Below are 172,591 nucleotides of genomic sequence, written 5' to 3' on the forward strand. Positions count from 1 at the left end.
ACGATCACGCGAAGGCGGAGGTTTTCAATTGAGGCAACGTATTACGCTTCCCGGAGGTATTGCAATGAGGCAACAGGCGGGTCCTTGTGACGCATAGCACGGTCAAATGGTGAGGCGGCCATAGATTGTTCACGACGCGAATTATTGGTAGGGTGTGCGTTCTATGGAAGAGTCCCGGAAGCCCATGTCACCCCTGCGCGTCCTGATCGCGCCGGATTCCTTTAAGGGAACCCTCACTGCCCACGAAGCGGCAGCGGCAATCGCCGAGGGTTGGGCAGGCGTCAGGCCCGGTGATCAGCTGGAGCTCGTCCCCCTCGCAGACGGAGGGGAAGGGACCCTGGATGCCATCGAGGCCGCCACGCCGGGAGCCGTCCGGGGAAGCCGCGACGGCGTTACCGGCCCCGACGGCCGGACTCGCCATGGCGAATGGCTCAAGCTCCCCGGCGGTGTAGCCGTCGTTGAACTGGCCCAGATCGCAGGATTGCCCTTCATGAGTGAACTGGCACCGCTATCGGCGACGACCCGCGGTGTCGGCGAAATCATCAAGGCCGCGGTTGAGGATGGTGCCCGTGAGGTGTGGCTGGCACTTGGCGGCAGCGCCTCAACCGATGGAGGCCTGGGCGCGCTGCGCGCCCTGGGGGCCGTTGCACTCGATTCAGCCGGTAATGAAGTATCCGAAGGCGGGGCCGGCTTGAAAGAGATCGCCTCCCTTGACTTCGCAGGCCTGCTCCCCATCCCGGGCGGGATCACCCTGCTCTCCGATGTCACGGCTCCGCTGACAGGCCCGACGGGCGCAGCAGCCGTCTTCGGGCCCCAGAAAGGCGCGACTCCGCGCCAGGTGGACGAGCTGGACCAGGCACTGCAGTCCTTCGCCCGGCTCGCGGGGCACAGCCCTGACACTCCCGGGGCCGGCGCCGCGGGCGGCGCCGGCTACGGATTCATGGCAGCCTACGGGGCAGGCATGGACTCCGGTGCCGATCGGATTGCTGAACTCGTCCAACTGAACCAACGGATCCGCACAGCGAACATCGTCATCACCGGCGAAGGATCATTCGATGACCAGAGCCGCACCGGAAAGCTCGTGGGCAACGTTCTGCAACGGGCAGCGGACGCCGGCGTGCAGTCGGCCGTCATCGCAGGCCGTGTCGCGGCAGATGCCGGCACCTGGGCCCTGGGCCTGGATGAACTGGCCGGCGACCCTCGTAAAGCCATGAACGAACCCGCACATTGGGCGGCCGCCGCCGGCAAATGCGCCGCAGAATCCCTGGGAGCGGGAATGGCACAGCCGCCGCTTCGGCCGCTGACCTGACCACCGGTTCCGCCGTGGAACGGCAACGCCCGTTCCTGCCACCGCCTGTGGCACGCCATTTTGAGCCAGAACACCCAACCAAGGAGAAATCCATGCCGGAAAAAACAGCCGTTGTCGCAAGCCGCTCCGGACTGCACGCACGCCCCGCAGCGATCTTTGCTGACGCCGCCGCCGAGATGGACGTCGACGTGACGATCGCCTTGGCGGGGACGGCGGAGGACGAAGCGCTGGACGCCTCAAGCATCCTGTCCCTGATGACTCTCGGTGCAGGCAACGGAGACACCGTCGTGCTGCGCGCCGAAGGCACCGGGGCCCAGGAAGCGTTGGAGAAGCTGGCTCTCCTCCTGGAAACCGACCTGGACGCGCAGTAAGCCCCCACCGTTTGTCCCCTGCGGTGCCGCCGGATCCTGGCGCTGCGGGGGACACTGCCATTTAACGGGGCCGGGAAAACCGGCAGGCACCCTATGCCGGCGTGCGGGAGTCAGGATCCAGCGAACACAGAAGAGCTGTTTCCACTGCGGGGGGCAACCCTGCAGGGGAAACAGCTCTTCTGGTTCACGGGAGGAAGGGAGGATTCAGCCCTTCACGGCACCGGAGGTGAGGCCGGAGACGATGTTGCGCTGGAAGATCATCACGACCAGTACCAGGGGGATGGTCACTGCCAGTGCGCCGGCTGCCTGGGCTCCGTAGTCGATGGAGTATTGCGTGGCGAACTGCGGGATCTGCACCGTGGCTGTCCAGGTCTTCGCGTCGAAGAGGAAGGTGTTGGCGAAGAGGTAGTCGTTCCAGGAGTTCACAAAGGTGAGGATGGCTGCAGTGAGCAGGCCTGGAACGGCCAGCGGAAGCATGACGCGGGTGAATGTTTGGAGCTGTGTTGCCCCGTCAATTTTCGCTGCTTCTTCCAGGCTGTGGGGAATTTCGCGGAAGAAGACCGTCAGGACGAAGATCGTGGTTGGCAGGGAAAAGACGATGTTCGGGATGATCGCGGCGGGGTAGTTGTTGATGATTCCCCAGCTGACGAATTGTTTGAACAGTGGGATGATGACCGCGACCTGGGGGAAGAAGCTCACCATGAGCATCAGGACCAGGGCCACGTTGGAGCCACGGAATCTGAAGCGGGCGAAGGCGTAGGCGGCGAGTGAGCCGATGACCATGCAGACCAGGGTGGTGCTCGTGGCGATGATGACGCTGTTGACCAAGGTCCCGAGGAATGTCTGGTCGCCCAGCACGCGCCCCCAGGCCTCGAAGGTCACGGGCGCGAAGAGCAGTTCCAGCGGGGCGCGTCCGATGTCTCCGGCGGTGGCGAGGCTCATCCGCATGACCCACAGAAGTGGGGCGATGCTGACCACGAACAGCCAGAGGAGCAGGATCCGGAACGCCCAGAGGCCCTTTTCCTGTGTCCGGCGTCGCGGCGCTGCTGCCGTGGTGGGCGGGGGAGCGGTTTGGGATGTGCGGTGTGTGGATGTGCTCATGGGGATCAGACCTTGTTGCGCCGGGCGCCGAGTGCGATGACGAAGAACAGCGCGATGATGAATGCTGTGACGAAGACGAATACCGAGGCGGCCGAGCCGGTCGGGAACTGCAGCTGGCTCACACGAACCCCCTCGTAGACGTAGGTGGAGAGGGAATCGACCTGGCGGTTGCCCATCACCCAGAACAGTTCGTAGACACGGTAGGCGTCGAGTGTACGGAACAGGGCGGCGATCAGGATCGAGGGCACCAGCAAGGGAAGGATGATGCGGAAAAAGCGTTGGAGCGCCCCGGCCCCGTCCATGGCGGCTGCTTCCAGGGTGTCCTCTGGGATGGTCTGCAGGCCGGCCAGGATGAGTAGTGCCACGAACGGCGTGGTCTTCCAGATGTCGACGATGACTGCGGCGATGACCATGAGGTCCTGGCTGCCCAGGATCGGCTGATCGATCAGTTGCAGGTTGTAGGCCACCCAGCTGAGCAGGCCGTTAGGGTCGGTGAACATGAGTCTGAATATGATGGCTGAGATGGCGGTTGGGAATGCCCAGGGCACCAGCGTGACGGCGCGCACGAGGCCGCGGCCGCGGAAGCCACGATTGATGATCAGGGCGACCGCGACGCCGAGGACGAGTTCGACGGCGACACTGCATACGGTGAACACCCCGGTGTTCGACAGGGCCCGGAGGAAGTCCGGGTCTGCGAACAAGGTCTGGTAGTTCTCCATTCCGACAAAGTCCCCGGTGTTGCGGATCGTCCCGGCGTACAGGCTCAGCCAGATGGTTTGAGCCACGGGCCAGATCACGACTGCTGCAACAATGGCTACTGCCGGGGCAATGAGCAGGTAGGGCAGTGCCCGGGACTCCTTGATCCGGCGCGTGCGCCGGTGCAGTGTCGCCGTCGAGGTCACTTCGCTGTCACCACCTTTTCAAGTGACTTTTGCAGTTCGCCGGCGCCCTGGGCAGCGGGCTGATCTCCGCTGATGACCTTGTAGAAGGAGTCCTGCATGGCCAGTGAAGCGTCCGAGTAGTACGGGGTGACCGGGCGGGAGCGGGCGTTGAAGGCGGCATCCTTGCCGATCACCGTGAGCGGGTTCGCCTTGTTCACGTCTGCGTCCTCGTACAGGGATGCGCGGGTGGGGAGGTATCCGCCATCAACTGCACGGATCTTCTGTGCCTCTTCGCTGGTGAGGGACTGGATGACGTCCCATGCGGCGTCCTTGTTTTTGCTGGAGGCGTTCATGAAGAGGTTCCAGCCACCCAGGGTGGAGGAGCTTGTCGTCCCTGCCTTGGTCACCGGCAGGGAAGCGATGCCCACCTGATCTTCGGTCAGTTTCGAGACCGACGGGTCCTTCACCATGCGGTAGAAGTCAGACCAGTTGCGCATGAACAGGGCATCGCCCTGGAAGAACTGCGTGTAGTTCTCCTGCTCCTTGAACGTCGTCGATGCGGCGGGGGCGATGCCGGAGTCGATCAGTTCCCGCATCTGAGCCAGGCCCGCGGTCGCGTCGGCGTTGTTGACGACCACCTTGCTCGGGTCACTCGGATCGAGGATCTCTCCGCCGGCATTCCACACGAATTCGGCGGCGTTGCAGACCAGGCCTTCATATTTGGCGGCCTGCATCAGGTAGCCGGCGGTGACATCGCCGCTGGCCAAGACTGCCTTGGCCTGGGTTTCCAGTTCGTCCCAAGTGGTCGGCGGGTTCGTGAAGCCATGCTTGGCCAGAAGGTCCTTGCGGTAGAAGAGGTAGGCGGTGGCGTTGAACCACGGGACACCATAGACCTTGCCCTGCCAGGTGTCGGCAGTCATCCCGCCTTTGAGGAATTTGTCCTGTTCCTCCTGGGGGAACCGGTCCGAAAGATCCTCCACCCAGCCCGAGTCGGCGAGCTGGGCGGCCCAGGTCACGTCGCCGATGACCACGTCGGCGTCGACGCTGTTCGCCAGGAACTGGGTGCGCAACTGGTCAAAGTAGGCGCTCATGTCCGTCTGGGACGTCTGCCATTCAATCTGCGTGCCGCCGGAATGGTCCTTGTTGTACTGATCGATCAGCTTCTGCATCGTGCCCGATGTGTCCGGCGGGGCAAGCACCTTAATGGTTTTGGACGTGCTTCCGCTGTCCGAGGCCGGGGAACAGCCGGTGAGAGCGGCCGTGGCAGCCATCGTCGCGATCCCGACAGCCGCAACAAAACGACGCGTCCGGCCTGTCCTGCGCCGTGACGGCCTCTCGGTAAGTGTTTCCATCGAATATCTCCTTTGATGTTCGTTCGGCGAACGAATTAATAGGGACATGCTTTGCTGCGGTGGAAGCAGCGGGGCCTCAGGCGGTGTAACCGGTTGAGGTTTTGGTACGTCGCGGGGCAGTAGTCTGCTCGGGACGTAAAACGGGGAGCGAGAAGAACTCGCTCATGGGCAGCGCGGCGGCTCCCATGGCAATGGCGTCGGCGCCGAAGGCCGAGACGGCGAAGTTGGTGCGGTCCCGATCCGCTTCCATGCCGGAGGCGACGACGGCCATCGCGTCATCAGTTTCCAGGATGGCTGAGGAACGTCCGCCGAATACCACCAGTTGTGGCGAGAGCATCCAGACGAGTGTGGAGGTGAACCAGGCAAGGTGTTGTTGCCACTCGCCTACGGCGCCCACGGCGGGCGGGCCGCCGGCACTCAAGTCCTTGAGGAACCCGTCAAAGTCGCTGGCGTTGCCGCCGCGGGCGGCATAGTTTTCCCGGAGGCCGGCGATTCCGATGACATCTTCCACGGTGGGCCATTCAGCGAGGGGGGAACCGTTCCGGGGGATGCGGATGTGGCCGGCTTCGCCGACCTGTCCGAGGCTGCCGCGGTAAATGCGGCGGTCCAGGACCAGCCCGGAGCCCACACCTGTATCGAGGAGGATGTAAAGAAGGTCGCTGCTGTCGCGGCCAACCCCGAACTGTGCCTCACTGATGGCCGCTGCGTTCGCGTCATTGTCGATCAGCACCGGAAGTCCGGTCTCGCGGGCCACGAGGTCACCGAAACTGACGTGTCGCCATCCGAGGATAGGGGCACGTTCGATCTTGCCTTCAACGACCGTTCCCGGGACGGTGATGCCAATACCCTGCAGGCGGGGACGCACCTCCGGGTGCTCGGACAGGACGCCTTCAAGCAGTTCGAGCAGCTTCCGCTCGGCGGAGGCCGGGTCTGTACGGTCGGTCGGGGCGGCCGCCCGACCCACTTCTGAACCACTGAGGTCAACCACGATGGCAGTGGATAGCTCATTGCCGAGGTCCAAGCCAGCGAAATAAGCCCCATCGGAGCGAAGCTGCAGGCGGACACGTGGGCGGCCCGCGCTTTTTTGGGTCGGCTCGTCGGCGTCTACCTCACGGACGAGACCATCCTCGATGAGTGCGCCGGTGATGACCGTGATCGTGGACCGCTGAAGGCCGAGGAGCTCCGAGAGTCCGACGCGTGAGCGGGGCCCGTGCTTCCAGAGAGCGTCAAGCACTCGAGCCTGGTTGATGTGGCGGAGCGTTGAGCTGGAGGCCAAGGCCATCTCCTTTCAGGGCTCCGTCTAGGCTAGTCGGATTAGTTTGTTCGCGAGCCGAATTAACTGCAAGACTAGCGGCGGACGTGCGCCCTGTCAACATATTTAGTGGCCGGCCTCACACAAAGCGCCCCGCCCCTGCCCCTTCTCACTCCACCCTGCCTACGCCAGGGGTGAGTGGTGAAGCTCCTCGTGCCGGGCGCCTCGAAGCTTGGGGCCGACAGGGTTCCCGCGGGTAAAAGTAGCGGAACCCCGGCCACAAGCGGCAGGCCTGGTGCTGTCGGGCCCGTCCAGCAGTCCAAGCCAAAGAGCCGATAACGGATATTCCGTCAACCTGCCTCGGCAGGGCGCACCCGTGCGTGCTGATGACGCGGCCGGAACTGGTGGCGACTCTGATCCGTCCATGGCTGGGGTCAATTCGGGTTATCCACGGCTGGAAATTGGGAGCCGTTGGGGGAGCTCCCTGGCAGCGGTAGCGGTGGATAACCTTTGAGAATTGTCCCCGGCTGTGGGCGGCGGCAACATACTTGTCAGGTGGGGGTGTACTACAGGCGTACGCGCTTTTGGACGTGGAGTTTGTCGGCGTGGAGGAACAGTCTGCGGGTGTCTGCGCCGTTCGGGGTGAACCAGAAGACGCTGCCGTCCAGGGCGACCATGTCGACGATTCCTGACGCCACGAGTTTCCCGTTCTTGTAGACATTTAATTGGTCGCCACGTTGTAGTCGTGTCCAGTGGGGGACCGGTTCTGTTTGGCGGGCTGGCATGGCCATCCTTTATTGTGCTGACCGGACGGAGCAGCGGACTGATACTCACGTCGTGTTGGGAGCTTTCGGGGAACAAACGAGAAGGCGGGCTGAGAGTTCAACCCGCCTTCTCTTGGCGGTGGGTTAGATCACGACGAACAGGAGCCAGGCCAGCAGGGGTGCTGCGACGATCATGGACATGCCCCAGATCATCATGCCGCGGAAGGTTTTTTCGCGTTTTTCTTCTTCGGTGTTGGCTACAACGAGCGCCCCGCCCGTGGAGAAGGGGCTGGAGTCTACGGCCGATGCGGCGATGCAGAGCGCGATCACGAAGCCCAGGACGCCGATGGAGCCGGTGGTGAGCAGGGGTGCTGCCAGTGGGACGAGTACGACGAACATGGCGTTGGTGGAGGCGAAGGCTGATACCACACCGGCAACAACCAGCATCATCAGTGCTGCCAGCAGGGGTGTGCCGATGCCGGCGACGGAGTTGGCGAGTTCTTGGATGACGCCGGCGGTTTCGAGCATGCTGATATAGGTGACGATGCCGCCGATGAGGAGGATCACGTTCCAGCCGATGTGTCCGAGGGCTTCCTTGGAGTGCTGCGGGTAGAGAGCTGACAGTGTCACGGCGGCGGCGAGGGCGAGGAATCCGACGTCGAGCTTGAAGCCCAGGGCCCCGACGAGAATGCTGGCCATTAGCACTACGGTGACGATTTTCTGGCCGGTCCAGGTTGCTGTCTTTGTGATGGTTCCGGTGCCGCCGCCGAGGTATGAGGTGGTGGAGTCCGCGGTTTCTTCTTCGCGTCCGCGGCGCATCAGTTCGGGTCCGCCCAACAGGATGAACGCCACTGCGTTGATGACAACGTTTGCGATGAAGGTCCAGAGAAAGAGCTGGCCGGCGTCCACCGAGACGCCGACTTTGTCCAGGACGCCGTCGACGATGTTGTAGTACACGGCGATGGGGGAGAACCCGCCAGCATTGGTGCCGTTGATGATGCACAGGCCCACAAGGAGCGGGTTGATCCTGTAGCGCTGGGCGAAAGCCAGCCCGACGGGGATGAGGATCGCGTTCGTCGCTGCCGAGAGCGCCCCCGAGCCGGTGATGATGGCGGCAAGGATGAAGAAGACCCAGGGGACCAGGGCAACCCGACCCCGAACTGCTCCCACGGCGCCTCCGACAATCTGGTCAATAGTGCCGTTGGCCCTGGCCATGCCGAAGAGGTAGGTCACGCCTAAGAGTGTGATCAGGAGGCTGCCCGGGAAGCCGGAGGCGATCCCGGATGCTGTCTGACCGAAGTACAGGACGCCCAGCAGGAAGGCGACAACCAGGGCGACGGCGCCCATGTTGATACTGCGCCACATTGAGAGGCCGAAGATAAGGACAAGGCCGGAAACGGCCACGAGTTCTTGCATGGCTTAGTTGATCTCCACTTGGTATCGGAATGATGATGCCAGCCCGTAGGACTCGCGGTACTCGGCGACGTCGCCGGTGTGGGTGCGTGCGATGCGGTTGATTTTGACGAGGGGATCCCCGGCTGCGCAGTCCAGGAGTGCGGCCTGAGGTTCGGTGGCCTGGGTGACCGAGAGTTCCTCGGTTGCTGAGCCGATAACGAGGCCAATCCGGTTTTCGTATTCCGGATACAGCAGGCTCCCGAGTTCAGCGGGGTCGATGTCGGCGATCGGCTGAAACTTCGGCAGCGGTAGCCAGATGTCTTCGACGAGGAAGGGTGTATCTTGCCACAGACGCAGCCGGTGCAGGTGCAGTACCGGAGACTGTTCCTCTAGATTTAGGGCCGCGGCCACCTCGGCCGGGGAGTCCTGCGTGTTTCGTTCCAGGATGCGGCTGCCGGGTGTCTGGCCCGTTCCTCCGTGCATCCGGAAGAAGCGGAACAGAGAGTTCTGGAAGGTAGCCCGACGGACATACGTGCCGCGTCCCTGATGGCGCTCCAGGAGTCCCTCAGCGGCGAGCTCCGCAAGGACGCGCCGCAACGTACCCACCGAAATGCCGTACTCCTCAGACAGAGCAGATTCGGCCGGCAGTGGTGTGCTGCTGCCCCACTCGTTCGCCCTGATACGCCGGATCATGTCGTCTTTGACCCGGGCGTGCAGAGGCAGACGCTGATCGGTGTGTGCCAGTGCTGGGGAGGCAGAAGCTTGTGTCATGCCTCACAGCCTAGAGCAGATTCCTTTATAGGTCTAGTCCTATAAAGGTTTAGCAGATTGAGCTACAGTGATTCCATGTTCCGAGCCTCTGCACCACTGGTCGACACCCATGCGCACATCTTCTACCGGGGACTTACACCTACCGCCAACGCAAGGTACGTCCCGCACTACGATGCGACACTGGACCAGTACTTGAGCGTCCTGACTGCCCATGGTGTGGCACGGGGGGTCCTCGTGCAGCCAAGTTTCCTGGGTTCGGACAACAGTTACCTTCTGACTGCGTTGGCGGCGGAGCCAGACAGGCTCCGGGGCGTGGTCGTGGTTGACGACGCAACCCTGCAATGCGAACTTTCAGAGGAAAGGGTGCGCGCTCTGGACGCGGCGGGCGTGCGGGGCGTCCGCTTGAACCTCGTGGGCCAGCCTGTTCCTGACCTCTTTTCCGCCTCTTGGATGGTTGCGGGAGAGGTGATGGCGGACAGCAGGTGGCACTTGGAAATTCAGGCATCGGGGCAACAATGGCTCGAGCTTGCTCCCGCCCTCTCGGCGTGGCCCACAAAACTGGTCATCGATCACCTCGGCCTGCCCAAACGAGAACACCCCGGGGCGATCGAAGCGGTATTAAACCTGGCCGGGCTCGACAAGTGCTGGGTAAAGGTATCCGCTCCTTACCGCTCTTCCTACGACCAGGCGGAGTCGATATTTTCCCTTTTCCTGAAGCGTGGTTCCACTGACAGGCTCCTCTACGGCAGCGACTGGCCATTCACACGTCACGAAGACAACGGCTACCCGGAACTCCTTGCATGGGCCCGGAAACTCGCGGGCGAGGAACTGCTCAACCGCATGATGACCACAAACGCCTACACACTTCTTGAGTGGCCGGCAGAATCCGACAACCTCGTTGCTGAGCCGATACTCCAGCGCCCTAACTAAAAACGCCGAAAACGGTATTCCGTCAACCCGCCTCGGCTGGCATACCCTGCTTGCTGACCACGCAGTCGGAACTCGTGGTGACCCTGATCCGTCCACGGCCGGGGCCAATTCAGGTTATCCACGGATGCAAAATTGGAAGCCGTTGGGGTAGCTCTCTGGCAGCAATAGCGGTGGATAACCTATGAAAATTGTCCCCGGCTGTGGGCGGACGGACCTGATTTCCCGTTCAAAACGTAGATCAATTCCCTTTGCTCGGAGGACCGAGCAAAGGGACCGTGTGTCAGCTTTGGCTGTGCTCTTCAATGACGAGACGGCCTCGGAGCTACACCATCCGGACGCCATGGGGTGGGAGCCGCTGGTCGTCGAAGCTTGAGTGCGCAGATCTAGTTTCCCCTCGACACGATCGCTGTCAGTTCCAGGTACGGCGGATGTACGTTCCTGGTTGTTGTTCTATGACGCGCCGGCTGTGGGCTCCGTCCTGCATCAGCCACAGTAGAGATCCGTCGGCCATGACAGCTTCGACGCGGCCGCGGTCGGTCATGCTGCCGTGAGTGTGGACTTCGACGTCTTGGCCGGTCAGCACAGTCCAGTCGTCAATAGGCTGCCACGGTGCGAAAGAGTGGATGTTTGTTTGGTCTTGATTCGGCGTCGTGCTTGTTTGCATGTCGTCCTCGAGCTTCATGCAGCAGAACGCTGAGCAACTTTGTGACGGGGAGCATAACGTTCGCGAATGATGTTTGTCTTTTGAGCGTCTACCCGAACAAGACGGCGGCTTCGTCGTAGCGCTGCTGCGGGACGGTCTTGAGCTGGCCCAGAGCTTCATGGAAGTTGACGTGTTTAATTTCCGTTCCTTTGAGGGCCACCATGGTGCCCCACTTGCTTTGCATGATCGAGTCGATGGCGGCCATGCCGAGCCGGGTGGCAAGGACCCGGTCGAAGGCTGAGGGGACGCCGCCGCGCTGGATGTGGCCGAGGATAGTGGCGCGGGTTTCGATGCCGGTGCGGGCTTCCAGTTCCGGGACGAGCTGGTCGGCGATCCCGCCCAGGCGGGGACGGCCGAAGGTGTCCAGGCCGCGCTCGGAATAGGCCCCGTCCATATGTTCGGGAATGAAGCCTTCGGCGACGACCACCAGGGGTGCGCGGCCGCGGTGGTGGGCTTCCTTTACCCACTGGGTAATCTGGTCGATGCTGACTTCTTGTTCGGGGATGAGGATGGCGTGGGCGCCTGCGGCCATGCCGGCGTGCAGCGCGATCCAGCCCACGTGGCGGCCCATCACTTCGGCGATCATGCAGCGGTGGTGGGATTCGCCGGTGGTGCGGAGCCTGTCGATGGCTTCGGTGGCGATCTGCACGGCGGTGTCGAAGCCGAAGGTGTAGTCGGTGGCGTCGAGGTCGTTGTCAACGGTCTTGGGTACGCCCACGATTTTCAGTCCGGCGTCGGTGAGGCGTTTGGCGGCGGCCAGCGTGCCCTCACCGCCGATTGCGATGATGGCGTCGATGCCGAGGCGGTCCATGTGGGCTTTGATGACCTCCGGGCCGCCGCCGTTGTCGAACGGGTTGGTGCGTGAGGTGCCAAGGATGGTGCCGCCCTGTTTGGCTATGCCGCGGACGATGGTGCGGGGGATGTCGATGATGTCGCCCTCCACCACGCCGCGCCAGCCGTCGCGGAATCCGACGAATTCGTGGCCGTGGATGGTGATGCCCTTGAGTACGGCGCCGCGGATGACCGCGTTCAGTCCGGGGCAGTCGCCACCGCTGGTGAGGATTCCAATTTTCATGCGTGATTCCTAGGTTCAGTTGCCATGTTGGAAAGGGGCCATCAGAAAAGCCCAAGACAGGCATGAGGCTGATTTCGCCTATCGCCTTCGTGTACTACCAGGTTGTTCGTTCGTAGCTCATGCCGCAGGGAACATTTGGGTCAAGGCTTACGATGACCGTTCCCGGAGCCGTCCGGGTTACCAGAATTCCCTGCTTCCGATGCCTCGCACGAGCAGAGAGTTGTTGGACGGCGGCCTCCACGGCGGCCTCCAAGTGGGATCGCGTGTGTGCGTGGATGGTGATGGAATCGTGTTGCGTGCGTTCATGCTCGTGGAAGTCGGTGCAGGTGGAATTCTCTGTCTGCATTTATCCACTGCTCCTACAGTTCATTCGCGGTGGGATATATAGCCCTGGGAGTTGTTCTTCTGCCAGCGCCAGTGGTCTTCGCACATTTGGTCCACGGTCTTGGTGGTGGACCAGCTGAGGTCGGCCACAGCGGAGGTGGCATCTGCCCAGAAGGCAGGGAGGTCTCCGGCGCGGCGGCCGGTGAGCTCATAGGGGATGGGCTTGCCCACGGCCTTCTCAAAGGAGCGCAGGACCTCCAGCACGGAGGAACCCTTACCGGAGCCGAGGTTCCAGCGGAACACGCCGGTGGTGTCCGCGATATGGTTCAGGGCCGCGACGTGCCCTTCCGCCAGGTCCACCACGTGGATGTAGTCGCGCAGGCAGGTGCCGTCGGGGGTGTCGTAGTCGCCCCCGAAGACCATGAGCTTCTCTCGGCGGCCCACAGCCACCTGGGCGATGAACGGCACCAGATTGTTGGGGATACCCTGCGGGTCCTCGCCAATCCGTCCGGATGGGTGTGCACCCACCGGGTTGAAATAGCGCAGCAGGGCTATGTGCCAGCGCGGGTCGGCAGCGCCGAGGTCGGAGAGGATGTCCTCGATCTGTTCCTTGGTGCGCCCGTAGGGGTTGTTGGCCCCGATCTCCATCTTTTCCACATAGGGGATGGGGTTGTGCTCCCCGTAGACGGTGGCCGACGAGCTGAACACGATGGACCGGACGTCATGCCTGTCCATCACACGGATCAGGTTCAGAGTGCCTACAAGGTTGTTGTAGTAGTACTTCAACGGCTCCCGCACGGATTCGCCCACCGCTTTGAGGCCAGCGAAGTGGATGACGGCCTCGATGGCTGCGCCGGCAAAGACCTTGTCGATGGCGGCCTCGTCCACCAGGTTTACCTGATGGAACTCTGCGGTCTTGCCGCTGAGTTCGGCTACGCGGCGCAGCGACTCCTCGCTGGAGTTGACCAGGTTGTCGATGACGACCACGTCGTGGCCGGCTTCCTGCAGGGACAAAACAGTGTGGGAACCAATGTAGCCCGTGCCCCCTGTGACCAAGATTTTCATGAACGGGTGCGGGTTGGGTCGGCTGGTATCGCTTCAATATTCCAGCTCGCGGTATGACTCTGCCCCGGGAGGAGGACTATGAGGTCTGTCCTGGTGTTGAAGGCATTAGGCGGACAGGTCATTGGTTCTACTGCCAGGCCAGCTCTGCTGGATTCCGCATCAGGGAGGTCGGCTGTGTGTATCTGCACCCAGGGGCAGTCCCGACCCCATGTCATCGAAGTTCCGGACCCGTCCCATGTAGTCAGGCATGCGGTTGAGTAACCTTCGTTGTCACGTACGAGATCAGTGAACGCATGGTCGAGTGTTGTGGAACCGATGAGGCGGGGGGCAACAAAGTCGTAGTGTCGATCCTCTGAAACGTCGCTAACTCCTGTAGGTATCAAAAGGTCCGGGCTGACTTGCTGCACTTTTCGTGCGGGCAGTTCGAGAATCCAGTCGTCGACCCGGCCCTCCCCGGCGACCAAGTATGGGTGCCCGGCGGCCCCGTAAGGTGCTGAGCCGGGGCCGGTGTTGGTGGCTGTAACAGTGGTGTGCAGCCCGGAAAAATCCAGCTGGTAGGACACCTGTACGTCCAGGCGGAAGGGGTAACCGCTCCTCGCTTGAACGACGGTGGACAGAATGACCGAGGACTCGTCCGACTTAACCGGGCACCAGTCTTCCCAGGCCAATAGGCCATGAAGTGCGTGGCCCCGGCTCGGTTCGTTGACACCGAGCTGGTATTCCACACCTTCGAATTCATACCGTCCCGCGATAACCCTGTTAGGCCAAGGCACCAATACTGCCCCTCGGTAGGCGGGGCGGACCTGATGTTCCGAAAAGGGGAGAATCAGGTCCCTGCCGTTGTAGCGCAAGGAGCGTAACGATGCACCGACGCTGGCTATTTCGGCGGTGTAGGGGCCGCAGCGCAGCGTGGTCTGCCTACCTGAGATCGGAACGGTATCGGCGCTCATCCTGGACATCACGAGGCTGGTCATTCGGAGGCCGCCAGGCGGAAGGTGAGCGTCCGCGCCTCCGGCGCCAAGGCGGACTCGGGCCAGACATCAGGGCCACACGAGCGGGTGCCGAGCCCGTGCTGAGCCGCGTCGAGGTATAACCATGAACGCGTGGCCGGAGGCAGCTCATGCGGGTGCCGGGCCGCGGCGAGCTCCTGGGCCGTGTACCGGCTCAGTGTGAATCCCGGCAGGCGGCCCCGCGCGTCCGCGAACGCGTCTACCCGTACCCACGGCTCCGAGCCCCGGAGCAGGTCGAGGGAGCGCATACCCCCGCGGTGACCGGTCTCCTGCGGGCGCGCATACGGCACGGCGAGCTGATCGATCCCGGCTGCGTACCGTCCCACAAGCGCAGCTTCGAGGCTGTCAGGGTAGGACTCGTGCGGTCCCAGCCCGAACCATGACGCCGCGTCCACGTCGGCGGGCAGCCCGAACCGCACACCGACACGGGGCCACACACCGTCCCAATCGGAGGACGGCAGAATGTCCACCCGCAGCCACAAACCTTCGGGGTCAAGAATCCATTGCTCCTCGACGGTGACGGTGCGCACCTGGTCCGCCGCGGCGTACCGGGTGCGTACACGGAGGGCACGGTCATCAAGCACTTCGACTGCCTCAACACGCCCGTGCAGCCGGTCCAGACCGGCCGCGTGCCAACGCGCTGCCGACGACGGCCCGGGAGCTCCTACGCCCGGGATGCCGTCTGCGTCTGGCACCCAAGGGTCGGTGTCGATGTAGCCGCCCCGGGATTCGCCGCGGTCATTGTCCGTGGGCGCCCGGAACAGCTCAAGCCGGGGCCCATCCACAGGGAGGCCAGCGAGCTTAACGAGCCGTCCTTCATCGAAGACTGCCGGCCCGAGCTCCAGTAGCCCGGCGCCTTCTCCCTGCGGCCAATTTCCGCCCGGGAGCCCGGCTGCGGACGGCAGCGGGCGCTTCGCGGGCGACGCGAGACGGCCCTGTGCTGAGGCGACTTCGTGCCCGGAAGGGGCCCACCCGGCATCCTGAGCGAGGACCGCCTCGACGGTCACCCATACCTCTCCAGTGCATCCCTCGGCGGACACTGGAAGGGGGACGGCGGCCGAGGCGCCAGGGGCGAGTGGACTACCGTCGAGCCCCTCGACGGCGAGCTCACCGGAGGCGACTGGTTCGCCGTTGTCCTCGATCCGCCAGCGAAAGAGCAGGTCTCCCAGATCCGCGCTGTGTCGGAGGTTTGTCACCCGTACACAGGGCTTGCCGCCCGGCTCGAGCCCGTCAAAGGCAAGTCCCACGGGCGCCACGACGGTCTTGAACTCATACAGTCCCGGCGAGGGCGTGGAGTCGGAGAGGATGAGGCCGTCGAGCACGAAGTTGCCGTCATGGATTTCCTCGCCGAAGTCGCCGCCGTAGGCGAAGTATTCGGTGCCGTCCGCGGTACGGGCGGCGATACCGTGGTCGCGCCACTCCCAGACGAACCCGCCGTGCAGCCGCGGGTATTTCGCGATGAGGTCCTCGTACAGCGATATGTTCCCGGGCCCGTTGCCCATTGCGTGGACGTACTCGCACAGAATAAACGGCTTGGTCCGCTGCCGCGCCCCCTCGGCAGGGGAGCAGCCCAGCAGCGGTGTGGTGTCGCCGTCGCGGCCGATTGTATCCACCTCGGGCAGTGTCGCGTACATGCGGGAGTACACGTCGGTGTACGCGCCGGCGTAGTCGTTCTCGTAGTGGACTGGTCTGCCCGCATCCCGTGCATGCACCCACGCGGACATAGCGGCGAGATTCTGTCCTGTGCCGGACTCGTTGCCGAGGGACCACATGACGATCGAGGGACGGTTCTTGTCCCGCTCCACGGTCCGTTCGATCCGGTCAAGGAGCGCCTCGCGCCACATCGGCTCGTCGCTCGGGTTCCGGGCCCAGCCGTGCCGCTCGAACCCGTGCGTTTCGAGGTCGCACTCGAGGATTACCCAGAAGCCCATCTCGTCCGCGAGCTCGAGCAGTCGCGGGTGGGGCGGGTAGTGGCTGGTACGGATTGCGTTGACGTTGGAGCGCTTCATGAGCGCGAGGTCCTCGCGGGCGAAGTCCTCGTCGAAGACGCGGCCGAGCGTGGGGTGGGTCTCGTGGCGATTGACACCGTGGAACACCACTTTGCGTCCGTTGACCAGAAATTGGTCTCCCACGATTTCTACGGTGCGGAAGCCGATCCGCAGTGACACCGTCTCGGCCTTGCTGGCCACGGTCGCATCGTAGAGCCGCGGGGTTTCGGCGGTCCAGGGCTCGACGGCAGAAACAGGTACCGGTGCAACATCACCGGGATTGGCCCACTCGACGTCGATGCCGAGCTCGGGTACGCGGAGGCGAACAGGGTACGACGATGCCGGCGCTTTCACTTCCGGTTCCAGGGTCCCCGCCCCGTCGTTGTAGCCGGTCCGGAGCCACACGTCCTCGATGCCATCGGCCGGGCGGGACAAGAGGGTCACCGATCGGAAAATTCCCGGCAGCCACCACTGGTCTTGGTCTTCGAGGTAGCTGGAAGCGGACCATTGATGGACGCGGACTGCGATGGTGTTGGTACCTGTGCTGACGGCGTCGGTGACGTCGAACTCCTGGGCGAGGCGACTTCCGGCGCCCCATCCGATCTCTGTGCCGTTGACCCATACCTTGTACCGGGATTCGACGCCGTCAAAGCGCAGGACGACGCGGCTCTCGCCGCCTGTGTCGTCGGCCTTCCAGCCGTCGGGCAGCTCGAACGTACGGCGATAGTCCCCGGTGGGGTTTTCGTCGGGGACGAACGGCGGGTCGATTGGGAACGGGAACTGCACGTTCGTGTAGATCGGGCGGCCGTACGATCCGTCGCCCTGGAGCACCCAGTGGGAGGGTACGGTCAGCGACGCCCACGAAGAGTCGTCGTACTCCGCAGCGGCCATCGCCTCCGCGGCCTCCCCCGGGGACAGCACCCCACGCCCGCCGGGTGTTCCGGGGACTCCCTTGAGGAGTCGGAATCGCCATTGCCCGTCGAGGGACAGGGACGGGGCGTCGGTGTGAAGCCAGGAACGGGCCGGTTCTCGCCGTCCTTCTCCCGGGCCCGGGTCGGTGACGTAGGCGGTGGAGGCTGTGGCCTCCGCTGGACGGGGGCTCATTTGACGGCTCCTTCTGTGAGGCCTCCACGCCAGAAGCGCTGAAGGACGATCATGGCGATGGCGAGCGGGATGACAGACAGCAGTACGCCGCCGGTGGTCAGCTGGTAGAACTCCGGGAGCCGGTCTGCCTGGCTAAGCCAGTTATTCAGACCTACCGTGATGGGGAACAGCTTCGAGTCGGAGAGCATCACCAGCGGCAGGAAGTAGTTGTTCCAGATGCCCACGAGCTGGAACAAGAACACCGTCACCAGGGCGGGAGTGAGAACCCGCAGCCCCACGGAGTGGAAGATGCGAAGTTCGCCCGCGCCGTCGATTCGCGCAGCCTCCAACAGCGCCGGATCCACTGTTGCCTGCGCATAAACCCGACACAGAAACAGGCCAAACGGCGAGACGAGTGAGGGCAACAGGACGCTCCAGTACGTGTTGGCGATGCCGAGCTGGCTGAAGAACAGAAACAGGGGCAGGGCTGTGGCGGTGCCGGGGACGAGGACGCCTCCGAGGACGAGCCCGAAGATGAGACTGTTGCCCCGGAAGTTGTACTTGGCCAAGGCGTAGCCGCCAGCAGCGGCGAAGTACGTCGCGGCCAATGCGCCAACCCCTGCATACAGAATTGAGTTGAGGAACCAGCGCACAAAGACGCCGTCCCCGTAGGAGAGGACGTTCGCCAGGTTGTCCCATAGGACGAAATTAGGCGCGAACAAGAAACCGTTGGTCGCGAACAGGTCTCCGCTGGTCTTGGTCGCAGCGACCACCACCCAATAGACCGGGACCAGGAAGTAGAGCGCGGCTACGACAAGCAGCCCCGTGACAAGAATCGTTGTGGAGCCCGGGCGTCGGCGCCGCGTCACAGGTGGCTCCCCGGCGACGCTCTGGGGCCGGCTAAGGGTGGGAGTGGCAGTCATGAGGACTTCCTGTTCGTGAACCGGAGGAAGGTGAAGGAGAGGATGAAGGCCGCGAGGGCAATGAGCACGGCCTGGGCTGCGGCGACGTTGTAGTCGTTGTATGCAAAGGCAGTGGTGTAGGCGGAGAGGTTCGGGGTGTATTGGCTGTCGACGGCCGGAGCCACAGTCTGAAGGACTTGCGCCTCGGCGAAAAGTTGAAGCGTGCCGATGATCGAGAACACCGTTGTGAGCACGAGAGCGGGCCGGATAAGCGGCAGCTGAATGGTCCACGCGACACGGAAGGGCCCGGCACCGTCCACGCGCGCAGCTTCATATATCTCGCCGGGGATCGACTTAAGCTGGGCTATGACGATGAGCATGTTGTAGCCCGTGTAGCTCCACGTAACGATGTTGGCGATGGACCACAGCACGGTGTCCGGGCCGAGGAAGTTCACGGTGAGGCCTACGGACGTGGCAGCGTCCACGAGCGGGCTCAGGCCCGGGACGTAGAGAAAAGACCAGAGAATGGTCGCGATGACACCCGGCACGCCGTACGGCATGAAGTAGGCCGCGCGGAAGAACCCGGGCCACTTAGCCGAGGCCGACTCCAGCAGGAGCGCAAGGACTGTACATAGGGCGATCATGACAGGAACCTGGACCACGCCGAAGAGCAGTACGCGGCCGATCGAGGCGAGGAAGCTACCGTCCCCGAGGGCGCGGGCATAGTTCTCGAACCCCGCAAACCCGGAGTGGACGCCCGTCTCGCCGAAGAGGCCACTGCGGGTCACTTTCGTAAAGCTCGAACCGACAGCAGCGATGATCGGGAAGATGAACGTGAGGGCAAAGAGCGCCAGGAAGGGCGCGAGCAGTATCCAGGGTGCACGGGTGACGACGCGGCGCTGCTGCCTTGCCCGTCCGTGCCCCTCCCGCTGGACTGCTGACGGATGTGTTTGTGCGGTATCTGCCGTGGCGCTCATGCCTGCTCCTTCCTAATCGTCAGACCTTTGTTCCTGAAGGCGGTCATGATCTGCTGCTCGGCGGCTGCTACGGTGTCGACTAGGCTCGTGCCCGATGCCTTACGGCGGAACCCGTCGCCCAGGATGTTGAAAGACTGCGTGGTGACGGGCCACCAAGACCAGTCCATGTTCTGCGACTTACTCGCCGGCACGATCACGTCCTGGTTGTAGTTCTGCCCCCCGAAAAAGTCGGAGGGCCTCTCGCGCTTTGCACCGATGATGCCCGGCACGGGCGACCATCCGATGCCACTGTTGGCGATCTCGGCGTCGATGCCGGCCTGCGTGGACGTCATCCAGACAGCGAACTCGAGGGCCTCGCGGGGGTGCTTGCTGTTAGCCAGGACCGCCGCGGTGGAGCCGCCGAGGTAGCTTGAGCCATACCCTCTGGGGTCCCAAATGGGCATGGGCGCCACGCGCCACTTGCCCGCTCCGCCGCTGACGCTCTGCACAAGGGCATCGGCCCAGCTGCCGCTCGTGAGCGACGCGAGCTCCCCCTTCGCAGCCGCCGCGTACCAGCCGGGGGTGAAGGGTCCATAGGCGGTGGTGACGATGCCGTCGTCGATTGCCCGGTCAAAGAAACGCGCGACGTTCAGCGTTGAGTCGTCGGTCATGTTGATGACCCATCCGTCCTCGGCTGGGCGCAGCCAGGAAGCGCCAGCCTGTGCGGCGAAAGAGACGAAGTAGGAGGTGTCCGCGAGAGAAAAGCAGTCGATGTAGGCGTTGGCACCGCGGAGTTCCTTCCCAACGGCTGCCCACTCCTCCCAAGTCACCGGTGCCGCCGCGCCTACCTTGGCCAGGACGTCGGGGCGGTAGAACGTGGCCATCGGCCCCGAGTCCTGGGGGATGCCGTAGACGCCCCCGGAGAAGCTCACCTGGCTCCAAAGTGCGGGGTCATAAAGGTGTGCGTATTCACGGGCACCGTAGCGCGAGAGATCCACGAGCCCGTTGACGAGCATGAACTCAGGAACGGTACGCATTTCAACCTGCGCTAGGTCAGGGCCGCCGCCCGCCGCTAGCGCGGCGTAAAGCTTGGAGTACCCACCACGGTTGCCGCTGGGGATCCAGACCGTCTCAACCTGGACATTGGGGTGGCTCGCGTTCCAGATATCGGCGACCTTCTGAACATTCTTGAGCCAAGACCAGTACGTGAGTGTCACCTTCTCACCGGTACTGGCCGCAGGAATGGCAGGTGCGGCATTGACGGAAACAGTGCCCGGAGTGGCGCATCCGGTGAGAAGGGCAAAGGCGGAGGCGCCGAGTCCACCGCAAAGGAGTTGTCGTCGTGTCAGAGATGGCATGAGTCCCACTTCGTTATGGTCAGCGCCGCGGACACGGCGCCGGGGCCGTGCGGCCCGACGTGACAAGGCTAACACAAAAGCTGAGTGGATGCTCAGTTTTTAATGAAACTAGACTGGATTCCATGACTAAGAAGGCGAACGCACGCTCAGGCCCGCGCGGCCCCTACGCCAAGACCGCTGAGCGCCAACGGCAAATTCTTGAAGCCGCCGTAGAGGTCTTCGGGTCACGGGGCTACAACGGCGGCAGCATCCAGGACGTCGCGGACCGGGCAGGGATCAACCAGACCACGCTCCTCCACCATTTCCCCACCAAGGCTCAGCTGCTCGTGGCGGTGCTCGAGTACCGCGACCGGATCTCCACGAGCACCCCGGGCACACGGGAGCGGTTTGCCGAAACCATCGTGCGGCAGGCGAAACACAATGAGCGGATTCCCCACCTCGTAGAGCTCTACTCCGTCCTCTCCGGAGAAGCCACGACTGAGGACCACCCGGCCCGTAACTACTTCGTCCAACGCTTCGCCCGGCTTCGGAAGGAATACAGTGGGGAGCTGCGGTACCTCGCGAGCATTGGCCGGCTTCGGCCGGGCGTCGACCCAGATGTCGCGGGCCCTACCATCGTGGCTCTATGGGAAGGAATTCAAACCGAGTGGCTCCTCAATCCTGACACCGTGGACGTGCCCGGCATCCTCAAGGGCTACCTCGACCTGATCCTTGTGCCGGAAGAAAATGCAGGGTGGTCATCTGGTACCGAGACCCCCGTGGAAGCGCTGAATACACTTTGAAGACGATGCTTCACTAATCGGTTCCCGATAGAGGCGGCCGCCGTTCCCCGCCACGGGGCCACGGCAACGCCGAGAATGGATATTCGGTCAAGTAGCTATCGGGTAATGCCACGAAGCAGGAGCCGTGTGAGGGTTCCCGCACGCCTTGCCCGTAAAAGTTTCTCTGAGGTCGCCTCGCCCTAGAGCAGCGTTGGACAGGGTGACGGGGAGCGCGGGCAAGTTGCGGCGCCGGTCTGGCGTCAGAATAGCGCGAAATTCCGCATTGTTGACGGTGGCTCATGATGTTCTCAGATCCCACCCTGACAGTTGGAGGGGCAGGAAACCGAGCTGCGGTAGCCCGAGAACTATCAAAATAGTCCGAAGAATCAGGTCTTGATGGAAGTCGCTTAGCGAAGGGGCGGGTGATGTCACCTCCTGCGGTTCGTCAGGTGTCTGAGAACCAGGCCGGAGCTCCACCTACGGGGCAAGTCTTCCCACGTCAGGCGCCCCGACGTCAGGTTGGGGTGTAGTACATCCGCACTATAGGACTTCCTTGAAGGAATCATGAGATCGGTTTTGGTCTACGTACAAGGTCAGACTGCTGCCGCCCTCAAGCAGGCCGGCCCAGCGATACCCCGAATTACGACGAGCAGTCGGCCGTTGCTAATTCCAACCAGTTGGGAGAGCGAAGTCACTATCCCGGCTACTTAATCCTGCTCTGCGTTTTCGCGGGATCGACTTCTTTCATCGCTGAATTCGATCCGTCCCCTTCTTTATGGAGCCAGCTTCTTGTGGTCTTATGATTTCTCTGCCCGCCCTAACCTCAGGGTCTCTGCTTTTTTTGGAGTGTCGGGGGCAGATTTCGTAATGTCCCGGACATCTTCATGGAGAAACATTTGGCGGCCATGATGAGTATGGAGCCACAGTAGGTCCGCGTTGAGTGACACCAGATCAACAGACCCAGTGGTGCTTCGGCCGTTGAGAAGCTGCACAATCACTTGCTCGTTCTTGCGCAGCTGGCGCAAGACGGCGGCAAATTCTTCAAAGGGAATCTGGTAGCCGGCCTGTGCGCCGACACGTCCCCTGTGGGCGCCTAATTTCTTACGAGGGCACATTAGTAGTCCTTAAATCGGGGTTGTGTCAGGGAACGAAGGCAACGCACCCAGCCCAGCCGTTCCTCTGGCCAGGGCTTGCGCCAGGCCGTGCGGCCAGGTTGGGTGTAGCTTCGCGCGTTCCTGTTAGCTGTTGCCCGGGGCAGTCGATGAGGAGACTGAGCGGCCGCCCGCCATCACGACCGACATCCCCTCGCAAGTTTCGGGCCTTAGGGCACCGTATTCGGGGCGAGCCGCATGTCTAATCGGTTTCCGGACCCTGACAGAAATGGCAAGGATCGTCATTACAGGTGAAACGATTCCAAGCGGGTGGCGTCTTCTACAAGGCTAGGCCGGGCTCTTCCCTTCGCGGTGCCCATGACACGGTGCCAGGGGAGTGTTTCTGAACTCGTTCTGCTGTCATGTCCTGTGTTGGCCTATCGGGGTGGGGAGGTATTTGAGGAACTGCCGCGCAACTGGTTTGGCCTCGTTGCTCAGGTCTGTGGCTAGGAGGATCTCGCCCAAGCGGACGACCGAATGGATTGAAGGAAGTTGAATGCCAATAGCCTTGGCAATCTCGTTCATAGGGCTGAAAGTGGAGCGAAGTTCATGGGAGAGGTAGCGGTGGTGAAGGCTTGAGGGAAGTTTGATGTGCTGATAGGCCGGGAATGAGTTGATCTTTTCTCTAAGGGTCTTTCCCGGCAGGCCCTCGGGTCCCCTGCTTTCTTCCAGGAGTACCGGGATAGGTGTGAGGCGGCAGCCAAGCGCATTACCCAGACGAAGGCGGTCTTCATCGAGGGCTTCGAGGAGTCTGCACACGCTGTCACCGAACCCTTCAACGTATAGCCGCAGGTTTTCACCCCGCTCAACGTTCATAGCGTTAAGCAGCATGGGCGGGAGGTGCACGAACGCATTAACACTCGAGAGGGCTACGGTAGGGCCGTCACCAATGGCTATTTGGGGGAACGTTGCCTCTGCCAAATCGATGAGAGTGGACGGGGTTTCATCGTCAAGAAAGCCAGCCAGGACGTTTCGCTTTTCGGCCTTAACGTCCGAGCCAGTGCCGTTGACGATGAAGCTTCCAACGTGCAGGATATGGGCGGCACTGATGTTGTAAGCCTTCGCGGTGTTCAGAGCTTCCGCAATCCCACTGATACCGCCACCGATGATTGCAAAAAAATCTGGGGTGCCGTAGTTGCGGATTATGTGCTCTATACCGTCACGTACACTCTCTCCTTCAGCGAACACGACTCCAGCCGTCGGGGTGGTTGGATTAAGCGCTTGGATCGTCGATAAACGTACTGTCTTCTGCTGACCGAGGTACTGAAATGAGTGCTCTCCGGGAGCTAGTCCCGCGCCCAGGAGCGCGACCTCGTGGCCCGCCAGGGCGAGGGCCAAGGAGGTGGCGGCCGCATTGTTCTCCTGCGACCTGATAACAACGTTCGTCATCCATTTCTCTTTTCACGTGCAGGGCAGGGCCGGCCTGTCACCGGAGTGACAGGCCGGCTGAATGGATTCGCCGCTATCTCCGATCTGCATCGAGTTTGCTAGCGAGTTGAAGGACTAGAGGTTGGCGGTTTCAAATCGTGCCAGGCCAAAGGCCTCAAGCGAATGGTGGCGGCGGCCATCCAGGACTTCATCCGCCACTGCCTCGGCCAGATGCGCCGAGAGCGTCACCCCGCTGTGCGTGGCGACCGCATATATGGACGGGTAGTCGGCGAGGCGGTCCGCGATGGTCAGGCCGTCCTCCGGCAGCACACGGATGCCAAGGCTCACGTTTTCTGTAGATACGTTCTTCAGGGTCGGATAGAGTTCACGGGCGCGTTCAAGAAGTAGCGCCGGGACGGTCCAGATCCGGAGGTCGTCTATGTCCCATTTCCCGCCTGTAGGGTGGTCTGCGAAGGTGATTCCTCCATTGCGGGCCGGGCGCATGGCGATACCTGTCGCCCTGACGATATGGCGCATCCCGGAGGCGATGGGGCCGGTGGTGCTGATGATCCCGATGCCGGCGTTCTTCGCATCCTTCCCGGCCCCGGTTCCTGATGGCTCCAATGTCGGAAAGTCGATCCCTGCCGTGGCAAGAATCTTGCGGGTTCCGTTTCCGGCGGCAAGGATGATCGTGTCGGCCTGGTGTTTGCGGGTAGTCCCGTCAGTCGTCCGTGTCGTTACCTGATTGGGTTGGATGCCTGTGACCGTTTCATAGGGGGCGAAGGTGGCCCCGCCCGTAATAGCACGGTTCAGGAGGCTGGTGCACATGGTGAGCGTGTCGATCCAGCCTTCTTCAGGGTAGAAAGCGCCGCCGGTAAGGCGTGGGGCTTCAAGTGAGGGTTCGAGTTCCCGTACTTGGGCAGGAGTTAGAAGGCGCACCTCGTAGCCGTTGGATGCGAGCTTTTCCACTTTGTGCTGGAGGGCTTCGAGTTCGTCGTTGCTTTGTGCGATCTGGACGTTTCCGGTTTGGTGGAACCATCGGCCGCCGCCTCGGGAGGCTGAGCGCTCGTGGGCTTGAAGGCCGAGGAGATTGAGGTTGCTGTACTCCTCGGGGGTTTTGTTGTTGGAATTCACCCAGGCGAAAGTGGCAGCGCTGGTGGCAGATCCGACTTCGGCTGCATCAATGACGGTGACTGACGCGCCCCGGCGTGTTAGTTCATCTGCGAGGCAGCAGCCTATGACTCCGGCCCCGATGACGATTACTTTATGTTGCACGACTGATATCAGCCTTTCTGGGTCTTAGAGTGCCCCGACGGATGCGAAGAACTTCTTTGCTCGGGGTGTTGTGGGGTTGTGAAGTATCTCTTGGGGCACTCCGCGCTCAATGATGCGGCCCGCGTCCATCATGACGACCTCGTCGGCGACATCTTCTGCGAACCGCATTTCGTGGGTGACGATCATCATGGTTGATCCCTGTTCCGCGAGGCCCTTCATTACTGCCAGGACTTCTGCGACAAGTTCGGGATCTAGGGCGCTGGTGGGTTCGTCAAAGAGCAGGACTTTAGGTTCCATAGCGAGAGCACGGGCGATGGCAACGCGCTGTTGCTGGCCGCCCGAGAGCTCGCTGGGGTAGTGATCCATTCGGCTGCCCAGACCAACTCGTTCCAGTACCCGCCGCCCGATAGCTTCGGCGTCCTTCTTCCGGAGGCCCTTTACGATCATCGGTGCAGCCGTTACGTTTTCCAGCGCCGTGTAGTGCGGGAAGAGATTGAAGTGTTGGAACACCATGCCAAAGTTCAGGGTCTGTTTACGCGCGACGCTCTTGGACACCGGCACGCGGTGACCATTGTGGACCTCGTGTCCTATCATCTTGCCCTCGAAGAAGATGGCGCCCTCATTGATCTCTTCCATCATGTTGACCGTGCGGAGCAGGGTGCTCTTACCGGAACCGGATGGGCCGACAAGGCAGGTTACTGAACCGCTGCGGATGTCGAGGCTGACGTCGTCCACGGCTTTGAGGGCGCCAAAGTGTTTACTCACTCCAACGAGTTGAAGCAACGGTGTTTCTGATTTCAGGTTGGTTGTCATCTCAGAGGTTTTCCTTGCCTGCGTTCTCAAGAGCTGCTGGCTTTGGGTCGCTAGGGTTCCGGCGCGCAAATCCGCGTCCGAACCGCTTTTCCAGCCGTGCTTGGCCGAACATCGCGATGCTTGTCAGCACCAAGTACCAGATGACCGCAACGACGAGAAGGGGAATGGTTTCAAAGTTCCGTGCGTAAATGGTTTGAACCGTGGTCAGAAGTTCGGTGTAGCCGATAACCGAGACCAGCGATGTGCTCTTGAAGATCGTGATGACGTCATTGGCCAGCGAGGGAATGATGACGCGGATCAGCTGAGGGCCGAGGATTTTCTGATAGGCCTTGAAAGGTGGAAGCCCGAGGGATTTGCAGGCCTCGAACTGTCCTGAGGGCAGGGCCAGTATGCCCCCACGGAAGATTTCTGCTGAGTAGGCGCCAAGGTAGATTGACAAGCCGATGATTGCGGCGCTGAAGCGGGATATAACCTCGTTAGCGGGAACCGAGGCGAAGGTCGGCCCGAAAGGAATCCCGATGCCCAACGTCGGAGCCAGTGCGCCGAAGAAAAACACGAACAGCAGCATGACCAGCGGGGGCATGGCTCTCATCAACCAGATGTAGAGGATGGCGATTGTTCGCAGTACAACCAGGGGGGACATGCGTGCCCAGGCCGTGAACACACCCAGAATCAGCCCGAAGAAGGTCGTGAGAAGTGTGAGGTAGATCGTGTTCAGCAGGCCGTTTATGATGATTTGGCTAAACAGATAGGAGAAGACGACATCCCATTTCCAGTTGTCGTTGAAGACGAAGAACTGGATGCTTGCCAGTCCCAGATATACGGCCAGGGCGATGCTTAGCCACTGGGCTACGCCGATTCTGGGCCTGATTTTGAGGCCAGCCAGGTCGGTCGGCGTCCTTGATGCTGTGGACGCTTGGGTTGTCCGTCGCTTCGCTAGGAGGCTGGACATGTTACTTGCCTCCAAGCTTGTTGGTGCTGTTCACATGCATGTCCGGGATTCCGAAGTCGTTGAGACCCCATTTGTCCAGGAGAGCGTCGTAGGTGCCATTTTCGACCAGTTTGAGCAGGGCGGCACGGAGCGCGTCCCGGAGCTTCGGGTTGTCCTTGTTGATGCCGATTCCAAGGACGCTTTTTTGTTCCTGGTAGACGATCTTGAAAGAATCGGGATCGGTCTTGACGTTGTAGGACATCTGCGGGAGGTCACCCCAGTAGGCGGTCGCGGCCCCGCTCTTCACTGACAGGATCCCGGCGCCAGAGTTCTGATACCCATTGACTTCCAGCTTGGGTGCTCCTTTTTCTGCACAGGCCTGGGCGTACTTCTCCAGGTTGCCCTGCTGCGATGTACCGCGGGCGAACCCGATGCTCATGCCGCAAAACTGCTCGGGCGTGATCTGGTCCTTCTCGAAGTTCTTGCCAGCGATGATCGCCGTACCGTTTTTCAGGTAGTCGATAAAGTCAATCCGGGTTTGCCTCTCGACGAAGTCAGCGACTGAAGCAATGGCGTCATAGCGTTTCGCTTCCAGCCCGGGAACCATGGCATCGAAGGTGCCCTCCTGGAACTCGGCTTCGGTGCCGAGAACTTTCGCTGCTGCCCTGAGGAGCTCGGGGTTCAGGCCCGTGATCTTGCCGTCTCCATCGACGAACTTCACGGGGGCCACGTCGGCATTGATAGAAATTGTGAAACCGCCCTTTTGGCGGATCTCTTCTGGCAGCATCGCGGCGATGGTGTCGTCCTTTTGGACAGCTGCCAGGATGTCGGTGCTGCCTGATTGCTGGGCGCCAACGTTATCGGTGGGATTGGCGCAAGCGCTCATCCCGAAAATGCCCACCACAGATGCGAGGGCCAGTATGGTAAGTCGTCGTTTCATTGGGGTGTGCTCCTGAAAATTTTGATCTTCGGCCCAGGAATGAGGTTCTTGGGCTTCCTAGTGGCTTGATTCGGAGTATTCGACGTAGAACTCAAGGGCGTCCGGGCGTAGGTAGTACGCAGCTGATTCCGCGATTTGCCCGTTGGGCTGCCACATAAGTCGGCGCCGCCGTAATACGGCGACCCCTGGTTCGATGCCGAGAAGATCTGCGTGGCGTTGTTCCAGCAGAATTGGGTCGAAGTACATTCGCGATCTTGCGATTGACACTTTGTTCTTAGCGAAATGAGCTCGGACTGACAGGCTTTCGAGTTGTTCTTCAAGCAGCCTGGGTGCCAAGGAGAAGGGAATGGCCACGACCTCGATGACGATTGGGGTCTCATCTTGGTCGTGCCTGACTCGGACCAACTGTGTGACAGGGTCATCGTCATCAACGCCAGGTACGTCAACCTCGGCTTTGCCGGCGGGCATGATTTCAGCCGAAATCACAGCCATATGGCCGGGAAGACCCGCACTCTCGATCCGCGGATCCAGAGAACGAAGCAGATTCACTTGGCGGGCACCTTCGGCGACATGGGTGCCCAACCGCTTTTGACGCACGACCAATCCGGCCTGGGCGAGATCATTAAGAACACGCTGAGCGACTGAACGGCTAACGCCATGCTTGGCCTGCAGTTCGGCCTCAGTTGGCATCCTCGCCCCGGGGGGCAGTTCACCGGACTGAATCCTCGCTTCGAGGCCCGTGCGGATCTTCACATGGAGTGGCGTGCTCATGTAATGACCGTACAATTAAGTAATTGACCGGTCAATAGATTTTTCTAAAAAATTGTTGCCGCCATCACAGCTTCCTGGGATGCTCGGCGGGAAATTTCCACCCAGAGTCGCCCTCTTCCTGCTGACAGTCCGAGAGGCAGGAAGCTGGGGCCGGCCCCTCGGAAAGGATCGGCGCCCTGGCCGAAAACCCGGGCTGGACAGAGATCACCCACGGGCAGGAACCAAGCCCCGTCCCCTCTCGCGGCCCTATGAGTGTTTGACAAGCAGGCCAGCGCTCCGCCGACGGGCGATCGCTTTAGCCAGGGAGGCCCTGCGTGGTCTCGGGCTGCACGGCGACGCCCCGCCGGACCACGTACAGCCAATTCCGGCTACGGGGTTTCCTATTCGTCACGGACCCAGGGACTCGTTCATGCCGATCGGCGGCAAGGCCTCACTACAACCGTCCGACCTGCGAATACAGCCAAAAACACCGAGAGACGAGTTCTCTCATCTACTTCTATTCGTCCCACTCAAACGCCGATAACGGACGTTATGTAAAGCTGAAGGCTGCGTATTGCATCAGATGCATTTTTTCGGGGTTAGCGGGCCGGGTCATCTAAATTGGGGCTAGTTCCCTTATTCCGGCGGCTCTTGACGTGGTCCATGAGCGGGCGAACACTCGTTCTCAATACCGTCGAACGGAGGCCGGCGTGAAAGGTCAGCGCATCGGGTACGTAAGGGTCAGCACCCTTGACCAGAATGAGCAGCGCCAGCTCGAAGGCCAGGTCCTGGACCGGGTTTTCACGGACAAGGCCTCCGGCCGGGACACCGCACGGCCGCAGCTGACCGAATTGCTCCGGTTCGTCCGGGACGGGGACGCCGTCGTTGTGCACAGCATGGACCGGCTCGCCCGCAACCTCGATGACCTGCGCTCCCTGGTCCAAGGGCTCACCCGCCGTGGGGTGCGGGTGGAGTTCCTCAAGGAGCAGCTCGTCTTCACCGGTGAGGACTCCCCCATGGCTAACCTCATGCTCTCCGTCATGGGTGCCTTCGCCGAATTCGAACGCGCACTGATCAGGGAACGCCAGCGCGAGGGCATCGCTCTGGCCCAGCAGCGCGGCGTCTACAAAGGACGGAAAAAGACGCTGACACCCGAGCGTGCAGCAGAACTGGTTGAACGCGCCGGCAGCGGTATCCCGAAAGTCGTCTTAGCCCGCGATTACGGAATCAGCAGGGAAACTGTCTACCAGTACCTCCGCCACGCAGGATTGAAGTAGGCCCCTCCCCCGCGTTCCCAGATAACCTCGCGGTTTATCCTGCCGGGTCGTCCATCGAACTTTGGCGCTTTTTTGGCAGGAGTTTCGCCAATTCCAGGCCGTCCGCCGGCATCGCCGCCTCACAAACGCCAGGGGTGGTGTCCATGTGCGAACGGGCGGGAGGGAGGCACCGTTACCCCGCTGCGAAGTAAGCGGCGGGGTTGGAGGCGCATGCTTTACCGTTCGGGCAACGTGTTGTCCCAGTGGTCGCGCCAGTTTCCGTATAGTCCATCGTTCAGGTCTGCAGAGGGGTGACGCCAACGCCGACCGCTGGTGGGCAGAGGCGGGAGTCGGTCGGGGTCCTGGCCTGGCGAGCAGGTGCCCGGGCGCTGGTAGGCCGAAGGGGTTGGTGTCTTCCTGTGCGCTGAAGTCGGCCTTGTAGATTGTTGCTGGTGTGGGAGCTGCACAGGAGTTGGCCGCTGTGGAAGCTCCTTCCTCTTCCGTTTAATGTCCTCAAGGAGCCTGCCGACATCTTTGAAACCCGCTGTGCCTTTGTGAATCTGGGAAAGGTCCAGCAGGTCGGTCTCACGCCAGTACCTCCTCAGCAATGTCTCTTCTCCGGGGTATCCCATGCCTTCTGCCATGATGAGCGCGTGGCCGCCTTCGTCCAGAAGTAGTAGTCTGGCCACTTCTTGGGCGGCCGGGGTAGCTGCCCTGCCGTAGACATCTGCCAGGGGGCCCCACGTATGGAGCAGCGCATCGAGCACGTATTCGTCTTTCAGCGTTTGGCGGACCTTTGAGTGGCTGAGCTCCAGAATGTCCATGACCAGCCCGTTGGGCATCGTCGGGGAGTGCCGCCCGTTAAGCCGCAAGAACGCGTCGACCCTTGCGGCTGTAATGCCATAGGCCCTTAGCCAAGTTAGTACCGCCTGAGACTGCCGAGTGCCCGGCCGCCGCTCCTTGATGTAAGTCGCCGCGGTCCAGTTGATGAAGCGCGCATAGGGATGTGACTTCAAGGTTTACCTCCTGTGTCTGAGGGCGTCAGCGGCGCCCGGAATGTTCGGATGAGGGCAAAAGAAAAGGACCGTCCAAGGGACGGTCCTTCGAGGGAGGGGTCACGATTTTGAGGTTGACTTAGGGTGTAAAGGTTGGCTCCTTTCTGTGCTGTGCTTAAAAGAAAAGAACCCCTGCTGTTGCAGAGGTTCGAAGGTTGTTGAACAGTATGCGCCGTATGTCGTTACCAATTCAACGGCGATGATCACATGGACTGAAGGTTTGCTATCTGACTGCCCATACGAATCATGATGGAGGGTGGAATCAATAGGATTTTGGTTACGCGTAACAGCGCACGTTGTATCTACTTTCTACGTTAGCAGTCGCTCCAAATTTAACTGTCCACGAAGATCATCAGCAGTGTTTTCTGGCCTTCGCAGTGAGAATACCCGTACGGCAGGCAGGGGTTTTTCTTGAGCTATGCCCGATGTTCCCGGGACTTCCGTGTCACCTGCAAGTCGAGGGTTCGGGGGGACTATCGCCAGGCAAATTCAGCGCCACGGGATCGGCTTGCAGCTCCAGTCTTCGATGCTGCAGAATCGGATCTTGCGCTGGGAGGAGGGGCAGCTCCTTTTAACTTTGACTGTACTGGATAGTGTCAAGTTTCTTGCGTACGCGCCTCGGGCCCTGGGCTGATGATCGCTCATTTCCCATGGGAGCATAGCCAGAAAAATGAAGGTGCGGACGGTCGTCTTGCATGCCTTTGGGATGGCTTGAATGTGGACCGATGCCGTGACATGGGCAAGGTCACACACAAGAAATGTCTCCTACTTCTAAACCTAGAAGGGGCTCACCAAATCCGTGTGCGTACGGACAATCCAGCCGGGGGTCCATAAGCCCCTTCTACTGGCCTCTTCGCAGTTCGTTAAGGGCCTGCACGATCTCCCGCATCTTATGCAATTCTTCCGTTGGTTCCTTGAGCTTCACGCCGGCAGCGGGCTGCGGCGTTAGGCCGAGAACAGAAGGATTGAGATGAAAAGTCTCCACGTACTGGTGAGGATTGGGACCACTGCCGAAATAGTTGACCGTGAGGTCCACAGGGATATCAAAGCCCGCTGCCCCGCTCGAGCCGGCCTGGTCTCGCGGCCCCAGAAACCAATATGTCCTGATACTGGTATCGGGCGGCAAGATTTGCGGGTGCATAAACATGGTCCGCAGGGCCTCGGTCAGCGTGTCCGACGCCGGCCACTCCGAAACTGTGATGGTCAGGTTACTTGCGGATGAGCGCCCGGAATTTCGGACAACGAGGTCCCAAGCGTTATATCCTCCGATACTGGGAACGATCCTTGCGTAAACGTAGGGCCGGGTCTGCTCTACGCTGTCCTTCTCCATCTGCTCGTGGGCCCGCTTGCTTTGGTCTAGGGTGTCTCTGGCTACACGCCAAGCAAGCACGGCGCCGACCAAAAGACCGAAGGACAAGATGGCGGTGGCGAGAGTTGCGTAGGCAGACAACCAAGCAGCATCTGCGGCTGATTGGGCTATATCAGCCGAACGCCGGGCGAGCTCTTCGGGATCCGTATCAATGATAATTTGCACGGCCCCAGCCTAGACCGGGCCGCGTCAGTCTCACGGGCAGCAGCAACGCGCCCCGGACTATCATGTACTTCGTAATCGGGCTCCAGGTCGGCAGGGCTTTCCCGTAGGCGAGCCATGGACGAGATCCTGGACACTTTCACGTCCCGCGACGACAGCCCATAAGCGCGACAGGTACTCTGAGCAGCAAACACTTCGAGATGGGGGACGAATGATGGCTGATTCTGAGCTTGCATGCACGGTGGACGGCTGTGACTATGCCGGCACATTCCGCTTGGGCGCGGGAGACAGCAGTACCTACCTTGGCTGGATGCGGGAAGAGCACCCGAATCATCCGCGCAACCACTCCGCAGGCCCGCGAAATGTGAAGCCGAAGGAACTGGATCTGGAGATGGAGCTCGGCCGGGACGGCGAGCTGAACTTCTAATCCGGCTGCTTGAATATCGACTGGGGATTCCTTGAGTAACTCATCTGACAGCTTTTCCAACAGCCTGGAAAATGTCGCCCGGGCCGCAAGAGCGGCCTCGCCTGCCGCATATAGCTTTGGCCGCCTACGCTCCGAAGCTAGCGGCGGGGTGCCCCTCAACGGTGCTAGTTACCAGGCGGCTCCCCCGCCGCCGGCGCCCACGCGTTATCAAGCTGCGGAACAGCTCCAACATTTGGAGGAGACCAAGGTTCTACTCGCTGCACTAAACCAGACCATCCAAAACGCTGAGGAAGACCGAAAGCGCGTCGACCAAGATCGCACGCAACAGTCACTCTTCAACAAACGGATGACAATTGTGGCTATTGCCTTGTCCCTTGCAGCGGTCGTGGCTCCGTTCCTGATCTACTTCCTGGAGCACGGCTGGTGGTGGGAGGGTTACCGCCCGTAGCAAAAGCAGACTTGAGGTCAGCTCGCCATTGAAAGCCGCTGAATCCTTCGGTAATTACTTCGACGGGATTACTGGGTGAGCCCAGTGGCCGTTCCCAATGCTGACATCTGACAGGCCTGATGCTATGACCACGAGTAGAGATTCGTGATGCATGAGCGGATCACCGTTCCAGAGTCGGGGATGAACAAGGCGGTCGACGAATTTATCAATGTCAGCTTTACAGAATCGCTGTTATCGGCTCTTGAACAACGGGAGTAGAAGTAGCTGCGACGACCCCCAATGAAGGGGGTTTGCATCTCATCCAGCACATGTCCGGAGGTACCTCAGGCCAGTGATCAGGGCGTTTAGATCGAGTCGAAATACGGAATCTGAGAGCGGTTCATGGGTGCGACCAGAGTCACGCTGGGTAAGGGTTGCTGGGAAGTTCGGGGCATGGTGGCCAAGGTTCCGGAGTTGAAGATGCGTTCGGGTGCGTTGACATCGAATGCTGAGCCGAAGATGAAGGCTTCGGGCGCGGTGATGGTAGGAATGATGCGGTCTTCGGGGAAGCGTATGTGGAGGAGCCCCGTACAGACTTCTTCGTACACGGCCAAGGTCTTGGGGCATCTGTCACCGGGAGGACTGCGATGCGCGGGATCAGGGGCTCGTGTTTGGCGAAGGCATCGCGGTAGCTGAGGGCCCCAGCAGTGGAGGGTGTCTTCCTAGTGGGAGCTTCTGCAGCAGGAGACGTTGACCTGGGAGATGAGGTGTTCTTCGAGCATCCGCAGGAGGTCCTGTTTGCATACGACGTGGTTGTAGAGCGGACTTAGAAGCAGTAAGACTGCTGGCCAGGCCTACCATCGTGGGTCCCTCATACCCGGATCCATTGATGAGCGTGAGGGCTGCGACCGTATTTTCTCGGCTGTGAGTACTCCGCCTGGCGGCCGTCCCAGCGGTAACCGATGTAAGCCGGCCTCCCCGGACATGACAGTCCGGGGAGGCCGGCCTTTGATGGCGAGCTTGTTAGGGCCCGTCACGGAGGGCTGCCGTGGCGCGAACAAACTGACCAGGCTGACTCGCCTTCTCCCAAACTGGGATCGGCGTTGTTTCGGGGTTTCAGTCGTGGATGGTTACTTCGGTCCGTGATGAGGAGGCCCGTCGTACGAAAGGGTATACGACTAACAGTGTTGCCAGAGCGCCGAGACTTAGCCACACTTGAGCCGCATTGTCCGGGCTTGCGGCCATCAGGATCACTATGAAGGTGATGCCTGCGAGCACGACGATGTTGAGCCAGGGGTGTAGCCACATCTTGAGCTTGAGTGCGCTCCGCTCGGCTTCGCTCATGCGGTTACGAAGCCGCCACTGCGTTACGGCCACGAAGGCATAAACAAAGAGCGCGACGCAGCCAGCAGAATTCATAATGAAGTCGAAGATCATCTTGGGTGCGATGTAGTTCGCGCCGATTGCGACGTAACCAACGACAGTAGAAAGCAGGATCGCTTTCCACGGCACGCCGGCTCGGTTGCGGTCCTCGACCCAGCGAGGCGCGTGGCCACGTTTGGAAAGAGCGAAGAGCATTCTCGATCCGGAGTAGAGGCCCGAGTTCAGGACAGACATCGCAGCGGTGAGGACGACAGCATTCATCACTTGATCAGCTGCAGGCAGCCCGAAGCGTCCGAAGGCGAACGCAAACGGACTTGTCTGAGAGGGCAGTTCGTCCCAGGGAACCATCATCAATAAGAGCGCCACGGAGCCGACGTAGAAGAAGAGGATACGCCAAACTATAGTGTTGGTCGCCTTCGCGACCGACTTGGCTGGCTGCTCTGACTCAGCCGCGGCCATCGTGACGATCTCCGTGCCGAAGTAACTGAAAATAACGACGGTGACGCCGCTGAAGACGGCCGCCCATCCATGCGGCATGAAGCCGTGCGCCGTCAGGTTGGCAACGGAGCCGGTCGAGTTGGGAAGCAGTCCTAGCACGTAAAGCGTCGCAAAGGTAAGGAATACGATAATGGTTGAAACCTTGATTGAGGCGAGCCAGAATTCGGTTTCACCGAAGGACCGCAACGACAGCAGGTTGCTTAAGGTGAGCAGCAACATTCCGGTCAACGCGAAGGTCCAGTCTGGCACCAGTGGGATCCATTCGTGCAGAATCCGCCCAACAATAACTGCCTCGAAGGCGACAACACCGACCCAGAAATACCAGTAAAGCCAGCCGATGGTAAAGCCGGCCCACTCGCCCAGTCCCTCCCGGGCATACTCCATAAAAGAGCCAACAACTGGCCTGTTCGTGGACATCTCGCCCAGCATCCGCATAACGAGAATTACGAGAACTCCCCCTATTGCGTAGGAGAGTAGCGCTGCAGGGCCTACGGCACGAATGACCGTTCCGGATCCAACGAAGAGGCTGGCACCGATTATCCCGCCGAGCGCGATCATAGTGAGGTGCCGGGGCCGAAGGCTGCCATGAGCCTGGGACGCCGCTGTCCCGTTCTCTGGCACTTGAGTGGCCTGGGCGGCAGTGAGTTCAGAATTTTGCATCGTCGCATCTTTCATTACTGGTGTTCGTAGATGGCGTGACGCCAAACACGTTTCGTGACAGTGTCCACGACGATGAAGATGGGCACTATGGATGGTCTGCACGCCTCTGCCTCGAAACGTTGTGCAAAGCGGACAGACTCAGCTCTTCCCCCGAGTCGCCTAACTGATTTTTCTACTGCATTCCAGCTGGAACTCCACCACCCAACGCTGTGCGGTGGAGTTCCAGGCTGGTGACAACTCTGTTGCCGCTGAGTGGTCTCCTAGTGAATAGCGGGGTCCAACTCTTCATCGGCTGGATTGATGCTTTCAGCTGAACTCATCAGTTGCGGCGGAGAGAGCTTATAGGCACCGTAATAAATTCCGGCGGCTAGAACCATGGTAATCAACGGCGTGAGCTGGGCCACGACCGGCCATATCGTTTGCTCCGTGAGGGCGATTCCGGCTGCCGACGCGATCACCCAAGCGGCTGCTCCAGGGCTGACTGCTGTGAGGTTGGTCGGCCGGATATCTGGGACAAGATCCTGTTTTTTCCAGTTGAAGCCAATAAAGACCAGTGCAATAGCAACCCACGCCGTCACGAACACCCCTTGCCAGGCCAGTGCCTTGAGAAGGTAACTCAGAACGTCGGTAAGCATCAGCGAGAAGGCAAGGGCGCCGCATACGACAACCCAGACAGAACGTGGCAGGTTGAGCTTGAATACGCGGCTGGCGAAGGCTGACAGGTTTTCTGATGCCAGAAAATAGTTTGCCGTGTTTATGCGGGTCTGTGAAATGAGGATAACGAGTAGCCCGACAAAGCCCAGTGATGAGATAAATGCCTGGACCACGCCTGTCTCTGAGGCTTCGAGTTTCCACGCGCTCATGATATAAATGCCGACCAGCCCGTTCAGACCGAACGTGAACGCGTAGAAGACCCAACCGAATGCCACCGTCCCCAAGAACTTTTCGTCACGCTGACGTCCTAACCTGGCGTAGTCGAAGGTGTACATCATCATGATGTAGACGCCCATGTAGATAAGGTACGAGGTCAGCCAGCCGGGGAGGGCTGAGGAAGCAGCAGCGGCACCGATCCAGTCGGTGGGGACGCCTTGGATCATGGTTGAGGCTACGACAACGGCGATAAGGCCTGCGAGGTAGAGCGGCAGCAGTAAACCGTTGAGCTTGTCAAGCCAGTTCTGCACACCGCCCAACGCCAGGGGAACGGCGTAGATGACCACGATGGCGTACCAGATGACCATGCTGCCGCCGAAGTATTGCTGGAATGCGACGGCGATAATGGAGCCTTCAAATACTGCATAGTAGAGGGCCGTAGCCGCGAAGATCAGCGACGCCAGCGCGGAGCCCACCAGACCAAAGAGGGTGCGTGAGAAAAGACTGACGGTTAGTCCGGTGCGGGCGGCAAAGCGGGAGAGCACCAGATTGATAACACCGTACGTGATGATGGTCAGCACCATGCCGATGATGGTGTTGACCACCCCGACTGCGCCGGCGGAGGCGACCGCGACGTAGATCCAGAACATGGCAGAGAACACTGCCCACCAGGCCATCGTCAACGACCATTTGCCGGCCCGTTCAGTGGCAGGTAGAACGTAGTTTGAATAGGACAATTTAGTGCCTTTCAGATCTGTTCAGGGGGATGGGGATACAAGCGGGCCCGCCGACGCGATCAGCGCCGGCGGGCCCGGTGTTGGTCAGGTTGCGATTTAGTGCCAGTGCGACGAGGAACGTTTTTTCATGCTCTTGCGGAACTCTGAGGTGGTTTCCGGGAACAGTTCTCCGGTGCCCCAGTCGAGAATGACGCCGTGGCGGCGGATCACATCAAGGATGTCGATCTCTCCGCCCCGGTATTTCTCGGCGACGGCGGCTGGGTCGGCGATCAGCCACCCGTGGCGGTCTTCGCGGATTTGCTGGCGTAGCTGCGTGCTGGCAGCTTCGTCGACCTCGAACTGGTCAAGTTCGCGGTCGATCTCCCGGATGATCACCCCGTAGTCTTTTGCGGCCCGTCCGATGGATACGTACTCGTCGATGACGTCTTCGAGTACTTCGTTGAACGGGCGGTCGAGGGGGTCACCGTAGCCTCCGCCGCCAGCGGACGGGCGTGTGAATGAGTCCCCCGAGTGCAGAGGAACCGCCGAGAAGTTGGAACCAAGGAACTTCTCCTGGTCTGTGCCCTTGTTCATCCAGACGCCGTGTGGGATGGAAGGGAGACCGCCTTCGATGCCCCAGGTGATGGAGCGTGCGCGGTCACAGCAGTAGCTGACCACTGTGTTTGTGGCGTCAACTAAGGTGCCGCCCTTTTCGATGCCAAGGCCGCCGCGGAACCTGCCTGGCCCGCCGGAGTCGGTTCCGATCTGGTGCACCGTAGTCAGGACCGGCGACAGCCGCTCCTGCCCTTCGATGGGCTGGACCGCCAAGCCGGGGCCGAAGACAGGGGCGGTGGCACTGGACCCGTCCTTGGAGGCTCGGCCGCCCCAGCCGCCGGCCATCCAGTCGTACCACATGAAGTAGGGGTTATCGTCGGTGCGGCCGTCGCGGCCACCTACCAGGAGGTACTCGAGGTTGAACGCACAGGCCATGGCTCGCTCGGGCATGATCTGGGACCACAGCTCGAAGATTCCGTTCATGAGTTTTTCATAGGGGCCGGAGCAGAACCCTGTGACGGCGTAAGGCCAGCCGGCGTTCACCACGGTGCCTTCCGGCCCGATTTCTGCGTCGACGGCGGCGTAGAAGCCGGAGTTCAGCGGAACGTCGGGGAAGAACGTCTTGGTGCCGGCGTAGATGGCCGAGTGGGTGGTGCCGTAGCCGGAGTTAAGGAAGGTTTCGACGGCGGGCGCTGAGCCGGTCAGGTCATAGTGGATGCCCTTGCCGTCCAGCGTCAGTTTGATCTTGATGGGCACCAATCCCTCGCCCTTGCCCGGGTCGAAGTCGATGTAATCGGTGGTCTCCCACACTCCTTGGGGCAGGGATTCCAGGCGACGCAGGACGATCCTTTCGACATAGTCCTGGGTTTCCTGCATTGCGGCTACGACGGTCGTCTTGGAGTATTTCTCGACCAGGCGGAGGACTTCACGCTCGCACACGGCGGTCGCTTCGGATTGGGCGTGGAGGTCACCCATTGCCTGGCGTGGGGCGCGGGTGTTGGATACCAGGAGTTGGGCGACGTCGTGAAGGAAGACTCCCTTGCTCCAGATCCGGACGGGGGTGATCCTCAGGCCTTCGCCGAAGTGTTCCTTGGCGTTGACGTCAAATGAACCAGGGACGTTGCCGCCGATGTCGGCCCAGTGGCCCTTGTTTTGGGCGAAGGCAATGATTTCTCCTTCGGCGAAGATCGGCCTGATGAAGCTGACGTCGTTGAAGTGTGTGCCGCCTCGGTAGGGGTCGTTGATGGCGAACACGTCGCCGGGGTGGATGTCGTTTTTGAATTCATCGATGACCGCCTTGCACTGGAAGTGCAGGGTGCCGACGTGCACGGCGATGTCACCGCTGCCTTGCATTACGGTGTTTCCGTTCGCGTCGCAGAGGGCCGAGGAGAAGTCCCGGGAGTAGATGACGAAGGAGTAGCAGGTCCGGAGGATCTGCTCGCTCATCAGGTCTACGCTGGTGACGAAGGCGTTTTTGAGGACCTCGAACGTTACGGGGTCAAGACCCGATGCCTGTCGTGCACCGGTGTGCGCGACGTGGAGGTCTGGCATGGTGATCACGTCGGTCATGATTAGGCTTCCTGCTCGTCTTTGAACTCTGTGAGGTGGATCCGGATATTGAGCCATTCGTCGATTTCCGCAGTGGTCCGCGGTGGTACGACTGTCGTGGAGTCAAGCTGGTCGATGATGGCGGGACCCTTGAAAGTTGCGCCGGCGCCGAGCTTGGTGCGGTCGTAGACGGGCGTATCGACCCAGCCGTCCTCACCGAAGTACACGGGCCGGATTGAATCAGGATCGCCTGGCCCGGCGACCCGCTTCGTTGCAGGGGCGAAGGATGGCTTAGGCGTTTTGCCTATAGCGGAAAGCTGAAGTTGGTAGATTTCCACTGGCTGGTCATCTTGGCGGAACGCAAATTCGCGTTCGTGCTGCTGATGGAAGCTCTGGATAGCTTCTTCAAGAGCACCGTCGCCTGTTCCCATATTTACGGCCAGCGAACGCCATTGTCCCTGGTAGCGCATGGAAATAATCCGCTGCAGGATCGAATTCTCCGGGGCCACACCTTCATGGCGGAGCCGAGCGGTGGCCTCCGTTTCGAGCGCCTTGTACCTGCTCTCCAGATCCTCCGGATCGGCTTCGGCGGCGACGGCTGTGTACATCGCGGACAGGTCGTGCCTAATGTCGACCAGGAGGCAGCCCAAGGCTGATGTGACGCCGGGGTTGGGCGGGACGACGACGGTGGGAATGTTGAGCTCCTTGGCGACTTCCACGCCGTGCAGGGCGCCGGCGCCGCCGAAGGCGAGCAGCGCGAAGTCACGGGGATCATAGCCGCGTCGGATGGAAATCAGCCGTACGGCGTCGGCCATGTTGGCGTTCGCGACCTGGAGAATGGCATGGGCCGCTTCCGCTTCGCTCATGTCCAGGGGTTCGGCAATCGCGCGCTTGATCGCAGCCTGCGAGAGGCCCCGGTCCAGTGTCTTCGCGCCGCCGGCGAGGGTGGACCCGAGCCTGTTGAGGACCACGTTGGCGTCGCAGTTGGTCGGCTCTTCACCGCCCATGTTGTAGCAGGCCGGTCCCGGGTCAGCCCCCGCAGACTGCGGGCCGTTGCGAAGTGAACCGGCAATGTCGATGTGCGCAATCGAGCCACCGCCGGCGCCGATGGTAAGAACCTCGATGCTGGGGAAGACGATGGGATGGCCGTATTCGACCTGCCATTCCTTGGTGATGCGAAGCTCACCATCGGAGACCAAGGCAATATCTGTAGAGGTGCCACCCATGTCCAGGCTCACCGCGTTTTCGAAACCACACTGCTGGGCAATGTGCTTCGCCGCAATGGCACCGGCAGCGATGCCGGATGCGGCCAGGCGAACCGGGTAACGTTTGACCATCCGTGGGGTCATGGAGCCGCCGCCGGAGTGCAGGAGCAGCAGGTCGCCCTCGTAGCCGCCGTTTTTGAGTTCATCGGCGAGACGACTGACATAGCCGGACACCAGAGGTCCCAGCACGGCGTTGGAAACGGCTGTGTTAAAGCGATCGTGCTCAAAGATTTCGGGCAGGATTTCGGCCGAGGTGGAGACAGTGGCGTCCGGAAGTTCCTCTTCCAGAATCTTCCGCATTCGGATTTCGTGCTCGGCGTTGGCGTAGGAGTTGATGAAGCAGACAGCCACGGTCGTGACACCTCGTTTGCGGAGCACCGCGGCCAACCGGCGGGCTTCTTCTTCATCCAGGGGGGTGACGATGTTGCCGGAGTAGTCGACACGTTCAGTCACCTCGAAGCGGTCGCGGCGGCGGATGTAGGGGCCGCTTACGTCGTTGTAGGCGTCCCAAAGGTCATCCTTCGTACCGTCCCGAATCTCGAGGACGTCTCTGAATCCCTTGGTCGTGACCATGGCTGCGGGGGGAAAGTTGCGGGTGATTAGAGCGTTCGTGGCTACCGTGGTTCCGTGTGAAAACAGGGACACGTCCGCAAGGTTAACCTCTGCGCGTTCCACACCGCTCAATATTGCCAACATGGGGTCTGCAGGGGTGGACGGGACCTTGGTAACGCGCATGCGTTGGGTTTCTTCGTCGAAAATGCAGACGTCGGTAAATGTTCCCCCGACGTCGACGGCGACTCTAACATTGGACATCTATGTTCCTCCAGGGGTGCTGCTGATTGGTATAAACAACGATCCCTGTGACCTGAATCTCTGTCACTGGCGGAACTAAAATTAAAGGGCAGCCACCATTGTCAGAATTACAATCAGTCCCAGCGCACCGTTGTATGGGAGCTAGGAGGCAGCATGCCCGACAAATCTCCCGTCACACTTCATGACGTGGTATCCGAGCCACACCTGGGCCTGGCTCCTCTGGTCCCGGGAAACCCCGCCGCTGTCGTAACAGGCGCCCACACAAGCGACATCCACAATCCGGCAGAGTGGCTTGAACCAAAAACAGTGCTGTTGACCACTGGATTAAGGTTCGTCAACGCCGAACAAGACGAACAGCTGGCCTCGAGGCTTGTCGAAGACCTTTCCAAAGCCGGCGTGGTGGCACTATTTTTCGGCATTGGAGTGTACTTCGATCAAGTGCCCGTGAAGCTGCTTTCAGCCTGCAAACAAGCTGGCTTCCCGTTGTATACAGTGGCGCCTGATGTTCCCTTCTACCGTGTAGAAAGTTTCATTAACCAGTCACAAGCGTCCCCTGACGCTTATCTGCAGAAGAGGGCGCTCTGGCTAAGCAACGATCTGCTGCAAAGCATTTCTGCCGAAAACCCCGTCCACGCCCTCATTGTCAGACTGGCCATGGCTTGTAGGGGTACAGCGGTGCTGTACGAGGATTCCGGCCGCATTGTCGAATCCTCCGGAGATGGCCCGACTCACTTGATCTGGAAAGAGTTGCGTAACGGCAGCAACACCTCTGAACCCCTCGTGATAGGCCAGTGGGGCGTCATGGCTCGGCCGTTGGTGCTTCGAGGTGATGGCTTTACACTGGCGGTGGCCAGCCGGAATCACCGGGTGCTGAAGGATCTTGGAGACGTACTGCTGGAAACTACGCAGCGGCTCCTGGCGGCAGTAAACGGGATCGCTAGGTTTTCAGATTCCAGACAACGGCACGAGAACACGCAGTTGTTGACCGTACTGCAGGACGGCATCCCGGTGGCCCGCGAATTCAGGCATTGGGAGCGGATGCGGGCCTTCCGATTTACCCCGTACGAGCCCTTACGTGCCGTTGTTGCGGCAAATCTTGATCAGGAGCCGATCAGCCCTTCCTTTACCGAACAACTGCTGAGACAGGCTGAAGTGAGTGGTCTTGGGCTTCTGTTGGCAGAGAATGGGCGGACCCCGGAGAGTCCTCCCGGTTTTCACGCCGTGGTCTCGAACTCATCAGCTTTGGACGCGTGGTTGGAGTTGACGGATAGGTCCGTCTTTGTCGGTTTGTCTGAACCCTATTCCGATCTTGCGCTAACCCCTGAGGCCTTCCGAGAAGCAGAAGCAGCTGCAGGTATTGCACGCAGGCAAATCCTAGCGGCCACAGGCGCGGGCTTGGGGATCTATCGGGGGATCGTCCGTCTAGACGAAGTGGACCCCTCCACTTGGCTCCTTGCTCGCCGACAGTCCCCACAGGACAAGGACAAGCTAAACAGATTTGTTGCACCACTGAGCAGCGACAGCGAACTCAAACAGACGGTCATCTGCTATTTGGTAAACGATCTGGACGTTGCCAAGGTCGCCAGCATCTTGTTCGTCCACCCAAACACTGTCCGATACCGGTTAAAAAAGGTTGGAACCTTGGTGGGAGGGTCAATTTCAAGCTCACGAACGATCGCCAACCTATACCTGGCCTTTCACGACGACATAGTCGCCCTAAGCCAAGCCACTCACGTAGTGCACGATGACTTGTAGGGAAACGTAAGTGGCAACCCCAGACCGCGGGGCTCCATGAGGGAGGTCCCGTTTGGGCGTGACTTGGAACATCATGGCCACCGGCTGGTGGAGTCCAGCTGGAACGGGCCTAGGCGCGTTCGTTAAATGCCTCGGAGTGTCACTGGGGTGGTGCCCAGTCGCTGAGTCGGAAGGCTAGTGCGTGCGGAGCTTTTCTGGTATCTCATGACTGCTTTTTGCGGTTCGAAGCGTGAGGGTTGTAAGCCGATTTGATGAAGTGTTCTCGTTCGCTGGGTGTGGTTGCGGCGCCTGCGATGGTCCAGGCCAGGGCAGTGGCAGCCTCGAACATAACGCTGTACGCTTCAGGCGTGTCGGCGAACGCTGCGAATCCGTGTGAGTGAATTGGTACGTTCGCGCCGGGAATGCTCAGCCAGGGATGCAGAGTGGGAATTACCTGGGACACGTTGCCCATATCGGTTGAGCCACCACTCATGCCGGCGGAGCAGGTTGTGTCCTTACCGAATGTGCGCATAGCTTCAGTCCAGTGTGCAGCCAGGGCGTTGTTCTGCATCAACGGCTGGTAGACGGGTTCTGTCGCCTCAATGCTCAGCGTTGTTCCGGTGGATAATGCGGCTCCTTCAAAACAGGCGAGGACACGCTCGAGCAAGGCTTCGTAGTCGCCGAGGGTGAAAGCCCGGCACTCAAATTCGACTACCGCCCGCTCAGGGATGATGTTCGTTGCGATTCCGGCCTCAGCGACATATAAGGCTATTCGATGGTCGCCGGGAACTTGCTGGCGCAGTAAACCTACTGCGACTTGGCTCAGCACAGCCGCATCTGCTGCGTTTATCCCCAAGTGGGGGGCTGCTGCTGCATGGGAGGCTCTCCCAACAAACGTCGCTCTGTACCTGCCCATTGCTTGGGCGCTGGAACCGGCCGGGTTGTACGTCATCCCGTCCTGGACAGGATGGACCATCAGGGCGAGGCTGACACCGTCGAACGCTCCACGTTCTAAGAGAAGTGCCTTACCGCCGCCGCTTTCCTCAGCAGGTGTCCCGATCGCCTTCAGTTCAATGCCCAGTTCGTCAACGTAGGGTCGCAAGGCAAGGGCAGCGGCTACCGAAGCACCAGCAACCAGGTTGTGCCCGCACGCATGTCCAATGTTCGGGAGTGCGTCGTATTCCACGCACAGTGCGACCTTCAGCTCGCCCCTTCCGGCTGTGGCTGTGAAAGCTGTGGGGAGGCCACCAGTGCCAGGCGCAATTTCGAAGCCTCCTTCAGCCAGGAGCGCCGCAGCTGCCTTGGACGAGCGGACTTCCTCGAAGGCCAGCTCGGGGTTGGTATGAATTTCGTGGGCCAGTGTCTGGACCCGCGGCTTCCACTCCTCGATGCCCTCTGCGAGGGCGATGCGCAGACTTGCCATGACCGTTGCTGGCCCTCCTAATTCCATGAGTATCGCCTGCTTTAGCAGAACACAAACGAGTCGACCTTAGCCCTCTCAGAGAGTCGAAATCCGAGTCTCCGCAACTTTGGAGTGGCGCTAGGCGTCGTACCTGAGCCATGCCCAATATGTAAATAACCTTCAATGTGTTGGTGCTGCCGGTCGTTCGGTACAAGCAAAAGCGGATGTTTTGACGAACTATACGGTGACGAGGGTTTGTGGCCTCCTTACGATCGTGGCATGGCCTGAGTTAAGTGCAGGATCAGTTCAGGCATTCACAATTAGAGGCACGCTGAAGGAAGGGGCGCTCATGCAGCTCCAGAGGACCCGTCCAAACCGTTTGACTATCGCCGCAAAAACAGGACAGCACGCCCCTTCTAGCGGTTGGTGGGGACCCGAAGATGATCCCTTGCAGGTCCGATATCTGCAGCAGGGAGAAATGATGCCGGCGCTCCTTGGCGCACAGACGTTGTGGATCCTCCAACGCGAAGCCCCCTTCGTAAATCCGAGCTCCTGGAGCACACACTCCTGACATCCAACCCCACAGCTCCTTCCCTTCGGACCTCCATTTCGAGAAAAGGCAAAGTCATGAAAAGCAGGACTCTCGTTCAAAGCAAAAACACCTCTCGGCGCCTCGGCTCGCCTAGAGAAGTGCCGGGCACTCCCCCGTCGTCTGGTGATGTGCAGCTGGCCGGGTGGGTAAGTTCAGCTGGAAAGGAAGACCGCCTCGACGTGCGTCCTACCTCGGCACGGCGGGCATACGACCGCCAGAATCGGTAGTAGACCTGTAGAGGGTTTCAGCAGCTCATTTGTGCCTGCCGCTGTCCACCTGCCAAGCGCGCTCTTAGAGTCCACTAACTCAAATACGTCGTTGTCGTCCTCACCAATAGCGTTTACCGTCTGGTGTGCCCGCGCTCCTGGCTCGTCCACAGGACCAGGGTTCCCTGACACGGTTACACCAACGGATCTGGGCTTCAGTTGAACGACCCGCTGTTGGGCTGATCACTCCATCCCAGGTTTTCGCCGGGCTCTCTGAAACTGTATCCGGGAGGATATGCTCCCTACGATCGCTACCGATCCTGGTTTCCAGGCCGGGTTGACGGTGATGACTAGGGCCTTGCCGGCGCTGCGAGCTTGGTAACAAGGAGCCACGGACCGCTGCCACTCAGCCAATTGCTGCTGGTGCCCTCGAACTAAACCCAAAGCTCGTAGCCAAGATCTTTATCGAAGTACTGCCGGTGCTCAGTGGCATCGGCCGCCAACCATAGGCCTGAACCGTCTGGCATTTCTTCTTCCACAATCCCCCGGCGAATAACGCGGACATTAGAGCGGATCTCAACGACATCTCCCACACGGCTCTGCCAATCTGCGGTCGGGCGGAGGTGTGTGACGGTATTCCACTGCTCGAACATCAGCGTTCCAGGAGCAGGGCGTCGCCCTGGCCCCCGCCTCCACAGAGTGCAACCGCGGCTCGGCCGGTCTCCCGGCGAATGAGTTCGTGCACTGCCGTGACGACCAACCTGGCACCTGAAGCCCCGATTGGGTGCCCAATGGCAATCGCGCCACCATGTATGTTGATCCGGTCATCGGGCAGACCAAGTAGTTCAGCGGAATGGGACGCAACTGAAGCGAAGGCCTCGTTGATCTCAACCACGTCGAGTTCTTCGGCTGTCCAGCCCTCGCGCTCCAGTGCCCTTCGGATGGCATTAGCAGGCTTATCGGGAAGGGACGTGTCAGGACCGGCGATTTGGCCGTGGGCCCGCAGCGCTGCGATGACGTCCCACCCATGCCTCTGAGCAGTTTCCCGGGTGGTCAGCACGACTGCCGCGGCGCCATCGGTCAAGGGGGAAGCGTTGCCCGCTGTCACCGTCCCATCCGGGGAGAAGGCGGGGCGCAGCCGGGCCAGGGACTCCTGTGAAGCGTCAGGACGGATGCCTTCGTCCAGGCTCACTTCAAGGACGCCCTTTCGGGTGGGAACCTTCACCGGGATGATTTCCTGGGCCCACACTCCTGATTCCTGCGCCGCCGCTGCCCGTAGATGGGAGTTAACGGCTACGGCGTCTTGTGATGCCCGTGAGATACCCAGTGCCGAGTTCGCACGGTCAGTAGCCAGGCCCATGGCCTCGTGGTCGAATGCGTCGGTTAAGCCGTCATGGGCGGCTGCATCCACTAGGGTGAGCGCTCCGTAGGCATTCCCCGTCCGGGTTTCTGCGACGAGGCGGGGGGCTTGGCTCATGGACTCCTGGCCGCCGGCGACGACTACGGTTGCGTCGCCGAGGCGCAGCATTCGGGCGGCCTCGATAATGGCCGACAGTCCCGAGAGGCACACTTTGTTCACTGTGACCGCCGGTGCACTCAGGGGAATTCCCGCAGCGGCTGCGCTCTGCCGGGCGGGATTTTGACCGGCCCCTGACTGGAGAACTTGTCCCATGATGACGGCATCGACAATGTCTGCCGGGACGTCGGCCTGTACAAGGGCACCAGCGATGGCTGCTCCGCCCAGTTCAACTGCGGAAAGTGGTGCCAGTTGGCCCAGCAGGCGTCCCTGGGCGGTGCGGGCTGCGCCCACAATGACGACGTCCCTTGGGTCGGTCGATCGGAAGGCGGTCTCTGTTTTCAATTAATGCTCCGGGTTTCGATGGTGGAGACGGCCGGAAGTAACTTCGGGTGGCCGTTCTTCGGTCATGCAGGTCATGTTGTGAGGAGGCGGGTAAGACCGCCGGACGGGAAATTGGCACCGAGGATCATGCAGCGGTCGATGTCCCCCCAGGTGGCGACGACTCCCTGGTCCAGCATCAATTGGGCTTCTTGGGCCAAGGCGTCGCGGACTCGACGCCGCACCCGGTCCGGGTCCACTTCATGCGGCTCCGGGGGCAGTATCAGGGCTGCCGGCGGTACCTTGCCGTTTTCATCGAAGAAGCCCGGCAGCCCGGCCTCGACTACCGCAGTGAGAGAAGCGGACCGGCCGAAACGATCGGGGTAGGCGCGGTGCAAGGTGTCGCAAATGTGCCGTTGTACTGCGGGACCGATGTACCCGATTAGATGCAGGGGGGTCATCGGCAAACCCCATGTTTCGAGGGAACGGTCAACGGTGGTGGGGTCCCCGCCTTTGTCGATTTCGGCGAGGATTTCGCTGAACAAGCGGGTGAGGAGCCTGTTGACGACAAAACCAGGCGTGTCAGCGACCGGTACGGCTGTTTTGCCCAGCCGTTCGGCAAGATCCCCCGCGGTCAACAGGGCTGCATCGGATGAGAACGGAGTTCGGACCAGTTCGACCAGCGGGAGGACAGCGACAGGATTGAAGAAATGGAACCCGAGCACCCTTTCGGAGTGCCTGAGGCCACGTCCCATGCCGGTGACCGAAAGCGAGGATGTGTTGGTGAGCAGGAGCGCATCGGGCGCGATGGAGTCCTCCAGCTGCCGGAATACGGTGCGTTTCGTTTTTTGGTCCTCGAAGACCGCCTCGATGGCGGCGTCGCACCCTCTGAACCCCGAAGGATCCGTTGTGCCGCGGATCAGCCCTGCGATTTCTGCTGCCTCGCCCGGTTGGAGTCTGCCTCGATACTCCTGCCTTTCGAGGTGCCCGTGGATCCGCTGAAGGGCGCCGGATACTCGGTCCGCGGAAAGATCGCTGATGAGGACCGGGACGCGGAGTTTCTCCGCGACCAGCAGCACGAGCTGAGTTGCCATGAGACCTGCGCCAACGACGCCGAAGGTTTCAATCGTTTTCGGCCGCCGAAGGTTGTCGGCAGAGACGGGCACGGCGTCGGCCGTTCGTGAAAGTGTGTGAGACATCTGATCCTGCTTCCGTTCCTACCCTCGGAGGTAGACCGTTGTCGTGTGTGTGTAGAAGTCTTTTGCCGCGCCACCTTGTTCCTTTGGCCCGAGGCTGCTTTTCTTTGATCCGCCGAACGGCACATGGGGATCTGAACCGGCAGATTCTGAATTGAGATGCAGGATGCCCACATCGAGGGCTTCGACTGCTTCCAGGGCTGTCGCCAGATCACGGGTAAACACTGCCGCGGACAAGCCGAGCTCCGATTCTTCTGCCAGACCGAATGCCTCTTCCGTGGTCGCGGCCCGGCGGACCGCCAGGACGGGGCCGAAAAGCTCTTCTCGCCAGGCGAGGTTGGCAGATCCGGCTTGGCCCGCAGGGAGTTCGAGCACCGTGGGGGCGATGAAGGCGCCGGGAGTGCGGGCAAAAGGATTCTTTGGAGACGTGCCGGCGACGGCAACGGCACCGGCTTCTACGGCTGTGTCGATTGCGCTCGTGATCGACCTGCGCGCCGCTTCGTTGATCAGAGGCCCCATCTGTACTTCCGGGTCAACCGGGTCCCCGGTCTGCCAGGTGCGGAGGCGGAGCGTGAGGCGCTCCAGGAATTCGTCGGCGATGGAGTCTGCGAGAATGAGCCGTGAGGTTGCGGTACATTTCTGTCCGGTGGAGCGGAACGCCCCGAAAAGCACCTGCTCCGAGGCTAGATCCAGATCAGCATCGTCCAGGACCAGCGCCGCGTTCTTGCCTCCCATTTCTCCTTGCATGGGAATCCCCCGGACGGCAGCCTGGGCTGCCAGTGCGCGTCCGACCCCTGACGAGCCGGTAAAGGACATGGCGTCTACGCCTGGGCTCTGAACAAGGGCTGTCCCGAGGGGGCCGGGGCCAACGATCAGGTTGAGTACCCCGGCGGGCAGCCCGGCGTTGACGAGAGCGTCGGCAAAGCGCATGGCGAGAAGCGGGACGGTCGAAGCGGGTTTCCACACCACCGCGTTCCCGTGCACCAGGGCGGGAGCGATCTTCCATGCCGGGATGGCGATCGGAAAATTAAACGGGGTGACGATGCCCACGACGCCCAGCGGCTTACGCGTTACGAGGATACGTTCCCCGGGCCGGGGCGAAGCAAAGTGTTCCCCGGCGGCGCGGTCACCCTCGGCGGCGAAGTAGCGCAGGATCTGAACTGCACGGAGCACCTCTGCCCGTCCCTCGGTCAGGGTCTTGCCTTCTTCGCGGGAAAGTTCGAGGCCAAGTAGCTCGGCTTGCGACTCCAGGGCTGCGGCCGCGCGAGACAGGACCGCACCCCGTTCGTGGATCGGTGTGCGGCTCCAGGCCCGCTGTGAGCCGCGCGCCGCCAGGACGGCTTTGTCGAGATCCTCAAGGACGGCAACACCGCCTTCGGCAACTACCTCCTCCGGGCGGCTGGGATTGACAGAGGTAAGGTGTCCGCCGTTGCCTGGTACCCAGTTTCCGTCGATGAGGAGCCTGAGCTGCACCGTCCCCGCCGCACCGGGGGCGGTGTCTGGCGTGTCGGGCGCATCAACGGCGGCAATCACCGAAAGGCTCCTATACCTGTTAGCTTCTGGCCGAGGATGAGGGTGTGGACCTCGTCAGTGCCTTCGTACGTACGAACGGATTCAAGGTTGTTCGCGTGGCGAAGGGGCGAGTGTTCGAGGGTTATCCCGTTGCCGCCCAGGATTGTGCGTGCTTCACGGCAGATTTCGATAGCTTCCCGGCAGTTGTTGAGCTTGCCCACGCTGATCTGATGGTTCTGCAGCTTGCCGGCGTCTTTTAGCCTTCCCAGGTGCAGAGCGAGAAGGAAGCCCTTGTTGATCTCCAGCGCCATGTTCACGAGCTTCTGCTGGGTCAACTGGTAACCGGCCAGGGGCCGTTCGAACTGAAGCCGATTCTTGGAGTAGTCCAGCGCATCTTCAAAGGCGTCGCGCGCGGCACCCATGGTGCCCCAGGCAATGCCGTAACGTGCTTCATTCAGGCAGGTAAAAGGGCCGCGGAGGCCACTGACATTCGGCAGGACCGCGTCGGCAGGCAGGCGCACGTCGTCCAGAGCGATGTCACATTGCACAGAAGCGCGCATTGATAGCTTCGGCTGAATTGGGGTGGCGGTAAAGCCACGAGTCTGGGTTGGTACAACAAATCCGCGCACGCCGGTGTCTGTCTGCGCCCAGATAACCGCCACCTGGGCTATGTTGGCGAGTCCGATCCACCGCTTGGAGCCGGTCAATATCCAGTCCTCGCCGTCGCGGCGGGCAAAAGTGGCCATGGCAGAGGGGTCTGAACCGGCAGTGGGTTCCGTCAGGCCAAAGCAGCCGATGACGGTGCCGGCGGCCATCTGGGGAAGCCATTCCTCTTTCTGTTCCTCAGAACCGTGCTTGGAGATTGCTGACATGGCCAGAGAGCCCTGGACGGAAACGAAAGTGCGGATGCCTGAATCACCGGCCTCGAGTTCGGCAGCGGCCAACCCGTAGTCCACTGCGCTTCCGCCGGCGCAGCCGTAACCTTTCAGATGCATTCCGAGCAGGCCGAGTTTGGCCAGATCAGGGACGATTTCCAGCGGGAACCGGGCCTCTTCATACCAGCTGGCGATGTTCGGTTTGATTTCCTCCCGAACATAATTCCGGACCCGGTCGCGCAGGGCGATTTCCTCGTCCGTGAGGAGGGTATCGAAGGAGATCAGATCCGAGGGGTCGAGTGCGGTAGCGGCCTCGACGTCGGCGGAACTAGGGGCGAGAGTCATGATGTGGTCCCTCCTGGGCATAAACGACTTCTGAATGGGCGGCACTTTGAGGGGTGTAGGTAAACGTTTTGCTTTGGGGGTGGTTCCGTAGCCAGTCCAGCACGTCTGCGGTGTGCTCACCGAGGGCGGGTGGAGCTTGGGTCCGGGCGGGCAGTGCCGGCGTCCAGGTGATCGGATTGCGGATCTGGCGGCCTGTAACCTTCCCGTCGGCGTCATGGACGTGAATGGTCGGCTCCAGGCCCAATGATTCGGCGTACGCGATGCCTTCACCTATGCCGGCCACGCGGCCGGCCGGTACTCCCACAGAAACCAGCCGGTCCTGCCATTCCTTCGCTCCAGCGTCCGCGAGCCCGGCTTCCAACAGTGTGACGAGCTCCCGCCTATGCCTGACCCGCGCAGAGTTGGTGACAAACCGGGGATCAGCGGCAAGCCCCGGATTGCCGATGGCGCTGCAGAGCTTGGCGAACTGCGAGTCGTTACCAACGGCAACGGCCAGTGGGTCATCACCTGTGGCAAGAAGTTGATAAGGGACGATGGAAGGGTGGTCATTGCCCAGCCGGGTCGGAGTAACACCGGCGCCGAGGTATGCCTGACCCTGGTTGGCAAGGGCGCCTTGGAGGCTCGATAGAAGATTGACTTCGATCCGCCTGCCCCGACCCGTGGAATTACGCTCGGAAAGGGCGGCGAGGATGCCGATCGTGGCGTCTTTCGCTGTCAGAACATCGACCAGAGCGACGCCGACTTTACAGGCGTCGCCCTGCGGGTCACCGGTAATACTCATCAGTCCGCCGACAGCCTGCACAATGAAGTCGTATCCGGGCAGATCACGACCGCCTTCCGAGCCGAAACCCGAAATTGATGCGTACACCAGCCCGGGGTTCTCCTCGGCCAGTGGCTCATATCCGAGGCCCAGCTTGGCGAGTCCTCCCGGTTTGAAGTTCTCCACCAGGACGTCGGCGCGGCGGGCCAGTTCCCGGGCAAGCTCCAGGTCCTCCGGGTCGGTCAGGTCAAGGGTGACGGATTCCTTATTCCGGTTGACGCTTTCGAAGTACGTCGCACCTGTCTTTGAGGAAGGTGGCGCCCACTGCCGGGTGTCATCTCCGGTTCCGGGGCGCTCAACCTTGATGACCCGGGCACCGAGATCCGCCAGGGTCATGGTCGCGAGCGGACCGGCGAGCACGCGGGAGAAATCGGCGACGACGATCCCCTCCAGTGGCGCGCCGGATCCCGCGCCCGACCTCATAGCTGACCCCGCCGGGTCCACCTTCCCCGGAAAATCATGACAATACCGACCGAATGGATGCCTCCAGCACCGCAAGGCCCTCATCAAGGACGTCCGCTTCGATCCCAAGCGGAGGCAGCAGCCGGATGATGTTTCCGTTGGTCCCGCAGGTAAGAGTCAGGACACCATGAGCGTTGGCTGCCTTCGCGGCCGTGGTGGCAAGGTCTTTACGAGGCCCGGAAGCATCTCGGAATTCGATCGCCATCATCGCACCCCTGCCGCGAACGTCTCCGACGCCGTCAAGCTCAACGAGCGGCTCCAGGCGGCGCCTGACTGCGGCTTCAATGGCAGTGGCGTTCTCCAGAAGCTTGCCGTCTTCGAGGAGTTCGAAGACAGCCAGAGCGGCCTCACAGGCTACAGGGTTGCCAGCGTAGGTCCCGCCGAGACCACCGGTGTGGACGGCGTTCATCAGCTCGGCGCGGCCGGTAGCGGCCGAAAGCGGCAATCCACCGCCAAGAGCTTTCGCAGACAGTGTGATGTCGCCGGCAATACCTTCGTGCTCGGAAGCGAACAGCGTGCCGGTGCGGCCCATTCCGGCCTGGATCTCATCGATAACCAGCACGATGCCGTGGCGGGTCGCGATTTCACGGATGCCTTCGAGGAACCCGGGGGCCTGGACAATGAAGCCGCCCTCGCCCTGAATCGGTTCGATAACCATAGCGGCGAAAGTCTCCGCCCCGTGTTCTGCCAGAAGCGCCTCGATCTGTTCCAGGGCCTTCCCCGGCCCGTCAGGAGAGGTGTGTGCGGGCGCCGTCGGTCCGCGGAAAACTGAGCCCGGCAGAGGTCCGAAGTTGAGCCGGTACGGATTCTCCTTTGCCGTCATCGCCATCGTGAGCTGGGTGCGGCCGTGATATGCCTCGTCGAAGACGAGAACGTTGGGCCGGCGCGTAGCCGACCGGGCGACCTTAATAGCGTTTTCTACAGCCTCCGCGCCGGTGGTGAACAGCGCGGTCCGCTTCTCGAAGTCACCGGGGGTGTGCTCGTTGAGCCACCGGCAGACTTCAACGAAGGACTCATATTCGGTCACCATGAAGCAGGTGTGGGTGAAGCGCTCAAGCTGGGCGGCGGCGCGCTTGGCCACCTTCGGGTTTGCAGCACCAACGCTGGTCACGGCGATGCCTGAGGCGAAATCAATGAGATGGTTTCCGTCAACGTCGACGAGCAGCGCGTCCTGCGCGTGGTCAATGAACACGGGCAGAGTGATACCAAAAGCGTCGGTGACGTGCTGGCGGCGTTCGGCCTCCAGCTCGCGGGAACGCGGGCCCGGAAGCTCGGTGAGCAGGCGGCGTGCTGTGGCCTTAACGGCGGCCGGATCTTTGGCCTGGTTTGCGGCGAGTTCTGATGTGACAGTCATAGGTCCTCCTCGTGTGGTGAAATCCACCATAGGGACAGTCCCATGACGTGTCGTTGGATGATTCGTCCAAAGATAATCAGGGATCAGTCCCAACGTACAAAAGACGGTCACCTATGATTTACCTATGATCACCCTCGCGAGGCTTGTTGAGGCTGCAAAGCGCGACCTGGCGCCCTACTGGCCCATTCCGCTCCCCCGCGTCGAGCTAACGGGCGTGCACGTCTCCGAGCTGGAGGATCCCACAATGTTCCTCTACGGCGGCGAGCTTCTCCTCACTGTCGGACTGCAGCTCACCGGTCTTGACGGAGATGCGCGCCAAGAGGCGGCTAAGAACTATGTGCAACGTCTGGTGGAAGGCGGCGTAGCTGCTCTGGGTCTGGGCTTGGGCTCAGGACATGCCATGGTGCCGGACGAACTACGGGCGGCATGCGTGGAAGCTGGCCTTCCTCTTCTGACTATTCCCCGCGAGTCCCCGTTCCTGGCCGTGTCGCGCGCATACTGGGAACTTGTCAGGCAGGGCGGCGAAGCCGAACTCACCGCTCTGTTAGGGCTTCAGGTGGCACTGACGCGGGCCGCCGCACAGGATGACGCGGAACCGGAGATTGTCCGGGAATTGTCCCGCGCCCTGGGGACTTGGGTTGCATACCTGCCTGAAGGCGACGGGGCCCCATCCTCGGCTGCCAACGGTGCTGAACTCCCGCCGGGACTGCTGGCCGAACTCACACGGGAATCTGCTATTTTGCGTAACGCGCGCCGGGGTGCCACCGGCAATATACAACTGGCCTCCGGTGTTGCTTCTCTCTACCCGGTATCTGACGGTCCGGCCGCCTCGGGCTACCTGGCGTTAGGCAGAAGCGGGCAACTGGCTGCTGCAGAGCGGCACTTGTTCCTCACCGCATCCACGCTCCTGGCGGCCAGAGCAGCCGGACAGCGCAACGCAGCGGCCGAGCGTCGACGTGCTGAGGGTATGCTCGCAGCGCTGGTCCTGGAAGGACACGACGATGCAGCCCGGCTCCTTGCAAAGCAGATGGACTCTGACCCGCTACCGGAAACAGCCTTCGTCGCCGTCCTGCCCGATAGCGAACCGCTGGCGGCACAGCACGCCCTGTCGGGGCTGGTACTTGAGCGTTCCGGTGTCGTATTTGTGCTTCAGGCAGCCTCGAGCCCTTATCCGACGCTGCCGAAAGGTGTCCGCGGTGCATGGGGTGGACCTATGCCTCTGCGGCGCCTTCACGAAATCGGATCGCAGGTGGCCGAGGTCGCCGCTTCAGCGCCCGCCGGGCAGCTGATACGTGTTGGTCACGGTCTCGACCTGCCGGCAGATGAATGGGTGGACGAGTTGGCCTCCCATCCCGGGCAGCTACTGGAAACGGTCCGCTCCTACCTGGCGCACCGCGGGCAATGGGAGGCGGCCGGCCGCGAACTGGGAGTGCACCGGAACTCGGTACGCTACCGAATTGCCCAGGCAAAGGAACTGCTGGGGGTTGATCTGGATGACCCCGACGTTGCAGCCCAGCTCTGGCTCGCCCTTAGAGGCCGCTCCCAGGCGACCCGGAACGACTAAGTCGCACCGCCACCCCCGCTGGCCGAACCACCGGCCACTGGATGAAGCGACCCCGATAAGCTACTTATCCTGCGCCTAGATGGGGCCTCTCCCAATCGCGGTTACACAATGCGCGACGCACAGCTTTGACGCTTCGTACAAAGGAAAGCGCATATATCGACTTTCTGCACCGTGACGCGACCCTCTCGGCTGCCTAATCTCAATGGACAGTGCACAGCCTTACTGCACCACTGAGAGGACAATCGTGACGATCGAAGATACGAAGTCAACCGCGACGCCGGCCAGCGGCACCAGGACCATACGCGGGGCCGTACTTGAGGCCATAGGGGCAGAGCGGCCCTACGCGGACACCCGTCCCATCCACGTGCAGAACCTCGAACTCGAAGGTCCCGGCAAGGGCGAGATCCTGGTCCGTATCGAGGCAGCCGGCATATGCCACTCCGACCTTTCCGTCGTCAATGGAAACCGGCCACGACCGGTTCCGATGCTGCTCGGCCACGAGGCGGCCGGCATCGTTGAGGAACTGGGCGAGGGCGTCAATGACATCTCCTTGGGCCAGCGAGTCGTTATGACCTTCCTCCCCCGCTGCGGTGAATGCTCCGGATGCAACTCCAACGGCAAAACGCCGTGCCAGGAGGGCAGCGCTTCCAATACTGAAGGAACGCTGCTGGGCGGAAACCGCAGACTCTCCCGCGAGGGCGAGCCCGTCCAACACCACCTTGGAGTCTCAGCATTCGCCACCCATGCCGTGGTCTCCCGCCGTTCAGTTGTGCCAGTCGGGCCCGACGTCCCGGCGAGCGTCGCCGCTTTGCTCGGATGTGCCCTGCTTACTGGCGGAGGAGCCATCCTCAACGTCGCCAAGCCGGCGCCTTCCGCGCGGGTAGCCATCGTCGGTCTCGGCGGAGTAGGCATGGCGGCACTCATTACGGCCATCGCTACCGGAGTTGAACACGTCGTAGGCGTCGATACCTTGCCGGCCAAGCTGGAAGCCGCCCGGAACCTCGGTGCCTCAGATGCCATGACATCGGCCGAGGCCCTGGAACGTGGCGAAAAGTTTGACGCCGTCATCGAAGCCGCCGGACATCCCCGCGCTTTGGAAGCTGCTATCGCGCTGACAAAGCCGGGTGGCATCACCGTCACCGTTGGATTGCCCGCTCCGGGTCAGTCGGTCTCCATCGACCCACTGACCCTGACGGCTGAGGCCCGATCAATCGTGGGCAGCTACCTTGGCTCGGCTGTCCCGGAACACGACATCCCGATCTACGAACAGCTCTGGCGGTCCGGCCAGCTGGCCGTTGAAGGCCTGGTTTCAGGCATTGTCCCGCTCGAAGAAATCAACCGCGCGATGGACACGCTCGACGGCGGCCACGCACTGCGCCAGATCATCACCTTTTCCTGACACCCACACTCCAGCTCCGAAGAGAGAAACATCATGACCTCCACAAATGACCACATCTACAGCGCAATCATCATCGGCGCAGGCTTCGGTGGCCTGGGCCAGGGAGCCCAGTTCGTCCAGGAAGGAATCGACGACTTCCTGATCATAGAACGCGGCAACGACGTGGGAGGGGTATGGCGAGAGAACACCTACCCCGGCGCCGCATGCGACACGCAGGCACTCGTTTACTGCTACAGCTACTTCCTCAACCTTAAGGTTTCCCGGATGTTCGCCGGCCAGGAGGAACTCCAGGGCTACCTCCGCTCCATGGTCGAAGAGTTCGGGCTCGGTAAGCACATCCACTTCGGCCAGAACATCACCGCCACCGAATGGGACCAGGAACGCCGCGTCTGGATTCTGCACACCGCCGACGGTTCCGAGTACCTGACCCGCTCCGTTGTGGCAGCCTGGGGCCAGCTGAACGAACCCAACATCCCCAACTTCCCCGGCACCGAAACCTTCGAAGGCGTTGCCTTCCACTCCTCCAAGTGGCGGCACGACCTTGACCTGACCGGCAAACGCGTCGCTTCCATCGGCTCCGCTGCAACTGCCGTTCAGTACGTTCCCGAGGTCGCAAAAATCGCATCGAACCTGACCGTTTTCCAGCGTTCAGCCAACTACATCCTCCCTCGCGACCAGTACATCTTCACCGAGGAAGAGAGCGCCCGCTTCCAGGAGAACCCGGACACCTACCGCCAGCTGCGGCAGGAGATCCACGAATTCCGTGAGGCAGGATTCGAGCGCACCCGCCGCCACACGGCAGCGTCCGAAGAAGGAGTCGAGCAGGCCCGCCAGCACCTCGAGGCCCAGGTGTCCGACCCGGAATTGCGGGCCAAGCTTACCCCCGACTACGACTTCGGCTGCAAGCGCATCCTGCGCAGCGACGATTTCTACCCGGCTCTGACCCGCGAGAATGTGGAACTGGTGACAGAGGCGATTACGGAATTCACTCCGCGGGGCCTCCGCACCGCTGACGGCGTCGAGCACGAATTCGATGTCATCATCTACGCCACCGGATTCAAGAGCCACGCCTTCATGGGATCCATGCGCGTCTCAGGACGGGACGGAATGGGTCTCAACGAGCGGTGGGGCAACGCCCCGGAAGCCTACCTGGGCATCACCGTCGACCAGTTCCCCAACCTCTTCCTGGTCTACGGCCCCAACACCAACCTCAACCACAACTCGGTCGTTTCAATGTTGGAGGCCCAGCACCGCTACATCGCGCAGGCTGTCCAGTACATTGCAGCTGACGAATCACGGGTCCTTGAAGTAGATCGGGCAGTGGTCGAGAAGTTCAACGCACACGTTCAGGAAGAACTCGAGAAGTCCGCGTTCTCCTCCGAGTGCTCCTCCTGGTACAAGAACGAGGACGGCCGCGTGATCAACAACTGGTCCGGAACCGTCGAAGAATACCGGGCCCACACCCACGACCTCCAGCTTGACGACTACCTGCAGCTGGCCGAATCCGGGCCCGCAAAGTGACAAAAACCGACCGGTTCAGCGGCAGGCCCGTGGCACCGGACGCTGCAGAGGTTCTGCAGAAATTCCGGGCCTCCGGCGGGCGCCCGTTTCACTCCTACCCGGTGAAGCAGGTGCGCGAGCTCTACGAGAGCGGCTGCGCGGCCAACGGTCTGAGCGGTGATCCGCTGTCATCGGTCACCGACTTCGAGGTGGAACAGTTCAGGGTTCGGGTCTATGACCCCCGCACCGCCGATGGCCCCACCCCCGCCGTTCTGTTTTTCCACGGCGGGGGGTGGGTCATGGGGAGCCTGTCAACGCATGACGGGTTGTGTCGCCGACTGGCATCTCTTACCGACCTCCCGGTCGTTGCGGTGGATTATCGGCTTGCCCCGGAGCACCCCTACCCGGCCGCGATTGATGACAGCCGCACCGCAATGCGTTGGCTGTTTGCTGCCGGCAACGAGCACGGCCTGGACGTCACCGAGGCCGTTCTTGTCGGTGACAGCGCGGGAGGACAGTTGGCCGCAGTCCTGGCCAATGAGAACGCCACCGCGACGGATCCCCTGCCCGTCGTCGGCCAGGTCCTCCTGTACCCCATGGTGGACCTGACCATGTCCTCGCCGTCCTATAACCGCGTCACCGATGGGTTCCCCCTGGTTGCCGACACCATCGCCTGGTTCGCGGGCCACTATCTGCCAGAGGGTGTAGACCGCTGTGCATCAGATATCAGCCCCGCCATGGCCCCGCTCCCTGCAGGACTGCCGCCAACGTACGTGATTACCGTGGACAACGACCCGCTGGTTGATGAAGGCGCGAACTATGCCGCCGCACTAGCCCGGGCAGGCACGGAAGTCCTGTACCAGCACCTTCCCGGGTACGCCCATGGGCTGTTCACCTCTGCGGGACGAATTTCCCGGGGAGAACAAATAGTGGACCAGGTCGCTGCCTTTATCAGGAACCGCACTATCTGACTGAGATGGAGGACGTCCCTTCATCCGATCAATCAAAGGACGGCGATAGCGCGCCACCCAAGGGTGGAGGGTTATCGCCGTCACTCACGTTCTTTAGGAATCTCATGACTACTGCCCTCGTTGATCCGACTGCTGTCCCACGCCAGCGTGAGGCCGATCTCCTCGCTTCTGTCCCCACCGGTTTATTGATCGGAGGTCAGTGGCGGGGCGCGTCCGACGGCGGCACGTTCGATGTTCACGACCCCGCCACCGGAGAGGTGCTCGCCACCTTGGCCTCGGCCACGAGCGAAGACGCCATCGCCGCGCTCGACGCGGCGGACGCCGTCCAAGCATCCTGGGCGCACAGCGTGCCGCGGGAACGCGCGGAGATCCTGCGCCGTGCCTTTGACCTCGTGACCGAGCGGGCCGAGGACTTCGCGCTGCTGATGACCCTGGAAATGGGCAAGCCGCTGGCGGAATCCCGGGGCGAAGTGACCTACGGGGCGGAGTTCCTGCGCTGGTTCTCCGAAGAAGCGGTCCGCGATTACGGCCGCTACCTCACCACCCCGGAAGGCCAGAACAAGATCCTGGTCCAGCACAAACCCGTCGGACCCTGCCTGCTCATCACACCCTGGAATTTCCCGCTCGCCATGGCCACCCGCAAGGTCGCCCCGGCCATCGCCGCAGGATGCACCATGGTCCTGAAGCCGGCCAAGCTGACCCCGCTGACCTCCCAGCTTTTTGCGCAAACCATGATCGAGGCCGGCCTTCCCGCCGGTGTCCTGAACGTGGTGTCCTCCTCCAGCGCCTCGGGCATCTCCGGACCGCTTTTGAAAGACTCGCGGCTGCGCAAGGTCTCATTCACGGGTTCCACCCCAGTGGGCAAACGGCTGATGGCCGACGCGGCGCAAAATGTGTTGCGGACCTCGATGGAGCTCGGCGGCAACGCACCCTTCATCGTGTTTGAAGACGCAGACCTGGACCAGGCGGTGGAAGGAGCCATGGCGGCGAAAATGCGGAACATGGGCGAAGCCTGCACCGCCGCCAACCGATTCCTCGTCCACGAGTCAGTGGCGCAGGAATTCACCGCCAAGTTCGCCGCGGCCATGGACGCCCTGGTCACAGGCCGCGGCACCGACCCCGCCACCCAGGTAGGCCCGCTGATTGATGCCGGCGCCCGCGACGACGTCCACGCCCTCGTAACTGCCGCCCTCGATGCAGGAGCGACCGCCGTTGCCGGAGGTTCCCCAGTGGCCGGTGCCGGTTACTTCTACCGGCCAACAGTGCTGGGCAACGTTCCCAACGATGCCGAGATCCTCCGCCAGGAAATCTTCGGGCCCGTCGCCCCCGTCACCACATTCGCCACGGAAGAAGAGGCCATTCGCTTGGCCAACTCCAGCGAATACGGTCTGGCCTCCTACGTCTACAGCCGTGACTTCAATAGACTCCTGCGCGTCGCCGAGCAGATCGAATTCGGCATGGTCGGCTTTAACGCCGGCATCATCTCCAACGCCGCCGCACCCTTCGGCGGCGTCAAGCAATCAGGACTCGGCCGTGAAGGCGGCTCCGAGGGCATCGCCGAGTACAGCACCACCCAGTACATCGGAATTGCTGATCCCTACGCCGACAGGTAGCTGACAAGGTCCCTCATCGTCGGGAAGCCAAATTATAAGGCTATTCAATATCCGGTCCGGCAGCACAACCCCTCATCCATGAGCGATCTTCCTGATCGTAAGACTCAAAAGGAATCATGATGAAAAGCATTCTTCATCAGCAAGGTCAAGGGAGGGAACGTGATAAGGCGGCCCAATCGGCAGGTGCACACGCCCCCGCGGGTGACTCCAATGTGCGGGGGCGAGGAGCTGTCCGCCCACTCCTCGTCCCGGCAAGCAATAGGCCCTGGAACCTGGCTGCCAACCCTCGCTTGGGGATAACGGCAGTCACATTCACGCCCCCTGCCCCTCATGCAATCGTCGCGTTGCATTCTGGCGACCGCGCCCTAGCTTCGCCAGAAGCGCCCCTCCCGGTTTTTGGCAGCATCGATCCGCAGGACGGCTGCGAAGAAGGTTGCCATTACTGCGACGGCCCCGAAACAGACTGAACGAGCAGGCAGGCCGGCACCTTTCACCGGCATTGCCGAACCAACCGCCTCGTTACAGCGGAACCGGAATGCAGTGCCATCAAAAGTCAGCGTGGCGTTCAGGCTGCAGATTGCACTCCTCCCCGGGAACACCTAAACCACCATGGCCTCCCAATCTCGCAACTGGGAGGCCATGGTACATCTGCCCAGGAGCATGGATGGGTGTCCCAGAACCAGGGTGTCCTTCAGGGCGACCTCATGCATAGGAACATCAAGGACCATGACTGCGATGAACAAGATAGGGCAACAGCACGAAGACGCGTGCCTCACGGTGACTTCCGGTGACCCTGCACCCATAAGCGGCTGGTGGCGGCCGGAGGAAGACCCCGCACCATTTCGCTATCTAGAGCAAGGGGAATCCATGCCCCGGTTGGGCAGAAGCCAAACCCTTTGGACACTTGTGTTTGATATTGCACCCTCAGACAGAGCTCGTGTTGCCAGACTGAGGCCCTGACTTGCTGCGAAAAAGACTTCCCCAGGCATACCCATCTATAGTTCAGGTAAATTACACCTTTCGCCCGCTGCCTGAAGCCGTGCGTATGAACTGAACTACACCCCAGCCTGACGTAAAGGCGGTCTCGTAAGGGAGGATTCACCTGCCGGTTGGGCTTCGCTCTTGTTCTCAGACACCTGTCGAGCCGCACCAGGGGAATTCGTCCGCTCCTGCTCCTGCCGCACGCGAGTCTCATCAGGTCCCGATTTTTTGGCCTGTTTTGATGATTCTCGGGCTACTGCACCTCGGTTTCCTGCCCCTCGACTGTCAGGGTGGGGTTTGAGAACATCATGAGCGCTGTCCATAAACGGAAATTTCGCCCTATTCTGACGCTACGGCTGATCGTTGCTCCCTTTGGCCTTCCTTTGGCCTGACCGGACTCGCGACTTTAGCGGGCACACGAAAGGCCCCGGACCATGGTCCGGGGCTTTTGGGGCCGGGCTATCGCTCGATCTTGACGCTGAGGTCCAGATGGATGTCAACAGTGGCGAGACGGTCCTGGAGGAAGCGTGCGAGACTCGCATCAGTCGCGGTGTGTGCGCCCTTGGGGACGGCACCGCGGAAAACAGCTTGGGTATTCGTGGACCTGAGCACGTCAAGGGGCGCCCAGTGCCGGTGTCCGGCGCTCAGTCGTTCAATGTCAGTGCGGAAGGTGCCGCGGTGGTCATTACGGGCTGAGGCGCGCATGGTGAAGGGAATGAAAGCTGTGGGCAAGAGGGTCCTTTCGAATGAGGCAGCCAGCGGTCAGCGGCCCCATCAGCAACAAGGCACGGGAAGGCTTCCCTGTTCCTTTTTCGCTCTAAGAGAGTTGAGCCTCACGTGGCACGGCTGAAGATCAGAACCCTAAACCGGCTGAAGACCTGGAATCATGCACCCGCGGCCAAGAGAGTCGCCATTAAGGCGTCAGCGTCGTTTTTCGACCGGGCGGTATCTGTCTGCGAAAGCAGCGAGGGAGCTTTGGAGCAGCGTCATGCTGTCCAGCATGTCCACGGGTCTGGAGCACGCCCCGGCTGACAGCGGGCTGACCATCCACGCGGCGAACACGTTGTGCGGGACCTTCAGCGCCATGGCGTGGTCGAAGAGCCGCAGTACGGGTTCGTGGAGAGCCCCGTCTTTGAGCTGGAAGCCCGGACAGCAGGTTTCCTCGCCGATAAATACCCGGACGGTGCGGCGCATCCCGTCGGGCTCGCCAAGAGAGAGCAAGTGCGTCTCCATGCTGCCGCGGTTGGCAGGGTGAATTCTTCGCGGATGCTGTCCCAGACCCGCTCCGGGACAGCCGGCCAGTAGCGGGGCTCAGCCCTCACATTCGACACAATAGGCATGGCCGTCCTTCTCGCGCGCCTTCTGCGAACGGTGGCGGACCAGGAAGCACGAGTAACAGGTGAACTCATCATCAGCCTGCGGAATGACCTGGACAACGAGCTCTTCGGCAATGAACTCGCCGCCCGGGGTGAGGCCGTCGAGGGTGTCAGCCTCGTCGAGTTCCTGAACCACGGACTTCGCATCCGGTGCTTTGGCGGACTTCAGGGCCTCCAGCGAATTTTCTTGGGACTCCTTAACGTCGGTGCGCAGTTCGTCGTAATCGGTTGCCACGGCGGTGCATCTCTTCTCTGTTGGGGTGGGTTACCGGTCCTGCAACGTACAGGACACGGGAAGAATTCCCCAAAAAGCGGTGCTGTTCCTCCCCCTCCCCTATCAATCGGGGAGAGGAAAGGCCTCTGCCAACTCCCGCGCGACGTCGTCGCCGGCCGACGTGGCCGAGAGAGACAAGTTTACGGAAGATCCATTATCGGCCCTTTAAAACAGGCGGGGGAGGGACGGCAAAAGGAGCTGTTTCCTGCCCGTTAGTTGCCGTGTTCTTCCCCAGACTGCGTACGCCGGAACTTCTCAGCCAGCACCCGGTTCACGGCGGGAATGTCGAGGAAGGCGGGGTCAAAAGGCGCATCGGAACCGGTGATGTCGGTGACCCAGGCTGCGTGTTCGGCGTGGTCAGGATGCGTCGGGTCGGCCAGGGCGTCCATGATCTGCTCGTAGCCGGGGAGTCCGCCGGAGTCTTCCAGCGGCCCGCGGCGGGCGCCATCGATCAACCGGGCATGCGGACTGTCATCGTCCGCGGGCCGGCGGGAAACCAGCTCGAGCCGGTGAAGCCAGCTGTCACCAAAGTCGTATTCGTAAAACGCTTCGCCTGAGCCCAGCGTGAGCAGCTGATCCAGGGAGCAATCGTCCTCAGGCCTGTCGCCCGGTTCTTCACATTCCTGCCCCGGGATCCACTGCAGGACTTCCGGGAATTGGCCGTTGACCGGCCGCAGCGGCGCGAACGGATCACTTGACGTGAACCTATGCAGGTGCGCGTCCTCCCAGCCAAAGGCTGCCTGCAGGACCTGGTGCGCCTCATGCAGGGCGAGGGAGCTCCGCAGCTCGAACAGACGCCAAATGGCAGGCTCGCTGTCGACCAGCTCCACGCGCAGCTCCACGCGCAGCTCCAGAATCGAGTCTTGGTCAGCGCCTGCCCCGGTGTTAAAGATGTCCATGAAATCCATTCATACAGGGGCCGCTGCCCTACCCGTCAGGCGGAGTGACCTCTACCCCGGGCCGTGTCTCCCCGCTCGACGAAAGATCGGTTAGTGGCATTTTCACCTTCCGATGAGGGTTCTGTCGGCAGGTGGCGGGACTGCGCCCGGGTCTTGGTCGATGCTGTAGATGGTGTCGAAGGTGTCGGTAATCCTGGTGATGTCCTCGAGCGTGATGTTGATGAACGCGGACCGTTTCTTCAGGTGCCGGACCAGTTCGGTCTGCGGCCACATCAACTGGTCAAAGTACGTCCCGAACGAACGTCCACTGGCCCTGGTGTAGCCCGCCAGCGCCGTCTGGCCTGTGATCCTTCTGCCGTACGTGAGCTCGATGTCGACGTCCCCGAGTGGATCGATGCCCGGGCTGAGGTAGCTTCCGAAAACCCGGAGCGTGCCGATGAACAGGGGTTTGCCCGGATCGCCGTTGTAGGCCTGCGCCCGTTCCACCAACCCTGCGACCAGACGGTCTGCGGTTTTTCTGCTGATCGGCTTCCCGAAGCTTGCCATCGCGAGGGCATTGCCCTGGATGGTCGAGTCCCACCAGACATCACCGTCGGTGTCGACCCGGACTTTCTCCATGTAACCGGCGGCTTCCAGCTCCGCAAGAACCGTTTCATGTTCGTATCCGGTCCCTTCGAGCAGGTCCGCCACGGCCTCCGAGACCATCTCGCGGCCTCTGAACTTGCGGACAATCGAGCGGGCCAGCCCGGCCGGCAGGCCGGCGATGGTGTCGGTCTTTGCAACCCTCATGCGAAAATCCTAAGCATCAAAAGCGGAAGCACCGACGGGTATGACGGTGAGTGATGCCCTCGAGAGCCGTTCACCCTTCCCAGCCAACTTCAAGGTTCAGCCTGCAGGATGTGGGATGGAACTTCGGCCAACCGCTATTTGGCCGAAGTTTCGCCATTTCCGCCCACCTACCGCAAGACGCGGAGTGGTTCGGCGCGAGGCCGTTCTACGAACGCTCTCCCTCCCGGGGCAGAAGAGAACCGCCCGCGCTCCCCTTGACCGGCCGGAGAAGTCAAGCCAGCTTGACTTCATGAACGATGACGCGGGGTCGGTCGAGCAAGCCCTCAGCAACGGAGATGTCCACGAGCTGCTCAAAGTGTGGGAAGACTTCAATCGCGGCGAGACCTGGCGGGAAGTTTCTGCCACCGGCAGTGACCAGGCCCGGGTGGCCGCAGCGCAGTTCCTGACGGAGGTAAGGGAAGTCGCAGCGTTGGAGGCGCTGCGTGCAAATGCGAAGGCTGTCGAGCTGCTCACGGCCAGGCCCTGGTACGTCATCAAATCCGCACGCGAGGCCGGCGCGACGTGGGCCCAGATCGGCGAAGCGCTCGGGATCACGAAACAAGCAGCCCACGACTTCTACCGGCGAAGGATCGAAGAGCAGGAAAAGTACCTGCCGGACCTTCACGACGCCGCAGCAGCCCGTGCAGTCCTGGAAGAAGCGAAGGAAGACTAAAGGGTTTGAGGGAGGACCCGAAAGAGGCCCTCCGTTTCACGTTCCGGTGAGCCGCTCTCACCACTCCCCTACTCGGCCAGCTTTACAAAATCTCCGTTATCGGCTCTTCGAAAATGTGGCCCATCTCGGTCGTGTGGATGTTCGATGTCATCGGCAGCGCCGAATCGTTGGTTGTGCGCGATGACGCATGAACTTCCTCGCCGGTCCCGGCAACCGCTTCGTTGCAGAAGCCAAACGCCTGCTGTACGGCCGGGTTGGAATCGACGTCGTGGCCGGCCCCACCGAATCCCTGATCATCGCGGACGAAACCGCCGATCCGTGGCTTGTGGCAGTGGACCTGATCAGCCAGGCAGAACACGGGGCCGAATCCCAGACAATCCTTGTTACCTCCTCCCGCCGTCTGGGCCAGGCTGTCCTGGACCTCATCCCTCGGGCCATCGCGCAGCTGCCGCCAGATTCCATCGCCTCCACAGCGTGGGAGAACCTAGGCGAGATAGCCGTTACTGATTCACGCGAAGAATCCGCGGCCCTTGCTGATGAATACGCCAACGAACACGTCCAGGTCCAGGCGGCCGACCTCGACTGGTGGCTCAAGACGCTGCAGAACTACGGCTCGCTCTTTCTCGGCGAGGAGACCACCGTCACCTACGGTGATAAAACATCGGGACCCAACCACATCCTTCCCACCCGCGGCGGCGCCAGCTACACCGGGGGCCTCTGGGTCGGGAAGTTCATCAAAACGGTCACCTATCAGCGCATGACGCGCTCGGCCAACGACCGCATCGGCCGCGTCGCGGCCCGCATATCCCGTGTCGAAGGAATGGAAGGCCACGCTCTCGCCGGAGACGCCCGGCTCGAAAAGTACTTCCCCGGCCAGCCCCTGAACACCAGCGTGCTTGCCCTCTAGCAGAGAGCCCCACTCCCCCACGCGCGGCCGGCATCACGCCCGGACCGTTAACTGATCAAGAAAGAAGACACACAATGAATCTTGCCAAGATCCCCCGCCGCCGCTACACCGCCGGGAACACCCCGCTTGAGTTCCTTCCCAACCTCACCAAGCATCTGGGCGGACCACGCATCCACATCAAACGCGATGATCTTCTTGGCCTTAGCTCAGGCGGCAACAAGACCCGGAAACTCGAGTTCCTGATGGCCGATGCCCTGGCCAAGGGCGCCGGCACCATCATCACCACGGGCGCCGTGCAGTCCAACCACTGCCGGTTAACCCTCTCGGCTGCGGTTAAAGAAGGACTGAAATGCCGGCTGCTAATCGAGGAACGGGTGGAGGGGTCCTACAGCGAAACCGCGAGTGGTAACAATCTGCTGTTCCATCTCCTGGGCGCTGAATCCATCACCCCGGTACCGGGCGGAACCGACCTCATGGCTGTCATGCAGCAGATGGCAGAGGAGGTCGTCGCCGAAGGAGGAACGCCCTACATCATCCCCGGCGGCGGCTCCAACGCACTGGGCGCCCTAGGCTACGTGGCCTGTGCCCAAGAGATTCTCAGCCAGAGCTTCGACATCGGACTCGATATCGATCACGTGGTGTGCGCAAGTGGATCCGGCGGAACCCATGCCGGTCTGGTGGCCGGCTTTCATGGCAACCAAAGCGGGATTCCGATTACCGGAATCAGCGTACGGGCGGAAAAGGCTCCTCAGGAGGCTAAAATTCTGGATCTCGCCCGCCAGACCTCGCTCCTGGCGGGCGCCCAACTGCAGATTCCATCAGACCGCGTGGTCGTCCGCGACGAGTTTGTCGGGCCCGGCTACTCATTGCCGACCCGAGAAATGACAGATGCCATCCAGATGTTCGCGCGCACCGAGGGAATACTTCTTGACCCCGTGTACACAGGAAAGACCGCCGCAGGGCTGGTGGGCCTGATCAAGGAGGGCGCCTTCACCGAGGACAGCGACGTATTGTTCGTTCACACCGGCGGTTCACCGGCCCTCTACGCCTACCCGAACGAAACACTGGGATAATCCGTGCAAGCCGTCACTGAACCATCCCGGCTGGTAGGAATTCTGGGGGGAATGGGGCCCTCAGCCACAGCAGACTTCTACACCAAACTCATAGCGCATACCCCGGCCTCGGTGGACCAGGAACACCTCCGTGTGGTGATCTGGGCCGACCCGACGGTCCCCAACCGTCAGGAAGCAATCCTCGCAGGCGGCAAGGACCCGTCGCCCTGGCTCGAGACCGGAATAGAGAAGTTGATAAGGTCCGGAGCCGAAATCATTGTGGTCCCCTGCAATACAGTCCACAAGTTCCTGCCTCCGCTCATGAACGGCAAACCCATCGAGTTCATCAGCATCATCGAGACAACCATCGATGCAGTCCAACGGCACACGCTCATCGGTCCGATCGGCCTGCTGGCAACCGATGGCGCACTCGCAGCAGGAATCTACCAGGAGGCTCTGGGCGAAGCCGGGTTCGACGTCGCCCTGCCCTCGCCCGAAGAACAGGCCCTGCTCATGGAAGTCGTCCACCAGGTCAAGGCCGGACTGTCCGGGTCAATCCTGCTACAGGACATGTACACCGTTCTCGCCTCGCTAAAAAGGCAAGGAGCCCGGGCCGCCGTCGTCGGCTGCACGGAACTGTCAACCCTCCTGTCGGTCGACAGCGAAGGCTATCCGGTGAAGTTGATTGACCCGGCAGCCGAGCTCGCCATTGCAACCATTAACAGGGCCATCAAGCACCCATCAACTGGCCCCAGCACTGCGGATTCACCCCAACCCGCCATCAACTGATGCGACAACATTTCGCGTACCCCACTAGGAGACTCTATGCACCCGGCGGAACTGCTCCCCGGCCGAAACGAATCCGGCACCAGGCACGGTTCCCGCGGGAGCGGACGTCAAGCGCGAGTCACACCCCATACTCGCGCTAGCGATACAGGGGAGAGAGGGAATGCTGATGGGTAAAACACTTACCGGCGTGCCTCCTCGGGAGACCTCGGCCAGGATGTGGGTGCGGCTCCTGCCGGGGCTTGGCGCATGTGCCATCGCAGTCCTGATTTCGCTGGGAATTCACAATCTGGTTCCAGCGCTCCCTGCCATGACCGTCGCGGTTGCCCTCGGAATTCTCTCGGCGAACCTTCCGAAGGTCCGCGAATATGTCCACGGCCCACTCCAGTCCGGACTGAACTTTGCGGCCAAGAAACTCATGCGAGCCGGGATTGTGGTCTTGGGTCTGAAGCTGAGCGTCGTCGACATCCTACGCTTGGGATGGGCAACATTCGGCATCATCGCGGCAGTTGTCATCTTGGCCTTTGCCGGCACCTACCTACTCGGGAAACTCTTCCGGCTCCCCGGCGAGATCCCGCTTTTGCTCGCCGCCGGATTTTCCATCTGTGGCGCCTCCGCCGTCGGCGCGATGGCAGCTGCCCGACGTGCCCGACATACCGACACCCTGATGCCGGTGGCACTGGTAACCCTCTGCGGAACGCTTGCTATTGCCGTCTTGCCGTTACTAATGGGGCCATTGGCCCTGGACCCGATTCAGTTCGGCCGCTGGGTAGGAGCTTCCGTCCACGACGTCGGACAGGTCGTCGCCACGGCCCAAATCGCAGGATCGGCCGCACTCGCTGCAGCGCTTGTCATGAAACTGACACGCGTCCTGCTGCTCGCCCCCATCGTTTTTCTCGCGGGCATGGGAACCCGCCGAAACGCCCGAAAGCAGGGGCAAACCCCGGATAACGAAATGGAGCTGGGGCCGCTACCACCACTGGTTCCGCTTTTCATCATCGGCTTCGTAGCCATGACCGGCGCCCGGTCGCTTGGCATAATCACCCCAGACATGCTGCACGTCGGGACAATCCTCCAGGACGTGCTACTGGGATCGGCTCTGTTCGGCCTGGGATCGGCCGTAAGCATCCGGGAATTGTTGTCCACAGGGCTGCGTGGAAGCCTCGTAGCCCTGCTCTCCTGGATACTCATCGCCGCTCTGGGCTACGGGGCCGTGCTGCTAATCGCACCCTAGGAACAACGAAAGCGCCCTGCAGCAGCATACGGACTCCGGTACACACCCTGGCACCCCAGCATAAAAAAGGATTACAGTGTCCCACCTTGATACAAACAATGCATTCAACCTGTCCGTCACTGGCAGCAGCCGCGTGAAGCGCGGGATGGCCGAGATGCTCAAGGGCGGCGTCATCATGGACGTCGTCAACGTTGAACAGGCCCGCATCGCCGAAGATGCCGGTGCCGTGGCAGTCATGGCGCTGGAACGTGTTCCGGCCGATATCCGTGCCCAGGGCGGCGTGTCCCGGATGTCCGATCCCGACATGATCGACCAGATCATCGATGCCGTCTCCATCCCGGTCATGGCCAAGGCCCGCATCGGCCACTTCGTCGAGGCCCAGATCCTGCAGTCCCTCGGCGTTGACTACATCGACGAGTCCGAGGTCCTGACCCCGGCCGACTACATCAACCACATCGACAAGTGGAACTTCAAGGTTCCCTTCGTTTGCGGCGCCACCAACCTCGGAGAGGCCCTGCGCCGCATCAACGAGGGCGCGGCCATGATCCGGTCCAAGGGCGAGGCAGGCACCGGCGACGTCTCCAACGCCACCGGACACATGCGCAAGATCCGCTCCGAGATCGCCCGGCTCTCCTCCCTGCCCGAGGACGAGCTCTACGTCGCGGCCAAGGAACTTCAGGCCCCCTGCGAACTGGTCAAGGAAGTCGCCGCTGCCGGCAAGCTTCCCGTGGTGCTGTTCACCGCCGGCGGCATTGCCACCCCCGCTGACGCGGCCATGATGATGCAGCTCGGCGCCGACGGCGTCTTCGTCGGCTCCGGCATCTTCAAGTCCGGCAACCCCGCCCAGCGCGCCGCCGCCGTCGTCAACGCCACCACCTTTTTCGATGACCCGACGTCATCGCCAAGGCCTCCCGCGGCCTGGGCGAAGCAATGGTGGGCATCAACGTCGAGCAGATCCCCCAGCCGCACCGCCTCGCCCAGCGTGGCTGGTAAGCCCGTGAACCAGGAACCACGGTAGGTAAATTCCTCCCCTACTCACATCTGGGCATGCACCCCCTCGTCACGCCCCAGCACGCACCCACACCTTAAAAACTTCAGTACCTGCCCCAACGGGTCCGAGTAGCCATATGGAGCGCGATCGCTGATTCAGCAGGGCTCAGGTCTTTGAAGAAGCGGTACGGCCTCAGTTCGCGGTCAGGGCAAGGATGACAACCGTTGCGGTCAGGGCTGCCAGGATGGCCACTATGAGATAACCGAGCCATTTCGGGCGTTGTCGATGAGGGTTTATATCGATGTACGGCAATCGTCTATTGCTTTCGATTTGTGAGTGCGACATCTTTTCGCTTCACGCGTCGTATCACTATGAGGTGGGCGATGAATGCGAGGACAAATGATGATCCCAGGAAGACCAACAGCCCGGTTAGATAGCGAACGAAATCCAAGAAAGGTGCCTTTGATAAGCCAGTTTTTTGCTGATCGTAGCGCGAGATGGGACTCTATACACAGTCAAGCTCAAGGTATCCAATGAAAATCCTCAAGACTTGATCAAGCTTTTCTACCTAATCCTTGTAGCTTAGGGAGTAGGTCTCAATGCCGGCCGGCGCTGGGCGGGCCGGGGATTTATCCGGAACAAGGGGGCCGTGTGGGCGATCTAGGTGTGGTTGTCGTCATTGAAGATGACCTGGATCTGCGCAATCTAGTGGAGGGGGTGTTCCTTCAATCCGGCTTTGTCGTGCACACCGCCAGCGATGGCCGTCAGGGTGTGGAGGTGGTCCGGGAAAAGCGCCCGGATGTGGTGAGCCTGGATGTGGGGCTGCCTGATATTGACGGTTTCGAGGTCCTGCGCAGGATCCGCCAGTTCAGCAACGCTTACGTAGTGATGCTTACCGGGAGGACGGACGAGCCGGACCTGCTGGCTGCTCTTCAGGGTGGGGCGGATGATTACATCACCAAGCCGTTCCGGCCCCGGGAAATGCGGGCACGTGTCGCGGCGATGCTGCGCAGGCCAAGGAACGGAAGTGCTGAGCATGCCGAGAGCCCGCAGCCGCTTCCGCCGGCGGCCCTGGCTGTTACGGGGGGTACGGTCCTCGCTCATAACGGGTTGACGTTGAACCCCAGGACCCGTATCACCATGCTGGACGGGGCTCCACTGCAATTGACGCGGAGCGAATTCGATCTCTTGCATGAGATGCTCCGCGCTTCCGGTGGGGTCCTCTCACGCACTGACCTCGTTCGCGCCGTCCGGGGGGACAACTACCCCAAGGACGCTTACATCAGCGACTCTGATGAACGCGCTGTCGAGGTGCATATCGGTAATCTGCGCCGGAAACTCCAGGACGATCCCGAATCGCCCCGGTGGCTGCAAACGGTCCGCGGCGCCGGTTACCGGCTGGCCGCCCGACGGCTTCCGAACCCGCCAGCGTGAGGCCGTCCAGCTCTACAAGCTTTATCCGCGGTGCTGGAGATACCGTTCCCGGAGTTCTTCGACCGTCGCCCGCCCCTGAACTGAAATCAGCTCCCCGAAGAATCCTCCACTAAGGTCGCCCCTGCGAACCGCGGATTCCAAAGCCTGTGCCAGGCCCGCCAGACGCAGCGCCCCCACCATGGTGGACGAGACTCTCAGGCTGATGACGGCATCCAAGGCTGCGGCACGATCCTGATTTGCAAGTGATGTGGTGAGCCGGCGCTCCCGCGTCTCCCACAACTGCACATAGTCCTTCGCGAAATTCGTGACCAGCTCCGGCTGCCCGAGCTCGTCTTCGAGATCCTGCAGCACCATGGGATCCACAAGCGGCACCGTGTGGGTGCCGTTGTCGTGCACAGGCTGGGCGGGTGTCCACGCTTGAGTTGAAGCCGCTGTTGATTTTTCACCGCCTGGCGGTCCCTGTGGTGATGCTGAAATGGCCATGCCTAAAGGCTACGTCCCCTCATGATCCCAACGCCTTATCCTCGGCCGATCCTATGCAAACCTTGGCGCCACCTTGAGTGGCAGCCGGCCGAGAGTGCACGGATTTCGTTGAGCCGATCCAGTTGCGGGGACACCGGTGGCCACGGGGGTTTTCCTCAGCTTTTGTGCATTGCGGCCGTGTTTCCTTGTTTTTTCCCAGCTTTCCAAAGGTTCCCCGAAGTTAATCCAAGGAACGGATTTATAGGGTTTTGCCGCTGTTAGGTTCGAGATGTCGATGTGATGCAGACGATGTTTCGGTCCGTGTCCGTTGGCAGCGGCATCCAGTTGTACCTGGGGGTTGCAACCGCCGCGGAGCCCGCTCAGGGGCTGCCGGGCTTCCTACCTGAAAGAGAAATCATGCGCACTTCTGCAAAGATCGTCACCGCCCTGTCCGTTACCGGCCTGGCCCTCGCTGCCGGCTCAGCCTTCACCGGTGCCGGCCTCGTCAACGCCGCCGGTCCGAGCCAGTTCGTCGGCGGCACGGTCAACCAGACCGTCACGGGCGCCACCCTGACCGGCCTGGAATACGGTTTCACCGATGCCAGCAAGACGTCCGTGAACCAGGTCACGCTGACCTTCGCACCGGGCGTTGACGGCAAGACCCCCGCCCTCTCCCTCACCGGCGGTACACCGGCAGCCTTCACCTGCACCGCCATCGACGCTGTGACCAACATCTCGGTCTGCACCACCTCTGGATCCCAGAGCGGCGTCGACAGCGCGGCCGTCACCGTCAGCTAGTTCTGACCGGGTGGGTGGCCGGCCCGCTGGGTGCCGGCCACTCACCCCTTTTCTCTAAGAACCATTCCCGCCCGTTCCCGAGAGGGGTTTCGCCTTGGCACAGCGGCTGACGCACCGCCTCCGCACCGCCGTCCTCGCAGTGGTCGCGGTTCTTGCGGTGTGTGTGGGGGCTGTTCTGGCCACCGGCCAGGCCGGGATCGTCATCACCCATGGCGTCAGCATGAACCCGCTCTACCACCAGGGCGACCTGGTCATCATCGCCCGGACCTCTTCCTATGCGGTCGGCGACATCGCCGCGTATAACCTTCCAGGCCGGGACGAGGTGGCGCTGCACCGCATTATCGGCGGCAACGACGCGGCCTTCGTTTTCAAGGGCGACAACAACCAGTCCGTTGACCCCATCACCCCGCCCGCCGCTGACCTGGTCGGCCGGGCCCTGGTTCATATCCCGCAGGGCGGGTTGTGGCTGGAAACCCTGACCAGTCCCCCGGTCCTGGGGTTGCTGGCCTTCGCGCTGCTGGCCGGCGGAGGCGCGGCAACGACACGGCACCGCCGCAAACGAAGGAGAGCATCCATGTCCCGCCACATCGGCACCCGCCCCCCGGCCCGGCACGGCTTGGGCGGCCTGCCGCCCTCACTGCGCATCCCTACCGCCCTTGCGGCGGTCTTCGGCGTCGCCGGCGTTACCCTCGGCGCCCTGGCCTGGTCCGGTCCCCTGGAGGAAACAGCCAGCTCACAGGTCAAGAGCGGCACACGGATGAACTTCTCCTACACCGCGGACGTCGGCCAAAGCGCGGCCTACGACGGGACCACGGCCAAGTCACCGGGCCCGGTCTTCCGGAAACTCGCCAAGACTGTCGATGTCGGATACAGCTATCACGGCGAGCCAGGAACGGTGAGCGTGACAGCGGAGCTCTCCACCCCGGGAGGCTGGCATTCCACGCTCCCCCTGAGCGGTCCGGTCACGGTTGACGGCAGCGGCTATGAGGGCAGTGTCCGGTTGGACCTGGCAAGCCTCGATGCTAAAGCCCAGGCCGCGTCAGCGGTCACTGGTCTTCCGGCCGGGCCGGTCTCCGTCGCCCTGACCCCGGCCGTTAAGACGGCGGAGGGCGCAGAATTCCGGCCGGAACTCAAACTCGAACTCACACCCCTCCAACTCACCCTCCCGGGCGGTCCGGGCAGCTTGGCCGTCACTGATTCGGCCACCCAGGAACACACCGCCCTGGTGCCCCGCATGGTCGGTGTCAGCGGGCTCGCGGTCACCGCGGCCGCCGCCCGCGTCATCTCGGCCGTGTTCCTGCTCGCTGCCCTGGCCACGGGAATCATCATCCTGATTTTCGCCCGCCGGACCACCCCCGCGGACGAGGCGGCGGCGATCCGCCGCCGCTACGCAGCGTTACTGGTGCGGGTCCACCCGATGCCGGCACCTCAGGGCAGGCCCGTCATCGATGTCACGACGTTCCCGACCCTGGCGAAACTGGCCGAACGCTACGGCCTGCTCGTCCTTCACTGGTCCCGCAGCGGGGTGGAAACCTTCCTGGTCCAGGACGAGAACATCACCTACCGTTACCGGGCCGGGTCAGAGCCTGTCCCTGCAGAATCCCAGCCCCAGCCGGCGGACTCGCAGGCATGACCACCGTCTCCGGAAAGGCCCCAAGCCGCGGCCTCCTGACCACCGCTTCAGCACCGGCCCCCGAAGGGCGCAGCAGGTCCCGGGCTTCGGAGCGGGAGTGGGACAGCGGACGGGCAGGCGGCTGGTCAGGCCTTCGGGTATTCATCGGCAGCCGCCTTCTGCTGTGTGTGCTCGCCGCGCAGGCAGCCTTCGTTCTGGCCCTCACGGCGTGGCTGCATGTCCTGGTTCCTCGTGTCCAGGAGCCTGCGGTCCTGACCGGCGTGCTCGCCTCCCTGGCCGCGGGCATGATCCTGGTCGCCGGCTGGGCCGCCGCGCGCAGCACCCGTGTGCACCGTGAGGAACGGGACCGGAACAACCTCACCTCAAGCCTGATGGACACCGTGCTGGACACGAGCCAGGAATGGCTGTGGGCCGTGGACGCGGGCGGCATCTTCACGTTCTGCAGCAGGGCCAGCGCCGCCCTGCTCGGCTACGAACCATCCGAACTTCTCGGAAGGCCTTTCAGCCTGATCATCACCGACGACCACTTGTCCACGGCACGTGAAGCAGTCGCCAGCGCCCTTAACGACAGTCCGGTCTGGTCCGCCGTCACCGTTTGCTGCAGGCACCGCAACGGCACCCCGGTCCTCATGGAGATGTCCGGCAAGTCCTGCCCGTCCCGGGAAGGAACCGGTCAGCGCTTCGAAGGGACCAGCCGCCTGCTGCCCGCCCCGGACGCGGAAGCGCACGTGGCGCAGCGGCTGCGGGAACGCATCGGCACTGTCGCCGACGGGTTGATCCTCACCGCGTTCCAGCCCATCCATGACCTGACCAGCGGGGCCATGACCGGGGTTGAAGCGCTGGCCCGGTTCCCCAGCGACGACGGCAGAAGCCCGGAGCATTGGTTCAGTGAAGCGGCCAGCGTCGGACTCGGCGCGGATCTTGAACTCGCCGCACTGGCCGCAGCCCTATGCAAGAGCGCCACGCTTCCCGGCCACCTCTACGTTTCATTCAACGTCGCCCCCGAGACGTGCATGGATCCGCGGCTGCCGGCGTTGCTGCGCCGCTCGGGCGTGGCCCTTGAACGTGTAGTGCTCGAACTGACCGAGCGGCACGCCGTCACCGACTACGCGCAACTCCTGGCGTCGCTGGCGCCCCTGCGCAGGGACGGGGTGCGGATAGCGGTAGATGACGCAGGATCAGGCTTCGCTTCAATGCGCCATATCCTGCAGCTGAGCCCTGACATCATCAAGCTCGACCGGACACTGATCGCCGGGATCGACAGGGACCAGGGACAACGTGCCCTGGGCGCGGCCATGGTCAGTTTCGCCCAACAAACCGGCGCCCAGGTCCTGGCCGAAGGAATTGAAACCATCGCCGAACTCCTTACGGTCACCCAGGCCGGCATCACCTCAGCCCAGGGATACCTCCTCGGGCGCCCAACACTGCACCCCTCTGACTGGGCAGGCTGGCGGGAAGGACCAACCGGCGATGCCGACAACCATCCCTGACCGATCGGCAATTCGATGGGTCAGTCCCGGATTGCTCGCGGGAAAGAGTGCCGTCGTTTCGCTATTTGCCGCCGGTCTGTCTAAAGTTCTCGAGGAACCCGCCCGTCCCCCCCGTGGGCGGGTTTTTCACACCCACCCTTTGCCCGCTTCCAGAACCGGCATTGCCCGCCCGTCCGTCACGCGCCTGGCGGTCCCTAAGGGGAGATAGATGAGACAAGGCCTGCACGATGACCACCTCGGTGCCGTGGACCTGTATGGGAGGGTCCTGCGGGTCCGCTGGAGCCCGGGACTCCTGATCAGTGAGGCTGCTGCCAGGGCAACGCTCACCCGGGCGCGTGAACTCACCAACGGGCAGGAACTGCCGATCCTCGTCGAAATGACCGGGATCAAAGGCCTCACTCCCCAGGCCGGTTCTGTCTTCGCCACCGAATGGCCCCACGGCAGAACAGCAATCGTCGGGGACTCCCCGGTCGATGAAGTCATCGTCGTCTTCTACACAGCCCGGCACAAACCTGCAACCCCCACCAGGTTCTTCAGCTCCATCAATGAAGCCCTCACCTGGTTGACCGAACCGGCCGGTCAGCACGCCAGCGCCGCCATGCAGCCCGGACAGGACCAGAAGAAGGCCCCACACCCAAGGAAACCCCGGCCAGGGCGGTAAGGACTGCGGATGAGGGCCGGAACTGACCACGGCTGCGGCTCCGGCCTGCGCTGCCAACCTCAGCCACCGTTTCGTGCCGGCATCGCTGGTAGGGTCTTGCCGGTGGCAACCAGAATCATCAGCACCCTTGTAGACGATCTCGATGGCAGTGACGCAGCCGAGACCGTGCAGTTCAGCCTCGATGGCCGCTCCTACGAAATCGACCTCAGCAGTACCCACGCGGATCAATTGCGTGCCGGCCTCCTCCCATACCTCCAGGTCGCCCGGAAGGAAACCTCCACAATCCGCCGGCAGGTCCGGACCGCAGCGCGGGGTATGCGCAGCTAAAAGCAAACCAACAATGCCCGGCTGCCCCCGCCGCCGCCGCAGCCGCAGCCTCCCGAGGCCCGGGACGCGGTCATGGTCAGTACTGTTGGGCAAGTTGGCGGGCGCGGAGCATCGCTTGGCGCGAGGCCTCTGCCAGCCGTGTCCGCCCGGCGATCCGGTAGAGGTCATGCGCCCACTCGAACTCCGCTGCGGCGTCCCGGTATCTCGCCTCGTCGAAGAGCCGCCGCCCGATCTGATGACGCACCAGGGCTTCACGCGGGGCAGTGCCGGCCATCCGCAGCGCTTCTTCGTGCAGCTTCGCGGCCTTATGCCACCTGTATTGGCGCTGGTAGGCATGCGCGAGAACCAGCAGCGGCCTGAACCGGTCCCGGGAATGTGCCAACAAAAGCCTGCCTTCAGCCACGGCTTCCTGATCACGTCCCAGCACTGACAAAATCCACACCCGTTCAAGTGCCGGGCAGCCGTCATCAAGCCGGCTCTCGATCATGGCCCGGTCCAGGACAACTTCACGAAGGGTGGCAGGATCCAGCCGCCAAGCCTCCACGTCATTAACCAATGCCACACCCTTTATTCCCAACAGTCACGGGACGGCACGCGGGCACGCCCCTGCCGGCGGCTGCCGTCCGGCCGCTACCATATTCTCACGGGCCTCCCCCGCCGGTCCGGACCCCCGGTCTCGGACCCACGGTCTGCTGCCACATCCGGAAGGAGCCGATCATGGAAGCAGAGCTTCCCCGCGCTGCCCCCGATGATGATGCCGCCAATGCGATGCTGAACAGTCTTCTGCTCCGCCTCGAACGGGTCATCGAAGACGTCCGGCGCGCGACGGAGGGGATGCCGCGGTTTGTTGTTGAAGCCCGGCTAAGGGCGGCACTCCAGGCACAGCTGCCGGTCATCACCTTCACAGACGCTGACATCACCGCCTGGGCGTCAGGATTCTCCAGCTAAAAAGAGCCCTCAAATTCCCGCCGGCGCATTTCCAGGATGATGAAATTCCAACCCTCGTGCCTTCCTGCGCGCATCTTGATAAAAACTTGAGCTACACACGTAAGGATTGGAATTAAGGCGCCGTTGAGCAGACGCGGCACTTCAATCGCACTGTGGAACATTCGTTCCTTTTGCCGCCGTTTCTCCTTTTTGATTGTCTATTCGACAGCCAAATGAAGCGGTCCTACTGTGCTATTGGGAAGCCCGTCGATCCCCCATCGGCGGGCTTCTCCAGCGGAATTCTCCGGTACGGAAAACTCCGTTGCCGATGCTCGGTGATTGCCGGCCACGGCGGATGGTCAGGGCAACGGGTTTTTACAGTGCTGATCCTCGTCACGTTGCTGTTCACTGCGCCAATAGGTTGTGAAGCGCGGTGTTCGTCGTCTTCGCTCTGAGGCCGTGAAATCAGTGTCGGCAGCGTGAAGAAATTCGGGAAACGCCCAGCCGTTGATTTTTTCCGGCGTTTGATCCTTCAACCAGGAACGAAGACGCTCCAGAACCGGTTGCGTTGCCAGGTCGACCATGTCTTCGACCGCGGCGATGAGGTCCCCGAACTGCTCAGCCAGGGCCAATGGCATCGGATGAATGAGGGACCAACCCGCGACATCAACGCCTTTTCCCTGGCTGTCCAGAAATGCCACGGGCAGTGGCAGGCTCAAACTCGATTGGGAATGCGCGATGGTCGTGTTTCGATACTCCCGGATGACGCGGTGAATGGGTTGGAGAGCGGCCGGCATCGACGCAATGCCCGGCATTTCATCAAGACGCTTCCGGACATTGGAGAGGATGAAGGGCCGGACGTAGGCGGTCACGGCATGGGAGGTAAGGGGCATCCATAACTCCGACCCCTCACCGGCGTCCAGGGCGCAGTCAAGGGCGTGGGAGGCTTCCGACAGATCGCCGGCGTAGCTGGTCAGGTCGGCCAGCAATCTCGTGTCGGGTGTATCGGGCAGGACCGCCAGGGGCGGCCGGGGGATCCTCAAGGCGGTTCTGCTCCTCTTCATGGAATGGGCACCTGGTGTTATCCCGGCTGTTGCGCCGGTTTACGCAACCTGCCGTGTAACCAGGCGGGGACGCGTTCTGACGGGATCGGTTTGCTCCAGAGGTACCCCTGGGCCCGGGTGACGCCCAGCCGCCGCAGTTCGTTGAGCTGGTCGGGGGTTTCAACGCCTTCGGCGATAACGTCGAGTTTGAGGCTCTTCGCCATGCCCAGGACGAGCTCGATGACGGTGCCGCCGTGCGGGTCCACTCCCAGTTCACGAATGAAAATGCGGTCGATTTTTAACGTCTTCGCTGTGAGCCATTTCAGGTAGCTCAGGGAGGAATAGCCCGTGCCGAAGTCATCGATGGAAAGACCAACACCCAGACGGGAAAGACGTTGCAGGGTTTCCCTGGGCAAGTCCGGTTCATCCATGAGAACTGTTTCCGTGATCTCCAAATGAACGGCTTCCGGATCAATGCCGGATGCCTGGATTGCTGCCTCGACGACGTCCGGGAAATCCTTGGCTACCAGCTGGCGTCCGGAAATGTTCACCGCTGCCGTGAGATCTTCTGCCCCCTCCACCTGCTGATGCCATTGCTGGACCTGGCGCAGCGATTCCTGAAGGACCCAGGCTCCAATCGGAATGATCAGGCCGGTCTCCTCGGCGATAGGGATGAACGTTTCCGGGGGTATGACGCCGTGGTCGGGATGCTTCCACCGCAGGAGCGCCTCGAACCCAAGCGGCGCCCCCACGTCCAGGTCCACGATCGGCTGGTAATGCAGGCACATCTCTCCCCTGTCCAGGGCCAGCCGCAGATCCGATTCCAGGTCCAACCGCCCGCTCGCCCGTCGGGTCATCCTCTCGTGGTACACCACCGACGCGTCCCCACCGGCCGATTTCGCCCGGTACATTGCGGTGTCCGCGCCGCCGAGCATGGACTGTGCCGTGTCCTCAGGTCCGGCCAGAGCGATGCCGACACTGACGTTCAGGAAGATCTGCCGCTCCTCGACCTCGAACGGCGCCCTGATGCATTCACGGATCCGTCCGGCGAGGACCTTGGCGGCCCGAATGCCCATGTTCTCGCAGACGATGATGAATTCATCGCCGCCGAAGCGGCCCACGGTGTCCCCCGCCCTGACAGCCCCGAGCAGGCGTTCACTCAGGAGCATCAGGATCCTGTCCCCACCACCATGACCGATGCCGTCATTGACCAGCTTGAACCGGTCGATATCAACGAACATCACCACCGGCCGGGAACCACGGTCCAGGAAACCCTGCAGCACCTCGGTGATCAGGTACCTGTTAGGCAGGCCCGTCAGGGCGTCGTGGCGGGCCTGCCACTCCAGGACCTGCTCGGCGTTCTTACGCTCGGTAACGTCCAGCACCGTGTCAAGGAAGTGCAAGGGTTTCCCGTCCGGACCATCCACGCTTCGAATTCTCGAATGCAGCCACCGCTGCCCGCCATCGGGCAGGAGGAGCCGGTATTCGATCTCCTCGAAACCCGAACCCGCGTACAGGCTCCGCCACACCTGCCGGACCCCATCCCGGTCCTCCGGGTGGGTCCGCTCCAGCATCCACTCCCACGATGGGGATCCACCCGGCCCCAGACCCACGATGCGGGCGAACTCCTCCGAATGCCACGTCGCTCCTGTCGAGGGCGAGTACTCGAAACTTCCCACATGGGCCATCTCCTGGGCTGCCAGCAGCCGCCGGCGTTCCGCGGCAGCTTCTGACTGCAACCGTTTGATTTCGGTGACATCGCGGGCGATTCCGGACGCTCCGGCCAGCTGCCCGTCCTGCCCATAGACAGGGGACACCGTCAGCTCGACGTCGATGACCGACCCGTCCTTACGCCGCCACCGCGCTTCCAGGCCGGGGACGAAAGCGCCGCTGCGGATCCGTTCAGCCACTCGCTCGTTGGTATCCTCCGGCGCCCGGGTTGTGAAAAGGTCTGGGGCCCTGCCAATGGCTTCTGCCGCACTCCAGCCCAGCATCCTGACAGCGCCCGCGTTCCAGCTGGTGATCTTTCCATCCATATCCGCACTGATAATGGCGTCCCCGGAGGACTCCACCATCGCCGAGAGGCGGCGCAGGACAGCCTCCGTGTGTTTCCGGTCGGTGATGTCCTTGGAAATGGCCACGATGTCCACCGGCACAGTGTGCCGGGCCCTGATCGGGCTGATCGTCCCATGGACCGGGAACTCCCTGCCGGCCCGGTCCCGTACCCAGAATTCCCCCGACCAGTCCTTGCCACTGGCGATTTGCCCGGCGATCTCCTCACCCGTCGGCCCCGGCTCCAGTGTCTGGAAATGACCGATGATGCCCAGATCAATGGGCGTCTTTCCCAGCACCTCGGAGACGGCAAAACCATACAAACGCTCCGAGGCGCGGTTCCAGTAAGTGACCCGCCACCTGCTGTCCATCCCAATCACAGACTGTCCGATCTCATCGAGCAGCAGCGACTGCGTCAGCAGGTCATCCCGTCCTTGCCCCTCCATTGATCCCCCCGAGTCTGTCCTCGATCCGGCCCACCCGTTCTGTGCTTCAGTTGTTGACGTATCTGACGAGCCGGGTTTCCCCGGCCGCGGCCAGTTCCAGCCAATCACTGATCGAGCGCCGCTCTGTGCTGCTGCTATGGCTCAACGTTGACCCCCACAGTCGGTTGAATAATCCATGACGACCAATCCAGCGGATGCACGGACGGCCGTCCCATCAGATAACCCTGCCCTGCAGTCAAGCCAGCATCAATGACCGCTGCAAGCTCCGTTTCTGTTTCGATGCCTTCGGCCGCCAGGACCGCTCCAACCTCCCGGGCCAGACCTATCACGACCGGCTCATCAGGCTCTGGCCCTTCGAGGATTCCATCAATAAATGTCCGGTCGAGTTTGATGATGTCCGGTCGAAGGGCAAGAATCCGGTCGACCGGCGTGAAGCTTGGGCCGGACCCATCGACCGCTACCCGCAACCCGCTTCTGCGGAGCGGTTCCAGCGACCGGATGACCCTTTCCCATTGCCTGTCATCTGTCTGGCCCCGGAGTTCGACAACAATCCTGTCCATCGCCAGCCCGGAATTCTGCAGCAGGCCCTGGGTGCGGCTCTCCGTCACCGCCGTGGGAGTCAGGTTGAATGCGACGAAGAGATGCGAAGGGATCTTCCCCGCCGCGGACACAGCGCACTGCAATGCCGCGATCTCCAGCTCGACGCCAAGACCCACGCTCTCCGCTTCCCGGAACCAGGTGTCTGCGTCGGCGCCATCGCTGCTGACAAAACGCGTAAGGGCTTCGACCCCGGCGACTCCTCCTTCCGGCAATCTATGGACTGGCTGGAACGCCGTCAGCAACAACCTGCTGCCCAGTACGGACTTGATCCTCTTCGTCGCTCCGCTGTCCTGAGCGCCCTGCGCAACAGGGCGACCTGCTGGAGTACTCCCCTCGCCGTTCACGGGGAGGCGCTGCCCGGCCTGCTTCCGTGTCCCAATCAGATGCTCTAGAAACGCCCGCTCGGGATTATCCGGATATGAGGCCAGAAGTGTCCGCAGCTGACTTCTGGCCCATTCAGTCTCGGGAGCAGGGTCAGAGAGGACATCGTTGATCAGCTCCATCACCTGGGACCGCAGAGAAGTACCCCCCACCGCCTGGGGCGGAAAAGCAGGTCCCCCAGACCCGGTGTGACCTCTGCGCCGGTGACCGCTGGGAGAGAAAAATCATCCCTAGACATCGGCTATTCCTTTTTTGGCTGAAAGTGCCGGCTGAGCCCGGCACCCAGGCCTTAACCGCGATTCTCCCCAACAACGCGGAAAGTGCAGCGTCAGCCTGAACAAAGAATACAACCAGAAAGAATCGAATTTCTGTTTGGGGTGAACAAGTAAAGGCAAGCGGACTGATATCAAGCAGCGAGTACCGGGCCAACGGTCCGGGACGACCAGCCTTGGAACAGCAATCCACCATCCGTTTGGTAAGGACCGAGATAGCGTCGTCAAGTGCCCACCGAGCCAGCTTCCCTTGCGCCCATGCCATCCGGTATCTGCTCGAATAATCGACACTCGATAGTACGAAATAAGTCGTCGGGCAGCCTGGTTAAATCCTGCCCAAACCCTGCACTGGACCTATGGAAAAGCACCGGAACCCTTGATGCTGACCCTGCACTATGGACACAACAGCCAGGCCACGGCAGCCAGCCCAGGTCATGGCCGCACCGACAACGGAAAAAGCAGTGGAAGCAGGAACGGCTATGTCTCAAGCACCAGCCCTGGATGAAGTATCTGTCATCGACGGCATCATCACCGACCACCGCCCCCTGGACCTCCATGCCCTGGGCGTCGCCGGCTGCATTGACCGACTAACGGACCCCCTCCGCCAACAGGGAACCGCGATCCGATGGGACACACCGCATCACGGCATCGAAATAACGGCGACCTCCGCAGCCCTGCTCTACCACGCCGCCCAGGAAGCACTCAGCAACGCCCTTAAGTACGCCCAGGCCTCCGAAATCACCATCCGGCTCGCCGCCGTCTACCACGGCATCCGCCTGACCATCAACGACAACGGCAACGGCTTCGACAGCACTGCAACCAACGATCGGAACCGCGGATTCGGACTCTCGCTGATGTCCATAGCCGTACACGAAGCTGGGGGCACCATCACCATCGATTCCAGCCCCGGCAACGGCTTCCGCATCGCGGTCACACTCCCACTGGACTAGCAATGGGCCAGCGGTTCTTACACTCCCCCAACCTTCTGTCTTAGATTCAAATCTGACAGCCAGCCCCACTGAGGAGCTCGCGCCGGGGAAGGGCCGCAATTGTGCAACAGCCTGTTGCGCAATTGTCCAGAAACCGTCTGGACAATTGGTTCCGCTGCCCACACGTGGGGACAATCCTGATGGGTTATCCACCGCTACTGCTGCGAAGGAGCTATCCTCAGGGCTCCCAATTCCAGCTGTGGATAACCCGGATTGACCACAACTATGGCAACTTCTAGTCCCACCTTCGTGCCTTGGACTCCTGGCGTCAGGGCAATTCGTCGAGTTTGGTTCGGAGGTTCCTAAACACCGCGTCGCGCTGCTCTTGGGAGAGCTGCATCAGCGGCACATCACGCAGCTCGTCGAGGTTGAGATTGTCATCCTCTTGGTCCTCGTCCTCGAGCATGGGGAGCATGTCCTCGTAGGTCAGGACCATTATGTTGCCGTCCAGTGGCCGGAATCCGAGTTCGCCCCAGTACTTGGCAAGGGCGCGGCATTCCCTTCGGTGTTTCAGGGATCCTTCATCTGTGTCGTCCTTCAGCCCGGGTGCCGCGTGCAGGACGGTGACGACGGTCCCGCGGCCGATTGCACCGAGGATGGCCTTGAGTACTTGGTGCCCTGCCCTGTGTCCACGGAATCGCGGCTGGACGCTCACCCAGGACACGATCATCAGATCGCCTTCTACGACCGGCTCACCCTCGACGCTGAGCTGACTGGGCTCGGATCCGGCGACGATGAACGCTTCGGCGAATCGGGACAGGTCAGCGCTGTGGGCGTCCAGGGTGTCGAAGAGGTTGACGTTGCCAACGTCCGGGACGAGGTGAATACTGGCTTCGGCGACGGTGACCCGGCCTTGGGCGTCGGCGTCGAAGGTGTCGTAGTCGGGTTCGAGGATGTCAGCGTCGATGTAGGCGCGAATGCTCCATGACTGTGGGTAGTCTTCGGGCCGTTCCCAGGAGTTGGGGCGGGCGGCGTAGTCGAGGGCATACGTCAGCCGCATCCATTGAAGGGCGTTGTTGATCTCGTCGTGCTCCTCTGGCCGCGTGCCACCATCCACTTCTTTGCCGCGGGTGTGCCCGTTACCGGCCATGAGATTCCTTGCCCGCTCCCCTGACCAAGGGGTGCTTTGAATGTTGTCCAGTGTGCCGGGTTTACCGTACCCGACACTGGTCCTGGCGTGACAGTAAAGCCCTTCCGCAATTCCGGGTGACCGTTTCAGCCGGGTAGGTCCGCACGTCGAAGGGACCAGCCGGCCGAGCGTGGGTCCTCAGCCTGCGTGGAGGCCGTTGTCGGCGAGGAATTCGCGGGCACGGCCGATCTGCCGGTCGCTGGAGAAGGCGTACCAGTGTTCGCTGAGGTTCTCGCCGTGGATGATTTCCCTGAACCGGAAGAAGGCACCTTTGCCCTCGATCGCCCTCTCCAGCCGCTGTCGTAGGGCCTCATCGTGTTGCCGCCCGGCGAAGGCTGCCATGTCCCGCCAGCCATTCCCGGAACCTGTGCGGTTCAGCCGAAGCCATCGGTCCGGCTCATCCTCCACGTCGATTGCGGCGTCCTGCCCGATGATCATCGGGTCAGTGGCGGCCTCGTCGTATACCTGTCCGGTGCGCAGGTCGAGGTAGCCACCTGTGGACAGATCGGGATCCCCTTCGAGGATGATGCTGATCATTTCGAGGTCTACTGGAACGACCCTGCCTGGCAGCGGCTCGCGGCGCAGGGATGCCAGCAGGTCCTCGGCCAGCGCTTGGTCACCGGCGAAGCCGCGCCGGGTCAGCCGGTTGATGACTGACAGTGCCACGGGCTCGGCTTCCTGGCGTCTGTGCTCCAGGGCCATCGGTATGCCGGCCCCCACCTGCTGCAGGGTGTCATCGATGTCGCGTCCTGTCAGGGCTGCGAGGAAACGGGGCGCGTCTGCTGCCGCGATGGCTTCACGCATTTCGGGCAGGTCGAGCCTCGGTACCGAGACCTGTGCGGGCCATGCGTGCAGCAGCATCGGATGCGGTTCGCTCGGTTGCGCCGGGACCCGGCTCTCCCCATCATCTGTGGCCCACCGGCGCCCGTATTGGTCCGGGATGCTACCCCAGCCCCAGTAGGCCAGAGGGGAATCAGGGCGGATTCCCAATACCTCCAGCGGGTCGACCTTTGCCTCCCCGACCACGCACCGGTGCGTCCACGCGTCACCAAGGTCAAACATGAACTGGAACTCAGACCCCGGCCCCAGCGTCCGGCCGACTTTGGTAACTGCGATGTCGAGAGCTGTGGTGACCGGCCCAGCGTCGGATCCGGCCATCTCGGCTCCCGTCTCTTCGTCGGTGATGACCCGGCCGTCGGCCAAGGTGAACATTGACAGGTGCGAGCGGTCCCAACGGGCGAAGGCATCGTTGATGGCGTCGGCGAGATCCATGAAGGTGTGCGAGGGTCCGACCGCGAAGATGCGCCCCGGCCAGGGCCACAGCTCCTCACCGCGGCCACCGAGCAGTTCCACCGTCACCGATAACCAGGTTCGCGCCATACCTCCAAGGATGGCACGAACCGCTGCGGCGCCCCTTCGTCGCGTTACTGCACGGCGCCGGACGCCAGCATCCCGAAGGAGGGCGGTGCCGCGAGGAGGGAGGGCACGGGAAGTGATGTTAGGCGAGCAGGTCCAGGTACTGGGTTCGCGCTTTCATTGCATGGATCAGCAACTCATTGCCGCTGTCGAACCGAAGGACGACGAGTTCGAGCAGGCGGCCTGCGGGATCGAATCCGAGCCTCAGCTGCCGGGCCTGGCTGTCCTCGTCGAGGTCCGCAACGTACACCGCGTGATTTGCCGCGTAGATCCCGTCCTCTGCGCTGATGCCGTGTTTAAGAGCCGATGTATGCGCCTGCACTACGCCGCGCTGATCCACGCCCGGACAGCTGCGCGGATTGCCTCCGAACGGCTCAGGTGGTCATGCTCGGCTCGAGCAGTGAGCTCTTGGAGCAGTGAGGCATCCATGCGCACCGGCACCACTTCGCCGGGGCCCTCACCAACGGGGCGGCGGCCTCGCTTGCGTAGTTGCTCGACTGGATAGCCACGCTCAGCCTCGTCGGCCCACGCTTGGATCACCTCATCAGTGACCGGCATACCGTTGATCTTCTCATCACTCACATTCAAATCGTAATACGAAATTGATACTGATTGAAGGTCCTGACGAAAACTCGCTGCCCACAGGCGGGGACAATCCTTTATGGGTTATCCACCGCTACGGCTGCTGAGGGAGCTTTCCCGATGGCTCCCGGTTCCCAGCCGTGGATAACCCGGATTGACCCCAACTATGGACAGCCCGCGTGGTCACCTTGAGTATCGGTACTGGTTCAGAACAGCCCGGGGGGCGGTTTCTCGCAGGGCAGAGGGGCGAGTTTGGCGCGGTGGCCGTCGTCTGGGGTGCAGCCTTTGAATGGGCCGTCGGTTGAGAGCAGAACGGACATGTGGTGGTCTGCGTGGTCGCGCCACCAGACGCTCATGCCCGTGGTGCCGTCCAGGCGCAGGAACTCCCAAGCCCGCCAGAGCGCTTCGAGGCGGCTGATCGTTTCGGCGTGCTTCCACCACTGCGGGCACCAGGTCACACCGCCTTGCACGTTGAGTTGCCGGCGGTAGCTGGTGGCCAGCTTGTTGCTGACGAATTCGGCGACGTTCGGGTAGAACAGTTCGGGTGCGTCCCCTTCGTCCTCGGACGGCTCAGTGGGGGCTGCGGTGTCTCCGAGTTCGTCGTCCCACTCCCCCAAGCCATCACTCATTTGAGACACCCGCTGCGATCCACCGGCTCCCGGCCGCGGCCGTGGGCTTGTTGGCCGGGTCGTGTGCGGTGATGGAGGCCCGGACCGCATCAGCCTGCGGACCGCTCATCCAAGGCACCGTCTCCAACAGGGCGGCTGGGGCGCCGGAGGCGAACATGATGGCGCGCCCGCGGGGGAACGCGGCGAGGTCGGAGACGTCCAGGGTGCGTTCCTTGCGGTCATCGTCGTGGCTGTAGGAGGTGCCTTGTTTGGAGCGGCTTCTGGTCATGTTGGAGTACCGGTACTCGCCAACCAGCTGCGCGAGCTCGTTCAGGAACTCGGCTTCGGCGACGCCGCCGCCGTAGACCTTGATGTTGGAGGCGCTCCAGAGTTTGCGCATTCCGTCGCGGCCCCATACCTCGACGCCTTGTGACCAGGATTGGAGGATGGTCATCAGGACGATGCCGCGGGAGCCGTAGTGGCTGTAGAGGTTTGGCAGTTCGCGCCAGCGGCAGACGTTGGCTGCTTCGTCTAGAACACCGACCATGGGTGTGGCGAGCCGGCCGCCGGGCGAGTGGACGGCCAGTTCTTCGGCGGCCTCGACTGTGGCCACGGTCAGCGCGGTCACGAGTGGGCCTGCCGTGCCTTTGCCTTCTTTGGACAGGCTGTACAGGGTGCCCTTGGAGCGGACGAACGCTGCCGGGTCGAACTGCGGCCGCTCATCCTTCTCACCCTGGGGTGTCACCCAGCGGGCGACCTGGCGGTTCGTGAGGCAGGAGGCCATCTGCAGTGCCGTGCCGTACACGCCCCCGCGCTGCTTCTCGGGGGCGTTGATGACGCCGCCGACGGCGTTGGAGGTCTGGGTGAAGCCGTTGGCTTTGAGGATGTCCACCGCCTCGTCGTCCGCGGGCCGGGTCAGCCAGGTGTGCACCTGCGTGATCGGCCGGCCGTCGAGAGCTGCGGCAAGCAGGAGCCCGGCAAGAAGATCCTGGCCGGCGGGATCGAAGTAGGCGTCCGTTTTGGCATCCGGGCCACGGGAACCGGCTGCGAAGTGGTCGGCCAGCCGGGCCGCCTTCACTTCATCGGTGACGTAGGAGAGGGGGTTCCACCACCAAGAAGGTTCCTCGAGTGCGACGGACTGCGGGTCGAACACCCACACCGGCCCCTCGGCGTCGCGGACGTCGCGGGTTCCGTCAACGATGTCCCGCTTGTTCGAGGTCACCAACGCCGCTCCCGGGGCGGCGAGGATCGCCGGAATCGCCCGGGACGTCGTTTTACCCGTTCTGGGCCCCCAGATGTCGATGTGCATGTCTTCCCAGGATCCGTAGACCATCTGCCCGCCGAGGACGGTCTTACCGACCGGGACACCGGGTGATCCTTTCACTCCGAGACGTTCAGCCGTGGCCGTGGCACCGCGCAGGCTCAGGGCGCGCAGGTCCTTAGCCTTGGCCATGTGCTGGGCTGCTGCGTCCACACGCGAACGCTTGGACCGTCGGCTCAGCACCGCACGGACCACCAGGACGGCCACCAAGATGATGAGGATGCCGAAGGCGATCAGGACCCAGGTGGCGGCCGCGGGCCACGTGACCTTGTGCGAGAGCAGACCGAAGACCAGTTCAAACGGGTTCGCGGGCAGAGCCTGGCCGTCATTGGACAGCATCGATCCCACGTGCACGGCCCCGGCCACCGAGCCGACACCGAGCACCACGACGGTGATGAAAATCCAGAGCAGGATGGTTCCGGTATCCAGCCGGGAACGCTTTTCGCTGTTTGGTGCACCCATCAGTTGTCCCCTTCGCCGTTCCTACTTATCGTCCAGCGCTTGTTCGTATCGTGCAGTTTCTCTTCGACGCTGGTTAGCTTGAGGGCGACCGGGATCCCGGGGCGGCCGCCGACTTTGAAGAGGAACTTCCCCAAGCCCGGGCGGACCCGTTTGCGGGATCCGCCGACGTCGGTCCATGACCCCGGGTCAGCCCATGAGATGAGCCGAGCCTGCTCGGCCCGGGAGAGGGTGACGGCTTTGTTGAGCTTTTCCATTTCTGCTCCGGGAAGCGCCCCGCAGACGACCATGCCGGAGCGTTCGACGAAGCCGCGGGCTTTCATCCGTTCAGATTCGGTGGGCAGGGCTTCGAGATCGCTCATGGTGTGGGTGATCATGGCCTGCCCGACGCCCTCGGTCCGGTTCAGACGGGTAAGCGAGTCAACCCGGTCAACCATGCCTTCCCCGGACCGCAGGGCCCGCCACAGTTCGTCCATGACGACGAAGTAGTTACGGCGCGGTTCCAGACCGGCATCGGCCAGGGTGTGGGCGACCTGGACGGTCGCGAACCCGGTTGACCAGCAGGCCAGCAGGCAGGCCGCCTGGATGTCGCGCTGGGTGTCGGAGATCCCTGAGAGGTCGAAGACCACGGGTTTGGTGAGGTCCATCGGCTGGTCGGTGGGCTGGGAGAACATGTCCGAGAACCTGCCCGAGCCGTCGAGGGAGTACAGCGACTGGCGCAGCTGGTCGGTCGCGTCGAGGTAGCGGCCCATGTCGCCACGGTCCAGGGCGATGGCCCGGAGCTCGTCGGGGGCGGCTTTGATGACCTCGATCAGGTCCCCGATCAGGGGAACGCGGTCCAGGCGCTCGTCCAGGATGTGCAGTGCCCGGTCAATCAGGGATTCCTCGTGGGCGCTGGGCTTGGCGTTCCGCACGATGGTGATCAGCGCGGTGATCATGTTCAGGCGCCGGTTGTGCGAGTCGGCCATCAGCTGTTCGGCCAGCTTCTCCGCCTTCACCGCCGCCGCGAGCAGCGGCGCGGCCGCTGCCTGGTCACCATCTGGATCGTTCAGGGTCCGGTTAGCTGCGGCGCGGTGTTCCTCGGCTGAGGCGAGCAGCCTGACAGCTGCACCGGTGGCTTCACCGGGGTCCAGGACGTTCAAGTGCCCGCGCCCGGGGCCCAGACTGATGACCTGCCCGCCGAGGGCTTCGATCAGGTCAACGTAGTCCGGCTTCAGGTCACCGAGGATCAACGGGTTGATGCTCCGGCCTGCCAGGCCCAGGACGATGTGCCGGACCAGGGTGGACTTGCCGTAGTGCGGCAGGCCGAGGACGAACATGGAGGGGTTGTTGATCATGCCGTGCATGAACCAGCTGATCGGATCTGCCCCGAAGGGCGCTCCGGTGTCGGTGTGAACGCCGATCGGCACTCCCAGGATCGGGGTGCCGGAGCCGCCAACGAACGGCCAGAGACCGCAGACCTGGACCGAGGTTCCGCGCCATTCATCGGCTGCCGTGACGTACACAGCTTCGCCCTGTCCGCGGCCCCGCCAGCCCCGCAGGCCCGGGCGGCGGGCGACCGCGGCCGCAAGCTTCGTGGCAGGAGCTTTAGTGTGCTGGTGCTTGGTGCGGCTGCCGAACATCACATGGCCTCGCGGATCTCTTCGGGAACCTTCAAGTGCTTGGGCAGGACCAGCCCCAGTGGCAGGGACGCGGCAAAGGCGGAATCCTGTGAGCCATAGGCGCGGCGCAACAGCAGACGTGCCGACGGGCCGAGGTTGCCCTCCACGACGGCGACGGCGTCCTCAAGGTCGCGGGAGGACAGGACTGTGGCGGTGACGACCATGCCGAAGTTGACCAGCCCGGCGCCCTTGGCTTCCTCGGCTGCGGTGGCCTGCGCCGCACGGGCGTCGACCAGGGCGCGGGCGGTGGGCCGGTTGGTCGAGGAGGCCCGGGTCAGGGCGCTGGTCTGGTCCGACTCCACGATGGCGGCCGCGCGGCCGGCTTCGATCGGCCGGTACAGCAAGGTGACTCGCTTGCGGGCGATCTCCCCGTGCGGGGCCATCAGGCGGGCCAGTGCTGATGCGAGGATGTGTCCGCGGGGTGCGCCCGTCATCGTCCAGGACACAGAGTGCCCGGAATCGTGGCGGTAGCCGTCCCAGTCGGATTGGTGGGCGGACGGTCCGACATCGCTCCAGTCCAGGTCAACGGGTGTGCCCTGGTAGTGGGCTTCATCGATGAGCCGGGCTGCTGCAGGGTCGTATGCGACCCGAACGACCTCACATAGTTCCTGGGCGTTCAACGGCGCGCACGCGCCGGCGCCGGTGGATTCCAGCCGTTCGGTCAGGCTGGGAAGACGCGATGCGAGATCCTTTGCGATCTCCTCTGCGGTGCGCCTTTTGCCGCCGGCCCGGGCGGCGGCGCTGAACGTCAGTGCAACCCAGGCACGGATCGTGGCGGATCCCTGCGGGTAGGTCTCCAGCGCCTCTCGGAGCATGGCCTTGGCAATGTCCGGGGCGTCCTCGTGGATGTTCGATTCAACTTCCCGGCGCAGCCGTGCGCCGGAGTCGGGTGCGGTTTCGACCGTGACGGATGCTGCGACGACGGCGGGTTCATTCGATAGCGAGGCCAGCCAGCCGCCCCAGTTCGCCACCCAGGCATCAATCTGCTCGGGATCAACCAGGGAGGCCCCGTCGGGCTGGGTGCCGAAGACCACCGTGTAGTGGGAGGTGGCGGGAAGGTGGATCAGGGCGAACGGGCGGCCGTAGGAGTCGCTGAACTCGTACAGCCTGGATCCGGCAGAGATTCCAGGCAGCTGGAACTCGCCCCAGGGCGTCAGTCCCAACGGGCCGGAGCGGTAGATGTTGGCCTTCCTGCGCCGCGCCGAGCGGAACGCCAGCCGGGCGAACGCCCTTTCCCCCACGGACTTGTTGTGCTTGTCGGTCACCGAGACGACGGCCAGCGCCACCCCAAGGATGAGCAGCGAGACCAAGCCTGGGAACCAGCCACCGACGAAGAGACAGATCACCGTGATAATGAGGCCAACAAACAAACCGGCTGTTGCCAGCCCACCGAGGGTGCCGATGCCGGCCTTACGCGGCCGCCGCCAGTTACCGTAGGTCGGTTCCCTATAGGTGTTCTCAATAGCTGCCATCTCAGGCACCCCCCGTGGATTCTTCGCTCATATCTTTGATCGCCCCGGAAGCGGCCTGGCCGGCTTCGACGCCTTTCTGCGCGGCCAATACCGCGACACCGCCGGCACCCGCACCCGCCACTGCTGCACCGCCGGCCGCCGCTCCGCTGGACGCAGTTCCGCTGGCGGCACCGGAAGACGTTGCCGGCGCGGTTCCGGGTTGCGCACCCGTGGCTCCCGAACCCCGGGCGCCGTTCTTTCCTGCCATGCCAGAGCTTCCTGCTGTTCCCTGGTCTCCAGTCCCCGAGGGGCCCTGCGATCCAGGGCTCTGGCTTGACGTGCTGTGAGTCGTCATCGAGCTGGTGGATGAGCCGCCGCCTCGCCCGGCACTGCCCATGCTGATAGCACCTGAAGCCAGCGCACCGACCGTTCCCGCAGCCAACGCTCCACCGCCACCAGTGACAGCACCCACCATGGGGGTGACGAACCGCATGAGGGCCGGCATGGCAAACAGGGCAATGATCATCAGAGCCAGTCCGGTGACCGTTGCCAGGAGCGCGGAGCCGAAGTCTTTGCCGTCACCAACGTTTCCGAAGATCTTGCTGCCGCTGAGCTGGAAGGCCGTCGCGTAGATAATGGCGGCCGCGGGCTTGTAGAGAATGAAAGCGATCAGCCAAGCTGTGCACTTCTGGAACCAACCCCTGCCGGCCTCGGTGTTGCTGAAAGCTGCAGCCGTAGGGAAGATCCCTGTCAGGATGACGAGAAGGCCACCGCGGATAATCATGAGCACGATCTGCATTACGGATGCCAGAATCGCGATGAGCCCCAGGAGGATGATCATGATCGACCCGATCGGGCTGGTGGCCGAGAGCGCCAATAGGGCGGTGATGTTTTCGTTGAACGAGGTCCCGTTTGTGGAGTTGGTGATGATCCAGGCTGAGAACTGATCCGCCGCGACTGTCAGCAGTCCCACTGCTGCTACACCAGCGCCGGAGACGACGATTAGGGTCGCCAGCGAACGCACCAGATCCCGCAAGGGTGCACCCCTGCGCTCAATCGTCATCTTGGCTGCACCCACGAGGACAGACATCACAGCCAGGGAAGCCGTCCAGAAGTAGAGACTGTTCTGCAGGAACAACACCGGGTCACTCGCGGTGGACCCTCCCGGGGCTGCGGTTAGAGCGGGAGTTCCCACGTTCAGCCAAAATGTCCCCAGCGTCTTGACCACATTCCCAACTGCGTCTGCGATTGCCTGGGCCATGTTCTTGACCGCGTCATTGGCACGATCATTTGCCCAGTCTGAAACGACGCATCCAACTTCCCACGGTTTGCAGGGCTGCCCGTTCTCATTGGCGGAGAACAAAGTTAGACACCCGCCCAACTAATGAAGCCGTTCAAATCAGAGAGCTGTCGTGCTTCTGTCATGCCGGTGGCTGGCAGAACCCATTTCCAATCTCCCCCTTGCCACTGCATTGCAACGGGCACTGACCCCACGCTGCCGTTTGCTGCTTTGAGGCCGTATTCAACGACGGCTCGATTGCCGGCGTAGTCCACGATCTTGTAACCCGCGATCTGAAAAGGTGCCGTCGTCGGGGCATTGGTCGGTGGCTCCGCCAGCATCTTGTCTCGTTCCGGTCCCTCGACCACGAGATGCTGAGCCAATAGGTCCGGACGTCCCGAACTTCCGAGAACAATCATGTTTGCCCCGGCAAACAACGCTCCGGTGGGTGAGTGTGCGAAGCAGGAGCGGAGGCCATTGGCTTCGGTCTTGCCGGGGCCGAACTGCGTGGGAGATGTGGGTGCGGCGATTTTGCCGACCAGTTCCCATTTGGTGTCAGTGGGCGTGGTGGCTGGTTTGGCTTGGTCGCTGGAGGGCAGCCCGCAGACGCTGGCGGCCGCTGCGGCGCTGGGCTGGGTGCTGGCTGTGGTGGGTCCGGAATTGCTTGGTTCGGCTGTCGGGGTTCCTCCGCCTTTTGGGAGTAGGGCCAGGACGATCCCGAGCGCGACTATGATCGCCACGACAACGGCCGAGATGATGAACTTAGGTTTGGTCAGCGGGTTCTGGTCTTCGTTCACTGTCGGTTCAGTCATGGCTTCCGCTCCTTAGACCAGGAGGCCTACGACGGCACTCGCGGAGCTTGCCAGGGCGCAGCCGGCCAGGACCCACCCGAGGGCGGCGGCGTGCTCACCACCCTGACCGCGTTTGTTGTTGATCATCATCGCTCCGGCCGTGATCAGGATGCCGGCGACGGCCAGGCCGAAGACGACCCAGGCGATCCATTTGAGGATCGTCAGCAGGCCTGCAGAGCCGGGAGGGGCCTCGCCCGTGCCGGGGTTGGGTATTTCGGTGATGGCAAAGCTGGACCATTCGAGGGCTTTGGAGAGCAACATTTATGGGTTCTTCTTTCTACTTGGCAGGGTGTCCGGCAGCGGCAGTTACGGCGAGGCGCACCTGCTCAAGGACGGTGCGGGCTTCTTTGGGAAGTTCTTCAGGGGCAACGTCGTGGCCATACCGCCATGGGTCCACCCAGGGGAAATGCCAGACGTGGGGCACTCCCCCGCCAACGACGCGGGAGAAGTCGCGGATCTCTTTGGGGAGCCGTCCGGGGGCGTCCGCCACGACGACGAGACCAGCGACCTGTATCCCGGGAAGCGACCGTGATGCCCATTCCGTTGCGGCCAGGCGTGCCGCGCGGAGGCCAGGGACATTGGAACGGGCAACCAGGACAACGACGGAGCCGGCTGGCGTCAAAGGCCAGTGATGCCCGGCTGCCTTGGTGCTCTTATCCAGCCGTGCGAGCGAGGTCTCGCCCGCGCCGCCGTGGACCCCAAGCCACCAAAACCCCGGCGCCCTCCCGGAGACGTCCCGTCGAGGAAGCCGGTCCGCGTGGTCCGGCTGCGGGACACTCAGCTGCGGCCTCGTCGCCCCCGCAGGGACGAAGGATGGCACTTCCGGGATGGCTAAATCAGGTTCGTCGATAGTGTCTGCGCCGAGCGTCACCCAGCGATTCTTTGAGACCGGCATTTCACATCCCCTAGTAATGTCCGCAAAGATCGTATCGGTACCATCCGACATGAAAGGCCAACGGTGACCCCGAACAACAGCTTTAGTACCTTTCAGTCACTCCCAGTACATCACAGTACCAATTTATGGTTTACGATGGCTTCATGCGGTGGGACGGACTGAGCGTGGACCCGAAGTACCTGGAAGCTCTCTTCGCCAAGTACCCGGAGCGTCTGACGCCCCAGGACCTCGAAGAGATCTTCGGGCTCTCCCGAAACACCGTCTACCGCTGGCTCCAAACCGGAGTGATTCCTGCTTACCAAGTCGAGAAGACATGGTTGATCGCCAGAGATCAAGTCAAAGACTGGGTCTGGGAAAACCGGAACACTCTGCGGAAGGGCCAGACACCGGAAGTGAACGAGGACCAGCAGCAGTAGCGCGAAGCGGCCGAGCGAATGTGAGGGGGACACATGCAATCACGAACGAGCGCGCCTGCGCTGGTCGCCGGTGCCGTCCTTGCCCCCATCGGGCTGGTGTTGTCCATCATCCTGTTCGGCGGCGGCTCCCAGGCCGCGGCCGATGTGTGTTCAGCGACCGGGCCCGGCGTCAGTGTTGACGCGAACAGGCTGCCCAAGGTAGCCGTGGCCGGTTATGAGGGCGAGCAGCTGAAGAACGCGGCACTGATCATTAACGCCGGCAAGTCCGTTGGGGTGTCTGTCCGGGGGCAAACGACCGGTGTCATGACGGCCATGGGAGAGTCAGGGCTTCGCGTCCTGGACCACGGCGACGGTCCCGGACCCGACTCCCGGGGCCTGTTCCAGCAGCGCGACAACGGCGTCTGGGGCACCTACCAGGACCGCATGAACCCCACGGCATCCGCCACCAACTTCTTCAAGGCCCTCCAGAACATCAACGGCTGGGAACAGCTCGAACCCACCACGGCCGCCCACAGGGTCCAGCGCAACGCCGACCCGTTCCACTACCAGACCTACTGGCCGGCCGCCGTGGAAGTCGTCGCCGCCCTGGGCGACGTCACCATCACCGACGCCGGGGGCACAAGCTCCTGCGGCATCCCTGGTGAGTCCGGTAAAGGCGATGACCTGCCGTGGCGCACCTCGCAGATCTACGCGGCATCCCCGTTGGGGATGTTCAACCGCGAATGCGTTGACTTCGCCCTCTGGCGGGTCAACCAGCAGCTCGGCAGCACCACCGCCCCCTACAGGGCCTTGAACGGCACCTTCCGACCCGACGGCGCCCTCCTCGGCTCCGCCCTGACCTGGAAGGACGGTTGGGACGCCAAAGGCTGGCCCACCGGCAAAGCGCCGCGCGTCGGCGCGGTCGTCTGGTACTCCCCCGGCACCGGAGGCGCCGACGGTACCTACGGACACGTCGCCATCGTCAAAGCCGTCAACGGTGACGGCAGCTTCCTGGAAGAGGGCTACAACGGCAACCCTGCCCCGAACGATCACACCTACTACACCCGAACCGTAGAGAACGGCACTCCCAGCGCGTTTCTCTACCTGCCCGGCAGCGACTCACCGGAGGAACCATGAAACGCACCCTGACAGCACTCACGGCACTGCTCCTGTGTACGGCATGCGCGCCGACAGCCGCTACCACGCCGACGGAACCGGCGCCCAGCACGTCCACCACCGCGCCGGCCACCCTCAGCGCAGGCGGCAAACCCCAGGCACCCGGCGCCACAGCACCGGCCACCCTCGGCATCGCCTGGGACGAGGCAAGCAAAACAACCGCGCTGGAAACCGCGACCAAGGCCATGACGCTCTACGCCCGCCCCACCGTCACCGACAAGCAATGGATCCAGGAAATCGGCCAGCTCCTGACCGCCCAAGCAACCGCCGACTACCAATACGTTGACCCGGCCAACATCCCGGTCACCAGGATCACCGGAACGGGCCAGCTCAGGATCGATGAGAACAACGGTTTCGGCTGCCAGGTCGTCTTTCCCACCGATGCCGGCGACTACAACGTACAGCTGCTCCGCAGCGCAGCCGACAAACCCTGGCAGGTCAACCGCTTCACACCCCCCAGCGGCACAAAGTAAGGACAGATGATGGAAACCCAAGCGCTCGACTTCCCCAAGATCAACGCCGTCCTACGCACCAACGGAACCGGCGAAGTCACCATCAACGGAACCTCCCACGCGATCGAAGCCGCCAACGAAGCCGCCGTCCTCAACGATGCGCTCCGCCTCATCACCGAAACCGCTGCCCAGCTCGGCCGACCCGTCCGCGTCAGCACCACCGACCCCGACGGGCAAGGCCTCATCATCGTCTCCCCCGACGGCGTCGTCAGCGAAGCAACTCCGATCAAGCCCACCCCGAAGCGGGAGCAGGACCGTCTGCCCGTCAAGGCCGCCCCCTCACCTGAGCCGGCAAAGGCCGCGACCGTGCCCGCTCCGGCCCCCGCCGCCCCCTCACTCGTGGAAACGCCCTCACAACCAGCCGACGCTCCGCCGGTGATCTTCGGTGCAGCAGTCACGGCCGCACCCGTCCAGGAGCCGACAGCGGCCTCCACGCCACTCGCCGAGGAGCCTGCCCCCCCGCGCAGCCTCAAAGACACCTCATTCCTCGTCAGCGCGCCCGTCCTCCAGCCGGCCACGCGCGGGTGGCGTGGCGCTCTCAGCCGCCTCGGCTTCCGCATGGCCCCCTCCCCAGAAGAACTGGCCGAACGCGAAGACATCCGCACAGTAAGCCAGCACTGGCCCGGCCCCCGCACCGTTGCCGTCGCCAACCGCAAGGGCGGAGCGAACAAGACACCCACCGTCGTCATGCTCAGCGCGATCCTGGCCCGCTACAGCGGCGCAGCGACCATCGCCTGGGACAACAACGAATCACAAGGCACGCTGGGCTGGCGCACTGAACAGGGCGGCCACAACAACAGCGTCCTGGATCTCATCGACTCATCAAAGGCGCTGCTCTCCCCCAGCGCCCAAGCAGCCGAGATCGCCCGGTTCGTCCACCACCAGACTGCAGACAAGTTCGACGTCCTGCGCTCAGACGAAAACGACGAAGGCGACCACGAAGTAACCGCCGAAGAAGTCGACATCGCCCACCAGGTACTCACTCGCTATTACCGGCTCATCGTCATGGACTCCGGAAACACCGCCCGCGCCGCCAACTGGCGCCGCATGATCCACCACACGAACCAGCTCGTCGTTCCCGTAACAGCGATCGAAGACCGAGCCGAAGCTGCCCGTCTGACCCTTCAAACCCTCCAATCCCGTGGTGGCCACGACGCCGAACTGGCCCGGAACGCCGTCGTCATCGTCTCCGAGTCCACCGATGCCAAACGAAGTATGAGCGGTGACGCGCTCAAGCGCGCCAAGGACGAAGCTCAGAGGATTGCCGAGGGCTTCGCCCCGCACGTACGGGCCGTGGTCCGCATCCCCTACGACCCCGCGCTGGTTAACGGCCCCATCCGCTACGACGCCCTCCAACCGGTCACCCAGCGCGCGTGGCTCGCCGCGGCTGCCGCTGTGGCCAAGGGTTTCTAAGCGACGCCGATGGTCCCCGCCCTAAGAAATGCCAGAGCAACACGTCACAATGGCGACACGGTCCCGTTTTCTGAAAACAAATCCCTAAGGGTTTAGTTGGCCGGTGATAGTTTCGGAGCAGTCACAGGGATGAGGTGTCCTGGTGGCAGGCAAGACAACGATGAAGCTGTAGCCGTTCAAACGGCTACAAAATCAAAGGACACAGCAAATGACGGCAGTAGCAGTTAATCGAGGCGGCGGGCGCCCCAGCAAAGGCCTGCGTAAGTTCATTGGTTTTCGCTCACCCGAACCCACCGCTGACGGTATCGCCAAAGTGGCAGCTCATAAGGGCCTGACCGTCACGGAGTACCTTCTGTCTGTTGTCGAGCCACAGCTGAAGGAAGATCTGGCCGCCCTCGATCATGATGACTACCAGCAGGAGCTGCCCATCCGTATGGCCTCATAACAAAAGAAGGCCCGCATTAGGCGGGCCTTCGAAGCTTGAGACTTACCCTCTGGATTGCTTGCCGGCGGATCAGATTGTAAGTCGTGGAGAGCCTGTGAAGGCCATCCTTTGTGTTGCTATGAAACCGATCTGGCAGGATCGGCCCTTTTTCGTACCTCAATCCCCGAAAGGATTACTGACATCGTACATCAGCACGTCTCCGTGCTGCCAGCATGCCCGGATACTGGCGTGTCAGAGCAGCGAGATGACCCAGCTTTCGTGTGGGCAGCGCTTTCGCCACTTCTGGCAGGCCAGCCGCGCGTACGGTTGTCGCGTGATGGGGGCAGGACCTACCCGCAAAAGCACGAACGGAACCTATGCGAAGCACTCCCTTCGCTGCCGGCGGCCGTACGAATCTTCGGGAAAGACGGTACTTGTGCCGCGATATTTCTCGACTTTGACTCCTCAATAGCGGGAGTAGAAGGGGTCCAGGCCGACGTCCGCGCCGTTCAGACATGGCTGCACTCGGTCGGGGCCCGCTGGATCGAGGACTACTCCCCCAATGGCGGCCGCCACGTCTACGTCCCGCTGGCACAGCGGGTCACTTTCTCCGAAGCGCGTGATCTTGTCGAGGCGCTGGGCACCCGGTACCGGACCCTGGACAAGACCCCGCACCAGAACCTGCTCCACGGCTGCATGCGCACCCCGGGCTCACCGCACAAGCGAGGCGGCCACCAGGAGCTGGCGATGAGCCTTTCCATGGCCTACGACGTCGCCCGCCGACCCAACAGCGCCTCCGTCTGGACCGCCATGACCGAGGATCTGACCGCAGAGATCAAGGCCGTCAGGGCGCTCCGGCAGCAAGAAATCTTCACCCCTGCCATCTCGAACGCACCAGTCTTCGACCAGCCCGCCGGCCGCATGTCCCGGGCCATGCTGGTCCTCGCACAGACCGGCCTGTATGACACCAGCCGGTACGCCACCGACTCCGACGCACGCCAGGCTGTCATCGTGGCCGCAGCAGCCGCCGGCCTCGAACTCGTCGATGTTGAACGCCGGATGCTTCAGGGGACCTGGCCCGGTCTGGCCTCCTTCTACGCCCGATATGCGGCACGCCACCGGCTGCCGTCCCTACGTCGTGACTGGATGAGCGCCGTCAGCTACCTCAGCAAAACCAAAAACGAGGCCAAAGGCGAAACAAATGACAATGTCCGTAGATCCCCCACTAGCCAGCCAAGTACACAGGCGGCAGGGATAAAGGGCTCTCCCTTAGTTTCAAATCCCGATGCAGAGCATCGGTTTATTCGGACGTGGCGTAACGCCCTGCGGATCAGGGAGGTGAACTACCAGGAATCCAGGACAGGTATGGCGAGGAGGATAGTGCTGAGGTCCCTGGGGGAGGCTGCGCATATGACGGCGTCTAGGTTCGTGGAGTTTGGTGTTCGTTCCATTGCTGTGGCTACCGGCCTGGACCACACCACAGTGGCGATGCATCTCCGCGAATTGCGGGCGGAGAAGGATCCCTTGGTCACCCTAGTGGAGGAAGGTCGGGGAACCAAGGGAGACCTCTACATGTTGACGATTCCGGAAGAGCTGAAGACAGCGGCCGAGGATTCCAGCTGGCAGAAGGGGAAGATTCACGCCCTTCGCCCGGTCTTTCGTGAGCTTGGGCTGCCAGCCGCGTTCGTCTACGAGGCCCTGGAGCACTCCCCCGCGATGCCGACGTCAGAAATCGTACGCGTCACCAGGCTCTCTCGGTCCGCCGTGAACGAAGCCTTGGAAGTCCTGGCTGCCTGGAACCTCATTGCCCGCGGCGCCAGCCGCGCCTGGTCCACCGTTGCCGCTACGTCATTGAGGCAGCTCGCGGAGCAATTCGGGGTTCTGGAAGCTGTCGCTGCGCAGATAATGCGCTATCGAAGCGATCGGATCGTCTGGCGGGAATGGCTTGCGAAGAATGTTCATACCGTCGCAGAGCTGCTCTCCCCCGACGACGACTATCCGTGGGAGATGTTCGAGGGGCCACCCGATGAATGGTCACTGTCTGACATGGCTTTCAGTAAAACCGGATAAAGGGTCAGCGCGAGTCCTAGCAATTGTGAGTACTCCCCTGGCCTGTACACATCGACGGGGATTGTTGTGGAGGTGGGCCGCTCAAATCCTAGCAGAACCTTGCACCCCCGCTTTCGTGCCATAAGCCTTGCCATAGGTCAAACCATAAGGGCTATGGGAATCCAGGCCGCACGGCGCTGGGCGATTCAAGGTTACTCGTGTGACGTTTGTATCGACTGGATATAAAGCTTGAACACGGCCGAGACCAGGGCACTGCGTGACGGTGCGTCGAATTCGGCGACCTTTTCATCCAGCCACGCCACCTGCAGCCCGTCGAGACGGAGCTGGATCTGAATGCCAGCCTCCCCTCGTTTCCGTGGGGCGCGGCGGGGCATACCGGACTTGGTTAGTTTGGTCTCGGTGGCAAACTCCTTGGCGATCTGCTTGTCCTCGACCGTTTCGAAGGCATCGATCAATAAGTCGGCGTAGGTGGTCCGCTCCTGGTAGACGGCATCCTTGACCTGAGCCAGGAGCGCCGGAGGCAGGTAGACGCCGACGTTGCGCAGCGCTCCGGAAACCAGTTTGGAGACTGTAGGTGCGTTAGCCACCTTTTTGGCATCAGGCAGCTGTTGAGTGCCCTTGGGGGTGTTGACGGATGTTTTGGACTCTTCCTGTTCCCCTGCAACCTCAAGGGGTGCCTCATTGAGGGGTTCCTGCTGAACGGGCTGGTTATCCGCCAAAGGCTCTTCGTGGGATACGCGCGTATCAGCAGCCGGCTCGGGTGCTACTGCTAGCGGCACTTGAATAGGTTCTCGGGCCGGTGCTTCCATGGACTCTTCGGGTTTGGGTGCCGATGCAGGGGCTCCCCTCCCCCGCTTTGGAGCCAGCAACCCTTGCAGTGCTGCACCGCGGGCAGGCGCTACAGGTGCGAATGCCCCGGCAAGGCTTTGCCGGCCGCTCATGCTTGGTTCTCGCTTTCGATTTCGTTTAGTCGGGCCAGGATCTCGCCTGTCAGCTGTTCGTATTCCTCGGCTAGTCCCCCGGCATTGCGCGAGAAGAAGCCGTCCTCCGGCTTCTCCCCTGCCCGGAGCGCTTTCAGGCGGTTCTTTTGAGCGTCGGTAACGGCGCCTTCAAGTTCGTGGAAGAGCAGGCCCTTGCGGCGGGCGTCGGCGCTTGCACTCTCGAGGTTCCTGATGCGGGTTTCAAAGACTGGGGCGACGGTGCCGAGCATCTCCTCCAAGGTATCCCGGACGCTTCGTTCCAAGCGCAAGGAGCGCGGTCCGACGCCGAACAGGACTATGCCGGCCAACTGCAGCGAGGGGTTCCGATCACGTACAGCCATGAATCGGCGTGCGATGCGTTCGACACCGTCGATGCTCGCATCATCGGAGCGGGTAGGAATGACGACGGCACTGGAGATTGCGAAGGCGCCTTCTACAAGGATCCGCTCCCCCGGAGGGGTGTCGATCAGAATCAAGTCGTAGTCGTCTGCCAGCGGCGCCAGGACTGCGTAAAGCATGTCGCCGAAGTCCCCTGCGTCGGAGCGGCTGGAGCGGGACAGCATGAGGCCCTGAATGTCTTCGAGGTCCTGGCCCCCAGGGATGACGTCAAGGTTTTCGCGTACATTGCGCAGGATCATCGGTGTCGTGCCTGCGATGAGGGCTTGGAAGAATTCCCTCCCTGTCTGCCGCTCGTAACCAAGGTCGCGGGCCAGATCGCCTTGCGGGTCAAGGTCGATCAGCAGCACGCGAGAGCCCGCCAATGCCACGTATCCGCCAACGTTGGCTGCGGTGGTTGTCTTACCGACTCCGCCTTTGCCGTTCGCTAGTGAGATAACACGATCAATGGCGCGCGTCGCTTGAGATCTTGGGTTTATGGGGGTCTGCAGTGATCGTGCCATCGGCCAGCGATTCTCCTACTTGGTGGGTTGCATGTTGTCCTGATCTCAACGGTATTAGTTCTCTACTGGCAATGCTGGCAGTGACACGCATGAGCGGAATAACAGAACTTAGAGCAGGACGACTTACGTTGTGGCAGGTTGTTGGTCACGTTGTCTTTTATGCTTGTCGGCCTATGTGTCGCCAGGTGTTCCCGGCCATGGTCACATCAATGGCATCACGAGTTGGACCTCCCGATGCCCTGCCCGTAAGCCCTCTTATGGCGTATCCCGTTGTGCCCGCTATAGATTTTCCCGTCTTTGGTATGGCTCGGGCCACCATGAAGGATCCGGTGTGGTGATCCATTGATCGTCTCATGACTCACTCGGTTGCCAATTGGGCGTAACAGCAAATACGTCTAGCCGCTGGATCTCTTGTTTATCGCTTAGTAACGCATCCGTTAGCACGTCCAACAGCACGTATGGCATGACTTATGGCATGAGTAATTGTTGAGCAAAATGTAGACTGCGTAGCCCTGTGGGGCCGACAAGGAGTAGTGATTGCGCCGCCTGGCCCAACCTGGAACCACGCTAGCCATGCCGCTTGCGGCCACTGACCGGCCCCTAGTCTCGTGGTAGCGATTAACACAAGTGTGTCACTTCGGTGATTAGTCGATGACCGGGGGTTTCGGCGGGCTGCCAGGGGGAGGAGGGCTAACCCGCCCAATGGCCCGGCCTGCCCTTCGGGTCTGGGTGCGCCCTTCTAGTGTGGCACCCCGGGATAACTTCGTTCAGTATGACGCCTACTGGCTCAACTAGATCCTGTTCGTGGACGAAAGTCGCACCCAGTTCCGGTCACGCCTTTCACTGCGGTGCTTTCCGTTCGAAGCGGGGACGAGGCGCACGTTTACCGGCGATTGGAAACAATCGAGGGAAATTCGCCCCGAGTCCCCCCGCTCCGGACGCCGAATGGGAGCTTTCCCCATGGCTCCCGGCCACCAGCCGTGGATAGCAAGAATTGACCCCAAGTCTTGAACAGGACCAGCCCACGCTATGCCGGGCATTGGGGGAGTGGTGGTCGTCAGTGGTGTGACAAGCGCAATAAAGGGGACAGCGAATTGGTTACTGCCCCTATGGTGGTCACACTGACAAGCAAACTCGGCAGCCACCGGGCTGTAACGCGTGCACTGAAACCCTCGATCTTCGCCTTGTCCTAAACCGGGTCCGCCAATGGCCTGTGCTGGGCTCCTACCCAGCGGGTCACAAACGACCGTTTCTGACCAACCTCCGGCAAGCCTCCGTGTCGTTTTCACAAGTCGACTGCACAAGCGCCCGCGGAATTCCGGGGTTGTGCAGACGAGTATGGACATCGAAATGTCACAAGTGCCCTGCCCGAAACTTTCATTCTGCTCAATAGCCCTCTGCACCAACGGTCATCTTTTCTGAAGCCCCCTGCACCAACCTGCAGGAACTAATTCTTTGGTGCCTCGGTCGCGCCTGTTGCCGGGACCCATCGGTAGAGGGTGGGCACGGAGACTCCTAGGGTGTCGGCGACCTCCCGGGGCGGTGTGCCCTGCTTGAGGAGTTTGCGGGCTGAGCGGATCTTGGCATCTGTCATGATGCGTTTGCGGCCGCCGACCCGGCCTTGTTGGCGTGCGGCCTGCAGTCCGGCCTGTGTGCGCTCGACCATGAGTTCCCGTTCCATCTGGGCCAGGGAAGCCATGACGTTGAAAAAGAAGCGTCCGGAGACCGTGGTGGTGTCGATCGCATCGGTGAGGCTGACGAATCCTACGCCGCGGTGGTTCAGTCCGCCGGCGAAGTCCAGGAGGTCTTTCACACTCCGGCCCAGGCGGTCCAGCTTCCACACCACCAGGGTGTCACCGTCGCGCAGGTTGTCCAGAGCCTGGTCGAGGCCGGGGCGTTGTGACTTGGTGCCGCTGATGGTGTCTTTGTAGATCTTGTCGCATCCGTCCTTCTCCAGTGCTTCGATCTGCAGGTCTAGGTTTTGGTCCCGAGTGGAGACCCGGGCGTAGCCGATGCGGTGCGTGGCCATGGGGGTGTTCTCTTCTCAAAACTCGGTTCGGGATCTTAGTTCGACTGTACCGTTTCGAGAACTATTTGTGAGAACCGGGCCCCGTGCGGCTCCTTTTTCGTCGTCGTCCCAATTTTCCGGGGCAGGACGTTGCGTCAGTTCGATGAGCGATCGAGCCCGGGATTCTCGATTCAACCTATTCTTGAAATCCTTCGTTTGTAAGAACGACAAATCAATTCGGTACGGACTTTTTGGGTGTGAGCAGCAGAGGTAGAGGTACGGCTGAGTGTTTTACGGGATGTCAGGGACAGGAGGTCCCGGAATCTGATCCCTTTTCCTCTGGCCTAGGCGAAGCACTTCTTCGACGCGGGCGCGCAGCACCGCCACTCGGAAGGGTTTGGTGAGAACTGTAGAGGCGCCGGCCGTCAGCAGCTGGTCCGTGAGGTCAGCTTGTCCAGTCAGCATGAGAATGGGGGCGGAGCTGAAGGTCCTGAGTTGACGGATGACTTCGAAGCCGCTGATGTCGGGGAGTCCGTAATCCAGGATCACGATCGCCGGGGACAAATCCCGCACAGCTGCGGCACCCTTAACCCCTGTCTCCACCAATCGGACCATGGATAACCCCGAGGTGGTCAGGACACCGCACACCAGGTTGCCGATATCGGGGTCGTCTTCGATCACCACTGCCGTGCGTGGGTACTGCATAGCCCCATCACCCCCATGGCAGCCCAGCGCTGCCATCACCTAGCAAGTTTACGCCTGAGAACCCCGACTGAAGGATCGGGATTGGGTTCGCGATCCAGAGGCGCGCCGGCCTCCTCAACCCTGGAACGAAGATCACCAGCGAGCCGGGAATGTGCGCGCCCGGGCGAAGCTCATACGGGAATACATCCTGTGATCTGTTCCCGTAACGCTAACCATCTAGCTTCCAGGACTTCGGCCCGGCGGCGCGGCCCACGCCTGCTCCTGGCGGGCGGTGGCGAATGGGGGTAGGACCTCGCTTTTGCCTGATCGCAGTGCTCAAGGTGCTGCATCAGGAAGGTTCCAGGAGGACAGATCTCCATGCAGCACATGCCGTATCGGTGAGTCCCTTGAAATCGCTGTCTGCTGCAGCCATGCTGTCTGGGTTCAGGCGGGTCCGGCGAGTTCATCACGCAGCTGCTCTGTGGTGAGTTGGCCGCAGATTTCCAGTTCAGTCAGCAGCGTTCTGACCCTTTCCATCCGCTGCTTCCGTACAGCGTCTTCCATCTCCAGTGCCAGCTGCTCAAGCCGGAGGGCTCCCAGCATCCCGGCGGACGTTTTCACACTCAGCACCGCATCCCTGAATGCCTCGTGATCTTCCGTGTTCAGTGCGGAGACCAATCGCCGGTGCCGGCCAGGCCACATAGCCACGTATTGGTCAACGTACCGCCTGTACAGCCCGGAATCTGCCAGCTCCTCACGCAAAACCTCAAGAATGTCATGGGCGACCAGCGGCAAGTCATCGTGCTCCTGACCGGCCACCGCAACCTCCCTACCGCCGCCCCGTTCAGCCAGCTCTGTCACGCCCTGACACCCTTCAGATCCATGATTCGGCAACTCTAGCCGCTCATATGACCAAAACTGTCGCGGTGGGACGAAGCTGATGAAACCTTGACCAAAACAAAGCAAGGAACAGGGAAAACAGTCAAAAACACCCGCAGCGGACGCCCCCACGGTAGCCCTTGCCGCGGTGGATTCGTGGAACGCATCGGAAAGAAAGCTCCCGCTCTGCCAGGACGATAGCGAGTTAGAGCGTCTCGCTCATCACCCATCCCAGTGCTTCAGCCCGGGATGTGAAGAACCGTGTGGGGCAGGGCGGGGTGTGGATGCCCAGGAAGAAATTGGCTAAGACACGGTCCACGGGACTGGCGCCCAGCAGGGCGATCCTTGACGCTGCGCAGGGAATGGAAAACACAGCACGCGCCTGCCTGCTCACCGAACGTGTGTGGGCCATGTCAACCAGCATCGGGTACTGCGCGCCCTTGGCGAGGGCGTTGACTGCCGCCATGGCTGCCTTGGCGTCCACTTCCTCGATACGAACATCGGGATTCCACACAAGATGGATTAGACCAGGGGGCTCCAGCCCCACAACACCCTTGCCACCCTTGACTCTAAGCGCTTTCATTCATTTGCTCCCCAGTTGAGCCAGGTTCCAGACCAAGTTCACAGTACAGCGGGGTCCGCGCGCGGCACTTCGATGAGTGATCAATCAGGCGATTCTCGATTCGCTGCCCTGTCGGAATTCTTCGTTATTGAGAAAGCGTGTTTATCGAAGGGGCCTACCAATTCATCGGCATCAGTGCACCCGGTGGGATTCGAACCCACGACCCGAGGATTAACCGATGCTCTGCCAGCTGAGCTACAGGTGCCGGCTGCCCGCCCAGGCCGGATCCATGGATCTGAGGGGGCGGGACGTGGCAGCGTGGGCTGAATGGGGTGGCGGTCGGAGGGCGTGTTGGCCACCGCACGCTATGGGTGCAGTGGAGGCGTCGGTCAGCCGCTAGTTCGGTGGTGGCTCGGAATTTGGAGTCCCCGGACCCGTTCAAGGGCAGTAGCAATGGGGTAAATGAACTTCCTGCCACGCCTCTTGGAGTTCCCAGCTTGTGATCGGGTTGGAAGAAGCTGGGTCAGGGTTAGCGTCAGAATCTCAACCTCCAGTCCATGTAGGAGGGGGATGTCGTGGATGTATGCATCCAGCTCCAAAGCGTCCGCTTTTCCTCCCCTGGCGCGATACTGATGCCAGAGATCTTCAACGGAAAGGTGACCCGATTCAATCAAGGTCAGTGCGACTGGGCGAGGATCTGAATAGATCATGTCGACCTCCTGATCCGGAGAACGCAGCCGTCGATGCGGCTAGATCCTTCGGTCTATGTAGTTCTGGGCGATGGTTGCGAGTATCCGGAGTGCCTGTTGTTCGGAAGGGGGGAACGGTCGGGGTTTTTGATCGATGATGCATAAGGTGCCGATGTTCCAGCCGCGTGGGCCGTGCAAGGGGTAGCCGGCGTAGAAGCGGATATGGGGCTCTCCGACGACGAGAGGGTTGGAGGCGAAGCGGTCATCGGTCAGGGCGTCGTTGATGATCAGCATTGAGTTCTGTTCAACGGTTGCCGCGCAGAGGGCGATTTGCCGGGGGGTCTCGTTGCGGAGGGGCCCGATGGCTGACTTGAAGTGTTGAGTGTTCCTGCCGATAAGTGACAGTGAGGCAGCGCCGACGTTAAAGAACTCCCGGGTAGCAGCCACGACCCGGTCAAAGGGTTCCTCCGCCCCGGTACGCAGAAGATTCGTTTCCCGCAGTGATTTCAGTCGTTCCGTCTCGGCCTGTTCAGGCGTCAGAAGGGACCTACCGGCGGCTCCCAGCGCGGCCAGCGCAAGTTCGCGGTTCCTTTTCCTGTCCGCCGCGCGCCGCGCACTGGTCTTTCCCGGCTTCGCGGGAGGTGAGGTTTTCTGCCGCTGCCCCAGGCCGGACTTTTCGCCCCTCCTGCCACCACCATGACGACGTTCCAGTGTCGACAAGACCGCGGGGTCCCGCAGATAGAGGCCCAAGACGAACTCCGATGACTCGTCAGCGGCCCGGAGTTTTACGGGATCTAAACCGAGCCTGGCAGCAAGTTTGATGTACCGCTGTGCGTTGTCATCCACCACTTTCGCCTCCAATCACTGCCATCCCTGTTGAACAAAGTTCTGGTGTTGTGCTTGCCCGTTCTAAACGACTTCCCCGCGGGCGTCGGGATAGTCGTCTTCGTCCTCGACTGGTGGTCCCAGATTCCCCTCAATCAGGTCTCCTTCGTCGGCCTCCACTTCCGATGCGGTGATCCCGTCATAGCCGGCACTGTCAGGCTGGACGGCTTGGTGCTGCGCAATGAAGTCCGCTTGCGGGACATCGTCGGGCAGTTGCCCGGTCACTGGCCACCCCTGGGAGTCTTCGGGCAGCGCCGGTGTCTGCTGCTCGAGGGCGTCAGAGTCCGGGACCTCCGGGCTCGTTTCCTCAGGCCCAATACTCATCATGTGCCTCCTGAACTAGTGGAAAATTGTTGGCGCCCCCGGGAGTCTTGGTTCCCCCGCCAGGTGGAGTTGCAGCCGGGTCCGGGGCGGGATCATGTCGTGAACCTTTGGAGGCGTCCCAGTGCTGCGGCTGACGCTGCCAGCAGTACAGCCACCTGCTCGTCGTCGGGGGAACGGCTGACCTTCACGGCGGTCATCCGCTCGATGACATCACATCCTGCGGGGACCGGTGAACGGTGAGCATGTGTATCAGTAACGCCTTTTCCGGCTGACCGGGGTGATTCGCGACGTGATGTCTCAGTGAGGTGCGGACATCAGCTTCGTCTGGAGCCTGGCTACTCAGGATCTCGTCAATAATCTCCATTGCCTGAACTTGTATAGGCAATGTAGAGGGGGCCTCATAGATGCTGGTGGAAATCTCCTGGTTTCCGTACATGGGTTCTCACCTTCGCTCACCATAGCGGCAGCTGCTCCCCAAAGGAGCTGCGTGTGCGCTCCAGCCCTACCGGAAACAATATGCTAAGTGTACTTAGTAACAGTGCTGGGATAAAGGGGCAGCCTTCGTGCCGCTAGCTCTTGTCGAAAGCCGGTAGTTAAAGGGAGTATCTGCAGTGGCGGTGTTCTACCTTGCTGGGGAGGTTCCTTCCAGCCTTCATCGAGGAGCTCCGCCACGGGTTGGCTCCTGGTCTCAGGAAAACCTCAGGAGCCAACCCGCACTCCGCATGTCCGATCCCAAAGGGTGTCAATGGGAGCTCAGGAGTGCGCGCGCAGCATCGCAGTAATTGTTGCTCGGCAAACAGCGCACTATCCGGGCGTAGGCCGACTCCCGCGCTGCTACAGAAGCCGGCTCACAGGCCAAACCCCGCGTCTGCTTCACGGGCCGATCCATGTTCACTTCTGCGCCTCAAGATTGCCTCAAGATTCTTCCATCATGCCCACAATGTTGGACTGTCGGCCCCAAGCGAACACCCGAGCCTATGGAGAAGGCCCGCAGGTTGGGGGGAACCGCGGGCCTTCGACGAAAATGATACAAAGCAACCACAAGAACAACGACTGGACAATCAGGACCGGAACTTCACGGCCGGCCTCATTTTGTCGGGGCATACTATTTTCGCAACCAACGAGAGCTGGTGCGCCACCAGCGGCAGAACCGCAAACAATAAGCCGAGGGGGCCATGAGTCAGGAACAGGCCGCTCAACCTCATCCCGCGCTGTCGGAACGGACGATACACAAGGCACCGAACGCTGAGTGGGTGGCGATGTACCGGAATGGCGTTCCGACATCGAAGATCGCTTCTACTGCGGGCGTGGCGGACAGTACCGTCCGCTACCATCTGGGCATCGCAGCCCGGGCTGATCCTGACCTCAAAGCCGAGCACAAGGCAGCCAGCGGTCCTGTCAGCCGGGCGACAGCGGGCGGGCTGCAGAACATGGCCGACACCATCAGCTTCTATGAAAGGGAGGGCCGGCTCCCATCCAGCAGTGGTTACACGCCCCGTGAACGGGCCTTGGCCTCGTGGCTCGTTTCGAGATCGAGGGCGGCTGCCCGCGGCACCCTCTCCCCGGCATACCGTGAGGGCCTGGCTGTTATTCCCGGCTGGGACAGGCAGCCGACGCGGGCCGAGGAGAACGCCGCGCGTTGGGACCGGCGTCTGGCCGAGCTGGTTCAATACCGGCAGGACGGTAAGGACTGGCCCCTGTACCAGCAAGCGTCCGGCGAAGAGGAACGGGCGCTGGGGGCGTGGTTGCACGGGCAACGAATAAGCTTCCGCAACGGAACCCTCAGCAAGGAACACGAACGCAAACTGGATGCCCAGCTCGACGGGTGGCGGCAAGGCAGGTCACACAGACGTGGCGGTGCCAACAGCAGTCGCCAGGCAGGTTAAGGCCTGCACGGAGCCCGGGCGCATCACAGTCACGTCATCGACTGATGCGTGCCCGATTATTTGGGTTCGCCGTGGGAGCACTGTTTTTTCCTGGACCCGGGACGTACTGTAAGCGGAATCCCTCGACTTTGGGATTCGGGTTCAACGGGAATGGTGAGGATGGGCTGAAGGAGATGACCCTCAAAGAGGAGTGGGACCGACTTGATTCAGAGACACGCCAATGGCTTCTCGACAATCCAGCATGCGCGCTCGTGCCGAACACGATCACTGTCCGGATCCAGGACACTTCCGATAGGCAGATCGAAGTCGATGAGCACGGTCAGATGGTCCTCTCCCGTGAAGATCTCGATTTCATCCGCGAGAAAGGTACTGGCGTGGGCGCGGCCCACATAAGTGACGACCTCCGGTTCTTCGATGCAACCCAGCCAAGGGAAAACGAATAGGGCTTCAACCCCTTCCCTGTGCAGACGGCGAAGGGCCGGATAATGGCTATATGAGGATAGAACTGCTCCACATCGAGGACTGCCCCAACACGGCAAAAGCGCTCGAGCGGGTGGAAGCCGCCTTGGCCGCACTGGGGCAGGAAGACGTTCCCGTCCATATGCGGGGCATTAGATCTCCAGAAGATGCGGTGGGGACGGGATTTGCCGGTTCGCCAACGATCACGGCAGATGGCGCCGACATCTTCCCCGACGGATCGCCAAGCAATGATCTCGCATGCCGGATCTACCCCACGCCGAGCGGTTATGCCGGCGCACCGACGGTCGATCAAGTGATGAAGGCCCTCACGAATTTTGGCCTCTGACACGTACTGCCAGTGTTCCTGTTGTGGGCGGACAATGCAGCGCAAAAAACTCCATGCCCTGGGTGTCGAACCTGCCTATATCTGCCGAAGGTGCGGCCTGTGGGTCGCACTGCGGCTTCGTTCGCCATCCTGAGCCACACCACCTCACGTCGTCCTACTGCTCAGTGCTGAGGACTTCGAACATTCCGAGCAGACGACTTCTGAAGCTGACACCAGCGCTACTCACCGCGCGCTCTTCTCTCTCCCTCGCGCCGGACAATCAAAACGACCGTTTCTGAGACGGACTTTTGGCGCGATGGGGGAGAGGCCGGAGGGACTGCAATTCTTCAGCTGCCTGGAGACGTGTCCGGAGCAGGTCAATAACGGCCGATTCTGATCGCGAGCTCGTATAGCAACGGGAATGGTATTTGACGCATGAGACTGTCTGTAAGGGGTACTGGCTAACGGACGGAGGCGAAGTGGGTAATCTTCACTAGGACGCCGCCCGGGGCAGATGGCTCAAAGACCGGTGATGGTTCCGTCAATTGAGAGTGGGACCGGGTCAGGTTCGTTCATATAAATTTGTGGAGGGGTCCAAGTGGCTCGGAGTCGGCGTGCGCCCTGGTGCGCGGGACCGAGCGCGAACGAGTCGATTCGCGATGCGGACCCGTCGGTAATCAGTTGTTCGGCGAACAGTAGACGCGCGATCGGACGCAGAACGCTGTCGTCGAGACCAGATCCGCGTAACGGGGCCAAGGGGTCAGTTGGACGTGCGAGCCAGCTAGCTTGCTCGCCGAGCGACGAGGTTCCGAAGATGCCATCAGACAGTGCGCGGCGGGCCAGTTCATCGGCAGAAATGCCATTGAGTGCCGCTCGCATGGGCGACGATCGCCGTTCCTGAGATACCAGCGTCAGACGCTCCTCGTGCGCAATGGTCGAGATTGTTCGAACTGATAGCTCGGTCACCTGAACCGACAGAGCTTCAGTGGGAGAGACAAAGGCGATGCCGCCGGCCCGGCTGTCGCGCAGACGGACCAGCTCGGCATGCACCGCATTACTTCGCACATCGGCAGTAATCGAGATCGTCCTGCCATCGCTTGTGATTTCACGCGCTCGGAAGAGTGCTCTACCAACTCGCACCCATGGCGCCAGCTCCTCGGCCGCGAGATCCTCTAGGCGCCGAATCACCCGCCGTTGTAAATCTGTTGGATCGCTCCATGAACTGGTCGTATACAAGTTACGGGCGCCTTGGATGAGATCGCGTTGTGCACCGTCCATCTCGCCCGATGTCTCGCCGTGTACAAACAGGCAGAGTCTCAGCCCGTTGCGTTCCGCCTCTCGATACTCTGCATGGGTAGCAGAGTATCCGTCGGGCATGCGTATGCCATAGCGTGGTCCCCACATGCCTACATAAACCTCGGAGCTCCGCACCCCCGCAAGGTAAGCCTGATCCGCGGACACATCCAAAGGGCCTAAATCCTCGAACATCACAGGCGTCGCACCGATGGTCTCGATTGCTGCGCGGACTGCAGAGCGTTCCTGGGGCATGTCAGTGATGAGGCTGGAAACGAAGACACGTCTCCCGCTCGCCCACGCCCTTACATCTTGTTCTGAGGCAGTCAAAGATGCCGAGCGTTGGTCAACCAGCAAAGGGGCGTCCGTCATGCCACAAGTCCACCATAGTGATGCCACGTTTTTACACTTCGACCAGCAGGCTTCCGGTCGCGTTGGATCGCGTTGCGGAGCAAGTCAGTTCTAGGCGCGGAAGAAGAGCGGTTTTTCGGGATTCAGAAGCTCGTCCTAGCCTGATTACCCTCGATTCCTCCCACTTCGCCGATAAGTTTGTTTGTGTTTACCTACTCACGAATTAGAACGTACCCGCGCCGTTTGCTGTCCTGGAAAGCATCACGCAGCTCGCGCTGCACCACGTCGCTCAAATTGGCTGGAACTGTGCAGCCACCTCCGCCTCCAGGGCCGTAGCCTTGGTTAGCGTCGGGCGTGCAACGAAGCTCAGGTGGTACCTGGCGTTCAATGCTTACGCAAAGCTCGTGCTGATGACCTCTCCTGCAGCTGAAGATCACGCGGACCCGCCGGTCAGGTGCGCTCATAATTTTCCCCCTGAAGATTCAAACCGGTCCGTTGGCCGGTTTGGAGAATATACCGCCCCTCGCTGACATTTGGACGGGCAGGAGGGTCAGAAGTGGTTGAGCGGTAGCATGCCCCGCGATGCTCCCTCCACCGGTCAACGCTCAGCCTAATAAGGTTCATCAGAGTCGCTGCCGGTACCGGCTAACTAGATGCGCGTAAGACCCCCAAAAAAACTCGGCTGAATGGGACCCTAGCCGCTACAGTCAAAAACGACCGTTTCTGACCCGCGTTCGGCACGCCTCCGAATGTCATTTTCCGTACTCGCATGCAACGGCGGGCAGCCTGTTTCCGCGGTTGTGCAGGCGGGTGCTGAGCACTGGTTTTTCCGTACTCCTCTGCACTAGGGTCGTTTTTGCTTACTACTCCTCTGCACGCCGAGGGAGGTGTCGGAGTGGATGCGGAATCAGCGCCCATTCGTGAGCCGGGCACGTTGACGATGCCGGATGATCTCTGGGATCGGACGAAGTCGGTTTCGTCCGTAATCGGGCCCTTGGCTGCGCGCACGGTTGTTGGTCGGGCAGCGGTTGATGCTGCCGCCGCGGCGTTGGGCATATCGCGACGCCAGGTGTACGTGCTGATCAGACGCAATCGCGACGGTTCTGGTTTGCTGACAGATTTGGCTCCTGGCCGTTCCTCCGGAGGGAAAGGAACCGCACGGCTGTCAGAGGAGGTCGAGGACCTTGTCCGGGTGATGGTGCGAAAGCAGTTTCTGACTCGGCAGAAACGGACTTTGGCGGCGGTGTATCGGGATATTGCTGCCGCCTGCCGCGCACGGCAGCTTCCTGTCCCGGCCCGAAACACGGTGGAGCGGCGCATCCGGGCGTTGAATCCAGTTGAGGTAGGCCGGCGCAGGGGAGGGCCCGATGCAGCGCGGCCGCTACAGTCCGCCGGGGACGAGGTGCCGGTCGTCGGCACCATTTTGGAGCGAGTGCAGATCGACCACACAGTCATCGACGTGATCGTCGTGGACGAGCGGGAGCGGCGCCCAATTGGTCGGCCATATTTGACTGTCGCGATCGATGTTTGCAGTCGGTGCATCATCGGCATGGTCGTGACCCTGGAGGCGCCCTCGGCGGTGTCGGTCGGGCTGTGCCTGGCGCATGCCGGGACTGACAAAAGACCATGGCTTGAAGGTCTGGGTATTGATGCGCGGTGGCCCATGAGCGGGAAGCCGAGACAGCTGTACCTGGATAATGCCAGCGAATTCAAGAGCGAAGCGCTCCGGCGAGGATGCGACCAGCACGGTATCGAACTGGCCTATCGTCCGCTGGGCCGGCCTCATTATGGCGGGATCGTGGAACGCCTGATCGGCACCGCCATGAAGCAAATCCACGAACTTCCCGGGACCACCTTTTCCAACCCCAGCGAACGGGGCCGTTATGACTCGGACCGGAAGGCGGCGCTGACCCTGCGCGAGCTGGAGAAATGGATGACCCTTGCTGTCACCAACTACCACGGCACCACCCACAGCACGCTGGGGCAGACGCCAGCTGGACGGTGGGCAGAAGGGGTCGCGGCGACAGGTTTGCCAGCGGTTGCCACGAACGCGACAGCGTTCCTGGTCGATTTCCTTCCCGTCGTGCGGCGTACCCTGACGAGGACGGGGTTCGTCATCGATCATGTCCACTATTTCTCCAATGCGCTGAAACCTTGGATTAGCCGGCGCGAAACGCTTGGGCCGTTCCTCATCCGCCGGGATCCCAGGGACATCAGCAGAATCTGGGTGTTGGAACCGGAGGGGGCTCACTATGTGGAGGTTCCTTACCGGACGATGGCTAACCCGTCTGTGAGCCTGTGGGAGCACCGGCACGCCTTGGCGCGGCTACACGAGCGCGGGGTAGCGCAAGTGGATGAGGCGGCGTTGTTCCGCACGATCGAGCAAATGCGGGAGATCGCAAACACTGCCTCGAAGACTACCAAGCGCATGCGTCGCGATGCCGAGCGCCGCAATGCAGTGGCGCCGCGGCGTTCGAAGACACCATCCCCATTGCTCCCGCCGGAAGCCCCCGCTCAGCAGGCACAGGACACGGTCGCGGACGTGCCTCGGGTGACGCTATTCGATCAGATCGAGCAGTGGTGATTATGCCTGAGTACGCAGCGCCGGAGTTGTCCCACCTGCACCCGGGTGTGCGGGACGCGGCACGGTTGCCTGGGAACGAGCGGGTTGAATTGATCCGGGCCGACCGGTGGATCGGCTACCCGCGCGCGGTGGAAGCGGTGGCACGCCTGGAGTCCCTGCTGTCTTGGCCGGACAAACAGCGCATGCCGAACCTGTTGCTGATCGGGCCGACGAACAACGGCAAGTCGATGATCGTGGAAAAGTTCCGCCGGGGACACCCGGCCGTGGCCGAGCCAGAGCGGGAAAACATTCCGGTGTTGTGCGTGCAGATGCCGTCGGAGCCTTCCGTGCTGCGCTTCTACATCGCGCTCCTGGCCGCGCTTGGTGCACCTCTTCAACCAAGGCGGCGCCTGGCTGACGTGGAGCAGATCTCGCTGAAACTGCTGCGCTTAACGGGCGTGCGCATGCTCGTCATCGACGAGCTGCACAATGTCCTCGCAGGGCAAGGCAACAGCCGCCGGGAGTTCCTCAATCTCCTGCGGTTCCTCGGCAACGAGCTGGGCATCCCGATCGTCGGCGTCGGCACCCGGGAGGCATATCTTGCGGTTCGTTCCGATGATCAGCTGGAGAACCGGTTCGAACCCGTCGTCCTTCCCTTGTGGAACACGGGTGCGGACACTCTGTCGTTGTTGGCCAGCTTCGTGGCCGCCCTGCCACTGCAGCGCCGCTCGGACATCGCTACTGCCGATATGGCGCAGTATTTGCTCGCCCGAAGCGAGGGAACCATTGGCGAACTCGCCCGGCTCCTGACGACCGCGGCGATCGCCGCGGTGGAAAGCGGTGAAGAGCGCATCAATCGGCGCACCTTGGTGATGGCCGACTATGCAGGACCCACTGAACGGCGCCGTTTGTTCGAACGCGAACTGATGTGAGACCGCCGGAGCGCTGGCCCCTTCATCCGTCACCTGCAGCAACGGAGTCCTTGTCCTCTTGGCTGCGGCGGACGGCGAGCAGCTACGGCATGTACTCCCACCAGCTGCTCGAACACGGACTCGGTCACCGGGAATTCAGCGACGCTGAGCTGGATCTGGACCCGCCACGTCACCTGCTCGACGAGCTCGCCAAACGCGCGGGCCTCGACCAGCACCGCGTACAGGCCATGACCATGGCCGGCTGGGTGCCGTGGCTCTTCGACTCCCTCACCCCTGCACCCGATACCTACGAAACTTACGTGCACCAGTTCTCGCTGCTCCTGCCGCCCGGGCGCCGCATTGTCTACGCTCCTCGAAACTGGGTTCCCTGGCTCTCAACAAGCGGGATCAGACTGGGATGCCGGGAATGCCTGGAGTCTGGCGCGACGATACTGCTCTTTTGGCAATTGCCGCTCACGGCCAGCTGCCCAGCACACCGGCGTCGGCTCGAGACCTATGAAGGACACCCTGCCGATTACATCAAGTGGGCAACGCCCGCAGATGACCAGCGGGAACTTCCGGAATCGCTAATCGTCCTGGACCGCCGCACCTGGCAGGCAATAACTACAGGATCCGTGAACCTTCCCCGGCGCTCGGTTCACGCCGGAGTCTGGTTCCGGCTGCTGCGTACCCTGCTGGATGAACTCAGCACGCCTCAGGGACGATACGGCCGGCAGCTGGAGGACGTGCGACGGGTCTGGGACCACTGCGGCCACCCGTTCCGGGCCGGGCTGCATTCATGGCAACCGTTCGAGTCCCTCCACTGGACCAGGCAGCAGCAACTGTTCGAAGCCGCTGCCGCCGCCATGGCAATGATCGAAGACGGCACTCTGACCGCCATCGGTACCTCGCACCTTCTGCGTCCCGAACCGAAGACCCCGATCAGCGACGGAACGCCGCCCGGATCACTGACAGGCACCCCTGGTGCGCAGAAGCAGCCGACTCTGGACGAGCTCTGGAACCAGGTGACGGCTACTCGGGACGCGTGCATCGCAGCAGCCAAAACGGATCCCGTGGTCGCGAAGCACCTCTTCGACTTCGCACGCTACGGGTGCCGCAGTGAGGCATCCGTCCTCGGTCTTCGGGACACCTTCGGCGAGCTTCAAATACCTCTCGACTTTCTGTCACAAACAGAAGGAGACGAGCCCTTTGCCTGACGTAGAATAAATAACCGGTTAAGTGACATCTTCTGATTTCGAAGCGAGCTGAAGTTCTTCTGTCACTTAAACGAACGTATAAATGACAAAGGGGAAGTGCTGTGCTCGTCGGATACATGCGCGTCTCCAAGGCCGACGGGTCCCAAACCACGGACCTGCAGCGCGACGCACTTCTGGCGGCCGGTATCGGGGCGGACTCCCTCTACGAAGACAGGGCTTCCGGAAAGAAGGACGACCGGCCCCAGCTGGCCGCCTGCCTCAAAGCTCTGCGCCACGGAGACACCCTGGTCGTCTGGAAACTGGACCGGCTCGGCCGGGACCTGCGCCACCTGGTCAACATCGTCCACGACCTCACCGAACGCGGAATCGGCCTGAAGGTCCTCACCGGGCAGGGCGCCGCCATCGACACCACCACAGCCTCCGGAAAACTCGTCTTCGGAATCTTCGCCGCCCTCGCCGAATTCGAACGGGAGCTCATCTCCGAACGAACCCTCGCCGGCCTGGCCTCCGCCCGGGCCCGCGGCCGCAACGGAGGACGTCCCTACAAAATGACTCCGGCGAAGCTCCGGCTCGCCATGGCGTCCATGGGCAAGCCCGAAACCAAAGTCAGCGATCTCTGCGCCGAACTCGGCATCACCCGCCAGACCCTGTACCGGCACGTATCGCCCAACGGAGAGTTGCGACCGGACGGTGAGAAACTACTTTCCCGATAGCCGCGGACCTTGGCACGTAGTTGTGGAACGAAATTGTGTGGCGAGCCAGCCACTTCACGAGTGAACAGTTCCCGGGCGTCCACTTCCTAGGAACTGAGACGGCATGCTTGGGCAACCGAACCGCGTTCGGGCGGGTCCCACGGGTTCTCCAGGTCGGTGCCGGACCCCGGTACCTCGGAAGTGAGACTTCAGCGGTACCGGGCACCCCGCACGGGAATAGCTGTGCCGTGGAACTATGCGGGTTGTCCTGCGAGGCCGGCCATTTCGTCGGCGTCGGAGCAGGGAACTTTCATCTCGAAGGTGTCGGTGACGACGGTGTAGTCGTAGTAGCCCATGCGCGCTATCGGCTTGACCTTGGGGATGTCGATCCGTCCGTCCGGGGTAAGGCAGTTTTCGTCCAGGTGGATGCGTTCCACGGTGGCGTAGACGACGTCGATGCTTCCGACGGTGGAGTTGCCGGGGATCCGGTGGGTGGAGAGGTACCGGCATTCAAAGTGGAACGGGCTTTCAGCGACCATAGGTGTGTCGGAGAGATCAGCCTTCTTTTTCGTGACGTTGAGGCGATCGAATTCGCTTTCTCCCGGCGGCAGGGCCATCGCGCTGATGTTCACTGCCTCCCGGAGGTCCCAGGTGGCCATGTTCCAGACGAACCAGCCGGTTTCTTCGGCGTTGATGACGGTGTCTTTGCGCCGCCCGTCGGGGTACTGGTTGGCGGCAAACATCACCATCGGGGGGTCGAAAGTGAGGTTTTGCCACTGGCTGTAGGGGGCAATGTTCTCCACCCCGTCCGTGCTGATGCTGGAGAGCCAGCCGATGGGGCGGGGCACTGTGAGGCTCTTGAACGGTGCGAAGGGCAGTGGGCTTTTTTCGAAGCTGGGATCGTATTTCATGCTGTGCTACTCCTGTGGGGCGTTTTTGGTCAGAGGTGCGGGCGGATCAGGGCGGCAGCATCCTGCTGCCCGTCTGCGGCGGGGCTCGTGGAATGGGGGAGCGTTTTGCGGACGGGTGCGAACAAGTAGTAGATGCCACCGGAGACGACGAGACCGATCAGCCAGGCAATTTCCGCACCGCCAAGCCATTCCGCTACCGGGCCGACATATAGGGGGCTGTTCATGAACGGGATCTGGATGAGGATTCCGGCCGCGTACGCGGCAATGGCGATCCAGTTGATGCGGCCGTACTCGCCGTCCGGCTGAAAGAGTGCGCCGACGTTGTATTTCTCCTTGCGGACGAAGTAGAAGTCGACGAGGTTGATCGCGGACCACGGTGTCATGAAGTAGAGGAGGAACAGGAGGAAGTTTGTAAATGCGCCCAGGAAGTTATCGGTTGCAGCCAAGGCAATGCTCAGGGCTGCTGCGGATATCAGGACGATATAGGCGGTCCGGGCTTTGCCGGTGATGATTTCCCTACGGGTGATGGCCGTGACGATGGTGGCCAGCGACATGAACCCGCCGTAGGTGCTCAGGGTGTTGCCGGTGAGTTTTCCGCAGATCACAGCCAACAGGACCAGCCATGCGAACTGGGCGCCCAAGTTGGCGAGGTAGCCGACCTGGTTGGTGTTGAAGTTACTGCCGCCGATGGCTGCGCCGAGGGCGCCCAGGATCATGGCGAGTGAGCCGCCCAGGACGCTGCCGGCGAAGGTCCATCCCATCGTGGCTCGTTGGGGTGTGTTGGCGGGCAGGTAGCGGGAGTAGTCGGCGATGTAGGGGCCGAAAGTGAGCTGCCAGGATGCTGCCAGCGAGATGCCGAGGACGAACGGGCCGATGGCGAAGTCGGTCTGCTGCACGAGAACCGCGGCGTCGGGTGCGGTGAGTACGCGGATGAAGAGCACCACGAACACGGCGGCGCTGAGTGCCGTGGCGACTTTGGAAAACTTGTGGATGTAACGGTATCCGAAGATGGCCAGGGTGGTTGAGAGCAGTGCGAAGATCGCGGAGCCGGCCTGGACCGGGATGCCGAGGAGGTCCCCGATCGCCTGGCCGCCGAGGACCAGGCCTGTTGCGTAGAAGCCCAGGTAGATGATGAGGGAGAGTACGAGGGGCAGGATGGCGCCGTAGTAGCCGAACTGGGCCCGGCTCTGGATCATTTGTGGAACGCCCAGTTTCGGGCCTTGTGCGGAGTGAAGGGCTGTGACGAAACCACCCAGGACGTTTCCAATGATGACTGCCGGGATGGCCCACAGGGCGGAGTTTCCCAGGATGACAAACAGCGCGCCGGTCACCACCGCAGTGATGGAGGTGTTGGCGGCGAACCAGACAAAGAAGAGGCTTCGAGCCACGCCGTGGCGCTCGGATTCCGGTATGTAGTCGATGGCGCGGTGCTCAATACGCGAGGATTTCATGGCTTCCTTCGTAGAAGAGGTGCAATGCAGCCTAAGGCCGGTACGGTCATCATTGACCGACATGCAACCGATATACCGGTAACATATGCCTTAGGATGTCCCTAAGTCAATGGGCTTTCCATCGCCCGGTGAATCGGGAGACGCGGTAGCCGGGGTGGCCCGGCTGGGGAGGAGTGGCCAGATGGCGGAAAAAGGTAAGGCCGACGGCGCTTATGACGAGATCGAGCGGATGATCATCTTCCAGGAAATCGCGCCGGGGTCGTTGGTCTCCGAATCGATGCTTACCGCCTCAACCGGGTTCGGCCGCACCCCGGTTCGTGAAGCCCTGCAACGGCTCGCACGGGAGGGCATGGTGCAAATCCACCCCAGCAAGGGGGTTCTCGTCCCGGCCGCTTCGGTCGACACCCAGCTGCGTCTCCTTGAGCTGCGCCGGGTTCTGGAGGCCCTGGCAGTGGAGCTTGCCTGCGGCCGGGCAGTTGGAGAGCACCGAAGGAAAATGGCTGCCATGGTGGACCGGCTCAAACACGAGGAATTCACCTTGAGCACCTACCTGGAGACGGTGAAGGAGACCCATCATCTGATTGTCGATGCCGCAGCCAATGAGTACCTCGCGGACGCACTGGCCCCCGCGCAGGCTCTTTCCCGGCGCTTCTGGATCGCCCACATGCGGGACGAGGCAGACCAGATCTCACGGGGATCGACGCTTCACATAAGAATTTTGGAAGCGATTCTCGCCAGAGACGATTCAGCGGCCAAGGCTGCCTCCCTGGCCCTGAACGACTACCTGGTGGACTTTGCCTACGCGGTCCTCGGCCATCTGCGGCCGCCGCGGAACAAGGATTCATCCGCAGCCTGACGGTTGAGGTGCATCCCGCGAACCTGATCTCCTTCTCCGCGCTGGAGTGCGGACGATGTCATGCGGTACGAGCGTTTACCCTCGAGTTGCCGCGGCTCTACCCACACCTCGTGGCCTTCAGCAGCTTCGATCAGCACCCGGCCGGCGAGCCCGTCGGCGGCGATCCAGAGGGCCGACGAGTCAGGCATGACGTCCTCGACGAGTCCTTCGCGGAGGACGGTGCCGTTCTTCCGGACCTGCACGAGGGCACCGCGGAGGTGCTCCCAGGCGTCATGGCGGTAGGAGGTCATGAGGGTGCCTTTCGTTCAGCGGTGAGGGTGCGGGATGCGCGTTGGTGCATCCGGGCACGGCCAGGGTGATGGCCGTGCCCGGACTTCACTGCCCGGATTTAGCGGGCGATGATGACGTCGAGTTTGCGGGGCCCGTGGACTCCCTCGACACGTTCGAGTTCAATGTCGCTGGTGGCACTCGGCCCGCTGATCATGGTCAGCGGCCGGGTGCCATCAATCCGGCGCAGCGCTTCCGGCAGGATCCCGGCAATGTCGGCGACTTTAACGATGCAGATGTGGTGGTCCGGGACGAGGGTGATTGCCCGGCGGCCCTGGTTGGGACTGCCGTCCAGGATGATGGTCCCCGTCTCGGCGACAGCGACAGCACTGCCGGTCACGACCGCGTCGATACCATCGAGCTCGACGACGGTGAGCGGAGCCGCGGCCGAATCGGTGCGGCGACGGTTGGCGTGGTCGAGTTCGAGTTCACTGAGCCAGCCGGCGTCCAGCCCCGTAGGCACGACATAGCTGCGCGCTGCCGCGAGCAGTTCCGCAATCCGTGCCGGCACCTCCTCGGCGTCCACGACGGAGACCTGGGCTTTGTAGTCGATCAGGCGGTCCACCAGCAGGTGGATCAGGGCATCCTCGTCCAGATCGGATGAGGACCGGTACCCGCGGGGAACTTCCGGTACTTTGGGGCTGTCTTTCAGGGCGGTGCGGATCCGTTCAAGGATCTCATCGCGTGCGCTCATGGCTGGTCTTCCTGGTGCTCTGAGGGCTGGTTATCTGACGTAGCGGGGGCAGCGCCGGTGGCCGGGGTCCGGTGTTCCTTCTTCCACCAGTCGCGGAAGGACTGCGACGGCGGCGCGGGAATATCCCTGCTTTGGGTCCAGCCGGCGGCGATTCCGGGCAGTTTGGTGATCTTCTTGTCCGGGCCCGCGGCCAGGCGTCCCAGCGGCAGCCCCTTCTCGATCAATCCCAGCCGTTTGCCCGACGACAGGGCCCAGGACGCGGCGTTCATCCCAACGTCCATCTGGCTGGGGATTTTCTTCTTCCCGCGTTTGCTGTCCACATCCACGCTGCGCAGGTGCACCAGGATATCCGGGATGTTGATCTTCACCGGGCAGGCGTCATAGCAGGCCCCGCACAGCGAGGACGCGTACGGCAGCGAACTGTTCTCCTCGGCCTGAATGCCGGTCATCAGCGGCGAAAGGATCGCCCCGATCGGCCCGGGGTAGGTCGATCCGTAGGCGTGGCCGCCGGTCCGTTCATAGACCGGGCAGACGTTCATGCAGGCGCTGCAACGGATGCAGTGCAGGGCCGAGCGGCCCATTTCGTCGGCCAGGGCGGCGCTGCGTCCGTTGTCCAGCAGCACCAGGTGCACGTTTTGGGGCCCGTCGCCCTCGGTGACACCGGTCCACAGCGAGGTATAAGGGTTCATCCGTTCCCCGGTGGAGGAGCGGGGCAGCAGCTGCATAAAGACTTCAAGGTCCTGCCAGGTCGGCAACAGCTTTTCGACGCCCATGACGGTGATCAGTGTCTCCGGCAGGGTCAGGCACATGCGTCCGTTGCCCTCGGATTCGACGACGGCCAAGGTGCCCGAGTCAGCCAGGGCGAAGTTGGCCCCGGAGACAGCGACTTTGGCAGTGAGGAATTTACGGCGCAGGTGTGCCCGGGCGGCCGCGGCGAGGCGGGCCGGTTCGTCGGTCAGCTCCGGGTCGACGCCCTCCATTTCGCGCAGGAAGATGTCCCGGACCTGTGTCCGGTTCTTATGGATCGCCGGGACGAGGATGTGGCTGGGCTTGTCGTGGTCCAGCTGGACGATCAGCTCGGCCAGGTCGGTTTCGTAGGCGGCAATGCCGTGCTCTTCAAGGTATTCGTTGAGGCCGATTTCCTGGGTGGCCATGGATTTGATCTTGACCGCTTCGGTTTCACCGGTCGCCCGGATCAGCTCAGCGACGATCTCATTGGCCTCATCGGCGTCCCGGGCCCAGTGGATCACGCCGCCGCGGGCGGTGAAGTTCTTCTCGAACTGTTCCAGGAGTTCGGGAAGGCGGGCCATCACGGATTCCTTGATGGCGGATCCGGCGTCGCGCAGTTGTTCCCAGTCCGGCAGTTCGGAGACCACTTGGATGCGTTTGTCGCGGATGGTGTGGGTGGCGTGGCCGAGGTTGGCCCGGAGCTGGGCGTTGCCGAGTTCGCGGTGCGCGGCCTTGGGGAAGGATTCGGAGGCGTGCACGTTGCCCGTGCCATAAACGGGGAGGGAGGGCATGCCCAGGTAGGTGCTCATCGTGTGGCCTTTCCGGTGGTGACGCGGACTTCGCCGGTGACAGAGGCCGGTTCTTCCAGGGTGCTGGCGAGGATTTCGGCCAGGTGCAGGGTGGTGACGTCGCTGCCCTGGCGGGAGAGGCCGCCGCCGATGTGCATCAGGCAGGAGGCGTCCCCGCCGGTGCAGAGGCTGGCACCGGTTGCGGTGATATTGACGGTTTTGTCTTCGAGCATGGCGGAGGAGACGTCGGCGTTCTTCATCGAGAACGTGCCGCCGAACCCGCAGCACTGGTCCGCTTCCGGCAGCTCTGCCATCTCGATCCCCTGCACGCTGGCCAGCAGCCGGGACTGCCGGTCGCCCAGTTTCAGCAGGCGCATGCCGTGGCAGCTGGGGTGGTAGGTGATCCGGTGCGGGAAGTAGGAGCCGAGCTGGGCCCCGGCGTCGGTCACGCCCAGGACGTCCACGAGCAGTTCGGAGAGTTCGTAGGTTTTAGCGCCCACGGCGGTCGCGCGGGCTTCGAGGGCCGTGTCACCGCAGGAGCGGGCGACCATGGGATGCTGGTGCTTCACGGAGGCGACGCAGGAACCGGACGGGGCGACGGCGACGTCGTAGTCCTCGGTGTCGAACGCGGCGACGTGATTGGCGACCACGGGGACAGCTTCCTTGAGATAGCCGCTGTTGACGTGCATCTGCCCGCAGCAGGCCTGGCCGGACGGAAACACAACTTCGTGTCCCAGCCGCTCCAGGATTTTCACGGTGGCCCGCGCCGTGGCGGGGTACATCGCATCCACGATGCACGTAGCGAACAAAGCGATTCGCATGGCAGCCTTTCGGGCTAAGGGGTTTGTGGTCTGACCATAGTAGATCACGTGACCGACGCCACTCGCAACCGGCGTATCCAAGTGAAGCCGCTCACACTTTCAGAAAAATCTGCGCTACACTCTGATGGTCCGACCACAGAGGTCTGACCATACCCCCCTGTCGTCCCCCTCAATGTGGAGGAACTCCGTGGATCAGTTCACACCCAGCACCGACCCGGTGCTCAACAGCGTCATGTGGTCGGCCATCGTCGCCCTGCTGCCGCTGCTGACGTTCTTCATCCTGCTTGCCGTCGTCAAAACCCGCGCCCATGTCGCCGGCGCCTTTGCGCTCCTGGCTGCCCTCCTGGTCGGAATTTTCGCGTTCCAGATGCCGGCCGGGCTGGCGCTGCTGTCCGCCACCCAGGGCGGGGTCTTCGGCGCCTTCCCGGTGCTCTGGATCGTCATCATGGCCGTCTGGCTCTACCAGGTCACGGTCCTCAGCGGACGCTTCGAGGACCTCCGCCGCGTCTTCGACGTGATCGGCAAAGGCGACGTGCGCCTCCAGGCCGTCCTGATCGCCTTCTGCTTCGGCGGCCTGCTCGAAGCCCTCGCCGGGTTCGGCGCGCCGGTGGCCATCACCGCCACCATGCTGTTGGCGCTCGGACTGCCGCCGCTGCGCGCAGCCGCCGCCGTCCTGGTCGCCAACACGGCACCTGTTGCCTTCGGCGCCATGGCCATCCCGATCACCACCGCGGCCGGCCTCACCGGACTGCACGCCACGGACATTGCCTCCGTCGTCGGACGCCAGGCGCCGCTACTGGCCACTATCGTGCCGCTGATCCTGCTCTTCATCCTCGATGGCCGCAAGGGCCTGAAAGACTGTTGGCCCGCCGCACTCGTTGTCGGTTTTTCCTTCGCCACCGCACAGTTCCTGTGCTCCAACTACTTCTCCTACGAACTCACCGATATCGTCGCCTCCCTCGTAGGCCTCGGCGCGGCCGTCCTGTTCTTCCGCGTCTGGACGCCCAAGGGAAGCGTCGCAGCACGCGAGCGTCTCGGAGCAGCCTTTGATGCAGTCTCGAAGAACACAGCCTCCACCACCGCCGGCGGCGGCGACTCCCGGCGCGCATCGGCTGTCGCCGTCAGCGAAGCCGCTGCAGACCGTCTGACCCCGACCCGCACCTGGCTCGCCCTGTTCCCGTACTTCCTCGTCATCGTCGTCTTCGGCATCGCCAAGCTATGGAAACTCGGCGCGGATGTGCCCGCGTTCCTCGCCTCGACCGACGTCAAAATCCCCTGGCCGATCCTGCACGACGCGCTGGTCAATGCCGAAGGCAAACCCGTCTCCTCCACCATCTACTCCTTCCAATGGCTCTCCACCCCCGGAACCCTGCTGCTGATCACCGGCCTGATCGTCGCCTTCGTGTACTCGAAGTACAACGACGGCGGCCGCTACCCCGTCACAGTGGCTAACGCCGTGAAGGAGATCGCCCGCACCATCTACAGGATGCGCTGGGCCGGACTGACCATCATCACCGTCCTCGCACTCGCCTACGTGATGAACTTCTCCGGGCAGACAGTATCCATCGGCACCTGGCTGGCCGGCACCGGAACCTTCTTCGCGTTCCTCTCACCCGTCCTGGGCTGGATCGGCACCGCCGTCACCGGCTCCGACACGTCCGCCAACGCGCTCTTCGCCAAACTCCAGCAGACCGCCGGCCTGAAAGCAGGCATCGACCCGAACCTCCTCGTCGCCGGAAACACCTCCGGCGGCGTCGTCGGGAAACTGATCAGCCCGCAAAACCTGGCCATCGCCGCGTCGGCGGTCAACCTTGAAGGAAAGGAATCGGTGATCCTGCGTAAAGTAGTCGGATGGAGCGTAGCGCTGCTGCTGGTGCTCTGCACCCTCTCCTACCTCCAGTCCACCCCGATCCTGGGCTGGATGCTGCCTTAGCGTCCCGCCTACTCAAGACGCAGTGTGCGGGCCGCCCCCAGGCCCGCACACTGCCGGCCCTTAAGGAACCAACCGTGAGCACCGCCGAAGCAGGAGCAACCCCCCGCCGTCGCACCCATGACGCGCTCCTGAAAGACATCGAAGCGGACCTGCGCTCGGGCAAAATCACGGTCGGGGACCGCCTCCCGGGCGAACGCACACTCGCCGAAAACTACGGCATCTCACGGGCCTCAGTACGCGAGGCCATCCGGGTCCTGGACGCCATGGGAATCCTGCGAAGCTCCGTCGGGTCCGGGCCCACCTCCGGAGCCATCGTCATTTCCGATCCTTCCGCGGGCCTGTCGTCGGCCCTGCGGCTGCACGTCGCCACCAACCGGCTCCCGGTCGCGGACATTGTCCAGACCCGTATCCTGCTCGAAACCTGGACCGCCCGTGCCGGCGCTGCCCGCACCGGAGGCGACGAAGACCTAGAGCAGGCATCCCAGCTTCTGCACGCCATGGACGATCCCGACATTGACCGCGCCGCGTTCCACGAACTCGACGCCCGCTTCCACGTGGCGTTGAGCTCGCTCGCCGGGAACGCGGTGGTGGCCACCATGATGGAATCCCTGTCCGGATCCATCATCGGCTACGTCAAAGGCGCGATGGACGCCATGGAAACATGGCCGGACGTCATCGCCACGCTACGAACCCAACACCACCACATCTTCGACGCCGTCCAGGCGCACGACGGAGAACTCGCAGCCCGCCTCCTGCAAGAACACATCGAATGGTTCCACCAGAAGGCACAGCAAGCGACCGCACCCCGGGACGGACTCTGAAGCGCTGGTCCTCCCGGCGTTCTGACATGACGCGGGGGCAGGGCTGCCACAAAGCGCCCGCTGTCATCCCGCGTTAAACTGTACAGTTCCAACCCAACCGACTCCGGGTGCAGACGACTTCTGACATTCGGTGCAGACGACTTCTGAAACTGACAGAAATAAGTCGAAAAAGCACTCATATCGTTGGTCAGAACTGGTTTTCGAAATGAAAGCTGGTCATAACCTGGGGTGGAGGCTTTTTGACGTGTCTGGCAACGTAATTGGGTACGCGAGGGTAAGTACCCGAGGGCAGTCGCTTGATTCCCAGGTGGATGCGCTCGTCGCTGCCGGGGCTGTGCGCGTGTTTCAGGAGTACGCCTCCGGGGCCACCCAAGCAAGGGCGCGATGGAAGGAATGCCTGGACTACCTGCAGCCCGGGAATGTCCTGACCGTTGCGGATCTAACCAGGTTGGGCCGCAGTACCGCTGACTTGGCTGACATTGTGACGGTGCTGGGACAGCGGGGGATAGGGTTCCGTTCTCTCGCTGAACCGTGGCTCGACACCACCAGCGCCCATGGAAAGCTCATCTTCGATATGTTCGCCTCCCTGGCTGAGTACGAACGGTCCCGGCTGTCTGAACGGACGAAGGCCGGCCTTGCGGCAGCGAAAGCACGTGGCCGGCTCGGCGGCCGCCCTCGAACCATGACCCCGTCGAAGACAGAGGCCGCCCGGCAGCTGCGCAGCCAGGGAAAGACCTTGAAGGAGACAGCTCAGATACTCAGTGTCAGCGTTTCGTCACTGACCCGCGCTCTCAGCCGCAATGACGTCCAAGAAGTCGCATCTGCGGCCGCATAGCGGACCTCGAGTTTTGGCACAGCTTCTGGGACGCCCAGATTACGGAAGTCGGCATACGAGGGAGGGCGTTCAGCGCCTGACTAGCTCTTGAGGCGTGCCACGGCTACTGCTTGTCGCCCCAACGGTACAGACTGTGGGCTTATGCCCATTGCACGGAAGGTGCTACTCGGTCCTACATTGTCTTTTGAACACTGTTGTACTTGCTAGCAGTCTAGGCTATCGTGTCCTATACGGTGCTAACCAGTGCTAGAAGGCGTACTAGAACCATAAGGACGGACTATTATGAGCGAGTACAATGCGGATGATCTCAGTCGGGCACTTGCCGCTGCTGCCGAAGCGTTCCTCACTACCATTCGCGGCGGTGAGGAAGATGACTTCAACTCAGTGACCCGGTCCGAGGACGTTACATGGGCACCCTCGGCAGCCGAGCCGATCTTGTTCGACCCTCTGACTGACCCGCTCCCGATGAAGGCCACACCGGACCGAGAGGCGGACCAGAAGTTCCAGGACATGTGCTCGCTGGTCTATATCGGCAGCATTGGACGGTACTACGCTGAGACGGGCGAGGGCGCCGGCGCCGAAGAAATCCGCCGATTCGCCCTAAAGGCTGGATACAGGAACGGTCGTGCCGTGAACGGTTGGAGTTCACGACCCGGCAGCATCCGTGCGGTGGAAGTGATAGACGGCAAGCGATATATCAATCAGACCGCCGCAAACTGGCTTCCCAAGCTGGAACGCGCCCTCGGCATCAAGATCAAGGGTGACACCCGGTGGGTCGAGGTCAATGATGCAGGGAACGTGTCCTTTTCGTAGTTCCCGACGCGTACAGCCCGTGGCTTCTGATACGTGGCCTCTCGTTGACCTTAGGGGAGAGCCCACGCAGCGCTCCCAGCTGAGGGCCGGACTGGGGCCGATGCTTCTGGTGTCCCGCTGGGAGGGTCCCATTTCCAAGGAAGTGGGACAGTCGAATAACGGACGGTTTTTGTTTACTCGTCGCCCAGCCATGCGTCAGGGTTCTGAGCCATGTCCACCAAACCTTCGGCATATTCTTCCGCGGCCTTGCACATGGCTTTCAGGCGGTTGTCGAGAGGCCCCCACGGACGAGAAGGTTGCCCTGTAGTGGGATGAGGAGAAAGTTCGAGTCCTTGAACGTCGATCCCTAATACGACGTTCAAGCTGAGCATCTGCGGGCTCAACTCTTCTGGGCTGACTTTGGTGAAGGTCACGACAACGCCGTCTTCGCCCACCGGCCCTTCCCTCACCGCCAAATTGTGAATCGCTTCCTTGTCGTAGGTTCCTTTAACCTCCTCCAGCCACATGCACAGTTCATGAGGGGAACGGTGACGATCCAGCCGCGCGAGGTCGTGCAGGATGCGCAGACAGTTCCACTCAGGCCATTCTGCTTGGAATGGCTGGATTCGGTGAAGTGCCGCGATTAGGTGCGGTGACAAGTGCTCTAGACGCTTCTTGTTCTCCCTCCATTCTTTGGGTGTGAGGGCTATTGGCCACTGAAGCTTCGTTCCGCCAGGGGGTGGATTCATACCTGAATCGATGATCGCAACAGCGTATAAACAGTTGTCCAGGCCGGCGCGGAGATTCTGAAGCGCCTCCCCAAGAAGAATCGGTAGCTCAATGGGGATAGGTTCGCGACGGACTGCGCGTAGGCTGCCTTGTCCTAGCTCGTTTAGGTCCGCTGCGAGGTCGGCAGGACGTCTTCCAATGTATTCATCCACGACTTCAGCAAATTCCTTGATGTTGTCGTGGGCGCGTTTGATACGGGCCCTCGACATATCGAGCTCACGTATCAAAGTCATTTGTTCCACCAAGGAAGGATGCGGCGGCCGTGGTTTGTGTTTGCGAGGGTTCTCAATTGATCACGTATCCTTCTAGGGCTGAGTTACAAGTTGTACGGGAGCACCCTGGCGGTGCTGTGGCGCGATGCCCTCCCAAGCAACTCAGGGACGAAGTCAAGGTGCAGCGGCCCGTAGGGTGCTCCCGGTATGTGGCCGGGTTTGAGCGCTGTTCCCCTCGCGGGGACTGTGACATTGAGTTGGCAGAAAGCGCGAGGGGAGCCTCGTCTGCCTAGCCGAACGGGGAATGCTCGACGGCGTCTTGAAGTGCACGGTTGACTCGCAGCCCGTTGGCTCGTAGTTCGGCAACGAACTTTCTCAGTTCAGCACGGGTGCCAGCTGGGCGTCTGCGGGGAAGCGTGAATTCTTTCCCCTTGGGCGACCTCAGGCGAAGCGTCGTCGGGTTGTTCTTGACCACGGACCATCCTTGGCTCGTTGCGTTGCTGCAGAGCCAGTTGATCTCTTCTTCCAGAGCCTTGAGTGCCTGCTCTGCATGCCTTGCTGCGAGGAGACCCGGAGCTGCATTCTGGGCAGTCTCTCGTTGTGTTTGCATCTCTCCGGGGACCTCGGAGAGTGCGCTTTTCGCCAGGGAGTCCACGTCACGAACCGTTTCAGAATCGGTTTCGGATGTTGGGCCCTTCCTAGCCATCCGGGGTCCAAGTCTCTTGACCTCGTCAATGATGTCCAGCACGACTCCATTCAACGCTGCCGCCGTATTCCCATCCTGTCGGATCGGATACGGAAGGTACGTGATGCCAGCTAAGTCTGTAGGAAGCTTGAGGTCTACACCCTTCGGCAGAACCATATAGGTTCGCTCCGGTCCCAACGCTCCCATGAACAAGCCCAGCTCGAAAATCACGTTGTCCCGGGGTGCTTGGGTCCTGGATTCCCGGCTCTCCACGTCGTCGTCGGGGCTAAGGACCATAACCGCGAAGTCTGAGGCCTGTGCCCTGCCAACAAGGGCGGTCAGAGGGTGCTGGCTCGGACGGAACACCCCGTGAGTCCATACAGTGGACTCAGTCAGCCCGTGACGGTCCAGCCCAGCATGCAAACGTTCGGCGACGTCCTTCCCTTCACTAGATGAACCTATAAACAAGTTCGCCAGTGCAGCCACTCGTCCTACGCCATTTCCTTGGGCGGGATATCCAGGCCGTGGTCGCGCAGCCGGTCCAACACCTCGTGGGCAGCGTGGTCCAAGTCATCGCCTTCGAGTTGGTATCTGAGCGCATCCACAACGGTGGCGTGCAGGTCATCGTATTCGTTTTTTGTCTGGGCCATATAGGCAGATTACGCGACACCCCTGCGTCAATCGCGAAGCGAATATGTGCCCCGGAATTTCCTGTGGGGGCGTATGGCTGAAAGGGCCGCCGCTATTCCTTCTCCCCGGTACGGATCTCCATTGGTCAGCCCCAGGGTCAACAGCGTGCGCAACAACGGGCCGAAGCTTATCGAGCCCGTCGCACCCATGGCCAAATAGACCCGTGCGGTGAAACTCACCGGCACCATTACCAACCCGGATGGCAGCTACAGCCACATCGAGGCCGAAGGCGACACCTACGAGGAGGCACGCGAGAACCTGTACGCGCTTCTGGAAGAAGGACAAAACTCATCGTCATCCGCACCGACAGCTACTAGTTGGAGCCGCTTCAGGCAGAATGGCCTCATGTGCGGCAGATACGTGATGTCCAAGGCCACTGGGGACCTTCTGAGCCACTTTGAGGCGAAGGAGGTAGAGGGGAGTCCGCCGCCGCCGAGCTGGAACGTGGCACCAACCCAAAGTGTGCCGATCGTTGCTGAACGTCTCGATGAGGGCACCATTAACCGGCATCTGCTCATTGCCCGTTGGGGTCTGGTCCCGTCCTGGGCCAAGGACATCAAAATAGGCTCCAAAATGATCAACGCCCGCAGCGAGACCATCCTGGAGAAGCCATCATTCCGAAAAGCCGCGGTGAAAAGACGGGGGATCCTGCCAGCGGACGGTTACTTTGAGTGGCAGAAGACCGAGGGCGGCAAGAAGATCCCGAACTACCTGTACTCGGAGAAAGAGCCCCTGCTGGGCTTTGCTGGGCTGTATGAATGGTGGGCTGATCCGTCTCTGCCCGAGGATGACCCGGGCCGCTGGCTGCTCAGCTGCACAGTTTTAACCACAACGACCCAGGATGCTTTGGGGCATGTCCACGACCGTTCCCCGGTCATCATCCCCCGGGACCGGTTTGCGGAATGGTTGGACCCGGACCTGATTGACAAGGACGAGATTCAGCACTTGCTGGACTCTTTGCCGGAACCGACCCTGACGCCTCGAATTGTCAGCTCCAGAGTGAACAGCGTCCGGAACAACGGGCCAGAACTCATTGAGCCTGCTGAGCCCCCAGCCACATAGCCCGTGCCGCTACTCGCACTCGCCGTGCGATTCCAAGCCGGCGCGGGGAGTGTCCCAATGGGAGTCCCGTTTCCAAGGAAATGGCACGCCCTGCCTCACGGAGGACCGGTCTCTATCGCAGAGGTATCGCGAGTACAAGCGAGACAGTAACAGAAACTATGTGGTTATAACAGATTTTGTTTGTTTTATTAGCCAATATAATACGGTTCCATTCAATTCACTGTCCGCGGAATGTCGGGCTTCATCGCGCGTCAGACCGATGACTGATGTCCCCTACTTTCACTACACCTCAAATCGAAGGAGGGCACGAGTGCTAGACGAAAATAGACCCCCGGCCGATCAATACAGCCTGGTGATCTACCGTAACGATGAGTTCGTTGCCGCCTCATCCAACAAATCTTCAATATAGGTCTGCCTGTCGACGAAATGCGCGAGACGATTCAGGCCAGTGTGATCCAGCAAGCGAAAGAGACTGCGGGAACTGCGGATGCCGAGGCCGGATTCAACCTCCCCTGGACAGCCAATGCCAAAGCTAAGGTAGGCGCATCGGCCAAGACTGCCGGGAGCGAAGACGCCAAAGACGAGCGGAAGAATCAACTGAACTTCCAGTACACCCAAGCAAACTTCCTCCATAACGTGCGCCAGCAACTCCACAATCAGAACCTGATCAAACCGATCACAGGAGTCGACTCACTGCAGGGCATCAACGTGGGCTCATTTGTCGAGTTCGCTGCCACATTCGAAGCAAACGAGATAAACAGCATCCTCGACTTGGCAACGCCCGAACTCGTAGCAGCGGTGACCAAATGGCGGGCCAAGAAGGACCAGCGAGAAAAGTTCGACTTCTACTACGAGCAGGGACACGAAGAACTGCAAAAGTTCATACAAAAATCGAACCTCGAAGCCGAATCCAGGGCGGAGATAGCTGCCGCCGCCACAAGCGCAGTGCGTCAGGACTTCCGGAACGAGACAACCCGCGAGTACTTCGGAAAGGTCGTGGGGGGATCTGCTCGCAGCCACGTTACGGCAGTCACTATTTGCGACACTGAGCACTTCGCAAGCCAGGACAAGGACCGAATCCTCGACGGCACGTTCACCGTTCTCGGTAAGGTGAGTGAAGTCTCTATGAAGGGCACTTCAATCCTGAGCCGGAACAAAGTTCTCAACCGCATCCAACAGCCGATGCTCGATGAACTAAACGAGAACATGCGTGACGCAGCTCAAGATGGAAAGTTCAACACGAGCTTCAAGTTGGGACTCAAGCCGCCCATCGTCAAGGTGATACCAATTGCTATCTATGTCTAGGAACTCCTGTGCTTGAGCGAATTTCTTCTGCCCTGGCAGGTACCCATGTCGCCTCGGCGGACTACACACCATCGCTGCTGACCGTGGCCGGGACACTGATCGCTGCTGGCTTCACCTCAGTTATCGCCCAATACTTCTTCGCACCAACATTAGAAGCGCGTAAGCAGCGAATCCTTGACCGCTCCAAAGTCGTCTGCGAGACAGCCGACGTGCTGCGAGCCATGTACTTTCAGTTAGAAGTGCTACAGATGAAGCGCTTTCAGCTTAAAGACATGTTCGGCTTTGAACGGCAGGAGCTCAAACTCCAAGAACTCTCGGCCAAATTTGACGCTGCCCTAAGCCTGTCAAACGCCGGCCTCAAGGAAAAGTACACCACCCTTGCCTTGAAAGCTCAGTTCGCAGCCGAACTGTTCAACATGCTAAATCGGCCGGAATCCAAAGACTTCGAACCCTTAATGAAGCTCTTGCACCACACTATGGCTGCCTTGGATCCGGCGAATCTGCCCTGGGTACATGCTTACCATTGTTGGAGAGGGAAAAGGCTGCACGCCGCCATGGAACTACCTTCGGAGGAAACTCAGGATGCCTAGCCCCGGGCCTCGGCGTGCCCGGTTATCACTTCGTTCCCCCTTATGAGGGAGTGGGCCGCTGGCCGGCGCCGCTTTCCGTCTCAATTGCAAGGGAAGTGGGACACTCACGACTTAGAGGGTAGGTCTGGTGCCGCCCAGTCACTGGCTAGTCCTTTATCTCTTCAATCTCACTGCGGCCCGACCTAGAGTTGTCCGTTCTCCGGTCAGGTGGGCGGATGAGGTTGCCAGCAGTTCTGGTCGGAAATTCCGCGGTCGTAAACCTGACGACGTCTTCACTTAGAAGAGCAACCCATATCCTCTGCCGGAGTGCATTGAGAGCTCGACGCTGTTTGAGGCTGTCTCTTTCAGACTGGTGAGTCCTGCCGTGTCGGTGACGGTCAAAGTGAACTGACCACGGTCGGTGCTTGAAAGCCTGTCGCGGGAGAAGACCAGAAATGACCCCTGATAGCTGTCGAGGCCGTTCTGCTCAGGGATCGGCAGGCTGATGATGTCCATACCGTTGTCGGCGAACCGCACTGAGCGTTCAACATACCGATAGCTGCCGACTCGGATACTTACTGAACCCAGCGTCGTGTTCCTAGGGACTTTTTCCGAGCCGAACCCGAAGAAGACTCTCGTTCCCCGGGGTGTGTTCAGTTGGTTCCCTGGGTGGGGTTCACGATTGTGGATGATGGAGGATCCGTCGACCCACAACGACTTTGCAGCGGCGAGCTGCACCGGTAGTGGCCCGCTGATTACATGCTCGTCCGGTGAGGCGAGGTAGCGGCGGGTCGCCAACGTCTTTTCCTCTTGGGGCTGCGGAGGCCCGGGCAGGGAGCGGTAGCGCGAACGATACTCCTGCAGCACTTCCGAAAGCGGGTCGGCGGTTTCCCATGTGTCTTCGAACCAGTCCAGAACAGGCTTCGCCAGCAACAGGTGACGCCATTCTTTGGTCGATGGGGCGTCCGTCCAAACCTGCTTCGTAACGACTTCAGCCCCGGTCGAGAGTGCACTGGCGGTGAGGTTAGCCGATCCCACGATTAGGGCCTTCAGGTTAACAGCCTTCATCAGCTTCAGGTCCCTCAGACCGTGCGACTCATCTGTTCCGAAGGCGAATGCCTTCGCGTGAAACGCTGATTGAGGACGCAGAGCCGGGTCCGTCAGCACTGCGCGTCCATTCGGGATTCGGACCTCCGCATTATTGAGTTCGCTGAGGCGGACGAGCGCCGTTGGCTGAGTGAAGCCAAAGTCTATGCTCACGAGAAACCGCTTGCGTGCCGCAGTCCAAGTTTCGCTTGATAGTCGGTCATTCAGTAGACGGACGCCTTGTTCCGAGGCGTATGCCACCGCAACCTCGACGTAGTCGTAAGCTGCCGCCCGGTGCGAGGCGTCCGCGAGAGCCTCGAGTACTACGCCTACTCTGCCAAAGCTCGAATCTTGCGCATGGACGGACATTTCATACGCCATTAGGCCTCCTCTTGTGCGCTGGACATAGACACCCTGCTAGTTCAGTGCAATATACGACCGCCATAGAGCAGACTGACGTTCCTCTAGACTTTGCAAGGTTTTAGCGCTGAAGATCGCCTCTACAGCCTCGTCCGTTTTCGAGTGGGCAGCTATCAGTTCGGGGGGCATCCGATCGCTATAGAGTTCTCCCAAAGACCAGTCAGGGTAAAGTTCGCGCGCTGCCAGGATGTCTTTGGCAACTTGGATTAGTCGGCCCTGTTGTTCACTGCTCGTGGAGGGCAGGGGAAATGTGTTGTAGACGAAAGTGCTGGAAAAGCGCACATCGGATTTTATTCTTCCACCGATGAGCTTCATCCAGTCGACAAAAATGCGGGAAGATAAGATAGCTAGTGCTATTCCATCAGGGTCCGATGCCAGAAAGTTTGCATCCCCGGTGATTACTTCGGGTCCGAAATAGGCAGTGGGAAAGTATGGTCGGTGTTCGCTTCCGTGGCGAGGAATGCATAAGTATGATGACGCTGGTTGCGCAATCTGCCAGAAGAGATGCGGGGGATAGCTTTCATTCTTGGTCCGGATGGAAGGACTCTTACTATCCGCTCTAAAGGAACCGACTGCTGCGACCCTCGTCCGAATTAGTTCATTTTCAAGGTCATCCGCGCGGGCATCCTTCAGCCAGAGGCACCACCGTTCAGCCCCGTTCATCAGTTCCTTTGCACCGACGAAGCGCTTGATGAACCGGCTTGCTACCGGATCCTTCGAGAATCTTTGGAGGTCATCGTTATCCAAGAAGAAGTGCCCCCCATCGTTTGGCATATTCCCAAATGATGCCTTAGGAAGGACCGTGTTGATAGGTAGACCTCTCTTCGTGACCAAGGTGTTTGGGCCTGGACAGAGATATGGGCCAATGTTGTCAACTACCGATTCGTGCGCGGCTCCACCTCTGTCGTAGGTGGTCAATACGGGGCGAGGCTGATTGTCAGTGGCTTTGTCAAAGCCAACTATGGATACGTGAACGGCGGCCTTACCTGCGGCTTCAGATTCCCATTTCATAGACTTGTGGGCAAACCTACAACGCCATCCTGCATTGAGGATGGGCTGCCAAAGGGAGGCGACGGGCTCGCCTTGGCAGACAGAATTGGTCGAGACGAAGGCCCAGCGTCCTGGTACGTCCGCGAAATATTGGACGGCCTTTAGCCACCAACACGTTACGTAGTCAAGATTAATATTGAAGTCCTTCCCCCATATGCGTTGTTGCTCCGCATTTTGAGATGGCGTCCTATTTCCTCTGCCATTAAAAGGTGGATTTCCAACCACTACCACGTGCTGATCCGGTGCCACTATGTCCCGCCAGTCGGTCCTCAAAGCGTTTCCACCTTGGGGGTTATCGTCTGTCGCCGTCACAATTTTTGCCGCTTCAGAGATGGGGAGGCGCTCCGGAGCTTCCCCAAACTTCTCAATCAGTCGAAGGTTGCACTGCCGGTCAATGAGGTGAAGTGCAGTTTCCGCTATACGGGCGGGCCACTCGTCAATTTCAATGCCATAAATCTGGCTCAGCGACACGTGGAGGTCGAGCGTGGCGTCTAGAGTTCGCGCTCCAGTGTCACCCCTGTGATCTTGGAGCACCTCCATGATCTGAAGCTCCAGTTCACGGAGTTCCCGATACGCGACGATGAGAAAGTTGCCACAGCCGCAGGCTGGATCGAGGATCTTGATCTGTCCCAAACGCTTCCGTAGTGCATTCAGAGGAATCGTGGGATTACTCAGCCCCTTGGCGCGTTCGAGTTCGGCATGAAGCTCGTCCAGGAACAAAGGCTTGAGGGTCTTTAGGATGTCCTTCTCACTTGTATAGTGAGCGCCTAGCTCGCGCCGCAGCTCCTTGGACTTCACCGCTTGGAACATTGATCCAAAGATGGCCGGCGAAATGTTGCCCCAATCGAAACGGCTCGCGTCGATAAGGAGGTCACGCATCTTGGCGCTGAGATTCGGGAGCTTGATGTGTTCGGAGAAGATTCCGCCGTTGACGTACTTGAATCGTGCAAGGTGTCCGGTTAATTCAGGCCGGCTTTTCTTATCGGTGTTAAGAACGCCGAATAGTAGTTCGAGCTTGGCCCCCAGATCAGAGCCATCTCTCTCGGTCTCGAACGCGATGAAGTTCTGGAAGAGGTTTTCTTCGTCCCACATCATCGTGTCGTCTGCAAAGACGAGGAATAGAATCCTCGTCATGGTCACCGAGATCTTGTGAAGATTGCCGGCCGCCTCCGGTCCCTCCTGGGGAAGGTGCGCCTCGAGTTCGTAGTAGAGCTTGGCCATAACCTTGGCAGCCTTGGACGATTCTTCGGACTCCTCGACGTCGAAGGCTGTCCGCATTTTTTCCAGCAGCTTTACGAGGCTGATCTCATGGTCGATGTCCAGAGCGATTTTCTCCAACCGCCGTTCAAGGGCTGAATGCTCATTGCCGATGGTGTGTTCGTGAACGAGGAGCTTGGACATATTAGTGCCGCGATTTTTGTTGTATCGCGGCCACCGCCACTCTTGTTTGCTGCCGTCGTGGAAGATGATCAGCCGCTCCGTTGAAGTGGCCGATACTTCCCTGTCGATCTGCGCCTGAGTGGATCGATCTGGCAGGCTGTCGCATGACCAAACGTGAAGCCCGTGAAATCCCGCCACCGGGGTCACGTGAAAGGAGTCGTTGTCCATTTCGACGATCAATGGTTTAGCTGTTGGTTGGTCCCAACCGAGTTCCTCGATGAAGAGGTTCTTAAAGTCGGCTTTGTCGACGTAGGACATGAACTTCGAGGTCACTTGGCTACTCCCATGCTGCAGACGATGCGAATGGAATCCGATTGTTCCTGGTTGCTGAGCACCAGGCGGCCTTCTCTGTGCAGGAGGACGAGGAGGTCGCTCAATTCCGCATCCGAGTACTTCTCAGAGAACGCCCGGGTGAAGCGGCGCTCGGCTTCTTTCGTGAGAGGGCTCCGGTGGACGGCAGTGAGGGCCTTCCCTGCGTCTTCATTAGCTTCAATGAAAGTGTTGGCCATCTTCGCCCAGAGGCGCTTGCGGACACCCCTCAGGCGTCCTTCCTGGACTGTTTGCAAGGCCATAGGGCCGTGGATGAGCGCTTCTTGGAGGTCTAGGTGATCCGGGCGTTCGGGTGCAGTCGGTGTGTCAATATCGGCTTGGAAGACTTTGAGTGCCTCGTGGCCTGTGAGCATTTTGAGAGATTCGACATTTGAGCCAAAGCCGAAGGTGTCCATGGAGTCACCTACGCGGACAAAGCAAGCAACTCCGTCCGCATTATCTTCATCGGCCAGCGGGCGCGTTGAACTGACGAGGTCCGGCATGGCGATTACACGTTCAGCCAGGTCCGGATGGTCCGTTAGGGCTTTGTTCCAAATCTCGAAGGCGAGAGAAGAGGAATCCACGGCGTCGTCGGATTCATCCGCGTCTGATTTCCCGGAGAGGACTTCATCCAGATCCCGGATCTCGTCAGCTGAACCGAAGAATTGTTCGTCGGATCCAAAAGCCTGTGCGCTGGCGGCCAGCCGGTTGGAGATCCGGGAGCGCAGCTTGAGGACAGTTTCTACGTTCTCGTGGAAAAACGAGTAAATGGTGACGGTGTCCGATTCCTGACCGACGCGGTCGACACGTCCGGCACGTTGGATCAAGCGGATGATGGCCCAGGGGAGGTCGTAGTTGACGACTATATGGGCGTCCTGCAGGTTTTGCCCTTCTGAAAGGACGTCGGTGGCGACAAGTACCCGGAGCTCGTCGGTTGCCACCTTCCCAACTGCTTCTTGGCCAGGCAGCTTGTTGGAGTGGGGTGAGAACCGTTTTGCCAGGGCGGTTGGATCGTCCGTGTCGCCGGACGCGACTCCAACGTTTTCTACACCAGCCGCTCGGAGGGCCTGACCAACGTACTCTGCGGTGTCCTTGTATTCGGTAAAGATGAGGACTTTTTCGTTTGCGTGCACGTCTGTGACGAGGGCCAGGATCTCCTTCATCTTTGAGTCCCTAGCGGGTGTCCAAGCCCCGAAGGAAGAGAGAAGCTCCCGTAGATCATCGTTGTCTCGCTCCAGGGCGGCCACGAGAGTAGTTGAGAAAAGCCTTGAGGCCACCCATTCAATGGATGCAGGAGCTTTCGCCCTGAGGTGCTCATACGCCGCAGCCGTGTCGGCGTCTTCTTCGACATCGATGTCCTCGTCCTTGTCGGAGATGAGCATGTTTTCCAGGAGGGTTCCGACTGGTATTTCAAGGTTGTTCGTCACTGCGTAGGCGTAGAGCTCGTTTCGGGCCACGATGCGTTTCAGGGACAGGATGAATGCATGTCCGCAGGAGGAAAGACGTTTGTAAAGGCTGGTGCGGATGAAGCCGGCGACGTGGCCGCGTCCTCGCTCGAGCCGATCAATGAAGTCTTGCTCTTCCTCTGTGTAGGTGAGGCCCTTCTTCAGATAGTCGAACAATCGATAGCGGGGCAGGATGAGATTCTGCAGGGTGTCCAGAGTCTCATCTGATTCCATGATGAACGCAGGATCGTTTGGTCCGAACGTGTGATTGACCGGGATTGCTTTCCGCTCAGGGAAGTAGAACTTGTGCCCGGTGGAAAAGGTGAGGAATTCGCGCTCCACCGGTCCGGAACCATCCGCTGCCTCTTTTAGCTCAGTCTGTGCATAGTTCTTGCGGATGAAGGACCGTGTGCGACGGACCAGATGCTCGCTCATCAACCGTTTCCAGTCGTCAGCCTCTTCGGAGCGTCGAAAAGCAGCCAGGGTCCGGATTTTCCCGTCGACTTTGTCGTAGAGCCTGTCGTCGCTGGCCAGCGCCGCCGTCGGTTCGATGCCCAGGTCCTGGTCGACACCGATATAGAGGCCGAGTTGGTTGGCGACGTCTTCAAAGCGCAGGTTGTAGGGAGTAGCCGTCAGAAGAAGGACCTTGGAGGAGGCGTCCTCGATGTATTTCCTGATGGCCTGATAGTCACGACGCGTGTCGTTGCGCAGGGTGTGCGATTCGTCGCAGATGACGAATCGGTATGGGCGCAGATCCGGTAGTTCTTTGTGAGCCCTGGTGTAGGAAATGACCCGCCCAGGGATGTCATAGGCATCAAGGTATTCCTCCCACATCTTCACCAGGTTCTTGGGGCATAGAACCAGTGGTGTGTAACCCTGGTCGAGATACAACATGAGTGCGGTGGCTGTTGCCGTGATGGTCTTGCCGAGGCCGACGACGTCGCCCAGCATGGAGCCGCCGCGCGTCTCGATGCGCCGGGCAAGCGTCTGAACAGCGCTTGCCTGGTAGACCAGGAGCTCGTCGCGAACGGATGGAGGGAGACTGTACTCTGCGAGCCCCTCTCGGACATCTTTTGAGAGGTGGTAGCAGACCTTGAGGAAGACTTCATAGGGAGTCCTCTGGTCCGAGGCCCAAGATTCCTCAAGTAGTTCTATGAGGTCCGAAGTCAGCTTCAGCGAAAACTTGTCGTTCCATCGGTCCTCGAACCACTGGGCGAGATCCGCCGCGGCTGTGTAGTCCAGGACGTCGACGTTAAGCTCATAGTTTCGAGTCAGGCCGGCCGATGTGAGATTAGACGAACCTACATATCCGGTGACGGGGTTTGTGTTGTCCTGCCTGTGGAAAATATAGGTCTTTCCATGCAGAGGACGTCGAGTGTGGACCTTGATTTCTACGCCGCCACTGTCCAGCTGCCGCTTGAGCGCCTGAAGAGTATCCCGGTCTGCGGCCTTGGGAATGCCCCTGACCAGCTGCTCACGCAGGCTTCGAATGACTTCATCGCGTCGGGCCCGGGCCTTGGAATTATCGACCTCAGTATTGATGGTTACGGGGGCCATATCCGCCTGGAGACCGTCCAACAGCTGCTGGTCGGCGCCGGCGAGTACCATCCCGACCAGAATGCGGGTTACGGGCTTATCATGCTTCTCGGCCTTCGTATCGACGATTTCTTGGAACGTTCTCCAGCCCCGCAGATCAAAGTATCCGACCGCGACATCTAGACGATCCATCGACTCAAACGACTTAGCCAGCTCTGGGCCGATCACTCTGTCCTGCGCAATGTTGTCAAAAATCCGAGTCAACCTAAGGTCCTTCCAAGAACACACCGATGGCGTCAACCGGTGCCGGCCCCCCAAACTTATCCTGCGCCAAGTCCCGCAGTGCGCAGGCGTCGTCCTCAAGTGCTAGGCATCGACAAAATCGAGGTGTCATAGACGACCGAACTTCAGCAAAGGCTGCGGGCCGCCGTCCAGGAGGTCAACGGGACAGACCTGTCCCCGAACGGGTTGTGGCTCCCATAGCCTGACGCTACGCACAACCGGACCGGCGGGTACCAGTGATTACCAAGGGTGGGGGCCCGCTTGTTGGTAGGATAGTGCCACACCCCCAGTTGGCTTCGGCCGCTGGTTAGAAGGCCCCGAGCAACCGGGGCCTTCGGAATTTAAGGGCATCCTTACGCTTCAGCTGCCCGGTGCTGCACACTTGGCAGCCTGGGCATCATCCTTCGGTGACGGACTCAAGCAACCACTGTTCCGAGAGGGGTTCCCGGCGAAGTTCAAAGGTCAGCAGGGGCGAGTCCGAGCCGCCGAGACGAACCTGAACACGCCAGTGTTCGATGTCTACGACGTTCCCGACTCCTACGGGGACGCTTCGGCGGGTTTCCCACCATGAGTCTCTGGTGAACCAGTGGACAGGTTCTTCGGTGACGGCCCAGATGCGTCCGTGGTAGCGGACGGCCAGGGGAGTGCCGGCCTTGGTGAACCGGACATCCACTGGGGTGTTAAGGGTGGGGGCTTCTGGGGTGATGGTCATGTGCTTGGTGTCTTCCTGGGGGGTGCAGAGGGCTGGTCAGGCGGCTTTGACGAGGGGGAGTTCTTCCCAGTGGGTGGTGTATCTGGGGGAGAGCATGTCGCGTTTCATGGTCCAGTCCGGCCCGCCCCGGATGCCGCCGTGACCCAGGCCGATCGAGCCGCGCCCGTACCGGCGCGTGACGTCTTCGAGCAGGGTTCCGATGTGGCGTTCCTCGTGCGGGTTCTCGAACAGGGACAGCGGTGCCTGGTTGCCAGAGGGGCGCAGGTCGGTGACCATGATCCCGGCCCTGGCGTAGCGGACGCCCTCGACAATCCGGGGCAGGAGCGCGTGGCCGGCTTTGGTCAGGATCACCGGGTCAGCGGTCGGCATCGGCAGCGGCACGCACACGGAGGGATAGGAAGTGTCGTTGGGGTTGAAGTGTGAGGTGCCGGCGAACGCGGTCAGGACCTTGGCCTGCAGGCCGTGTTTGGCCAGCCGGGCCGATGCTTGCTGCCCGTAGACGCTCATGACCTGCCGGATCCCCGCCGCGGTGGTGATGGGCTTGGCGAAGGAGCGGGAGAAGATCAGCTGGTCCCGGCCGATCCGTTCCTCTTCCATGGGGATGCAGGGCGTTCCCTGCAGTTCCAGGACGGTGCGCATCATCACGACCGAGAACTTGTGCCGGATCGCGACCGGGTCGGCCCGGACCAGGTCGGCGATGGTGAAGATGCCCATCACGTTCAGCCGCCTGGTCAGCCTCCCGGCGATGCCCCACACTTCTTCCACGGACAGCCGGCCCAACAACGCCTCCCGCTCGGTGGCCGGGACGGAGTCCCAGTGGCACACCCCGGCGAAGGCCTTATTGTTCTTCGCCCACTTGTTGGCCAACTTTGCCAGCGTCTTCGTCGGCGCGATCCCGACACAGACCGGCACCCCTACGTGCCGCCGGACCGCCGCCTTCATGGACCGGCCCATCGTCAAAAGCTCCGCTGGGCTGCCTTTGACGCCGAGGAAGGCTTCGTCGATGCTGTAGACCTCCAGCCAGGCCGAGTAACGGCCCAGCAGCTCCATCACCCGGGCGCTGATGTCCCCGTACAGCTCGTAGTTGCTGGACAGTGCGACGAGGCCCCATTCCTTCGCCCGCGGGGCGAGTTTGAACCACGGCTCTCCCATGCCGATCCCCAGGGCTTTGGCTTCGGGGGAGCGGGTCACCGCGCAGCCGTCGTTGTTGGACAGCACGATCACGGGTTTGCCTTCCAGTGAAGGGTCGAACGCCCGCTCAGCGGACGCGTAGAAGCAGTTCACGTCCACGTGAGCGATCTGCGGCATGTGCCGTATCAGCGCCGGCTTAGACATGATGCAAACACCTGGTGACCACGCCCCAGATGGTCAGGTCCGACAGTGCCGGGACTTGGATGTCCGGGTAGGCGGGGTTTTCCGCCTGCAGCACTACCCCTGTGGGGGTGATGCGCAGCCGCTTGATTGTCAGCTCCCCGTCCAGGACCGCGATGACCACGCACCCGTCGTGCGGTTCCAGCGCCCGGTTCACGATCAGCTCATCGCCGTCACTGATCCCGGCACCTTCCATGGATTCCCCGGACACCCGTACCACGTAGGTGCTGGTGATGTCCTTAATCAGGTGCGCGTTCAGATCGATCCGGCCATCGAAGTAGTCCTGCGCCGGCGACGGGAACCCCGCCGCCACCGGCACCGGAGAGACCAGCACCGACAACAAGGAAACGCCCGCATCTATCACACGGGGACCGACAATAACGCCCACGACACACCTTTATTCGAATATATGTTCGAGTTAATCAGTGTACGCGTCGGGGCTGACAATGGGTGTTCTTTGACCAATCGCACCCCGGAAACCGGAGCGGGTTATGCCCATTGTGGGCAGGTGGAGACCGGAGGATGAATCTCAAAGCTGTCCACACTGGGTATAACCCGCCGCGGCGCCGTCCTCAGCGGTGCCTGTTGTTCAATTCAGGGGGAACCCTGACTTCTGCCGGGTCCAGCTCCGGCCTGACACGCTTCCAAGTGACGGGGTGCCGAAAGGACGTGCCGGACCAGGCGACGTCGGCCGAGACCTCGACCACGACTGGTTCGACCAGTGTCAGCCGCACGGGGCCTTTGTCCTTGCTGAATCTGTTCAGGGAGGACTCCTTGATCTCTTCGGGCCACGGATGCCCGGGCCCGGCCGGGTAGAGGTGCCGGCCCAGTTCACGCCCGGCCATCGTGGACAGGACGGTCGAGCGGCCGACAATCTTCAGTTCGCCGCCCATGGGCAGGCCGGCGATGATGGCCTGTGGTTGGGCCACGGACCCGATCACGGCCGCGCACACCACGTCCCAAAGATCCTTGTGCTTGAGCTTTAACCAGATCCTGGCAGCCTCGTAGGGCTGGGAGCCTTTGAACACGAGACCTTCGATTCCTGTCGCGGGAAGATCCCGAAGCCAGGTCTTCGCCAGGTCCATGTCCCTGGTGACGGGGGAGAGGTGCAAGGGTGCGGCCCAGTCCCGGGCGAGCTCCTCGAGCAGCTGCCGGCGCCCGGTGAACGGCACACCCCGGGTGTCCTGCCCTGCAACGGCCAGAACATCGAAGGCCACGAACGAAGCGGGCAGCTCATTGGCCAGGGCCGGCAGCGCGGCCCTGGAGGTGACCATGCGCTGCTGCAGCGCCTCGAAGTCCAACCGGTCCCGGTTCCAAATGACGGTTTCACCATCCAGGACCACCCCGGGAGGCACCTGCTCTGCGAGAGCGGCAGCTGCGTCTGGCAGGATTCGGGTAAGTTCCTTGCCCTGTCTGGACCACAGCGTCACCTTGCCGCCGTCGTTAAAGGCGGTAGTGCGGTAACCGTCCCATTTGGGTTCGGCCCATAGGCCGCCGGGCAGTGCGTTGGGGCCGGGGAAGGTCTTGACGAGTTTCGCCAGGGCAACCGCGACCGGTGGGTGCAGTGCCGGCGGAAGGGACTCGGCCATGGGCCCAGCCTAAAGGAGAAACCAGCACGAACGTCCGTGCTGGCTTTTACTTGGCGGTAGGGCCTTCCGTCGCGGCGTCCTCCGCGTCGACGCGGCGGAGTAATGCCGCCACGCTCCGCACAGCTGCGGGATCTTCCTGCCAGGGCTTCCCGCCCCGTGAGCAGGCATGGAAACCGGTGACAGCTGACTCTTTGGCCGCCTCGGCGAGTTCGGCCCAGGCCGCTTTCAGATCTGCCACCTGCTCAGGAGTCAACGGCTGCTGTTCCTTCGGCTCAATGGCCGCTGCGAAGGCGGGGCGACCAGCAGCCGTTGCCGGCTTGCGCCGACGAGCGAACCAGCTCCACAGACCCATCGGCTTTCCCTTCGTATCCCAATGACCATCCAGGGCAAAAGCAGAGGGCCGCAACCGGTGGGAATGGGCCCTCTGCCCTGGGGTGTAAACATCCTGCTGCTTACGCTTTCGAGCATGCCACACGGGTAACTGATGGTGCATGCTCGCAGGGCTCGCACTCCCTGCGGGCGTCCGCTGGCGTCCGCTGGCGCGGCCGGCTGTTGGGGCCAGTGCCGGCTCCGCAGGGCTCCGCCGTCCCTGGTCCTGTGTGTCTACGACGTTTTTTGGCTGCTGTCCTTCGGATTGTACGTGCCCGTTCCGGCCCCTCTAGCCCCTCCGTTCCTCCGGGGCCTGCGGCCCGGGAAAGTCTTCTCCGGCGCTCCTTCGTCGCTTATTTCCTCCGAAGATTTTCCGGGTCTTGCCCTGCGGGTAGACGGGCCTGCACGGGCACAGCTCCGCAAGCTTCGCCAGCAGCCAAAAAACAACGGGGGGAGAGGGGAGCTGGCCGGTCACCTAAGCCGCCCCGACCCACCCACGTCTCTGCAAGGACAAAAACCATGACCGCAGTAAGCAAAAAGACCGTGACCCTCGCGGACACCGGGGAAACCATCGACGGCGTGACCGTGCTGGGGGATTACCACATGAACGGCGGTTACGACTGGATGGAACTGATCGAAGAGCACGGCTGGGCCGTGCTCTCCAGTTGGGGCTGTGACGGCTGGGACCTGGGCCAGTGGCCCTATGTCATGGTCGCCGTGACCCGCACCGCTGACAGCATCGGCAACCTGTTCGGCATCGCCACCTACTGCGAGGGCGACGTGACGTGCACCTACTACCGGACGAAGGCCCGGCTGTGGGACGCGATCACCGAGCAGGCGTTCTACCACTGGAAGAACGGGCAGGCCCAAGGCCCGGCAGACCTGCCGGAAGCCGCCGCCGAACTGCCCAGCCGGTACCGGATGCCCTACGCCGTGCGGGACGCCGCTTAACCAGCACTGACAACCGCTGTACTGCCCGGCCGGAGCCGGGCAGTACAGCACCCCACCATCTTTCGAAGGAGCCAGCACATGAGCAACGACACCACCGCCCCCAAGGGCATCACCGCCCTGATCTACCGCGACGCCCTGGGCCCCCGACTTCTCAAACCGGGGCATCTCCGCCCGCGTCATGGAAGTAACCGTCATCGGCGAAGGCATCGACCCGGTTTTCGAGGCCACCGAGGAACGGCCCGCCGTCCGGCTTGTCAAAAACGAGCACTTCCACCGCGAAACCGTGATCCACGCCGAACCGGTCACCCCGGAAGGTGAACCCGCCCCGTGGTACATGTTCGGCGGAACTTTCATCTTCAGCAGTGACGCCCGCTTCCGTCGCGCAGCCGGACACTACGGAGCCGTCCCGCTCCACGACCGCCGAGAATAGGCCCGAGGGTGGCCGGTCCTTTTGGGGCCGGTCACCGCGGGCGGTCCGCCGTCGTGGCCGGCTTGCGCTGGTGGTCGCCGGCGGCGGACCGCCAACCCCGCAGCGGCCAGGTGCCGGGCAGCGGCCGCCGGCGGCAAGCCGATGGGCGGTGGTGCCGTTGGGTTGTCCCTGGGCAGGAAAGTGAAGGGCAGGCTCGCAGGACTCGCCCTGGTTTCCGCTGCGCTCCAACCAGTTGATGGGCGTCCGCTGGCGCGGCCGGCTGTTGGGGCCAGTGCCGGCTCCGCAGGGCTCCGCCGTCCCTGGTCCTGTGTGTCTACGACGTTTTTTGGCTGCTGTCCTTCGGATTGTACGTGCCCGTTCCGGCCCCTCTAGCCCCTCCGTTCCTCCGGGGCCTGCGGCCCGGGAAAGTCTTCTCCGGCGCTCCTTCGTCGCTTATTTCCTCCGAAGATTTTCCGGGTCTTGCCCTGCGGGTAGACGGGCCTGCACGGGCACAGCTCCGCAAGCTTCGCCAGCAGCCAAAAAACAACGGGGGGAGAGGGGAGCTGGCCGGTCACCTAAGCCGCCCCGACCCACCCACGTCTCTGCAAGGACAAAAACCATGAACGACTTCATCAAATTCACCGGTCCCGCCGACATCCTGGCCTTCATCCCGCACACGCTGGGCGAGACCCCAACAGAGTCCTTCGTCGCCATGACGATGCAGGGCAACAAGCTCGGCGCGACCCTGCGCGTGGATGCCCCGTTCGGGCAGGATCCGGTCGGGTACGCCCAAACCATCGTCAGCTACCTCACCGCTGACGAGGCCGCCACCGGCAGCCTGCTGGTCATCTACACCGATGAGAGCACGATCGACGGCAGCCGTCCCTACGCCGGGCACGTGCAGGCACTGCGCAGCGAACTGGAAACCGCCGGGATGCCGCTGCAGGACGCATGGCTGGTGACCTCCGAGTTGTGGCGGAACTACCACTGCACCGACATCAGCTGCTGCCCTGCCCAATCGCTGGACTCGATCACCACGAGCAACGGCAACGCCGCCCTGATCTACCGGGGGAGCGCCGTCACCGGGTTCACCGCGCCCGCACCGTTCACAGGTGACGAGACGGCACGGGCGGCGATCGCCGCGCACAAGCCCGACGGCTGGCCCGAAGACCTCGAAGCCAGCCGCGCCGCATGGGCCAAGGTGCTGGACGACCCCAAGAGCCTGACCACCGCCACCGCGCACCAGCTGGCAGGAGCGTTGCAGCACCCCACCATCCGGGACTACATGATGAGTGACATCGTCCCCCACACCCCGGAGCAGTTCACCTCCATCATGCTCGGTGTGTTCCTGAGCCGACCGGACTGGGCCCGCGTGGACACGGCCCAGGAAGTCGCGTTCGAGCTGATGAAAGCCACCCCGGAAGGGCAGCGCGCCCCGATGCTGTGCCTGATCGGCTGGCTGGAATGGCTCAAAGGAAGGTCCAGCTTCGCCGCCCGGTATTTCAAGCTCGCACTGGAGGACGTCGCCGGATACCGGCTGGCGGACCTGCTGGGCGAACTGGTCAACCGTGGACTGGTGGCAGACTGCACGCGGGACCCGAAAAAGGCCTATGACCGCCGCCTGAAGCACTAGCTTCCACGAGGGCCGGACTCCACGACAAAAGGGGTCCGGCCCTCCTTTCTAATCTTTCCCAGGTGCGCGGCGGCCTCCCCCGCTGGCGCTCCGCCGGCCGCGTAGACGCTGCGCGGGCCGCGCGACTTCCAGCCCGCGCGCAGGAACTGCCGATACTGTGAAAGGACACCGCAGCCCGTACAGCCAAGGAGTCCCGAGCGTGGCCGAACCCTTCCGCATGACCGAGGACGATGCCGTTTCCCCAGACGCGAGTCCCCTTGAAGACATCCTGGAGCTGAGCCTGCTCACCGCAGGCCCAGCCACCGGCCCGGTAGACCGGCCCAGGAAAGACCACCGACACTTCGAGATCTAAACGCAAGCAGCGCTGACGCTGCCCCACAGATTCCCTTGCAGAGGAAACACTAAGAGCCGGCACCATGTGCCGGCTCTTAGTGTTTGCGCAAGGAGTTCACTAAGCCCCTGTCTCGGTGTACTCTCCCGGTTACCGCGCCCCCTACGTCCGCCGCCACTGCCGGCAAAGTCACAGGCTAATGCGCGCCGCGGCCGGCGGGAAGAACTGAGGGCACGCATTCCAATGGAATACGGACCCTGAGCTGGGTAAACATCCTGCTGTTTACGCCTCAAGCATGTCACACACGGAGGCTTTCGCTGGAGATTGGGCCCTACCGTCACCGGCCAACTGGGGGGAACAGCCGGTGACGGGGGCAGTACAAGTTTACCGCCGCAAGGACTGGTTTCCGCTGCGCTCCAACCAGTTGAAGGGCGTCCGCTGGCGCGGCCGGCTGTTGGGTCCAGGGGGCGCCGTCGCAGAGCTCCGGACCCCCTGGACCCTGTGTGTCTACGACGTTTTCTGGTTGCTGTCCTTCGGATTCTAGGCGTCCGCTCCACCCCGTCTAGCCCCTCCTTCGTCGGGGCCCGCGGTGCAGGAATTTCCCTCCGGCGCTCCTTCGTCGCTTATTTCCTCCGGGAATTTCCCGCCCCTTGCCCTGCGGGTAGACAGGGCTCCGTCGGCCGCCGAGCAAGCAAGCTTGCCAGCAACCAAAAAACAACGGGGGGAGAGGGGAGCTGGTCGGTCACCTTGATCGCCCCAACCCACCCACGTCTCTGCAAGGACAAAACCATGAACGATCGCATTGCACGCGCAGCCCTGACCCGCCTGTTTGAACCCAACGACACCGTTGGGCGGACCCTTGTGGGCCGGCTCGGCGCGTACGCCGCACTGCGGCTCGCCACCGGCACCCAACCCGCCCACACCCTCCCGGACGTGACGCCCGAGGAACTGGCGGCCGCGCTCAAGCGCTGGGCGCCCCGCGTGCCGGATCTGGACCCGGAAAAGGACCTTGCCACCATCGAACGCCTGGGCGGCGGTTTCCTGATCCCCGGCGATGAGCACTGGCCCACCGGCCTGGACGACCTCCCTGACGCTCCGCTGGGCCTCTGGTACCGGGGCAACATCGGCAACGGGATCCCCGCCCCGTCCAGCTGCGCGGCACTGGCCGGGTCACGCGACTGCACGAGCTACGGCGCGGCCGTCACCGGGGACATCGCCTACAGCCTGGCCCAGCGCGGAATCTGCGTCATCGGCGGACTCGCGTACGGCATCGACGCCCACGCCCACCGCGCCGCACTGGCCGGAAGCACCGGAGAAGGCCCCGCCACCATCGCCGTCCTCGCCGGGGGACTGGACCGCGACTACCCGTCCGGAAACGCCGACCTCGCGGCCGCGATCCGCGCCAACGGCCTAACGCTCTCCGAGCTGCCCCCAGGATCCGCGCCCACCCGGTACCGCTTCCTCCAAAGAAACCGCATAATTGCGGCGCTGGCCGGAGTGACATGCGTTGTGGAGGCCCGCTGGCGCTCCGGTGCACTGAACACAGCGCACCACGCCGAAACCATTGCCCGGCACGTCGCCGCCGTCCCCGGCAGCGTCCACAGCGCCAACTCCGCAGGATGCCACCGACTCCTGAAAGAAGGAGGCGCGGCCCTGGTCACCGACGCGGCCGAACTGACCGAACTGCTCGCCAGCTAACCCCCCCCGAGGGTGGCCGGTCTTTCGGGGCCGGTCACCGCGGGCGGTCCGCCGTCGTGGTCGGCTTGCGCTGGTGGTCGCCGGCCGCGGACCGCCAATCCCGCAGCCACCAGGTGCCGGGCGGCGGCCGTCGGCGGCAAGCCAGAGCTGGCAGTGTCGTTGGGTTGTCCGTGGGCCGGAGAGCGAAAGGCAGGCTCGCAGGGCTCGCCCTGGTTTCCGCTGCGCTCCAACCAGTTGAAGGGCGTCCGCTGGCGCGGCCGGCTGTTGGGTCCAGGGGGCGCCGTCGCAGAGCTCCGGACCCCCTGGACCCTGTGTGTCTACGACGTTTTCTGGTTGCTGTCCTTCGGATTCTAGGCGTCCGCTCCACCCCGTCTAGCCCCTCCTTCGTCGGGGCCCGCGGTGCAGGAATTTCCCTCCGGCGCTCCTTCGTCGCTTATTTCCTCCGGGAATTTCCCGCCCCTTGCCCTGCGGGTAGACAGGGCTCCGTCGGCCGCCGAGCAAGCAAGCTTGCCAGCAACCAAAAAACAACGGGGGGAGAGGGGAGCTGGTCGGTCACCTTGATCGCCCCAACCCACCCACGTCTCTGCAAGGACAAAAACCATGACTGAAACACCCACGCTCGAAATGCTCGACCCCGCCACCCTCACCGTCGATATGAACGTCCGCAAGGATGCCGCCCTGACCGCCGATTTCATCGCCAGCATCAAGGAACACGGCGTGATGGAACCCGTGATCGCCCACCGCAAGGACGACGGCACCGTGCACGTCCTGATGGGCCAGCGCCGCACCCGCGCCGCCGTCGAAGCCGGACGGCCCCTGATCCCGGTAATGATCATCGACTCACCCGAGGAAGCAGAACGCATCGTCACGCAGGTAGTGGAGAACATCCAGCGCGCCGAACTGACCGAAGCCGACGAGGCCGACGCCTACCACCAGCTGTCCCTGATCGGTGTCTCGGCCGCCGCGATCGCCAAGAAGACCGGACGGACCAAGACCACCGTCGAGTCCGCCCTCAAAGCCAAGTCCACTGACACCGGAGCCGCCGCCCTGGGCAAGGGATACACCATCGAAGAAGCCCTTATTCTCGCTGAGTTTGAGTCAGACGAGGAAGCGACCGCCGAGTTGGAGTCGGTCATCATGGACGAACCCGACATGCTCCTGCACGTCACCCAGCAGCTGCGCGACAAGCGCGACCGCGCCGCCGCGCTGGCCGCGCTCACCGCAGAGCTGGAAGCAGTCGGAACCATCGTTGTTCCCGAATGCGGGTACGGGGAGGACAGCGAAACCCTTCGGGTCACGTCCCTGAAAAGGGCAGACGGGGAACCGGCCACCGCCGAGGACGGAAACGCCGTCTACATTGATACGGACTATCGCGGCGAGCACTCCGCCGTCGCCGTCGTGACCGGGTGGAAAGACCTGGGCTTCACGCTCCGCTACTACAGCGGCTACGGCACATCGTCGGCCCCCAAAGGCCCGATGACCGAGGAGCAGAAGGCCGAACGGAAGACCCTGATCGAGAACAACAAGCTGATGCAGTCCGCGACTGTGGTTAGGCGTGAATGGGTCAAGAACCTGCTGGCGAAGAAGCAGGCCCCGAAGGGCTGGCAGTACTTCACCCTCCATGCGATCACCCACCACTCCGAAACCGCCAGCGGTTACGAGGGAAAGGTGGCCGCTGAAATGGTCGGGGCGAAGGTCGAAGAATCCAACCAGTGGGCGTGGAACCCGCTCAGGGACCACGTCGCCAAAACCACTGCACGCCCGGAGTTCGGACTGATTGCGCTGGTCTGCGCCGGCTATGAAAAGACCATCCAAAAAGACTCGTGGCGCTCACCGAGCCAAACCCACCGGGACTACCTGAATCAGCTGGTCGCATGGGGATACACCGCATCGGAGACGGAGCAGATCATCATCGACAGCGGCGAAAAGACCGAGAAGGCCGGATAGACCACGGCTCCCTGTGCCGGGTGGCGGATCCCGAACCCCGCCCGGCACAGGCCCCAATCACCGAAGGAAGGCCAGGAACCTTCCAGAAGTCGGGCGGTCCGCCGCCCAGGGCGAACCACAGCAACCACTCACCAGCGGCGAACCGCCGTCCTGCGCCGGCAACCAGGACCACAAAGCAGGAGCCGCGCTCCAGCAATGAGGCTGGGAAAGACCACGGCCATCACTTCAGTTAGACTGACCATAGATTTCTTGCAGAGAAACCCGAAAGGAGCCGGCACACGCCGGCTCCTTTCCGGGTTAACCGGGAGTCCCGAAGCTGGGAGCTGATTTAGCCCGGGACGTTCCGGGGATCGTTGCCATAACTGTTCTTGGAGCCGATCTGGCCATCCTGGTTCTTGATCACGTGCTCCACCTTGTCGGCCTGGGCAGCTTCCCGGCCTGCAACTACCGCTTCATCCTTGGTACCGTAGCCAGCGCCGAACGCGCGTCCGGTGCCCTCACGCTTGTTCTTCCAGACACCGTCTTCGTAGTACGTCTCGATATCGCCCTGAGCCACTGCACACTCCCTCTGCCGTCGGTACCCCGACATCTGCTGCGCAAATGCGGATAACGAAAAGCCCCGCAGCACGAAAACGTAAAGCGGGGCCTTCCAGGTCGCGCTCCGCCTGATGGGGGCCAGGCGAAGAACTCCCACCAAACTAATAGCAAGCATGCTTACTTTCAAGTCAGACATGTTCCCCATGGTCCACACCATGCGTTGTCGGCGCACCGCCCGACGTGGGCAATATTTCTTCAGCCGGGACGACACCCACTCAGCCCTGCCCGTCAAGGCCGGTGCGCACGTCGCCGTTGCTGGTTCGAACCTTCTCAGGCACAGGGGGGCTGAGACCTTGGCGAACCTGCGGGGATCACCACAGTCGCCGGCGGCGTGACCAGCCATCCGTCCCCGCGGCTCAGTGCGGAATGTCCGCTCGGATATAGCACAGAAAAGCTCTAGAATATGCGGTAAAACCTCTGTTCATTCAGTTGAATGATTGCTAAAATTGAGGTAGCAAGTCAGCCAGACGAACGAAACTTATTTGATACGAAACCAGGTACTGAAAATGACTGCTTCACCCACCGCTTACACGGTTTACACCAAGCCTGACTGCCCGAACTGCGAGAAGACGAAGGACTACTTCGACTCCAAGGGCATCACCTACTCGACCGTGGACATCACCGAAGTCCCGGCAGCACTGGAGTACATCACCGCCGAACTCGGCTACTCCCAGGCGCCCGTCGTGGTGAACAACGCTGACGACGAGGACCACTGGTCGGGCCTGCGCCGCGACAAGCTCGTCCAGGCGGCCATGAGTCACAAGGCGGCGTGAGGACCGTGACCACCCCGCGTCCGGTCGTCGGGTACAAACTCAGCCCACGGATCCCGTTGGAGGTGGACCTGTTCCGGCAGGTCAACCCCAGCGGCAGGATTCCCACCGACATTGTGGACCCTTACGTTGTGGAGCCCGCCATTGTGAAACCCCTGATTGAGGACCTGTACGACGGCTTCTACGCCGTCCCGGACATGGGAGGGAACGACCGGTACCTGGAGACGATCAGCCGTGCCCCGCTAGGGGAGGGCGGGTTCTGGGACGCACACACCGCGAACCAGTACCAACTCAACGACCTCCCCCACGACGAACCGGGTGGGACCGAACCTCAGAACGAACCCACAACACCCACCGAGAACATCACCAGCACACGAGGAAAAGGAACCATCATGGCCGGCGAAACCACCATCACAGTCATCGGAAACCTGACATCGGACCCGGAGCTGCGCTTCACTCCGAGTGGGTCGGCGGTTGCGAACTTCACCATCGCGTCAACGCCTAGGACGTTCGACCGTCAGTCTAATGAGTGGAAGGACGGGGAGACGCTTTTCCTCCGCGCCAGTGTGTGGCGGGAAGCAGCGGAGAACGTGGCCGAGTCCCTGACCAAGGGCATGCGCGTGATCGTCACGGGCCGGCTGAAGTCCCGTTCCTACGAAACCAAGGAAGGCGAGAAGCGCACTGTGATCGAACTCGAAGTCGACGAAATCGGCCCCTCACTCCGGTATGCGAATGTTCAGCCCGTGGGGTCGCCCGGGACACAGCCAGCCTCGGAACACCCGCCGACGGAGAAGGTGCAGCAGGAAGCCGCTGCCGCAGAAGCAGGCAACGGCGGCTACGCCGATGATGATCCTTGGTTCGGTAAGAACGCCACGGGCGCAAGCTACGCTCAGCCGGGGCGCACAGCAGAACCAACGTTCTAAGTGTGTTCCTGTAGGGGCCAGCGGATACGCTGGCCCCTACAGGCTTCCCCACTTACCGGACCTCGAGCACAAGGAACAGATGACGCACGCAGGAGACCCCGCCACGATCACGGCTGCCGCCAGCGCTCCGGTATCCGCGTCGACGAGGACGGCTCCGTGACCCTCCGCCAGCGGTTCCTTGGAGGGACTGCATCGGTGGCCGAGAGCCCGGCACAACTGGGGCGGGCAACTGTTTGATGGCCAGGGAGAAGAAGATAGCCGCGTTCACTCCGTACTACACGGAGGACCAGGCGGGGCAGGTCCGGGCCGCGTTCAAGGCTGCCGGTCTGGCCGAAGGCGATGCTAGCGTTTCGGACTTAATCGTGCGGGCGACCATGCGTGAGGTAAAGCGTCTGCAGCGCAAGTACAACGGCGGCAAGGCCTGGCCTGCCGTGAAGGCCGGCGAACTTCGCCGGGGTCAGAGAACGATGGATGAACTGCAGCACCGAAACGAGGGAACATAACCGTGGCTAAGCGGACCGAGGAAGTAAGCAAGAGCAACGCGCCGGTGGGCTCCCCGTTTTCCAGGATGCTGACGTTGGATCAGGTCGAGGAAGTCCTGAACCTTGGCAAACCGTTGGTCTACGCGCTGGTTCGCAGTGGCGAGTTGCGGGCGGCGCAGTTTGGTGGCCGCGGGGTTTGGAGAGTCCGCGAAGATGATCTTGCCGCGTACATCGACGCGGCGTTTGCGAAGACGGCGGAGCGTATCGCAGCCGGTCAGATCAGCGAAGGCGATACATCCGCAGAGGACTGACAACGGAACCCAGAAGCGCCGAAGGCTGACACCCGTACAGGGTGCCAGCCTTCGGCGTTTTCGAGGCACGCCATGTCAGCGGGGTGTGGATCGAAGGGACTACTGTTCGCCGGTGGTTGAGGCCGTTTCTTGGTCAGTTTCCTGTTCCTGGCCGGCGGAGCGCTTTGCTGTCCGGCGGCGCTTTACCGCAGATGGTTCGAGGCCGAGCTTCTTGAGTTCGTCGGTGCTCCACCCGTCCCGTGTGGCCTGTACATAGGCGCGCTTGTCGTCGCGTTCGGCGGCGACAAGTTGGTCGCGAAGCTCGGTGATCCGCTGGCGGCTCCGCACGAGGGCGGTGACGGATTCGATGCGGGAGTCCAGCAGCGCGCGGGCTTGGTTTCGTGTCTGTTCAATGTCGAGATTCGCCATGGTCTCAGCCTAACGATTATCCCGGTGCCGGCTCTGCCGGACTCGCCCGTTCCGGCGCGACGTGCCCACGTTCACTGGAGGGTTCTCTGCCAGAAGGCCAGCGTTGCTGGGATCGTTGAACCAGTCCCGCAGGTAGTCGTCGCAGTAGCTGATGGTACGTGCGGTGAACTGGAAGTATTCGGGGCCGAGACCCTGCTGCCGCCACTGCCGAAGCAGCGTCGGGGAGACTCCGTATTGCCTGGCCACTGTGGTCGGTGAGATGAGAGCCAAAACTGTACCTTTCGCTAACCCTATGCCGCGTTCCTTTCGGCACGCTTGCCGAAACTTGACCGGTGAAGGAATTGGCCAGTCGGAGTAGCCGGACCGTGGAATACCGGAGCGAAGCGAGGATATGCCGCGAAAGTCGGCTGCGGAGACTTGCCAAGGAAGGACCGGGCAGTAGCCTCAACCAGCCGAAACGGAACGACGCAGTCGTTTTGAACAGATCAGACGCGCAGCGTCGTCCAGGGCAGTCCCCAAGAACCCACCCGAGGCCTCAAAGCCGGGTGCAGGCGGTTTTCCGGAGCAAGCTAGGCGGTTATGTGCCATAACCCGTGTGTTGATCCACGGCCTGCGGCCTTGGATGCGGCACACTCGTTGGTGTGGCCCGGAGGATCCGGGGCGCTGCGCTGGGCATTGGGGGAGGGGATCTGGATGACTGAAGAGCGGAAGTCGCCGCGCCGGTTCTCCCGCCGCCGGCGCGCGAACATTGACGGTGACACCCAGTACGTGCGGGTGTCGGTGTCGGAGTTCGAGCGCGCTCAGTTGAAGGTGCTGGAGGAACGGACCGGCCGGAGTCCGTCGGAAATTCTGGTCAGTGCTGCCCTGTATGCGGAGAACTCCGAGTCGCTGGCTGAGCGGCGGGCGATGGCCGTGGAATTCATTGCAGCCCGCCGTTACCTTGGTGCCCTGTCGAACAACGTCAACCAGCTCGCCCGGCACGCGAACGCCACGGACGAATTCCCAGAAGCAGCCCGCACGGTGTTGACCCGGGTGCGGGCGGTTGCTGACCGGATCAATACGATGCTGGATTCGATGGTTCGCTGATGATTCCCAACATCACCAAGGGCACCCGCATGCACGGGCTGATCGCGTACCTTGCCGGTCCCGGCCGGGCGAACGAACACGTCGACCCGCACCTTGTTGCGGGGTCACCGTCGATCATGGCCTGGCACAACGATGACGAACTGAACGCCGACGCCGCGCAGGCCATTGCCAAGGAATTGGACCGGGCCCGAAGCGTCCTGGGCGTCGAGATTCCCGGTGGCCATGTCTGGCACTGCTCCCTGTCGCTGCGCGCGGAGGAAGGCGACCTGACCGACCAGAAGTGGGCTGAGATTGCGCAGGACTTCATGGACGAGATGGGGTTCACCGAAGCCAGCGGACGGGCGCCGGCCCAGTGGGTGGCGATCCGTCACGGCCACAGCAAAGCGGGGAACGATCACATCCACATTGCTGCGTCCATGGTCCGCGAGGACGGCACGAAGTGGAGCAGCTGGCGGGACTACCCGCGGGCACAGCAAGCCGCCCGCGAGCTTGAGAAAAGGTACGGCCTGGAAGAACTTTCGCCCACGCATTCCACCCGTGGCCTCCGGCCGGGAGAACGTGAGGCCTCCGAGCGGCGGGGAGCCCCGGAACCGGAACGCCGGTCCCTGGAACGCAAGGTCCGTGCCTGCGCGACTTCAGCCCAGGATGAGGCCGAATTTATTCGACGCCTTCGTGGCACCGGTGCACTGGTCAGGCCGCGGTATGCGTCAGGACGTGACGACGTTGTGGTCGGCTACAGCGTGGCAGAACGTCCTCACAAGTGTGGCAGGCCTGTCTGGTTCGGCGGCGGTCACCTCGCCAAAGACCTTGCCCTGCCCAAACTCCGTGCCGAGTGGCTTGACAGTCCACAAGGTGCCGCCGAGGCGGTCGCAGAATGGCAGGCAGCTGCACGTGGGCGCCGCCCGGTCACGATCGGCCGCGAAGCCCACGAACCCGACCCGCACTTGTGGGAGCAATACAGCGACGAAGTTGCCCGGCTCCGCGAAACGCTGCGCTCCGTCCCGCTGGATGACCACGCGACCTGGGCGCACGTTGCACGCGAGACATCCGGTGCCTTCGCAGCGTGGTCCACGGCAACCGAGGCAACGCCCGGACCACTCGCAGCAGCAGCCGATGAGCTGTCCAAGACAGCACAACTGCGCCGCTATCCAGTCCGTCCTATCCGCAGCGCAGGACCATCTGTCCGCGGAGCCTCGCTCATGCTCATGGCAGCTTCGATGGGCGGCACCGGAACCGCCGCGCAGGCAATCATGCTGCGCCAGTTGCTCAACGTCGCCAAGGCCGTCCACGACATGCACAAGGCCTCAAATGATTTGCGTCGGGCACGGCAGATCAGCCACATGGTGAAGCATCACCTGAGCCAGGTCGCTGCCGCACTACCCAGCGTCCCTGCGACCACGCCCGCAGCGGATAGTGAAGCGGCTGCCGCGGTACGCGCGAGTACAGCCGGCCAGGTTGCCGGTCGGTCCACGGGCTCGGTGCTGCCGCCCAAATACGTGCAGGCACGCACCGCCGCGGGCACCCGAAGCGGGAGTGCCCGCCCAGACATTGACAGATAACACCAAGGAGGGGAACCATGAGCGAATCTGACGGCATTGATGAGGCTATTGAATCCATGTCGCGCGTCGGGCTGACCGTCGCAGGCCGGCTCGGTGAGCAGCTGGCCAGGGCTCGCGAGCAAGAGCTGCGCCGCGCCCAAGCGGCCGAGGAACAACAGGCCCGCGAACTGCAGGCCCGGTTCGACGCGGAGCGGGCAGCGGCCCGCACCCAGCTCGCTCCCGTCATGGACAACCGGTGGTGGGACACCGCCAGCGGCCGCGACGTCGAAAGGGCACACGAGACTGCCACCGCGTGGAAAGACCACGACCCGGCAGCGCGCGACGCGGCCGAGGTAATCCGTGACCAGGTACAGCGCCGCTACGGGCTGGACGTGGACAACCTCGGTGCCGATGATGCCTCGGTGTCGGAGGCTCTGGCTAAAGCTGAACGGGACCGCGAACAGGCAGAACAGGAACGCCGTACCGGCCGTGATGAAAACGCCCAGGCTGTGCAACTGCTGGTCGAGGCGGACCGGGAGGACAGGGACCGCCAGCAGAACGTAGATGAGGACAATCAGCGCCCCGAGGCACTGGCAGAAGAGGCTGGCCTCAAATACGACTCGGCCGAGCGTCGCCAGGAGCTGGCGAGCAGTCTGGAAAGCGTTGCCGACCGCGAGGCCGTACAGGCACGACTCAGCGCCGACCAGGACCAGGCAACGCCGCCCAGCGCCGCGGTCGCAAAGGCGCCAGGAAGGAACCCGAAGGCCCGCAAGACACGCGGAGCCAACGGCCAGACGAAACTCCTTCAAAAGGGCATGAGCCGCTGAAGACACGCGCACATGGGCGATCCTTTGTACAGACCATCGCGGCCCGAGTAGCAGCGCACCGACGGCCCACAAAAAACAGGGGCGCATCATGGGCCGGCACGCGGAGGCCTCCAACCGCTAAAGGAGTGGCGGAGGCGGGTGCCTCTCGGTGTGTCGGTTATGAATCGCGGCGGCGGCCACCGCGGCGCGGTCGGCCCTCGCGCCATCCCGGGATCACTTTATCCAGTTGCGACTTTTTCTCCGGTGCAAGCTTGCCGTGGTTGTAGTTGATGCGCTGGCCGTGCAGCCACACCCCGAGGGTGCGCTCGAGCGGATCATCGGTCTTCTGGTGCCGCGGCAATTCACCACTGGCCTTACGGAACGCTCTTACTTCCTTCAGCCGCCGCTGCCACCGGGCCTCGTCCTGAGCCTTCCGGGGCGAGGCTTGGTCCCAGCCGGGGATGACACCCAGGCCTTCGCGAAGGGCGGGGGAGAGGATTCCCGCTGCTGATTCCCGCCGCCGACGGTACAACCAGCTGGCCAGGGTTTGCTCGGTGGAGGATTTCGCATGGGCTGCAGGAAGGCGCCCTTCCACCCGGAAGAACGAGACCAGATCGTGCATCCGTTGCAAAGCCGTCTCGGACGGGACCTTAAGCGGCACGGCCGCGGCATGCTCGCCGCGAAGACCAGGATCTGCCTTCGCTGCGACCTGTAAGTGATAGCGGACAGTAGTCACGGGAGCACCGCAGACGCCAGCGATCTTCGTCGGCTCAATGCCCCGCCGGTACATCTCCACCCACTCCCAGTACGGAGCAGAGCGCCGCGCATGCGGCACCTCTTCCTTCGCCTGAGCCACGGTCACCCACCCCCCCAATGGTTCTGCCCCTCACGGTAGCCTACGGTCGAACCGGGTACGAGCGGGCGGTCAGCCGACGCGGAAAAGGGATTTGTGCAGACAGTGTCTGCACTGTCTCGCCTCAGTCGTTCTCCCCAGTGGCAGGCCTAGGAACCCCCTGAGGCGCTGTGGGTCGCCGGGGGTACCATACTTCAGCTCCCGCGAACAACAACACCGGGCCGGAAGTTCGGCGGAAGGCGCCCGCGTTTCATCAAGTCACTGCTTGGGACCGGCGGGTGTCTCAGTGCCGCGCCGAGGAGACGTTTAACGAAGGGGTATCGGGGCGGAGATATTGCCGCGCGGTAGGAGTAGTAGTAATTTTGTTACTACTACTCCTATGGCTTACTTATGTTTTTGAAAGGCTTTCCTCCATGGCCCTTAGTGTCAAAGACCGCGTTTTTGCTGCCGCCGAGCAAATCAGCGTCGAACGGCGGCCGACGGTGTCCACGGTTCGTGCAGCCGCAGGCGTGAGCAACGCCGATGCCACCCGCTATTTGAAAGAATGGACCGAGGAGAAGCATGCCGCTGGGGGACAGGTCGCTGCAACGCCTCCGGCCATCCTTGAACAGGCCGCCCGGCTGGCTGGCGCTGTGTGGACGGAAGCGTCCTCCGTGGCCAATGAACGGCACCAAGCTGCCGAAGAGCTTTGGGCCCGAGAGAAGAAGGAGCTGAACGAGGAGGTTGCCGAGCTCGTCGCCGACCTCGACGTCGTCACGGCGGAGAAGGAATCTGTCACGGCAGAGCTGGCGAGTCAGATCGAGGAGCTGAAGCGGCAGCTGGCCGTGAATATCGAACAACTCGAGCAGGCACGTGCAGCCCAACAGGAAGCAACGTCCGTGGCGACAGCAGCAACGACTCGAGCGGCGGCCGCCGAAGCTCGGGCGGAAGCGCTTCAGGAAGCCCACGACAGCTTGTTGGCACGCATCACTCCGCAGCAGCCCTCTACTGGCGAGGAGCCGGAGGTCTGACCCTGAGAGGGACCCTAGCTACACCCCAGCTCGCGTATGCGAACGGGGCGCCGGTTTCCCCCGGGGCTGGCTGAGTCCTTGTGTGTCGTGTGAGTTTGACCAATGGGTAAGGGAGGCACGAAACCTCGTCGTCTGAGCTGGGTGGCGGTGAAGGCGTCGTGAGATGCCCTGCCCCCAGCGGCTGGCGGCCAATAGTCCAGAGTTCTCTGGACTATTGGGGGAGACAAGGGCTCAAGAGGATAGGGGTCCTGATTGGTCCAAAGTTCTTTGGACTATTCCGCACTCGGCCATGCCGGAGCCTGTCGGATCCACCGACTAAGGTGGGGGCGTGCCCCAGATCGAACCTGAACTTCCCACCGGCTACACCGGTATCCTCGTTTCCCTCAAGGAACTCGTCAGCTCGGCGCAGTTACGCGCTCAACAGGCCGCGAGCAATGCCATGGTCCAGATGTATTGGGAGATTGGGTCGACAATCCTGGAACGTCAAGCAGCCCAGCCTTGGGGGACGAAGATTCTGCAGCGACTTGCAGCGGACCTAAAGTCCGCCTTCCCGCACATGCGTGGCTTCTCGCGTTCAAACCTCTTTTACATGCGGGCGTTCGCAGCAGCCTGGAACTTGTCTGACCCGGCGGATCGAGCCCGGGTGGGCGGACTGCCTTGGGGTCACATCATCGCACTTCTCAAACTGAAGGACCCCGAGATCCGCAATTGGTATGCGGACAGAGCCGGCGAATACAACTGGAGGCTGGAAGTCCTTGAGCATCAGATCACGACTGGATTGCATCGCAGAGCAGGAGCCGCGCCGAACAATCTCGAAGAACGTCTCTTCGAAGATGGAGCGGCCCTGGCGCGCAGCGTAGCCAAGGATCCATTGGTCTTCGACTTCCTCGGACTGACTAAGGAAGTCGAAGAGCTGGCCATGGAAGAAGCCATGACCCAGCGGATGTCCCAGACGTTGGCTGAGTTCGGCCGAGGGTTTGCCTTTTATGGCCGTCAGTTCCACCTTGATGTTCAAGGTGAGGACTTCTACATTGACCTTCTCCTGGTACATGTACCGACCAATCGTTTTGTCGTTGTGGAGCTGAAGTCAGGCAAATTCAGGCCAGATCACCTAGGGCAGCTGAATTTCTACGTGGCCGCCGTCAACGATCTGGTGAAGTTCCCGGGGATGGCCCCTACGGTCGGGATCTTGGTGTGCGGCTCCAAGCATGAGCCAACAGTCCGCTACGCATTGGACGGGTCCTCCCAGCCAGTCGCCGTTAGTTCCTACACCTACGACGCTCTTCCTCCGGAGGAACAGGCGGCATTGCCATCACCGGAAGCAATTACTGCAGCACTTGAGCAAGGAACGGTACCGGACGCCGGTGGCGATAACTGAAAACGGAAAAGCCAAAGCTATGAGATGAATCCCCGGACGGGCCGTTCCGTGGCGTCCGCACCATCCTGGAGCGCTTGGGGCATGAGGTGCCCGCACACCTGATCAGTTGTCCTTGCGGATGCATGGCCCAGGTGGGGGGAACCGGAGGATCGGGGGGCACCGCCATCGCCGGCGGCGAACACGACGGTACCTGAGCAGGGAGCAGTGCGGGCCCGAGCTGGAAAGACTGAAAACGCGAGTGCCCGAAGCCGCCATGAAGATTCTTGACCCGGGGCGCACGAGGGTCCGGATCGCTCACCAAAATATCTGAATAAAGCGCCCCTGGTTTGACTTCCGGAGGTGGGACGATGCCTGAATAGAGGTTTACCGCCTTCCTAAGTAAGCGGCAGTATAAAAATCAGGGCCGAAATCAAGGATCAATTCCGGTCCTCATTTTTGTCTATTGCTGATTTTAGTGAGCGGCTTCGTACTTCTCTACTACTTCCGCTTGAATCCGGCCGCGGGTGTTGACCGGTATGCCATTTTCGGCTGCCCACATCCGTACCGCTTTGGCGTCCGGTCCACCTTGGGAGGACTTAGTACGGGGCGCCGGACGGCCTCGTCCGCCGGAGACTTTGCGGCCGGCGCCGGTGAAGCGGGCCAGAGTTTCGCGCAACTCATTGGCGTGTCCCTCGTTGAGATCAATTTCGTATTCACTGCCATCGAGAGCGAAAGATACGGTTTCCTTAGCTTCGGAGCCGTCAATATCATCTTCCAGCAGCACGACTGTCTTTTTTGCCATAAAACAAGACTAACAGCGTGCTGACTATGCGGTGCGCCACCCAAACAGTACCGAGCAAGACGCCCACCGCGATCATGCTTACTTCTGCAACTAAGTGGCAATAAGGAAGGAAATAGGGGCGCCTGTCGTAACGGCACCAGGAAAGCGAACACTAAGGCTATGACAGTTTGATTCAGGAACGGCGTGACGGCTGGAAAACAGGAACCATGGGCTAGCCCCCTTACTACCAGTAGTGGTCGATAATCGGTCGCGATTTGTCCCTGGGTCGTGGCGAGCAATCCAATCGTCCAGACGGTCCCTGGACAATTGCGCAACAGCCTGTTGCACGATGGCGGGAGAGGGGCCGGTTCTCTAGCCGCACTCCGCCAGGACTCTCCATCACACCAACAATTACGGACCGGAATCCTATGTTCGTCCCTACAGCCACGGAAGAGACCGCGGAACGAGGCAGTTGTCAGGTTTGAATCTAAGACTGTCGGGTAGCGGTGTACGACAATAGCTTTCGTGACTCTACTCTGACGCTCTTTTCACGATTGCCCGACGTCAGGTTTGGGTGTACTTCAATTGGACGTCGCAGGCTGCAGTCGCAAGTGCCGTGAGCTATTGGAGGTATCGGAAAGCGCTCCACTTGGGACTGACGACTTTGCAGCCCGCAATATGGCGGGCCCAGAAGGTCGGCCCTGCACTTCGTCCGGATCTGCGAAAGTAGGCTTTGCCTCCGCACGCGATGCATACGAGGTCGGACCGTAGGGTATCGATTTCCTGACGCCCAAGGGAGTTAAACTCGTCGAGTTTCCACTCTCTCTTGTCGGCCAGGCAAAGAACCATTCTCACGACGTCTGTTCCTTCATTTGGTGCATCGTCGGGCGAGGTCAGGTGCCTCCTTGCAGCCTGCTGTACCTGTCCCAACGGCCATTGACGGTTCTTAGAGTGCGGGGTTGCGTGCGCCCGCAGTTGCGCTGGCTTTTCGTGCAGCAATTGCTGCGCCGTGGAGTCCGGCGTCGTCGCTGAGCTCGGCGTGCACTACGCGGGGGATGGGGTAGCCGTCTCTGGCGAGTGAGTCGGCTAAGGCCTTCATGAGCGGAGCCCAGAGGGTGTCGCCTGCGCGGGCAACTCCGCCGCCGATTGCTATCACTTCGGGATCGAGGACTCTCACCAGATTGCCGATGGCTACGCCTACCCGTGTGCCTGCTTCGCGCATCAGGTTGATACATGCCGGGTCCCCTTCCGCGGCGAGCTCTGCGACGAGCCGAGCGGTGATGGGTTGGGTTGCCGCTGCATGTGTGAGGCGGGGGGAGGCAGTCGTGCCCAGCAGTTCTGTGGCGTGGGCGGCGATGGCGGTGCCGGAGGCGTAGTCTTCGAGGGTTCGGGATGCTATTTCCCCGGGTGCCCGGACGATGATTCTGCCGAATTCTCCCGCTGCTCCGTGGTGCCCGGTGATGAGGTGTCCGCCGGCAATGATTCCGCAACCGATCCCGGTGCTGATGGTGACGTAGCAGAAGTCTCTGGTGCCTCGCCCTGCTCCCAGTTGCCATTCGCTGATGGTGGCAGCGTTCGCGTCATTGATGACTTCAATCGGCAGCGAGACACGATCCTGGAGCATTCGGCGCAGCGGAAACGGATCGTAGACGCCGATGTTCGGGGCATCACGAATGGCCCCGGTCACGGGGTCAACGGGGCCAAGCGCGCTGATGCCGACCGCCTGCAGGTGTCCAAAGGTGAGCTTCTGGGCTCGTTCGATATGGCGGACCATTTCGTCAACGACCGCGGCGGCACCTTTGGGCGTCGGGACGCTCCAGCGTTCCAGCTGCGCGGATTCGCTGAAGATGGCAGTACGCAATTGGGTGCCACCCAGATCCATGGCCAGGACTTCCGGGACTTCCTCCGTGATCGTCATTTCATGCTGACTTCCACTCGGTGCCGTCCACGAACCCCGAAATCGTGGCGTCGACCTCGGCCGTGAACGAGGCAGGATCACGGTCCTTACTGGTCACCTCCACCAGTCGGGCGGCAGGAATCGCGTCGGCGTACGCTTTGGCGATGTCCCACGGGTGGAAAGGGTCATCCATGTGTCCGACGATGAGCGTGGGCATTGAGATGCTGGCCCACTGGTCCCGGCTCGATGTGGGAGCGCTGGTGGGAAAGCGGCGCAGGATGGACGCGTTGACCGACGCCTTGGGCCGGGTGACCTGATGGCGGAGGGACTGTGCGGCTGAGGCGGATTCAGATGCAACGCCGCTATAGACCTCACTGGCAATGAGCCGGCTGAGGGCTTCTTCTGTCCCGTACTGCTCAAGAAGATCTGCGATCAGCTCATAGGCGGCGGTGTTGCGTTCTGCCTGCCGGTGTTCAAGCCAGGCCGGACGACAGAGGACCAGCCCGGCCACCCGGTCCGGATACCGGGTCGCCGCATTGAGAGCCGTTCCGGCGCCGAGAGATATCCCACCGGCAATAAACTCCTCGAAGCCGAGCTCGTCCGCCAGAGCCACCACATCGTCGGCGAACGCGTCGAAGGAGCACCGGTCCTCGACGATGTCGCTGCTGTCCCCATGGCCCCGGGCGTCCATGCAGACCAGCGTAGTCCGCTCGATCTGCTTGACGTATCCGAGGGGCTGGTTCCGGTCCCCGCCCATTCCGTGCTGGAAAATGAACGGGAGACGGCCGGGGGAGGGCGCGGCTGGCTGGACGACCTGGTATTCGAGGCTGGCACCGTCGTCCCGAATCAATGCGGGCATTAGACGGTGACCTCCAGCTGCTGCCGCAGGAAGTCCACGCCTGAGCTGACTTCGGACTCGGGCAGGCCGTGCATGATCAGGGCTCCCGTGTACCCTGCACTGGCCAGGCCGTTGAGGATGGACTTCCACGGCAGAGCGCCCTGGCCCGGTGCGAGGGCGCGGCGGCCGGGGACGAGCTCCTTGGCATGTGCCAAGGCGATGTCCGGGCCGAGGGTTTCCAGGGCGGCCTCAATGACCGGGACGGTGGTGGTGTCGGACAGGTCCTCGGTATCCAGGATGTTCGCGGCGTCGAAGACGATCTTCAACGCCGGGGAACCAATTTCGTCCAGCATTTTCCGTGCAAGGTCGGCGGTGGAGACCACGTTGGTGTGTTCCGGCTCGACGGCGACGACGATGCCGGCGTCCTCGGCAAGTGCGGCGAGCCGGGTGAGGGAGTCACGGGAGTCTGCCCAGGCCTCAGGGGTTGCGTTGTCCGGGTGGTGCCGCCACATGTCCTCTGCGTCGCGGCTTCCGCTGCACAGGGTAATCACGGGGATACCGAGTTCGACGGAGACCCGGACGAGCTCGACGAACCGGCTGATGCCGGTGTTGCGCACGGCGGGATTCGGGTGCGCGGCGTTGAAGGTGCCCGAGATGGCGGCCAGCCGCACGTTGTTGGCAGCGGCAGCGGACTTGATCCGTTCGATCGTGTCCGCGTCCACTTTTTCCGGGACGGTGGGGATGCCCGCGATGGAGAGGTTGTACTGGACAGCGGTGATGCCGGCTGCCGCCACGGCGGCCATGTTCTCCTCGATGCCGGCGGCTTCGAAGGTTTTGGCGAAGATTCCGACCTCCATCAGACAGCTCCCTCAGTATCGGCCAGGCGTACCCAGTCGCCGGATTCCACGGAACGGGCAAGGGCGACCATGCCGCGGACGCTGGCGAGGCCGTCCAGGGCGGTGGCACCGCGCGGCGTCGATCCGGTGCGGGCGGCCTGGGCGAGGTCTTCGAGCTGGAGGCGGAACACGTTCGCGTCCGCGCCGATCGGCTGGTGGTACATGTCGTCCTTGGCCGAGAATGCCTGGACCTCGGCTGCCTTGAGGTACCAGGGGTTGTGGATCTTGCCGATGACGCTGCCTTCACTGCCGTAGACCTGGAAGCCCTCCCACCAGTCCATCCGCACGGCCAGGGTGAGGTCAAGCTGTCCGAGGCAGCCGTTCTCGAATTCAACGTCGAGGAACCAGCAGTACGTGTCTGCTTTTGTGGACAGGCGGGCGCGGATGGCGTTGATGGGGCCGCCGAGGTAGCGGGCGGTGTCCAGCAGGTGGCTGCCGTGCCCGAGAACGTAGTAGCGCTGGCGGTTGGCCTTGGGGTCACCGGCGGGGCGGCGGGCTGCGGCGCTGTGCTCGATCAGGGGGCGGATCGTGTTCGTGACCGTGTAGCGGTAGGTCGAGTCGCAGTACCAGTGCTTGAGGCCGATGAGCTCACCGATTTCGTCGCGGATGAAGTCGTGGGCGAAGGCAATGCCCGGGTCATAGCGCTTCTCGTGGCCGACGAGCACTACCTTGCCGCTTGCCTTCTGGGCAGCTACGAGTGCTTCGGACTCTTCGACGGTGGTGCCCATGGGCTTTTCGACGAGTACGTGCTTCCCGGCTTCCAGGGCGCGGATGGCCAGGGGCACGTGGAACTGGTCGGCGACTGCGACGACGACGGCGTCGACGTTCTCGTCGTTGAGCATTTTGTCGTAGTCGTTGAAGGAGGTGGTGGGCTGGTGGATCAGGGTCATGCGGTCGCGCAGGTCATCGGCGGCGTCACAGATTGCGTAGAGCTCGATCTCTTTGGACTTGCGGGCAGCGGGGAAGTGCGCGGCCTGTGCGATGTCGCCGGCGCCGAGGACGCCGACCCGGAAGAGGTTCTCAGTCATGGTTTTCCTGTCTACGGGAGGGTTGGGTGGATGGAGACCAGGGCCGGCGCCGTACTGCTGGGCAATTCGACGCCGGTCTCCTGGTGGTCAGACAGCGACGGGGGCTGTGAGGGTGTAGCGTCCGGCGGTGGTGGTTCCTGCTTCGGCGGGGCCGGTGATGATGGAGAGGCCCTCGACCGCCTTCTTCGTGGTGATCACGACGGGAGTCACGGTGGAGTAGCCGGCTGCTTTGATGACGTTGAGGTCCACGTCGCAGAGCAGGTCCCCTGCTGTCACCTGGTCGCCCTTGGCTACGTGGGTGGTGAAGCCTTCGCCCTTGAGCTTGACGGTGTCCATGCCGATGTGGAGCAGGACGTCCACGCCGTCGTCGGTCCTGATGCCGTAGGCGTGACCGGTGGGGAAGACCGTCACGACTTTGCCGGATACTGGCGCGACGAAGCGGCCGTCCTGGGGATCGACGGCGAAGCCGTCGCCCAGGGTTCCGCCGGCGAAGACGGGGTCAGGGACTTCTGAGAGCGCGATGATGGTGCCGTTTGCCGGTGCCCGGAGTTCCTGCAGCTCGGCATCGGCGGTGTGGCGTCCGGAACGTGCGGTCTCCAGAGCCTGGTCGCCGGTGTCCTTGGACTTGCGGCCGAAGATTCCGGTGTTGGGGCCTTCGTAGCCGAGCGTCGCGATGGTCAGCATGGAGACGATGAATGCGACGCTGATGCCCAGGGCGTAGAGGGGGATGTTGTTGAAGGCGGGGATGGTCAGGAGCGAGGTGAAGAGGAACGCGTTGGTGGTGACTCCGCCACCCAGGCCCATGATGAACGCGCCGGTGATGCTGCCGGCAAGGATCGCGGGGATGGTCCGCTTTGCGAAGCGGAGGTGGACACCATAGAGCGAAGGCTCGGAGATACCGCCGAGCAGCCCTGCGGTGAGGGCGCCGCCGGCGACCTGTTCCATTTGGGCGTTCTTGCGGCGCGCCGCGATCAGGAGCACGCCGGCGGTTACGCCAAAGCAGCCGAAGTTCCATGCACCCATGGGGCCCTGGATGAAGTCATAGCCGAGGGTTGAGATGTTCAGGAACATGATCGGCACCACGGACCATGCCGTGCCGGTGATCACGAGGAACGGGTAGAGGGCACCGACCAGGACGGAGAAGATCAGCGGGGAGAAGTCGTTGACGGTGACGAAGAGGTTCCCGATGCCGCTGCCGGCGTAGACGCCCAACGGGGCAAGGACGATGGCGGTCACGGGGATCATGACGAGCATCGACAGGAACGGCACGAAGATGACCTGGAGGTTGCTGGGGATGACCTTGCGCAGGAAGGCGTACAGCGGTCCGAGCAGCAGTGCCATGAGCAGCGGCGGGAAGACCTGCGAGCTGTAGTTGAAGATCGTCAGGGGCAGGCCGAAGACCTGGACCACAGTGGGGAGCTTGGCGTCGGCCCCTGCCAGCTGGGTGAAGGCCGGGAGCATCATGACGGCCATGATGGAGAAGCCGACCCAGGGGTCTGCACCGACCTTTTTGGTGGCGTTGTAGGCGACCATGAGGGGCAGGAACACGAAGACGGCCTGCCAGGCGAGGTTGACGAAGCTCAGCGAGGAATCCAGTGTGACGCCGGGGGCGTTCCAGGCCGGAATGACCTTCAGGGTGGCCAGCAGGGCCATGATCGTGATGAAGATCGAGGCTCCGAGCATGGCGCCGAGAACGGGGCGGAACGAGTCAGCGAGGAACTCGAAGAACCAGTTGACCCAGGCGAACTTACCTCGTGGTCCGCGGCCCTGGAGTTCGGCCTTGAGTTCGCGCATTGCATCGGGGTCGGTATCGGCGCCGCCCTTGCCGAGCTGGGGGAATTCCCTCGTCATCTCGACGTAGAGGTGGTTGACCGCGCCGCCGACGATCACCTGGTAGCGCTGGGCGTCCTGCCGCACGACGCCCATAACCTCAGGGAGCGCGTCGACGGCTTCGTCATTGACTACTGATGAGTCGCGGAGCTCGAAGCGCAGCCGGGTGGCGCAGTGCGTCAGGTTGGTGATGTTTTCGATGCCGCCCACCTGTTCGATGATGCGCGATCCGACAGATCCTTTAGCAGACATGGTCTTAGCCTCCCTGTCGGGAACCGCGCACCGTTGCGCGGGAGTAAGTGGTTGTGGTGGTCATTATGGTCTCCTTTGATACACAATGTTCGTTCGCCGAATGAATTAATTGAGAACCTATACCGCAGGGGAGTGATGTTGCTTCCCGGAGAGGTTTGTTCGTGAGTCGAATTAATACAACCATAAGACCGTCGCGGCGGCCTTGTCAACGGGTCGCGTTGACTCATTGAAAACCTCCGCGTAGCCGGATTCGTTGCCTCATTTGAAAACCTCCGCTTCGGCGGCGTGGTGTTCGGGTGCGGCGATGGACGCGGGCTATGCCCGTTTTCATGGAGCTAACGATGGCCCAG

General features: G+C 62.0%; 156 protein-coding genes, 1 tRNA gene and 1 pseudogene. 63 read left to right on the plus strand and 95 right to left on the minus strand.

Annotated features, from left to right (window positions below; genetic code table 11):
* Positions 1 to 184: 184 nt before the first annotated feature.
* Positions 185 to 1,309 (plus strand): glycerate kinase family protein, encoded by a 1,125-nt coding sequence (locus tag ACR65K_RS16760; RefSeq protein WP_440154162.1) that lies wholly within the window; start codon positions 185 to 187, stop codon positions 1,307 to 1,309.
* 92 nt (positions 1,310 to 1,401) lie between these two features.
* Positions 1,402 to 1,680 carry an HPr family phosphocarrier protein gene (locus tag ACR65K_RS16765; protein WP_440154163.1) on the plus strand — a complete coding sequence of 93 codons (279 nt, stop codon included), beginning with the start codon at positions 1,402 to 1,404 and terminating at the stop codon, positions 1,678 to 1,680.
* Between the two features lie 204 nt (positions 1,681 to 1,884).
* Here the strand turns inward: ACR65K_RS16765 and ACR65K_RS16770 are convergent, their stop codons facing one another.
* The 7 genes from ACR65K_RS16770 to ACR65K_RS16800 form a co-directional block, all read right to left on the minus strand.
* Positions 1,885 to 2,781, minus strand: a complete 897-nt coding sequence (locus ACR65K_RS16770) for a carbohydrate ABC transporter permease (RefSeq protein ID WP_440154164.1) — start codon at positions 2,779 to 2,781, stop codon at positions 1,885 to 1,887.
* Positions 2,782 to 2,786: 5 nt separating this feature from the next.
* On the minus strand, positions 2,787 to 3,683 hold the full coding sequence (locus tag ACR65K_RS16775) for a carbohydrate ABC transporter permease (RefSeq protein ID WP_440154165.1): 897 nt from the start codon (positions 3,681 to 3,683) through the stop codon (positions 2,787 to 2,789).
* The gene (locus ACR65K_RS16780) at positions 3,680 to 5,014 is read right to left on the minus strand and encodes an ABC transporter substrate-binding protein (protein WP_440154166.1); all 1,335 of its coding nucleotides are present in this window, start codon (positions 5,012 to 5,014) and stop codon (positions 3,680 to 3,682) included. Before ACR65K_RS16780 ends, ACR65K_RS16775 begins: the two co-directional genes overlap by 4 nt.
* A gap of 76 nt (positions 5,015 to 5,090) precedes the next feature.
* On the minus strand, positions 5,091 to 6,290 hold the full coding sequence (locus ACR65K_RS16785) for an ROK family protein (RefSeq protein ID WP_440154167.1): 1,200 nt from the start codon (positions 6,288 to 6,290) through the stop codon (positions 5,091 to 5,093).
* Positions 6,291 to 6,832: 542 nt separating this feature from the next.
* Positions 6,833 to 6,964 carry a hypothetical protein gene (locus tag ACR65K_RS16790; protein WP_440154168.1) on the minus strand — a complete coding sequence of 44 codons (132 nt, stop codon included), beginning with the start codon at positions 6,962 to 6,964 and terminating at the stop codon, positions 6,833 to 6,835.
* A 210-nt stretch (positions 6,965 to 7,174) separates the two neighbouring features.
* Complete coding sequence (locus ACR65K_RS16795; protein WP_055805538.1) at positions 7,175 to 8,446, minus strand: SLC13 family permease; 1,272 nt, start codon at positions 8,444 to 8,446, stop codon at positions 7,175 to 7,177.
* Between the two features lie 3 nt (positions 8,447 to 8,449).
* A complete protein-coding gene (locus tag ACR65K_RS16800; protein WP_055805543.1) occupies positions 8,450 to 9,196 on the minus strand; it encodes a GntR family transcriptional regulator in 747 nt (248 codons plus the stop codon).
* A gap of 57 nt (positions 9,197 to 9,253) precedes the next feature.
* On the opposite strand from ACR65K_RS16800, the gene ACR65K_RS16805 reads away from it, so the two are divergent.
* Positions 9,254 to 10,126, plus strand: coding sequence for an amidohydrolase family protein (locus tag ACR65K_RS16805; RefSeq protein ID WP_440154169.1), 873 nt, complete (start codon positions 9,254 to 9,256; stop codon positions 10,124 to 10,126).
* Between the two features lie 409 nt (positions 10,127 to 10,535).
* Here the strand turns inward: ACR65K_RS16805 and ACR65K_RS16810 are convergent, their stop codons facing one another.
* The 8 genes from ACR65K_RS16810 to ACR65K_RS16845 form a co-directional block, all read right to left on the minus strand.
* Entirely contained in the window at positions 10,536 to 10,808 is a 273-nt protein-coding gene (locus tag ACR65K_RS16810; RefSeq protein WP_440154170.1) for a hypothetical protein, read from the minus strand.
* 70 nt (positions 10,809 to 10,878) lie between these two features.
* A complete protein-coding gene (locus tag ACR65K_RS16815) occupies positions 10,879 to 11,904 on the minus strand; it encodes an ATP-dependent 6-phosphofructokinase (RefSeq protein WP_440154171.1) in 1,026 nt (341 codons plus the stop codon).
* 366 nt (positions 11,905 to 12,270) lie between these two features.
* Positions 12,271 to 13,293, minus strand: a complete 1,023-nt coding sequence (gene galE / locus ACR65K_RS16820) for a UDP-glucose 4-epimerase GalE (protein ID WP_440154172.1) — start codon at positions 13,291 to 13,293, stop codon at positions 12,271 to 12,273.
* Positions 13,290 to 14,267: an aldose 1-epimerase family protein gene (locus ACR65K_RS16825; protein ID WP_308192092.1), complete on the minus strand. Its 978-nt coding sequence runs from the start codon at positions 14,265 to 14,267 to the stop codon at positions 13,290 to 13,292. Before ACR65K_RS16825 ends, galE begins: the two co-directional genes overlap by 4 nt.
* Positions 14,264 to 17,395: a glycoside hydrolase family 2 TIM barrel-domain containing protein gene (locus tag ACR65K_RS16830; protein ID WP_440154173.1), complete on the minus strand. Its 3,132-nt coding sequence runs from the start codon at positions 17,393 to 17,395 to the stop codon at positions 14,264 to 14,266. The genes ACR65K_RS16825 and ACR65K_RS16830 overlap by 4 nt, the downstream gene beginning before the upstream one ends.
* The gene (locus ACR65K_RS16835) at positions 17,392 to 18,297 is read right to left on the minus strand and encodes a carbohydrate ABC transporter permease (protein WP_028271805.1); all 906 of its coding nucleotides are present in this window, start codon (positions 18,295 to 18,297) and stop codon (positions 17,392 to 17,394) included. The genes ACR65K_RS16830 and ACR65K_RS16835 overlap by 4 nt, the downstream gene beginning before the upstream one ends.
* Complete coding sequence (locus ACR65K_RS16840; RefSeq protein ID WP_440154174.1) at positions 18,294 to 19,253, minus strand: carbohydrate ABC transporter permease; 960 nt, start codon at positions 19,251 to 19,253, stop codon at positions 18,294 to 18,296. Before ACR65K_RS16840 ends, ACR65K_RS16835 begins: the two co-directional genes overlap by 4 nt.
* Entirely contained in the window at positions 19,250 to 20,590 is a 1,341-nt protein-coding gene (locus tag ACR65K_RS16845; RefSeq protein WP_028271803.1) for an ABC transporter substrate-binding protein, read from the minus strand. Before ACR65K_RS16845 ends, ACR65K_RS16840 begins: the two co-directional genes overlap by 4 nt.
* Before the next feature lie 122 nt (positions 20,591 to 20,712).
* Between ACR65K_RS16845 and ACR65K_RS16850 the strand changes: the two genes are divergently transcribed.
* Positions 20,713 to 21,372, plus strand: coding sequence for a TetR/AcrR family transcriptional regulator (locus ACR65K_RS16850; RefSeq protein ID WP_028271802.1), 660 nt, complete (start codon positions 20,713 to 20,715; stop codon positions 21,370 to 21,372).
* A 1,490-nt stretch (positions 21,373 to 22,862) separates the two neighbouring features.
* Here the strand turns inward: ACR65K_RS16850 and ACR65K_RS16855 are convergent.
* The 6 genes from ACR65K_RS16855 to ACR65K_RS16880 form a co-directional block, all read right to left on the minus strand.
* Positions 22,863 to 23,891 carry an NAD/NADP octopine/nopaline dehydrogenase family protein gene (locus ACR65K_RS16855; RefSeq protein ID WP_174180888.1) on the minus strand — a complete coding sequence of 343 codons (1,029 nt, stop codon included), beginning with the start codon at positions 23,889 to 23,891 and terminating at the stop codon, positions 22,863 to 22,865.
* Between the two features lie 114 nt (positions 23,892 to 24,005).
* Positions 24,006 to 25,145, minus strand: coding sequence for an NAD(P)/FAD-dependent oxidoreductase (locus ACR65K_RS16860; protein WP_440154175.1), 1,140 nt, complete (start codon positions 25,143 to 25,145; stop codon positions 24,006 to 24,008).
* Positions 25,146 to 25,169: 24 nt separating this feature from the next.
* A complete protein-coding gene (locus ACR65K_RS16865; RefSeq protein ID WP_281359095.1) occupies positions 25,170 to 25,958 on the minus strand; it encodes an amino acid ABC transporter ATP-binding protein in 789 nt (262 codons plus the stop codon).
* A gap of 1 nt (position 25,959) precedes the next feature.
* Positions 25,960 to 26,910: an amino acid ABC transporter permease gene (locus ACR65K_RS16870; RefSeq protein WP_174180892.1), complete on the minus strand. Its 951-nt coding sequence runs from the start codon at positions 26,908 to 26,910 to the stop codon at positions 25,960 to 25,962.
* A gap of 1 nt (position 26,911) precedes the next feature.
* Positions 26,912 to 27,829, minus strand: a complete 918-nt coding sequence (locus ACR65K_RS16875) for an ABC transporter substrate-binding protein (RefSeq protein WP_174180894.1) — start codon at positions 27,827 to 27,829, stop codon at positions 26,912 to 26,914.
* 57 nt (positions 27,830 to 27,886) lie between these two features.
* The gene (locus tag ACR65K_RS16880) at positions 27,887 to 28,600 is read right to left on the minus strand and encodes a GntR family transcriptional regulator (protein ID WP_174180896.1); all 714 of its coding nucleotides are present in this window, start codon (positions 28,598 to 28,600) and stop codon (positions 27,887 to 27,889) included.
* Positions 28,601 to 29,289: 689 nt separating this feature from the next.
* Between ACR65K_RS16880 and ACR65K_RS16885 the strand changes: the two genes are divergently transcribed.
* Positions 29,290 to 29,856 (plus strand): recombinase family protein, encoded by a 567-nt coding sequence (locus tag ACR65K_RS16885; RefSeq protein ID WP_440154176.1) that lies wholly within the window; start codon positions 29,290 to 29,292, stop codon positions 29,854 to 29,856.
* Positions 29,857 to 30,071: 215 nt separating this feature from the next.
* Here ACR65K_RS16885 and ACR65K_RS16890 read toward each other — a convergent pair whose 3' ends face one another.
* Together ACR65K_RS16890 and ACR65K_RS16895 are read right to left on the minus strand one after the other, a co-directional pair.
* On the minus strand, positions 30,072 to 30,851 hold the full coding sequence (locus ACR65K_RS16890) for a hypothetical protein (RefSeq protein WP_440154177.1): 780 nt from the start codon (positions 30,849 to 30,851) through the stop codon (positions 30,072 to 30,074).
* Between the two features lie 880 nt (positions 30,852 to 31,731).
* Positions 31,732 to 32,424, minus strand: a complete 693-nt coding sequence (locus tag ACR65K_RS16895) for a DUF8453 domain-containing protein (protein WP_440154178.1) — start codon at positions 32,422 to 32,424, stop codon at positions 31,732 to 31,734.
* 211 nt (positions 32,425 to 32,635) lie between these two features.
* Here ACR65K_RS16895 and ACR65K_RS16900 point away from each other — a divergent pair, with 211 nt between their 5' ends.
* Positions 32,636 to 32,848: a hypothetical protein gene (locus tag ACR65K_RS16900; RefSeq protein WP_440154179.1), complete on the plus strand. Its 213-nt coding sequence runs from the start codon at positions 32,636 to 32,638 to the stop codon at positions 32,846 to 32,848.
* Between the two features lie 792 nt (positions 32,849 to 33,640).
* Here the strand turns inward: ACR65K_RS16900 and ACR65K_RS16905 are convergent.
* The 5 genes from ACR65K_RS16905 to ACR65K_RS16925 all read right to left on the minus strand — a co-directional run bounded on the left by ACR65K_RS16905 (position 33,641) and on the right by ACR65K_RS16925 (position 41,583).
* Positions 33,641 to 33,883, minus strand: coding sequence for a hypothetical protein (locus tag ACR65K_RS16905; protein WP_440154180.1), 243 nt, complete (start codon positions 33,881 to 33,883; stop codon positions 33,641 to 33,643).
* A 508-nt stretch (positions 33,884 to 34,391) separates the two neighbouring features.
* Positions 34,392 to 35,831, minus strand: a complete 1,440-nt coding sequence (locus tag ACR65K_RS16910) for an amino acid permease (RefSeq protein WP_440154181.1) — start codon at positions 35,829 to 35,831, stop codon at positions 34,392 to 34,394.
* A gap of 245 nt (positions 35,832 to 36,076) precedes the next feature.
* Positions 36,077 to 37,423, minus strand: coding sequence for a purine-cytosine permease family protein (locus ACR65K_RS16915; RefSeq protein ID WP_440154182.1), 1,347 nt, complete (start codon positions 37,421 to 37,423; stop codon positions 36,077 to 36,079).
* A gap of 96 nt (positions 37,424 to 37,519) precedes the next feature.
* Positions 37,520 to 39,526, minus strand: a complete 2,007-nt coding sequence (locus ACR65K_RS16920) for a hydantoinase B/oxoprolinase family protein (protein ID WP_440154183.1) — start codon at positions 39,524 to 39,526, stop codon at positions 37,520 to 37,522.
* Positions 39,527 to 39,528: 2 nt separating this feature from the next.
* Positions 39,529 to 41,583 (minus strand): hydantoinase/oxoprolinase family protein, encoded by a 2,055-nt coding sequence (locus ACR65K_RS16925; protein ID WP_440154184.1) that lies wholly within the window; start codon positions 41,581 to 41,583, stop codon positions 39,529 to 39,531.
* Positions 41,584 to 41,736: 153 nt separating this feature from the next.
* Here ACR65K_RS16925 and ACR65K_RS16930 point away from each other — a divergent pair, with 153 nt between their 5' ends.
* The gene (locus ACR65K_RS16930; protein ID WP_440154185.1) at positions 41,737 to 43,338 is read left to right on the plus strand and encodes a PucR family transcriptional regulator; all 1,602 of its coding nucleotides are present in this window, start codon (positions 41,737 to 41,739) and stop codon (positions 43,336 to 43,338) included.
* Positions 43,339 to 43,540: 202 nt separating this feature from the next.
* On the opposite strand, the gene ACR65K_RS16935 is transcribed toward ACR65K_RS16930, so the two are convergent.
* The 8 genes from ACR65K_RS16935 to ACR65K_RS16970 form a co-directional block, all read right to left on the minus strand.
* A complete protein-coding gene (locus ACR65K_RS16935; protein WP_440154186.1) occupies positions 43,541 to 44,740 on the minus strand; it encodes an amidohydrolase in 1,200 nt (399 codons plus the stop codon).
* Positions 44,741 to 45,951: 1,211 nt separating this feature from the next.
* On the minus strand, positions 45,952 to 46,170 hold the full coding sequence (locus tag ACR65K_RS16940; protein ID WP_440154187.1) for a hypothetical protein: 219 nt from the start codon (positions 46,168 to 46,170) through the stop codon (positions 45,952 to 45,954).
* The gene (locus tag ACR65K_RS16945; protein ID WP_440154188.1) at positions 46,170 to 47,378 is read right to left on the minus strand and encodes an acetyl-CoA C-acetyltransferase; all 1,209 of its coding nucleotides are present in this window, start codon (positions 47,376 to 47,378) and stop codon (positions 46,170 to 46,172) included. Before ACR65K_RS16945 ends, ACR65K_RS16940 begins: the two co-directional genes overlap by 1 nt.
* A 71-nt stretch (positions 47,379 to 47,449) precedes the next feature.
* Positions 47,450 to 48,553 (minus strand): 3-hydroxyacyl-CoA dehydrogenase family protein, encoded by a 1,104-nt coding sequence (locus tag ACR65K_RS16950; RefSeq protein WP_440154189.1) that lies wholly within the window; start codon positions 48,551 to 48,553, stop codon positions 47,450 to 47,452.
* Positions 48,554 to 48,571: 18 nt separating this feature from the next.
* A complete protein-coding gene (locus tag ACR65K_RS16955; RefSeq protein WP_440154190.1) occupies positions 48,572 to 50,083 on the minus strand; it encodes an aldehyde dehydrogenase family protein in 1,512 nt (503 codons plus the stop codon).
* The gene (locus tag ACR65K_RS16960; RefSeq protein ID WP_440154191.1) at positions 50,080 to 51,282 is read right to left on the minus strand and encodes an acyl-CoA dehydrogenase family protein; all 1,203 of its coding nucleotides are present in this window, start codon (positions 51,280 to 51,282) and stop codon (positions 50,080 to 50,082) included. The genes ACR65K_RS16955 and ACR65K_RS16960 overlap by 4 nt, the downstream gene beginning before the upstream one ends.
* Positions 51,266 to 52,525: a CaiB/BaiF CoA transferase family protein gene (locus ACR65K_RS16965; protein ID WP_440154192.1), complete on the minus strand. Its 1,260-nt coding sequence runs from the start codon at positions 52,523 to 52,525 to the stop codon at positions 51,266 to 51,268. The genes ACR65K_RS16960 and ACR65K_RS16965 overlap by 17 nt, the downstream gene beginning before the upstream one ends.
* A 34-nt stretch (positions 52,526 to 52,559) precedes the next feature.
* Positions 52,560 to 53,948, minus strand: a complete 1,389-nt coding sequence (locus ACR65K_RS16970; protein ID WP_440154193.1) for an aminotransferase class III-fold pyridoxal phosphate-dependent enzyme — start codon at positions 53,946 to 53,948, stop codon at positions 52,560 to 52,562.
* A 94-nt stretch (positions 53,949 to 54,042) separates the two neighbouring features.
* Between ACR65K_RS16970 and ACR65K_RS16975 the strand changes: the two genes are divergently transcribed.
* From ACR65K_RS16975 to ACR65K_RS16995, 5 genes are all read left to right on the plus strand, one after another.
* Positions 54,043 to 55,482, plus strand: coding sequence for a PucR family transcriptional regulator (locus ACR65K_RS16975; protein ID WP_440154194.1), 1,440 nt, complete (start codon positions 54,043 to 54,045; stop codon positions 55,480 to 55,482).
* A 244-nt stretch (positions 55,483 to 55,726) separates the two neighbouring features.
* Positions 55,727 to 56,881: an alcohol dehydrogenase catalytic domain-containing protein gene (locus ACR65K_RS16980; RefSeq protein ID WP_440154195.1), complete on the plus strand. Its 1,155-nt coding sequence runs from the start codon at positions 55,727 to 55,729 to the stop codon at positions 56,879 to 56,881.
* Between the two features lie 33 nt (positions 56,882 to 56,914).
* Positions 56,915 to 58,402: a flavin-containing monooxygenase gene (locus tag ACR65K_RS16985; RefSeq protein WP_440154196.1), complete on the plus strand. Its 1,488-nt coding sequence runs from the start codon at positions 56,915 to 56,917 to the stop codon at positions 58,400 to 58,402.
* Positions 58,399 to 59,352, plus strand: coding sequence for an alpha/beta hydrolase (locus ACR65K_RS16990; RefSeq protein ID WP_440154197.1), 954 nt, complete (start codon positions 58,399 to 58,401; stop codon positions 59,350 to 59,352). Before ACR65K_RS16985 ends, ACR65K_RS16990 begins: the two co-directional genes overlap by 4 nt.
* Positions 59,353 to 59,456: 104 nt before the next feature.
* The gene (locus tag ACR65K_RS16995) at positions 59,457 to 60,965 is read left to right on the plus strand and encodes an NAD-dependent succinate-semialdehyde dehydrogenase (RefSeq protein WP_440154198.1); all 1,509 of its coding nucleotides are present in this window, start codon (positions 59,457 to 59,459) and stop codon (positions 60,963 to 60,965) included.
* 1,440 nt (positions 60,966 to 62,405) lie between these two features.
* Here ACR65K_RS16995 and ACR65K_RS17000 read toward each other — a convergent pair.
* The 5 genes from ACR65K_RS17000 to ACR65K_RS17020 form a co-directional block, all read right to left on the minus strand.
* A complete protein-coding gene (locus tag ACR65K_RS17000; protein WP_350004241.1) occupies positions 62,406 to 62,678 on the minus strand; it encodes a hypothetical protein in 273 nt (90 codons plus the stop codon).
* Positions 62,679 to 62,867: 189 nt separating this feature from the next.
* Positions 62,868 to 63,167, minus strand: coding sequence for a hypothetical protein (locus ACR65K_RS17005; protein ID WP_350004240.1), 300 nt, complete (start codon positions 63,165 to 63,167; stop codon positions 62,868 to 62,870).
* 90 nt (positions 63,168 to 63,257) lie between these two features.
* A complete protein-coding gene (locus ACR65K_RS17010; RefSeq protein ID WP_440154199.1) occupies positions 63,258 to 63,557 on the minus strand; it encodes a DUF4193 domain-containing protein in 300 nt (99 codons plus the stop codon).
* Positions 63,558 to 63,808: 251 nt separating this feature from the next.
* Positions 63,809 to 64,495, minus strand: a complete 687-nt coding sequence (locus ACR65K_RS17015) for a plasmid pRiA4b ORF-3 family protein (protein ID WP_440154200.1) — start codon at positions 64,493 to 64,495, stop codon at positions 63,809 to 63,811.
* A gap of 102 nt (positions 64,496 to 64,597) precedes the next feature.
* Positions 64,598 to 65,284, minus strand: a complete 687-nt coding sequence (locus tag ACR65K_RS17020; protein ID WP_440154201.1) for a hypothetical protein — start codon at positions 65,282 to 65,284, stop codon at positions 64,598 to 64,600.
* A gap of 289 nt (positions 65,285 to 65,573) precedes the next feature.
* Between ACR65K_RS17020 and ACR65K_RS17025 the strand changes: the two genes are divergently transcribed.
* From ACR65K_RS17025 to ACR65K_RS17055, 7 genes and pseudogenes are all read left to right on the plus strand, one after another.
* Positions 65,574 to 65,996 (plus strand): hypothetical protein, encoded by a 423-nt coding sequence (locus ACR65K_RS17025; RefSeq protein WP_440154202.1) that lies wholly within the window; start codon positions 65,574 to 65,576, stop codon positions 65,994 to 65,996.
* 187 nt (positions 65,997 to 66,183) lie between these two features.
* Positions 66,184 to 66,903 (plus strand): histidinol dehydrogenase, encoded by a 720-nt coding sequence (hisD, locus tag ACR65K_RS17030; protein ID WP_440154203.1) that lies wholly within the window; start codon positions 66,184 to 66,186, stop codon positions 66,901 to 66,903.
* A 74-nt stretch (positions 66,904 to 66,977) separates the two neighbouring features.
* Positions 66,978 to 67,976: a D-cysteate sulfo-lyase gene (gene cuyA, locus ACR65K_RS17035; protein WP_440154204.1), complete on the plus strand. Its 999-nt coding sequence runs from the start codon at positions 66,978 to 66,980 to the stop codon at positions 67,974 to 67,976.
* A 3-nt stretch (positions 67,977 to 67,979) separates the two neighbouring features.
* Positions 67,980 to 68,744 (plus strand): cysteate racemase, encoded by a 765-nt coding sequence (gene cuyB / locus ACR65K_RS17040; RefSeq protein ID WP_440154205.1) that lies wholly within the window; start codon positions 67,980 to 67,982, stop codon positions 68,742 to 68,744.
* A 166-nt stretch (positions 68,745 to 68,910) separates the two neighbouring features.
* On the plus strand, positions 68,911 to 69,975 hold the full coding sequence (locus tag ACR65K_RS17045) for a YeiH family protein (RefSeq protein ID WP_440154206.1): 1,065 nt from the start codon (positions 68,911 to 68,913) through the stop codon (positions 69,973 to 69,975).
* 145 nt (positions 69,976 to 70,120) lie between these two features.
* Positions 70,121 to 70,968, plus strand: a pseudogene (gene pdxS, locus ACR65K_RS17050) (pyridoxal 5'-phosphate synthase lyase subunit PdxS).
* Between the two features lie 649 nt (positions 70,969 to 71,617).
* On the plus strand, positions 71,618 to 72,400 hold the full coding sequence (locus ACR65K_RS17055) for a response regulator transcription factor (RefSeq protein ID WP_440154207.1): 783 nt from the start codon (positions 71,618 to 71,620) through the stop codon (positions 72,398 to 72,400).
* A 21-nt stretch (positions 72,401 to 72,421) separates the two neighbouring features.
* On the opposite strand, the gene ACR65K_RS17060 is transcribed toward ACR65K_RS17055, so the two are convergent.
* Positions 72,422 to 72,883, minus strand: coding sequence for an Hpt domain-containing protein (locus ACR65K_RS17060; protein WP_440154208.1), 462 nt, complete (start codon positions 72,881 to 72,883; stop codon positions 72,422 to 72,424).
* Between the two features lie 396 nt (positions 72,884 to 73,279).
* Here ACR65K_RS17060 and ACR65K_RS17065 point away from each other — a divergent pair, with 396 nt between their 5' ends.
* The 5 genes from ACR65K_RS17065 (at position 73,280) to ACR65K_RS17085 (ending at position 77,771) form a co-directional block, all read left to right on the plus strand.
* Positions 73,280 to 73,660: a hypothetical protein gene (locus tag ACR65K_RS17065; RefSeq protein ID WP_056388709.1), complete on the plus strand. Its 381-nt coding sequence runs from the start codon at positions 73,280 to 73,282 to the stop codon at positions 73,658 to 73,660.
* A gap of 94 nt (positions 73,661 to 73,754) precedes the next feature.
* A complete protein-coding gene (locus ACR65K_RS17070; RefSeq protein WP_440154209.1) occupies positions 73,755 to 75,293 on the plus strand; it encodes a signal peptidase I in 1,539 nt (512 codons plus the stop codon).
* Positions 75,290 to 76,783 (plus strand): sensor domain-containing phosphodiesterase, encoded by a 1,494-nt coding sequence (locus tag ACR65K_RS17075; protein ID WP_440154210.1) that lies wholly within the window; start codon positions 75,290 to 75,292, stop codon positions 76,781 to 76,783. Before ACR65K_RS17070 ends, ACR65K_RS17075 begins: the two co-directional genes overlap by 4 nt.
* A 208-nt stretch (positions 76,784 to 76,991) precedes the next feature.
* Complete coding sequence (locus tag ACR65K_RS17080; protein WP_440154211.1) at positions 76,992 to 77,444, plus strand: DUF7793 family protein; 453 nt, start codon at positions 76,992 to 76,994, stop codon at positions 77,442 to 77,444.
* A 102-nt stretch (positions 77,445 to 77,546) separates the two neighbouring features.
* Positions 77,547 to 77,771: a histone-like nucleoid-structuring protein Lsr2 gene (locus ACR65K_RS17085; protein WP_440154212.1), complete on the plus strand. Its 225-nt coding sequence runs from the start codon at positions 77,547 to 77,549 to the stop codon at positions 77,769 to 77,771.
* Positions 77,772 to 77,847: 76 nt separating this feature from the next.
* Here ACR65K_RS17085 and ACR65K_RS17090 read toward each other — a convergent pair whose 3' ends face one another.
* Positions 77,848 to 78,333: a hypothetical protein gene (locus tag ACR65K_RS17090; protein WP_440154213.1), complete on the minus strand. Its 486-nt coding sequence runs from the start codon at positions 78,331 to 78,333 to the stop codon at positions 77,848 to 77,850.
* A 155-nt stretch (positions 78,334 to 78,488) separates the two neighbouring features.
* Here ACR65K_RS17090 and ACR65K_RS17095 point away from each other — a divergent pair, with 155 nt between their 5' ends.
* Positions 78,489 to 78,719, plus strand: a complete 231-nt coding sequence (locus ACR65K_RS17095) for a hypothetical protein (protein WP_440154214.1) — start codon at positions 78,489 to 78,491, stop codon at positions 78,717 to 78,719.
* 338 nt (positions 78,720 to 79,057) lie between these two features.
* On the opposite strand, the gene ACR65K_RS17100 is transcribed toward ACR65K_RS17095, so the two are convergent.
* The 3 genes from ACR65K_RS17100 to ACR65K_RS17110 all read right to left on the minus strand — a co-directional run bounded on the left by ACR65K_RS17100 (position 79,058) and on the right by ACR65K_RS17110 (position 83,342).
* Positions 79,058 to 79,741 carry a hypothetical protein gene (locus ACR65K_RS17100; protein ID WP_440154215.1) on the minus strand — a complete coding sequence of 228 codons (684 nt, stop codon included), beginning with the start codon at positions 79,739 to 79,741 and terminating at the stop codon, positions 79,058 to 79,060.
* Between the two features lie 38 nt (positions 79,742 to 79,779).
* Complete coding sequence (locus tag ACR65K_RS17105) at positions 79,780 to 82,239, minus strand: putative bifunctional diguanylate cyclase/phosphodiesterase (protein WP_440154216.1); 2,460 nt, start codon at positions 82,237 to 82,239, stop codon at positions 79,780 to 79,782.
* Positions 82,240 to 82,373: 134 nt separating this feature from the next.
* Positions 82,374 to 83,342: an EAL domain-containing protein gene (locus ACR65K_RS17110; RefSeq protein WP_440154288.1), complete on the minus strand. Its 969-nt coding sequence runs from the start codon at positions 83,340 to 83,342 to the stop codon at positions 82,374 to 82,376.
* Between the two features lie 629 nt (positions 83,343 to 83,971).
* Here ACR65K_RS17110 and ACR65K_RS17115 point away from each other — a divergent pair.
* The gene (locus ACR65K_RS17115; RefSeq protein ID WP_440154217.1) at positions 83,972 to 84,442 is read left to right on the plus strand and encodes a sensor histidine kinase; all 471 of its coding nucleotides are present in this window, start codon (positions 83,972 to 83,974) and stop codon (positions 84,440 to 84,442) included.
* A gap of 307 nt (positions 84,443 to 84,749) precedes the next feature.
* On the opposite strand, the gene ACR65K_RS17120 is transcribed toward ACR65K_RS17115, so the two are convergent.
* From ACR65K_RS17120 to ACR65K_RS17175, 12 genes are all read right to left on the minus strand, one after another.
* A complete protein-coding gene (locus tag ACR65K_RS17120; RefSeq protein WP_440154218.1) occupies positions 84,750 to 85,571 on the minus strand; it encodes a hypothetical protein in 822 nt (273 codons plus the stop codon).
* Between the two features lie 177 nt (positions 85,572 to 85,748).
* Positions 85,749 to 86,990 carry a hypothetical protein gene (locus ACR65K_RS17125; protein WP_440154219.1) on the minus strand — a complete coding sequence of 414 codons (1,242 nt, stop codon included), beginning with the start codon at positions 86,988 to 86,990 and terminating at the stop codon, positions 85,749 to 85,751.
* Positions 86,991 to 87,108: 118 nt separating this feature from the next.
* Positions 87,109 to 87,348 carry a toxin gene (locus ACR65K_RS17130; RefSeq protein ID WP_440154220.1) on the minus strand — a complete coding sequence of 80 codons (240 nt, stop codon included), beginning with the start codon at positions 87,346 to 87,348 and terminating at the stop codon, positions 87,109 to 87,111.
* Positions 87,348 to 87,608: a ribbon-helix-helix domain-containing protein gene (locus tag ACR65K_RS17135; RefSeq protein ID WP_440154221.1), complete on the minus strand. Its 261-nt coding sequence runs from the start codon at positions 87,606 to 87,608 to the stop codon at positions 87,348 to 87,350. The genes ACR65K_RS17130 and ACR65K_RS17135 overlap by 1 nt, the downstream gene beginning before the upstream one ends.
* 206 nt (positions 87,609 to 87,814) lie before the next feature.
* On the minus strand, positions 87,815 to 88,237 hold the full coding sequence (locus ACR65K_RS17140) for a DUF4913 domain-containing protein (RefSeq protein ID WP_440154222.1): 423 nt from the start codon (positions 88,235 to 88,237) through the stop codon (positions 87,815 to 87,817).
* Positions 88,230 to 89,999, minus strand: a complete 1,770-nt coding sequence (locus ACR65K_RS17145) for a type IV secretory system conjugative DNA transfer family protein (RefSeq protein ID WP_440154223.1) — start codon at positions 89,997 to 89,999, stop codon at positions 88,230 to 88,232. Before ACR65K_RS17145 ends, ACR65K_RS17140 begins: the two co-directional genes overlap by 8 nt.
* Positions 89,999 to 91,618, minus strand: coding sequence for a putative type IV secretion/conjugal transfer ATPase (locus ACR65K_RS17150; RefSeq protein WP_440154224.1), 1,620 nt, complete (start codon positions 91,616 to 91,618; stop codon positions 89,999 to 90,001). The genes ACR65K_RS17145 and ACR65K_RS17150 overlap by 1 nt, the downstream gene beginning before the upstream one ends.
* Positions 91,618 to 93,129: an SCO6880 family protein gene (locus ACR65K_RS17155; protein ID WP_440154225.1), complete on the minus strand. Its 1,512-nt coding sequence runs from the start codon at positions 93,127 to 93,129 to the stop codon at positions 91,618 to 91,620. The genes ACR65K_RS17150 and ACR65K_RS17155 overlap by 1 nt, the downstream gene beginning before the upstream one ends.
* A 1-nt stretch (position 93,130) precedes the next feature.
* Entirely contained in the window at positions 93,131 to 94,489 is a 1,359-nt protein-coding gene (locus ACR65K_RS17160; protein WP_494568036.1) for a TrbL/VirB6 family protein, read from the minus strand.
* Positions 94,474 to 95,199 (minus strand): DUF8175 domain-containg protein, encoded by a 726-nt coding sequence (locus tag ACR65K_RS17165; RefSeq protein ID WP_236803076.1) that lies wholly within the window; start codon positions 95,197 to 95,199, stop codon positions 94,474 to 94,476. The genes ACR65K_RS17160 and ACR65K_RS17165 overlap by 16 nt, the downstream gene beginning before the upstream one ends.
* Before the next feature lie 12 nt (positions 95,200 to 95,211).
* A complete protein-coding gene (locus tag ACR65K_RS17170; protein ID WP_236803075.1) occupies positions 95,212 to 95,499 on the minus strand; it encodes a hypothetical protein in 288 nt (95 codons plus the stop codon).
* Positions 95,500 to 95,515: 16 nt separating this feature from the next.
* Complete coding sequence (locus ACR65K_RS17175) at positions 95,516 to 96,109, minus strand: DUF6668 family protein (protein WP_236803074.1); 594 nt, start codon at positions 96,107 to 96,109, stop codon at positions 95,516 to 95,518.
* 167 nt (positions 96,110 to 96,276) lie between these two features.
* On the opposite strand from ACR65K_RS17175, the gene ACR65K_RS17180 reads away from it, so the two are divergent.
* The 6 genes from ACR65K_RS17180 to ACR65K_RS17205 all read left to right on the plus strand — a co-directional run bounded on the left by ACR65K_RS17180 (position 96,277) and on the right by ACR65K_RS17205 (position 102,123).
* Positions 96,277 to 96,549, plus strand: a complete 273-nt coding sequence (locus tag ACR65K_RS17180) for a helix-turn-helix domain-containing protein (RefSeq protein ID WP_440154226.1) — start codon at positions 96,277 to 96,279, stop codon at positions 96,547 to 96,549.
* 33 nt (positions 96,550 to 96,582) lie between these two features.
* Positions 96,583 to 97,665: a CHAP domain-containing protein gene (locus ACR65K_RS17185; RefSeq protein WP_440154227.1), complete on the plus strand. Its 1,083-nt coding sequence runs from the start codon at positions 96,583 to 96,585 to the stop codon at positions 97,663 to 97,665.
* Complete coding sequence (locus ACR65K_RS17190; RefSeq protein WP_440154228.1) at positions 97,662 to 98,177, plus strand: hypothetical protein; 516 nt, start codon at positions 97,662 to 97,664, stop codon at positions 98,175 to 98,177. The genes ACR65K_RS17185 and ACR65K_RS17190 overlap by 4 nt, the downstream gene beginning before the upstream one ends.
* A 6-nt stretch (positions 98,178 to 98,183) precedes the next feature.
* Positions 98,184 to 99,629, plus strand: coding sequence for a MinD/ParA family ATP-binding protein (locus ACR65K_RS17195; RefSeq protein WP_440154229.1), 1,446 nt, complete (start codon positions 98,184 to 98,186; stop codon positions 99,627 to 99,629).
* A 208-nt stretch (positions 99,630 to 99,837) separates the two neighbouring features.
* Positions 99,838 to 100,074, plus strand: coding sequence for a hypothetical protein (locus ACR65K_RS17200; protein WP_236803043.1), 237 nt, complete (start codon positions 99,838 to 99,840; stop codon positions 100,072 to 100,074).
* 228 nt (positions 100,075 to 100,302) lie between these two features.
* Entirely contained in the window at positions 100,303 to 102,123 is a 1,821-nt protein-coding gene (locus ACR65K_RS17205; protein ID WP_236803042.1) for a helix-turn-helix domain-containing protein, read from the plus strand.
* 191 nt (positions 102,124 to 102,314) lie between these two features.
* On the opposite strand, the gene ACR65K_RS17210 is transcribed toward ACR65K_RS17205, so the two are convergent.
* The 9 genes from ACR65K_RS17210 to ACR65K_RS17250 form a co-directional block, all read right to left on the minus strand.
* Entirely contained in the window at positions 102,315 to 102,902 is a 588-nt protein-coding gene (locus tag ACR65K_RS17210; protein WP_440154230.1) for a hypothetical protein, read from the minus strand.
* Positions 102,903 to 103,060: 158 nt separating this feature from the next.
* Positions 103,061 to 104,002, minus strand: coding sequence for a ParA family protein (locus ACR65K_RS17215; protein WP_236803040.1), 942 nt, complete (start codon positions 104,000 to 104,002; stop codon positions 103,061 to 103,063).
* 1,447 nt (positions 104,003 to 105,449) lie between these two features.
* Entirely contained in the window at positions 105,450 to 106,031 is a 582-nt protein-coding gene (locus ACR65K_RS17220; protein ID WP_440154231.1) for a recombinase family protein, read from the minus strand.
* 270 nt (positions 106,032 to 106,301) lie between these two features.
* Positions 106,302 to 106,715, minus strand: coding sequence for a response regulator transcription factor (locus tag ACR65K_RS17225; RefSeq protein ID WP_440154232.1), 414 nt, complete (start codon positions 106,713 to 106,715; stop codon positions 106,302 to 106,304).
* Between the two features lie 423 nt (positions 106,716 to 107,138).
* Positions 107,139 to 107,555 (minus strand): Hpt domain-containing protein, encoded by a 417-nt coding sequence (locus tag ACR65K_RS17230; RefSeq protein ID WP_440154233.1) that lies wholly within the window; start codon positions 107,553 to 107,555, stop codon positions 107,139 to 107,141.
* Positions 107,556 to 107,778: 223 nt separating this feature from the next.
* Positions 107,779 to 108,156 carry a DUF7793 family protein gene (locus ACR65K_RS17235; protein ID WP_440154234.1) on the minus strand — a complete coding sequence of 126 codons (378 nt, stop codon included), beginning with the start codon at positions 108,154 to 108,156 and terminating at the stop codon, positions 107,779 to 107,781.
* 175 nt (positions 108,157 to 108,331) lie between these two features.
* A tRNA-Leu gene (locus ACR65K_RS17240) sits at positions 108,332 to 108,400 on the minus strand.
* 484 nt (positions 108,401 to 108,884) lie between these two features.
* Positions 108,885 to 109,670: a GAF domain-containing protein gene (locus tag ACR65K_RS17245; RefSeq protein ID WP_440154235.1), complete on the minus strand. Its 786-nt coding sequence runs from the start codon at positions 109,668 to 109,670 to the stop codon at positions 108,885 to 108,887.
* A gap of 63 nt (positions 109,671 to 109,733) precedes the next feature.
* Positions 109,734 to 110,033, minus strand: a complete 300-nt coding sequence (locus tag ACR65K_RS17250) for a hypothetical protein (RefSeq protein WP_440154236.1) — start codon at positions 110,031 to 110,033, stop codon at positions 109,734 to 109,736.
* Positions 110,034 to 111,340: 1,307 nt separating this feature from the next.
* On the opposite strand from ACR65K_RS17250, the gene ACR65K_RS17255 reads away from it, so the two are divergent.
* The 3 genes from ACR65K_RS17255 (at position 111,341) to ACR65K_RS17265 (ending at position 112,724) form a co-directional block, all read left to right on the plus strand.
* Positions 111,341 to 111,919 (plus strand): helicase associated domain-containing protein, encoded by a 579-nt coding sequence (locus tag ACR65K_RS17255; protein ID WP_440154237.1) that lies wholly within the window; start codon positions 111,341 to 111,343, stop codon positions 111,917 to 111,919.
* A gap of 173 nt (positions 111,920 to 112,092) precedes the next feature.
* On the plus strand, positions 112,093 to 112,362 hold the full coding sequence (locus ACR65K_RS17260) for a hypothetical protein (protein WP_440154238.1): 270 nt from the start codon (positions 112,093 to 112,095) through the stop codon (positions 112,360 to 112,362).
* A 50-nt stretch (positions 112,363 to 112,412) separates the two neighbouring features.
* Positions 112,413 to 112,724 (plus strand): thioredoxin family protein, encoded by a 312-nt coding sequence (locus ACR65K_RS17265; RefSeq protein ID WP_440154239.1) that lies wholly within the window; start codon positions 112,413 to 112,415, stop codon positions 112,722 to 112,724.
* Positions 112,725 to 113,222: 498 nt separating this feature from the next.
* On the opposite strand, the gene ACR65K_RS17270 is transcribed toward ACR65K_RS17265, so the two are convergent.
* The gene (locus ACR65K_RS17270; protein WP_440154240.1) at positions 113,223 to 114,368 is read right to left on the minus strand and encodes a DUF4062 domain-containing protein; all 1,146 of its coding nucleotides are present in this window, start codon (positions 114,366 to 114,368) and stop codon (positions 113,223 to 113,225) included.
* A gap of 874 nt (positions 114,369 to 115,242) precedes the next feature.
* On the opposite strand from ACR65K_RS17270, the gene ACR65K_RS17275 reads away from it, so the two are divergent.
* The 4 genes from ACR65K_RS17275 (at position 115,243) to ACR65K_RS17290 (ending at position 119,751) form a co-directional block, all read left to right on the plus strand.
* Positions 115,243 to 116,931, plus strand: a complete 1,689-nt coding sequence (locus ACR65K_RS17275; protein ID WP_440154241.1) for a TnsB C-terminal domain-containing protein — start codon at positions 115,243 to 115,245, stop codon at positions 116,929 to 116,931.
* Positions 116,932 to 116,933: 2 nt separating this feature from the next.
* Positions 116,934 to 117,842 carry a TniB family NTP-binding protein gene (locus ACR65K_RS17280; protein ID WP_440154242.1) on the plus strand — a complete coding sequence of 303 codons (909 nt, stop codon included), beginning with the start codon at positions 116,934 to 116,936 and terminating at the stop codon, positions 117,840 to 117,842.
* Complete coding sequence (locus ACR65K_RS17285; RefSeq protein ID WP_440154243.1) at positions 117,839 to 119,038, plus strand: TniQ family protein; 1,200 nt, start codon at positions 117,839 to 117,841, stop codon at positions 119,036 to 119,038. Before ACR65K_RS17280 ends, ACR65K_RS17285 begins: the two co-directional genes overlap by 4 nt.
* Positions 119,039 to 119,139: 101 nt before the next feature.
* Positions 119,140 to 119,751 (plus strand): recombinase family protein, encoded by a 612-nt coding sequence (locus tag ACR65K_RS17290; protein WP_440154244.1) that lies wholly within the window; start codon positions 119,140 to 119,142, stop codon positions 119,749 to 119,751.
* Positions 119,752 to 119,984: 233 nt separating this feature from the next.
* Here ACR65K_RS17290 and ACR65K_RS17295 read toward each other — a convergent pair whose 3' ends face one another.
* Positions 119,985 to 120,641, minus strand: a complete 657-nt coding sequence (locus tag ACR65K_RS17295) for a flavin reductase family protein (RefSeq protein WP_430270013.1) — start codon at positions 120,639 to 120,641, stop codon at positions 119,985 to 119,987.
* A 29-nt stretch (positions 120,642 to 120,670) separates the two neighbouring features.
* Positions 120,671 to 122,092 (minus strand): purine-cytosine permease family protein, encoded by a 1,422-nt coding sequence (locus ACR65K_RS17300; RefSeq protein WP_440154245.1) that lies wholly within the window; start codon positions 122,090 to 122,092, stop codon positions 120,671 to 120,673.
* 181 nt (positions 122,093 to 122,273) lie between these two features.
* On the opposite strand from ACR65K_RS17300, the gene ACR65K_RS17305 reads away from it, so the two are divergent.
* Positions 122,274 to 122,948: a GntR family transcriptional regulator gene (locus ACR65K_RS17305; RefSeq protein ID WP_430270011.1), complete on the plus strand. Its 675-nt coding sequence runs from the start codon at positions 122,274 to 122,276 to the stop codon at positions 122,946 to 122,948.
* On the opposite strand, the gene ACR65K_RS17310 is transcribed toward ACR65K_RS17305, so the two are convergent.
* The 4 genes from ACR65K_RS17310 to ACR65K_RS17325 form a co-directional block, all read right to left on the minus strand.
* Positions 122,891 to 123,238, minus strand: coding sequence for a hypothetical protein (locus ACR65K_RS17310; RefSeq protein ID WP_440154246.1), 348 nt, complete (start codon positions 123,236 to 123,238; stop codon positions 122,891 to 122,893). The two genes, ACR65K_RS17305 and ACR65K_RS17310, sit on opposite strands and share 58 nt — an antisense overlap.
* 98 nt (positions 123,239 to 123,336) lie before the next feature.
* Positions 123,337 to 123,969 carry a LutC/YkgG family protein gene (locus tag ACR65K_RS17315; protein WP_430270009.1) on the minus strand — a complete coding sequence of 211 codons (633 nt, stop codon included), beginning with the start codon at positions 123,967 to 123,969 and terminating at the stop codon, positions 123,337 to 123,339.
* A complete protein-coding gene (locus ACR65K_RS17320) occupies positions 123,966 to 125,507 on the minus strand; it encodes a LutB/LldF family L-lactate oxidation iron-sulfur protein (protein WP_430270008.1) in 1,542 nt (513 codons plus the stop codon). The genes ACR65K_RS17315 and ACR65K_RS17320 overlap by 4 nt, the downstream gene beginning before the upstream one ends.
* On the minus strand, positions 125,504 to 126,307 hold the full coding sequence (locus tag ACR65K_RS17325) for a (Fe-S)-binding protein (RefSeq protein ID WP_430270007.1): 804 nt from the start codon (positions 126,305 to 126,307) through the stop codon (positions 125,504 to 125,506). Before ACR65K_RS17325 ends, ACR65K_RS17320 begins: the two co-directional genes overlap by 4 nt.
* 187 nt (positions 126,308 to 126,494) lie before the next feature.
* On the opposite strand from ACR65K_RS17325, the gene ACR65K_RS17330 reads away from it, so the two are divergent.
* From ACR65K_RS17330 to ACR65K_RS17345, 4 genes are all read left to right on the plus strand, one after another.
* Entirely contained in the window at positions 126,495 to 128,240 is a 1,746-nt protein-coding gene (locus ACR65K_RS17330) for an L-lactate permease (protein WP_440154247.1), read from the plus strand.
* A 74-nt stretch (positions 128,241 to 128,314) separates the two neighbouring features.
* Positions 128,315 to 129,061, plus strand: a complete 747-nt coding sequence (locus ACR65K_RS17335; RefSeq protein WP_430270005.1) for a FadR/GntR family transcriptional regulator — start codon at positions 128,315 to 128,317, stop codon at positions 129,059 to 129,061.
* 244 nt (positions 129,062 to 129,305) lie between these two features.
* Positions 129,306 to 129,896 (plus strand): recombinase family protein, encoded by a 591-nt coding sequence (locus tag ACR65K_RS17340; RefSeq protein WP_440154248.1) that lies wholly within the window; start codon positions 129,306 to 129,308, stop codon positions 129,894 to 129,896.
* A 282-nt stretch (positions 129,897 to 130,178) separates the two neighbouring features.
* The gene (locus tag ACR65K_RS17345; protein WP_440154249.1) at positions 130,179 to 130,709 is read left to right on the plus strand and encodes a hypothetical protein; all 531 of its coding nucleotides are present in this window, start codon (positions 130,179 to 130,181) and stop codon (positions 130,707 to 130,709) included.
* A 173-nt stretch (positions 130,710 to 130,882) separates the two neighbouring features.
* Here ACR65K_RS17345 and ACR65K_RS17350 read toward each other — a convergent pair whose 3' ends face one another.
* The 3 genes from ACR65K_RS17350 to ACR65K_RS17360 all read right to left on the minus strand — a co-directional run bounded on the left by ACR65K_RS17350 (position 130,883) and on the right by ACR65K_RS17360 (position 133,024).
* Positions 130,883 to 131,719 (minus strand): hypothetical protein, encoded by an 837-nt coding sequence (locus ACR65K_RS17350; protein WP_440154250.1) that lies wholly within the window; start codon positions 131,717 to 131,719, stop codon positions 130,883 to 130,885.
* Between the two features lie 259 nt (positions 131,720 to 131,978).
* Positions 131,979 to 132,860, minus strand: coding sequence for a TIR domain-containing protein (locus ACR65K_RS17355; protein WP_440154251.1), 882 nt, complete (start codon positions 132,858 to 132,860; stop codon positions 131,979 to 131,981).
* A 5-nt stretch (positions 132,861 to 132,865) separates the two neighbouring features.
* Positions 132,866 to 133,024, minus strand: coding sequence for a hypothetical protein (locus tag ACR65K_RS17360; protein WP_440154252.1), 159 nt, complete (start codon positions 133,022 to 133,024; stop codon positions 132,866 to 132,868).
* Positions 133,025 to 133,409: 385 nt separating this feature from the next.
* Between ACR65K_RS17360 and ACR65K_RS17365 the strand changes: the two genes are divergently transcribed.
* The 3 genes from ACR65K_RS17365 to ACR65K_RS17375 all read left to right on the plus strand — a co-directional run bounded on the left by ACR65K_RS17365 (position 133,410) and on the right by ACR65K_RS17375 (position 136,021).
* Positions 133,410 to 134,126 (plus strand): SOS response-associated peptidase, encoded by a 717-nt coding sequence (locus ACR65K_RS17365; RefSeq protein ID WP_440154289.1) that lies wholly within the window; start codon positions 133,410 to 133,412, stop codon positions 134,124 to 134,126.
* A gap of 426 nt (positions 134,127 to 134,552) precedes the next feature.
* Positions 134,553 to 135,431, plus strand: coding sequence for a DUF6414 family protein (locus ACR65K_RS17370; RefSeq protein WP_440154253.1), 879 nt, complete (start codon positions 134,553 to 134,555; stop codon positions 135,429 to 135,431).
* An 8-nt stretch (positions 135,432 to 135,439) separates the two neighbouring features.
* Positions 135,440 to 136,021: a hypothetical protein gene (locus tag ACR65K_RS17375; protein ID WP_440154254.1), complete on the plus strand. Its 582-nt coding sequence runs from the start codon at positions 135,440 to 135,442 to the stop codon at positions 136,019 to 136,021.
* 276 nt (positions 136,022 to 136,297) lie between these two features.
* Here ACR65K_RS17375 and ACR65K_RS17380 read toward each other — a convergent pair whose 3' ends face one another.
* The 8 genes from ACR65K_RS17380 to ACR65K_RS17415 all read right to left on the minus strand — a co-directional run bounded on the left by ACR65K_RS17380 (position 136,298) and on the right by ACR65K_RS17415 (position 147,493).
* The gene (locus ACR65K_RS17380) at positions 136,298 to 137,467 is read right to left on the minus strand and encodes a hypothetical protein (protein WP_440154255.1); all 1,170 of its coding nucleotides are present in this window, start codon (positions 137,465 to 137,467) and stop codon (positions 136,298 to 136,300) included.
* A 36-nt stretch (positions 137,468 to 137,503) separates the two neighbouring features.
* Positions 137,504 to 140,269: a class I SAM-dependent DNA methyltransferase gene (locus tag ACR65K_RS17385; protein ID WP_440154256.1), complete on the minus strand. Its 2,766-nt coding sequence runs from the start codon at positions 140,267 to 140,269 to the stop codon at positions 137,504 to 137,506.
* Entirely contained in the window at positions 140,266 to 143,550 is a 3,285-nt protein-coding gene (locus ACR65K_RS17390) for a helicase-related protein (protein ID WP_440154257.1), read from the minus strand. Before ACR65K_RS17390 ends, ACR65K_RS17385 begins: the two co-directional genes overlap by 4 nt.
* Before the next feature lie 415 nt (positions 143,551 to 143,965).
* Positions 143,966 to 144,280 (minus strand): hypothetical protein, encoded by a 315-nt coding sequence (locus ACR65K_RS17395; protein ID WP_440154258.1) that lies wholly within the window; start codon positions 144,278 to 144,280, stop codon positions 143,966 to 143,968.
* A 36-nt stretch (positions 144,281 to 144,316) separates the two neighbouring features.
* Positions 144,317 to 145,588: a Y-family DNA polymerase gene (locus ACR65K_RS17400; protein ID WP_440154259.1), complete on the minus strand. Its 1,272-nt coding sequence runs from the start codon at positions 145,586 to 145,588 to the stop codon at positions 144,317 to 144,319.
* 19 nt (positions 145,589 to 145,607) lie between these two features.
* Positions 145,608 to 146,039: a LexA family protein gene (locus ACR65K_RS17405; protein ID WP_440154260.1), complete on the minus strand. Its 432-nt coding sequence runs from the start codon at positions 146,037 to 146,039 to the stop codon at positions 145,608 to 145,610.
* 184 nt (positions 146,040 to 146,223) lie between these two features.
* Positions 146,224 to 147,240 (minus strand): ATP-dependent DNA ligase, encoded by a 1,017-nt coding sequence (locus ACR65K_RS17410; RefSeq protein WP_440154261.1) that lies wholly within the window; start codon positions 147,238 to 147,240, stop codon positions 146,224 to 146,226.
* A 46-nt stretch (positions 147,241 to 147,286) separates the two neighbouring features.
* Complete coding sequence (locus tag ACR65K_RS17415) at positions 147,287 to 147,493, minus strand: hypothetical protein (RefSeq protein ID WP_440154262.1); 207 nt, start codon at positions 147,491 to 147,493, stop codon at positions 147,287 to 147,289.
* 635 nt (positions 147,494 to 148,128) lie between these two features.
* On the opposite strand from ACR65K_RS17415, the gene ACR65K_RS17420 reads away from it, so the two are divergent.
* The 7 genes from ACR65K_RS17420 (at position 148,129) to ACR65K_RS17450 (ending at position 154,578) form a co-directional block, all read left to right on the plus strand.
* Positions 148,129 to 148,560 carry a hypothetical protein gene (locus tag ACR65K_RS17420; RefSeq protein ID WP_440154263.1) on the plus strand — a complete coding sequence of 144 codons (432 nt, stop codon included), beginning with the start codon at positions 148,129 to 148,131 and terminating at the stop codon, positions 148,558 to 148,560.
* Positions 148,561 to 148,738: 178 nt separating this feature from the next.
* The gene (locus tag ACR65K_RS17425; RefSeq protein WP_440154264.1) at positions 148,739 to 148,990 is read left to right on the plus strand and encodes a hypothetical protein; all 252 of its coding nucleotides are present in this window, start codon (positions 148,739 to 148,741) and stop codon (positions 148,988 to 148,990) included.
* A 598-nt stretch (positions 148,991 to 149,588) separates the two neighbouring features.
* A complete protein-coding gene (locus ACR65K_RS17430; RefSeq protein ID WP_440154265.1) occupies positions 149,589 to 150,602 on the plus strand; it encodes a DUF4192 domain-containing protein in 1,014 nt (337 codons plus the stop codon).
* Positions 150,603 to 150,801: 199 nt separating this feature from the next.
* Positions 150,802 to 150,954, plus strand: coding sequence for a hypothetical protein (locus ACR65K_RS17435; protein WP_440154266.1), 153 nt, complete (start codon positions 150,802 to 150,804; stop codon positions 150,952 to 150,954).
* 343 nt (positions 150,955 to 151,297) lie between these two features.
* The gene (locus ACR65K_RS17440; RefSeq protein ID WP_440154267.1) at positions 151,298 to 151,477 is read left to right on the plus strand and encodes a hypothetical protein; all 180 of its coding nucleotides are present in this window, start codon (positions 151,298 to 151,300) and stop codon (positions 151,475 to 151,477) included.
* Between the two features lie 245 nt (positions 151,478 to 151,722).
* A complete protein-coding gene (gene dprA, locus ACR65K_RS17445; protein ID WP_440154268.1) occupies positions 151,723 to 152,631 on the plus strand; it encodes a DNA-processing protein DprA in 909 nt (302 codons plus the stop codon).
* Between the two features lie 600 nt (positions 152,632 to 153,231).
* The gene (locus ACR65K_RS17450; protein ID WP_440154269.1) at positions 153,232 to 154,578 is read left to right on the plus strand and encodes a ParB/RepB/Spo0J family partition protein; all 1,347 of its coding nucleotides are present in this window, start codon (positions 153,232 to 153,234) and stop codon (positions 154,576 to 154,578) included.
* A 328-nt stretch (positions 154,579 to 154,906) separates the two neighbouring features.
* On the opposite strand, the gene ACR65K_RS17455 is transcribed toward ACR65K_RS17450, so the two are convergent.
* Positions 154,907 to 155,134: a DUF2188 domain-containing protein gene (locus ACR65K_RS17455; protein ID WP_223917554.1), complete on the minus strand. Its 228-nt coding sequence runs from the start codon at positions 155,132 to 155,134 to the stop codon at positions 154,907 to 154,909.
* A gap of 547 nt (positions 155,135 to 155,681) precedes the next feature.
* Between ACR65K_RS17455 and ACR65K_RS17460 the strand changes: the two genes are divergently transcribed.
* The 4 genes from ACR65K_RS17460 (at position 155,682) to ACR65K_RS17475 (ending at position 157,661) form a co-directional block, all read left to right on the plus strand.
* Positions 155,682 to 155,948, plus strand: a complete 267-nt coding sequence (locus ACR65K_RS17460) for a glutaredoxin family protein (protein ID WP_440154270.1) — start codon at positions 155,682 to 155,684, stop codon at positions 155,946 to 155,948.
* Positions 155,949 to 155,953: 5 nt separating this feature from the next.
* Positions 155,954 to 156,868 carry a single-stranded DNA-binding protein gene (locus tag ACR65K_RS17465; protein WP_440154271.1) on the plus strand — a complete coding sequence of 305 codons (915 nt, stop codon included), beginning with the start codon at positions 155,954 to 155,956 and terminating at the stop codon, positions 156,866 to 156,868.
* A gap of 236 nt (positions 156,869 to 157,104) precedes the next feature.
* Entirely contained in the window at positions 157,105 to 157,371 is a 267-nt protein-coding gene (locus tag ACR65K_RS17470; RefSeq protein ID WP_440154272.1) for a ParB family protein, read from the plus strand.
* A 2-nt stretch (positions 157,372 to 157,373) separates the two neighbouring features.
* A complete protein-coding gene (locus ACR65K_RS17475) occupies positions 157,374 to 157,661 on the plus strand; it encodes a helix-turn-helix domain-containing protein (protein ID WP_440154273.1) in 288 nt (95 codons plus the stop codon).
* A 99-nt stretch (positions 157,662 to 157,760) separates the two neighbouring features.
* Here ACR65K_RS17475 and ACR65K_RS17480 read toward each other — a convergent pair whose 3' ends face one another.
* Together ACR65K_RS17480 and ACR65K_RS17485 are read right to left on the minus strand one after the other, a co-directional pair.
* Positions 157,761 to 158,069 carry a hypothetical protein gene (locus ACR65K_RS17480; RefSeq protein ID WP_440154274.1) on the minus strand — a complete coding sequence of 103 codons (309 nt, stop codon included), beginning with the start codon at positions 158,067 to 158,069 and terminating at the stop codon, positions 157,761 to 157,763.
* Positions 158,070 to 158,078: 9 nt separating this feature from the next.
* Entirely contained in the window at positions 158,079 to 158,339 is a 261-nt protein-coding gene (locus ACR65K_RS17485; protein WP_440154275.1) for a hypothetical protein, read from the minus strand.
* Between the two features lie 423 nt (positions 158,340 to 158,762).
* Between ACR65K_RS17485 and mobC the strand changes: the two genes are divergently transcribed.
* Genes mobC through ACR65K_RS17500 form a run of 3 tightly spaced genes read left to right on the plus strand, consistent with a single transcriptional unit; the run spans position 158,763 to position 161,520 of the window.
* The gene (mobC, locus tag ACR65K_RS17490) at positions 158,763 to 159,155 is read left to right on the plus strand and encodes a plasmid mobilization relaxosome protein MobC (RefSeq protein WP_440154276.1); all 393 of its coding nucleotides are present in this window, start codon (positions 158,763 to 158,765) and stop codon (positions 159,153 to 159,155) included.
* Positions 159,155 to 160,714, plus strand: coding sequence for a relaxase/mobilization nuclease domain-containing protein (locus ACR65K_RS17495; RefSeq protein WP_440154277.1), 1,560 nt, complete (start codon positions 159,155 to 159,157; stop codon positions 160,712 to 160,714). The genes mobC and ACR65K_RS17495 overlap by 1 nt, the downstream gene beginning before the upstream one ends.
* A gap of 17 nt (positions 160,715 to 160,731) precedes the next feature.
* Complete coding sequence (locus tag ACR65K_RS17500; RefSeq protein WP_440154278.1) at positions 160,732 to 161,520, plus strand: coiled-coil domain-containing protein; 789 nt, start codon at positions 160,732 to 160,734, stop codon at positions 161,518 to 161,520.
* A gap of 157 nt (positions 161,521 to 161,677) precedes the next feature.
* On the opposite strand, the gene ACR65K_RS17505 is transcribed toward ACR65K_RS17500, so the two are convergent.
* A complete protein-coding gene (locus tag ACR65K_RS17505) occupies positions 161,678 to 162,361 on the minus strand; it encodes a helicase associated domain-containing protein (protein ID WP_440154279.1) in 684 nt (227 codons plus the stop codon).
* Between the two features lie 404 nt (positions 162,362 to 162,765).
* Here ACR65K_RS17505 and ACR65K_RS17510 point away from each other — a divergent pair, with 404 nt between their 5' ends.
* A complete protein-coding gene (locus ACR65K_RS17510; RefSeq protein WP_440154280.1) occupies positions 162,766 to 163,362 on the plus strand; it encodes a DNA-binding protein in 597 nt (198 codons plus the stop codon).
* Between the two features lie 328 nt (positions 163,363 to 163,690).
* On the plus strand, positions 163,691 to 164,740 hold the full coding sequence (locus tag ACR65K_RS17515) for a PDDEXK nuclease domain-containing protein (protein ID WP_440154281.1): 1,050 nt from the start codon (positions 163,691 to 163,693) through the stop codon (positions 164,738 to 164,740).
* Between the two features lie 451 nt (positions 164,741 to 165,191).
* Here ACR65K_RS17515 and ACR65K_RS17520 read toward each other — a convergent pair whose 3' ends face one another.
* The 6 genes from ACR65K_RS17520 to ACR65K_RS17545 form a co-directional block, all read right to left on the minus strand.
* Complete coding sequence (locus ACR65K_RS17520) at positions 165,192 to 165,521, minus strand: histone-like nucleoid-structuring protein Lsr2 (protein WP_440154282.1); 330 nt, start codon at positions 165,519 to 165,521, stop codon at positions 165,192 to 165,194.
* A 925-nt stretch (positions 165,522 to 166,446) separates the two neighbouring features.
* Complete coding sequence (locus tag ACR65K_RS17525) at positions 166,447 to 167,418, minus strand: ROK family protein (RefSeq protein ID WP_440154283.1); 972 nt, start codon at positions 167,416 to 167,418, stop codon at positions 166,447 to 166,449.
* 1 nt (position 167,419) lies between these two features.
* Complete coding sequence (locus ACR65K_RS17530) at positions 167,420 to 168,256, minus strand: alpha/beta fold hydrolase (RefSeq protein WP_440154284.1); 837 nt, start codon at positions 168,254 to 168,256, stop codon at positions 167,420 to 167,422.
* Entirely contained in the window at positions 168,256 to 169,092 is an 837-nt protein-coding gene (locus ACR65K_RS17535; protein WP_440154285.1) for a sugar phosphate isomerase/epimerase family protein, read from the minus strand. Before ACR65K_RS17535 ends, ACR65K_RS17530 begins: the two co-directional genes overlap by 1 nt.
* A complete protein-coding gene (locus ACR65K_RS17540; RefSeq protein WP_440154286.1) occupies positions 169,092 to 170,159 on the minus strand; it encodes a Gfo/Idh/MocA family protein in 1,068 nt (355 codons plus the stop codon). The genes ACR65K_RS17535 and ACR65K_RS17540 overlap by 1 nt, the downstream gene beginning before the upstream one ends.
* 87 nt (positions 170,160 to 170,246) lie before the next feature.
* Complete coding sequence (locus ACR65K_RS17545) at positions 170,247 to 172,241, minus strand: glucose PTS transporter subunit IIA (protein WP_440154287.1); 1,995 nt, start codon at positions 172,239 to 172,241, stop codon at positions 170,247 to 170,249.
* Positions 172,242 to 172,591 lie beyond the last annotated feature (350 nt).

It is taken from the genome of Arthrobacter sp. SAFR-179 (genome assembly GCF_059414945.1).

Bases quoted from the DNA above. Each gene is read 5' to 3' on its own strand.
- ACR65K_RS16760 (WP_440154162.1), top strand. From the start codon at position 185: ATGTCACCCCTGCGCGTCCTGATCGCGCCGGATTCCTTTAAGGGAACC.
- ACR65K_RS16765 (WP_440154163.1), top strand. From the start codon at position 1,402: ATGCCGGAAAAAACAGCCGTTGTCGCAAGCCGCTCCGGACTGCACGCA.
- ACR65K_RS16770 (WP_440154164.1), bottom strand. From the start codon at position 2,781: ATGAGCACATCCACACACCGCACATCCCAAACCGCTCCCCCGCCCACC.
- ACR65K_RS16780 (WP_440154166.1), bottom strand. From the start codon at position 5,014: ATGGAAACACTTACCGAGAGGCCGTCACGGCGCAGGACAGGCCGGACG.
- ACR65K_RS16795 (WP_055805538.1), bottom strand. From the start codon at position 8,446: ATGCAAGAACTCGTGGCCGTTTCCGGCCTTGTCCTTATCTTCGGCCTC.
- ACR65K_RS16800 (WP_055805543.1), bottom strand. From the start codon at position 9,196: ATGACACAAGCTTCTGCCTCCCCAGCACTGGCACACACCGATCAGCGT.
- ACR65K_RS16810 (WP_440154170.1), bottom strand. From the start codon at position 10,808: ATGAAGCTCGAGGACGACATGCAAACAAGCACGACGCCGAATCAAGAC.
- ACR65K_RS16815 (WP_440154171.1), bottom strand. From the start codon at position 11,904: ATGAAAATTGGAATCCTCACCAGCGGTGGCGACTGCCCCGGACTGAAC.
- galE (WP_440154172.1), bottom strand. From the start codon at position 13,293: ATGAAAATCTTGGTCACAGGGGGCACGGGCTACATTGGTTCCCACACT.
- ACR65K_RS16825 (WP_308192092.1), bottom strand. From the start codon at position 14,267: ATGACCAGCCTCGTGATGTCCAGGATGAGCGCCGATACCGTTCCGATC.
- ACR65K_RS16830 (WP_440154173.1), bottom strand. From the start codon at position 17,395: ATGAGCCCCCGTCCAGCGGAGGCCACAGCCTCCACCGCCTACGTCACC.
- ACR65K_RS16835 (WP_028271805.1), bottom strand. From the start codon at position 18,297: ATGACTGCCACTCCCACCCTTAGCCGGCCCCAGAGCGTCGCCGGGGAG.
- ACR65K_RS16840 (WP_440154174.1), bottom strand. From the start codon at position 19,253: ATGAGCGCCACGGCAGATACCGCACAAACACATCCGTCAGCAGTCCAG.
- ACR65K_RS16845 (WP_028271803.1), bottom strand. From the start codon at position 20,590: ATGCCATCTCTGACACGACGACAACTCCTTTGCGGTGGACTCGGCGCC.
- ACR65K_RS16850 (WP_028271802.1), top strand. From the start codon at position 20,713: ATGACTAAGAAGGCGAACGCACGCTCAGGCCCGCGCGGCCCCTACGCC.
- ACR65K_RS16855 (WP_174180888.1), bottom strand. From the start codon at position 23,891: ATGACGAACGTTGTTATCAGGTCGCAGGAGAACAATGCGGCCGCCACC.
- ACR65K_RS16865 (WP_281359095.1), bottom strand. From the start codon at position 25,958: ATGACAACCAACCTGAAATCAGAAACACCGTTGCTTCAACTCGTTGGA.
- ACR65K_RS16870 (WP_174180892.1), bottom strand. From the start codon at position 26,910: ATGTCCAGCCTCCTAGCGAAGCGACGGACAACCCAAGCGTCCACAGCA.
- ACR65K_RS16875 (WP_174180894.1), bottom strand. From the start codon at position 27,829: ATGAAACGACGACTTACCATACTGGCCCTCGCATCTGTGGTGGGCATT.
- ACR65K_RS16880 (WP_174180896.1), bottom strand. From the start codon at position 28,600: ATGAGCACGCCACTCCATGTGAAGATCCGCACGGGCCTCGAAGCGAGG.
- ACR65K_RS16900 (WP_440154179.1), top strand. From the start codon at position 32,636: ATGGCTGATTCTGAGCTTGCATGCACGGTGGACGGCTGTGACTATGCC.
- ACR65K_RS16910 (WP_440154181.1), bottom strand. From the start codon at position 35,831: ATGAAAGATGCGACGATGCAAAATTCTGAACTCACTGCCGCCCAGGCC.
- ACR65K_RS16920 (WP_440154183.1), bottom strand. From the start codon at position 39,526: ATGACCGACGTGATCACCATGCCAGACCTCCACGTCGCGCACACCGGT.
- ACR65K_RS16925 (WP_440154184.1), bottom strand. From the start codon at position 41,583: ATGTCCAATGTTAGAGTCGCCGTCGACGTCGGGGGAACATTTACCGAC.
- ACR65K_RS16930 (WP_440154185.1), top strand. From the start codon at position 41,737: ATGCCCGACAAATCTCCCGTCACACTTCATGACGTGGTATCCGAGCCA.
- ACR65K_RS16935 (WP_440154186.1), bottom strand. From the start codon at position 44,740: ATGGCAAGTCTGCGCATCGCCCTCGCAGAGGGCATCGAGGAGTGGAAG.
- ACR65K_RS16940 (WP_440154187.1), bottom strand. From the start codon at position 46,170: ATGTTCGAGCAGTGGAATACCGTCACACACCTCCGCCCGACCGCAGAT.
- ACR65K_RS16950 (WP_440154189.1), bottom strand. From the start codon at position 48,553: ATGTCTCACACACTTTCACGAACGGCCGACGCCGTGCCCGTCTCTGCC.
- ACR65K_RS16960 (WP_440154191.1), bottom strand. From the start codon at position 51,282: ATGACTCTCGCCCCTAGTTCCGCCGACGTCGAGGCCGCTACCGCACTC.
- ACR65K_RS16965 (WP_440154192.1), bottom strand. From the start codon at position 52,525: ATGAGGTCGGGCGCGGGATCCGGCGCGCCACTGGAGGGGATCGTCGTC.
- ACR65K_RS16970 (WP_440154193.1), bottom strand. From the start codon at position 53,948: ATGGTGGATTTCACCACACGAGGAGGACCTATGACTGTCACATCAGAA.
- ACR65K_RS16975 (WP_440154194.1), top strand. From the start codon at position 54,043: ATGATCACCCTCGCGAGGCTTGTTGAGGCTGCAAAGCGCGACCTGGCG.
- ACR65K_RS16985 (WP_440154196.1), top strand. From the start codon at position 56,915: ATGACCTCCACAAATGACCACATCTACAGCGCAATCATCATCGGCGCA.
- ACR65K_RS16995 (WP_440154198.1), top strand. From the start codon at position 59,457: ATGACTACTGCCCTCGTTGATCCGACTGCTGTCCCACGCCAGCGTGAG.
- ACR65K_RS17015 (WP_440154200.1), bottom strand. From the start codon at position 64,495: ATGGACATCTTTAACACCGGGGCAGGCGCTGACCAAGACTCGATTCTG.
- ACR65K_RS17020 (WP_440154201.1), bottom strand. From the start codon at position 65,284: ATGAGGGTTGCAAAGACCGACACCATCGCCGGCCTGCCGGCCGGGCTG.
- ACR65K_RS17025 (WP_440154202.1), top strand. From the start codon at position 65,574: ATGAACGATGACGCGGGGTCGGTCGAGCAAGCCCTCAGCAACGGAGAT.
- hisD (WP_440154203.1), top strand. From the start codon at position 66,184: ATGAACTTCCTCGCCGGTCCCGGCAACCGCTTCGTTGCAGAAGCCAAA.
- cuyA (WP_440154204.1), top strand. From the start codon at position 66,978: ATGAATCTTGCCAAGATCCCCCGCCGCCGCTACACCGCCGGGAACACC.
- ACR65K_RS17045 (WP_440154206.1), top strand. From the start codon at position 68,911: ATGGGTAAAACACTTACCGGCGTGCCTCCTCGGGAGACCTCGGCCAGG.
- ACR65K_RS17060 (WP_440154208.1), bottom strand. From the start codon at position 72,883: ATGGCCATTTCAGCATCACCACAGGGACCGCCAGGCGGTGAAAAATCA.
- ACR65K_RS17065 (WP_056388709.1), top strand. From the start codon at position 73,280: ATGCGCACTTCTGCAAAGATCGTCACCGCCCTGTCCGTTACCGGCCTG.
- ACR65K_RS17075 (WP_440154210.1), top strand. From the start codon at position 75,290: ATGACCACCGTCTCCGGAAAGGCCCCAAGCCGCGGCCTCCTGACCACC.
- ACR65K_RS17080 (WP_440154211.1), top strand. From the start codon at position 76,992: ATGAGACAAGGCCTGCACGATGACCACCTCGGTGCCGTGGACCTGTAT.
- ACR65K_RS17095 (WP_440154214.1), top strand. From the start codon at position 78,489: ATGGAAGCAGAGCTTCCCCGCGCTGCCCCCGATGATGATGCCGCCAAT.
- ACR65K_RS17105 (WP_440154216.1), bottom strand. From the start codon at position 82,239: ATGGAGGGGCAAGGACGGGATGACCTGCTGACGCAGTCGCTGCTGCTC.
- ACR65K_RS17110 (WP_440154288.1), bottom strand. From the start codon at position 83,342: ATGGAGCTGATCAACGATGTCCTCTCTGACCCTGCTCCCGAGACTGAA.
- ACR65K_RS17115 (WP_440154217.1), top strand. From the start codon at position 83,972: ATGTCTCAAGCACCAGCCCTGGATGAAGTATCTGTCATCGACGGCATC.
- ACR65K_RS17120 (WP_440154218.1), bottom strand. From the start codon at position 85,571: ATGGCCGGTAACGGGCACACCCGCGGCAAAGAAGTGGATGGTGGCACG.
- ACR65K_RS17125 (WP_440154219.1), bottom strand. From the start codon at position 86,990: ATGGCGCGAACCTGGTTATCGGTGACGGTGGAACTGCTCGGTGGCCGC.
- ACR65K_RS17140 (WP_440154222.1), bottom strand. From the start codon at position 88,237: ATGAGTGATGGCTTGGGGGAGTGGGACGACGAACTCGGAGACACCGCA.
- ACR65K_RS17145 (WP_440154223.1), bottom strand. From the start codon at position 89,999: ATGGGTGCACCAAACAGCGAAAAGCGTTCCCGGCTGGATACCGGAACC.
- ACR65K_RS17150 (WP_440154224.1), bottom strand. From the start codon at position 91,618: ATGTTCGGCAGCCGCACCAAGCACCAGCACACTAAAGCTCCTGCCACG.
- ACR65K_RS17155 (WP_440154225.1), bottom strand. From the start codon at position 93,129: ATGGCAGCTATTGAGAACACCTATAGGGAACCGACCTACGGTAACTGG.
- ACR65K_RS17165 (WP_236803076.1), bottom strand. From the start codon at position 95,199: ATGACTGAACCGACAGTGAACGAAGACCAGAACCCGCTGACCAAACCT.
- ACR65K_RS17170 (WP_236803075.1), bottom strand. From the start codon at position 95,499: ATGTTGCTCTCCAAAGCCCTCGAATGGTCCAGCTTTGCCATCACCGAA.
- ACR65K_RS17180 (WP_440154226.1), top strand. From the start codon at position 96,277: ATGCGGTGGGACGGACTGAGCGTGGACCCGAAGTACCTGGAAGCTCTC.
- ACR65K_RS17185 (WP_440154227.1), top strand. From the start codon at position 96,583: ATGCAATCACGAACGAGCGCGCCTGCGCTGGTCGCCGGTGCCGTCCTT.
- ACR65K_RS17190 (WP_440154228.1), top strand. From the start codon at position 97,662: ATGAAACGCACCCTGACAGCACTCACGGCACTGCTCCTGTGTACGGCA.
- ACR65K_RS17195 (WP_440154229.1), top strand. From the start codon at position 98,184: ATGATGGAAACCCAAGCGCTCGACTTCCCCAAGATCAACGCCGTCCTA.
- ACR65K_RS17200 (WP_236803043.1), top strand. From the start codon at position 99,838: ATGACGGCAGTAGCAGTTAATCGAGGCGGCGGGCGCCCCAGCAAAGGC.
- ACR65K_RS17215 (WP_236803040.1), bottom strand. From the start codon at position 104,002: ATGGCACGATCACTGCAGACCCCCATAAACCCAAGATCTCAAGCGACG.
- ACR65K_RS17220 (WP_440154231.1), bottom strand. From the start codon at position 106,031: ATGGCCACGCACCGCATCGGCTACGCCCGGGTCTCCACTCGGGACCAA.
- ACR65K_RS17225 (WP_440154232.1), bottom strand. From the start codon at position 106,715: ATGCAGTACCCACGCACGGCAGTGGTGATCGAAGACGACCCCGATATC.
- ACR65K_RS17235 (WP_440154234.1), bottom strand. From the start codon at position 108,156: ATGAAAGCGCTTAGAGTCAAGGGTGGCAAGGGTGTTGTGGGGCTGGAG.
- ACR65K_RS17250 (WP_440154236.1), bottom strand. From the start codon at position 110,033: ATGAGTATTGGGCCTGAGGAAACGAGCCCGGAGGTCCCGGACTCTGAC.
- ACR65K_RS17260 (WP_440154238.1), top strand. From the start codon at position 112,093: ATGACCCTCAAAGAGGAGTGGGACCGACTTGATTCAGAGACACGCCAA.
- ACR65K_RS17265 (WP_440154239.1), top strand. From the start codon at position 112,413: ATGAGGATAGAACTGCTCCACATCGAGGACTGCCCCAACACGGCAAAA.
- ACR65K_RS17270 (WP_440154240.1), bottom strand. From the start codon at position 114,368: ATGACGGACGCCCCTTTGCTGGTTGACCAACGCTCGGCATCTTTGACT.
- ACR65K_RS17280 (WP_440154242.1), top strand. From the start codon at position 116,934: ATGCCTGAGTACGCAGCGCCGGAGTTGTCCCACCTGCACCCGGGTGTG.
- ACR65K_RS17295 (WP_430270013.1), bottom strand. From the start codon at position 120,641: ATGAAATACGATCCCAGCTTCGAAAAAAGCCCACTGCCCTTCGCACCG.
- ACR65K_RS17300 (WP_440154245.1), bottom strand. From the start codon at position 122,092: ATGAAATCCTCGCGTATTGAGCACCGCGCCATCGACTACATACCGGAA.
- ACR65K_RS17305 (WP_430270011.1), top strand. From the start codon at position 122,274: ATGGCGGAAAAAGGTAAGGCCGACGGCGCTTATGACGAGATCGAGCGG.
- ACR65K_RS17310 (WP_440154246.1), bottom strand. From the start codon at position 123,238: ATGACCTCCTACCGCCATGACGCCTGGGAGCACCTCCGCGGTGCCCTC.
- ACR65K_RS17315 (WP_430270009.1), bottom strand. From the start codon at position 123,969: ATGAGCGCACGCGATGAGATCCTTGAACGGATCCGCACCGCCCTGAAA.
- ACR65K_RS17320 (WP_430270008.1), bottom strand. From the start codon at position 125,507: ATGAGCACCTACCTGGGCATGCCCTCCCTCCCCGTTTATGGCACGGGC.
- ACR65K_RS17325 (WP_430270007.1), bottom strand. From the start codon at position 126,307: ATGCGAATCGCTTTGTTCGCTACGTGCATCGTGGATGCGATGTACCCC.
- ACR65K_RS17345 (WP_440154249.1), top strand. From the start codon at position 130,179: ATGAGCGAGTACAATGCGGATGATCTCAGTCGGGCACTTGCCGCTGCT.
- ACR65K_RS17360 (WP_440154252.1), bottom strand. From the start codon at position 133,024: ATGGCCCAGACAAAAAACGAATACGATGACCTGCACGCCACCGTTGTG.
- ACR65K_RS17365 (WP_440154289.1), top strand. From the start codon at position 133,410: ATGTGCGGCAGATACGTGATGTCCAAGGCCACTGGGGACCTTCTGAGC.
- ACR65K_RS17370 (WP_440154253.1), top strand. From the start codon at position 134,553: ATGCGCGAGACGATTCAGGCCAGTGTGATCCAGCAAGCGAAAGAGACT.
- ACR65K_RS17380 (WP_440154255.1), bottom strand. From the start codon at position 137,467: ATGGCGTATGAAATGTCCGTCCATGCGCAAGATTCGAGCTTTGGCAGA.
- ACR65K_RS17395 (WP_440154258.1), bottom strand. From the start codon at position 144,280: ATGACCATCACCCCAGAAGCCCCCACCCTTAACACCCCAGTGGATGTC.
- ACR65K_RS17400 (WP_440154259.1), bottom strand. From the start codon at position 145,588: ATGCCGCAGATCGCTCACGTGGACGTGAACTGCTTCTACGCGTCCGCT.
- ACR65K_RS17410 (WP_440154261.1), bottom strand. From the start codon at position 147,240: ATGGCCGAGTCCCTTCCGCCGGCACTGCACCCACCGGTCGCGGTTGCC.
- ACR65K_RS17420 (WP_440154263.1), top strand. From the start codon at position 148,129: ATGACCGCAGTAAGCAAAAAGACCGTGACCCTCGCGGACACCGGGGAA.
- ACR65K_RS17425 (WP_440154264.1), top strand. From the start codon at position 148,739: ATGGAAGTAACCGTCATCGGCGAAGGCATCGACCCGGTTTTCGAGGCC.
- ACR65K_RS17430 (WP_440154265.1), top strand. From the start codon at position 149,589: ATGAACGACTTCATCAAATTCACCGGTCCCGCCGACATCCTGGCCTTC.
- dprA (WP_440154268.1), top strand. From the start codon at position 151,723: ATGAACGATCGCATTGCACGCGCAGCCCTGACCCGCCTGTTTGAACCC.
- ACR65K_RS17450 (WP_440154269.1), top strand. From the start codon at position 153,232: ATGACTGAAACACCCACGCTCGAAATGCTCGACCCCGCCACCCTCACC.
- ACR65K_RS17460 (WP_440154270.1), top strand. From the start codon at position 155,682: ATGACTGCTTCACCCACCGCTTACACGGTTTACACCAAGCCTGACTGC.
- ACR65K_RS17470 (WP_440154272.1), top strand. From the start codon at position 157,105: ATGGCCAGGGAGAAGAAGATAGCCGCGTTCACTCCGTACTACACGGAG.
- ACR65K_RS17480 (WP_440154274.1), bottom strand. From the start codon at position 158,069: ATGGCGAATCTCGACATTGAACAGACACGAAACCAAGCCCGCGCGCTG.
- mobC (WP_440154276.1), top strand. From the start codon at position 158,763: ATGACTGAAGAGCGGAAGTCGCCGCGCCGGTTCTCCCGCCGCCGGCGC.
- ACR65K_RS17495 (WP_440154277.1), top strand. From the start codon at position 159,155: ATGATTCCCAACATCACCAAGGGCACCCGCATGCACGGGCTGATCGCG.
- ACR65K_RS17500 (WP_440154278.1), top strand. From the start codon at position 160,732: ATGAGCGAATCTGACGGCATTGATGAGGCTATTGAATCCATGTCGCGC.
- ACR65K_RS17510 (WP_440154280.1), top strand. From the start codon at position 162,766: ATGGCCCTTAGTGTCAAAGACCGCGTTTTTGCTGCCGCCGAGCAAATC.
- ACR65K_RS17520 (WP_440154282.1), bottom strand. From the start codon at position 165,521: ATGGCAAAAAAGACAGTCGTGCTGCTGGAAGATGATATTGACGGCTCC.
- ACR65K_RS17525 (WP_440154283.1), bottom strand. From the start codon at position 167,418: ATGACGATCACGGAGGAAGTCCCGGAAGTCCTGGCCATGGATCTGGGT.
- ACR65K_RS17530 (WP_440154284.1), bottom strand. From the start codon at position 168,256: ATGCCCGCATTGATTCGGGACGACGGTGCCAGCCTCGAATACCAGGTC.
- ACR65K_RS17535 (WP_440154285.1), bottom strand. From the start codon at position 169,092: ATGGAGGTCGGAATCTTCGCCAAAACCTTCGAAGCCGCCGGCATCGAG.
- ACR65K_RS17540 (WP_440154286.1), bottom strand. From the start codon at position 170,159: ATGACTGAGAACCTCTTCCGGGTCGGCGTCCTCGGCGCCGGCGACATC.
- ACR65K_RS17545 (WP_440154287.1), bottom strand. From the start codon at position 172,241: ATGTCTGCTAAAGGATCTGTCGGATCGCGCATCATCGAACAGGTGGGC.